This window comes from Brevundimonas sp. KH_060, assembly GCF_057838275.1.
Genome location: NZ_CM174463.1, coordinates 2,238,211 through 2,459,266, shown reverse-complemented (window position 1 = coordinate 2,459,266; position 221,056 = coordinate 2,238,211). Strand labels below are relative to the sequence as shown.

The 221,056-nt window shown below is 66.5% G+C and carries 224 protein-coding genes, 7 tRNA genes and 1 pseudogene (1 of these 232 cut by a window edge); 136 read left to right on the top strand and 96 right to left on the bottom strand.

Annotated features, from left to right (window positions below; all coding sequences use genetic code 11):
- Together AC3IPP_RS12145 and AC3IPP_RS12140 are read right to left on the bottom strand one after the other, a co-directional pair.
- Window positions 1-185, bottom strand: the 5' end (the start) of a protein-coding gene (locus tag AC3IPP_RS12145) for a serine hydrolase domain-containing protein (RefSeq protein ID WP_489149186.1). The gene continues 988 nt to the left of window position 1, outside the view; the window shows 185 of its 1,173 coding nt (coding positions 1-185); its start codon is at window positions 183-185; its stop codon lies off the left edge, out of view.
- Between the two features lie 18 nt (window positions 186-203).
- Window positions 204-812, bottom strand: a complete 609-nt coding sequence (locus tag AC3IPP_RS12140; protein WP_489149185.1) for a TetR/AcrR family transcriptional regulator — start codon at window positions 810-812, stop codon at window positions 204-206.
- Between the two features lie 101 nt (window positions 813-913).
- Between AC3IPP_RS12140 and AC3IPP_RS12135 the strand changes: the two genes are divergently transcribed.
- On the top strand, window positions 914-2,134 hold the full coding sequence (locus AC3IPP_RS12135; RefSeq protein WP_489149184.1) for an MFS transporter: 1,221 nt from the start codon (window positions 914-916) through the stop codon (window positions 2,132-2,134).
- Between the two features lie 87 nt (window positions 2,135-2,221).
- Here AC3IPP_RS12135 and AC3IPP_RS12130 read toward each other — a convergent pair whose 3' ends face one another.
- Window positions 2,222-2,809, bottom strand: a complete 588-nt coding sequence (locus AC3IPP_RS12130) for an NAD(P)H-dependent oxidoreductase (protein WP_489149183.1) — start codon at window positions 2,807-2,809, stop codon at window positions 2,222-2,224.
- 147 nt (window positions 2,810-2,956) lie between these two features.
- On the opposite strand from AC3IPP_RS12130, the gene AC3IPP_RS12125 reads away from it, so the two are divergent.
- Window positions 2,957-3,466 (top strand): TetR/AcrR family transcriptional regulator, encoded by a 510-nt coding sequence (locus AC3IPP_RS12125; RefSeq protein ID WP_489177403.1) that lies wholly within the window; start codon window positions 2,957-2,959, stop codon window positions 3,464-3,466.
- 53 nt (window positions 3,467-3,519) lie between these two features.
- Here AC3IPP_RS12125 and AC3IPP_RS12120 read toward each other — a convergent pair whose 3' ends face one another.
- The gene (locus AC3IPP_RS12120; protein ID WP_489149181.1) at window positions 3,520-3,882 is read right to left on the bottom strand and encodes a hypothetical protein; all 363 of its coding nucleotides are present in this window, start codon (window positions 3,880-3,882) and stop codon (window positions 3,520-3,522) included.
- A gap of 220 nt (window positions 3,883-4,102) precedes the next feature.
- Between AC3IPP_RS12120 and AC3IPP_RS12115 the strand changes: the two genes are divergently transcribed.
- Window positions 4,103-4,714: a TetR/AcrR family transcriptional regulator gene (locus AC3IPP_RS12115; RefSeq protein ID WP_489149180.1), complete on the top strand. Its 612-nt coding sequence runs from the start codon at window positions 4,103-4,105 to the stop codon at window positions 4,712-4,714.
- A gap of 258 nt (window positions 4,715-4,972) precedes the next feature.
- Window positions 4,973-6,202 carry an MFS transporter gene (locus AC3IPP_RS12110; RefSeq protein ID WP_489149179.1) on the top strand — a complete coding sequence of 410 codons (1,230 nt, stop codon included), beginning with the start codon at window positions 4,973-4,975 and terminating at the stop codon, window positions 6,200-6,202.
- 42 nt (window positions 6,203-6,244) lie between these two features.
- On the opposite strand, the gene AC3IPP_RS12105 is transcribed toward AC3IPP_RS12110, so the two are convergent.
- The gene (locus tag AC3IPP_RS12105; RefSeq protein WP_489149178.1) at window positions 6,245-7,036 is read right to left on the bottom strand and encodes a helix-turn-helix transcriptional regulator; all 792 of its coding nucleotides are present in this window, start codon (window positions 7,034-7,036) and stop codon (window positions 6,245-6,247) included.
- A gap of 85 nt (window positions 7,037-7,121) precedes the next feature.
- On the opposite strand from AC3IPP_RS12105, the gene AC3IPP_RS12100 reads away from it, so the two are divergent.
- Window positions 7,122-8,702 (top strand): MFS transporter, encoded by a 1,581-nt coding sequence (locus AC3IPP_RS12100; protein ID WP_489149177.1) that lies wholly within the window; start codon window positions 7,122-7,124, stop codon window positions 8,700-8,702.
- Window positions 8,703-8,814: 112 nt separating this feature from the next.
- Here the strand turns inward: AC3IPP_RS12100 and AC3IPP_RS12095 are convergent, their stop codons facing one another.
- From AC3IPP_RS12095 to AC3IPP_RS12085, 3 genes are read right to left on the bottom strand one after another with little or no spacing between them, the layout of a single operon-like run.
- Complete coding sequence (locus AC3IPP_RS12095; protein WP_489149176.1) at window positions 8,815-11,229, bottom strand: ABC transporter permease; 2,415 nt, start codon at window positions 11,227-11,229, stop codon at window positions 8,815-8,817.
- Between the two features lie 17 nt (window positions 11,230-11,246).
- Window positions 11,247-11,927, bottom strand: coding sequence for an ABC transporter ATP-binding protein (locus tag AC3IPP_RS12090; protein WP_489149175.1), 681 nt, complete (start codon window positions 11,925-11,927; stop codon window positions 11,247-11,249).
- Entirely contained in the window at window positions 11,924-13,237 is a 1,314-nt protein-coding gene (locus AC3IPP_RS12085; RefSeq protein ID WP_489149174.1) for an efflux RND transporter periplasmic adaptor subunit, read from the bottom strand. Before AC3IPP_RS12085 ends, AC3IPP_RS12090 begins: the two co-directional genes overlap by 4 nt.
- A gap of 45 nt (window positions 13,238-13,282) precedes the next feature.
- On the opposite strand from AC3IPP_RS12085, the gene AC3IPP_RS12080 reads away from it, so the two are divergent.
- Both AC3IPP_RS12080 and AC3IPP_RS12075 read left to right on the top strand, forming a co-directional pair.
- On the top strand, window positions 13,283-14,590 hold the full coding sequence (locus AC3IPP_RS12080) for a sigma-54-dependent transcriptional regulator (RefSeq protein WP_489149173.1): 1,308 nt from the start codon (window positions 13,283-13,285) through the stop codon (window positions 14,588-14,590).
- Window positions 14,580-15,752, top strand: coding sequence for a sensor histidine kinase (locus AC3IPP_RS12075; protein WP_489149172.1), 1,173 nt, complete (start codon window positions 14,580-14,582; stop codon window positions 15,750-15,752). Before AC3IPP_RS12080 ends, AC3IPP_RS12075 begins: the two co-directional genes overlap by 11 nt.
- A 16-nt stretch (window positions 15,753-15,768) precedes the next feature.
- Here the strand turns inward: AC3IPP_RS12075 and AC3IPP_RS12070 are convergent, their stop codons facing one another.
- The 4 genes from AC3IPP_RS12070 to AC3IPP_RS12055 form a co-directional block, all read right to left on the bottom strand.
- Window positions 15,769-18,795 (bottom strand): DUF3857 domain-containing protein, encoded by a 3,027-nt coding sequence (locus AC3IPP_RS12070; RefSeq protein ID WP_489149171.1) that lies wholly within the window; start codon window positions 18,793-18,795, stop codon window positions 15,769-15,771.
- A gap of 220 nt (window positions 18,796-19,015) precedes the next feature.
- Window positions 19,016-20,809: an ABC transporter ATP-binding protein gene (locus AC3IPP_RS12065; RefSeq protein ID WP_489149170.1), complete on the bottom strand. Its 1,794-nt coding sequence runs from the start codon at window positions 20,807-20,809 to the stop codon at window positions 19,016-19,018.
- 253 nt (window positions 20,810-21,062) lie between these two features.
- Window positions 21,063-22,253 (bottom strand): acyl-CoA dehydrogenase family protein, encoded by a 1,191-nt coding sequence (locus AC3IPP_RS12060; RefSeq protein WP_489149169.1) that lies wholly within the window; start codon window positions 22,251-22,253, stop codon window positions 21,063-21,065.
- A complete protein-coding gene (locus AC3IPP_RS12055) occupies window positions 22,250-23,320 on the bottom strand; it encodes a phosphotransferase family protein (RefSeq protein ID WP_489149168.1) in 1,071 nt (356 codons plus the stop codon). Before AC3IPP_RS12055 ends, AC3IPP_RS12060 begins: the two co-directional genes overlap by 4 nt.
- 112 nt (window positions 23,321-23,432) lie before the next feature.
- Here AC3IPP_RS12055 and AC3IPP_RS12050 point away from each other — a divergent pair, with 112 nt between their 5' ends.
- The 3 genes from AC3IPP_RS12050 (at window position 23,433) to AC3IPP_RS12040 (ending at window position 28,104) form a co-directional block, all read left to right on the top strand.
- Window positions 23,433-24,914 carry a carotenoid oxygenase family protein gene (locus AC3IPP_RS12050; RefSeq protein ID WP_489149167.1) on the top strand — a complete coding sequence of 494 codons (1,482 nt, stop codon included), beginning with the start codon at window positions 23,433-23,435 and terminating at the stop codon, window positions 24,912-24,914.
- A 67-nt stretch (window positions 24,915-24,981) separates the two neighbouring features.
- Entirely contained in the window at window positions 24,982-26,865 is a 1,884-nt protein-coding gene (locus AC3IPP_RS12045; protein ID WP_489149166.1) for an AMP-binding protein, read from the top strand.
- Between the two features lie 18 nt (window positions 26,866-26,883).
- Complete coding sequence (locus AC3IPP_RS12040) at window positions 26,884-28,104, top strand: acetyl-CoA acetyltransferase (protein ID WP_489149165.1); 1,221 nt, start codon at window positions 26,884-26,886, stop codon at window positions 28,102-28,104.
- Between the two features lie 6 nt (window positions 28,105-28,110).
- Here the strand turns inward: AC3IPP_RS12040 and AC3IPP_RS12035 are convergent, their stop codons facing one another.
- The 10 genes from AC3IPP_RS12035 to AC3IPP_RS11990 form a co-directional block, all read right to left on the bottom strand.
- Complete coding sequence (locus AC3IPP_RS12035; RefSeq protein WP_489149164.1) at window positions 28,111-28,596, bottom strand: PaaI family thioesterase; 486 nt, start codon at window positions 28,594-28,596, stop codon at window positions 28,111-28,113.
- Window positions 28,593-29,540, bottom strand: coding sequence for an NAD(P)H-dependent flavin oxidoreductase (locus AC3IPP_RS12030; RefSeq protein ID WP_489149163.1), 948 nt, complete (start codon window positions 29,538-29,540; stop codon window positions 28,593-28,595). The genes AC3IPP_RS12035 and AC3IPP_RS12030 overlap by 4 nt, the downstream gene beginning before the upstream one ends.
- On the bottom strand, window positions 29,537-31,264 hold the full coding sequence (locus AC3IPP_RS12025; protein ID WP_489149162.1) for a class I adenylate-forming enzyme family protein: 1,728 nt from the start codon (window positions 31,262-31,264) through the stop codon (window positions 29,537-29,539). Before AC3IPP_RS12025 ends, AC3IPP_RS12030 begins: the two co-directional genes overlap by 4 nt.
- Window positions 31,265-31,301: 37 nt before the next feature.
- Window positions 31,302-32,780, bottom strand: coding sequence for a class I adenylate-forming enzyme family protein (locus AC3IPP_RS12020; protein WP_489149161.1), 1,479 nt, complete (start codon window positions 32,778-32,780; stop codon window positions 31,302-31,304).
- On the bottom strand, window positions 32,777-34,003 hold the full coding sequence (locus AC3IPP_RS12015) for a thiolase family protein (RefSeq protein ID WP_489149160.1): 1,227 nt from the start codon (window positions 34,001-34,003) through the stop codon (window positions 32,777-32,779). The genes AC3IPP_RS12020 and AC3IPP_RS12015 overlap by 4 nt, the downstream gene beginning before the upstream one ends.
- Window positions 34,000-35,682: an aldehyde dehydrogenase family protein gene (locus AC3IPP_RS12010; protein ID WP_489149159.1), complete on the bottom strand. Its 1,683-nt coding sequence runs from the start codon at window positions 35,680-35,682 to the stop codon at window positions 34,000-34,002. Before AC3IPP_RS12010 ends, AC3IPP_RS12015 begins: the two co-directional genes overlap by 4 nt.
- Before the next feature lie 5 nt (window positions 35,683-35,687).
- The gene (locus AC3IPP_RS12005; protein ID WP_489149158.1) at window positions 35,688-36,833 is read right to left on the bottom strand and encodes a thiolase family protein; all 1,146 of its coding nucleotides are present in this window, start codon (window positions 36,831-36,833) and stop codon (window positions 35,688-35,690) included.
- A 4-nt stretch (window positions 36,834-36,837) separates the two neighbouring features.
- Window positions 36,838-38,298: a carotenoid oxygenase family protein gene (locus tag AC3IPP_RS12000; protein WP_489149157.1), complete on the bottom strand. Its 1,461-nt coding sequence runs from the start codon at window positions 38,296-38,298 to the stop codon at window positions 36,838-36,840.
- A gap of 91 nt (window positions 38,299-38,389) precedes the next feature.
- Window positions 38,390-39,289: an SDR family NAD(P)-dependent oxidoreductase gene (locus tag AC3IPP_RS11995; protein WP_489149156.1), complete on the bottom strand. Its 900-nt coding sequence runs from the start codon at window positions 39,287-39,289 to the stop codon at window positions 38,390-38,392.
- Window positions 39,286-40,158, bottom strand: a complete 873-nt coding sequence (locus tag AC3IPP_RS11990) for a DUF1295 domain-containing protein (protein WP_489149155.1) — start codon at window positions 40,156-40,158, stop codon at window positions 39,286-39,288. Before AC3IPP_RS11990 ends, AC3IPP_RS11995 begins: the two co-directional genes overlap by 4 nt.
- Before the next feature lie 227 nt (window positions 40,159-40,385).
- Here AC3IPP_RS11990 and AC3IPP_RS11985 point away from each other — a divergent pair, with 227 nt between their 5' ends.
- Window positions 40,386-42,587, top strand: a complete 2,202-nt coding sequence (locus AC3IPP_RS11985) for a TonB-dependent receptor (RefSeq protein ID WP_489149154.1) — start codon at window positions 40,386-40,388, stop codon at window positions 42,585-42,587.
- A 60-nt stretch (window positions 42,588-42,647) separates the two neighbouring features.
- On the opposite strand, the gene AC3IPP_RS11980 is transcribed toward AC3IPP_RS11985, so the two are convergent.
- The 4 genes from AC3IPP_RS11980 to AC3IPP_RS11965 form a co-directional block, all read right to left on the bottom strand.
- The gene (locus tag AC3IPP_RS11980; RefSeq protein WP_489149153.1) at window positions 42,648-43,595 is read right to left on the bottom strand and encodes a winged helix-turn-helix transcriptional regulator; all 948 of its coding nucleotides are present in this window, start codon (window positions 43,593-43,595) and stop codon (window positions 42,648-42,650) included.
- A gap of 181 nt (window positions 43,596-43,776) precedes the next feature.
- Window positions 43,777-45,306, bottom strand: coding sequence for a VOC family protein (locus AC3IPP_RS11975; protein ID WP_489149152.1), 1,530 nt, complete (start codon window positions 45,304-45,306; stop codon window positions 43,777-43,779).
- Window positions 45,303-45,917, bottom strand: a complete 615-nt coding sequence (locus AC3IPP_RS11970; protein ID WP_087141270.1) for a glutathione S-transferase family protein — start codon at window positions 45,915-45,917, stop codon at window positions 45,303-45,305. The genes AC3IPP_RS11975 and AC3IPP_RS11970 overlap by 4 nt, the downstream gene beginning before the upstream one ends.
- 89 nt (window positions 45,918-46,006) lie before the next feature.
- Entirely contained in the window at window positions 46,007-46,228 is a 222-nt protein-coding gene (locus tag AC3IPP_RS11965) for an MGMT family protein (protein ID WP_489149151.1), read from the bottom strand.
- A gap of 201 nt (window positions 46,229-46,429) precedes the next feature.
- Between AC3IPP_RS11965 and AC3IPP_RS11960 the strand changes: the two genes are divergently transcribed.
- Entirely contained in the window at window positions 46,430-47,401 is a 972-nt protein-coding gene (locus AC3IPP_RS11960) for a YciC family protein (protein WP_143276114.1), read from the top strand.
- Window positions 47,402-47,414: 13 nt separating this feature from the next.
- Here the strand turns inward: AC3IPP_RS11960 and AC3IPP_RS11955 are convergent, their stop codons facing one another.
- The 8 genes from AC3IPP_RS11955 to AC3IPP_RS11920 all read right to left on the bottom strand — a co-directional run bounded on the left by AC3IPP_RS11955 (window position 47,415) and on the right by AC3IPP_RS11920 (window position 54,973).
- Window positions 47,415-48,296, bottom strand: a complete 882-nt coding sequence (locus AC3IPP_RS11955) for an RDD family protein (protein ID WP_256968258.1) — start codon at window positions 48,294-48,296, stop codon at window positions 47,415-47,417.
- On the bottom strand, window positions 48,286-49,290 hold the full coding sequence (locus AC3IPP_RS11950; RefSeq protein ID WP_256968257.1) for a stage II sporulation protein M: 1,005 nt from the start codon (window positions 49,288-49,290) through the stop codon (window positions 48,286-48,288). The genes AC3IPP_RS11955 and AC3IPP_RS11950 overlap by 11 nt, the downstream gene beginning before the upstream one ends.
- On the bottom strand, window positions 49,287-50,603 hold the full coding sequence (locus AC3IPP_RS11945) for a DUF58 domain-containing protein (RefSeq protein WP_489149150.1): 1,317 nt from the start codon (window positions 50,601-50,603) through the stop codon (window positions 49,287-49,289). Before AC3IPP_RS11945 ends, AC3IPP_RS11950 begins: the two co-directional genes overlap by 4 nt.
- Window positions 50,600-51,556 carry an AAA family ATPase gene (locus AC3IPP_RS11940; RefSeq protein ID WP_489149149.1) on the bottom strand — a complete coding sequence of 319 codons (957 nt, stop codon included), beginning with the start codon at window positions 51,554-51,556 and terminating at the stop codon, window positions 50,600-50,602. Before AC3IPP_RS11940 ends, AC3IPP_RS11945 begins: the two co-directional genes overlap by 4 nt.
- Complete coding sequence (locus tag AC3IPP_RS11935; RefSeq protein ID WP_489149148.1) at window positions 51,543-52,769, bottom strand: DUF4350 domain-containing protein; 1,227 nt, start codon at window positions 52,767-52,769, stop codon at window positions 51,543-51,545. The genes AC3IPP_RS11940 and AC3IPP_RS11935 overlap by 14 nt, the downstream gene beginning before the upstream one ends.
- Window positions 52,766-53,392 (bottom strand): DUF4129 domain-containing protein, encoded by a 627-nt coding sequence (locus tag AC3IPP_RS11930; RefSeq protein WP_489149147.1) that lies wholly within the window; start codon window positions 53,390-53,392, stop codon window positions 52,766-52,768. The genes AC3IPP_RS11935 and AC3IPP_RS11930 overlap by 4 nt, the downstream gene beginning before the upstream one ends.
- Before the next feature lie 126 nt (window positions 53,393-53,518).
- On the bottom strand, window positions 53,519-53,704 hold the full coding sequence (locus AC3IPP_RS11925; RefSeq protein WP_489149146.1) for a hypothetical protein: 186 nt from the start codon (window positions 53,702-53,704) through the stop codon (window positions 53,519-53,521).
- 126 nt (window positions 53,705-53,830) lie between these two features.
- A complete protein-coding gene (locus AC3IPP_RS11920; protein ID WP_489149145.1) occupies window positions 53,831-54,973 on the bottom strand; it encodes a metallophosphoesterase in 1,143 nt (380 codons plus the stop codon).
- Between the two features lie 157 nt (window positions 54,974-55,130).
- Here AC3IPP_RS11920 and AC3IPP_RS11915 point away from each other — a divergent pair, with 157 nt between their 5' ends.
- From AC3IPP_RS11915 to AC3IPP_RS11905, 3 genes are all read left to right on the top strand, one after another.
- Window positions 55,131-55,691, top strand: coding sequence for an RNA polymerase sigma factor (locus tag AC3IPP_RS11915; protein WP_489149144.1), 561 nt, complete (start codon window positions 55,131-55,133; stop codon window positions 55,689-55,691).
- Window positions 55,691-56,698: a FecR family protein gene (locus AC3IPP_RS11910; protein WP_489149143.1), complete on the top strand. Its 1,008-nt coding sequence runs from the start codon at window positions 55,691-55,693 to the stop codon at window positions 56,696-56,698. Before AC3IPP_RS11915 ends, AC3IPP_RS11910 begins: the two co-directional genes overlap by 1 nt.
- A 94-nt stretch (window positions 56,699-56,792) precedes the next feature.
- Window positions 56,793-59,306, top strand: a complete 2,514-nt coding sequence (locus tag AC3IPP_RS11905; RefSeq protein WP_489149142.1) for a TonB-dependent receptor — start codon at window positions 56,793-56,795, stop codon at window positions 59,304-59,306.
- A 392-nt stretch (window positions 59,307-59,698) separates the two neighbouring features.
- On the opposite strand, the gene AC3IPP_RS11900 is transcribed toward AC3IPP_RS11905, so the two are convergent.
- The gene (locus AC3IPP_RS11900; protein WP_489149141.1) at window positions 59,699-62,308 is read right to left on the bottom strand and encodes a M14 family zinc carboxypeptidase; all 2,610 of its coding nucleotides are present in this window, start codon (window positions 62,306-62,308) and stop codon (window positions 59,699-59,701) included.
- 24 nt (window positions 62,309-62,332) lie between these two features.
- The gene (locus AC3IPP_RS11895; protein WP_489149140.1) at window positions 62,333-64,843 is read right to left on the bottom strand and encodes a TonB-dependent receptor; all 2,511 of its coding nucleotides are present in this window, start codon (window positions 64,841-64,843) and stop codon (window positions 62,333-62,335) included.
- Window positions 64,844-65,245: 402 nt separating this feature from the next.
- Between AC3IPP_RS11895 and AC3IPP_RS11890 the strand changes: the two genes are divergently transcribed.
- Genes AC3IPP_RS11890 through AC3IPP_RS11875 form a run of 4 tightly spaced genes read left to right on the top strand, consistent with a single transcriptional unit; the run spans window position 65,246 to window position 67,716 of the window.
- Complete coding sequence (locus tag AC3IPP_RS11890) at window positions 65,246-65,992, top strand: hypothetical protein (RefSeq protein ID WP_489149139.1); 747 nt, start codon at window positions 65,246-65,248, stop codon at window positions 65,990-65,992.
- 48 nt (window positions 65,993-66,040) lie between these two features.
- Complete coding sequence (locus AC3IPP_RS11885) at window positions 66,041-66,544, top strand: hypothetical protein (RefSeq protein WP_489149138.1); 504 nt, start codon at window positions 66,041-66,043, stop codon at window positions 66,542-66,544.
- Window positions 66,545-66,592: 48 nt separating this feature from the next.
- Entirely contained in the window at window positions 66,593-67,165 is a 573-nt protein-coding gene (locus AC3IPP_RS11880; RefSeq protein ID WP_489149137.1) for a hypothetical protein, read from the top strand.
- A 38-nt stretch (window positions 67,166-67,203) separates the two neighbouring features.
- Window positions 67,204-67,716 carry a hypothetical protein gene (locus AC3IPP_RS11875; RefSeq protein ID WP_489149136.1) on the top strand — a complete coding sequence of 171 codons (513 nt, stop codon included), beginning with the start codon at window positions 67,204-67,206 and terminating at the stop codon, window positions 67,714-67,716.
- Window positions 67,717-67,728: 12 nt separating this feature from the next.
- Here AC3IPP_RS11875 and AC3IPP_RS11870 read toward each other — a convergent pair whose 3' ends face one another.
- A complete protein-coding gene (locus tag AC3IPP_RS11870) occupies window positions 67,729-68,445 on the bottom strand; it encodes a lysozyme inhibitor LprI family protein (protein WP_489149135.1) in 717 nt (238 codons plus the stop codon).
- Window positions 68,446-68,585: 140 nt separating this feature from the next.
- On the opposite strand from AC3IPP_RS11870, the gene AC3IPP_RS11865 reads away from it, so the two are divergent.
- From AC3IPP_RS11865 to AC3IPP_RS11840, 6 genes are all read left to right on the top strand, one after another.
- A complete protein-coding gene (locus AC3IPP_RS11865) occupies window positions 68,586-69,182 on the top strand; it encodes a TetR/AcrR family transcriptional regulator (protein WP_489177402.1) in 597 nt (198 codons plus the stop codon).
- 163 nt (window positions 69,183-69,345) lie between these two features.
- Window positions 69,346-69,846, top strand: coding sequence for an RNA polymerase sigma factor (locus AC3IPP_RS11860; protein WP_489149133.1), 501 nt, complete (start codon window positions 69,346-69,348; stop codon window positions 69,844-69,846).
- Complete coding sequence (locus AC3IPP_RS11855) at window positions 69,843-70,826, top strand: FecR family protein (RefSeq protein WP_489149132.1); 984 nt, start codon at window positions 69,843-69,845, stop codon at window positions 70,824-70,826. The genes AC3IPP_RS11860 and AC3IPP_RS11855 overlap by 4 nt, the downstream gene beginning before the upstream one ends.
- A gap of 128 nt (window positions 70,827-70,954) precedes the next feature.
- Window positions 70,955-73,651 (top strand): TonB-dependent receptor domain-containing protein, encoded by a 2,697-nt coding sequence (locus tag AC3IPP_RS11850; RefSeq protein ID WP_489149131.1) that lies wholly within the window; start codon window positions 70,955-70,957, stop codon window positions 73,649-73,651.
- Between the two features lie 94 nt (window positions 73,652-73,745).
- Window positions 73,746-75,422 carry an alkaline phosphatase D family protein gene (locus tag AC3IPP_RS11845; RefSeq protein WP_489149130.1) on the top strand — a complete coding sequence of 559 codons (1,677 nt, stop codon included), beginning with the start codon at window positions 73,746-73,748 and terminating at the stop codon, window positions 75,420-75,422.
- A 1-nt stretch (window position 75,423) separates the two neighbouring features.
- Window positions 75,424-76,176, top strand: coding sequence for an acid phosphatase (locus AC3IPP_RS11840; RefSeq protein WP_489149129.1), 753 nt, complete (start codon window positions 75,424-75,426; stop codon window positions 76,174-76,176).
- 14 nt (window positions 76,177-76,190) lie between these two features.
- Here AC3IPP_RS11840 and AC3IPP_RS11835 read toward each other — a convergent pair whose 3' ends face one another.
- Window positions 76,191-76,901 (bottom strand): TetR/AcrR family transcriptional regulator, encoded by a 711-nt coding sequence (locus AC3IPP_RS11835; protein ID WP_489149128.1) that lies wholly within the window; start codon window positions 76,899-76,901, stop codon window positions 76,191-76,193.
- A gap of 9 nt (window positions 76,902-76,910) precedes the next feature.
- A complete protein-coding gene (locus AC3IPP_RS11830; RefSeq protein ID WP_489149127.1) occupies window positions 76,911-78,419 on the bottom strand; it encodes a carboxylesterase/lipase family protein in 1,509 nt (502 codons plus the stop codon).
- A gap of 198 nt (window positions 78,420-78,617) precedes the next feature.
- Between AC3IPP_RS11830 and AC3IPP_RS11825 the strand changes: the two genes are divergently transcribed.
- The 4 genes from AC3IPP_RS11825 to ligD all read left to right on the top strand — a co-directional run bounded on the left by AC3IPP_RS11825 (window position 78,618) and on the right by ligD (window position 87,916).
- Complete coding sequence (locus AC3IPP_RS11825; protein WP_489149126.1) at window positions 78,618-80,852, top strand: TonB-dependent receptor; 2,235 nt, start codon at window positions 78,618-78,620, stop codon at window positions 80,850-80,852.
- A gap of 232 nt (window positions 80,853-81,084) precedes the next feature.
- On the top strand, window positions 81,085-83,643 hold the full coding sequence (locus tag AC3IPP_RS11820) for a TonB-dependent receptor (protein ID WP_489149125.1): 2,559 nt from the start codon (window positions 81,085-81,087) through the stop codon (window positions 83,641-83,643).
- 11 nt (window positions 83,644-83,654) lie between these two features.
- The gene (locus tag AC3IPP_RS11815; RefSeq protein WP_489149124.1) at window positions 83,655-85,334 is read left to right on the top strand and encodes an alkaline phosphatase D family protein; all 1,680 of its coding nucleotides are present in this window, start codon (window positions 83,655-83,657) and stop codon (window positions 85,332-85,334) included.
- A gap of 50 nt (window positions 85,335-85,384) precedes the next feature.
- Window positions 85,385-87,916, top strand: coding sequence for a DNA ligase D (gene ligD / locus AC3IPP_RS11810; protein ID WP_489149123.1), 2,532 nt, complete (start codon window positions 85,385-85,387; stop codon window positions 87,914-87,916).
- A gap of 3 nt (window positions 87,917-87,919) precedes the next feature.
- Here ligD and ku read toward each other — a convergent pair whose 3' ends face one another.
- The 6 genes from ku to AC3IPP_RS11780 form a co-directional block, all read right to left on the bottom strand.
- The gene (gene ku / locus AC3IPP_RS11805; RefSeq protein ID WP_489149122.1) at window positions 87,920-88,765 is read right to left on the bottom strand and encodes a non-homologous end joining protein Ku; all 846 of its coding nucleotides are present in this window, start codon (window positions 88,763-88,765) and stop codon (window positions 87,920-87,922) included.
- Between the two features lie 92 nt (window positions 88,766-88,857).
- Window positions 88,858-89,475, bottom strand: a complete 618-nt coding sequence (locus AC3IPP_RS11800; RefSeq protein ID WP_489149121.1) for a cation efflux transmembrane domain-containing protein — start codon at window positions 89,473-89,475, stop codon at window positions 88,858-88,860.
- The gene (locus tag AC3IPP_RS11795) at window positions 89,472-92,693 is read right to left on the bottom strand and encodes an efflux RND transporter permease subunit (RefSeq protein WP_489149120.1); all 3,222 of its coding nucleotides are present in this window, start codon (window positions 92,691-92,693) and stop codon (window positions 89,472-89,474) included. The genes AC3IPP_RS11800 and AC3IPP_RS11795 overlap by 4 nt, the downstream gene beginning before the upstream one ends.
- Before the next feature lie 12 nt (window positions 92,694-92,705).
- Entirely contained in the window at window positions 92,706-93,878 is a 1,173-nt protein-coding gene (locus AC3IPP_RS11790; RefSeq protein ID WP_489149119.1) for an efflux RND transporter periplasmic adaptor subunit, read from the bottom strand.
- Window positions 93,878-95,131, bottom strand: coding sequence for a TolC family protein (locus tag AC3IPP_RS11785; protein WP_489149118.1), 1,254 nt, complete (start codon window positions 95,129-95,131; stop codon window positions 93,878-93,880). The genes AC3IPP_RS11790 and AC3IPP_RS11785 overlap by 1 nt, the downstream gene beginning before the upstream one ends.
- A 54-nt stretch (window positions 95,132-95,185) precedes the next feature.
- On the bottom strand, window positions 95,186-95,506 hold the full coding sequence (locus AC3IPP_RS11780; RefSeq protein ID WP_489149117.1) for a hypothetical protein: 321 nt from the start codon (window positions 95,504-95,506) through the stop codon (window positions 95,186-95,188).
- 247 nt (window positions 95,507-95,753) lie between these two features.
- Between AC3IPP_RS11780 and AC3IPP_RS11775 the strand changes: the two genes are divergently transcribed.
- The 3 genes from AC3IPP_RS11775 (at window position 95,754) to AC3IPP_RS11765 (ending at window position 98,872) form a co-directional block, all read left to right on the top strand.
- Window positions 95,754-96,929, top strand: a complete 1,176-nt coding sequence (locus AC3IPP_RS11775; RefSeq protein WP_489149116.1) for a M24 family metallopeptidase — start codon at window positions 95,754-95,756, stop codon at window positions 96,927-96,929.
- Entirely contained in the window at window positions 96,926-98,176 is a 1,251-nt protein-coding gene (locus AC3IPP_RS11770) for an NAD(P)/FAD-dependent oxidoreductase (RefSeq protein WP_489149115.1), read from the top strand. The genes AC3IPP_RS11775 and AC3IPP_RS11770 overlap by 4 nt, the downstream gene beginning before the upstream one ends.
- A gap of 342 nt (window positions 98,177-98,518) precedes the next feature.
- Window positions 98,519-98,872, top strand: coding sequence for a hypothetical protein (locus AC3IPP_RS11765; protein ID WP_489149114.1), 354 nt, complete (start codon window positions 98,519-98,521; stop codon window positions 98,870-98,872).
- Window positions 98,873-98,923: 51 nt separating this feature from the next.
- Here the strand turns inward: AC3IPP_RS11765 and AC3IPP_RS11760 are convergent, their stop codons facing one another.
- From AC3IPP_RS11760 to AC3IPP_RS11720, 9 genes are all read right to left on the bottom strand, one after another.
- A complete protein-coding gene (locus AC3IPP_RS11760) occupies window positions 98,924-99,097 on the bottom strand; it encodes a hypothetical protein (RefSeq protein ID WP_489149113.1) in 174 nt (57 codons plus the stop codon).
- On the bottom strand, window positions 99,094-99,219 hold the full coding sequence (locus tag AC3IPP_RS11755) for a hypothetical protein (protein WP_489149112.1): 126 nt from the start codon (window positions 99,217-99,219) through the stop codon (window positions 99,094-99,096). The genes AC3IPP_RS11760 and AC3IPP_RS11755 overlap by 4 nt, the downstream gene beginning before the upstream one ends.
- A 225-nt stretch (window positions 99,220-99,444) precedes the next feature.
- Window positions 99,445-99,534, bottom strand: a tRNA-Ser gene (locus AC3IPP_RS11750).
- Between the two features lie 98 nt (window positions 99,535-99,632).
- Window positions 99,633-100,607 (bottom strand): NUDIX hydrolase, encoded by a 975-nt coding sequence (locus AC3IPP_RS11745; RefSeq protein ID WP_489149111.1) that lies wholly within the window; start codon window positions 100,605-100,607, stop codon window positions 99,633-99,635.
- A gap of 40 nt (window positions 100,608-100,647) precedes the next feature.
- Window positions 100,648-101,241, bottom strand: coding sequence for a YfbR-like 5'-deoxynucleotidase (locus tag AC3IPP_RS11740; protein ID WP_087141399.1), 594 nt, complete (start codon window positions 101,239-101,241; stop codon window positions 100,648-100,650).
- Window positions 101,242-101,395: 154 nt separating this feature from the next.
- Window positions 101,396-102,277 carry a methyltransferase type 11 gene (locus tag AC3IPP_RS11735; protein ID WP_489149110.1) on the bottom strand — a complete coding sequence of 294 codons (882 nt, stop codon included), beginning with the start codon at window positions 102,275-102,277 and terminating at the stop codon, window positions 101,396-101,398.
- A gap of 94 nt (window positions 102,278-102,371) precedes the next feature.
- Window positions 102,372-103,232 (bottom strand): AAA family ATPase, encoded by an 861-nt coding sequence (locus tag AC3IPP_RS11730; protein WP_489149109.1) that lies wholly within the window; start codon window positions 103,230-103,232, stop codon window positions 102,372-102,374.
- A gap of 72 nt (window positions 103,233-103,304) precedes the next feature.
- On the bottom strand, window positions 103,305-103,511 hold the full coding sequence (locus tag AC3IPP_RS11725; RefSeq protein WP_256968282.1) for a hypothetical protein: 207 nt from the start codon (window positions 103,509-103,511) through the stop codon (window positions 103,305-103,307).
- Between the two features lie 8 nt (window positions 103,512-103,519).
- A complete protein-coding gene (locus tag AC3IPP_RS11720; RefSeq protein ID WP_087141382.1) occupies window positions 103,520-103,942 on the bottom strand; it encodes a hypothetical protein in 423 nt (140 codons plus the stop codon).
- A gap of 167 nt (window positions 103,943-104,109) precedes the next feature.
- Here AC3IPP_RS11720 and flbT point away from each other — a divergent pair, with 167 nt between their 5' ends.
- Window positions 104,110-104,535 (top strand): flagellar biosynthesis repressor FlbT, encoded by a 426-nt coding sequence (gene flbT, locus AC3IPP_RS11715; RefSeq protein WP_087141383.1) that lies wholly within the window; start codon window positions 104,110-104,112, stop codon window positions 104,533-104,535.
- A complete protein-coding gene (gene flaF / locus AC3IPP_RS11710; RefSeq protein WP_087141384.1) occupies window positions 104,495-104,857 on the top strand; it encodes a flagellar biosynthesis regulator FlaF in 363 nt (120 codons plus the stop codon). Before flbT ends, flaF begins: the two co-directional genes overlap by 41 nt.
- A 2-nt stretch (window positions 104,858-104,859) precedes the next feature.
- Here flaF and AC3IPP_RS11705 read toward each other — a convergent pair whose 3' ends face one another.
- The 7 genes from AC3IPP_RS11705 to AC3IPP_RS11675 form a co-directional block, all read right to left on the bottom strand.
- Window positions 104,860-105,498 (bottom strand): exopolysaccharide biosynthesis protein, encoded by a 639-nt coding sequence (locus tag AC3IPP_RS11705; RefSeq protein ID WP_489149108.1) that lies wholly within the window; start codon window positions 105,496-105,498, stop codon window positions 104,860-104,862.
- Window positions 105,499-105,603: 105 nt separating this feature from the next.
- Window positions 105,604-105,792, bottom strand: coding sequence for a DUF3008 family protein (locus AC3IPP_RS11700; RefSeq protein WP_087141401.1), 189 nt, complete (start codon window positions 105,790-105,792; stop codon window positions 105,604-105,606).
- A 50-nt stretch (window positions 105,793-105,842) separates the two neighbouring features.
- Window positions 105,843-107,006, bottom strand: coding sequence for an isovaleryl-CoA dehydrogenase (locus AC3IPP_RS11695; RefSeq protein WP_489149107.1), 1,164 nt, complete (start codon window positions 107,004-107,006; stop codon window positions 105,843-105,845).
- 44 nt (window positions 107,007-107,050) lie between these two features.
- The gene (locus AC3IPP_RS11690) at window positions 107,051-107,926 is read right to left on the bottom strand and encodes a lysozyme (protein ID WP_489149106.1); all 876 of its coding nucleotides are present in this window, start codon (window positions 107,924-107,926) and stop codon (window positions 107,051-107,053) included.
- A 39-nt stretch (window positions 107,927-107,965) separates the two neighbouring features.
- Complete coding sequence (gene mgtE, locus AC3IPP_RS11685) at window positions 107,966-109,384, bottom strand: magnesium transporter (protein WP_489177401.1); 1,419 nt, start codon at window positions 109,382-109,384, stop codon at window positions 107,966-107,968.
- 62 nt (window positions 109,385-109,446) lie between these two features.
- Window positions 109,447-109,531 (bottom strand) — tRNA-Leu (locus AC3IPP_RS11680).
- 107 nt (window positions 109,532-109,638) lie between these two features.
- Complete coding sequence (locus AC3IPP_RS11675) at window positions 109,639-109,890, bottom strand: FliM/FliN family flagellar motor switch protein (RefSeq protein WP_003164329.1); 252 nt, start codon at window positions 109,888-109,890, stop codon at window positions 109,639-109,641.
- A gap of 65 nt (window positions 109,891-109,955) precedes the next feature.
- Between AC3IPP_RS11675 and lipB the strand changes: the two genes are divergently transcribed.
- Window positions 109,956-110,672, top strand: a complete 717-nt coding sequence (lipB, locus tag AC3IPP_RS11670; RefSeq protein WP_489149105.1) for a lipoyl(octanoyl) transferase LipB — start codon at window positions 109,956-109,958, stop codon at window positions 110,670-110,672.
- On the opposite strand, the gene AC3IPP_RS11665 is transcribed toward lipB, so the two are convergent.
- A complete protein-coding gene (locus AC3IPP_RS11665; RefSeq protein WP_489149104.1) occupies window positions 110,648-111,052 on the bottom strand; it encodes a DUF805 domain-containing protein in 405 nt (134 codons plus the stop codon). The genes lipB and AC3IPP_RS11665 overlap by 25 nt on opposite strands.
- A 185-nt stretch (window positions 111,053-111,237) precedes the next feature.
- Here AC3IPP_RS11665 and AC3IPP_RS11660 point away from each other — a divergent pair, with 185 nt between their 5' ends.
- From AC3IPP_RS11660 to AC3IPP_RS11645, 4 genes are all read left to right on the top strand, one after another.
- The gene (locus AC3IPP_RS11660) at window positions 111,238-112,722 is read left to right on the top strand and encodes a hypothetical protein (RefSeq protein ID WP_489149103.1); all 1,485 of its coding nucleotides are present in this window, start codon (window positions 111,238-111,240) and stop codon (window positions 112,720-112,722) included.
- Between the two features lie 72 nt (window positions 112,723-112,794).
- Window positions 112,795-113,286 (top strand): peptide-methionine (R)-S-oxide reductase MsrB, encoded by a 492-nt coding sequence (gene msrB / locus AC3IPP_RS11655; RefSeq protein WP_489149102.1) that lies wholly within the window; start codon window positions 112,795-112,797, stop codon window positions 113,284-113,286.
- A 49-nt stretch (window positions 113,287-113,335) separates the two neighbouring features.
- On the top strand, window positions 113,336-113,944 hold the full coding sequence (locus AC3IPP_RS11650) for a hypothetical protein (protein WP_489149101.1): 609 nt from the start codon (window positions 113,336-113,338) through the stop codon (window positions 113,942-113,944).
- Between the two features lie 120 nt (window positions 113,945-114,064).
- Window positions 114,065-114,733 (top strand): DedA family protein, encoded by a 669-nt coding sequence (locus AC3IPP_RS11645; RefSeq protein ID WP_087141394.1) that lies wholly within the window; start codon window positions 114,065-114,067, stop codon window positions 114,731-114,733.
- A 349-nt stretch (window positions 114,734-115,082) separates the two neighbouring features.
- Here AC3IPP_RS11645 and AC3IPP_RS11640 read toward each other — a convergent pair whose 3' ends face one another.
- Window positions 115,083-118,355: an amidohydrolase family protein gene (locus AC3IPP_RS11640; protein WP_489149100.1), complete on the bottom strand. Its 3,273-nt coding sequence runs from the start codon at window positions 118,353-118,355 to the stop codon at window positions 115,083-115,085.
- Window positions 118,356-118,579: 224 nt separating this feature from the next.
- Here AC3IPP_RS11640 and AC3IPP_RS11635 point away from each other — a divergent pair, with 224 nt between their 5' ends.
- The 6 genes from AC3IPP_RS11635 to AC3IPP_RS11610 all read left to right on the top strand — a co-directional run bounded on the left by AC3IPP_RS11635 (window position 118,580) and on the right by AC3IPP_RS11610 (window position 125,872).
- Window positions 118,580-119,128, top strand: coding sequence for a GNAT family N-acetyltransferase (locus tag AC3IPP_RS11635; RefSeq protein ID WP_256968285.1), 549 nt, complete (start codon window positions 118,580-118,582; stop codon window positions 119,126-119,128).
- 437 nt (window positions 119,129-119,565) lie between these two features.
- A complete protein-coding gene (locus tag AC3IPP_RS11630; protein ID WP_489149099.1) occupies window positions 119,566-122,247 on the top strand; it encodes a TonB-dependent receptor in 2,682 nt (893 codons plus the stop codon).
- A gap of 96 nt (window positions 122,248-122,343) precedes the next feature.
- Window positions 122,344-123,039: a hypothetical protein gene (locus AC3IPP_RS11625; protein ID WP_489149098.1), complete on the top strand. Its 696-nt coding sequence runs from the start codon at window positions 122,344-122,346 to the stop codon at window positions 123,037-123,039.
- Window positions 123,040-123,048: 9 nt separating this feature from the next.
- A complete protein-coding gene (locus tag AC3IPP_RS11620; protein WP_087141397.1) occupies window positions 123,049-123,774 on the top strand; it encodes a PepSY domain-containing protein in 726 nt (241 codons plus the stop codon).
- A gap of 90 nt (window positions 123,775-123,864) precedes the next feature.
- Window positions 123,865-124,599, top strand: a complete 735-nt coding sequence (gene hutC / locus AC3IPP_RS11615; RefSeq protein WP_087141398.1) for a histidine utilization transcriptional repressor HutC — start codon at window positions 123,865-123,867, stop codon at window positions 124,597-124,599.
- 40 nt (window positions 124,600-124,639) lie between these two features.
- Window positions 124,640-125,872: an NAD(P)/FAD-dependent oxidoreductase gene (locus AC3IPP_RS11610; RefSeq protein WP_489149097.1), complete on the top strand. Its 1,233-nt coding sequence runs from the start codon at window positions 124,640-124,642 to the stop codon at window positions 125,870-125,872.
- A gap of 706 nt (window positions 125,873-126,578) precedes the next feature.
- On the opposite strand, the gene AC3IPP_RS11605 is transcribed toward AC3IPP_RS11610, so the two are convergent.
- Window positions 126,579-126,653, bottom strand: a tRNA-Thr gene (locus AC3IPP_RS11605).
- 63 nt (window positions 126,654-126,716) lie between these two features.
- On the opposite strand from AC3IPP_RS11605, the gene AC3IPP_RS11600 reads away from it, so the two are divergent.
- From AC3IPP_RS11600 to AC3IPP_RS11530, 15 genes and pseudogenes are all read left to right on the top strand, one after another.
- Entirely contained in the window at window positions 126,717-126,938 is a 222-nt protein-coding gene (locus AC3IPP_RS11600; RefSeq protein WP_489149096.1) for a hypothetical protein, read from the top strand.
- Between the two features lie 111 nt (window positions 126,939-127,049).
- The gene (murA, locus tag AC3IPP_RS11595; RefSeq protein ID WP_489149095.1) at window positions 127,050-128,339 is read left to right on the top strand and encodes a UDP-N-acetylglucosamine 1-carboxyvinyltransferase; all 1,290 of its coding nucleotides are present in this window, start codon (window positions 127,050-127,052) and stop codon (window positions 128,337-128,339) included.
- On the top strand, window positions 128,329-128,832 hold the full coding sequence (locus tag AC3IPP_RS11590) for a DUF2948 family protein (RefSeq protein ID WP_489149094.1): 504 nt from the start codon (window positions 128,329-128,331) through the stop codon (window positions 128,830-128,832). The genes murA and AC3IPP_RS11590 overlap by 11 nt, the downstream gene beginning before the upstream one ends.
- Window positions 128,829-129,296, top strand: coding sequence for a UPF0262 family protein (locus tag AC3IPP_RS11585; RefSeq protein ID WP_087140414.1), 468 nt, complete (start codon window positions 128,829-128,831; stop codon window positions 129,294-129,296). The genes AC3IPP_RS11590 and AC3IPP_RS11585 overlap by 4 nt, the downstream gene beginning before the upstream one ends.
- A gap of 105 nt (window positions 129,297-129,401) precedes the next feature.
- Window positions 129,402-129,620, top strand: a complete 219-nt coding sequence (gene infA / locus AC3IPP_RS11580) for a translation initiation factor IF-1 (protein WP_003164348.1) — start codon at window positions 129,402-129,404, stop codon at window positions 129,618-129,620.
- 8 nt (window positions 129,621-129,628) lie between these two features.
- A complete protein-coding gene (locus tag AC3IPP_RS11575) occupies window positions 129,629-130,228 on the top strand; it encodes a Maf family protein (RefSeq protein WP_489149093.1) in 600 nt (199 codons plus the stop codon).
- Window positions 130,228-131,238 carry a ribonuclease E/G gene (locus AC3IPP_RS11570; RefSeq protein WP_489149092.1) on the top strand — a complete coding sequence of 337 codons (1,011 nt, stop codon included), beginning with the start codon at window positions 130,228-130,230 and terminating at the stop codon, window positions 131,236-131,238. Before AC3IPP_RS11575 ends, AC3IPP_RS11570 begins: the two co-directional genes overlap by 1 nt.
- 2 nt (window positions 131,239-131,240) lie before the next feature.
- Complete coding sequence (locus tag AC3IPP_RS11565; RefSeq protein WP_489149091.1) at window positions 131,241-131,405, top strand: DNA gyrase inhibitor YacG; 165 nt, start codon at window positions 131,241-131,243, stop codon at window positions 131,403-131,405.
- 63 nt (window positions 131,406-131,468) lie between these two features.
- A tRNA-Phe gene (locus AC3IPP_RS11560) sits at window positions 131,469-131,544 on the top strand.
- A gap of 431 nt (window positions 131,545-131,975) precedes the next feature.
- A complete protein-coding gene (locus AC3IPP_RS11555; protein WP_087140410.1) occupies window positions 131,976-132,887 on the top strand; it encodes a MotA/TolQ/ExbB proton channel family protein in 912 nt (303 codons plus the stop codon).
- A 5-nt stretch (window positions 132,888-132,892) separates the two neighbouring features.
- Window positions 132,893-133,324 (top strand): ExbD/TolR family protein, encoded by a 432-nt coding sequence (locus tag AC3IPP_RS11550; RefSeq protein ID WP_087140409.1) that lies wholly within the window; start codon window positions 132,893-132,895, stop codon window positions 133,322-133,324.
- A 17-nt stretch (window positions 133,325-133,341) separates the two neighbouring features.
- On the top strand, window positions 133,342-134,055 hold the full coding sequence (locus AC3IPP_RS11545) for an energy transducer TonB (RefSeq protein WP_292058241.1): 714 nt from the start codon (window positions 133,342-133,344) through the stop codon (window positions 134,053-134,055).
- A 187-nt stretch (window positions 134,056-134,242) separates the two neighbouring features.
- The gene (locus tag AC3IPP_RS11540; protein WP_179205111.1) at window positions 134,243-135,001 is read left to right on the top strand and encodes a M48 family metallopeptidase; all 759 of its coding nucleotides are present in this window, start codon (window positions 134,243-134,245) and stop codon (window positions 134,999-135,001) included.
- 93 nt (window positions 135,002-135,094) lie between these two features.
- Window positions 135,095-135,171 (top strand) — tRNA-His (locus AC3IPP_RS11535).
- A gap of 41 nt (window positions 135,172-135,212) precedes the next feature.
- Window positions 135,213-135,569 (top strand): annotated as a pseudogene (locus tag AC3IPP_RS11530) (methyltransferase domain-containing protein); the annotation flags it as partial.
- A 277-nt stretch (window positions 135,570-135,846) separates the two neighbouring features.
- On the opposite strand, the gene AC3IPP_RS11525 reads toward AC3IPP_RS11530, so the two are convergent.
- Window positions 135,847-137,718, bottom strand: coding sequence for a patatin-like phospholipase family protein (locus tag AC3IPP_RS11525; protein WP_489149090.1), 1,872 nt, complete (start codon window positions 137,716-137,718; stop codon window positions 135,847-135,849).
- A gap of 80 nt (window positions 137,719-137,798) precedes the next feature.
- Between AC3IPP_RS11525 and AC3IPP_RS11520 the strand changes: the two genes are divergently transcribed.
- From AC3IPP_RS11520 to AC3IPP_RS11480, 9 genes are all read left to right on the top strand, one after another.
- Entirely contained in the window at window positions 137,799-139,391 is a 1,593-nt protein-coding gene (locus tag AC3IPP_RS11520) for a carboxyl transferase domain-containing protein (protein WP_489149089.1), read from the top strand.
- 113 nt (window positions 139,392-139,504) lie between these two features.
- On the top strand, window positions 139,505-139,990 hold the full coding sequence (locus tag AC3IPP_RS11515; RefSeq protein WP_489149088.1) for a hypothetical protein: 486 nt from the start codon (window positions 139,505-139,507) through the stop codon (window positions 139,988-139,990).
- 67 nt (window positions 139,991-140,057) lie between these two features.
- Window positions 140,058-140,960, top strand: coding sequence for an enoyl-CoA hydratase-related protein (locus AC3IPP_RS11510; protein ID WP_087140923.1), 903 nt, complete (start codon window positions 140,058-140,060; stop codon window positions 140,958-140,960).
- 9 nt (window positions 140,961-140,969) lie between these two features.
- The gene (locus AC3IPP_RS11505) at window positions 140,970-142,973 is read left to right on the top strand and encodes an acetyl/propionyl/methylcrotonyl-CoA carboxylase subunit alpha (RefSeq protein ID WP_489149087.1); all 2,004 of its coding nucleotides are present in this window, start codon (window positions 140,970-140,972) and stop codon (window positions 142,971-142,973) included.
- A complete protein-coding gene (locus AC3IPP_RS11500; protein ID WP_489149086.1) occupies window positions 142,970-143,308 on the top strand; it encodes a hypothetical protein in 339 nt (112 codons plus the stop codon). Before AC3IPP_RS11505 ends, AC3IPP_RS11500 begins: the two co-directional genes overlap by 4 nt.
- Before the next feature lie 42 nt (window positions 143,309-143,350).
- Window positions 143,351-143,746 carry a DUF1489 family protein gene (locus AC3IPP_RS11495; protein WP_489149085.1) on the top strand — a complete coding sequence of 132 codons (396 nt, stop codon included), beginning with the start codon at window positions 143,351-143,353 and terminating at the stop codon, window positions 143,744-143,746.
- Between the two features lie 63 nt (window positions 143,747-143,809).
- Window positions 143,810-145,177 carry an MATE family efflux transporter gene (locus AC3IPP_RS11490; RefSeq protein ID WP_489149084.1) on the top strand — a complete coding sequence of 456 codons (1,368 nt, stop codon included), beginning with the start codon at window positions 143,810-143,812 and terminating at the stop codon, window positions 145,175-145,177.
- Window positions 145,178-145,255: 78 nt separating this feature from the next.
- Window positions 145,256-146,962, top strand: a complete 1,707-nt coding sequence (metG, locus tag AC3IPP_RS11485) for a methionine--tRNA ligase (RefSeq protein WP_489149083.1) — start codon at window positions 145,256-145,258, stop codon at window positions 146,960-146,962.
- A complete protein-coding gene (locus AC3IPP_RS11480; protein ID WP_489149082.1) occupies window positions 146,959-147,672 on the top strand; it encodes a 2OG-Fe(II) oxygenase in 714 nt (237 codons plus the stop codon). Before metG ends, AC3IPP_RS11480 begins: the two co-directional genes overlap by 4 nt.
- 52 nt (window positions 147,673-147,724) lie before the next feature.
- On the opposite strand, the gene AC3IPP_RS11475 is transcribed toward AC3IPP_RS11480, so the two are convergent.
- Window positions 147,725-148,573, bottom strand: coding sequence for a TerC family protein (locus AC3IPP_RS11475; RefSeq protein ID WP_489149081.1), 849 nt, complete (start codon window positions 148,571-148,573; stop codon window positions 147,725-147,727).
- Between the two features lie 72 nt (window positions 148,574-148,645).
- Entirely contained in the window at window positions 148,646-149,524 is an 879-nt protein-coding gene (gene rlmB / locus AC3IPP_RS11470; RefSeq protein ID WP_489149080.1) for a 23S rRNA (guanosine(2251)-2'-O)-methyltransferase RlmB, read from the bottom strand.
- A gap of 149 nt (window positions 149,525-149,673) precedes the next feature.
- Here rlmB and AC3IPP_RS11465 point away from each other — a divergent pair.
- The 3 genes from AC3IPP_RS11465 to tuf all read left to right on the top strand — a co-directional run bounded on the left by AC3IPP_RS11465 (window position 149,674) and on the right by tuf (window position 151,178).
- Window positions 149,674-149,757 (top strand) — tRNA-Tyr (locus AC3IPP_RS11465).
- 95 nt (window positions 149,758-149,852) lie between these two features.
- A tRNA-Gly gene (locus tag AC3IPP_RS11460) sits at window positions 149,853-149,926 on the top strand.
- 61 nt (window positions 149,927-149,987) lie between these two features.
- Complete coding sequence (gene tuf / locus AC3IPP_RS11455; RefSeq protein WP_087141476.1) at window positions 149,988-151,178, top strand: elongation factor Tu; 1,191 nt, start codon at window positions 149,988-149,990, stop codon at window positions 151,176-151,178.
- Between the two features lie 135 nt (window positions 151,179-151,313).
- Here the strand turns inward: tuf and AC3IPP_RS11450 are convergent, their stop codons facing one another.
- Window positions 151,314-151,478: a hypothetical protein gene (locus AC3IPP_RS11450; protein ID WP_489149079.1), complete on the bottom strand. Its 165-nt coding sequence runs from the start codon at window positions 151,476-151,478 to the stop codon at window positions 151,314-151,316.
- A 149-nt stretch (window positions 151,479-151,627) separates the two neighbouring features.
- Between AC3IPP_RS11450 and AC3IPP_RS11445 the strand changes: the two genes are divergently transcribed.
- The 3 genes from AC3IPP_RS11445 (at window position 151,628) to AC3IPP_RS11435 (ending at window position 154,728) form a co-directional block, all read left to right on the top strand.
- Entirely contained in the window at window positions 151,628-152,785 is a 1,158-nt protein-coding gene (locus tag AC3IPP_RS11445; protein WP_489149078.1) for a GNAT family N-acetyltransferase, read from the top strand.
- A 13-nt stretch (window positions 152,786-152,798) separates the two neighbouring features.
- Window positions 152,799-153,728: a transcriptional regulator gene (locus AC3IPP_RS11440; RefSeq protein ID WP_489177400.1), complete on the top strand. Its 930-nt coding sequence runs from the start codon at window positions 152,799-152,801 to the stop codon at window positions 153,726-153,728.
- A gap of 103 nt (window positions 153,729-153,831) precedes the next feature.
- Complete coding sequence (locus AC3IPP_RS11435) at window positions 153,832-154,728, top strand: GIN domain-containing protein (RefSeq protein WP_087139532.1); 897 nt, start codon at window positions 153,832-153,834, stop codon at window positions 154,726-154,728.
- A gap of 155 nt (window positions 154,729-154,883) precedes the next feature.
- On the opposite strand, the gene AC3IPP_RS11430 is transcribed toward AC3IPP_RS11435, so the two are convergent.
- Window positions 154,884-155,642: an outer membrane protein gene (locus tag AC3IPP_RS11430; protein WP_087139531.1), complete on the bottom strand. Its 759-nt coding sequence runs from the start codon at window positions 155,640-155,642 to the stop codon at window positions 154,884-154,886.
- Window positions 155,643-156,228: 586 nt separating this feature from the next.
- On the opposite strand from AC3IPP_RS11430, the gene rpsJ reads away from it, so the two are divergent.
- The 30 genes from rpsJ to AC3IPP_RS11280 all read left to right on the top strand — a co-directional run bounded on the left by rpsJ (window position 156,229) and on the right by AC3IPP_RS11280 (window position 172,234).
- A complete protein-coding gene (gene rpsJ, locus AC3IPP_RS11425) occupies window positions 156,229-156,534 on the top strand; it encodes a 30S ribosomal protein S10 (protein WP_003164367.1) in 306 nt (101 codons plus the stop codon).
- Between the two features lie 23 nt (window positions 156,535-156,557).
- On the top strand, window positions 156,558-157,301 hold the full coding sequence (rplC, locus tag AC3IPP_RS11420) for a 50S ribosomal protein L3 (protein WP_087139530.1): 744 nt from the start codon (window positions 156,558-156,560) through the stop codon (window positions 157,299-157,301).
- Complete coding sequence (gene rplD / locus AC3IPP_RS11415; RefSeq protein ID WP_003164369.1) at window positions 157,301-157,939, top strand: 50S ribosomal protein L4; 639 nt, start codon at window positions 157,301-157,303, stop codon at window positions 157,937-157,939. The genes rplC and rplD overlap by 1 nt, the downstream gene beginning before the upstream one ends.
- Window positions 157,939-158,244, top strand: a complete 306-nt coding sequence (locus AC3IPP_RS11410; RefSeq protein WP_003170030.1) for a 50S ribosomal protein L23 — start codon at window positions 157,939-157,941, stop codon at window positions 158,242-158,244. Before rplD ends, AC3IPP_RS11410 begins: the two co-directional genes overlap by 1 nt.
- Before the next feature lie 4 nt (window positions 158,245-158,248).
- Window positions 158,249-159,085: a 50S ribosomal protein L2 gene (gene rplB, locus AC3IPP_RS11405; RefSeq protein WP_003164371.1), complete on the top strand. Its 837-nt coding sequence runs from the start codon at window positions 158,249-158,251 to the stop codon at window positions 159,083-159,085.
- A gap of 2 nt (window positions 159,086-159,087) precedes the next feature.
- Window positions 159,088-159,366, top strand: coding sequence for a 30S ribosomal protein S19 (gene rpsS, locus AC3IPP_RS11400; protein WP_003164372.1), 279 nt, complete (start codon window positions 159,088-159,090; stop codon window positions 159,364-159,366).
- A 3-nt stretch (window positions 159,367-159,369) separates the two neighbouring features.
- Window positions 159,370-159,750 (top strand): 50S ribosomal protein L22, encoded by a 381-nt coding sequence (gene rplV / locus AC3IPP_RS11395; RefSeq protein WP_003164373.1) that lies wholly within the window; start codon window positions 159,370-159,372, stop codon window positions 159,748-159,750.
- Window positions 159,750-160,496 carry a 30S ribosomal protein S3 gene (gene rpsC / locus AC3IPP_RS11390; RefSeq protein ID WP_003164374.1) on the top strand — a complete coding sequence of 249 codons (747 nt, stop codon included), beginning with the start codon at window positions 159,750-159,752 and terminating at the stop codon, window positions 160,494-160,496. The genes rplV and rpsC overlap by 1 nt, the downstream gene beginning before the upstream one ends.
- A gap of 6 nt (window positions 160,497-160,502) precedes the next feature.
- On the top strand, window positions 160,503-160,940 hold the full coding sequence (rplP, locus tag AC3IPP_RS11385; RefSeq protein WP_003164375.1) for a 50S ribosomal protein L16: 438 nt from the start codon (window positions 160,503-160,505) through the stop codon (window positions 160,938-160,940).
- On the top strand, window positions 160,940-161,137 hold the full coding sequence (gene rpmC / locus AC3IPP_RS11380) for a 50S ribosomal protein L29 (RefSeq protein WP_003164376.1): 198 nt from the start codon (window positions 160,940-160,942) through the stop codon (window positions 161,135-161,137). The genes rplP and rpmC overlap by 1 nt, the downstream gene beginning before the upstream one ends.
- A 10-nt stretch (window positions 161,138-161,147) precedes the next feature.
- Entirely contained in the window at window positions 161,148-161,390 is a 243-nt protein-coding gene (rpsQ, locus tag AC3IPP_RS11375; RefSeq protein ID WP_087139529.1) for a 30S ribosomal protein S17, read from the top strand.
- An 18-nt stretch (window positions 161,391-161,408) separates the two neighbouring features.
- Window positions 161,409-161,777, top strand: a complete 369-nt coding sequence (gene rplN, locus AC3IPP_RS11370; protein ID WP_021698481.1) for a 50S ribosomal protein L14 — start codon at window positions 161,409-161,411, stop codon at window positions 161,775-161,777.
- A gap of 2 nt (window positions 161,778-161,779) precedes the next feature.
- Window positions 161,780-162,088 carry a 50S ribosomal protein L24 gene (gene rplX, locus AC3IPP_RS11365; protein WP_087139528.1) on the top strand — a complete coding sequence of 103 codons (309 nt, stop codon included), beginning with the start codon at window positions 161,780-161,782 and terminating at the stop codon, window positions 162,086-162,088.
- On the top strand, window positions 162,088-162,645 hold the full coding sequence (rplE, locus tag AC3IPP_RS11360) for a 50S ribosomal protein L5 (RefSeq protein WP_087139527.1): 558 nt from the start codon (window positions 162,088-162,090) through the stop codon (window positions 162,643-162,645). Before rplX ends, rplE begins: the two co-directional genes overlap by 1 nt.
- 19 nt (window positions 162,646-162,664) lie before the next feature.
- Window positions 162,665-162,970: a 30S ribosomal protein S14 gene (rpsN, locus tag AC3IPP_RS11355; protein ID WP_003164381.1), complete on the top strand. Its 306-nt coding sequence runs from the start codon at window positions 162,665-162,667 to the stop codon at window positions 162,968-162,970.
- A 15-nt stretch (window positions 162,971-162,985) separates the two neighbouring features.
- Window positions 162,986-163,384, top strand: a complete 399-nt coding sequence (rpsH, locus tag AC3IPP_RS11350; protein WP_087139526.1) for a 30S ribosomal protein S8 — start codon at window positions 162,986-162,988, stop codon at window positions 163,382-163,384.
- Window position 163,385: 1 nt separating this feature from the next.
- Window positions 163,386-163,919, top strand: coding sequence for a 50S ribosomal protein L6 (gene rplF / locus AC3IPP_RS11345; RefSeq protein ID WP_087139525.1), 534 nt, complete (start codon window positions 163,386-163,388; stop codon window positions 163,917-163,919).
- Window positions 163,920-163,922: 3 nt separating this feature from the next.
- Window positions 163,923-164,279, top strand: coding sequence for a 50S ribosomal protein L18 (rplR, locus tag AC3IPP_RS11340; RefSeq protein WP_003164382.1), 357 nt, complete (start codon window positions 163,923-163,925; stop codon window positions 164,277-164,279).
- Between the two features lie 13 nt (window positions 164,280-164,292).
- Window positions 164,293-164,892: a 30S ribosomal protein S5 gene (gene rpsE / locus AC3IPP_RS11335; protein ID WP_003164383.1), complete on the top strand. Its 600-nt coding sequence runs from the start codon at window positions 164,293-164,295 to the stop codon at window positions 164,890-164,892.
- A gap of 3 nt (window positions 164,893-164,895) precedes the next feature.
- Entirely contained in the window at window positions 164,896-165,090 is a 195-nt protein-coding gene (gene rpmD, locus AC3IPP_RS11330; RefSeq protein ID WP_003164384.1) for a 50S ribosomal protein L30, read from the top strand.
- Window positions 165,091-165,253: 163 nt separating this feature from the next.
- Window positions 165,254-165,847 carry a 50S ribosomal protein L15 gene (gene rplO / locus AC3IPP_RS11325; RefSeq protein WP_087139524.1) on the top strand — a complete coding sequence of 198 codons (594 nt, stop codon included), beginning with the start codon at window positions 165,254-165,256 and terminating at the stop codon, window positions 165,845-165,847.
- A gap of 147 nt (window positions 165,848-165,994) precedes the next feature.
- Window positions 165,995-167,371, top strand: coding sequence for a preprotein translocase subunit SecY (secY, locus tag AC3IPP_RS11320; RefSeq protein WP_489149076.1), 1,377 nt, complete (start codon window positions 165,995-165,997; stop codon window positions 167,369-167,371).
- 26 nt (window positions 167,372-167,397) lie between these two features.
- On the top strand, window positions 167,398-167,961 hold the full coding sequence (locus AC3IPP_RS11315; RefSeq protein WP_087139523.1) for an adenylate kinase: 564 nt from the start codon (window positions 167,398-167,400) through the stop codon (window positions 167,959-167,961).
- Window positions 167,962-168,030: 69 nt separating this feature from the next.
- Window positions 168,031-168,738, top strand: coding sequence for an energy transducer TonB (locus tag AC3IPP_RS11310; RefSeq protein WP_489149075.1), 708 nt, complete (start codon window positions 168,031-168,033; stop codon window positions 168,736-168,738).
- 142 nt (window positions 168,739-168,880) lie between these two features.
- Window positions 168,881-169,249 (top strand): 30S ribosomal protein S13, encoded by a 369-nt coding sequence (rpsM, locus tag AC3IPP_RS11305; RefSeq protein WP_025978145.1) that lies wholly within the window; start codon window positions 168,881-168,883, stop codon window positions 169,247-169,249.
- Window positions 169,250-169,265: 16 nt separating this feature from the next.
- Complete coding sequence (gene rpsK / locus AC3IPP_RS11300) at window positions 169,266-169,655, top strand: 30S ribosomal protein S11 (RefSeq protein WP_003164390.1); 390 nt, start codon at window positions 169,266-169,268, stop codon at window positions 169,653-169,655.
- An 88-nt stretch (window positions 169,656-169,743) separates the two neighbouring features.
- Window positions 169,744-170,763 carry a DNA-directed RNA polymerase subunit alpha gene (locus AC3IPP_RS11295; RefSeq protein ID WP_003164391.1) on the top strand — a complete coding sequence of 340 codons (1,020 nt, stop codon included), beginning with the start codon at window positions 169,744-169,746 and terminating at the stop codon, window positions 170,761-170,763.
- 114 nt (window positions 170,764-170,877) lie between these two features.
- Window positions 170,878-171,297, top strand: a complete 420-nt coding sequence (gene rplQ / locus AC3IPP_RS11290) for a 50S ribosomal protein L17 (protein ID WP_087139521.1) — start codon at window positions 170,878-170,880, stop codon at window positions 171,295-171,297.
- An 86-nt stretch (window positions 171,298-171,383) separates the two neighbouring features.
- Window positions 171,384-171,761: a DUF4180 domain-containing protein gene (locus tag AC3IPP_RS11285; protein WP_489149074.1), complete on the top strand. Its 378-nt coding sequence runs from the start codon at window positions 171,384-171,386 to the stop codon at window positions 171,759-171,761.
- A complete protein-coding gene (locus AC3IPP_RS11280; protein WP_489149073.1) occupies window positions 171,758-172,234 on the top strand; it encodes a GNAT family N-acetyltransferase in 477 nt (158 codons plus the stop codon). Before AC3IPP_RS11285 ends, AC3IPP_RS11280 begins: the two co-directional genes overlap by 4 nt.
- Window positions 172,235-172,241: 7 nt before the next feature.
- Here the strand turns inward: AC3IPP_RS11280 and AC3IPP_RS11275 are convergent, their stop codons facing one another.
- Entirely contained in the window at window positions 172,242-173,105 is an 864-nt protein-coding gene (locus AC3IPP_RS11275; RefSeq protein WP_489149072.1) for a hypothetical protein, read from the bottom strand.
- Entirely contained in the window at window positions 173,102-174,001 is a 900-nt protein-coding gene (locus AC3IPP_RS11270) for an ABC transporter ATP-binding protein (protein ID WP_087139517.1), read from the bottom strand. Before AC3IPP_RS11270 ends, AC3IPP_RS11275 begins: the two co-directional genes overlap by 4 nt.
- Window positions 174,002-174,105: 104 nt before the next feature.
- On the opposite strand from AC3IPP_RS11270, the gene AC3IPP_RS11265 reads away from it, so the two are divergent.
- The 3 genes from AC3IPP_RS11265 (at window position 174,106) to AC3IPP_RS11255 (ending at window position 178,245) form a co-directional block, all read left to right on the top strand.
- On the top strand, window positions 174,106-175,341 hold the full coding sequence (locus AC3IPP_RS11265) for an alkaline phosphatase family protein (RefSeq protein WP_489149071.1): 1,236 nt from the start codon (window positions 174,106-174,108) through the stop codon (window positions 175,339-175,341).
- Window positions 175,342-175,456: 115 nt separating this feature from the next.
- Complete coding sequence (locus AC3IPP_RS11260) at window positions 175,457-176,761, top strand: TCR/Tet family MFS transporter (RefSeq protein WP_087139514.1); 1,305 nt, start codon at window positions 175,457-175,459, stop codon at window positions 176,759-176,761.
- A gap of 95 nt (window positions 176,762-176,856) precedes the next feature.
- A complete protein-coding gene (locus AC3IPP_RS11255) occupies window positions 176,857-178,245 on the top strand; it encodes a trypsin-like peptidase domain-containing protein (RefSeq protein ID WP_087139513.1) in 1,389 nt (462 codons plus the stop codon).
- A 27-nt stretch (window positions 178,246-178,272) separates the two neighbouring features.
- On the opposite strand, the gene AC3IPP_RS11250 is transcribed toward AC3IPP_RS11255, so the two are convergent.
- Window positions 178,273-178,692: a VOC family protein gene (locus AC3IPP_RS11250; RefSeq protein WP_087139512.1), complete on the bottom strand. Its 420-nt coding sequence runs from the start codon at window positions 178,690-178,692 to the stop codon at window positions 178,273-178,275.
- A 69-nt stretch (window positions 178,693-178,761) separates the two neighbouring features.
- Here AC3IPP_RS11250 and AC3IPP_RS11245 point away from each other — a divergent pair, with 69 nt between their 5' ends.
- From AC3IPP_RS11245 to AC3IPP_RS11225, 5 genes are all read left to right on the top strand, one after another.
- The gene (locus tag AC3IPP_RS11245; protein ID WP_489149070.1) at window positions 178,762-180,069 is read left to right on the top strand and encodes a replication-associated recombination protein A; all 1,308 of its coding nucleotides are present in this window, start codon (window positions 178,762-178,764) and stop codon (window positions 180,067-180,069) included.
- 93 nt (window positions 180,070-180,162) lie between these two features.
- Entirely contained in the window at window positions 180,163-180,603 is a 441-nt protein-coding gene (locus AC3IPP_RS11240) for a hypothetical protein (protein ID WP_489149069.1), read from the top strand.
- A gap of 77 nt (window positions 180,604-180,680) precedes the next feature.
- Complete coding sequence (locus tag AC3IPP_RS11235; protein ID WP_489149068.1) at window positions 180,681-181,121, top strand: hypothetical protein; 441 nt, start codon at window positions 180,681-180,683, stop codon at window positions 181,119-181,121.
- Between the two features lie 55 nt (window positions 181,122-181,176).
- A complete protein-coding gene (locus tag AC3IPP_RS11230) occupies window positions 181,177-181,902 on the top strand; it encodes an RluA family pseudouridine synthase (protein WP_489149067.1) in 726 nt (241 codons plus the stop codon).
- Window positions 181,903-181,980: 78 nt separating this feature from the next.
- The gene (locus AC3IPP_RS11225) at window positions 181,981-182,475 is read left to right on the top strand and encodes a CC0125/CC1285 family lipoprotein (RefSeq protein WP_087139507.1); all 495 of its coding nucleotides are present in this window, start codon (window positions 181,981-181,983) and stop codon (window positions 182,473-182,475) included.
- Between the two features lie 3 nt (window positions 182,476-182,478).
- Here the strand turns inward: AC3IPP_RS11225 and AC3IPP_RS11220 are convergent, their stop codons facing one another.
- A complete protein-coding gene (locus AC3IPP_RS11220; RefSeq protein WP_489149066.1) occupies window positions 182,479-182,916 on the bottom strand; it encodes a DUF2214 family protein in 438 nt (145 codons plus the stop codon).
- 43 nt (window positions 182,917-182,959) lie between these two features.
- On the opposite strand from AC3IPP_RS11220, the gene crcB reads away from it, so the two are divergent.
- The 5 genes from crcB to AC3IPP_RS11195 are packed head-to-tail and all read left to right on the top strand — an operon-like array spanning window position 182,960 to window position 187,311.
- Entirely contained in the window at window positions 182,960-183,358 is a 399-nt protein-coding gene (gene crcB, locus AC3IPP_RS11215) for a fluoride efflux transporter CrcB (RefSeq protein WP_489149065.1), read from the top strand.
- Window positions 183,355-184,350, top strand: coding sequence for an RluA family pseudouridine synthase (locus AC3IPP_RS11210; protein ID WP_087139504.1), 996 nt, complete (start codon window positions 183,355-183,357; stop codon window positions 184,348-184,350). Before crcB ends, AC3IPP_RS11210 begins: the two co-directional genes overlap by 4 nt.
- The gene (locus AC3IPP_RS11205; RefSeq protein WP_489149064.1) at window positions 184,347-185,852 is read left to right on the top strand and encodes a putative 2OG-Fe(II) oxygenase; all 1,506 of its coding nucleotides are present in this window, start codon (window positions 184,347-184,349) and stop codon (window positions 185,850-185,852) included. Before AC3IPP_RS11210 ends, AC3IPP_RS11205 begins: the two co-directional genes overlap by 4 nt.
- 1 nt (window position 185,853) lies before the next feature.
- Window positions 185,854-186,540, top strand: coding sequence for an HAD-IA family hydrolase (locus AC3IPP_RS11200; RefSeq protein ID WP_489149063.1), 687 nt, complete (start codon window positions 185,854-185,856; stop codon window positions 186,538-186,540).
- A gap of 9 nt (window positions 186,541-186,549) precedes the next feature.
- Window positions 186,550-187,311 (top strand): ATP12 family chaperone protein, encoded by a 762-nt coding sequence (locus AC3IPP_RS11195; RefSeq protein WP_489149062.1) that lies wholly within the window; start codon window positions 186,550-186,552, stop codon window positions 187,309-187,311.
- 52 nt (window positions 187,312-187,363) lie between these two features.
- On the opposite strand, the gene AC3IPP_RS11190 is transcribed toward AC3IPP_RS11195, so the two are convergent.
- A complete protein-coding gene (locus AC3IPP_RS11190; protein WP_489149061.1) occupies window positions 187,364-188,122 on the bottom strand; it encodes a pseudouridine synthase in 759 nt (252 codons plus the stop codon).
- A 397-nt stretch (window positions 188,123-188,519) separates the two neighbouring features.
- Between AC3IPP_RS11190 and AC3IPP_RS11185 the strand changes: the two genes are divergently transcribed.
- Window positions 188,520-188,921: a hypothetical protein gene (locus tag AC3IPP_RS11185; protein ID WP_489149060.1), complete on the top strand. Its 402-nt coding sequence runs from the start codon at window positions 188,520-188,522 to the stop codon at window positions 188,919-188,921.
- Here the strand turns inward: AC3IPP_RS11185 and AC3IPP_RS11180 are convergent.
- A complete protein-coding gene (locus AC3IPP_RS11180) occupies window positions 188,918-189,553 on the bottom strand; it encodes a DUF938 domain-containing protein (protein ID WP_489149059.1) in 636 nt (211 codons plus the stop codon). The two genes, AC3IPP_RS11185 and AC3IPP_RS11180, sit on opposite strands and share 4 nt — an antisense overlap.
- A gap of 210 nt (window positions 189,554-189,763) precedes the next feature.
- Between AC3IPP_RS11180 and AC3IPP_RS11175 the strand changes: the two genes are divergently transcribed.
- Both AC3IPP_RS11175 and AC3IPP_RS11170 read left to right on the top strand, forming a co-directional pair.
- Window positions 189,764-191,608, top strand: coding sequence for a phosphoenolpyruvate carboxykinase (GTP) (locus AC3IPP_RS11175; RefSeq protein WP_489149058.1), 1,845 nt, complete (start codon window positions 189,764-189,766; stop codon window positions 191,606-191,608).
- Between the two features lie 52 nt (window positions 191,609-191,660).
- Window positions 191,661-192,683 carry an NAD(P)/FAD-dependent oxidoreductase gene (locus AC3IPP_RS11170; protein ID WP_489149057.1) on the top strand — a complete coding sequence of 341 codons (1,023 nt, stop codon included), beginning with the start codon at window positions 191,661-191,663 and terminating at the stop codon, window positions 192,681-192,683.
- On the opposite strand, the gene AC3IPP_RS11165 is transcribed toward AC3IPP_RS11170, so the two are convergent.
- Entirely contained in the window at window positions 192,680-193,420 is a 741-nt protein-coding gene (locus AC3IPP_RS11165) for an energy transducer TonB family protein (RefSeq protein WP_489149056.1), read from the bottom strand. The genes AC3IPP_RS11170 and AC3IPP_RS11165 overlap by 4 nt on opposite strands.
- A 149-nt stretch (window positions 193,421-193,569) precedes the next feature.
- Here AC3IPP_RS11165 and AC3IPP_RS11160 point away from each other — a divergent pair, with 149 nt between their 5' ends.
- Together AC3IPP_RS11160 and spbR are read left to right on the top strand one after the other, a co-directional pair.
- Window positions 193,570-194,376 carry a transglycosylase SLT domain-containing protein gene (locus tag AC3IPP_RS11160; RefSeq protein WP_489149055.1) on the top strand — a complete coding sequence of 269 codons (807 nt, stop codon included), beginning with the start codon at window positions 193,570-193,572 and terminating at the stop codon, window positions 194,374-194,376.
- A gap of 89 nt (window positions 194,377-194,465) precedes the next feature.
- Window positions 194,466-195,608, top strand: coding sequence for a SpbR family protein (gene spbR / locus AC3IPP_RS11155; protein ID WP_489149054.1), 1,143 nt, complete (start codon window positions 194,466-194,468; stop codon window positions 195,606-195,608).
- 30 nt (window positions 195,609-195,638) lie between these two features.
- Here the strand turns inward: spbR and AC3IPP_RS11150 are convergent, their stop codons facing one another.
- Genes AC3IPP_RS11150 through AC3IPP_RS11140 form a run of 3 tightly spaced genes read right to left on the bottom strand, consistent with a single transcriptional unit; the run spans window position 195,639 to window position 198,107 of the window.
- Window positions 195,639-196,136 carry an Hpt domain-containing protein gene (locus AC3IPP_RS11150; RefSeq protein ID WP_489149053.1) on the bottom strand — a complete coding sequence of 166 codons (498 nt, stop codon included), beginning with the start codon at window positions 196,134-196,136 and terminating at the stop codon, window positions 195,639-195,641.
- A gap of 53 nt (window positions 196,137-196,189) precedes the next feature.
- On the bottom strand, window positions 196,190-196,969 hold the full coding sequence (locus AC3IPP_RS11145) for an NAD kinase (protein ID WP_087140824.1): 780 nt from the start codon (window positions 196,967-196,969) through the stop codon (window positions 196,190-196,192).
- Between the two features lie 31 nt (window positions 196,970-197,000).
- Window positions 197,001-198,107, bottom strand: coding sequence for a DUF2336 domain-containing protein (locus tag AC3IPP_RS11140; RefSeq protein ID WP_489149052.1), 1,107 nt, complete (start codon window positions 198,105-198,107; stop codon window positions 197,001-197,003).
- Between the two features lie 173 nt (window positions 198,108-198,280).
- Between AC3IPP_RS11140 and AC3IPP_RS11135 the strand changes: the two genes are divergently transcribed.
- From AC3IPP_RS11135 to AC3IPP_RS11120, 4 genes are all read left to right on the top strand, one after another.
- Window positions 198,281-199,042, top strand: coding sequence for a class II aldolase/adducin family protein (locus AC3IPP_RS11135; RefSeq protein ID WP_489149051.1), 762 nt, complete (start codon window positions 198,281-198,283; stop codon window positions 199,040-199,042).
- Window positions 199,043-199,056: 14 nt separating this feature from the next.
- Entirely contained in the window at window positions 199,057-199,818 is a 762-nt protein-coding gene (locus AC3IPP_RS11130) for a hypothetical protein (RefSeq protein ID WP_489149050.1), read from the top strand.
- 110 nt (window positions 199,819-199,928) lie between these two features.
- Window positions 199,929-201,077 (top strand): efflux RND transporter periplasmic adaptor subunit, encoded by a 1,149-nt coding sequence (locus tag AC3IPP_RS11125; RefSeq protein WP_489149049.1) that lies wholly within the window; start codon window positions 199,929-199,931, stop codon window positions 201,075-201,077.
- Complete coding sequence (locus tag AC3IPP_RS11120) at window positions 201,077-204,313, top strand: efflux RND transporter permease subunit (RefSeq protein WP_489151062.1); 3,237 nt, start codon at window positions 201,077-201,079, stop codon at window positions 204,311-204,313. The genes AC3IPP_RS11125 and AC3IPP_RS11120 overlap by 1 nt, the downstream gene beginning before the upstream one ends.
- Before the next feature lie 80 nt (window positions 204,314-204,393).
- On the opposite strand, the gene AC3IPP_RS11115 is transcribed toward AC3IPP_RS11120, so the two are convergent.
- From AC3IPP_RS11115 to AC3IPP_RS11065, 11 genes are all read right to left on the bottom strand, one after another.
- Complete coding sequence (locus tag AC3IPP_RS11115; RefSeq protein WP_489149048.1) at window positions 204,394-204,933, bottom strand: c-type cytochrome; 540 nt, start codon at window positions 204,931-204,933, stop codon at window positions 204,394-204,396.
- 84 nt (window positions 204,934-205,017) lie between these two features.
- Complete coding sequence (locus tag AC3IPP_RS11110; protein WP_087141335.1) at window positions 205,018-205,644, bottom strand: TetR family transcriptional regulator; 627 nt, start codon at window positions 205,642-205,644, stop codon at window positions 205,018-205,020.
- 107 nt (window positions 205,645-205,751) lie between these two features.
- A complete protein-coding gene (locus tag AC3IPP_RS11105; protein WP_489149047.1) occupies window positions 205,752-206,222 on the bottom strand; it encodes a GNAT family N-acetyltransferase in 471 nt (156 codons plus the stop codon).
- 146 nt (window positions 206,223-206,368) lie between these two features.
- Window positions 206,369-206,686: a hypothetical protein gene (locus AC3IPP_RS11100; RefSeq protein ID WP_087141337.1), complete on the bottom strand. Its 318-nt coding sequence runs from the start codon at window positions 206,684-206,686 to the stop codon at window positions 206,369-206,371.
- Between the two features lie 239 nt (window positions 206,687-206,925).
- The gene (locus AC3IPP_RS11095) at window positions 206,926-208,074 is read right to left on the bottom strand and encodes a tyrosine-type recombinase/integrase (protein WP_489149046.1); all 1,149 of its coding nucleotides are present in this window, start codon (window positions 208,072-208,074) and stop codon (window positions 206,926-206,928) included.
- Between the two features lie 238 nt (window positions 208,075-208,312).
- Window positions 208,313-208,732, bottom strand: a complete 420-nt coding sequence (locus AC3IPP_RS11090; RefSeq protein WP_489149045.1) for a thermonuclease family protein — start codon at window positions 208,730-208,732, stop codon at window positions 208,313-208,315.
- Window positions 208,729-209,001, bottom strand: a complete 273-nt coding sequence (locus AC3IPP_RS11085; RefSeq protein WP_489149044.1) for a hypothetical protein — start codon at window positions 208,999-209,001, stop codon at window positions 208,729-208,731. The genes AC3IPP_RS11090 and AC3IPP_RS11085 overlap by 4 nt, the downstream gene beginning before the upstream one ends.
- The gene (locus AC3IPP_RS11080) at window positions 209,001-209,660 is read right to left on the bottom strand and encodes a hypothetical protein (protein ID WP_489149043.1); all 660 of its coding nucleotides are present in this window, start codon (window positions 209,658-209,660) and stop codon (window positions 209,001-209,003) included. The genes AC3IPP_RS11085 and AC3IPP_RS11080 overlap by 1 nt, the downstream gene beginning before the upstream one ends.
- A complete protein-coding gene (locus AC3IPP_RS11075; RefSeq protein WP_489149042.1) occupies window positions 209,657-209,833 on the bottom strand; it encodes a hypothetical protein in 177 nt (58 codons plus the stop codon). Before AC3IPP_RS11075 ends, AC3IPP_RS11080 begins: the two co-directional genes overlap by 4 nt.
- Window positions 209,830-209,991 carry a hypothetical protein gene (locus tag AC3IPP_RS11070; RefSeq protein ID WP_489149041.1) on the bottom strand — a complete coding sequence of 54 codons (162 nt, stop codon included), beginning with the start codon at window positions 209,989-209,991 and terminating at the stop codon, window positions 209,830-209,832. The genes AC3IPP_RS11075 and AC3IPP_RS11070 overlap by 4 nt, the downstream gene beginning before the upstream one ends.
- Window positions 209,991-210,200 (bottom strand): hypothetical protein, encoded by a 210-nt coding sequence (locus AC3IPP_RS11065; protein ID WP_489149040.1) that lies wholly within the window; start codon window positions 210,198-210,200, stop codon window positions 209,991-209,993. Before AC3IPP_RS11065 ends, AC3IPP_RS11070 begins: the two co-directional genes overlap by 1 nt.
- On the opposite strand from AC3IPP_RS11065, the gene AC3IPP_RS11060 reads away from it, so the two are divergent.
- The 4 genes from AC3IPP_RS11060 to AC3IPP_RS11045 all read left to right on the top strand — a co-directional run bounded on the left by AC3IPP_RS11060 (window position 210,199) and on the right by AC3IPP_RS11045 (window position 213,470).
- Window positions 210,199-212,265, top strand: a complete 2,067-nt coding sequence (locus tag AC3IPP_RS11060) for a hypothetical protein (protein ID WP_489149039.1) — start codon at window positions 210,199-210,201, stop codon at window positions 212,263-212,265. The genes AC3IPP_RS11065 and AC3IPP_RS11060 overlap by 2 nt on opposite strands.
- Window positions 212,266-212,442: 177 nt before the next feature.
- Window positions 212,443-212,769 (top strand): hypothetical protein, encoded by a 327-nt coding sequence (locus tag AC3IPP_RS11055; RefSeq protein WP_489149038.1) that lies wholly within the window; start codon window positions 212,443-212,445, stop codon window positions 212,767-212,769.
- Between the two features lie 45 nt (window positions 212,770-212,814).
- Entirely contained in the window at window positions 212,815-213,192 is a 378-nt protein-coding gene (locus AC3IPP_RS11050) for a hypothetical protein (RefSeq protein ID WP_489149037.1), read from the top strand.
- Window positions 213,189-213,470: a hypothetical protein gene (locus tag AC3IPP_RS11045; RefSeq protein ID WP_489149036.1), complete on the top strand. Its 282-nt coding sequence runs from the start codon at window positions 213,189-213,191 to the stop codon at window positions 213,468-213,470. The genes AC3IPP_RS11050 and AC3IPP_RS11045 overlap by 4 nt, the downstream gene beginning before the upstream one ends.
- A 229-nt stretch (window positions 213,471-213,699) precedes the next feature.
- Here AC3IPP_RS11045 and AC3IPP_RS11040 read toward each other — a convergent pair whose 3' ends face one another.
- Window positions 213,700-213,957 (bottom strand): hypothetical protein, encoded by a 258-nt coding sequence (locus AC3IPP_RS11040; protein ID WP_489149035.1) that lies wholly within the window; start codon window positions 213,955-213,957, stop codon window positions 213,700-213,702.
- A 1,829-nt stretch (window positions 213,958-215,786) separates the two neighbouring features.
- Between AC3IPP_RS11040 and AC3IPP_RS11035 the strand changes: the two genes are divergently transcribed.
- From AC3IPP_RS11035 to AC3IPP_RS11015, 5 genes are all read left to right on the top strand, one after another.
- Window positions 215,787-216,368, top strand: a complete 582-nt coding sequence (locus AC3IPP_RS11035) for a glycoside hydrolase family 19 protein (RefSeq protein WP_489149034.1) — start codon at window positions 215,787-215,789, stop codon at window positions 216,366-216,368.
- A complete protein-coding gene (locus AC3IPP_RS11030) occupies window positions 216,365-216,733 on the top strand; it encodes a hypothetical protein (protein WP_489149033.1) in 369 nt (122 codons plus the stop codon). The genes AC3IPP_RS11035 and AC3IPP_RS11030 overlap by 4 nt, the downstream gene beginning before the upstream one ends.
- Before the next feature lie 315 nt (window positions 216,734-217,048).
- Complete coding sequence (locus AC3IPP_RS11025) at window positions 217,049-217,240, top strand: hypothetical protein (protein WP_489149032.1); 192 nt, start codon at window positions 217,049-217,051, stop codon at window positions 217,238-217,240.
- An 80-nt stretch (window positions 217,241-217,320) separates the two neighbouring features.
- A complete protein-coding gene (locus tag AC3IPP_RS11020; RefSeq protein ID WP_489151061.1) occupies window positions 217,321-218,019 on the top strand; it encodes an imm11 family protein in 699 nt (232 codons plus the stop codon).
- A 363-nt stretch (window positions 218,020-218,382) separates the two neighbouring features.
- Window positions 218,383-218,598: a hypothetical protein gene (locus AC3IPP_RS11015; RefSeq protein WP_489149031.1), complete on the top strand. Its 216-nt coding sequence runs from the start codon at window positions 218,383-218,385 to the stop codon at window positions 218,596-218,598.
- A gap of 147 nt (window positions 218,599-218,745) precedes the next feature.
- Here AC3IPP_RS11015 and AC3IPP_RS11010 read toward each other — a convergent pair whose 3' ends face one another.
- From AC3IPP_RS11010 to AC3IPP_RS10990, 5 genes are all read right to left on the bottom strand, one after another.
- Window positions 218,746-218,922: a DUF1328 domain-containing protein gene (locus AC3IPP_RS11010; RefSeq protein ID WP_200165181.1), complete on the bottom strand. Its 177-nt coding sequence runs from the start codon at window positions 218,920-218,922 to the stop codon at window positions 218,746-218,748.
- A 222-nt stretch (window positions 218,923-219,144) separates the two neighbouring features.
- On the bottom strand, window positions 219,145-219,384 hold the full coding sequence (locus tag AC3IPP_RS11005) for a hypothetical protein (RefSeq protein ID WP_489149030.1): 240 nt from the start codon (window positions 219,382-219,384) through the stop codon (window positions 219,145-219,147).
- Window positions 219,385-219,818: 434 nt separating this feature from the next.
- Complete coding sequence (locus AC3IPP_RS11000; protein WP_489149029.1) at window positions 219,819-219,980, bottom strand: hypothetical protein; 162 nt, start codon at window positions 219,978-219,980, stop codon at window positions 219,819-219,821.
- A gap of 283 nt (window positions 219,981-220,263) precedes the next feature.
- Window positions 220,264-220,641 (bottom strand): helix-turn-helix domain-containing protein, encoded by a 378-nt coding sequence (locus AC3IPP_RS10995; protein ID WP_489149028.1) that lies wholly within the window; start codon window positions 220,639-220,641, stop codon window positions 220,264-220,266.
- Window positions 220,631-221,020 (bottom strand): hypothetical protein, encoded by a 390-nt coding sequence (locus AC3IPP_RS10990; protein ID WP_489149027.1) that lies wholly within the window; start codon window positions 221,018-221,020, stop codon window positions 220,631-220,633. The genes AC3IPP_RS10995 and AC3IPP_RS10990 overlap by 11 nt, the downstream gene beginning before the upstream one ends.
- Between the last annotated feature and the right edge of the window lie 36 nt (window positions 221,021-221,056).

The following is a 221,056-nucleotide window of genomic DNA, read 5'->3' as shown; positions in this document are numbered from 1 at the left end:
GCGGCGGCGGTGATCGGTTTGGTCAGGGAGGCGATGCGGAACACGGCGTCCGGGGACAGGGCTGCGGACTTCTCCAGATCGACATGACCCGTCGCCAGAAGGGAGACGCCTCCATCTAGGACGGCGATCACCGCGCCGGGTTGCAGGGCGGTCGCTTCCGCCAGGGCGCGTTCCAGGTCGTTCATCAAGGCGGGCTCCGTCTTTTAGCGAGGGGGCAGGGCGTCAGTCAGGACGGCCAGGGATGGGGCGACGAGGGCTTCCAGCGCGTCGCGAGAGGCGCCGTCCCTGGCCTGCATCGAAAGGCCCTGCATCAACATGCTGAAATAGTTGGCCAGCACCTGAGTGTCGGCCGAAGGCGACAGGTCGCCTTCAATGACGCCGCGATCCAGGCGGGCGCGAATAGCCGCTTCCGTATCCGCGCGGATGCGAATGAGCAGGTCGCGCAAGGCTTCGGTGTCCGGCTGGCAGTTGACCACGCCGAGGACCAGCAGGCAGCCGCCTGCCTGGGGCGCGCCGAGCGCCGCATCGATGCTGGCCTGAAGCATGGCGCGCACGGCGTCGCGAGCGGTCGGACCTTGGTCAAGCGCACGTACGGCGGCCGACCCGGTCGTCGCCACATAGAGGTCCACCGCCTCTCGGAAGGCGGCGTCCTTGGAGCCGAACGCGGCGTAGAAGCTCGGCGGGGCGATCCCCACGGCGGCCGTCAGGTCGCTGATCTGCGCGCCTTCATACCCCTTGGCCCAGAAGACCTCCATGATCCGCTGCAAAGCGAGCGCGCGATCAAAGCTGCGGGGACGGCCTCGGATTGCCATGGAAATTCTTTCTGTATTTCTGATTACATAAACCGATTGACCGAGCGCGGCAAGCTGGATAGCCATTTATGTAGTCAATCATACATAAATGAGAGTCAGGCATGACGACGATGGAAACCACAGCGTCAGGAGACGCATCGGGCGACGCGCCGCGACAGGCGGCCGGGCGGCGGGACATGCCACTGGTGGTCTATGTCTTGGGGCTGACCATCTTCTCGCTGACGACCTCGGAGTTCATGGTGGCGGGCATGATGCCGTCGCTGTCCGCCGCCTTTGGCGTTTCAGTGGCCGAGGTCGGCTATCTGATCTCCATCTACGCGGGCGGCATGGTGCTGGGCGGGCCGGTGCTGACGGCGGTCTTGCTCAGGCTGGGAATACCCAACAAGCGGGCCTTGCTGGCTCTGCTGGCGCTTTACGCCGTGGGAGGGATCGTGGCCGCCACGGCTGACGGATATGGCGTCATGGTCGTCGCCCGCATCATCACCGGGGTCGCCGGATCAGCCTGTTTTGGCGTGTCCCTGTCTATCTGCGCGGATCTGGTTCGACCTGAGGCGAGGGCGCGTGCGGCCTCGATCGTGCTGGCGGGCCTGATGCTGGCGACCGTTCTCGGGGTGCCGGCGGCGACCCTGATCGATCAGCATTTCGGTTGGCGCGCCAGCTTCTGGCTGGTGGTGGCGCTCGCGGTTCTGTGCGCCCTGGTGATCGCCGTCCTGGTTCCGGCGTCGAAAGAGACGGTCCGGGCGAGCCTGGCCCAAGAGCTGACGGCTTTCCGGAACGGCCGGCTGTGGGCCGCCTACGCCACCAGCGGCTTGATCATCGGGGCCGTCTTCGCCGCCTTCAGCTATGTCTCGCCCATATTCACCGATGTGACGGGCTTCGCGCCGGCCGCCGTGCCGCTGCTGCTGGGCGTCTATGGGGCCGCGAATGTCGTCGGCAACATGGTGGTCGGCCGCTTCGCCGATCGGTACGCCATTCCCATCCTGGTCGCCGGCCTGATCTCTCTGGCGGTGCTGCTCGTGATCTTCGCCCTGTTTGCGGATCATCGCGTGGTCAGCGTCGCCGCCTTCGTCGCGATCGGGCTGGTGGGCGTGCCGATGAACCCTGCGATGATTTCCCGGGTCATGAAGGCGGCCCATCCCGGCCCCCTGGTCAATACGGTGCACACCTCGGTCATCAACGTCGGCCTGGCGGCCGGCGCCTGGTTCGGCGGTGCAGGAATCATGGCCGGGTATGGCTTACGGTCGCCCTTGTGGATCGGGGTCGCGCTGGCGCTGTTCGGTCTCGTCATCCTGATGCCGCGCCGTTTTAGAGCCTCAGCCTGACACCAAGCGCAGCGGCCGGAAGACGGAAGCGTCTCCGGCCGCTGACGTCTCTCGGTCTGCTGGGGCGCCGACACAGAGCGCCTACGGTCAGGGTTGGAAGATGCGCTCTCCGAAGCGCTCTGCGGCCTCCAGTGCAACCGAGGCGCTGCTGGTCTCAGAGGCGTACAGGATCTCGGAAGAGAGAACCGGCGCGCCGCAGTAGTTGAAGACGCCCAGTTCGACCTGGGTGATCATCGCGTCACGGTATCCGCGTCGTTCGTAAACAGCCTGATCCGCTCCGGCGAGACCAAGGTGATGAACCGGAAGCCAGTCCAGCTTCTTGATCAGCCCCTTTCCGCCGGGACCGTCTTCAAAGGCCCAGCCGTTTGAAAAGACCCGTTCGATCCAACCCTTCAGATAGGCGGGCATGCTCCACCAGAAGACTGGGTAGACCAGCACCAGGGCGTTCGCGTTCTCGAGCCTTTGTTGTTCGCGCACCACGTCCGGCGGTGGCGCCGATCGGCGGTGGTGGACGGCTTGGTCATCCAGGCGATAGCGCGGGTCAAAGCCTTCCTTGACGAGATCGGCGATCTCGCTGGTTCCTCCGGATCTGTCGATCCCGCGCGCAATGGCGGCGGCGGCTGCGTGGGTAAGGGATGAAGGGTCCGGGTGGACCGCGACGACGAGCGCTTTCATGGGGAGGACTTTCGCTATATACTTATAGTAAGTTACTAATGGTATATAGCGCTGATGTCGTCAATCTCTTCCGTTTCCGCGAAGGCGTCTCGACAGAGAATGGAGCGCGGCGCGCGTGGCGGGCAGTTGCTGGAGACCGCCAGGCGCATGATCCGTGCGTCTGGCGTGAACGCCCTGACGCTGGGGCGGCTGGCGGAGGAAGCGGGCGTCACGAAGCCGGTCGTCTACAGCCATTTCGATGATCGGAACGCCCTGCTGTTGGCGCTGTACGCCCAATACGATGAGCAGCAGGCGCTAAGGATGGAGCAGATCTTCGCCGCCGCGCCTGCGACGCTCCAGGCCGTCTCGTCAGCGATTGCGGAAACCTATGTCGATTGCGTCCTGGGGCAGGGCGTCGAGATCCCAGGTGTCGGCGCCGCCCTGTCCGGCGCGCCCGAGCTTGAAACGCAGAAGCAGCAGTACGACGAGGCCTGGCAGGCGCGTTGCCGCGAACTCCTGGCGCCTTTCTCAAGCGCGCCGGTGCCCTCCGCGGGCCTTCTCGCCCTTCAGGGGGCGGCGGACGCCTTGTCCAGCGCGGCGGTTCAGAATCGGCTCACCCGCGAGGAGGCGTGCGGCGCATTGACCGGCGTCATCATCGACGTTGTGAAACGGGTGTGAGGCAAGCGTTGGCTCGGCTTCCGGGGGCCAGAAACCTAGCCGTTCTCGCGAGACTACGGATGAACCAAGACGGCGGCTGCGTGCAAGGCGGCGCCGACGAGGAAGGCTATGGTCAGCACGACGGAGAGGCGGTGCCGGGCGGAGAACAGGACCGGTTGCAGGATGGCCCTGAGCAACCAGAATCCCGCGCCGGCCAGGGCCAGTACGCCCGAATTCTCATCTTCTCGCCACCAGAATAGAGCGGCGCCGTACGCGAAGAAGCAATAGGTCAGCATCACATTGAGCGTTTGAGTGACGGCTATGTTGATCTTTCCGGATGACGCAAGCGTCGACGGCCAGCCGAACAGTCGCCAGAACATCAAGTGAAAGAGACCGAAGCCGATATCGAAAATCGACGCCAGCACCGCGTATGTCAAAATCGGCTCTCCGGTTGTCGAGTAAGCGGGCGTCGGATCGATGACTATCTGATCCGGTGAACGGACGAAATGCGCAACGTCAGCGCAGGCCTCGGCGGAAGTCGCCAGGTGCGGTTGCGCCGTCAGGGCGACGCGCTGCCGAGATACTCAAACATCGCATTTACATATACGAACGTATGTATATATTGAGGGTGTAATCAAGGTCCCCATGCGAGGCGAGATGAAGAGTGCCGACAAAAGGAAGGAGCGCGGAGATCGTGCTCGCGCCGATATTTTGCGCTGCTCGACGCGGATGGCTTCGCTTGAAGGACTGGAAGGACTGACGTTCGGTCGTGTGGCCTCTGAGGCCGGCGTGGCGAAGAGCAATGTTCAGGTGCTCTTCGGCGACAGGGAGACGCTGCAGCTTGCGACGATCGAGGCCGGCGTCGACCTCTATGCGGAAACGGTTGTCGGCCCGGCCATGATGAAGATCGGGGCGGTCGATCGCCTGATCGCGCTGGTCGAGGGCTGGTATGATTTCGTGGAGCAGAGAACCTTGCCCGGCGGGTGCCTGATCCATGCGTTGAGCAGTGAATACCGGACGCGTCCAGGCGATATTCGCGATCGTGTGGAGCAGCATCGCGTCGAAGCGCGAAGCCGCATGGTCGCGCTGTTGAACGATGCGATCAGGGAGGGCGCGCTGCGGCTCGGCGTCGAGGTCGACCAGATCGCTTTCGAGCTTATTTCTCATCAGGCGTCGGCCAATGTGGCCGCGCTGATGGATGATCAGGAGCAATTCCGGCGAGCGCGTCTGGCGTCCGGTCGCCTGATCCAGTCGATCCGGTCGGGATGAGGGGGCGATCCCTCATCGCACCCATCCTTTGACCGACAGGACCGGCCCACGACGCCGGGACCGTCCGTTTTCTGAAGTTCCCCGGCATCGGACGACCTGACGAGGTCTGACGCCGCGTGGAGCCAACAGCCTTCTAGAAGCTCTTCCCAGGGCTGCATCAGACGCGCCCGACAGGCGTCGCGCTGTGTGGATGCCCATGCCTTCTTTCCAATCAACAACTTGGCGATGGTGCGTAGCGCCGCGTCAGAAAGGTCCATCATGGCGGGCGCCGTGTCCCAGGTTTCAGGCGAAGCCAAGAATCCAGAAAACCCAAATCCGTGGCCGGCGGTCTCGATGCTGGCCTTCGGCGTTTTCGTCGTCGGAACCGGCGAGTTCGTCCTGGCGGGCTTGTTGCCTTTGCTGAGCCGGTCGCTCGGCGTTCCGCCATCGGTGGCGGGACAGGTTATCACCCTCTTTGCGCTGACCTGTGCGGTCGCCGGGCCTGTTCTGACGACCGCGACCCGAACGTGGGAGCGGCGCAGAGTCCTGGTTGTCGCGGCGAGCGTCTATCTGGCGGGCAGCGTCTGGACGGCCTTGGCGCCTTCCTATGTCCAGGTGCTTCTGGGGCAGGTCGTGGCGGCGCTTGGGGTGGGGTTGTTCGTGCCGACCGCCACGGTCACGGCGGCGGCCATGGCGTCCCCTGCGCACCAGGGCCGGGCGATCGCTCTGGTGGTCAGCGGCTTCACGGCCGCCACCGCCCTGGGGGCGCCGCTGGGGACGGCGTTCGGAGGCATGTTCGGCTGGCGATCGACGATGTGGCTCGCGACGGGGCTTGCGGCGGTGGGCGCTGTCGGCGTCGGCGTCCTCATTCCCAGGCGGACAGTCGTCGCGATGGCGACAAGCCTGCGCGATCAACTGCGGTTCCTGGTGGAGCCCAGGGTCATTTCTGTTCTGGGCGTGACGCTGCTGGCGTTTACGGCGGTCTATATGCCGTACACCTACATGGGCGTCATTTTTGACGGTGCGACACAGGGCAGCAGCCTCTACCTCGCGGGTCTCATGACGACGCTCGGCGTTGTCGGGACCGTGGGCAATCTGGGCGCCGGGTTTCTCGCGGATCGGATCGGCGGTCCCAGGGTGGTGGCGATCGCCTTGATCTGGCTGATCATCAGCATGTTGATCCTACGGTTCGCGACCGAGCACCTGGCCTGGGCCTTCGCCATGATCGCATTCTATGGCGTCGCCGCCTTCGCCATCACCACGCCGCAGCAGCACCGCTTGATATCTCTGAATCCAGAGGCTGCTGGGGGACTCATTTCGCTAAACCAGGCGGTCTTGTATCTGGCGATCGCGCTGTCGGGCTCCATCGGCGGCCTCGGGATCGAATGGGCGGGAGCCGACAATCTCGGCTTTGTGGCCGCTGCCCTTGCGGCGTTCGCCCTGCTCCTGTCGTTGTCGATGTCGAGGGGGCCAAAGGCGGCGGGCTCGGTCGAGGTTGGGTCACGTTGAGAACGGAGGTCTTGGCCGTGCGCGCCCGGTCTGTTCGCAAAGTCAGCGCCGGAAATAGACCACCATCCGCAGGTGGCGGTACTCATCGACGGTCAGCATTTCATGCAGGAAGTCGCATGGCGCTGCGTCGGGCGTCAGGACAGCGCTGACGCCCCGAGCAGGGTGCTCCATGCTCGGTCGCTCGAACCATCGACGAAAGTCAGGCGAGACCAGTTTCAGCTCGTCGACAAGAGCCATCATCGCCGGATCGTCAGGCGCGCTGGCCAGATCATAGCGGAACTGCGCGAGCAGCTTCGGCGCCTCATCGAGCCAGTGCGGAAGGCGTCGCCGGAACTCCGGATCAGCGAACACCATGCGCAGGATGTTGCGGTTCGGCTGGGCGCGGTCCGCGAAGCCGAACAGTTGGTCGGCGGCCAGGTTCCAGGCGACGACATCCCACCGCAGGTTGACGACATAGGCGGGCCGCGCCGTCAGGTCGTCTAGCAACTCCTGGATTAGCGGGCTGACCGACGGCTGCTGATAGGCTTCCAGAGGCGGGGCGCGTCTGTGCGCCAGCAGGAACAGATGGCCGCACTCGGCGTCGTCCAGTTGCAGCGCCTTCGCCACCTTCAGAAGAAACGCTTCGGAGACCTGTATGTCGCGTCCCTGCTCGAACCACGTGTACCAGGTGAGACCGACGCCGGCGAGCGCAGCCACTTCCTCCCGACGCAGGCCGGGCGTGCGCCGACGGCCGGTCGAGGGCAGCCCTGCATTGACCGGCGTCAGCTTCTTTCTGTGATGGGTCAGAAAGGCGGAAAGATCGCTGCGCGTGCGTGCAAGCGTGCGGCTGGACAAAGGCGGCGCCTTTAGTAACAGGATAATTTCCTATATTGTAACATGATATCTGAGCCCTGAAAGCTCCTCCTGACAAGGAGGCTGCATGGCTTTTCAGGACGATTCCGAACTTCAACCGTCAGCGGAGCTGACAGAGGCGTCGCCGTCGCCGGTTGCGCGGGCGGGCGCACGCGAATGGCTGGGACTGGCGTTGCTTGCCTTGCCGACCGTGCTGCTGGGTCTGGATCTGACGCTGCTGCATCTGGCCTTGCCCGCGCTCGCCGCCGACCTGCAGCCGACCAGCACGCAGGCCCTGTGGATCATGGACGCCTACGGCTTTCTGATCGCGGGATTCCTGATCACCATGGGAACGCTGGGCGACCGCATCGGCCGGCGCAAGCTGCTGATGATCGGCGCCGCGGCCTTCGCCGTGGCGTCCACGCTCGCGGCCTTCTCTACCAGCGCCGTCATGCTTATCGCTGCGCGCGCTTTGCTCGGCATGGCCGCCGCAACCCTGATGCCGTCCACCTTGGCGCTGATCGCCAACATCTTCGTCGATCCGCGGCAGCGGGCTCTGGGGTTTGGAATCTGGGCGACCATGTTCGCGTTCGGCATGGCGTTGGGACCTATCGTGGGCGGGGTGCTGCTGGAGCAGTTCTGGTGGGGGGCGGCCTTTCTTCTGGCCGTGCCGGTGGTCGGGTTGTTGCTCGTGCTGGCGCCGATCCTGTTGCCGGAATACCGGGCGCCGAACGCCGGCCGACTCGACCTGGCGAGCGTCGTCCTGTCGTTGGCGGCCATGCTGCCCGTGATCTACGGCATCAAACAGATCGCCAAGGACGGCCTGGGGCCTGAACCGATCGGCGCCCTTGTCGTTGGGCTCGCCTTTGCCTGGCTGTTCGTCCGCCGGCAACGGCGGCTGACTGACCCGTTGCTCGACATGAGCCTGTTCGCCGACAGAGCCTTCAGCGTGGCGTTGGTCGTGCTTTTGTTCGGGCTTGTCGCCGTGGGCGGGACAATGTTGCTGGTCACGCAATATCTGCAACTGGTCGTAGGTTTTTCACCTCTGGTCGCGGGTCTCTGGATGGGGCCGGCGGCGCTCGCCATGGTGGCCGCTGGCGTCATGGCGCCGCTCATCGCCCAGCACATTCGTCCGGGATATGTGGTGGCGGGCGCGCTGGGGCTGTCGGCTGTGGGCTATCTGATGCTGGCCCAGGTGGGCGACGGCGCCCCTGGAGCGATGACTGTCGTCATCGGCTTCTCGCTGGCCTATCTGGGGCTGGGCACGATCGCGGCGCTGGGCACGGATCTTGTGGTCGGGTCGGCGCCGGTCGACAAGGCGGGGTCCGCCTCTGCGATGTCAGAGACGGTGCAGGATCTGGGCATATCGCTCGGCATCGCCGTGCTGGGCAGTTTCGCCGCCGCTGTCTATCGTCGGACGATTCTGGATCACCTGCCCGACGACCTCGACCAGCCGGCGCATAAGGCGGTCGGCGACAGCTTGTGGGCGGCGTCTTCGGTCGCTTCGGACTTGCCGCCGGGCCTCATGGCGAAAGCGCAATCGGCCTTCATGGCGGGGTTTAGCGCCGCCGCGCTGGTCAGCGCCGTGAGCGTCGCGCTTCTGGCTGTCCTGGCGGCGATCTTGTTGCGCCATGTCGGTCAAGGCGCCAGCCAGGAGCTAGGGCAATGACGCCGTTCGTGCTCAGTCATAACACTTGCCGCTGAGCAGGCGTCTCGGGCGAGCTAAGACAGTGACCCAACAAGTTCGCTTTGTATAAGCGCGTGACGTGGCGAGGGGCGCTCTAGTCATGACGCAGCGCCCAGGCTGGGGCCGCGCGGCTGGCCCGAATGGACTGACTGAGCACGGTCAGCACGGCGATGAGGACGGCCACGGCGCTGGCGCCGATGAAGTAGAGCGGCGAAAGGGCGATGCGGTCGTCAAAGCCCGCCAGCCAGGTGCGCGCCGCGAAGAAAGCCAGCGGCCAGGCGAACAAGTTAGCGATCAACACCGGCCGCAGGAACTGGGCCACCAGCAGCTTGACGATGTCCGAGGAGGAGGCGCCCAGCGTCTTGCGGATGCCGATCTCCTTCACCCGCTGCTGGGTGCTGAAGGAGGCGAGCCCCCACAGGCCGACGCAGCCGATCAGGATCGCCAGCCCGGCGCCCATGCCGAACAGGCGCGCGGCGCGGTCGTCGGCGGCGTAGAGCTCGGTCAGGCGTCGGTCGGCGTGGGCGCCGTTGAAAGGCGCGCTGGGCGCAATGCGCCGCCAGACGGTGCGAGTCTGCTCCATCACCTGACGGGGATCGCCCTGATAGCGCATGGTCACCATCGGCCAGTCGGGAATGCGCGCCTTGTAGACGTAGACCGCCGGATCGATGGGCGTGCGGGGCGAGAAGAAGCGGGCGTCCTCGACCACGCCGACGATGGTGCGGGCGCGGTGGCCGCCGACCGTCTTGCCGATCGCGTCCTGGGGTGAGGCGAAGCCGAGGGCTTCGGCTGCCTTGCGGTTGATGACGATGTTGAAGCCGCCGGCCCGTTCGGTCTCGGTGGAATCATCGCTCCGGTAGTTCGGGTCGAACACCCGGCCTGCGACCGGCGTCATGCCGTAGGTCGCGAAGAAATCCGGTCCGACGGAGATCTTGCGCAGGGTCGGGCCGTCGCCAGGCGTGCCGGGCACGGGCATGTTCTCGGCCGCATGGCTGTTGGAACCGCCGGCGGCGAGGGTGGCCGTGGTCACATGGGTGACGCCGCGCACGTCGCGCAGAGCGGCCAGAAGGGCCAGGCGCTGGCTCTCCGTCAGACTGGAATCCGTCATGGCGGGCACGATCAGCAGGCCCTCGCGCTGGAAGCCCAGGTCGACGCTGCGGACGTGCTGCATCTGGGCGAACAGCACGCCGGCGGCGATGATGAAGCCGGTGGCCAGGGTGAACTGCAGGACGACCAGGGCTTCTCGGACGCGGGCTCCCGCGCGTCCGCCGCCGGGCGAACGGGCTGAGGCCAGCACCAGGGCGGCCGGATAGCGCGACAGCAGGACGGCCGGGTAAAAGCCCGCTACTGCGCCGATGACGACGATCAAAAGCGCCAGAACGGGCAGAACCACGCCGTAGGGCAGGGTCAGGGACAGGTCGGCGGCGGCGTTGATCAGCGGCAATCCCAGCTCCGCCAGGATCAGCCCGACCAGGGCGGCCAGGGCGACCAGCACCATCGCCTCGCCCAGGAACTGTTGGATCAGGGCTCCGCGCGAGGCGCCGACCACCTTGCGCATCGCCACTTCACGCGCTCGCAGTCCGGCGCGGGCCACAGCGAGGTTCACATAGTTGACGACGGCGATGACCAGGGCCAGCAGACCGACCAGCCCGAGCATGGCGATGGTCAGGCGACGGTTGTCCGAGCCCTTGTCGCCCGAGGCGAGGCGCAGGTCGGCGATCGGCGTCAGCGGATAGCGCAGCGTTTCCGCCGGCTTCTCGCCCAGGTCGGCGCCGTGACGCTCGACGAAGGCGGGCAGTTTGTCGATGAAGGCGCGGGCCTGGCCGGGGGTGTCGAAACGCAGATAGGTCGACACGCTAAGTGCGCCGAGGTTGCGCCACATCTTCATGTCGTCAGGCGCGGGCGGCTTCATCGGCGTCACGGCCGTGAAGTTGAAATCGGTGTTGGCGGGCAGGTCACGGAACACGCCGACGACCTTGCGCAGATCGGCGTTTTCGCCGTCGGACAGCGTCAGGGTGCGGCCGATCGGGTCCGCTGATCCGAAATAGCGCGAGGCGGCCGTTTCGCTGAGCACCAGGTTGGCCGGATCGCGCATCGCCGTGCGCGCATCGCCGCGCACCATCTTCAGGCGGAAGATGTCCAGGAAGTCGGGATCGACGTGGGCGATGTTCTCGGACATGGCGACGCCGTTATGGATGATCTTCCCGCTGGTCAGGATCCGCGTCCCTTTCAGTTCGGGGAAGTCCTCCTGCATCATGTCCAGCAATCCGCCGGGCGTGTTTTGCATGACGCCGTTGAATGGGCTGCCGGGCAGGTTCCATTCGCTCTGGACCTGATAGATGCTCTGGTGCTCGGGCAGCCAGGTCTCGAAGCTGGTCTCGAACCGCACATAGAGGCCGAGCAGGGTGAAGACGGCGATGCCCATCGCGAGTCCGCCGACATTCACCGCCGTATACAGCGGGTGGCGGATCAGGCTGCGATAGAGCGACACAAGCGCGAAACGGTTCATCAGCGTGTCTCTCGAGTTCAGATGGCGCGCGAGGCGGAGGCGACGATCCGGCCGTCCAGCATGTCGATGCGGCGCTTGGCCATGTCCGCATGGCTGGGCGAGTGGGTGACCATGACGATGGTGGCCCCTTCGGCGTTCAGCCCGCTCAGGATGTCCATCACCTGCTGGCCGTTCTGGGTGTCGAGGTTGCCGGTGGGTTCGTCCGCCAGGATCAGTCTGGGGGCGCCGACGATGGCGCGGGCGATGGCCGCGCGCTGCTGCTGACCGCCGGACAGCTGATGCGGATAGTGCTGGGCGCGGTGGGCGATGCCGACCTTGTCCATGGCGGCGGCGACGCGGGCGCGCCGATCGGTCTGGCGCTCCTTGCGGTAGACCAGGCCAAGTTCGATGTTCTCGGCGATGGTCAGTTCGTCGATCAGGTTGAAGCTCTGAAAGACGAAGCCCAAAGTCTCGCCGCGGAAGCGGGCCAGGGCCGATTCACTCAAGGTCGCCAGGTCGCGTTCACCGAACAGGTAGCGTCCGCCGCTGGGCCGGTCGACGGCGCCGAGGGTGTTGAGCAGGGTGGACTTGCCGCATCCCGACGGCCCCATGATGGCGAGGAATTCGCCCTGGGCGACCTCGAGATCGATGTCGTGAAGCGCGGTGGTTTCGACATCGTCGGAGACGTAGCGGCGCTGGATGTTCTCGAGACGGATCACAGGTGGCCCTTTCCACGGATGTTCAGCTTGTCGCCCCTGACGGAGGCGGTGTTGGAGGTGACGATACGGTCGCCGGGCGACAGGCCGGACAGGATCTCTACCTGCGTCGGGTTGCGGCGGCCCAATTCGATCGGGCGGCGACGGGCGTGGCGGCCGTCCTTGTCCACCACGAAGACGTTGGCTGCGTCGCCAGCGCCTTCCAGCCAGCCGCCGACCGGGGCGACGAGGGCCGAACGTGCGGCGCCGAGCGTAATGCGCAGGTCCAGCGTCTGGCCGCGGTTCAGCCCGTTCGGCGTGCGCCCGTCAAAGGTCAGCTCGACCTTGAAACGACCTTCGGACACGGCGGGCAGAACCCGAGAGACCGTCAACGTCGCTCCCTCTGACGTTCGGGCCTTCTGGCCTACGGCGATGCGGCCCAGGTAGTATTCATCGACGTCGGCTTCCAGCTTCCAGGCGCCTTCGCTGTCGATCTGGCCGGCCGGATCGCCGGCCTTCAGGGCCTGACCGGGTTGAAGGCTGAAGTTGGTCAACCGCCCTTCCACCGGCGCGCGGATCACCAGGGCGTCGAGGCCGGCTCGCACCGCTTCCAGATTGCCCGCCAGTCGTTGGCGCACCTCCGCCAAGCGGTTCGCCTGGGCGGCGGTGATGCGGGATTCCGTCGCCTGTCCGGCCTGAAGCTGTTTCAGCCGGTTCTCCTGATACCCCGCCTCTTCGGCGAAGGAGCGGACGCCGGCCTCGGACAGGAAGCCCCGTTCGTACAACTGGCGGCGGATGTCGTGTTCGCGGCGCGCTCGCAGAAGGTCATAGCTGGCCTGATCGATCTGGGCCTCGCGGTCCAGACGGTTGCGCTGGAGGCCCAGATCCTGCGCCGAGGCGTCGCCCAGTTGACCGACGATCTGGGCCTCGCGGGTCAGGACCTCCAGCTTCAGCTCGGGATTGGACAGGACGGCGAGGGGTTGGCCCTCGGCGACCATCACGCCGTCTTCGACCAGCAGGCGCTCGACCTGTCCGCCGGTCAGAGCGCCGACCAGGGTGCTGAGGCGCGGCGCGGCGACGGCCCGCACGGGGATGTAGTCGTCGAAGGCGGCGCGCTGGATCACGCCCGTCTCGACATCGGCGGCGGCGATATTGGTCGAGCCGCTCGAGGGCGCCAGGCGCCAGGCCGCGCCGCCGACGACGACCAGGGCCAGGACGGCCAGCACCACGCGCCGTCGCCACCACGGCGGGCGCTGTCGCTCCAGGCGGCGGTCCATGGCGGCGCCGCCTGCGGGGCCGATTGACGAGGTTGCGTGCTTTGCGTGTTCGGACATTATGGTTTCAGTCTCGCCCGACGCAGCGGAGAAGCCTAAGCTCTTATGATCAAAGATGTTTTTGAGGATCATCAGGGCGACGTGCGTCCGCGTCCGGCCACAGTGTCCGGCAATGGACAGTCGCAAATCGCGTCAAGAGGCGCGGCTGTCCTGCTGGTGGACGACAATACGGTGGTGGCTCGGGCGATGGAGATCGCCTTTCAGGTGGCGGGGCATCGCCTGGAGTTCGCGTCGGGACCGCAGGAGGCGCTGTCGCGTCTGGCGTCCGCGCGATACGACGCCGTGCTGCTGGACATGAATTTCAGTCCTGGCGAGACCAGCGGCGAAGAGGGCTTGGCCTGTCTGCGGCGGGTCGTGGCGGATGACCCGGCGGCCTGCGTCGTGGTCATCACCGCCCACAGCGGCGTCGGCATCGCGGTGGCGGCCATGCAGGCGGGGGCGCGCGATTTCGTCATGAAGCCCTGGCGCAATCGCGACCTGATCGCCAAGGTCGAGGCCGCCATCGCCCGCCGCGCGCCTGTTGAAGCGCCGTCGGCGTCGTTCGTCGTGGGCGAGGCCGCTCCCGCTCGACTTCTGGGCGACAGCGCCGCCGTTCAACGATTACGCGATCTGATCCGCCGCATCGGTCCGACATCGGCCAGCGTCGCGGTGGTGGGGCCGTCGGGGGCGGGCCGCACCTTGACGGCCAGCGCGATCCACGCGGCCTCTCCTCTGGCCGATCAGCCGCTGCGAAAGATCGACCTGCGTGATCCGACCGCCTGGCGCTTCGATCATGAAGGGGGGGCGGTCATCCTGCGTCATGTGGAGGCGCTGGATGACGTGGCGCAGTCGCGGTTGCTGGATCATCTGCCCGCGACGCTGCGCTGCTTTACCTTGCTGGGGGGAGCTGCTGGCTTGTCTGCGGCCTTGCGGCGGCGGCTGGCGACGGTCGAGGCGGTCATCCCTCCGCTGGCCGAGCGCCAGAACGACGCCGTCATCCTGGCCCGCCACTTCGCGCGCGAGGCGTCCGAACGGTTCGGCCGCCCGACCGCGCAACTGACCCCCGGGGCGGAGGCGGCGATCCGCGCAGCCTCGTGGCCGGACGAGGCGCGAGGTCTGGCCCTGGCGGTCGAGCGTGCGGTGCTGCTGTCGGAGGACGGCAAGATCGAGGCGGCGGCCGTCGTTGTTCCGCCATTGCTCGCGCTGGATACGCCGGACGCGCCCGTCGACAACGCCTTTGATCTCGGCGACGCCGAGAAGGCGATCATCGCGGCGGCGCTGCGTGAGCATCGGCACAACATCTCGCAGGCCGCGGCGGCCCTGGGACTGAGCCGGGGGGCGCTCTATCGGCGCATGGCGCGTCATGGTCTCTAGGCGGGCGGCGTCAGCTGTCGCTTGCGCGTTCGGCCTGGCGGCCAGCGGCGCGGCGGGCGTGCTGGCCTGGCGATCCGGCATGTGGGGCGCGCTGACCGGCGCGGCGCTGGCGGCGGTCTGGCTCAGCGTGTGGAACGCGCGGATGTGGGACAGGCGTCCGCCTTCGCCCGTTGCGGCGGCGTCTCCCGAAGAGGCGGAGGCGATGGCGCTGCGGGTGTTGCTGGACGCCGCGCCGACGCCGCTGGTCGGCGTCGAGGGGGCGACGGCCAGGGCCTTGAACCGTGCGGCGCGCGACCTTTTCGGCGCCGAGGACCGCATCCTTCCGCCGCCGCCGGCTCTGTTCGATCGCGAGGTCGCCCATTTCCGCCAATCCGGTCGACGTTGGCGCCTGGATCGCGTCGAGCTGACGTCCGGGGTAGGCATGTCGTCTTTGGCGGCCTTGATCGACGTGGAGCAGGAAGAACGCGCCGCTGAAGCGCGTGTGACGGCCGAACTGGTCGAGGTGCTGGGCCACGAACTGCTCAACGGCCTGGCGCCGATCGCCTCCCTCTCGGAAAGCGCTCTCTACGTTCTGGACGGGGCGCATGATGATCCGGCCCTTCTGCGTGAAATTCTGGGCGTCCTGGCGCGCCGCGCCGACGGCCTGCAGCGGTTCGCCGAGGCCTATCGTACGCTGGCTCGCCTGCCGGAGCCGGTCCGGCGGCCCGTGCCGGTGAGAGAGATGGCGGATGATCTGGCGCGCCTGTTCGCCAGCCGCTGGCCCTCGGCGACCTTGCATGTGGACGCGAAGGAAAACCTGTCCTGGTCCCTGGATCGGGATCAGACGCATCAGGCTGTGTGGGCGCTGCTTCAGAACGCCGCCGAGGCGACGCAGATCGATGGCGCGCCGTCCGGCACGGTTCGGCTATCGGTCAAGCGGGCTGACGAGGCGCTGGTGATCGAGGTCGCCGACGACGGCCCCGGCGTATCGTCGGCCGACGCCGAACGCATCTTCCGCCCCTTCGTGACCACCAAGCCGAACGGTTCGGGCATCGGCCTCAGCCTGGCCCGCCAGATCGCCCACGCCCACGGCGGCGCCCTGACCCTTGAGCAGACTCCGGCGACCGCGTTCCGGTTGAGCCTGCCGTCGCATGCCTCTCATTCGTCAGCATCGGTCCGTTAGCACGCTGTATGCTAGCCTACGCGCTGCCGCTGACCTCATATAGAGGCGTGTCAAAATCTTCGTTGGCCCTTGGATCGGAGCTCAATGCTTCAGCCATGAGGGCATCGCCCTCTGCGGCTTGGCCGGCGCCCTTGAGCATTTTACCGAGACCGTATTTGGCCTTCGGGTTGGAAGGGGCCAGTTCCGTCGCTGTGCGATAGGCGGCGACGGCCTCATTCTCGCGGCCCAGGGCGTGCAGCAGATAGCCGCGTCGTATGTGCAGGACAGCGTCGTTCTCTTTTCGCTCAATGGCTTTGTCGCACATGGCCAGTGCGGCATCGCGGCTGTGCCGGAATAGGGATTGCGAGACGCAGGCCTGCGCGGGGTCATCAAGGTTGATGCGGGTCAGTTGCTTGAAGCGCGCCATATCGGCGGCGGCGCCCTGACTGTCGCCCTGCATCGCGCGGATGCCTGCACGATCGATCAGCAGGGCGGGGAAGTCGCTTTCCATCGACAGGGCGTTGGTCAGCGCTGTCTCGGCTTTGGCGGGATCTGACGCCTTGAGATTGGACGCCAGAGCCTGTGCCATACCGATGAAAATCTGGACCTTGGCGTCGGGATAGCCGGCGGTCTGCGCCATCAGGCCAGCTTGTTCATAGGCCTGTTCGGTGCGGCCCATTCGGAGCAGCTGGGTCGCCAAGGCGCCCTTGGCTTCAATTTCCTGCGGCTCCAATGTGACGATCCGCTCCAGATCGGCGAGGGCGCGAGCGGACTGGCCCATGCGTTCATAGGCGGCGGCGCGGCGGTAAAGGGCGTGGCTGTTCTCGGGCCACGACCGAAGCGCGCCGGTGAAGGCTAAAACGGCCTCCAGATCATCTTCTTCGATTTCAGCCAGACGCCCCTTTGCGTGGAACAGTATCGTTTCGTTCGGATCGACGGCTTCCCCAGCGGCGATGTCGGCGCGGGCTTTTTCCAGGTCGCCCAGCGCCAGATAGGCTAGAGCGCGATTAGATAGGGCGTTGGCATGGGGCGAAGGAAAGCTCGCGATGGCGGCGTCGAACTGGGCGATGGCGCCGACATGATCGCCTTCGTCGTAAAGAGAGTAGGCGCGACGCAAAGCCACCTCGGGATCGCCCTCGGGGGCTGTCGTCAGCGTCTGTCGGTCAGCTGCCGTCAGGGTGTAGCCTCGCTTCACCTGCATGGTGGCCTTCAGGTCTTTGAAGCTGTCCATGCCCGCCTGTTCGGCCTGGACCTCCGCCGCTGTGGCGTAGGGGCGAAGAGTGATCGAGCCACGATCGGTCTCCAGCCGATTGCCGTCGCGTTGGACGGTGCGGAAGTAGCGGGTCGCGCCAGCCTCGACCTCATAGGGCTGGACCGACAGGTCAAGGACATCCTCGCCTTCAGGCACGATGACGGTGGTGCGGAATGAGGACGAACTGGGGAATTTCTTGCCGTAATCGGCGTCCTTGAACTTCTCGTCCTTATGCAGCTCAAAACCTTTCCAGGTGACGTGAGCCAAGGGGATTTCGACGGGGCCGTCGCTCCAGTCGAAGGCGATGCGAGCTGTCGCACTGGCGACAAACTCGTGGGTGTCTTCGCGGTACTCCCACCGGCTCTTGATGTCCGAAACCTGACCGTAATCCTTCAGGAAGTTGTTCCAGCGTTGGTCATACAGGCGGGTCAGTTCAGCGGCGGGAACCTGAGCTACGCCAGCCTGCATTTCAGTGGCGCTGTGGCCACGCTCAATATCGGTCAGCGTCACCCTTGCAGGGCCGTAGACGCCGTCGGAAAAGTCGATCTCAACATGCAGCGCGCCGGTCGGACGGGGGGGCAGTTTGAGTGGGATCTGCTCCAGGCGGGCGCGCTCCACGATGGGCAGAACATATTCGTGAACCAGAGGACGGTCCGGCGTCAGGCTACGATCGCCGATACGCGCTCCATCCATCAGATAGGTCTCCCCATTGATGCGGGCCTTCACGATCACATGGTCGAATGCACTGACCATCGGCAGATATTTATCGAGGGGCAGGTTTTCCGAAGACACCAGCACCGGGACCGCGTCGATCCCCAACTCTCTCAGCAGGGCGACCAGAAGCACGGTCTTGCCCTTGCAGTCGCCTTGCCGCTTTGCCCAGACTTCGCCGGCTGAGACCGGCAGCCAACCGCCCTCGCCGAGCGTCAGGGCCATGTAGCGCACCTCGTCCTGAACCAGCCGCAGCGCCGCTAAAGCGCGGGCTTCCGGGGTGACGTGCTCGGATTTTATTCGCGCAACGTGCGCGGCCATATCGGCGGCATCGGGTAGGGCGCTGGCTTGATCAAAGGAGGCGCGAATGTGGTCCGCAATCATCCCCCATTGTGGGATGCTGCTGATCTGCCAGCCGTAGTTGGGATAGGAGCGGGGGGCGAGGGTGTCTGGATAGATTTCTCCCTCAGCGTCGGTCACGCGATTGCTCAGGACTTTGAAGTCGCCCTCTTCGGTGATCGGAGGAAGGACGGCGTGGCGCCCGGCGCGGGTTTGCACGCTCATTGACGCCGGCCAACTGATCGTCGTCGCGCCCAGATCCAGAGGAAGCGGGGAGTGGGAATAGGTCAGCGTTTCGAGCGGGTTGTTGAAGACGTCGAACTGCGTGCGGAAGGAATAGGCAAAGTCGATGGTGTCGCCGACGCGGATGTCGGGGTTCACCAGGACGCCCGTCAGGACGCCATTGATCTGTAGCGATTGCTCCAGCGCCGTTTCGCGACGGAGTATGGTGAAGTCGGCCTTGTCCAGAATGTCGGTGGTTTCGCCTGCGCGAATGATGCGGGCGTGGTGGACGGTCGGCGTCTGCAAGGCCGGGTTCCATTCCACCCCCAACTGCGAAGCCTGTTGCAGACCCAGGGGCGACAGCACCCGCAGCCGCATACGGATATAGGTTTCGGTATGATCGCCGAAGGCGCGCACATGGCGCTCGACCACTTCATAGCGGACATGTTGAGAGGGGTTGTCCGGCCTGTTGGACAGATGTGGGGCTACAGACGGAATCCAGTCAGGCGCGGGGCCGCGCAAGATCGTGTCGCCAGCCATGGCGGAAGTGCTCAAAAACCAGGCCAAAGTGGTCAGCATTAGCTTGTTTTTCAACGCGTTTCATTCCTTCCGCATACCGTCGAAATCTATGTAGCAGGCGGAGCGGGAAGGGAACAGAGAGTCTTTGGGTAGGTGCGGCCCCACAGCCGAGACTGCGGGGCCTGATGCTCTCCGACAAATCGTCGGGCGTGCGGTGAAATCACGCCCTCGTCGCCTTGTCCTACTCCATGATCTCGGGCGTCTTTCCTGACTGGCGCTCGAACAGTCGTCGATAGTGGCCGTCGCCGGTCTGGAGCAGGGCGTCATGGGTTCCGTCTTCGACGATCTCGCCGCCTGAGAAGACAAGGATGCGGTCCAGCGCCCGCACGGTCGACAGCCGGTGGGCGATGACGATGGCGGTGCGGCCGACCAGCAGCCGCTCCATCGCCTCCTGGATCGCCGCCTCGCTTTCGGAATCGAGGCTGGACGTCGCTTCGTCCAGGATCAGGATCGGCGCGTCCGCCAGGAAGGCCCGCGCGATGGCTACGCGCTGGCGTTCGCCGCCGGACAGCTTGACTCCACGCTCGCCCACCAGGGTCTGATACCCTTTCGGCAGGCGGGCGATAAAGTCGTGCGCATTGGCGAGGCGTGCGGCCCGTTCGATGTCTTCGGGCGTGGCGCCGGGGCGGCCATAGCCGATGTTGTCCGCGATCGACCGATGGAAGAGGATCGGCTCCTGCGGCACGATCGCGACCTGACGGCGCAGGGACGCCTGGGTCGCGTGGGCCACGTCCTGTCCGTCGATCGTCACTCGGCCTTCATCGACGTCATAGAGCCGCTGGACCAGCTTGACGAAGCTGGTTTTGCCGGAGCCCGAGCGTCCCACCAGTCCGACGCGCTGTCCCGCAGGAACGGCGACGTCGAGATTTCGGAACAGCGGCCTTTCCTGTCCGGCGTAGTGGAAGGTGACGCCGTCGAAACGGATGGCGCCGTCTCTGACCTGGATCGGCTGCGCATCGGTCTGGTCGGGGACGCCCAGCGGCTCCTGATGAAGCTGAACCAACTCCTCCATCTCGTTCACCGAACGCTGAAGCTGGTGAATGTGCATGCCAATGTCGCGCAGATAGCCGTTCAGGACCAGATAGCTGGTGATGACATAGGCCATGTCGCCGGCGCTGGCCTGACCGCGCATCCACAGCCACAGCGCCACGCCCGTGACCGCCAGCCGGATCAACCACAGAAGCGCGATCTGTCCCGAGCCGGCCCAGGTGAAGGCCATCCAGGTCCGATAGGTTCGCTTGCGCCATTTGGCCACGGTCTTCGCCAGTAGGGCCTCTTCGCGCGCCTCGCCGCCGAAGGCCTTGACCACGGCGTTGGCGCCGATCGCATCGGCCAATACGCCGCCGATCCGGGTGTCCCACTGGTTCGACAGGCGCGCGGTCGGCGCTAGCACCTGCGTCGCCAGGCCGACGGTCAGGGCGATGTAGGCGAGCGCGCCGACACCCATCACGAGGCCCAGGATCGGCCAGTGCAGCGCCAGCAGGATGACCGTCCCCGCCAGCACCGTCAGAGACGGCAGAAGCGAGAGCAGCAGCACGTCGTTCAGCGTGTCGAGCGCCCACATGCCCCGCGTGATCCGTCGGACGGTCGAACCCGAGAAGGCGTTGGCGTGCCAGTCGGTCGACAGTCGCTGGACGCGGGCGAAGCCTTCCTGCGTCACGTCCTGCATCATCTTCAAGGTCAGGGGCGTGATCGCCCACCAGCCAAGGTGGCGCAGTACGACCATTGCGGCGCCCAGGACGGTGATGGCGGCGAAGGCCGCCCAGGCGGCGCCGACGTCGCCGCGGCCCGCTGCGTCGATGATGCGCCCGGCGTATAGCGGGGCGAAGACTTCCGTGAGGGTCGCCAGCAGCATCGTCCCGGCGCAGGCGACGGCCAGCAAAGGGGTTCGGCGCCACAGGCGGAAGGTGAAGGCGAGCACCTTGCGCAGCACGGACGCGCGCAGGCGCGCGTCGGCGTCATCATAGTCGGTCATGAAAAGAGCAACCGCGCAGATCCGCGCGGTCCTTGTATCAGCAATGTTCAGGGGAACGGCTCAACACCGAGCCGAAAGGGGGCGTCAGCGGCCGTGGCGGCCGAAGACCATCGGGAACCCGCAGGCGGGCGTGGTCTTGTCGATCATCATGCCCTCCTTTTCCCAAGAACAACTGGACGCTTCACAAGTAGCAGGTCCAGATTTCGACGACAATGCTTTCCGGCGCTCTGGCCATGCGTCTGTTTGTCGTCGGCTAGAGAGCCGCCCATGATGTCGCCTGCCGTTTCACGGCCTTGGCTAGGCTCCAGCGGTGAACCTCGCTGGGGCCGTCATAGATGCGGAAGGCGCGGACTTCGCGGAAGATTTGCTCGACCACGGTGTCGCCCGAGACGCCGGTTCCGCCCATGACCTGGACGCAGCGGTCGGCCACGCCGAACAGAGCTTCGGATACCGCGACCTTGGTCATGGAGCTTTCGGTCGTGCCCAGAGCGCCCGTGTCCAGAACGCCTGCGCACCAGTCGATCATCAGCTCGGCCTGCTTCAGCGCGATCATGTTGTCCGCCAGCATGAAGCCGACGCCTTCGTGGTCGATCAACGGCTTGCCGAAGGCGTGACGCTTTACAGCATAGGCGGACGCGATCTCATGGGCGCGGCGGCAGGCGCCCAGCCAGCGCATGCAGTGGCTGAGCCGGGCCGGGCTCAGCCGGATCTGAGCATAGCGGAAGCCTTCGTGGGATGCGCCGAGGATCTGATCCGAAGCGACGGCGAGGTTGTCCAGAACCACGATCGAATGGCCGCCGGGCATGGAGGAATCGATCGTCTCCATCACGCGTTCGATCCGCACGGTGGGATCAGGCAGGCCGATCAGGAACATGGTGGCGGCGATTTTGCCGTCGCCGCTGTCGGTGCGGGCCATGACGATGCCGACGGCGGCGCCGACCGCGCCGGTGATGAAGGCCTTGCGGCCGTTGATGATCCAGCGGTCGCCGTCCTGAACGGCGACGGTCTTGAGCATGGAGGGATCGGCGCCGGCTCCGCCGTCTTCGGCTGGTTCTGTCATGAAGAAGGCCGAGCGGGCCTCGCCTCTGATCAGCGGGTTCAGGAAGCGGCGTTTCTGGGCCGCGCTGGCGACCTGGCCCAGCAGGTACATATTGCCCTCGTCCGGGGCCATGACGTTGAGGGCGACCGGGCCGAGCGGCGACAGGCCCGAGGCCTGCAGCACCAGGGCCGTCGCGCGCTGCGACAGGTGCGAGCCGTCCGCGCCGATGTGGGGCGTCAACAGTCCGGCCTCGCGCGCCAGCCCTCGCAGTTCGGCGACGAGCTCGTCCGTGGGGCCGTGCGATGTGGCGCGGGGGTCCTTCTCATAGGAAATGACGACATCGCGGACGAAACGTTCGACGCGTTCGGCGATGGCGCGGCCCTGTCCGACATCGTTCTGGCTCACGAGGTCGTCTCCGTCTGGGCCCATGCGAGGGCGGCGAGTTCGGTCAGGTTGTCGGCCATGGTCTGGGCGTGGACGGATGAGGCGGTGCCGCGCGCGATCCGCCCCTTGATGCCGTGGAAGATGGCCGCCAGCCGGAACATGTTGAACGCCATGTAGAAGCGCAGTTCCTGGGGCGTGGGCGGCGTCCGCCCGACACGCTCGCAGTAGGCGGCCAGATAGTCAGCCTCGGTCGGGATGCCCAGGGCCGTCAGGTCGGCGCCGGCGAAACCGCCGATCATGTGGGGCGGCAGACGATACATCATCAGATGATAGGTGAAGTCGCCCATGGGGTGGCCGAGGGTCGACAGCTCCCAGTCGAGCACGGCGCGCACCTCGGCCCGATCCGGGGCGAAGACGGCGTTGTCGGCGCGGAAGTCGCCATGGACCACGGCGACGGCGCCGTCGTCTGGCGGGGCGTGTTCGGGCAGCCAGGCGACGAGGCGGTCCATGTTCGGATCGCGGCCTGCCAGGTCGTCCTCCAGATACTGTCGCGACCAGCGCGCGATCTGGCGGGCGAAGAAGTTCCCCGGCCGCCCGTAGTCGTCGAGGCCGATAGCGGCGACGTCCAGAGCGTGCAGTCGAGCGATCGTGGCGTTCAGGGCGTCGAAATGGACGCCGCGCTGTGCTGGCGTCAGGCTGGGCAGGGTGGGGGTCCAGAAGATGCGGCCCTCAACCATCTCCATCAGATAAAAGGGCGAGCCTATGACGGCCTCGTCCTCGCACAGGGCCAGGGGCGCGGGCACGGGGAAGTCCGCCTGACGGAGCGCCGAAATCACCCGGAACTCGCGCTCGACGGCGTGAGCGCCCTTCAGCACGACGCCGGTCGGCTTGCGACGCAGAACGTAGGCGCCCGTGGCCGTATCCAGACGATAGGTAGGATTGGACTGGCCGCCATTGAACTGGCTGACCTTTTGGAGCTCTCCAAGGTTCGGCGCGTGCCGCCGTAGCCAGTCGGTCAGCTGATCCAGCGGCAGTTCGTGACCGGCGCGGATCGGACCGGCGCCCTCGAAAGCGGCTTGTTGGGACATGGCGGATGCTCGGTTTGGGCGGACGGAAGGAGCGTATTGAAAAAATATGCGCCTGTAACTTGCGTAAATAGACCAAAAGCGCGAGGCTTCGTCCAGAGCCAGGAGACGAGCCATGCAGATCGAGCGGTTGTCGCCCATCGTCGCGACCCTCAAGCCCAGCAACCACCCCTATCTGAGCGGGCCGTGGACTCCCCAGCATGAGGAAGTGAACGCCTTCGATCTGGAGGTGATCGAGGGCGCGATTCCGGCCGACATCGACGGCGTCTACATCCGCAACACCGAGAACCAGGTGCACACGCCGCTGGGCCGCCACCACCCGTTCGACGGCGATGGGATGCTGCACCAGATCAGCTTCCGGAACGGCAAGGCCGACTATCGCAACCGCTTTGTGAGGGGCCGCTGCTTTCAGGCGGAGCAGCAGGCGGGCGAAAGCCTGTGGGGCGGCATGATGGACGGGCCGAACGTGTCGAAGCGTCCCGGCTTCGGCGCCCACGGGGGCATCAAGGATTCAGCCAGCACCGACGTGGTAGTCCATGCGGGCAAGGCGCTGGCGACCTTCTATCAGTGCGGCGAGGCCTATCAGCTGGACCCCAATACCCTGGACGATGAAGGCGTGGCGTCGTGGGCGCCGCTGGACGGGGTGTCGGCCCATGCGCGGGTGGATGAACGAACCGGCGAGCTGCTGTTCTTCAACTACTCCAAGCACGCGCCCTACATGTATTACGGCGTGGTCGCGCCGGACGGGCGGCGGACGCACTATACGCCGATCCCCTTGCCGGGCGCGCGTCTGCCGCACGACATGATCTTCAGCGAGAACTACACCATCCTGAACGACTTCCCGTTGTTCTGGGACGAGAAGGCGCTGAAGGCGGGATATCACGCCGTGCGCTATCGCCCCGACATGCCGTCGCGCTTTGCTGTCATTCCTCGCTATGGGACGACCGAGGACATCCGCTGGTTCGAGGCGGCGCCGACCTATGTCCTGCACTTCCTCAACGCCTATGAGGAAGGCGAAGAGATCATCATGGACGGCTATTTCCAGGAAAAGCCGATGCCGGATCCTTTGGGCGACCTGCCCGAGATCTACGCCGAGCACGCCCACATGATGGCCTTCGTCGATGAGAACAGCTTCAGGCCCAAACTGCACCGCTGGCGCTTCAACCTGAAGGACGGCACGACCAGGGAAGAGCGGTTGGACGACCGCCTGGTCGAGTTCGGCACCATCAATCAGCAGTACGCCGGCCAACTCTATCGCTACGCCTACAGCACCACCACCAAGCCGGGCTGGTTCCTGTTCAACGGCTTCATCAAACACGATCTTAAGACCGGCGAGTCCTGGACGGTGAACCTGCCTGACGGACGTTACGCTAGCGAGGCGCCCTTCGCGCCGCGCATCGGCGCCAAGGATGAGGACGACGGCTATCTGGTCAGCTTCATCATTGATGAGAATGCTGGACGGTCGGAGTGCGTGTTGATCGACTGCAAGCGGTTCGAGGATGGCCCTGTTTGCCGCATCGCCCTGCCGCACAAGATCAGCTCGGGCACACATGCCTGCTGGGCCGACCGCCGCTTTCTGCCGGACGAGGCGGCTTGACCCGCTAGGGCGTGTTCATAATGCTTTCATTAGCGGACCTTGTTGGGGCGGGGATCAGGAGAGGGCGATGACGGCTTTGGGACAGGCGACGGTGGACGCAGCTTCGGAAACGGCGTCGTGGCGAGCGGCGCCGTTCCGTGACGCCGGCCTGATGCCGGTTGATTTGGAGGTGCGGCGCGAGGCGGACGGGGCCATGGTGATGCGCTCGCGCATTCCCCTGGCCGCGCATGACTGGAACCTGCCGCGCGCCTTCGCCGCGGTGGCGGCGCGTGAAGGGGCAAAGACCGCCCTGGCCCGTCGCGATCCGGCCCAGGGCGGCGCCTGGGGTTTGCAGAGCTATGCTGAACTGAAGGCCAGTATGGACGCCGTGACCCAGTGGCTGCTGGATCATCCGCAGCATACAGTCGGGCCGCTGATGGTGATGGGCGCCAACAGTCCGGTTATGGCGGCCTTCCTGTTCGGAGCCCTGGCGGCGGGTGTACCGACGGCGCCGGTCAGCGTCCATTACGCCCTGCTGGGCGGCGACCTGGGGCGGCTGAACCATGTCATTCGCAGCCTGAAGCCGTCGATCCTGCTGGTCGAGGACGCCCGCATGGCCGCCGCTGCGATCGATGCTCTGGATCTGGGCGATGCGATGGTGCTGACGGCGACGCTCGAGGCGCTGACGCGTGCGAGCGTGCCCTTGACGGAGGTCATGGCTACGCGCCCCGGTCCCGGCGTGGCCGCGAGCATCGAGGGTCTGAAGCCGGAACAGGTCGCCCAGTTTATGATGACCTCCGGCTCGACGGGCCTGCCCAAGGTCGTGCCGCTGAGCCTGCGCTCCATCGCCGCCAATACGGCCCAGGCGGCCCAGGTGATCGGCGAGGACTACGCCTGGTCCGGCGACCTTCTGGGCTGGATGCCGTGGAATCATGTGGCCGGGGCGGCGGTGCTGAGGGCCGTGCTGCTGGCGGGCGGCGCCTTCTATATTGACGACGGCAAGCCCATGCCGGGCCTGTTCGAGGCGTCGATCCGCAACCTGCGCGAGCGGCCCGTGCGCTACTACGTCAACGTGCCCACCGGCTACGCCATGCTGGCCGACGCGCTGGAGACGGACGCCGAGCTGCGCCGGACCTTCTTCTCGGACCTAAGGGTCATGGTGTTCGGCGGCGCGGCTCTGAACCAGTCCGTCAGCGACCGGATACAGGCCATGGCGGTGGCGGAGACGGGCCATCGCATCATGCTGACATCCGCATATGGCGCGACCGAAACCACGGCGGGCTTCATGGTGGTGCACCAATATACCGACCGTCTGGGGCTGGGCCTGCCCGTGCCGGGGGTCGAGGTGAAGCTGGTCCCGCACGACGCCGACAGGTTCGAGGTGCGGGTGCGCGGCCCGAATGTCATGGGCGGCTACCATGAGGATGCGGCGCGGACGGCCGAGGTGTTTGACGCCGAGGGCTATTACCGCATGGGCGATCTGGCGACCCTGACCGACAGTGAAGACCCGACACAGGGCGTCTTCTTCGCCGGGCGGCTGGCGGATCAGTTCAAGTTGTCGACGGGCTCCTGGGTGTTTGGGGCGCAGATGCGCGAAGCTGTGCTGCAGGCCTTGGCGCCCCTGGGGGCCGAAGTGGTGCTGTGCGACGACAACCGGCCGTGGCTCGGGGTTCTGGCCTGGCCCTCGCCCGCCGGGATCAAGACCATGCTGGACATGGAGGTCGGCGAGGCTCTGGCCTCCGGCGCCCTGGCACGGGCGGTGCGCGAGCGGCTGATCGCCCACAACGCCTCGGCTCATGGCGCCAGCGCCCGCATCGCGCGTCTGGCCTTCCTGACGACGCCGCCCGACCCGAACGCTCATGAGGTGTCGGACAAGGCCACGATCAACCGCCGCGCCGTCATCGACAATCGCAGGGTTCAGGTCGAGGCCCTCTACGCCGAGCCTGCCGGGCCGGGCGTCATCGTCGCCTGAAACAGAGGAGAATATCCGATGGTCTATATCCTGGGCGGCTGGCAGTCCGACTTCAAACGCAACTGGGCCCGCGAGGGACTGGAGATCGGTGATGGCTTCGCCGAGGCTCTGCGCGGGGGTCTCGACGCCGTGGACATGGCGCCGGACGAAATCGAGGTCGGCCATGTCGGCAACTTCGTCGGCGATCTGTTCTCGGGTCAGGGGCAGCTTGGCGGCTTCTTCGCCATGGCGGAGCCGGCCTTCGACGGCCTACCGACCTCGCGGCACGAAGCGGCCTGCGCCTCGGGCAGCATCGCCCTGCTGGCGGCGATGGCGGACATCGAGGCCGGGCGCTACGGAACCGCCGCCGTCCTGGGTCTGGAGATGATGCGCAACGTGCCGGGCGAGACGGGAGCCGCCTATCTGGGCGCGGCCGCCTGGGTGGGGCATGAGTATCAAGACGCGCGCTACGTCTGGCCGCGCGCCTTTTCCGAACTGACCGACGAATACGACCGCCGCTATGGCATCGACGAGGCGCATCTGCGCCGCATCTCGCAGATCAACTTCACCAACGCCAAGCTGAACCCCAAGGCCCAGACGCGCGACTACGTCTTCAATGACGCCAGCTTTTCGGCCGACGATGAGGCCAATCCGGTGATCGAGGGGCGGGTGCGCAAGAGCGACTGCGGCCAGGTGACGGACGGCGCGGCCATGGTGGTGCTGGCCTCGGCCGAGCGGGCGGCGGACTATGCCCGGCGACGCGGCGTGCCACTGGAAAGCCTGCCGCGCATCAAGGGCTGGGGCCATCGCTCGGGCCCGCTCAGCTATCAGCGCAAGGTCGAGGCCAGCGCCGGGGGCGACTACGTTTTCCCACAGGTCAAACGCGTCATTGACGAAGCGCGGGCGCGGGCCGGTCTGTCGCTGGACGGGATCGACGCGGTCGAGACGCATGATTGCTTCGCCATGACCGAATACATGGCCATCGACCATCTGGGGCTGACCGCGCCGGGCGAGAGCTGGAAGGCGATCGAGGCGGGGGAGATCGAGATCGGCGGGTGTCTGCCGATCAATCCGTCGGGCGGCCTGATCGGCTGCGGCCATCCGGTCGGCGCGACCGGGGTGCGGATGGCGCTGGACGCCTTCCGCCAGACGACCGGAACGGCGGGCGGCTGTCAGGTCGAGGGGGCGAACAACGTCCAGACGCTGAACATCGGCGGCTCGACCACCACGACCGTCAGCATGGTGATCGGCCGGGATTGAGGCGGCTCAACCGTCCTGACGACGGGTGCGGATGGCGATGGCGGCAGAGCCGTGGGCGATGGTCAGGCCGTCGGGCGTAGAGACCGTGACCTCGGCGACCACCTTGCGCGGGTCGGCGTAGACGGCGCGACCCTCGGCGATCAGTCGTCCGCAGCCGATGGGGGCGGCGTTGAGGAAGCGCATCGACAGATCGGTGGACAGCAGGAACTCGCCCGGCTTCAGCAGGGTCATGGCCGCCCCGCCGCCGACGATATCGACCAGGGCCGCCGTCACCCCGCCATGCACCAGGCCGACGAAGTTGGAATGGCCGGGGTCGATGTCGCACTCGACCCGCATATGACCCTCTGCGACTTCGACCGGGCGGGCGGCTAGGCGATTGACGAAACCGCCCGGCCATACCGTTTCGATCCAGCGCCGCGCCAGCTCCAGCCCGCTTTGCGCCGGATCGAGGGCGAAGGCGGGCGGCTGAATCATCTGCGGCGATCCGCTCATGCGGCGACGCTCCGTGGCGCGTTCAACCCGGCGAAGCGTGCGGCGGCGGCGCGGTACTCAGCCTCCAGCCGCTCCACCACGACGGCGGTCGGTTCAATGGCACCGACCTTTTGCAGGCCCTGGCCCGCGGCCCAGATGTCGCGCCAGCGCTTGTGCGCCGCGTCGCCGGAATAGTCGCGGGTGATCGGGCCGCCCAGGGCGTCCGGGTCCATGCCCGCCGCGCGCAGGCTGGGCTTGAGCCAGGAGGCGGGGGTGCCGGTGATGGCCGAGGAGACGATCAGGTCGTCGGGGCCGCTGTCGACGATCATCTGCTTGTAGGGATCCTGCGCCCGGCTCTCGGCGGCGGCCAGGAAGCGGGTGCCCATGTAGACCATGTCGGCGCCTGCCGCGATCGCGCCCGCCACGCCCGCGCCGTCGGCGATGCCGCCGCCGATGGTTAGCCAGCCCTCGAAGAACTCGCGCACCGCCGAGACGAAGGCGAAGGGGGACAGGTGGCCGGTGTGGCCGCCCGCACCGGCGCTGATGCAGGCCAGGCCGTCGACGCCCGCGTCGGCGGCCTTCTTCGCCAGAGCCATGTTGACCACGTCGGCGAAGACCAGACCGCCATAGCCCTTCACCGTCTCCATCACCGGCTTGGGCGAACCCAGGGCGGTGATGACGATGGGCGGCTTGTACTGCGCCACCAGCCTCAGGTCTTCTTCGAGTCGGGCGTTGGTCGAGTGGGTGATCAGGTTGGCGACCCACGGCCCGTCGCCAGGGTTCAAGGCGTCGGTGATCTGACCCATCCAGGCGTCCAGGTCGGCGACGGTGCGGCAGTTGGGCGTGGGAAAGGCGCCGCCGATCCCGGCCTTGCAGGCGGCGATGACCAGTTCTGGCCCGCTGACCAGGAACATGGGCGCCGAAATTACGGGCAGGCGCATCGGGTGGGGGAAGGCGGTGGTCATGCGGATTTCTGATTTCCAGAGTGGTCGCCGAGGGACTGACGCAGGTCGCGCTTCAGCACCTTGCCGACGGGGTTGCGCGGCAGGATGTCGATGACCTCCAGCCGTTCGATCTGCTTGTAGACGGCGACGTGTTTGTCGGCGGTCAGGAAACGGTTGATGTCGCCGAGGTCGGCGGTCTGACCCGGCTTGAAGACGACGAAGGCGCACAGGCGCTCGCCCAGGTTGGGGTCGGGGGCGCCCACCACGGCCACATCGGCCACCGCGGGATGGCCCATCAGATGGCCCTCGATCTCTTCGGACGAGATGTTCATCCCGCCCCGAATGATGACGTCCTTCAGGCGGCCGACGAAGCGGTAGAACTGTCGTTGGTCGCCCGCCAGTTCGAACAGGTCGCCGGTGCGGAACCAGCCGTCCGCGTCAAAGGCGCGGGCGTTGATTTCGGGCGAGCGCCAATAGCCCGAGAAGATGGTCGCGCCCTTGACCCGCAGTTCGCCGGACACCCCGACCTCGGTGATCTCCTGCTCCGTCTCGGGATCGACCAGGCGGGTGAAGATGCGGTCGTGCAGCAGGGCCTTCCATCGGAAACCTTCGCCCAGGCGCGGGAACAGGACGGCGCGTTCGGCCGCATCCGGCACGTCTTTCTGGGCGCTGGGGAAGGAGGCGCCTTCGTTGGAGCCGAAATAGTTGACGATCTGGACGCCGTACTTCTCGAAGAAGGTGCGGACCATCCATTCCGACAGGGGCGCCGAACCCGAGCCGATGGACCGCAGCCGGTCGAAATCGACACCTTCGAGCAGGGCCTCGTTCTGCAGCAGCAGGTTCAGCACGGCGGGCGGGGCGACGGTGTAGTCAATCTTCTCGGCGCGGACCTGTTGCAGGAAGATCTGCAGGTCGAACGGTTGATGCTGGATCAGCACCCCGCCCAGCAGAAGCCAGGAGACGAAGCTGGTCGAGATGCCCGCCATGTTGACCATGGGAAAGGGGTTCAGCAGCACCGCTCCGGGTTGCAGGTCGGCGGCGTCCGCCACGCCCGCGCCCATGATGATCCACTCATTGTGGCTGCGTGGAACGCCCTTGGGCTGGGCTTCGGTGCCGGAGGTCCAGCAGATGGTGACGATGTCGTCGGCGCAGATCTTCGCGTGGCGAGCGGCGGCGCGTCCGGCCTCGACCGCAGCCTCGTCCAGCGCGGATGCGCGGGCGTCGAGGTCGATGGTCCCGGCGGGCGCGTCGCCGCCGACCACCAGAATGGCTTTCAAGGTGGGGGCGTCCGTCTGGACCGACAGCATCATCGCGGCATGGGGGTGCTTGCCGATGCGGGCGGCGGTCACCACGGCTTTGGCGTCGGTTTTGGCGGCGATATAGGCCAGTTCGTGCTCGCGGTACTGGACCGGGGCGGGGGTGACGATGGCGCCCAGGCGGATACAGGCCAGGTAGATTAGGCCCAGCTCGATGACATTGGGCAGTTGCACCGCCACCACGTCGTCGCGTCCGACGCCGACGGCGTGTAGAACAGCGACATAGCGGGCGACCCGGTCTTCGACCTCGGCCCAGGTCAGGCGTGCCGGGGCGCCGCCCATGATGGCTTCGCGATTGATGGGATCGACAACTGATTCAGCGTCCGGCATGGCGGCGACGTGACGACGGAACAGGTCGTCCAGCGTGTCCTCGCCCCACCAGCCCTTCGCCTTGAAGTCGCGGATACGGTCCTCCGGCACGACGATCATGTCGTTCTTCTCCCTGGTTCTCTTTTACGCCTTCCGGTCATTGAGGCGCCGGATAGATCAGTGACTTCACCTCGCCGCGCACCACCTTGCCCACCGGGTTGCGGGGCAGTGCGGCGACGACGTGAAGGGCTTTTGGCGTGCGCACCGGGCCGACGACCCCGCGCACGAAGGCGGTAAGGGCGTAGGCCGTGACGGCGGCGTCATCCAGCGCGACCACGGCCTCCAGCCGTTCGCCCCAGACATCGTCGGCGACGCCGAAAGCGCAGGCTTCACGCACGGCCGGGTGAGCGTTCAGCGCCGCCTCGACCTCGCCAGGATAGATGTTGTAGCCGCCGCTGATGATCAGTTCCTTCGAGCGACCCAGCAGATACAGATAGCCGCCCGCGTCCAGCCGCCCGATGTCGCCGGTCTTCAGCCAGCCATGGTGGCGGGCGCTCGCGGTCTGTTCGGGATCATCCAGATAGACGGTGGCGGCCAGGTCGCCACGGACCAGGATTTCGCCTTCGGCCTCTTCTGTTCTGACCTCGCCGTCGGCGCCCAGTAGGGCGACCGGGGTGTCCGGGAACAGCCGTCCGACCGAGGCGCGCAACTCGGGCCTCGCCATCTCGGCGGGCGACAGGCCCGCGATGGTCATGGGGGCTTCGGTCTGGCCGTAGAGGGTCGACAGCACCGGCCCGAACCGGGCAAGGGCCTCGGCGATTCGCGCGGGCGGCATGGGGGCGGCGGAATAGGTCAGGTGTCGCAGTCGGGCGAAATCGCTAGGGATGAACTGGCCTTCCTCCATCAGCAGATAGATCAGGGTCGGCGGCATGAAGACGGTGGTGATCCGTGCCTTCAGTTCGCGCAGGATGGCCTCGCGCTCGGGCCTGTCCAGCAGCACATGAGCCCCGCCCGCCGCCAGCACCGGCAGGATGTAGTGCGAGGCCCCGTGCGTCAGCGGCGCGACGGCCAGGTTCACGTCGTCGGGTTGGAAGTCATAGAAACTCTGGAGTGAATGCAGCGCCGCCGCGCCGCTGCGGACGCTCTGCAGCACGCCCTTGGGCACGCCGGTCGAGCCCCCGGTGAATTTCAGGGCGAAGGAGTGGTCGGGATCATCCGAAATCGGCGGCAGGACCGCTGTATCGATCGGGGCCGGGCGCCAGCCGTCCAGCGTCAGGTGATGAGCGGTCTCGCCCATGGCCTCTGCGGAGGCGGCGTCGTGCAGGGTCAGCTTTAGACCGGCGCGCTGCTGGAACAGACTGTTCAGTCGCGCCCCGTTGCGCGGGTTCAGCGGCGTCCAGACGGCTCCTGTACGCAGAATGGCCAGATAGGCGATGACATGGTCGGCGCTGTTGGCGGCGCACAGGCCGATCCGGTCGCCGGGCGTCACGCCGCGCGCGATCAGATCGGCGGCGGCGGCCTCGACCTGTGTGACCAGTTCGCCGTGGCTGATCGTGCGGTCGCCGTCGAACAGGGCGGGGCGATCGCGCTTGTCGGGCAGGCCGTCATATAGGGCGCGGATCGGGCGTCGGATCATGCCGCGCGCTCCAGGATGGTGACGACGGTCGCCGCCTCCTCGACGCCCAGAAAGCCGCCGCCGTTCTCGGCCGCCGCGATGCGGGCGCCCTCGACCTGACGTCTGCCCGCCTCGCCGCGCAGATGCTGGATCAGTTCATACAGTTGGCCGACGCCCGTGGCGCCGACCGGGTGCCCCTTGGCCACCAGACCGCCGGACGGATTGACTGGAGTGCGGCCGCCGAGCGCGAAATCGCCCGCCTTCAACCGCGCCCCGACCTCGCCGGGGGCGGCCAGGGCCAGGTTCTCGATCTGCTGCAGTTCGGCGTAGCTGGTGGCGTCATGGACCTCGGCCAGGTCCACGGCGTCGGGCCCTAGATCCGCCTGCTCATAGGCGGCGCGAGCGGCGCGGTGACCTATGTGGTTGGCGTAGTCGTCGGGCGCGCGGTCCGTCGCACTGACTAGGGCGCAGCCGCGTACCCGCACGGCGCGGGCTGCGGCGCCCAGCCGCGCCAGACCCTTGGCCGAACAGACGATCATGGCCGCCGCGCCGTCGCTGACGGGGGCGCACATGGCGCGGGTGAAGGGGAAGACGATCGGCTTGTCCGCCAGCACCTGTTCCACCGTCATCGGCGTCCGGTACTGCGACTTGGGATTGAGGGCGGCGGCCGTGTGGTTCTTGGCGGCGAGGCGGGCGAAGTCCTCCTGCGTCGTGCCGAAGCGGGCCATATGGGTGCGGGCCTGGGCGGCGTACAGGTCCATGAACAGGCTGCGGCTGTCGCCCGGCGCTTCGCCTCCCATCGCGGCGATATAGGCGAGCACGCCCTCGCGGTCGTGGATGTCGGTCCCGCCCATAAAGGCGGCGGCTACGCGCTCGGGCCGGCCAGGGAAGACCATCTTTTCGGCCCCGACGATCAGGGCGATGTCGCCCGCGCCCGCGCGCAGCCACTGGATCGCCTGATAGAGGGCGGTCGAGCCGGATGCGCAGGCGTTCTCAACATTGGTCACGGGGATGCCGGTCAGGCCCAGCGGGCGCAGGGCGATCTGGCCGCGTACCGTGTTCTGGCCCTCCAGCATGGGCTGGCGGGTGTTGGAGAACCAGGCGGCCTCGATGTCGCTGATCTCAGCGCCCGCGTCGGTCAGGGCGTCGCGCACGGCCTCCGCGGTCAGGCTCTTCACCGTGTCGGCGGGGCGTTTGCCCAGGGCGGTCATCGACACGCCGGCGATGAAGACTAGCGCCGTCATTCAGACGGCCGACGGCGCTGGACGATGCGGAAGCGCGAGGCGACGAAGGCCAGGTCAGCCAGGCAGGCGTTACCCGCTGGGTTCAGGCCGCTGACGTGATAGTCGCTATAGGCGGCGGCGAAGTTGATCCACATCGCGCCGGTCAGATTGATCGTCAGATTAGCCCCGGCCTGCTCGTAGAGCGGCGTCGAGCGGTCGATGAAGCCCTCGTCCGTCGAATAGAGATAAGAGGAGATCGAGCCTTTGGTGCGGGCCAGATGGGTCGCCTCGGCCACGGCGGCGCCGGCCTCCATCGTCACCACGAACAGGACCGGGCCGAAATGCTCCTCGGCGTAGAGGTCAGGCGCGGACCCGTCGATCGCCAGAACCAGAGGCGTCAGGGTGCGGGCCTGGGGGAACTGCGGGTGGGGGTAAGGGGCGGCCTCGCGCAGGACGCGGGCGCCGGGACGCTGTTCGACCGCTTCGCGCACGTCGGCCACGGCCTTCAGACTGACCTCGCCTTGAATGGCGCCCATGATCCCTGCGGCCATGGCCGGATCGTCAGCGATGGCGTCGATCTGAGCGACCAGGGCGGCGCCGAAGGCTTCGACCAGATCGGGGGCGACATAGACGACCTGGGGGCTGGTGCACATCTGGGCCGAGAACAGGCTGGCGGCGCGGGCCACGGCGCGGGCGGCGGCGTTCAGATCGGCGACGGAGTGGACCACCACGGTGTTGACGCCTGCCGTCTCTGTGAACAGCAGCTTGCCCGTCACCGTCCGTTCCAGATGGCCGCCGTAGCGTGGGCTGCCGGTGAAATCGACGATCTGGATGGCGGGATGATCGACCAGAACCTGAGCCACCGGCTCGGCCAGGGTGTCGACGGCCAGGGTGATCAGGTCGGGATCAAAGCCGAAGTCGGCCAGCACGCGGCGGCATTCCCGCGCGACGATGGCCATAGGCAGGACGGCGATGGGGTGGGGCTTGAGGATGACCGGATTGCCGGTCGCCAGACTGGCGAACAGGGCCGGATAGGCGTTCCAGGTCGGGAAGCTGGCGCAGCAGACCACCAGTCCGATGCCGCGCGGAACCAGGACGTAGGTCTTGTCCAGGCTGACAGCTTCGCCCGCGAAGTCGCGTTCGTATCGGGCGCTGCGGGTCACGTCGCGCATGGCCTTGGCGGCATAGGCCAGGGCCTCGACCCCCCGGTCCAGGGCGTTGGGGCCGGAGCCGCTGAAGGCTTGCGTATAGCTCTGACCCGCGACGTGCATGACGGCTTGGGCCATTTCGAAGTTCACGTCATAGAGGCGGGTCGCCATCTCGGCGCACAGGGCCAGACGCAGTTCGGGATCAGCGGCGCGCCAGTCGGGCCAGGCGGTCTGGGCGGTGACGATCAGAGCCTCGGGATCGCAGCGCGGATAGGTGATCCCCAGCGCCTCGCCGGTGAAGGGCGAGACCTCGGCGCCGACGCAGTCGACGACGCCGGGCAGGTCCAGATCGAAGGGACGGTTCAGCTGGGCCTCGAAGGCGGACTTGCCCGCGACGGGCTTGTCCGGGCCGTGGATCTTGGTCGAGGGCGATTCCTTGAACGGCGACCAGGCGGCGCGGGTGGACACGGCCTTGATAGCGGCGTCGATCAGGTCGGCGTGGCGGTCGATCAGGGCGCGGCGAGCGTCGGCGACGGGGAAGGGGGCGTTCATGGCGCTCAACCCATCCGTTCGACGATCATGGCCGAGCCGACGCCTTGCGCGCCCGCCGCCACGACCAGACCGTACCGGCCCTCGCAAGCGTCCAACGCGTCGAGCAGGGATGACAGCAGGATGGCCCCTGTCGCGCCCATCGGGTGTCCCTTGGCCAGATGCCCGCCGCCGACGTTGACCTTGTCGCTCAGGGTCGGGTGTTCCCTCATGAACTTGGCGATGGTGACGGCGAAGGCTTCCATGAACTCGATGCGGTCTATGTCGGCCAGGGTCAGCCCGGCCTTGTCCAGCACCTGCTCCATGGCCGTGAATCCGGCGGTCAGGGAGGCGGAGGGATCGCCCCCGGCCTCGGCCCAGGCGACAATGCGAGCGCGGGCGCCCCTGGCCTCGCCAGAGACCAGAGCCAGTCCGGCGCCGTCGCTCATCGGCGGGGCGTGGGCGACCGTGTGGCGGTGGTCGATCGCCCGACCCTCCAGCGCTTCGGCGTAGGGGGTGGCCAGGGCGGCGAAGGCGGCGGGCATGGCCGCCAGAATCTCGGCGGTGGTGCTCGCCCGGGCGGCTTCTTCCCGTTCCAGCCCGTTCAGCGGAACGCGCGAGGCCGTCAGCGGCGTGCCTTCAGCCAAGGCGGTGCGCTGCTGCGAAGTCAGGGCGGCGGCGTCCATCTCGGCCCGAGTCACGCCGATGTCCTCGGCCAGACGGTCGGCGGCGACGGCGACAGGAATGTAGCGGGTGCGGGCAGGGAAGGCGGCGTCTTCGTAGTAGTCGGCCTTGTCGCCCATGAAGGGCACGCGCGACATCATCTCGACCCCGCCGGCCAGGGCAGAGCGGACGGCGCCGGTTTCAACCATTGCCGCCGCCTGACCTACGGCGGTCAGGCCCGAGACGCAGTAGTTGTTCAGGGCGAAGGCGAAGGCGGCGTCGTCCAGACCCGCGTGCAGCTTGCTGACCAGGGCGACATTGGCCCCCTGGGCGCCGACCTGTCCGACGCAGCCCAGGACCAGGGCCTCGGCGGCGCGGGGCGTATGGCCGCGCGTCTCCATGGCGTCGATCAGGCCCGTGACCAGTTCGTGGGGTTTCAGGGCGGCCAGACCGCCGTCGGGACGGGCCTTGCCGCGCGGGGTGCGGACGGCGTCGTGAATATAGGCGTTCATCGGATCACCCCTTCGCCATCTGGTCGCCGCGCGCCCAGGTCCCGTGGAAGCCGGCCGGCACCCGCGCGGGCAGCATGACGCGGGCGACCGGCCCGGTCTCGAAATTCTGGGCGTCGATCACCTGAACCTCGGAGCGGCCGGTGTTCTCGTCGGTGACGAAGGCGATGACGTAACCGTCGTCCTCACTCTTGGCGTTCAGGCGCGGGGCGAAGGCGGGTTCCGAACCGAACATCTGCGGCTCGAAATCATAGGTTCGGGCGGCGCCGGTGGTCAGGTCGTACTTGATCAGACCCTTGAAGCGCTGAAGTTCGGTCTTCGACATGGCGACGTGATAGGACCAGCGGGTCGGCTGGGCCGCGTAGTCCAGATTGACCGCCGGGAATTCGCCGATGCGGTCGTCCAGCTGGCGCTTCTTCACCTCGCCGGTGCGCATGTTCATCCGCCATTCGACTGGCACGGCGTTCAGCGCCAGCACGTTCACCATGGCCGCATAGGGGCCGTAGTCGGGGTTCAGCGGATAGCCGTTGGGCGTCATCATGCAGGCGGCCATGACGACCTCGTCGCCGTCCTCCCAGCTGTTGACGACGTGGTAGATGTAGCAGCTGTCCGTTTCGAACCAGCGGATCTGGTCGCCACGGCCCCGGCGCGGCACGACGCCGAAGCGGGCCGGCTGGTCGGCGAAATGGATGTTCCACTGGCTCTTGCGCAGGCCGGCGTCGGTGAAGACCACGGGCAGGTCGTGCAGGATGACGTAGTTCTCGGTCAGGCCCATGTCGTGCGGCAGGCGCGGCCCGGGCAGCTCGACACGCTCGAAATGGGTCAGCTCATTATTGGCGCTGACCGTGCCGAAGGTCATCCACGGCTCGTAGAGCGAATAGTCGAAGAAGACGAACTCGCCGGTGCGCGGATCGACCTTGGAGTGGGCCGAGACATGGCGGGGCAGCTTGCCGCCGAAGGTCTCGATCCCGGTGGTCTCCAGGGTGCGCGCATCCACCCGGACCGGGTGGCCGGAGATGTACCACAGCGCCATCAGCGAGCCGTTGTGCAGGATCACGTCGGTGTTGGCCGTATCCTTGTAGACCTTGTCGCCGCGCGTCGAAGTTGGGTCGGTCCGGGTCGAGGGATACATGACCCCGCCCGCACCGCAGGCACCGTTCAGGCCGGCGATGTGGTCCGCCGAGCGGACGAAACGGTTGCGGTATTCCGCCTTGCCGTTCTCGAAATAGATGGCGTGCAGCATCCCGTCGCCATCGAACCAGTGATGCATCCCTTCGGGCGCCTGGGCCGGGTTCGGGCCGTTGCGGTAGAAGCAGCCGTAGAGGTCCTTGGGGATCTCGCCGATGACCGGCAGGTCCAGCGCCGTCGTCTCCTTCGCCACGGGCTCATAGGCGCCCTGCAGATAGGGATTCAGCGTGTTCAGCGGGCTGAGCGGACCGATTTCGATCCGGCGGGCGTCGTCGGCCATGGCGGCTGTTCCTTCCCTGTGTGGGGACGCGGTCGTGCTGCGTCCATCCTTGTATAAACGAACCATGGGTACTTTAGTCGTTTAACGCAAGTTACTTCGTCGTGGTTTCATTCAGCATGGCGGCCATCAACTGATCGAAGGCGGCGTTGCCGTCGCTGAAGGTCCGCCAGCCGTTCATGTCCATCAGGGCGGCGGCCTGGTCCGCCAGGTCGCCGGGCGTGAAGTCGTCGGCGAAGATCAACCCTGGTCCCTCGATCCGGGCGGCGGGCCGCACGGCGCCCGCGCCGGCCACTAGCGTCTGGCCGTTCAACGGACAGTCAGCCGACATCAGCCAACTGGCGACCGGAGCGACGCGCTCAGGCCCCATGCGGGCGGCGCTGGCGTCGTCCAGATATTCGGCGGTCATGCCGGTGGCGGCATAGGGGGCGATGGCGTTGCAGCCGACGCCGTGGGACGCCCCTTCCAGGGCGATGACCCGCATCAGGCCGATCAGCGCGGCCTTGGATGACGAATAGGCCGCCATGCCGTGAACGCCATGCAGGCCCGCCGCCGAGGTCGACATCAGGATGCGGCCCGACCCCTGGGCGCGCAGGTGGCGATAGATGGGCAGGGTCGGCGTCAGAGAGCCGAAGAAGTTGACCTCGAACACCTGTCGAAAGGCTTCGGTGGTCTGTTTGTGCAGGGTCTTGGCTTCGGGCGCGCCGGCGTTGTTCAGCAGGCCGTCGATACGGCCGAAGGCGTTCAGAGCCGCAGCCAGAAGCTGCTCGCCGGAATCAACCTCCTCGACCGCCAGAGGCGCAGCGACGGCCTGGCCGCCCAAGGCGATGATCTCGGCCACGACCGCCTCGGCCGAGCCGGGCGCGTCGGCGGCTCGAGGGCGGGTGTTGATTACGACGCGCGCTCCGCGCTGCGCCAGATCCAGAGCATAGGCCCGACCGAGGCCGCGCCCGGCGCCGGTGACGACGATCACCTGATCCTGAAGGGGGTTCATGCGTCGGCGCCTTCGGTCCCGGTCATGGCCCTGGGACGCGGCCAGGGCAGGAAACGCGGCGTGCGGGCGCAATAGGCGGCCCAGGCCTCGGGCCGGCTGCGCGCCATGTGCTGTTCCTTGAACGGCGCGGCCGAGGCGTAGCCCATGAACCAGCCGGTATAGAGGGGCGCGAGTACTGTGATCCAACCCCAGGGATGGGCCAGGGCCAGCACGAACCAGCCCGCCCACATGACGCTTTCGCCCAGATAGTTGGGATGGCGCACGATGGCCCAGGCGCCGGTGTCCAGCAGGCCGCCTCGGTTAGCGGGGGCGCGCTTGAAGGCGGTCAGTTGGCGATCCGCCGTGCTCTGCAACAGGAACCCCGTCAGCCAGACGGCGCCGCCCAGCGCCAACAGCAGTAGCGGGCGCGGCGCGGGCGCTGTCAGTATGAAGGCGAAGGGCGCGCACCACAGCCAGACGGTCACGCCTTGCAGCAGGTGGACCTGGAAGGCGCTCCACCACAACCACGTCGGTCCGAAGCTCTTGCGCCAGTGAGCGTAGGGCTGGCGTTCGGCGTGGATGTTGTGACCCCAGGTCTGAATCGCCAGTCGGATCGACCAGACGCCCAGGCTGACCAGGAACAGGCCGCTGAACAGGTCCAGCGGCAGGCCGGACAGGACGAAGATCACGCCCGCCGCCGCCAACGGCGCCAGCGGATAGGCCACATCCATCAGCCCGTGATTGCGGCGGATCGTGCCCGCGATCCAGCCTAGGGCGACGACGGCCAACACGACGCCGCCGCCGGCGACCCAGATGAACAAGGTTTCACGCAACGGCGAAGGCGGGGTCGCGAAGGCTGCGCCGAACGCCGCCAGCGGCGCCGCCATCATCACATAATGCCATGCTTTTCCGCGTGTTTTCTTCGGCATCAGGAAAAGCCAGGTTGCCGCCAGACAGACCCAGGCGAGGGCGGTGAACGTCCATCCATCCAGTCTCAAGGCCCCGTTCCTCCCTATCGCTTGCATAAAAAGACTTGCAAACATGGTTCGCTAGCGCAAGCTTCATTCGACCGAGGGAGCATCCGATCAACGGAGCCGGGGAGGTCAGGGAGCGAAACATGAGAAAGACCGCATTCAGCGCGTCGGCCGCTACGCTGCTGTTGGCCGCAGGCCTGGCTGCGCCGGCCGTGGCGCAATCAGCCCAGCCCGAGACCGCCGTCACGGTCGGCGACGTCGTCGTCACGGCCCAGCGCCGCGAGCAGAGCCTTCAGGACGTGCCGATCGCCATCACCGCCTTCAACGCCGAAGCGCTGGAGCGGACGGCTGCGACCGGCATTCAGGATGTGGCGGGCAAGGCGCCGGGCGTGACGCTGACCCAGTTCAACATCGGCGAGCCGCAGATCTTCATTCGCGGCGTCGGCACGACCAGCGATTCCGCCGCCAGCGATCCCTCGATCGGCGTGTCCATCGACGAAGTGTCTATCGGCCGCGCGGGCGCCAGCTCCCTGGCCTTCCTCGATGTGGAGCGGGTCGAGATCCTGCGCGGACCGCAGGGCACTCTTTATGGGCGCAATGCCTCGGGCGGCGCGCTGAACGTCTATACGAAGAAGCCCCGTTTCGAGAATTCCGCCCAGTTGACGGGACGCCTGGGCAGTTTTGACGAGCGAGGCGTCGAGGCGGTGCTGAACCGTCAGTTGGGCGAAGATACAGCGGGGCGCCTGGCCCTGCGCTGGAATCAGAACGACGGCTACGCCGAGAGTCTGCCCAGCGGTCGCGGGCTGGAAGGGGGCGAACAGTTCGGCCTGCGCGCCCAGATTCTTCACAACGCCGGGGAGTGGAGCTTCCTGGGCGGCGTGGACTATTCGAAGGACGACATGCAGGGGCACGCCCGCATTCCGGTGCTGGCGTCATCGACCCCCGCCCCCTTCGTGACCCTGGTCAATTCGCTGCGTGCGGGCATGGATGTGCGTCAGAGCTTCTCCTCGGCGGACAACTATCAGAAGCGTGAAAACTGGGGCCTGACGGGTCGCGCCGATTGGACGGGCGCCCAGCATTTCGACGTCGTGTCACTGACCTCCTATCGCAGCAACGACTATAGCTGGCGTGACAACCTGGGCGGCTTGCCGTTCCCCGGCTTCCCCCTGTCCGTTGACGATCGGGCTGAAGAAAACGCCAAACAAATCAGCCAGGAGTTCCGCCTGACCTCCAAGTCGGGCTCGAACATCAACTGGGTCGCCGGCCTCTATATGTTCCGCGAAGAGGTCGAGCGGTCGGAGCGGTTCCTGGTTCAGACGGCCTTGCCGATCGCTCCGCCGTCGCTCGGCGGCGACACCACCTTCAATCAGGACGCGACCAACACCAGCTACGCCGTCTTCGGTCAGGCGACCATCCCGTTCGCCGATATCTGGGAGCTGACCGTCGGCGCGCGCTGGACCCATGATGAGCGAGAAGTGCATCAGGTCGCCATCGACAATGAAGGCGGCGCCAATCCGCCCGCGGGCATTCCGCTGGGTCCGACCGGGCAACCCTACAACGTCAAGGCGGACGCCTCATTCGAGGAGCCGACCTGGAAGCTGGCGCTGGCGGTCGAGCCGCTGGACAACATGCGCTTCTACGTCAGCTATGACCGAGGCTATAAGGCCGGCGCCTATCCCAGCGCCTCGCAGACCGGCGCCCAGGCCACGACGCCGCTGCGGTCGGAACTGCTCGACAACTATGAGATCGGGGCCAAGACGACCCTGGCGGGCGGACGGCTGCGCCTGAACGCGGCGGCCTTCATGCTCGATTACACGGACCTGCAGGTCTATGAATTGCTGGGCCTGACGCTGGTCACCTCCAATGCCGAGGCGGAGGTGCGCGGCTTTGAGGTCGAGACGGCGCTGGCGGTGAACCACAACATCACGATCGGCGGCTCCCATACCCAGCTGGACGCCAAATTCACCTCGAATGCGATATCGGGGAATCTGACGCTGCCGTATGATGGCAACATCTTGCCGCGTTCGCCGGACAGCCAGTTCACCCTGTATGCAGACGGTCAATGGGATGTCTTTGGCGGGATGCTGGCGGCCCGCGTTGACTATCAATGGACGGACGATTTCTACTTCGATCCTTCGAACGCGCCTGAAGTCCTGGTGCCGTCCTATGGTTTGGTCAGCGCATTCGCCTCGTGGGAGGCGCCCAGCGGCCTGAAGTTCTCAGTCTATGGCAAGAACCTCGGCGACGAGGAGTATCAGCAGCACATCATCAAGAACGCCAACATCGGCTTCAGTGTCTTTGGCGCGCCGCGATCCTTCGGCGTCGCGGTCAGCAAGACCTTCTGATCCATCCGTTCTCCGACAACTCGCCGCCCGCCCGACTTCGCGTCGGCGGGCGGTTTCTTGTCAGGTCGCCGATTGAGGCGCGGCTTCGACTTCCCAACGGATACGGCGAGGGTCCATCGGTTCGCCGCTGCCCAGGTCGCAGACGACCGGCGTAATGGCGTCGCCGCTGGCGCGATCGACGAGGGTCAGGGGCGCCTCGTCCGATCCGACCAGCCAGCGCTGGCTCCAGCCGTGCATGGCCAGCACGATGGGATAAAGCGCTAGGCCCGCCTCGGTCAGGCGGTATTCGAAACGCACCGGCGCGCTCTGATAGGGGCGCCGCTCCAGCACCCCGTGCAGCACCAGGCGGTTCAGGCGGTCGGCCAGAATGTTCGTCGCCACGCCCAGGGCGGCGTGAATTTCGTCGAAACGACGCAGGCGGAAATAGGCGGCCGACAGTACAGCCCAGCTCCAGTAGTCGCCCATGATTTCGGTCGAGCGATCGATGATCGGGCGGTCGGTTTCGATCGGCGCCGATCGGCGCCGACGCGAAGTCGGCGGGGGGATGACAACGAGGCCCGGTCCCGGCTTCCAGGCGACCTTGTCGGCCTTGACCTCGACCCCGTGCGCGCGGGTCAGGACGGCAGGCGTCAGTCGACGCCCGGTTTCGCGGTCGAAGAAGGCGATGGCGTAGCGTTCCTGCAGCGGGGACTGGGCCCAGACCTTCTCCCACTGACCCTGCACTACGGCGACGCCGAACATATCGAGACCCATCTCGGTCAGGCGATATTCCGTTCGCGCCCCCGTTTCGATCCGGGTCTGGACCAGCAGGCCGGCGGCTACCAGTTTCTGCAGTCGGTCGGTCAGCACGCTGCGCGGCGTGCCCAGGCGCTCACGCCAGACGCTGAACCGTCGCACGCCATAGAAGGCTTCGCGCATGATCAGCTGCGTCCAGGCGTCGCCGGTAATGGCGAAGGCGCGCGCGACCGGATTGCCCATGATCAGGGAGCGAATGTCGGGCTCGGTCAAATCCGTACCTGGCTGGATGGCGTATGGAATCCGCGAATCTCGCGCTAGCGCCCCCCATTATCGCCAGCGTCGCGCGTGCTTGTGTTGGCAGACCTATCGGCAGACGCCATGACAGTCAAACCTCGCACGCGGCAGCTTGCGGGGGCGAGTCTGGGCGGGAGCGACTACCGTTTTAACGTCATCAGAGCGCGAAGGTCGAGAGCCAATCCCGCGCGGCGACGAGGTCATCTGGATCCAGAGCATGATCGGCTTCGATGATGCGGGCGTCGAGTTTGGCTCCATCCTGGCGCAAGGCGGTCTCCAGCCCCGCGGCCATCTCGGCGAAGGGATCGCGCGCGCCGGTCAACAGCAGCACACGGGTTCCGGCCAGGTCCGCCGCCGGGGCCGTCTCCAGCACCTGAATGGCGCGGATCAGAATGGCGCGGCGAACGAGGCCGGGGTGCAGTTGCAGGATAGCGCCCAGCAGGTTGGCCCCGTTGGAGAAGCCGAGGAACGTCAGGCGGTCGACATCCAGCCCATAGCCGCTGACGGCGCCGCCGACGAAGGCGACGAAGGCTCCGGCCTCCGCGCGGATGTCGGCTTGGTCGTAGCGAGTCGGCTCGAAGCGCCGGAACCAGCGGTTGACGCCTTCCTCGGTCGCGCGCCCCCGCACGCCCAGAAGGGTGGCGCGCGGGTTCAGCCGATGGGCCAGCGGCATCAAGTCCGCTTCATTGCCGCCCGTGCCATGCAGCAGGACGATCACCGAACCGTCGGGATCTTCGGGCATGTGAAAGCGGTGTACGAAGGGCAGGTCTCGGTGCGGCGGGCGCGGTTCTCCCGGCAAGGCGAACTGCGGCAGCATGACCTTCAGGTCTTCGGCGCGCGCGGCGTCGCCGGGCGGCATGAGCAGGGCCTCGCCCAAAGTCTCCAGCGGTTCGTCGGCCGTGTAGCCGGGGGCGTCGGTGGCGTATTCCATCAACAGACCGGCCGGGTCGCGGACATACAGCGAGAGGAAATACTGCCGGTCATGGACGTTGGTGACGCCGTTGGCCTTGCCCAGCGACAGGCGCATGGCGCGAACGGCGTCCACGTCCGGCGCGCGGAAGGCGGTGTGGTCGATGGTTCCAGCGCCCGGAACGCCCGGCACATAGCCGGTGACGGCGCGCACATCGACGACATCCGTGTCCGAGATCATGCGCTGGACGGCGCCCTCGACCGGGCCGCGGCGGTAGCCGAAACGGGCCACGAAGTCGGCGGTCTCTTCCGGTTTTTCGGTGAACAGGGTAACGGCGCGCAGACGCGTCGGCGCGATCGGATCGGCCAGGGGCGCGGCGGCGGGCAGGGCGGCGCCCACTAGCTTGATGATGACGCCGTCCGGGTCTTTCAGTCTCAGCACCGGCTCGCCGAACTCGCGCGTCGGGCCTTCGACAGGGATGCGGGCGCTCATGGCGCGGGTCAGCCAGTCGCCGATGCTGGCGGGCGGCACGGCGAAGGCGATCTCGGCCGCCTGGCCATGGCCGACGCGGCCCGAGGCGCCGGCTTCCCAGACCAGGAAGGTGACGACGCTGCCGGGGCTGCCGACGGCGTCGCCATAGAAGAGGTGAAGCTGTTCAGCGTCTTCATAGCCGCCGGTTCGCTTGATCAGTTTCAACCCCAGAAAGCCGACATAGAAGTCGACATTGGCCTGGACGCACGCGGTGATGGCGGTGACGTGGTGCAGGCCCGTGGTCACGCAGCGGCCTCGTCGGCCAGAACCTTCTGAACGGCGGGGTCGGCGGCCAGGCGATCGTGCAGAGCCTGGACGTGTGGGAAGTCGGCCAATCCGCCTGGGACGCGCGCGATGGCCCAGCGGATCATCGGGAAGGCATAGGCGTCGATCACCGAACGGCGGCCCAGCACCCATTCCTTATCGGTCAGGTGGTTGTTCAGGATCGTCAGTTGCTTGCGCACCAGGGCGTGGCCGGCCTCTACCGCTTGCGCGCGTTCAGCCTCGCCGCCGGTGGTGTAGCGGTAGGGCATGAAGACCGGGAAGAAGGCCGGGTGAAGGTCGCCCGTGAAGAAGGACGACCAGCGGTGGGATTCAGCGACTTCGCGCAGGCTGTGGCCGCCGGCCAGGTCCGCCTCGGGGTGCTTGGCGGCGAGGTAGTCCAGAACGGCTCCAGCCTGGGTCAGCAGCCAGCCATCGTCCTCGATCAGCGTCGGCACCGCGCCGGCCGGGTTCACGGCCAGCAGTTCGGGCGAGCCATAGCCCACTTTCACCGCCGAATAGGGCGCGCCTATCCATTCCAGAACGATATGCGGAGCCAGCGAGCAGGCGCCTGGAGCGAAGTAAAGGGTGGTCATGAAAGCGGATCCAGTTGCGGTTCGGCTGCGACACTAGCGCCGAAGGCCGGGAGGTGGAACCGGCGCCAGAGCTGCGGCGGCGTCCAGCGTCAGCAGAGTCCGGCGCTGTAGCCCGTCATGCTTCCATCGGCCGCAATGACGTGGTGGCAGGGCAGGATGATGGAGATTGGGGTGAGGGCGTTGGCGCGACCGATGGCGTCTAGGGGCGCAGCGCACCCAGACGTGGCGGTTGCAGGGCAGCGGGGCTGACCTTCACCGCTGAGCGCGGCTTTGAGCGTCGCCTGGCCGGACGCATCGAGACGGGCAGGCACGGCGTGTCCGATCCCCTGATGGGCCGAAGCTAGGAGGGCATGACGTCAGACGCAGGAGGCGCCGGCTTCATGGGCTGAAGATGAGGGCGATCCCGGTTGATGGGGGCCTGGGAAGCCGAGCGTTCTGAAATTCATCGGTCGTCGCTCTGGTCAATCCGGCGCTGTCCCAGTAGCCCTACATGGGAGCACTGGGGGACGATCATGCGTGGCGAGATTCTGACATTCGATCAGGCGACCGGGATGGGCGCGATCCTGGGCGATGATACGGCGCGCTATCTGTTCAATGTCACGCAGGTGCGGACATCCTTGCCGCTAACGCGCGGGCAGAAGGTCGATTTCGTCCCCGGCGCGGATCTGCAGGCGACCGAGATCTTCGTGCTTCAGGCGGTCGCCCCGCCGACCTGGACGGGGCAGGCCGCCAGCCGGGGCGGCCAGTTCGACCTCGGTCGGGTGATCCAGCGCACCTTCACGACCATTCGCGAAAACGCAGCGATTTTTTTCGGCGCGGCGACGGTCATGGTCGGGGCGCCCAGCGCCGTCATGGGCCTGGGCCAGAGCACGGCCGTCACCGGCGGCGCCGCCGTCGGATTCCTGACGATGGCGGCGGGCTGGGTGTTCTATCTGGTGGGCCTTTACATGCTTCAGGGCATGGTCATGAAGGCTGCGGTCAACGGCTTCAACGGCAAGACGACCTCCTTTGGCCAGGCGTTCGATGTCGGCGTGAAGATGTTTCTGCCGCTGCTGGGGCTGGCCATCATCGCCGCCCTGGGCGCGGGACTGGGCTATCTGGCCCTGATCGTGCCCGGTGTGATCCTTTCGGTGATGTGGTCGGTCGCCTCGCCCGCCGTGGTGGTCGAGAAGCGAGGCGTGTTAGAGAGCCTGCAACGCAGTCGCGATCTGACGCGCGGCTATCGCTGGAACGTGTTCGGCCTGATGGTCATCTATGTGATCCTGTCGTGGATCATCGGGGCGGCGGTCGGCGCGCTCGGTCTGGCGACCGGCGGCGGCTTCTTCGACGGCAGTCCGAATCTGTGGGTCAATGCGGCGTCCGGCGTGGTGGTCAACATCCTGTCGGCGGTGGTCGCTTCGGCCGGGGTGGCGGCGCTCTATTACGAACTGCGGACCGTCAAGGAAGGGGCGGGGCCTGAGGCCCTGGCCGCCGTCTTCGACTGATGGGGCCGCGGCGTCAGACGTCGTGCTTGTCGCGACGCCGCACGCCCATCAGCAGCTTCTGCTCCAGCCGCCCACGCACGGCGGCGTAATAGGCGCTGAGGAAGTCGCGGTCGGTCTGGTGTGGATCGCGCGACCATCCGATTTTCACCATGATGCGGTCGGCGACGGCGCGCATGGTCTTGCGCTCGCCGGTGCGCAGGACGGATTCCAGAACGTGCAGCTCCTTGGCCCCATAGGCGTCCAACTGCGCCAGGGTGAAGTCATACCTCGCCAGTTGTTCCGACCCGTCGTCGGCCATGTCGCGGGTCAGCTTGCGGCGTGGGGTGCGCACCACCCAGGTGCCGCCGACCAGGTCGCCCAGGCGCAGCCGGTCGCGGTTGAACAGGGGGAAGAAGACGAAGATCGCCGCCCAGACGAAGGCCAGCAGATACATCCAGCTGTCGACCCCGCCCTGACCCGCCTGCGTCACCAGAAGCGACAGCGGCAGGAAGACCTCCAGCTCGCGCATGGCGTTGCGCGCGAACACCGATTCCGCCCGCAGCCGCCCGCCGTCGCGTGAGGCGACGCGCAGGCCCATCGCCCGTTTGCCGGGCGTGGCGGCGGCGGCCGACAGCTCGAAAGCGGTGAAGTAGAAGTTCCTTAGCAGGAAGAAGACCACCAGCCACAGCACGGCGACCAGTTCCGCGCCCGCTTGCCCGGCTGCGCCTATGGCGCCGACGCCGGTGAAGATCAGGGCCAGGGTGAAGGCGATCAGCACGCCGATGATGATTCCGGCGTCCAGCAGGAAGGCCGCCGCCCTTTGCCCCGCGTCGCCGATGTTCAGCCGCAGGTCGACGCCCTCGGGCGTGATGAAGGGGCGCTCGGTCTTGTCGATCTTCGCGGCGTCAGCGGACACGAGACGCCTCCCGTCTCGGACCATAGAAGTAGAGCCCCCAGATCAGGGCCGTCACGCCCGCCACGGCGTAGCGCAGGCCGGTGTCGGCGATCAGCTGCCGCCCGAAGCCCTCTAGCAAACCGGCGAGCAGCAGCATGACGATGACCCCGCCCATGACCACGCCGGCGGTTCGTCCGGCTTGAACGGCGGCGTCCAGTCGGTGCGCCCGGCCGGGGAAGGCGACGGCCCAGCCGATCTTCAGACCCGCGGCGCCGGCCAGGATGACGGCGAACAGCTCGGTCACGCCGTGGATCAGCAGCCAGCCGCCCAGCTCGACCCCCAGGCCGCGGCTGGCGAACAGGGCGAAGAAGGCGCCCAGCGTCGCGCCGTTGTAGAGGATTAGCAGTCCGGTCGGCAGACACAGGGCGAAGCCCAGCGCAAAGGCGAACAGGGCGACCTTGGCGTTGTGGGTGAACAGGAAGGCCGCGAACACCGACAGGCCGTCGGCGTTCTCGGTCCCGTCCAGCGTGGCGCGCAAGGTCGCGGTCGAGGCGCCCGGATCGCGGCCTCCGGACAGGTCGCCCGGCACAAAGGCGTAGAACCATTCGGGATCGTGCATCACCAGCCAGCCGCCGACCACGGCGCCCAGCAGCATCAGGGCGGCGGACACCAGGGTCTCGCGCCACAGGCCTTTGACCGAGGCGGGCCAGTCATGGCGGAAGAAGGCGGTCAGCCGGTCGCGCAGCGTCGCCCGCGAGCCGTAGACGAAGAAGTAGGCTCGCGCCGACAGCGTCTCCAGATAGTCGATCAGCCCTTGGTCCAACGACGTCTCGCGCGCCACCGACAGGGCCGACAGGGTCGAACGGTACAGCACGGGCACGGCCAGGATCTCTTCGTCGGTCAGTTTGGACGCCGAGCCCTTTTCAGCCTTGTCCATCAACCGCTCCAGGCGGCGCCAGTCGTCTTCGCGCGCCTGGCGGAAGCGTTGGCTTTTCAGCAGGGGGGCGTCGGTCACAGCAGATCCCTCCGCTTCAGGTCCAGATAGGCGTTGACCGCCTCGGGCCCGACCTGATCGGCGGGGGCGTCGACGATGTGGGCGCCCATGCGGCGCAGACGGCTGATGACCGTTTCGCGTTCGCGCAGCAGGCTGGCGGCCACGACGGCGCGCGACACGTCCTCGGCCGTTTCTGGCGCGGCGGCGGCAAGACCCTCCAACTCCTCGTCGCGCAGAACGACGAACAGCACCAGGTGGCGTTTCAGCAACCGGCCCAGGGACTCGATCATCAGCTCGGCGGCGGTGGAATCGGTGAAGTCGGTGAAGACCACGATCAGGGATCGGCGCTGAAGCTGTCCCGACAGGGTGGCCAGGGCCAGGGTGTAGTTGGTCTCGTGCGTCGAATAGTCGACCCGGCCGACGACGGTCTGCAGGGTGCGGAAGGCGTTCATGCCGCCGACGGCGCCGGTCGACAGGCGCGGCCGGGAATCGAAGGCGAACAGGCCCGCCCGGTCGCCCGAGCGCAGGCAGGCGTAGGACAGCAGCAGGGCCGCATGGATGAAGCGGTCCACTCGCGGCATTCCGCCGACCGGCTCGCAGGCGGCGCGCCCGCAGTCCAGGGCCATGATGACGTTGTGGTTGCGCTCGGTGCGGAATTCCTTGGCCAGCAGGGCGGCGTGGCGGGCCGACTGCTTCCAGTCGATGGCGCGCCGGTCCATGCCGGGCTGATAGTCGCGCAGGGCCTGGAACTCGGCGCCTTCGCCGATGTCCAACTGGGCCTTGGATCCGAACAGGGCGTCGCGAGCGAACAGGCGCACCGCTTGATCGCGCACCCACTGCAGGTCGGTCAGCACCGGCGCCGATAGATCCAGGCGGAACGTCTTCTGCTTCCAGGCCAGACCCATCGGGCCGCGCCAACGCACCCAAAGCTCATGCAGGGCCGCGTCGCCGCGTCGCTCGGGCGTGAAGGGGAAGGCGAGGACGGCGACATGGTCGCGCACCCCGGCCTGGCGCGGGGTGTCGTCCACGCCCAGCTTGGCCTCGCCCGACAGGGCGGCTTCGACCTGATGCGGTGCGCGGCCTTGCGCCGCGAAGCGCGCCGTCAGCCCGACCAGGCTCGGTCGCCCGACGGCGGCGCGCACCGGCTCGGGCGCGTCCAGCGTCAGGCCGGAGCGAGAGCCGGTCAGCAGGGCGTCCAGCGCGAACAGCGCCGTCACGCCCGCGATCCAGACCGGACCGGCCAGCCAGCCGACGGGCGTCAGCACGCCGGCCAGCAGGGCGACGGGCGCTCCCGCCGCCAGGACCGTCACCGCACGTCGGGTCGGATAAATCACCGGGGCGCCGCCACCTGATCCACCAGGCCGGCCAGCACCTGCTCGACGCGGCGGCCCTCGATCTCGGCCGCGGGCGACAGCACCAGGCGGTGGCGCAGGGCCGGGATCGCCAACGCCTTCACGTCGTCGGGGATGACGTAGTCGCGACCGTCCAGGGCGGCGCGGGCGCGGGCGGCGACAGCCAGCATGGCCCCGGCGCGCGGCGAGGCGCCCGTTTCCACATCGGCGGAATCGCGCGTGGCCCGCACCAGGGCGGCGATGTAGCCGACGACCTCGTCCGTCAGCCGCACCTGGGCCACGGCGTCTACGGCGGCGGCGATGGCGGCGGCCTCGGCCACGGTCTCGACGCCTAGGGCGACCGGGTCCATCTGGCCGGTGCGCGACCCGTGGGCGGCGATGATGGCGCGCTCCTGCTCCAGATCGGGATAGCCGAGGACGTGCTTGAACAGGAAGCGGTCCAATTGCGCCTCGGGCAGGGGATAGGTGCCCTGCTGCTCGATCGGGTTCTGGGTGGCGACGACGGTGAAGCGCGGGCTCAGCGCATGGGCCTGGCCGTCGATGGTGATGTTGCGCTCCTGCATGGCTTCCAGCAGGGCGGCCTGGGTCTTGGGCGGGGTGCGGTTGATCTCATCGGCCAGCAGCAGCTCGCAGAAGATCGGCCCGCGCGTCAGGGTGAAGCTGGACGTCTGGAAGTTGAACAGGTTGGACCCCAGGATGTCGCCCGGCATCAGGTCCGGCGTGAACTGGATGCGGCCGTAGTCCAGCCCGACCGAGCGGGCGAAGCTGTGGGCCAACAGGGTCTTGGCCGTGCCGGGCGGGCCTTCCAGCAGGACGTGGCCGCCCGCGAACAGGGCGGTCAGCAACAGGTCGACTGCGCCGTCCTGGCCCACCACGGCCTTGGCGATCTCGGCGCGGATGCGCTCGGCGATCGTCTTCACCTCATTGACGTGCACGGGTCAGCTCCTGGTTCCAGCGATAGAGGGCGGCGGCGACCCGCATCAGGTCGCCGGGGGTTTTGGCCGCCCTGGCCTGATCGGCCAGGACAGAATAGGTCGCGTGCGCGCCGGTGGTCCGGCTGACGCGGTCGAGGAAGGCGTCGAGTTCGTCCTCGCTCAGGCGGCGCGGGGCGCCGATGGCGCGGGCTACGGCGGCGCGGGTCAGCAGGGCGTAGGGCGCAGCCATGTGATGTTCGCGCCGAGCCAGCCGCACCAGCCCCGCCGTATTGTCGGCCAGCCCGCGCTTGCCCAGGGCGATGACGCGGCCGCTCTCGCGCGCGGGGCCGAAACGCACGACGGCCTGATAACCGGCGAAGACCGCCAGCGCCGCCAGCACCAGCGTCATGCCCAGGAGCGGCGGCTCCAGCATCAGCCGCAACAGGCTGCGCGTGCGCTGCATTCCGTGCAGCGTCAGGTCGAAGATGACCGGCGCCTCCTCCGCTCGCACGACGTCCAGCAGGGCGACGGCCGTGCGCGCCCCATTCAGCGTCTTCAGCCCGTGGGTGCTGAGCAGATCGGCGTCGGCCAGCACATAGACACGCGTGGTCGCATGCATGGCCAGAACCGGGCGACCCTGATCGTCCGTCACGACAGGGACCCAGTCGGGGCCGGACAGGGTCTTCAGCGCATCGACATCCACCGGCGCGCCGAAGGGCGTGCCGTCGGGGCGTTTCAAGGCGACGGCCGCGCGGCCGTCGCGCGATTGCAGGCGGGCGCCCTGACGCAGGTGTTCGCTCAGCGGCGCGAGCGAGGCCTGGGCGGGCAGCAGACCCATCGTGCGAACCCAGCCAGGGTGCTCGGGGTCGGGCGCCGCGCTCCATTTGGGCAGGACGATCAGGGTCGCGCCGGCATGGTTGATGTCGTCGATCTGTTCGGGCTTGGCGTTGGGCGTCGGCGTCAGCACCAGCAGGCTTTCGTCCGAAGAGGGCGTCAGGGGGCCTCGGCTCATCGTCACCGGCACGCCGAGGTTTCGCAGCAGCACCGGCGCCGCGCCGAATCCGGTCGAGCTGCGCGACAGGGCGTGGCCGCCGCCGTCGTCGCCGGACTTCAGTTCGGGCGCATAGGCCGACAGCACGCCCAGCCCGGCCAGGGCCACGACGCTGACCAGCAGTAAGCTGATGAGGACGACGGGTGAAAAGGCGTTCCCGGCCGCCTTGGCGGAACGGCTCATGCGCGCCAGCCCTCGGGCAGGGCGAAGGCCTCATAGGCCTGGCGACAGTCGGCGAAATCCTGGGCGTCCACGGCGGCGCCGCCGAACAGGCTGCGTTCGACCACCCGGCCGATCCGTTCAAAGGCGGGTCGCGCCGCCTCGGGCAAGGCTTTCAGGCGGGCGATTTCGCGCGCGGTCAACGACACCCGCAACGCGCGCGGCTGGCGTTTTTCGATGTCCTGCACGCTGCGCAGCAACAACAGGTGGGCGGCGTCGGCGTATTGTCCACGCGCGGCCAGGGCGTCAGCCTCGGCCAGCAGATCGCGGGCCGCCTGAACGTCCGGCCGCCAATCGGCATCGACCGGCGTCGCCGGCTTGTCGGGCTTGGCGGCGGGTTTTCGCAGCCGCAGGATCTCGCGCACGATGGCGTAGAGGATCAGCCCGGCCAGCAGGGCCAGTCCGATCCAGAACACCCATTTCAGCATCGGCGCCAGGAACTGCAGCGTCTCGCCGATCCAACGCAGCCAGCCGGGAGTCTGCGGCGGGTCGAAATTGGCGCGGTCGAACTGAAACGACGGATCATTCAGCAGGGCGGCGTGCGCCTGCAGGATCGTCTCGTTGGAAGCCGAGGCCTCTCCCTGCATTCCAACGTTCCTCGACCCCATGCTTCAAGCCATAGAGCCGGAGACGGTCAAGTCAACCGACAGGTCGCACGGCTAGGGGGATGTTCGGGCCTGCTCATGCGCTCCATCGCGAAGGAGACAGCGACCTCAGCTGTTTGAAACGGCGACGACGCCGATGACGGCCGCCGCAACGAGGACGCAGACGGGCAGCACCCACACCTGGATCAGCGCCGTCGAGCGAGAAACTCCGCCTTCGGCCACATCATCGCCCTCGAACAGCCGGGGTCTCTTTTTCGGCTGGTGAGGGACGCGTTCATGCTCTCGAGACGTCATTGCCCGCTCCATCATCCGTCACTGAACAGATGTTGAGCGTGACGACCAACCGGATGGTTCTGAAGGTCCGGTTGGTCTTTTGGGGCTAGGCCGGAAGCTGACTTCGGCGCCTATGAACCTGATGGGTCACATGGGCCGAAGTTGGGGCGGGAAAGGCAGTTCAAACTCTGAACGCTCGGGCGCGACGCCGAAGGTCGCCTCGCCGTCGCGGCCCGCGTAACGGTCCAGCAGCGTCGAATAGGTATGGAAGCGGATGGTGCGGGTCTCGGTGTCGAAGGCCATGAAACGCAGCCAGCCTGCGCCGCCGTTGGCTGATCCGGCCTGGCAGTCCGGTCCGACCGTGTTGCCCTGATAGTCCTGGATCAGCTGATAGACGGGATGGCCCGCCTCGTTGCGGTCGATCCGCAGGTTCTCGCCGTTGGACACCCCTTCGACCGGGCGGGTGTAGTTGTGCCCGCTCAGGACCATGAAGATCATCGCGTTCTTGCGAATGAAACGGTCCCAGACCTGATCGGGCGGCAGGTTGTCGGCGCCCGCGAAATAGCTGTCGTAGCCGTTGGATCGCTCCTGAACGTCAGGCTTCAGCCATTCATGGGTGGTGACGATGACGGGCGTGTCGGGATGGGCGTCGATCACGCCCTGGGCCCAGTCGAGCGCGGTCTGCGGCGGCTGCATCTCCAGCGACAGGTGCAGGAAGGACATGCCGCCGGCGGTGAAGGTTTGGAAGCTGTTCAAGCCGTTCGTCGAGGCGCCGCCGTACCAGGCTTTGCCCATGAAATGGCGCGACTGCGGGCCGAAGTAGAAGTTCCAGGCGCGGCCGCCCGCCAGCGGTTCGGAGACGCCGTCGTAGCCTCGCCATGAATAGTTGTCGTAGTCGTGGTTGCCGGGAACCATGCCGAACGGCAGGCCGCTGTCAGTCAAGATCGAGACGGCGCGGTTGGCGATGTCCCATTCCTCGCGCGTGTCGAAGACCTGGTATTCGCCCTCGGCGTCGGGGATGGCGCGTCGGAACTGGCCGTCGCCGTGCTGGACGATGTCGCCGACGAAGGTGACGAAGGCTAGGTTCTTGTCCTGGCGGGTCTCGACCAGATAGCGCATCTGCTGGTCGAAGGTGGCGGCGCCGCGCGGTTGGGGCAGGGTGACGTCGGCGTAGTTCTGGGTGTCCGAGACGACGGCGATGGTGAAGATCTCGGCCCAGGCCGGAACCGCCGCGCCCAGCAGCGCCGCGCTGAAGGCGACCGCTGCGCCCAGGTGTTTGAACGTCGTCATAGGTGGGGCATCCCGAAGCAGTGATGCAGCCGCCCTTAGCGACGCTGTGTGACGCTTTGGCTGCGGCGACATCGCTGAGCGCGCCGGACGCGCGCTGATACGGAAATGTCGTGCGACCGACATGAGGCGGTGATGCTGCGGCGCCATTGGGCGCGGCGTGAACCAACAGCCAAGCCAGCCTTTCGACAGGGACGATGCGACGTCCGCCCTGACGTGCGACGAGGGATTCGCGGCGCTGACACGGCGGCTGCGAGCGCCGCTGACGCGCTTCTTCCTGCGGCGGTCGACGTCGCCGTCGGATGCGGAGGAGATGGTTCAGGATCTGTTTCTGCGCCTGATGCGCCGCGCGGATCTGATGAGTTTGCAGAACGTCGACGGCTATGTCTTCGAGGCGGCGGCCAACATCGCGCGGGATCGGGGGCGTTATGAGCAGGCGCGGGGGCAGGGCCTGCACGTCGAGATCAATGACGCGCTGGCCGAATATGACGCGCCCGACGCCGAACAGATCATTGCGGGGAGGCAGCGTTTGAAACGGATGCTGGCGGCGCTGGACGCCCTGCCGCCGCGGGCGCGGGCGGTGGTGATCCTGCGCCGGTTCGAGAACCTGACCTATCCGCAGATCGCCCGTCGCCTGGGCATTTCGGTCAGTGCGGTCGAGAAGCACATGGTGCGGGCGATGTCGGCGCTCAGGGTGGACCTGGTCGAGGGGGATCGCTGATGTCGCCGATTCATCTCCGACCCGACGACGAGGAAACGGCCGATCCGGCCGCCTTCTGGTTCGCGCGCATGAACGGCGGCGATGCGCCCAGCCCTCAGGACGAGATCGCTTTCCGACAGTGGCTGGACGAAGATCCTGGCCATATCCACGACTATCGCGCGTGCCAGCAGGCGTGGCGGATGCTGGAGCTTGAGGCGGGACAGCCCGAGGTGCTGGCCCTGCGCGCCGCCGCCCTGGGGCGTGCCGATCGGGGGACGACGCGGCGTCGCGCCCTGTTGGGTTTGACCGGCGGGGCCATTGCTGCGTCATGCGGCGGGTTGTGGGTGATGACGGCGTCGTCACCGGCGCGGGCGCTGATCGCGACCGAGGCAGGGCAGCGGTTGACCGCGTCCCTGCCGGACGGGTCGGAGGTGACGCTGGCGCCGTCGTCCCGGTTGCGCCTCGACTACGGCGCCGAACGTCGCGCGGCGGTGCTGGAAGCGGGACAGGCCTATTTCCACATTCAGCCCGACGCCGCGCCCTTCGTCCTGCGCGTCGGCGATCGGTTGATGACGACCGAACAGGGACGTTTCCAGGCGACCCATGCGGATCGACGACCGGAGGCGGTGGTCGAGCAGGGGCGGCTGCGGGTGGCGGAAAGAGGCGGTGCGGGCGCAGCCCTGATGTTGACGGCCGGGCAGGGCGGGCTGGCGCGCGGCGACGAACTGCGCGCCGCGCCGGCAGATGTCGAGGCCGAAACGGCCTGGCGGATGGGGCGCCTGGTCGTACGGGACCGTCCGCTTCGCGAGGTGGTCGAACGCTTCAACCGCTATTCGGCGGAGCGGCTGACGTTGACGGATGCAGCGGCGGGGGAAATCCGTATCTCAGGCTCCTTCCGCTATGACGGCGGGCAGGAGTTCGCCCTGGCCCTGGCGCGCGGGTTCGGCCTGTCGGTGCGGCGCATGCCGGACGGGGACTGGCGCATCGGATCTCCCGGAAAAGCGTCTGACGGAACGGCTGCGCTTTGATGAAATTTCCACGACGGGGTGGGGTTCTGTGGAGAGGCCTCCGTTTCTGAGGGGGAGCCGCCGACGAGCGGCTGACCAGATCTCAGGGGCTACCATGTTCATTTCCAAGCCGCGCGCCGGCGCCTTCAAGCGCATGCTGCTGGCCTGTTCGGCCGTCGCTGCGGTCGCGACGGCGACGCCGGCTCTTGCCCAGTCGCCGAGCGGCGGCGCAGCCGTCTCCTTCGCCATCGAAAGCCAGTCGATGGAGGAGGCGCTGACGACGTTGGCGCGCACCGCCGACGTGCAGGTGCTGTTCGCGCCGGAGGCTGTGCGCGGTCGTCGCGCCAACCGCGTGGTCGGCGTCCTGGCCCCCGCCGAGGCGCTGCGCCGCATGGTGGAGGGCACGGGCCTGACCGTGACGCCGGTTGGCGCGCGCACCTTTTCTGTTGCGGTCGCCCATGCCGATCTCAGATCTGAAGGCGTCACCGCGATCGAGGACGTGATCGTCACGGCTCAGAAGCGCGCCCAGCGCATTCAAGACGTGCCGTTGGCCGTCACCATGCTGAATGGCGAGGACGCCCTTCGTCGCGGCATCGACAGCGTGACCGACCTGGTGGACGAGGTTCCGGGCGTGTCGGTGAACTACGCCTTCGGCGGCGCCAACTACGGCATGATCAGCATCCGGGGCATCGGCGGGGCCGACGATTACAAGCCCAACGGCAACCCCTCGGTCGCCCTGCACGTCGACGGCGTCTATCAGACCTCGAACGCCTATCTGGGCATGCCTCTGTTCGACCTGGACCGGGTCGAGATTCTGAAGGGGCCGCAGGGCACCCTGTACGGCCGCAACACCACGGCCGGCGTCATCAACGCCATCACCAAGGGACCGGGCGAGACGGTCGAAGGTTCGGGCCGTCTGGAGTTCGGCAGCCATGACTATCTGGCGATGGAGGCGGCCGTCGGCGGCCCCCTGAGCGACAAGGTCGGCGTGCGCCTGGCCGTGCTGGCCGAGCAGGGCGGCGGCTTCATGACTGGGGCGGGTGCAGGCGACCTGGCCGGCTTCCAGCCGGTCATCACCGGCGTGACCCAGACCCAGGTTCCGCCCATCGTCGATCCGGGCCGCCGTGAAGGTTTCGGCGACAAGGATCTGTTCGCCGGCCGCGCCACCGTCGCTTTCGACTTCACGCCGGAGACCAATCTGACGGTGAAGCTGTTCGGCAGCCGCGACCGGGGCGACACGCGCCAGTACGACCGCATCTCGGCGGCGCTGGACAGCAACATCGCCAACGCTGGCGAGAACGACGACCCGTACGAGTTCTATTCGTCGGAGTATCCGACTCACAGCATCGACATCTATGGCGTGTCGGCGGCGTTGCAGCATCGCTTGGGCGACAACCTGAACCTGGCGGTGATCGGCAATGTCCAAGGCACGACCCGCTCGGTGCAGGGCAACGGCGACGGCTCGCCCTATCCGGCCTCGCGCTTCGATGCGGATGAGACGCTGAGCCAGACCTCGCTGGAAATGCGCCTGAGCGATGACACGGGCGGTCGTCTGGACTGGATCGTAGGCGCCTTCTACGTCTCGGACGACATCGACTTCGACACCCACTGGACCAGCTATACGGCCCGGACCCAGTACGACAACCTGCACAGCCAGACGCGCAACAGCTTCGCCGTCTTCGGCCAGGTCGACTATGATCTGACCGACAAGCTGACCCTGTCGGGCGGCCTGCGCTACACCCGCGACGAGGCGACTTTCAGCGGGCGCAACGACGACCTGGACCCGTGGGGCATCTCGACCTTCACCACCACCTTCGCGACGACCAACCCCTTCATCTGGGACCGCGCCTTCGAGGACGACAACGTCTCGGGTCGGATCACGGCCAAGTACGCCTTCACGCCGAACCTGAACGTCTTCGTCTCGGCGGGGACCGGCTATCGCGGCGGCGGATTCGACGGCACCTCCATCTTCACCCAGGCCGAGACCCTGCCGTTCGATTCCGAGACCGTCACCGCCTATGAGGCCGGGCTGCGCTGGACGACGAACCGTCTTCGCCTGTCGGTGGATGTCTTCTCCTATTCGTTCAAGGAGTTGCAGGCGACGACCCGATTGGCTAACGACACCAACGGCCGCGCCAACGTCGGCGAGGCCGAGAGCAAGGGCGTCGAGTTCGCGCTCAACGCCGTGCTGTTCGAAAGCGCGAACCAGAGTCTGGATCTAGACGTCGCCGCCGCCTTCCTGGACACGGAGATCATCTCGTTCAGCTCGGCGCGCGTGGCCGAGGTGCTGTCGACCGTCGGCGACCCCCTGCCGGGCGCTCCGGACGTGACGGCGACGGTTTCGCTGAACCATGGCCTGGTTCTGGGCAACGGCTGGCGCGTGGATAGCCGCGTGTCGGTCTCGCACCACGGCGAGGAGAGCAACCGGCTGAACGCGGCGCCGGGCAATACGGCGGACGCCTATACCCTGTTGAACGCCCGTGTGGAGCTGCAGACGGCGGCGGACTGGGCGGTCTACGCCTATGGCCGCAACATCACCGACGAGGTGTACTTCCCGGAGCTGAACGGCGCCTCGCGTCTGGTCGGGGCTCCGGCGACCTATGGCGTGGGGCTACGCTACAGGTTCTGATTACGCCGTGGCTGCGCCGTCGCCGGTTTCCGGACGACGGCGCAGTCGCACCGCCTGCTTGAACAGGCGGTATCCTTTGGGCCGCCGTTGCGCCCGGTCCGGAGGCGGAGGGGGCGCGTCAGGTTCAGCGCCGCATCAAGGGGCTGGACCGGCCAGAGCTGCCGCGATCTGCGCTCTAATACGCGCGTGGAGGCGTCGATCCGGAGCCGCCGATGACGGCCCCAGGGGGGCCTCTGCGGACACTGAACGTATCTTCCGCCCTCCTTCGTGACGACCAAGCCGAATGGCTCGGGCATCGGCCTCAGCTTGGCCCGTCCACGGCCACGGCGGTGCGGAGCGAAACCGCCGCCGTAATCGAGTTTCGGCGCCTCAGAGCAGGAGGGGCGCTCCGTCTAGCGACGCCCGGAACCACCCAGGTGGTTGGACAGGAACAGGGCGTTGATCAGCAGGCGTTCGGTCCCCAGCCAGTATTTGCGGTGGGCGGGGTCGTCGGCGAACAGGACGACATTGCCCGCGCCGACCGGGTTCACCTGGGCCCAGACCGAGCCCGCCGCCTTGGCGCGTAGCGCTTCGGGCAGGTAGCCGTTGACCTGCGGGTTGTTCTCGATCCGCACGACGTTGGCGAAGGGATCGGCCACGGGGGCCAGAACCACGTCCGTCTCCTTGTTCACGAACAGGTCGCGGCGCGACAAGCCGAAAGCCAAGGGGTGGCTGATGTCGGCGTCGGCCGACAGGGCGTTGCCCGCCGTGCGTTGTTCGCCCTGGATCGTGCTGCGATCGGCGTAGTCTCGGCGCTCGACCTCGGCCTTCTTCTCGTCTTCGGAGGCGGCCTGCGGAGCCAGGCCGTTGGCGGCGGCCCAGCGCGCGGCGCTGCCGAACACCACCAGGGAGCCGCCCGCCCGTACCCAGGCCTTTAGGGCGTCCACCGTCGGCTGGCTCAGGTTGTCGTAGCGGCCGCCGGACAGGACGATGCTGTCGTAGTCGCCCAGAGGGACGCGGCCCAGTTGCGACGGGTCCAGCCGCGTCGCCGGATAGTTCAGCCGCTCGCTGAGGGCGAACCAGGTCGCGCCGATTTCGGTGGCGTTGACGCCCTCGCCCATGACCAGAGCGATGCGCGGGGCGCGCACGACCTTCACATTGTCGCTGCCAAGATCGACGCCCACGACGCTTTGGCCGGTCGAGACGGCGTGGGCGACCACGCCCGCCTCGCGTGCGGCCGTGTCGACGGCGGCGCGCAGGGCGGCGGCGTCCAGCGGCTGGCCCGCCGTGGTGACGACCAGAGAGCCGCGCCCGAAGGCGCTGTCGCCCTGCGCCGTCCTTGCAGTCAGCGGTTCGAACGCGGCGCGGACGCGCACGTCCTGACGCAGCAGGGCGGCCAGAACGCGCGGCGCGTTCAGGTCTCGCCAGTCGACGACATAGGCGTAGGCGTCCTGCGGCCCGCTGACGCCGCCGGTTGTGACGGGCGCTTCGGTCACGGCGGACCCGTGGGCGGGGACGCGGCGCAGGCCGTCGCTCTTCAGCCCATAGGCCAGGGCGACCGAATAGGAGGTGCTGCCGTAGACGCTGCCCTTTGTCGGCGGCGTCCGGTCGAAGATGGAATGGACCAGTCGGAACTGCGGCTGGGCCGAGGGCACGATATAGGCGCTCCCCGGCTCATACACTCGGCCGTTCTGCGTCACCCGCTCGGTCAGCGGATGGACCTGAATGCGGTGGGCCAGCAGCAGGTCCAGCGTTTGGCGCGTCAGGCCGGGGTCGGTCGCGTCGCCGAAGACGAAGGCCTGGCTGGAATGGCGCAGTCCCTGTTCGACGGCCGAGCGGAAGAAGTCGCGCTGGAACGCCTGCAATCCGGCGCGCTCGGCGACGGCGCCGCGGATGGTGGCCAGGCCGACGTTGGTCTGGTTGCGGATGGTGAAGGGGAAGGTTAGCGGGCCGTTGGCCGTGTCCTGCACGAGGCCGCGCGAGCTGGCCTGCTCAACCGTCACCCCGACCCCGCCGTGGAAGTCGGGATAGGTCGAGCCGTAGACCGGCGAGAAGTTGTCGAAGACCTCGCGCGTGTAATAGAGCGAGCCGAGGCTATCCAGCGCCTGGGCGTGATAGCGGGCCAGCGTCACATTCCATTCGTAGCTGGCGCGCGGCAGCAGCGGGCTTTCCATGCTGGCGGGCGAGGGCTCGAAATAATAGGTGCTGCCCGCGCCCATCTCGTGGAAGTCGATCTGGATGTTGGGCCGCCAGCGGTGGAAGGCTTCCAGCTTGGCGCGGGTCTCGGCCTGCGTCACCGCCAGCCAGTCGCGGTTCAGGTCGGTGAAATAGTGGTTGGTGCGACCGGCGGGCCAGGCCTCGACGTGCTCCTTGTCCTGCGGGTCGGCGACGGCGGGCTGGTTTTTCCAGGCGTTGTGCCAGTTGGCGGCGCGGTCGCGGCCGTCGGGGTTCTGGGCCGGGTCGATGACGACCACGGCCTTGTCCAGCCAGTCCAGCACCTCGGGCGAGCGCCCGGCGGCGAGGTAGTAGGCGGTCAGCAGGGCCGCCTCGCCGCTGGAGGTCTCATTGCCGTGGACGCTGTAGAACAGGCCGACGACGACCGGGGCGCCGGCCGTGGCGGCGGGGCCGCCGGGATCGCCCGCCGCGATATGGGCGCGCTGGATCTGGTCGATCCGGCCCTGATTGGCGCCAGACGTGATGACCACGGACAGCAGGGGCCGCTGTTCATAGCTGCGGCCGATCTCCTCGACCGTCACCCGGTCCGACAGCCGGGCCAGTTCGCGCAGATAGTCCACGATGCGGTCGTGGCGCGTGTAGTGGGTTCCGATCGGATAGCCGAGGAAGGCTTCCGGCGTCGGAATGGCGGGGTCGAAATCCCCCGCCGCCGCCTGCGGGAAGAAATAGCCGCTCTGGGCCAGGGCGGGGGCGGGCGCCGTCAGGGCGACGGCGCCCAGCAGGATCGCCGCCGCCGCGCCGCCGGTCAGGATGCGCCGAAGGGATGAACGGGCGTGTCGAACGCTCATGATGTCAGGTCTCGATGCAAGGGGTCAGAAGCGGACGTCAAAGCCGACGCGGAAGTAGCGCCCGCGCAGATCGTACTGGCCGAAGTCATAGGGGGCGCGCACGCCGGGGAAGGAGGCGTCGTGCGGCGGCGCTTCGTCCAGCAGGTTCTCGATCTTGGCGTAGACCGTCACGCGCTCCAGCCCGGACCACGCCGCATACAGATCGAATTGGTGATAGGCGTCCACGCGCGATTGTCCCCCGACAACCGGCACCTGATCATAGCCCGAGGTGTAATACCAGGTCAGGTTGGCGTCGAAGACGTCGCGGTTCCAGGCCGCGCGCGTCGTCGCCTTGTGCGCCGGCAGGGTCGCGCCCCGGTTCGACCCGGCGTAGTCCAGCAGCGGCCCGCCCGCCGCGTTCGGCCGCTTGTACTCCAGCAGATGCGTATAGGCGCTGGAGGCGGTGAAGGTCCCCCAGTTCTCGGTGCGCCAGCGCTGGCTGAAGTCCACGTCGATGCCCGAGGTCTCTAGCGCCGACAGGTTGCGATAGCGGTTGTAGACGGCCTGCAGCTTGCCGCGTTCGTCGCGGATGACGTCGGCAGGATCGTTCTGCTGGATGATGGCGGTGGTGTTTCCGGTGCCGATCAGGTTGTCGAGCTTGATCTGATACCAGTCGATGCTCAGCGCCGTGTCGCGCGTCGGGGTGAAGACGACGCCTAGATTGTAGGAGCGGGTCTTTTCAGGCTCCAGATTGGTGTTGCCGACGGTGAAGAAGGTCGGGCTCTGGCGCGAGTTGGGCAGGTCGGGATCATAGGGATCGATGACCGAGCCATAGGAGATCATGGTCGAGGCCGAGTTCTCCGACAGCGACGGCGCCCGGAACCCGCGCGAGGCCGAGGCCCGCAGCGCCAGCCAGTCCAGCGGCTTCCATCGCACGCCCGCCTTGGGCGAGAAGGCGCTGCCGAAGTCGCTGTATTCGTCCGCTCGAGCGGCGACCTGGATGTCCAGATTGCTCAGGACGGGGATGTTGAACTCGGCATAGGCGGCCCAGACGTCGCGCTTGCCGTCCACCGCGGCGATGGCGGGGCGGATCTGCAGCCCGGCGTCGATCTGCCACGGATTGCTGGAGACCAGGCTTTCGTGGCGGAACTCGACCCCGGCGGCATAGCCGATCTGGCCGACGGGCAGATTGAACAGCTCGCCCGAGATCTTGAAGTCGGCGCCGTAGAGGCGCGACTCGGCCGGACGCAGGGTCGACAGGCGGATGCCGTCCAGCACGGCCTGCGGCGTGGCGCCGGGCTCATGCAGGTTCAGCGTGCCGTCAGCCAGGGCGTCGGCCAGGTTCCAGCGATGGGCGAAGCCGCCCGAAACGGTCTCGCGCTCGTCGCTGCCCGAGGCGAAGACCGCGGCCTCCCAGTCGAAGCGGTCGTGGCGGCCGCGCACCCCGGCCAGGGCGCGATAGGACTTGGACTCATTGGTCTTCAGCGTCCGGCCCAGATCGAAGAAGGTGTATTCGATCGGCGTGGCGACGCCGTAGGGGTTGTAGGGGTTATTGGCGGGCAGCAGGTTCGACACCGGCTCGGCTAGTCCGGTCTGGGCGTTCAGCGCGAACCGTCCGCCCTCCAGCGTGAAGAAGGGGCTGGAGCCGAACAGGGACGCCCCCTCGACATAGGAATACAGCACCTCGCCAAAGGCCTCGATCTGCGGCGTCAGGCGCTTGGTCCCGAACAGATAGGCCTGATAGCGGTCGGTCGAGGGGATCAGCGTCGTGTGCGGCGCCAGGTTGATGGCGCAGGTGTCGCCGGCCAGGCCGTCGATCGGGGCGCTGGCGGTCAGCACCATGCCTTCGGGGCACTGGCCCTGGGCGTCGAGGAAGGGCACGGACCTGCCATCGACCAGGAAGCGCGCGCCCTTGGCCGACCAGCCGTTCCAGCGGCCGCCGGGCAGGTCGGTGTAGATGCCCGACTTGGTCAGGTCGCGCTGATCCTGATCCAGCCGGTTGCGGGTATAGGCTTCCAACGACAGCAGGATGTTGTAGCCGTCCGTCTCCAGGTCGCCATGACCGGCGACCAGTTTGGCGGTCGAGGTCTCCAGCCCGCCCTGATCGGCGACGCCGTAGCTGGCCCCGAACTCCAGCCCCTGGAAGTTCTGGCGGGTGATGATGTTGGTCACGCCCGCCACCGCGTCCGAGCCGTAGACAGCCGAGGCGCCGTCCTTCAGCACCTCCAGCCGCTGGGTCGCCACCATCGGCAGGGCGTTCAGATTGACGAAGGTGTCCGACAGGCCGCCGCCGGGGAAGCCGTAGTTGGCCACACGACGTCCGTTCAACAGCACTAGGGTGTTCTTCTGCGACAGGCCGCGCAGGCCGATGCCCGCCGCGCCCGACGACCAGCCGCTGTTCTGTGTCTCGTTCGAGCCGTTGCCGGTGTTGGCCGAGATCGAGCGCAGCAGGTCCGCCGTCGTCGACTTGCCTGAGCTTTCCAGTTCTTCGCGGCCGATCACCTGAACCGGGTTGAAACCTTCGGTGTTGGCGCGCCGGATGTTGGAGCCGGTCACCACGACATCCGAGACAGAGTAGGGCGACGCCGTCGCCGTTTGATCTGTTAGATTCTCAGAGGTTTCCCCGTATGCGGCGTTGCAAACCCCAGCGGCGGAGAAAAAGGCGAGAACGGTCAGGGATGGCCTGATCATGGGAATGCTGCACCGCAATAAAAGTCATAATTGGGCGCGCAATAAGGCACGTGAGCGGCGTGTTTCTAATGTAGAATTTCTAACTGTATGGCGAGTTTTCGTGGTCGAGATCCGCCTGGCGGACAGACCTTTGATGCGGGTGTGAAAATCCTGATCGAATGACGAAAAAGCCGGGTTGCCATCGATTATGAACAGTGTTTAATTGTCTGTGCGCCATGAGTTGCGGCGGTAACCGATCCCTGTCTTCTGTCGAGAAACGAGTCTCGTATGCCATCCTCAAAGACCATCGCCGCCGTGTCTCTCGCCGCGTTCGCCTCAGCCATGGTCGCGGCGCTGCCAGCGTCGGCTCAGTCGCTGATCGAAATTCAGGACGTGGACCGTGACAATGTCCTGACGGGGACGCCGGCCGCCTTTGGCGTCGCCTTCCCGGGCGCTCAACGGAATGAGGCCGCGCGAGAAATCGGCGAAGACACCTACAGCTTCGTGCCGCTGGCCTTCATCCCGCTGTCCGACACGCGCGTCGCCCTGGTGAGCACGGGGGCGAACGAGTGCACGGGGCAGGCGTGCAGCGGCATGAATGCGGTCCATTATCTCGACCATGACGCCGGTGCGCCGCGCTACCCCTATACGCTTCAGGGCGAGTGGCTGGACGTCGGCGCGGCGGGCGTGGTCGGCAACCCGGCGCTGCGTTGGGGCTGGACGAAGGCGATCGCGGCCAGCCCAGTCCTCTACACCGAAGCCGGCGGCGTATGGCAGGGGCGTGCGTGCGGCTATGCCGTGCTGACGGAGTTGACTCCGGCAGGGCCTGTGCAGATCGCGCGTATCCAGACCTATTTCTCGGACGCCAGCGCCGATGACGGCGAGGCGGGCGTCGACGGGGTGATCACGGCCGCCGATCAGGGCCGCAGCTTCACGGTGTCGTACACCGGATCGGCCAGCTTCAAAGAGACCTACACGCGCGGCGCCGACGGCCAGTTTCGACTGGACGGCCAGAGCCGTGTTCCCGCCTGCTGAGACGACATCAACGCCGCAGTGACGGCGCCAGAGACCAAGGAGGTCTACGTGCGTATTTTCATGATGAGCCTGACTGCGGCTGCTTCCCTGGCGGCGACGAGCGCCCTCGCTCAAAGCGCCGTCTGTACGTCGCTGGACAAGGGCGATCTGTCCATCGGCCAGACGCTGTCGCAGGCGCAACAGCGTCAGCTTCGCGAAGAAGCGCCCGTGGGCACGCTGCATTGCGGTCGGACGGGCTGCACGGCCGTGGCGTCGGATGGGGTGAGCTACAGTTGGCGGCGTGATGGTCGGATCGTCGGCAAGACGATCGAGCTGTCCGCGCCGACGACCCTGCCGGGCTGGCGCGGCGAGATCGATCAGACGTTCGCCGATCGCCTGAGCCAGGCGACGTGCACGCGCTTCACCGTGTTCGACGATGAACTTGACGGCGGCCGTTCGATGAAGAGCGCGCCGTTTGCGGCGTCCCAAGGGCAGACGGTCACCGCCAGCCTCTTCGGGCGTGGAACCGCCGAAGAGCCGCTGACGATCGAGATGCGCGCCGTGGATCAATAATCCTGCCCTTGGGGGAGGATCTGTCGCTTAAGCGTCGAAGGAAATCACATGACCCTGAGAACCCCGATCGCGCTCGCCCTGGCCGCGACCCTGGCCGCCTGTTCGCAGGCCGAAGAGAGGGCGCGCGCCGAGCCGGCCCCGGCCGAAGCCAGCGTCCCGGCGTCGGCTGCGGCACCGACTTCCGCGCCTGACCGGAACGGCGAGGCCCCGCCGCTGTCGGCCTATGTCGGCAAGCATCCGACCGAGCCGGTTCAGGGCGTCACCTTCTTCCAGCACCCGGACGTGCGCGCGGCCATCGTCGCGTCGGGCGTGGATCGGGACATCCAGAAATCCATCGTCTTCGACGGCAACGTCGTCGGCGTAGTGACGGAGACGCGCGGGCGGCTGTTGCTTCACGGCTATGATCCAGCAGGCGCGGGCTCGACCAACTGGGCCATTCTGATGATCCCGGACAGCAGCAAGGCGGCGGTCTGCTACTCCACCGGCATCGTCGGCTACGAGAAGGGCGCCGACTGGTATTTCGAGGGCGATGTGGCCTTCACCCTCTATACGCCCTGTCCCTCCGAGGAAGGCGATATGGAGACGCTGAGCAACTGGCCGATCGGCCCCATTCCGGGCTGAGGCCGGGGAGGGCGCTTATGTATTGCAAGGGGCATCTGATGGCGCTTCGTCGTTTCGCGAGCGGGTTGGTTGCGACGCTGGTCATGAGTGCGGCCGGCGTCGCTGCGGCTCAACCCGCCGGGGTCGATGAAGAGGCCGCCAGGGCCGCCCTGAAGGAATGGATGGCGGCCAGCCCCGAGTACGCGAAGCTTCAGTACGACCTGGTCAAGGCCCAGGCCGGCCTGGCCGTCCGCATCGAGCGGCTGGTCATGATCGGCCTTCTGTGCGAGCGCCTGTCCGAGGACGACAGTCGCCTGATCATCGACAACGCCCGCGAGGAGATGACGTTCGGCCATTCCGTTTTGTCCGAACAGCAGCAGGCGGATTTCGCCCTCTACTACGAAGGGCTGCGGCGGGGCGCGCTGGTCGCCGCCGCGCCTGAGCCTCCTCGTCCCGACGAATGCGAAGACTTCGCCAAGCCGGGCGGGACTTTGGTCAAGTTGCTGACCTGGACCGGGCGCCGACAGTTCATCAGCCCGGGCGTTCTCGCCAGCCCGAGAACCATTCCCTAGAGGCCGCGCGGATCAGCGCGACGGGTCCGGCAGGCGCACCGCCTGGAAGTAGGTTCCCGAGAGCGTGCCGCCCGAACCGCAATAGGGGACGGCGTCGGCGCCGTTCTCGATTGTCTCCTTGACGACGAGCGTCGCGCCCTGGGCCTTCATGTTCAGCGACCAGGCGGCGGCGCCGCTGATGTCGTCAAAGCGCGCTTCGTCCTCTTCGATCCAGTCGCCGCTGCCGTCCGCCTCGCAGGACCAGCCATCGCCGCGCGGGTCGGCGGCCGTGGCCGTGAACGTCAGGACGCCGGTCGCCCATTGGTTGACGACGATCTCGCCGTTGAGATTGCGCCAGCGCCCAACCACGCTGACCAGCGGGTCGTTGCCTAGATCGGTCAGAAACGCTTCACGTCGCGTCATTTGATCGGTCAGTTCTTCGACCAGATCGGAGCCCGTCAGCCGGGCACCGGTCGCGTCGCGGACGGCGAGAAAGGCGCGCTGGTCGCGACGAAGCGCTTCGGCGCTTGCGGCGTCATAACCCCTGATCGCCGTTCCATAGTGTTCAGCGATCTTCGCATCCAATGCGGTCAGGGCCGGGGTCGAGCAGATGGCGGTCTCGACCGGACCGGAGGCGCGGCGACAGTCAGCGCTTTCAGCGGCCGCAGGCGCAGCGATCGAGGCCGCCAGGGCGGCGCCGAGAAGCAGGGCGGCGGTCGAAGCGGACGACGGGAAGCGAAGCGCGGTCATGGGAACCTCAAGGCGGATGCGGGAGGGCGCGAAAGCACCCTGTCGAGCGCAATTCATATCCTTAAATGAGCATCGATCAATAAAAAACGAAAACAGACGTTTCTTACCGCTCCCTGCATAGCTTCTGCTATGCAGGGTTAATGGGCAGGCGATCGGATCATACGCGGCAGGAGCTTGAGCGGCTTTTTGTGGTCGAGGGCCACAAGCATATGGCCGAGGTAGGCTTTGCGCGCTTCTCTGCGCGCGAGGTGGCCAAGCGCGTCGGCTATTCGATCGGCACCCTCTACAATGTGTTCGGTACGCTGGATCAGCTTCTGATCGCCATCAACACGCGCACCTTCCAGCTCTGGGCGGAAGAGGTGCGGCAGGCGCTGGAAGACAGCGGCCCGGACCGCATTCGATGTCTGGTCGAGGCCTATTTCGGCTTCGCTCGCGCCAATCCCCATAGCTGGAGGGCCATCTATGAGCATCACCTGCCGCCGGATGTGGCCCTGACCGACGAACAGAACCAGCGGCGCGGCGACCTGACTCAGATCATCGTGAACGAGGTGACGGCGGTCTTGCCGGCGAAGGCGCAGGCCGGCGCGCCGCGTCTGGCGCGTTCGCTGATCGCCGTGGTTCACGGCCATTGCGTATTCGACCTGAACGGCAGCTTCGCCCTGATGAGCATCGAAGAGCCCGCCGAGCTGGCGCTGGAACGTGTCCGGGAAAGCTTGTCTCAGGCCGGAGCGGCCTAGAAACCGTCTGTTCGCAGCCGACGTTGGAAGCGGTCTTCACGAAACTGGCGCGAGACGGTGAGCATTCTGTCGTCTCGCCGGGGCAAGTCAGGGGCGGGGATGGCGTTCTGGCAGGGTCATGGCGGACGGACGACAGGCGAAGGGGCGGCGTGAAGGGCGCTCCTTGAACTATCTGCTGGCGCGCTATGGCGTGGAGATCCGCACGGCGCTCGTGCGTCGCTATGGGGCTCAGCAGGATGGGGTGGACGACGCCCTGCAGCAGGCCTTTCTGCGGTTCAGCACGCTGGAGAACCAGGACAAGGTCGCAGATCCGCGCGCATTTCTGTTCGTCATGGCGCGCAACGCCCTGAAGGACGCCATTCGCCGCGCCGACAGTCAGAAGCGGCGGTGGAAGGCCCTGGCCGAGGCCACGCCGTCGCAGCATGAAATCAGTCCGGAGGAAGCTCTGTTGAGGCGCGAGGAGCAGGAAGCCCTGGACTGTGAAATTCAGGCGTTGGACCCTGACGCGCGTGAACTGCTCAGGATGAGCCGTATCGAAGGCCTGACCTATGCGGAAATCTCGCGGTTGACGGGGCGCTCTGCGGCGGACATCAGCCGCACGATCGCGCGGACGCTGATCGAATTGCGTCGCGCCATTCAGGTGCGCGGGACGGAGGCGGCATGACGGCGCAGCATGACGCGCCGCCGATCGAGCAGGCGCTGGAATGGCTGGCGCTGCGCTGTGGCGGCCAGACAAGCACGGCGGATCGCCGAGCGTTCGAGGCCTGGCTGGCGGCGTCGCCGGATCACGCGGGCGCCTATGCCGAGGCTGAGGCCCTGTGGGCGCGGCTGGACTGGTCGGAGGCGCTGAACCAGCAGAGCTTGAACAGCGCGGTTGAGGCGTCTGCGCCAACACCGATGACGCGTCGAAAGACGTTGCCGTCGCGGCGAGGGCTGATGGCCATGGCGGCGGGGTTGGGGGCGGCGGCGTTGACGCCGTTGGCCCTTCACCTGTCCAGCGGAGAGCGGCGCCGGTTCGAGACCGAGGTGGGCGAGATCCGTCATCTGTCGCTGGAAGACGGATCTCGCGTGTCCCTGGGCGGGCGCTCGGTGCTGGCGACCCGTGTCGGCGATCGGGTGCGCCAGATGCGGCTGGATGCGGGCGAAGCCTTTTTTGATGTGGCGCGCGATGAGACGCGGGTCTTCACCGTGATCGGCGCGGGCCTGAAGGCCGAGGCGCTGGGCACCGCCTTCGAGGTGCGCCTGGGCGACCACGGACCGGAAGTCTTCGTCGAAGAGGGGCGGGTGCGCGTGACGGCGATCGCGACGGGCGAACAGACCGTCATCGGCGCGGGCGAACGCGCGGCCCTGCGCGGCGGGACACTGAAACGGGCGGCGATCAACCCGGCGGGCGTCGCGCCGTGGCGGCGTCAGCGCTTCAGCTTCATCGACCAGCCGCTGTCGGAAGTCGTGGCCGAGGTGAACCGCTATTACCGGGCGGGCGTGGTGATCGCTTCGCCGGAACTGGGCGCGCGCAAGGTGACGGCGGCTTTCACCATCGAGCAGATTCCGCAGGCGCTGGAGAGTTTGGCGCAGGAGTTGAAAGGTCATCTGGTGCGCCGTCGAAACGCCGATGGCGAAATCCAAATGATGCTGAAAAGCTGAGTTATCTTGAAGCTTTGGTGAAATCGACAGGCGGGCTGGAAGGGCGGGCGTCGGCTTGCGTCTAGGCGGTGTGAAGTTGTTGGGGGCCGTGTCGGCTGCAGGCTTCACGCAACGTCCAGGGGATAGAATTGACCGTTCACCGTTCGAGGCTGAAGGCCGTCGCCACGTCTTCCGCCGCCGTTTTCGTGCTTGCCGCCGCCGCCATGCCCGCCATGGCGCAGGCCCCATCCCGCCCGGCCGCCGCCGCACAGGTTCACACCATCCGCATCGAAGCCCAGTCGCTGGACCGGGCGGTGGTCGCCCTAGCCGAACAGACGGGGACGGTGATCGTCGCTGCGGGCGTTACGCTGGACAATCGTCGTTCGACCGTCCTGACCGGTTCGATGACGGCGGCGGAGGCCCTGGCGCGTTTGCTGGAAGGCGCTAATCTGACGTTCCGACGCGACCCGAACGGCGCCTTCGTCATCGTTTCGGCCGCCGAGGCGCGGGCTGAGACGACCCAGATCGGCGACGTGGTCGTCACCGCCCGCTTCGACCCGCTGAGCCGCCTTCAGAAGGGCGCGACGGACAGCTTCACCGGCCTGGATCGTTCGCTGCTGGAGACGCCGCGCTCGGCCTCGCGCGTCAGTTCGGACACCATCGCCCGCTATGGGATGGAGAACGTCGACGATCTGGTCGCCGCCGTGCCCGGCGCCTATACGGCCAGCTTTTTCGGCGTGCCGGGCAATCTGAACGTGCGCGGCACCCTGGCCGACACCTATTTTCAGGGCTTCAAACGGATCGAGAACCGGGGCAGCTTTTCGTCCAACCTGGGCGCCGCCGCCTATGTCGAGGTGCTGCGCGGGCCGTCCTCGCCCATCTATGGTCCCGGCAAGGTCGGCGGCCTGTTGAACTTCGTGCCCAAGTCAGCGCGCGGCGTGGATGCGCGCTATGCCGATGAGATGAGCGGCGGCGTCAACGTCACCGTGGGCTCCTACGGGCGGCGCAATGCGGCGGCGGATCTGGTGGTCCCGGTCGGCGAAGGCGGCATCGCCCTGTACGTCGAGCGCGAGGACTCGGACTCCTATTACCGCAATATCCACCCCGAGCACCTGAACCTTCAGGCCACCTATGTCGGCGATTTCGGCAGCGGCTGGTCGGGCGAAGTCAATCTGATGCACTTTGAGGAATCGGGCCGCATCCAGTCGCCGGGTTGGAACCGGGTGACGCAGAACCTGATCGATAACGGCGTCTACATCACTGGGCGCGACACCGATCTGGTCGATCTGGATGGCTCGGGCATGATCGAATACGTCGAGATCGACGCCGCTTTCGGATCGTGGGGCGGGACGTCCAACATTCGCCAGATCAAGGAATACGGCGGCAAGAACAATCCGAAATTCGCGCTGGACGAAGGCGTCGGCACGACCAAGCTGAGCCGCCGCAACGTCATGGCGGACAACGCCGACTATAACGACAGCCGCACCTTCACCGCCTATGCGGGCCTGCAGAAGGAGATGGCGAACGGTTCGGTGCTGGCCTTCAAGGCCTTCATGGACGACATCGAGAACCAGCGCTTCACCAGCTTCGGCTTCGCCGCCGACTATAACGCCCGCGCCATCGAAGGCCGCGTGACCTACAGCTTCCCGTCGCGTTTCGGCCAGCATGTCAGCGCCGACACCGTCGTCGGCGCCGGTTATCGCGACCATACCGCCAAGCAGTATGAAAGCTTCCTGTCCGGTTATATCGCCCTGAACCGCCGCGACCTGTCGCACGGCTCGACGGCGGGCGACCGGATCGCCGCCCCCCTGATGAAGGACGGGGTGCAGATGTGGGATTCACGGCACGAGATGGAGTGGAACAGCCGCTCGGTCTTCGCCATGAGCGACATCACCATGTTTGACCGTTTCAGCATCCTGGCGGGACTGCGCTGGGACGACTACGATCTGAAGGCGATCAACAAGGGCGAGACGGTTTTCGGCCTGAAGGATACGTGGGTCGAGAACGGCAAGGCGGCCATGACCTGGTCGCTGTCGGCTCGCTATGAGACGCTCTGGGGCCTGACCCCCTATGTGACCTTCGCCGAGCCGCGCTCGCTGGAGTCGACCCAGACGGGCGGCGTGGCGGTCGGCACGGTGACGAGCAACCTGTTCATCTCGCCGTCGGAACTGAAGGAAGTCGGCGTCAAATTCTCGTTGCTGGACGGCGCCCTGTTCGGCGGAGCCGCCTATTATGAGCAGTTCCGTCGCCGCACGGACATGCTGGGCAACGTCAGCGGCAACACCTCGGAAGGTTTCGAACTGGAAGCCCACTGGCTGGCGACCGACAAGCTCAGCTTCACCACGGCGCTGACGCTGCAGGAGACGCGGGTGGATGCGCCCGGCAAGGGCAATGGCGAGTATCTGGAGCTGCGCCCCGAGCAGTTCGGCCTTGATCCCGCCTCGGCCTATGGCGGCACCTTTGCGGTGAACAACGCCGGAACCTTCGCCGAACTGGCCGATGGCTATGTGGTCCGCACCATGCCCGATACGGTGTTCAGCCTGTTCGGCGCCTATACGACCGATCCCTTCACCCTGATGGGGAACGAGGCCAGCGCGGGCCTCACCGCCGGGGCCACCTATGTCTCGGAAACGGGCGGTGTTCTGGAAAGCAGCCTGCGTTTGCCCGGCTATACGCTGGCCAAGGCGGCGGCCTATGTGAAGGTGCGTAACGTCACCGTTTCGGCCAACATCGATAACCTGTTCGACGAGGAATATTTCACCCCCTCGGCCGAGGTTTACAAAGAAGTCGCCGTCATGCCCGGCCTGCCGCGCATGTTCCGGGTGAATCTGGCCTATCGCTTCTAAGGTCCGATGACCTGTCCGGCGGCCGAGATTATCGGCCGCCGGATCGCTTTTCCGCGCCGCCGGCACGGCGCCTCTCGAACGAAAGAGCTGTTCGATGACGCAGAACCTTCGCCTGTCGCGCCGCGGCGCCCTGGCTCTGATGACGGGCGGGGCGGCGCTGGCCGCTCCGGCCGCCGCCCGCGCATCGGTTGATGCAGCGCGCTTCACGCATGGCGTGGCGGCGGGCGACCCGATGCAGGACGGTTTCGTGATCTGGACCCGTGCGGTCGGGGCGGGGGCGACAGTCGGCCTGCGCTGGGAAGCGGCCGAAGACGCGGATTTCATTCGCATCATCCAGTCGGGGACGGTGCAGGCGACCGCCGCGCGCGACCACACGGCCAAGGTCGATGTGACGGGCCTGCGCGCCGGGCGTGAGTACTTCTATCGCTTCCACAGCGCCGACGCCGTCTCAGCCGTAGGGCGCGCCCGGACCTTGCCGAGCGGCGACGTGGAGCGTGCGCGGCTGGCGGTGGTGTCCTGCTCTCACTACGGCTTCGGTTATTTCAACGCCTATCGCGCCGTCGCCGATCTGGAAGAGCCGGTGGACGCGGTGGTCCACCTAGGCGACTACATCTATGAATACGGCGTCGACGGCTATGGCGGGCCGGAAAGCCGCGTCCTGGGCCGTGAACACGATCCGGCGCATGAGATCGTCACTCTGGACGACTATCGCCGCCGCTTCGCCCAATACCGCGCCGACCCCGACCTTCAGGCCGCCCACGCCCGCGCCGCCTTCATCACGGTCTGGGACGACCACGAGACGGCGAACAACAGCTGGATGGGCGGCTCGTCCGCCCATGACGAGGATATGGAAGGCCCGTGGGACCGGCGTCGCAATGCGGCGATCCAGGCCTATTTCGAATGGCTGCCGATGCGCGACCCGGCGCCGGGTCGCCCGGCCCATGTGCTGAACCGGGTCTATGACTTCGGCGACCTGCTGTCGTTGATCGCGGTCGAGACGCGCCTGACCGGCCGCACCCAGGCGCCCAGCGCCTCACGCGAGATGATCTTCGACGCCGAGGGCCGCCCCGACACCGTCCGGTTCGAGGCTGAGGTGCTGGACCGCCCCGAACGCTCCATGATGGGCGCAACGCAGGAAGCCTGGCTGGAAGACGCACTGACCGCCTCGGTCCAGCGCGGAACGACATGGCAGATGCTGGCCAATCAGGTCGTCATGGCGCGGATGCGGGCGCCGGACTTCATGTCCGTCATGCCCGAAGATTTGCTGCAAGAGGCGATGTCGCGACCCGGCTCACGTAGCTGGCTGGAAAGCACCCGGCTGGGCCTGCCGATCAATCTGGACGCCTGGGACGGCTATCCGGCGGCGCGCCTGCGCCTGTATGACGCCGCCCGCCGCAGCGGCGCCAATCTGGCGATCCTCAGCGGCGATACGCATATGTTCTGGGGCAATCGCCTGCACGATCCGCGCGACGAAAGCTTCGTCGGCGTCGAGTTCGGAACCGGCAGCGTCACCTCGCCCGGCGGTTATGAAACCATCAGCCCGGACCCCCGCATCTATGACGTCGCGGAAAAGGCGCTGGTCGCCAAGAACCCCGACGTCCGCTTCGCCCATGTTCGCGACCACGGCTTCCTGGTGGTCGAGATCACCAAGGCGGCTCTGACATGCGATTATCATCAGGTCGCCGACATTCGAGCGCGCGACGGTCGGGCCTGGCGCTTCGCCCGCATCACGACCGACCGCGCAGGCGGTTTCCAGGTACAGGAGGGCTGAGATGCGTTTGCTGATCGTGGGGGCGGCGGCGCTCAGTCTGGCGCTTTCGGCGTGCGCCTCGGGTCGTGAGGCGTCGTTGTGGCAAGGCTATGCCGATCATCCGCAGGGGTATCTGGGGGCGGATCGCCGCTTTGAGGCGCTCGCCTTTCTTCCCCCTCCGCCGCAAGTCGATTCCTTGACGACGCAGAACGACCTGGCCGTCTATCGCGCTACGCGGGCGCTGAAGGATCAGCCGCGCTGGCTTCAGGCGGCCGCCGACGCCGAGATCGTGACGCCCTCAGCGCCGGGCGTGTTCAGCGAGGCGCTGGGCGCGTCCTTTGATCCTGAGCGGACGCCGACGCTGGCGCTATTGCTGGGACGGATGCACGCGGATCTTGAGACAATCCAGGCTTCGGCCAAGGCGAGCCATGCCCGGCCGCGCCCTTTCGTGTCCGAGCCCGCCGATATCTGTGTCGAGGCTGCGCCGTGGCTGGCCGAAAGCGGGTCTTATCCGTCGGGCCATGCGGCCATGGGGTGGGCCTGGGCGCTGGTGTTGTCCGAGCTGGCGCCGGACCGTGCAGAGGCGATCCTGGCGCGCGGCCTGGCCTATGGCGACAGCCGCGTGATCTGCGGCGTCCACTACGTCAGCGACGTGGAGGCGGGGCGGCTGATGGGCGCGGCGCTCGTCGCGCGTCTGAAGGCGGAGCCGGCTTTCCAGCGGGACTTTGAGCGGGCGCGAGCCGAATGGCGACGTAGCCTTTCGAGACAGCGGTAGTCGCGAAAACAGACCTATTTCGGCAGTCGGCTCATGGCTTCGAAGCCGCCGGTGAAGATGACCTCCATGGCGTCGCATATGGCGCTCATTTCCGACGACTTGCACAGGCCGCCGGACAGGACGTCGATGCGCCCTGTCTGAGCCAGGGACAGAGTCAGCGACCCCGACAGCAGATGGTAGAACCAGTAGATCTGTCGTTCGGGCGTGTCGGGCGCGATCCGCTTCAGCAGGCCGATGAAGCGATCGATCACCGGATCGAAATGCTGGTGCATGGTGTCGCCGCCCCAGGCCGGGGTGTTGTTCACCTGGGCGACCAGGGCCGCATAGTTCAGCCAGGCGCGGTCTCCGGTTTCGAACAGGACGAACAGCGGGCGCAGGAAGGCGTCGATGGCGCCGCTGACGGTCATGGCGTCGCCGTGTTCGGCCTCATAGCGATCCAGGCTGTCTAGGCGCAACTGGTTCACCACCTCGGCGCGGCGGCCGAAGACGGTCGAGAACAGCCGGTTCTTGTCGTCGAAATAATAGTGCAGCAGGGCCGTGTCGACGCCCGCCTCCTTGGCCACCGCCTTCAGGGTGACGCCGTGCAGGCCGTCGCGCGCGAACAGGGCTTCGGCCACGTCCAGGATGCGGGTGGTCGTTTCCTCGCGGCGCTGGGCCTTGGGCTTTGGCGGCGCCTTGGGTTTCGTGGCGGCCTTGGCGCGCGGCTTGGACTCAGTCGTCGTCATGGAGACAGCTTACCCGAACGCCCGCCGCAAGCGATCCCGCAGCCGCATCAACAGGATCAGCAGCTTGCCCTTGCGTCCGTGGTGGTCCAGCGCCGCCTTGCACCAACCGCGCTTCACCTCGCCGCCGGGTGTCGTGTTGAACACCATCCAGGCGTCATCCGCAGGCGTGTAGACGGGCCAGTCGGCGCCGGGCGCGCCTGTCTTGGCGAATGCGATCCAGCGGGCGTGCATGGCGGCGCTGATCGCGCGGTCGGCTTCGGTCGCGGGCGGAGCGCCGTCGGGGCGGTGGTCCAGCGTCTCGAAGACATGAAAGATCTCGGCGGCGTGGGCGGCGCGGGGCATGGTGTCGCGCCTAGATTCTTCTACGTAATCAAAAGCGTATAGCCATGTCTTCGACCGATGTGGGCGCGACGCGACCCAGCGCGCGGGGGCGGCGAAGGCGAAGTCGCGGAAGCCGTGGCGGATCAACTGCTCCTCGTCGCCGCTCGCCTGCGGATAGAGGCGGGCCAGGGCGGCGTTCGGCTTGATCAGCTTGCCGAACCGTTCCAGTCCGCCGCCGTAATTGAGCAGGGAATCTTCGCCGCTGTTGACCCCGATCATCAGCGGCACATCGGCGAAGTCGCCGCGCGCGAAGGCGCTGATCGGGTCGCGATCCAGCAGGCGGTCGTCGATGACCGGGCCGAAGGCGCCTTCGACGGCGGTCAGCCGCTCGGGCGCGACGGCGCGCAGCGCGGCGGCGTCTGGGGCGCTCAGGCCGAGAGCGGCCGCTGTCGCGGCGCTGCGCTCATATGCGGTCTTCAGCGGCGTGGCGGGCAGCCAGCCGCCGCCGGACTGGACCACGGCCTTGTGGAACAGGCCGCGCGCCCGCTTGGCCGTCATCAGGGCCAGGATGTCGAGGCCCCCGGCGGATTCTCCGAACAAGGTGATGTTGGCCGGATCGCCGCCGAAGCTGGCGGCGTGATCGCGCACCCATTCCAGGGCCGCGATCTGATCCAGCAAGGCCTGGTTGCCCAGCGGCTCGTCGGCGGGCGTCTCGGCCGTCAGGGCGGGGTGGGCGAAGAAGCCGAGCTGGCCCAGGCGATAGTTGACGCTGACCAGCATCACGCCGTCGCGGGCGAAGGCGGCGCCGTCATAGAAGGGCAGGGAGCCCGCGCCCATCCGGTTCGAGCCGCCGTGCAGCCAGACCATGATCGGCGTCGGGGCTGTCGTTTCGGCCGGCGCCCAGAGGTTCAGCGCCAGGCAGTCCTCGCTGGTCGGCTCGGGCGCGCCGCCGATGGCGACGATGTCGGCCACGTCCGCCGGACCCGCCTGGGGCGCGGAAGGTCCGAAGACGGCGGCTTCGCGCACCCCGTCCCAAGCCGGGAAGGGGCGTGGCGCGCGCCAGCGCAGCGCACCGATCGGCGCGGCGGCGTAAGGCACGCCGCGAAAGACGTTCGCCGAACCTTCGCGACGGCCCCGCAGGGCGCCCGACGGCGTGTGCGCGACGGGATGCGTCGCGCTTTGATGGAGCTGATCCATGTTTCGTCCCTTCAGGCGCGATCTTCGCCGCACTCGTTCATTTAAGAATGAAGAATGCGCATCCGGCTGTCGAGCCGCTTCGTGAAACATCATTCATGCAGGAATGAATGATGTTGACAGCGGGGCCGTTCGCGGATCACCGTCGCTCCAACACAGATCAGCGGCGAGCAAACGACCGCGCGTGGAGAGGAAACGAGAATGCGATCGACAGGACAGTTGCGTCTGGCGCTGATGACCAGCGCCTTCATCACCGCCTCGCTGTGCGCGGCGCCGACCCTGGCCCAGCAGGCGACGGAGACTGAGCAGGCTTCGAACGTGGACGACATCGTCGTCACGGCGCGCCGTCGCGAGGAAAGCCTGAAGGACGTGCCGGTCGCCGTCACCGCCGTCACCAGCGAGCGCCTGGAACAGACCGGCGCAGCCGACATCACCACCTTGCAGCAGCAGACGCCGAACGCGACGGTTCAGGTGGCGCGCGGCACCAACTCGACCCTGACCACCTTCATTCGCGGCGTCGGCCAGCAGGATCCTCTGTGGGGCTTCGAGCCGGGCGTCGGCCTCTATGTCGATGACGTCTATGTGGCCCGTCCGCAGGGCGCGGTGCTGGACATCTTCGATATCGAACGGCTGGAAGTCCTGCGCGGGCCGCAGGGCACGCTTTACGGCCGCAACACCATCGGCGGGGCGATCAAATACGTCACCAAGCGCCTGGGGCCTGACCCGGAGCTGACGCTGAAGGGCGCCTACGGCAGCTATAATCAGGTCGACCTGATCGCCTCGGGTTCGGCGCCGCTGACCGAGACCCTGCGGATCGGTGGCGCGATCGCGCGCTACACCCGCGACGGCTACGGCACGAACCTGAACACCGGGGCGGAACACTACAATAAGGACGTCACGGCGGGGCGTCTGAGCATTGAGTGGACGCCGCGTGACGATCTGTTCTTCCGCCTGGCGGGCGACATCACCGAGGACGAATCCAACGCTCGCCACGGCTATCGCCTGAAGGCGCCGACGACGGATGACGTTTATGACACCCGTGCAGGCATCGGCGATGACGGTTATGTCCGCACGCGGGGTCTGTCGCTGACGGGCGAGTGGAACGTTAACGACGCGGTGACGCTGAAGTCGGTCACGGCCTGGCGCGACGGCGACACCAAGGGCGACGGCATTGACTTCGACGGCCTGCCTCAGCCGATCCTCGACATTCCCGGCTATTATGCGGACAGCCAGTTCACCCAGGAATTCCAGCTGTTGTTCCAGGGCGAACGCTGGCAAGGCGTGGCGGGCGTCTTCTACATGGACGCCTCGGCCGAGGGGGCGTTCGACACCGTCATCGGCCTTTATCCCAGCATGGGGCCAGGGCTGCCGGCGGGCCTGACGACCTTCACGGGCGGCAAGGTGGACACCGAGAGCTTCGCCGTCTTCGCCGACTTCAGCTACGACGTGACGGACCAGCTGTCGCTGTCGGTCGGCGGTCGCTGGACCCGCGACAAGAAGAGCGTCGATCAGCTGCGCCAGAACTATCTGGGCATAAAGAGCCCCTTCTTCGGCAACAGCAGCGCCATTCCGGCGGGGCGTCCTTCGACCGACTACACCAACTCGGACACCTATTCGGAGTTCACGCCGCGAGTCAGCGCCAGCTACAAGTTCACGCCGGAACTTACGGGCTACGCCTCCTACGGGCGGGGCTTCAAGTCGGGCGGTTTCGACATGCGCGGCGACGCCAGCCTCTATCCTGAGACGGTCAACGGCTATCAGCCGGAACTGGTCGACACCTATGAGATCGGGCTGAAGGGTTCGTTGCTGGATCGCCGCATCAACTTCGCCACGGCCCTGTTCAAGTCGGAATACACCGACCAGCAGATCACCTCGCAGTTCTTCATCCCGCCCACATCGGTCGTCAGCTATGTCGACAACGCTGGGTCCAGCGAGATCTGGGGCTGGGAGCTGGAGGCCAGCGCGCGGATCACCGACAGCTTCATCCCGCGCCTGACGCTGGGTTATCTGGACGCCAAGTTCAACGACTTCGTCACCCTGAACCCGGATACCGGCAAGCGCGAGAACATGGCCGATCAGCGCCACTTCCAGAACACGCCGGATTGGACCGCTAGCCTGGCCCTGCCTTACAGTTTCGACCTGGGCGATCGCGGCTCGGTGATCTTCACGCCGACCGCCGCCTATCGCGGGGCGACCCAGATGTTCGAGACGCCGATACCGCTGCTCGATCAGGGATCTTACTGGCTGTATGACGCCACCCTGATGTGGACCTCGTCCGACACGCGTTATCGCGTCAGCCTGGCGGGCCGCAACCTGGGCGACGAGCGTTATCGCGCCGGCGGCTACAACTTCCCCGGCGCCATTACCGGGGACTCGGTCATCGGCTTCTACGGCCCGCCGCGTACGGTGACGTTGAGCTTAGCCGCTCGCTTCTAAGAGCGCCCGACATGAAGGCCCCCGCAGCGCCGACTGCGGGGGCTTTTTCGTCATCAAGTCAGAGCCTTGCTGTTCGATAGACCGCACACCCGGCGCCGGTTCGAGAGATGCGCCGTGGGGCGAAGAAAATTCGCCTAACCGCCGTCGCAGCTTCATCGGGCCGTGACGGCGGCGTCGCGCCTGCGACATTCAGCGTCTTTAGGTCTGCCCTGCTTTCTCAGGGGGTAAGACCATGAAGCCGATCAGCCTTAAGCGTGGATTCCTGGCGGGCGCCGCCGTCGCGGGCCTGATGGCGGCCGGCGCCGCCCATGCTCAAAGCGTTTCGTCGAGCGAGACGACGACCGCCGTGGACGACATCGTGGTGACGGCTCAACTGCGCGCTCAGGACCCGATCGAGGTGCCTTTCGCCCTGACGGCCTACAGCGGCGATTTCCTGGAAAACCTGGGCGTGCAGGAGTTCGACCAGCTGTCGGCCTTCGTGCCGGGCTTCCTGGTGCAGAACCAGTCGCCGAACAATCCGGGCTTCGTGATGCGCGGCATCACCTCGGACTCGGGCGCCGCCACCGCCGAGCCGCGCGTGTCGGTGTTCCAGGACGGGGTGTCGATCTCCAAGTCGCGCGGCTCCTATGTCGAGCTGTTCGACATGGAACGGGTTGAGGTGGCCAAGGGGCCGCAGTCGACCCTTTATGGCCGCGGCGCCCTGATCGGCGCGGTCAATCTGGTGCAGAACCGCGCCCGTCCGGGCCAGTTCGACGCCGGCGCTCGCATCGAGGCGGGCGATCTGGACTATCGCGCGGTCGAGGGTTTCGTGAATGCGCCCGTAGGCGAGACCGGCGCCCTGCGCCTGGCGGCGCGAATGAAGACGCGCGGCGGCACGGTCGAGAACCTGCTGGGCGGCGAAGACTACAACTCGATCGAGACCAAGGCCTTGCGCCTGTCGGGCGCCTGGGCGCCGACCGACAATCTGCGCGCCGATCTGATCGCCAACTATCAGACGGACTCGGCCAGCGGGACTTCGTTCAAGTCGATCGCCTATGATCCCTTTGACCCGAAAACGGGCGCCTCCCTTGGCGGGCGTGCGCCGTGGGACGGCGCGGCCCTGACGCCCGGCGCCGATTTCGACGGCGGCGTCAGCCTGGGCCTGGATCGCGAGGTCTGGGGCGTGACGGGCCTGGTGAAGTGGGACCTGTCGCCGTCGCTGACGCTGAACTCGACCACGGCCTATCGCCAGTTCGACTCGACCGAGGTGTTCGATCCGGACGGCACGTCGCTGCCCCTGCTGACGGCGGCGGAGCACGCCTATGGCGAACAGTGGAGCCAGGAGTTCCGCCTGAACTTCGACAACGGCGGCCGTTTCTCGGGCTTCGTCGGGGCGGGCTATTTCAGCGAGGAAGGCTTCCAGCGGATGCCGACCCAGTTCGACGAGCGTCTGGCCTTGCTGCAACTGGCGACGCCGCTGGGCGATCAGCGGCTGAAGATGGTCTACGCCGCGCCGACGCCGTTGCTGATGGGCGGCATTCTTCAGTCCATGCTGCCCGCCGCGGCGCATCCGCTGATCCCCGGCATCGTCGGCAATCTGAAGCCCGCTCACATCGAGACGGCGACGAACCGGGCCGATCTGACCTCCTATGACCTGTTCGGCGACCTGACCTTCAAGGCGACTGACCGGCTGGAGTTCTCGGGCGGCGTGCGCTGGACGCGCGACGACAAGACGACGGGCTATTCAGCGGCGGTGCTGAACGGCCGCTCCATCGCCGGCGGCCTGGTGGCGGTGCAGACGCTCGGCGCTCAGGCGCAACGCCTGGCCCAGGCCGGCGACCTGGCCGGCGCCCAGCGGTTGCAACAGCAGATCACGGCCATCCTGACGGGGCTGGCGACGCCGGGCGCGGCCAATCTGCCCGTGGCCTCGGGGCTGCCGCTGTTCGGCATCACCGCTCAGCCGACTGCTGGCAACGGCGACCTGATCCAGGCGGATCACGAGGACGACGGCTTCACCTGGCGTCTGACGACGCGCTACGCCCTGTCGGACGATGCCAGCCTCTACGCCAACTATGCGCGCGGCCGTCGCCCGGAGGTGCTGGAGGTGCGCGGCCCGTCTGTTCCGCTGGGCGCCCCGACTTTCGAGGTGATCCCCGCCGAAACCGTCGATAGCTTCGAGCTCGGCTACAAGACGGCGCTGATGGATCGCCGTCTGCGGCTGGACGGGGCGGTGTTCCACTACGCCTACGACAACTTCCAGACGACCGAACAGGACGGAACCCACTTCGTCACCGTCAATGCGGGCAAGGCCAACGCCTATGGCTTCGAGGGCCAGGTCGCCTTCGCTGCGACGCCGACCTTCGATCTGTTCGGCACCTACGGCTACAACCACTCGCGCTTCGACGGGGGCGCGCGCGACGGCAACCGCTTCCGCCTGTCGCCCGACCACATGGCCTCGATCGGCGCGACCTGGCGCCTGCCGGTCGAGAGCGGGACGTTCGAGATCCAGCCGACCTACACTTGGCAGTCCAAGGTCTTCTTCGACGACGACAACGACCGGCCGGAACTGCAGACCGGCAACTTCGTCGCTGACACCGTGCAGGACGAATATCAGGACGGCTACGGCCTGCTGAACCTGCGGGTGCGTTACGCTCCGACGTCGGGCAACTGGGGCGTTGAGGCCTTCGGCGACAACATCCTGGACGAGGAATACATCAAGGACGCGGGCAACACCGGCGATGCACTGGGCCTGCCGACCTTCATCGCCGGACGAGGCGCCAGCTACGGCGTCGCCTTCACCCTGCGCTACTGAGGGCCGCGAAGATGAGCATGAACCGTCGCGGCCTTCTGGGTCTGTTCGGCGCGGGCGCGGCGGCGGGCTGCGCCACGGCGCCGTCGGGCGAAGGCGTCGCCGTCGCCTTCGCCCACGGGGTGGCCTCGGGCGATCCGGCGACCGATCGGGTGATCCTGTGGACGCGCGTCACTCCGGCGGACGGCCAGGCCGGGCCGCTCTCGGTCGTCTGGCGCGTGCTGGATGGGGAAGGCGGCCGCGTCGTCGCCTCGGGCCGGTTCGAGACGGGGCCTGAGCGCGACTATACGGTCAAGGTCGACGCGGCGGGCCTGCGCCCCGGCCGCGACTATCGCTACGACTTCGCCGTGGGCGAGGCGCGCTCGCCTGTGGGCCGCACGCGCACCCTGGCGGCCGACGGCGTGGCGCCCGTCAATCTGGCGGTGGTGTCGTGCCAGTTGCACCCCGGCGGCCTGTTCAACGCCTATGAGGCGATCGCCGCCCTGCCGACCCTGGACGCCGTGGTCCATCTGGGCGACTACATCTATGAATATGGGGCGGATTCCGACGCCTACGGCATGGCGACCGGGCCGACGCTGAGTCGCGTTCCCGAGCCTGCGCACGAGATCGTCTCCCTGGCCGACTATCGGTTGCGCCACGCCCAGTACAAGCGCGACGCCGATCTTCAGGCCGCCCACGCCCGCGCGCCCTTCATCTGCGTCTGGGACGACCACGAGACGGCCAACGACGCCTGGCTGCACGGCGCCGAGAACCACCAGCCCGAGACGGAGGGCGACTTCGCCCAGCGCAAGGCGGCGGCGCTGAAGGCCTATTACGAATGGATGCCGATCCGCGAGGCTGCGCCCGGCGCGCTGAAGGAGGCGATCCACCGCAGCTTCCACTTCGGCGATCTGGCCAGCCTGATGATGGTGGAGACCCGCCTGACCGGCCGCACCGAACCGTTGGCCTATGACAGGGATCTGAGCGCCAAGGACGGCCCGGACGGCGAGCCGGTGCTGGACCTGGACGCCTTCCGCGCCTTGCTGAACGACCCCGCCCGCGATCTGATGGGGCCGCAGCAGCGCGACTGGCTGAAGCGCGAACTGGCCGCCTCCAAGGCCAAAGGGCGTCCGTGGCAGGTGCTGGGCAATCAGGTCGTCATGGCGCGCGTCGCCGGACCTGACGTGTCGCGCACCCTGACCGAGGCCCAGGTCCAGGGTCTGATGGCTCAGATCCCCGAGGCCTATCGTGACCAGTTCGAACAGGCCCTGTTCCTGTTCAAGATGGGCCTGCCGTTCAACCTCGACGCCTGGGACGGCTATCCGGCCGGACGCGAGCGCCTCTACGCCGCCTTCGCCGAGGCAGGGGTGCAGCCCATCGTCCTGGCCGGCGACAGCCACGCCTTCTGGGTCAATGAGCTGAAGGACGCCAGCGGCGCGCGCCGGGCGGTCGAGTTCGGGACCAGCGCGGTCTCCAGCCCCTCGATCGGCGACGCCATCGGCAGTTTCCCCCTGGGCGCGGCGCTGATGCAGGCCAATGACGAGGTGCGCTTCTGCGACCAGTCAGCCAAGGGCTTCATCCTGCTGACCCTGACCGAGGACCGGGCCGAGGCGGCGCTGATGCAGGTCTCGACCATCTTCGCCAAGCCGTTCGAGGTCACGGCGCTGAAGCGCGTCGGCGTCCGCCGCGCGGATGGGGCGATCACGGGCGTCTGATCGCGGCCGACCTCAGCGCAACGGTTTCCTCGTGGGCGGATTAATCGCCCATGCGCGGCGAGCTGAAGACCTATCAGGCCAAGCGGCGTTTCGAGCAAACGCCGGAACCCAAGGGCGCCAAGCGGGCCGGAGACGGCGCGCGGCGCTTCGTGATCCAGCGCCATGCGGCGACCCGACTGCATTACGACTTCCGCATCGAGGCGGATGGGGTGCTGAAGTCCTGGGCCGTGACCAAGGCGCCGTCGCGCGATCCGTCGGTCAAGCGCCTGGCGGTTGAGGTCGAAGACCATCCGCTGGACTATGGCGACTTCGAAGGGACGATCCCGGCGGGCAATTACGGCGCGGGCACTGTGCAGCTATGGGACGCCGGAACCTGGGAGCCGCAGGAGCCGGACCTGGAGGCCGCCTGGGCGCGCGGCCAGATCAAGATGAGCCTTCACGGCGAGCGGCTGAAGGGCAAATGGGCGCTGATCCGGCTGAAAAGCGACCGGGGCAAGCCGTCCAAACGCAACAACTGGCTGCTGCTGAAGGAGAAGGACGAATACGCCGTCGCCGGTGAAGGCGACGCCCTGGCCGAGATCGACGCCTCGGTGACGACCGGTCGCTCCCTGGCCCAGATCGCCGAGGGGAACGCGCAATGGACGTCCTCCAAGCCGACTGCGCGAAAGGCGCCGCCCAAACCTGTGGCGTCCAGAGCGGCTTCAAGGACGAAACGGCCGCACGCCTTCGTGCCGATCCAACTCTGCAAGGCGGTCGATCATCCGCCCTCGGTCGCCGGTTGGGCGCATGAGATCAAGTTCGACGGGTACCGGCTGCAGATCAGCGTGGGCGGCGGCCAGGCGGTGCTGCGGACTCGCAAGGGGCTGGACTGGAGCGACCGGTTTGCCGAACTGGCGGCGGATGCGGCTGGTTGGCCTGATGCGGTGATCGACGGCGAACTGTGCGCGCTGGACGACGACCACATGCCCGATTTCAGCGCCCTGCAGGCGGCGATATCCGAAGGCGACACGGGGCGGTTGGTCTATTTCGCCTTCGACCTGCTGTTCGAAGGCCACGAGGATCTGCGCAAGCTGCCGCTGTCGCATCGCAAGGCGCGATTGCAGGCCTATATCGACCGGATCGGCGCCAATGGGGGCGGCCGTCTCCGCTATGTCGAACACTTCGCCTCGACGGGACAGGCCGTGCTGGAAAGCGCCTGTCGAATGCACCTGGAGGGCGTTATCTCCAAGAAGCTAGACGCGCCCTATCACGCCGGGCGGTCCTCGGCCTGGGTCAAGTCCAAGTGCCGGGGGCGCGATGAAGCGGTCATCGGCGGCTGGTCGTCGGAGGGCGGCAGTCGGTTCCGGTCGTTGCTGGTCGGGGTGAGAGGGAAGGGCGGGCTGAAATACCTGGGGCGGGTCGGGACGGGGTTCGGCGAGACGGCGACGCGGATGCTGATCCCCGCACTGAAGGCTGAGGCGACGGACAGGAGCCCCTTTGTCGGCGCCGACGCGCCCAAGGGCGGCAAGGACATTCACTGGGTGAAGCCGACGCTGGTCGCGGAGATCGAGCATGGCGGCTACACCGAGGCGGGATCGCTGAGACAGGCGGCCTTCAAGGGATTGCGCGACGACAAGAGCGCCGAGGATGTCACGGCCGCGCCTCAACCGCCCGCGCCGCCGCCGACATCGCAAAAAGGCGGCAAGGTCACGGTGGCGGGCGTCGTCATCTCCAGTCCTGACAAGGTGCTGTGGCCGGCGAGCGGAGGCCGACCGCCCATCACCAAGGCCGACCTGGCGCGCTACTATGAGGCGGCGGCCGAGCGCCTTCTGCCCCATGTGGCCGACCGGCCCACTTCCATCATCCGCGCCCCGGACGGCATCGAAGGCGAGACCTTCTTCCAGCGTCACGCCATGACCGGGGCGAACCCTCGGCTGAAGCTGATCGACGTCAAGGCGCGGACCCCTTATGTCGCCGTCGTCGATGTGGGCGGCCTGGCCGCCGTCGCTCAGTCGGCGGGGCTGGAGCTGCACCCCTGGGGCTGCAAGCCGGGCGATCCCGAAACGCCTGAGCAGATCACCTTCGACCTCGATCCCGACGAGGGGTTGGACTTCGACGATGTGATCGCCGCATCCGGCGTGGTGAAGGCGAAACTCGAAGGGTTGGGCCTCAACCCCTTCGTCAAGACGACGGGCGGCAAGGGCCTTCATGTGGTCGTGCCGATCCGCGCCGACGGCCGTTCTCGTGTGACCTGGGAGCAGAACAAGGCTTTCGCCAAGGCCGTGTCCGAGGCGATCAGGGCCGAGGCGCCGGACCGTTTCACCACAACCCTGGCCAAGAAGGCGCGGGGCGGAAAGATCTTCATCGACTATCTGCGCAACGGCCGGATGGCGACGGCCGTGGCGCCCTGGTCGCCGCGCGCGCGGCCGGGGGCGGGGATCGCCTTTCCCCTGTCGTGGGAGCAGGTGAAGCCGGGGTTGAGGCCCGCCGACTACAATCTTTGGGTCTGGCCCGAACTGCTTGAACGGCCCGATCCCTGGGCCGATTTCCGCGCCGCCGCCGTCGGTCTTAGGCCGGCTTTGCGCAAGATGGGCGTGGACTGACGCTCAGGCGGTCTTCTTGCGCGGCGCTGGTTTCGACGCTGATTTCTTGGCCGCCGGCTTGCGGGCCCCGCCTGCCGAACCCTTCAGACTGTTCTTCAGCGCCGCCATCAGGTCGATGACATTGGTGTCGTCCGGCTCGGCCACGTCGACCAGGCCCTTGCCGCCCTTGGTCTTGGCCTTGATCATCTCGCGTAGGGCGTCGTCGTAGCGGTCCTTGAAGGCGGTGGGATCGAAGTCAGCCTCCTTCTGGGCGATGATGCGGGCGGCGATCTCGACCATGTCGGCGTCGGCCTTCACCTTCGGAATGTCGTCGAAATAGTCGTCGGCGTCGCGCACCTCGTCATGGGCGCGCAGGGTGTAGGCCAGCAGACCCTTGCCGCGCACCTCCAGCGCCAGCTGGCGTTCCTTGCCGCGCAGGACAAGCTGGCCCAACGCCACCTTGCCTTGTTTCTGCATGGCGTCGCGGATCACGACGAAGGCCTCGACGCCCGCACCCTTTTCGGGAACGACGAAGAAGGGATCGTCCCAATACAGGCGGTCGATGTCGGACTCGTCCACGAACTTGTCGATGGCGATGGTCTTGGTGCTGTCCAGTCGCACCTGGTCGAAATCGGCGTCGTCGAACAGGACGTATTCGTCCTTGGACACCTCATAGCCGCGCACCAGGTGACTACGCTCCACCGGACCGGCGTCGGGATCGGTCGGCACCATGCGGATGCGGTTGTGGGTGTCGGGATTGATCAAATGGAAGCGCACGTCGCTGGCGCTGGTCGTCGCGGTGTAGAGCGCGACCGGGCAGGTGACCAGCGACAGCTTCAGGTGTCCTTGCCATGTCGGGCGAGCGGCCATGTCGGTTCTCCTCGACAGGCTAAATGCCCGGCGAGGACATATGTTCGCTGTCGCGGGCAAGCACAGGGTCTCTCTGGCTTGCCCGCGACGGTTCAGGCTTCGGCGTCCGCCTCGGTCTCTTGCGAAGCGGGCTGGCTTTCGCGGGCGTCCTTGAGGATGTCGACGCCGCCCTTCACCGCGATGGCCGCCACGATCAGCCCGACCACCAGGTCTGGCCAGGCCTGGTTCAGCGCCATGACCAGACCCCCGGCGATCAGGATGCCGCCGTTCGAGGCGAAGTCATTGAAGCTGAAGGTTTCGGCCGCGCGCATGTTGACGTCGTCCGTCCCCTGACGCCTGATCAGCATCAGGCAGATCAGGTTCACCACCGCCGCCATGACGGCCAGGCCCATCATGGTCCAACCGACCGGCTCGGTCCCGACGATCCAGCGCCGCCCGACGTCGATCAGCACCCCGGCGGCGAAGATCAGCAGCATGATCCCCGACAGCCGGGCGGCTCCGCGTTTCCACGCCATCGCCCGTCCGACCGCCAGGAAGCTGATCAGATAGACGATCGCGTCCGAGCCGTTGTCGGCGGCGTTGGCCAGCAGGGCGCTGGACTCGGCGAACAGGCCGCCGAGCCCGAGCACCACGAACAGCAGGGCGTTCAGCACCAGAACGATCAGCAGGGTGCGGCGCTGAAGTCCCTCTCCATGATGAGATCCGCTCATTCCTCTACGCCTTCCGCCGTGCGGTGTTTGACGGCCTTGGCTGCGAACGTCGGCAGGACGAGCAGCGTCAGGGCGGTGGCGGTCAGAAGGCCGCCGATGACCACGGTCGCCAACGGCTTCTGCACCTCGGCGCCCGCCCCGGTGGCGATGGCCATGGGGATGAAGCCGACGATGGCCACCAGGGCCGTCGTCAGCACCGCGCGCAGGCGGCTGAAGGCGCCGAACAGGGCGGCGTCTCGCGGGGCCTGACCCGCCTGCAACCGCTCGCGGATGGCCTGCATCAGCACCAGACCGTTCAGGGTCGCGACCCCCGAAACAGCGATGAAGCCGACCGCCGCGGATACCGAGAAGGGCATCCCCCGCAGCAACAGCGACAGCGCCCCGCCGACCAGCGCCAGCGGTACGCACGCGAACACCAGCCCCGCCTCTGCGAATGATCCCAGCGCCATGAACAGCAGGATGCCGATCAGGACGAAGACCACGGGGATGACCAGACCCAGGCGCTGCTCGGCTCGCTTCAGGTTCTCGAACTGGCCGCCCCATTTGAGCGAATAGCCTGCCGGCAGGCTGACCTGCTGATCGACCTGCTTCTGGGCGTCGGCGACGAAGCCGCCCAGATCGCGGCCGCGCACATTGGCCTGAACCACCATGCGGCGACTGCCGTCGTTGCGGCTGATCTGGTTCTGGCCTTCCTTCACCTGAATGCGGGCGACCGAGGACAGGGGGATGGTCACGCCGCTCGCCGTGGTGACGGGCAGGGCGTTCAGGGCGGCAGGGTCGTTGCGCTCGGCGTCCGACAGGCGGACCACCACGTCAAAGCGGCGGTCGCCTTCGAAGATCTGACCCGCCTCGGCGCCGCCGATCGCCGCCGAGACGGCTTCGGACACGTCGGCCGCCGACAGGCCGTAGTTGGCGGCGGCGAAGCGGTCGACGCTGACCGTCAGGGTCGGTAGGCCGGACGCCTGCTCCACCCGCACGTCGGCCGAGCCGGGCGTGTCGCGCAGGGCGTTGGCGACCTGATCCGCCGTCTTCTGAAGCTGGGCGAAGTCGTCGCCATAGACCATGACCGCCAGATCGGTGCGGACACCCGAGATCAGCTCGTTGAAGCGAAGTTCGATCGGCTGGCTGAACTCGAAGGCGTTGCCCAGCTGGGTCGAGGCGGCCTTCTCTATCCGGGCGATCAACTCTTCCTTAGGCAGGCGCGGATCGGGCCATTCCTTGCGCTTCTTCAGCACGATAACAGCGTCGGAAATGTTCGGCGGCATGGGGTCCACCGCCGCCTCGGCCGTGCCGGTGCGCGAGAAGATGGTCTTCACCTCGGGCTGGGCCTTGATGGCCCGCTCCAGCGCCATCTGCATGGCGAGGGATTGCTCCAGCGAGGCAGAGGGTACGCGCAGTGCCTGCATGGCGATGTCGCCCTCGTCCAGCGTCGGGATGAACTCGCGCCCCAGCAGGGTGAAGGCCAGGGCGCCGATCAGCAGGGCGCCGAAGGCCGAGGCCAGCACGGTCTTCGGATGCGAGACGGCGGCGCGGATGGCAGGTTCGATCCAGCGGCGCGCGTGGCGCAGTAGGAAGGTCTCATGCTCTTCCGCCTCGCCGTTCTCATCGACGTGGACGGTCTTGGGCTCCTTGACCAGCAGGGCCGTCATGGCCGGGACGAAGGTGAAGGAGAAGATGAAGGCGCCGACAAGGGCCAGCATGACCGTGGCGCCCATGGGGATGAAGGTCTTGCCCTCGACCCCTTCCAGCATCAGCAGGGGGGTGAAGACCAGCAGGATGATCAGCTGGCCGAAGGCGGCGGGCTTGACCATCTGGCGGGCGGCGCTGGCGGCGACGCCAAGGCGTTCGTTGCGGGTCAGGGCGCGGCCCAGATCGGCGCGCTTCTGGCCCAGCCGCAGCAGGGTGTTCTCGACCACCACCACGGCGCCGTCGACCAGCAGGCCGAAGTCCAGCGCCCCCAGGCTCATCAGGTTTCCGCTGATGCCGAAGCGGTTCATGCCGATGACCGCGAACAGGAAGCTGATCGGGATCATCAGGGCCGTGATCGTCGCTGCGCGAATGTTCCCCAGCAGCAGGAACAGCACGACGATAACCAGCAGGGCGCCCTCGGTCAGGTTCTTGGCCACCGTCTTGATGGTGGAGTTGACCAGGGCGCTGCGGTTCAGCACCGGCTCGGCCACGATGTCGGGCGGCAGGCTGGCGCTGATCTGTTCCAGCCGCTCGGCGGAGGCCTGGGCCACGGTGCGGCTGTTCTCGCCCGCCAGCATCAGGGCCGTGCCGATGACCGCCTCATGGCCGTCGCGGCTGGCCCCGCCCAGACGCGGCGCCTGGCCGATCTCGACAGTCGCCACATCGGCGACCCGGACCACCAGACCGTTGCGGTTGGCCACGGGCGCCTGGGCCAGATCCTCAACCGTCTGGGCCAGGGCGTCGGTACGCACGGTCAGGGCCTCGCCCGCGCGCTGGATATAGCCCGCGCCCGCTTGCGTATTGGCCCGGTCCAACGCCTGGATCAGGTCGTTCAGGCTGAGGCCATAGCCGGCCAGTCGCGCCGGATCGGGGCGGACGGCGTATTCCTTCACATAGCCGCCGTTGACGTCGACGCCCGCCAGACCGGGCGCGGTCCGCATCCGGGGTGCGATGATCCAGTCCTGCACGGTGCGCAGATAGGTGACCCGCGCCTGCGGCGTGTCCAGCCGCTCGCCCTCTGGCGTCAGATAGGCTCCGTCGGGTTGCCAGCCGGGACGGCCGGCTTGCGCTGTTTTGGCGTCAAAGGGCTTGAGGTCGACCGTCCACATCAGGACTTCGCCCAGGCCGGTGGTGATGGGCGACAGGGCCGGTTCGACGCCCTCGGGCAGGTTCTCGCGCGCCTGCGCCATCCGCTCTGCCACCTGCTGGCGGGCGAAGTAGATGTCGGTGGCGTCGGTGAAGATGACCGTCACCTGGCTGAAGCCGTTGCGGGTCAGGGAGCGGGTGCTCTGGATTCCCGGAATGCCCGCCATCGCCGTTTCCAGCGGGTAGGTGACCTGACGCTCCATCTGTTCGGGGGCCAGGGCCGGGGCCACGGTGTTGATCTGCACCTGTCGGTTGGTGATGTCCGGCACGGCGTCGATCGGCAGCTTGGTCAGCTGGAACAGCCCCCACGCCGCGACCAGCGTCGTGGCCAGGACGATGAACCAGCGGAAGCGGACGGACGCCTCAATGATGATTTTGAACATGATCGCCCTCCCTTAGTGGCCGTGCTCGGCTTCGCCTTTGGCCAGTTCGGCCTTGAGCAAGAAGGCGTTGGCCGCCGCGACTTTTTCGGTCCCGGTCAGGCCGCGCAGGATCTCGGTGGCGCCTCCAGCCTGACGACCGGCCAGCACGGGCTGGGCGCGGAAGCCCTCGCTGGTCTGGACGAAGACCACCGTGGCGCTGTCGACCGTTTGCACCGCTTCGGACGGCACGGTCAGGGCGCCGCCGGACTGGCCTTCGGTGACGACGGCACCGGTGACGGGCGATCCGGCGGGCGGCAGGCGGCCGCCTTCGGGCCGGGCGCGGATCACGGTCGCGCCGCTGTCTTGCAATCCGGCGTCGGCGGCGACGCCGGTGACCAGAGCGTTGAACTCGCCCTGCGGGCCCGTGACGCGCATGTGCGAGCCGAGGCGCACCTGGGCCGCCAGTTGCGGCGGGGCGTTGAAGACGAGCTCGACCCGCGCCGGATTGGTCACTTCGGCCACGACTCCGCCCTGGGCGACGAAGCCGCCGGGGCCGACCTGAACATTGGTGACGACGCCGGAGATGGGGCTGACGACGCTCATCCGGCCCGAGGCGTTGGGCGAGCCCGCCGCCGCCGCCCGCGCCCGCGCGGCGCGAGCCATAGCCTCGGCGCTGGCGGCCTGAGCCTGCGAGGCTTCGACCTCCTGACGGGCGACGACGCCCTGATCGGCCAGATTGCGGTTGCGTTGGTGCGCCTGACGCGCGGCGGTCGCGGCGGCCGAGGCCGCGTCGATCTCGGCGCGTAAGGCGGCGCCGTCGCCGCTGATCAGGCTGACCAGAGGCTGGCCTGCGCGGACCGCCTGGCCCGGCGCGACCAGCACCCGCTCGACCGTTCCGCCGACGACGGCGCCGACGGCGGCGCGCGCGTCCACCATGGCCTCGACCCGGCCGGACAGGCGCGTTTCGCCGCCCCCGCCGCGCGAGACGGAGACGACGGAAATGCCCGCCGCTTGCAGTTGCTCGGCGGTCAGTTCGACCACGCCCTCGGGCGCTTCTGCGGCTTCGCCTTTCACTTCGGTCTTCTCGGCGGCAGGCGCGGGCGGATCAGACCGCGTGAGCGTCAGAGCCAGCGCGCCGCCGCCCAGCAGGACGACAGCGGCGACGCCTGCGATCAGGACTTTCTTGTTTGATGACAGGGTGGACATCAGCGGCTTCCTTCAAAGGGGGCGCGGCCTTCCAGGCGCGCCAGATCGATCTCGGCGCGGACGCGCGCCATGCGGGCGTCGACGGCGGCGGATCGGGCGTTGATCAGGGCGGCGCGTCCGGTGCGCAGCTCCAGTTGCGAGATGCGTCCCGCCTCGGCGCCGATGCGCGACAGGCGATAGGCTTCCTCGGCCGAGGTTACGCCCGCATCGGCGGCCGACACGCGGCTCGCTGAGGACGCCAGGCGCGCTCCGGCGGCGGCCCGGTCGGCTCCGGCGTCCTGACGCGCCTGCATCACCCGCGCTTCGGCGGCCCGGTGTTCGGCGCGCGCGGCGTCGATGTTCCCTCGGTTCCGGTCGAACAGCGGCAAGGGCAGGCTGAGGCCGAAGGTCATGGCCGTCTGATCGTTCTCGCCGAAGCGAGTCACGCCGACGCTGGCGGTGACGTCAGGGCGGCCGTTGAGACGCTCGACGTCGATGCGGCGCTCGGCCGCCGTGGCCTCAGCCTCGGCCACCCGCACCGTCGGCGCGTCGCGTTCAGACCGGGCGGATGGCGTCGTCGGCGCATCCAGCAGCCCGGCCTCGATCGAGGTGGCGGGCGTCGGCAGCATGGCGACGGCGCTCAGGCGGGCGAAGGCGGCGTCGCGCTCGGCCTTGGCTTCATCGAGGCTCGCACGGGCGGCGGCGGCCTCGCTCTCGGCCTGAATGCCGCGCAGCAGGGGTTCGCGCCCTTCCTCGACCAGGGCCAGGGCGGCGCGGGCGTCGGCCACGGCCAGGGTCAGCGCTTCCTCGGCCAGGGCCGCGCGGCGCTGGGCCGCCTCAGCCTCGGCGTAGATCAGGGCGAGCCGCCCGGCCGTATCGACCACGGTCAGGTCGCGGCGCAACGCCGCCGCGCCCGCATCGGCGCGGGCGGCGTTCACTCTTGCGGGGCGACGGCCCCACAGCTCCAGATCCTGGCTGAACGCCAGGCTGAGGTCGCCCGCGCTGAGGCCGGAATAGGGGCCGGACCCGACCACGTTCTCAAGGTCGATGGACAGGTTGGGATTGGGCCGAACGCGCGCCTGACGCACGCGCGCCTCGGCGGCGTCGCTGAGAGCGTCCGCTTCGACGGCGGAAGGCGTCTGACCCAGTTGGGCGAGCAGTTCGCCATAGGAGGGCGCGGGATCAGCCCACGCCGGGACGGCGCCAAAAACGGCGACCGCGGCGAGCGCGCAGCCGGCCGCCAGGCGCGGCCGACGACGATGTGTCGGAGACATGTTTGATTTCCAGAGATGATCAGAAGAAGGGCGCGCGAAGGCGCAGGCTTCCGATCAGCTTCTGGGAGGGCGCTTCAGTCCGTCGGAGGCGAACGACACGGTGCTGTCGTCGCGCAGGATGTAGCGGCTGGCCTGGGCCCGGGGCTTGGCGATGTTGAAGTCGCCGCTGGACGGACGCTCGCCGGGGTGGTGGCAATGGCCGTGAATCTCGCCGCCCATGCGGTCGTGACTGTCCTTGGACCCGTCCTGAGCGTGTTCCGTGGTCAGAGTTTGATGCGCGATGGCGGCGTCAGGCGCGCAGGTCGCGGCATCGACCGCAGGCGCAAGCACGAGTGCGGCGATGACCAGCGTCAGGGCCGCAAACAGGTTCGCCAATGTCATCATCGACCGAGGCATGGCGGCTTAGGTAGGAGGGGGGCGGGTTGAAGGCAATCTGTTATAAGGTTCACTGGAAATGGCGACTTTGCGTCATTTCATCACGCATTCGGCCCACTGTCCGAACGGGCTTGCGTTGTTTGTCGGTCCGTCAGGCTCAAGGCGTCGCAGCCGTCCCGACTCTTGCCTGCCGCCCCAAGCCATGAAAGAAGCATGGTCAAAATCAGATATTGTATACGTTGGTCGCATGACGTTTCTTCCTCCCGACGCCGCTCCCATTGACGCCGAAGAGCGGCGGGCGCGTATCCGTGCGCTGACCGAACGATTGAAGGCCGAAGGTCTGGCCGCCCTGCTGCTGGGGCCGACCGCTTCGCTGCGCTATTATACAGGGCTGGACTGGCATCCGTCGGAGCGTCTGACCGGGGCCCTGATTCATGCCGATGGGAGCGTGGAGTACATCTGCCCTCGGTTCGAGAAGGACAAGGTGGCGGGACTGACGGCGGCGGCGACCGCCGTCGTGGGCGACATCCTGACCTGGGAGGAGGAAGAGAGCCCTTACGTCCTGGCGGCGGGGCGTCTGCCTGCGGGCGGCGTCCTGGCGGTGGACGATCAGGCGGCGGCCTTCATCTGGCTGGGCCTCAGTCGGGTGCTCGGCGCGGATCGAGTCACAGACGGCGCGTCGCTGGTCCTGGCGCAACGCAGCCTCAAGTCGCCCGCCGAGATCGCGCTTCTGACCCGCGCCAAGGCCATTACGCTTGAGGTCCAGCGCCGCACCCGCCACTGGCTGAAAGCCGGGGTCCGCACCTCCGAAGTCATGGCCTTCATCGACGCCGAACACCGCGCCCTGGGCGGGGAGGGCGGGTCGTGGTTCTGCCTGGTTTCGTTCGGCGACGACACCTGCCTGCCTCACGGCGGCGAGGGCGACCGCGCCCTTCAGGTCGACGATGTGGTGCTGATCGACACCGGGACGCTGGTCGACGGCTATCATTCGGACATCACCCGCACCTATGTCTTCGGCGAACCGACGGACGACTTCCGCCGCGTCTGGGCGCACGAGAAGGAGGCCCAGGCCCGCGCCTTCGCCGCAGCGCAACTCGGGGCGCCGTGCCACAGCGTCGATGACGCCGCGCGGGGCTATCTGACCGGCCTCGGATACGGCCCCGACTACCGACTGCCGGGCCTGCCGCACCGCACGGGCCACGGCATCGGTCTGGATATCCATGAAGCGCCCAATCTGGTGCGTGGCGACGTCACGCCGCTGGCGCCCGGCATGTGCTTCTCGAACGAGCCGATGCTGGTCATTCCCGGCCGGTTCGGCATCCGCCTCGAAGACCACTTCTACATGACGGCCGCCGGGCCGGTCTGGTTCACCGAGCCTTCGCACAGCCTGGACGATCCGTTCGGCGAGAGCGTCTCTGCATGACGACGCCCCATCGCTGGGCGGTGATCGGCGGCGGTCTGGTCGGAATGGCGACGGCTCTCAGGCTTCAGGCGGCGGGCTTCGAGACGACGCTGATCGACCGGGGCGATCCGCGATGTGGCGCCTCCTTCGGCAACATCGGCCACATCGCCGCCGAACAGTGCGAGCCGATGCCGTCGCCCGCGACCTTGAAAAGCGCGTTCGGGCGGCTGTTCGCTTTCGGCGGTCCGCTGGATTTCCGGGCGCGAGATGCGGCGCTGTGGGGGCCGTGGGCGCTGCGGTTTCTGGCGGCCTCTCGCCCGGCGGCGGCCGCGCATGGCGCAGAGATCCTGGCGCGACTTCTTGATGATCCGCTGGGCGCCTGGATGCGATTGGCGGCCCTGGCCGAAGCGCCGGATGATCTGATCCGCCCGACTGGCCATGCCGTCGTCTGGTCCACGCCCGAGGCGGCGAGACGGGGGCTTGAGGCCTGGCGGGGGGCTCACACGGGAAGCGCCCGCTTTCGTCCCATGGAGACGGAGGAGTTGGCCGCCTATGACGCGGTCCTGAAAGCGCGCCCTGCCGGAGGCGTCCGCTTCACCGGCACGGGGCAGGTCAGCGAACCCCAGAGCGTGCGCGACGCCTTGTCGACCTCTTTCCTGAAGAAAGGCGGGCGCATCCTTCAGGCCGATGTGCGTCGTCTGCAGCCTGTACCCGACGGCGTCGAGATCATTCTGGAAGACGGCGCGTCGATGGACGCCCATCGGATCGTCGTCGCTGCGGGCGCGTGGTCAGCTTCGCTTCTGGCGCCGCTGGGCGTGAACGTTCCTCTGATCGGGGAGCGCGGCTATTCGGTCCAGTCCTCGCAGCATGATTGGCCTGAATCCCTGCCGCTGACGGTGTTCGAGGATCGCGCCCTCGCCGTGGCGCGCTTCAACGGGGGGCTGCGCGCGTCCAGCCATGTCGAGTTCGGTCGGCCGTCGGCGCCGCCGGATCCGCGCAAGTGGCGTCAGATCGAGGGGCATCTGAAAGCGCTGGGCATCGGCTTCTCCGACACGCCGGACCGCTGGTGCGGGCCACGCCCGACCCTGGCGGACTATCTTCCGGCGATCGGACGACTTCAGGCGTATCCAGCCATCCATTACGCCTTCGGCCACCAGCACCTGGGCCTGACCCTGGCCGCCTTCACGGCGGAAACCATGGAGCAGATCGCCCTCGGGCGGCCGTCTCCACAATGGATGGAGGCCTTGCGCATCGAGCGCTTCGGCTGATCAGGGCGCGTGATCAGGTCTGGGCGCCCTGAAGGGCGGGGCAGCTTGTCAGGAAATAATGTGGAGAAGACGATATCAAACACCAGTGGTGGTGGGCTCAAGCCAGTCTCGAAGGTCTTAAGCATTAGAGGGGCAGGCGCCGTTCCAACTGTTCCCTGACGCCGTCTAATCCACGAGCGACTGCGGCGTCCACGGCGACGCCTGGACCCAGATCGATCCGCTTGCAGGTGACGAGCGTAATGAAAAAGTAGCTTAAGATCTCGCTCGACATTAAAGAACGTTGTGATATGATAGATTTTCGTGCGACGGAGTGTCAGGGACAAAATATTCGGAGGTAATCTCATGAAGAAATTTGCAATTGTAGCCACGCTCTTTGCTGGCTTGACTCTAAATGCCTGCGCTACGACCGAGAAGGTCAGCGCTGTGCGAACAGCCGACCTTGCCATGACCTGCATTCAGCTGAGTGACGAGATCGCTCGACTAACCATCGTTAAGGCGCAAGCCAGCGATGGAAGCATGAACGGCACCAACATAGCAGCCACTATGGACTCGAATAGAACCGAGCGCATGGCGACTGAGCGTCGTGATCACCTGAGAACCTTTTATAGCGAAAAGCAGTGCGACAGCTCGGCTAATGCTAACTTGACGATCGAAGTGCCGAGCTTCTTGCTCGAGCGCGTCGCAACCGGCGAGTGATCCTTCAGCACTTCTGAGACGGCAACGGCGGCCCCAGGTGGGGCAGCCGTTTCAATTCTGCTGTTGATGATAGGCGTGCCGCTCATGGACGAAGACGACGGTATCGACGGTCGCTAGGTCGTCGTCGATCTGGGGCGTCAACTCGACGCTCATCTCCGGGTGCCGCTCGGTGAACACGCGAAAGTCCCGCAGTTTGTCGAGGCGGTCGAGCTGGCTTTCGATCATTGGCCGCCGGTGCCGCTTTGGCCGATCCCGAGGGACTGCAGGCCCGCGATGAACACGATGAGCAGGAAGCCCACCGCAACAAACTTGGCCACGCCGCCGATGAACGATGCGACCGCCTTCATGATTTTCTTGGGGCGGTTCCGAGGGACCGGGGCATAGCCCGAAGCCCACTGGGTCTCAACAGGCGTTGGTGGAGCTTGCCGTCGTGCATGGCCGAGATATGCCAGTCCGGCGGGGGACCCGCACGCACCACGGTTGATCCTGAGGAACCTGAGGGAGATTTGAGTGGGTTCCACCCCTAGAGCCCATGTCTTGGGGGATTAATTCATTAGTTTTATTGAAAATAATGGCGGAGAGGGGGGGATTCGAACCCCCGGTACGCTTCCACGTACGCCGCATTTCGAGTGCGGTACATTCAACCACTCTGCCACCTCTCCGCGGGTCGGTAGTCCCTAATGGGGCTGAGCGAGCGGCTTCTCTAATCAAAGGCTGCGATGGCTGCAAGCCATGACGGCGAAGAAATTTGAACGGTGGTTCAACGCTGTCCGGGAAGGGACAGGCCGAAGGCGCCGCCGTCGCCCGGTTCGGGGCGGACATGGCGGAACAGTTCGGCGGGACGACCGCCGGTGTCGCTGGTGAAAACGCCCGTGGGCTGGACCAGGCCGGTGCGTTCGACCCCTCGGCGGAAGTTCTGCTTGTGCAGCGACAGGCCCGCAACCGCCTCTACCGCCGCCTGCAGCGCCGACAGGGTGAAGGTCGGGGGCGTCAGGTCGAACAGAACAGGCCGATATTTGAGTTTGCTGCGCAGGCGGGCGACGCCTGTGGCCAGGATTCGGCGGTGGTCGGACGCCATGGGCAGGTCGCCTGGGGAAGCGGGGGCGAGGCGGCCGTTGTCGCGCGCGGCCTCCTCGACCAGGCCGGCTTCATAGAGCAGCTCATAGCGGTCCAGCACGCGCTCCTCGTTCCAGCGTGCGCCGGGCGCGAGGGCGAACAGAGCATCTACGCGGCCCTTGCGGGCGGCGTCGTCGCCAGCCCAGGCGGTCAGGCCGGGGGCGAGACGCTCCATGACGGCGGGTTGGCCCCGGCGGCGGTCCTCCCAGGGGAAGACGTGGAAGAGGGGCGTCCAGGCGGCGTCGCGGCCTGAAGCGCCGAAACTGGGATCGTCGGGCGCATCGGCGGTGAGGGCCAGATAGCCGACCGAGATATCGCGCGCCTGATCTGGGCCGGGCGTGGCGCGCGGGGCGTCGCGGCCCAGATCGCCGAAGGTGTAGAGCTGTTCGACAAAGCCCAGGGGGAAGCCCGTCTGATCAGCCACGAAGGCGCGCAGGGCCAGTTCGAACGTGCGATCGCGTTCGGGATCGAAAGGACCGAAGGGCAGGGCGGGGGCGCCGTCGGGGGCATGGGTGGTCAGAACCACGGCTTCACGGTCCCGCAGGGCGATGATCACCGCCGACAGGCCGATCCTAATGCCGGTGTGGGAGGATGAAGCCTCCGTCCGCGCCTGCGCCATACGTCTCCCTTGCGTCCGCCGCTCTCTGTGCTGCGCCTGACTATTCGGTGTGCCAGGCGTCGGCGCCGGGCAGGATGCCGACAGCTTCAGCCAGAACGCGATAGCGGTCCAGATAGCGCTGCTGGGCGATGGCTGCGGGCTGGGGCTCGATGATCAGGTCATAGCCGGGCGGCGGGGCGCCGAAGATCTGCAGCGACTCGCGACGGGTGAAACCGGCCAACTGCGTGGCCTCGTAGAAGGCGCAGGCCTTGTCGGCCTTCTTGATCAGGGTCTTGATCGTCTGCGGCGTCTTGGGCGGCAGTTGGAAGCGGACGTGGATGGCGGCTTCCAGACGCGCCTCGAAGTCCTTGTAGCCGGCGCCGAGCGCCGACTTGAACGGCGAGATCATGTCGCCGATGACGTATTCCGAGGCGTCGTGCAGTAGGGCGGCCAGGCGCCATTTCGGCTCCAGCCCAGGCCGGATGTGGGCGGCGATCTCTTCGACCACCAGCGAGTGTTGGGCCACCGAGAAGGCGTGTTCGCCGATCGTCTGGCCGTTCCAGCGGGCGACGCGCGCCAGGCCGTGAGCGATGTCCTCGATCTCGATGTCGAACGGCGAAGGGTCCAGCAGGTCCAGACGGCGGCCGGACAACATGCGTTGCCAGGCGCGAGGCGGCTTGGGTTTGCGGACTCGGGGCGCGGGGCCGGCGTCTTCGATTTCTTCGGCCAAGGTCTTGATGCTGCGCATGCTCAGGCTGGTGACTCAGACCGAACGCGCGATCAAGGGCGGCCGTTGCGATAGATGGGGGTTAATCGCCGACGTTGAGGGTCACTAGGGCCTTGGCGGCGTCGAACAGACGGTCCGGATCGCGGTCCTTGCTGCGGACGGTGGCGACGACGATGGGGCCGCCGACCGGGCCGCGCGCCTCATAACCGACGGTGCGCCAGCCGCTGGCGGAGGGTTCGTCGGCCGTCATCAGGAAGGTTGAACGCACGGATTCCCCGGCGGCGCTGGTGCGAATGCGCGCGGCGCCGTCGGTCGCCTCGATCTTTACGGCGTCGTCCCCGGACGAGACGTCGACGCGGCTGGACTTGTCGTCGGCGCGGATGGTCAGGCCGCCGATGCGGATGTTGGCGCGGTCGCCGTCGGCGTCGATCCGCATGCCCGGCAGGCGGACGGTCGCCTTGTCGCCCTGGGCGTCGACGCGCACGCCGGGCGCGCTGACGTGGGCGGAGTCGCCGGAGGCGGCTTCGGCCACAGCACGAGAGGCGTCGGCCTCGGCGCGGGCCGCGTCCGCCTCGACCCTGGCTACGTCAGCCTCCGCCCTGGCGGCGTCGGCTTCGGCGCGGGCGTTTTCGGCTTCGACCTGGGCCATGGCCTCGGGCAGGTCGGCGGTCAGGCGGGTCTCGAAGGGCTTCAAGGCGTTCTGCGCTGAACCGCCGTCCAGCTGAACCAGCCGCAGGATGACTTCCGAGCCGCGCGGGCCGCTGTAGACGCAGGAGCCGTCAGCTCGCGCCGAGCCCTTGCGCGTCAGCACGCCCTGGGTCTGGGGGCATTGCAGGGCGTCGACCACCTTCAGCACGCCCGAGGAATCCGAGGTCGTGGAGGTGGTGATGCGCACCGCGCCGCCGTTGTCGCAGGCGGCGGTCATCAGCGCCAGGGCGATAACGGGCCAGGTGATGTGTTGCATGGTCGGCTCCACTTCAGGCCCCGATTGTGCGCCATAAGCGCGGCGGGACCAGTGAAATCGCGGTAATCGAAAGACGACGGGAAAGCGGCTGAAATCAGCCGCCGGGACGGGAGCCTTCACGGCGGGCCATGAAGGCCAGTCGTTCGAACAGATGCACGTCCTGCTCATTCTTCAGCAGGGCGCCGTGCAGCGGCGGGATCAGCTTGCCCGGCGTCTTTTCGCGCAGGGTTTCCGGCGCCACGTCATCGACCAGCAGCAGCTTCAGCCAGTCCAGCAGTTCCGAGGTCGAGGGCTTCTTCTTCAGGCCCGGCGTGTCGCGGATCTCGTAGAAGGTCTTCAGCGCCTCAGAGACCAGTCGCGGCTTGATGCCGGGGAAGTGGACCTCGACGATGTCCTGCATCGTCTCGGCGTCGGGGAAGCGGATGTAGTGGAAGAAGCAGCGGCGCAGGAAGGCGTCCGGCAGCTCTTTCTCATTGTTCGACGTGATGACGACCACGGGGCGGACCTCGGCGCGGATCGTCTCGTCCGTTTCCTGGACGTAGAACTCCATGCGGTCGAGTTCTTGCAGCAGGTCGTTGGGGAACTCGATGTCGGCCTTGTCGATCTCGTCGATCAGCAGGACGGGGGGCGCGGGGGCGGTGAAGGCCTCCCACAGCTTGCCCTTTTTCAGATAGTTGCGGACATCATGGACGCGCTCGTCGCCCAGCTGGCTGTCGCGAAGACGGGACACGGCGTCGTATTCATAGAGGCCGTTGTGGGCCTTGGTGGTCGACTTGACGTGCCAGGTGATCAGCGGGGCGTTCAGCGCGCGGGCCAGTTCATAGGCCAGAACCGTCTTGCCGGTGCCCGGCTCGCCCTTGATCAGCAGCGGGCGCTCCAGCGCCACGGCGGCGTTGACGGCGACCTTCAAGTCGTCGGTGGCGATATAGTTGGACGTGCCTTCGAACCGGCTCATGCGAAACCTGCTCCATTCCGGGGGAAAGGAGCAGGTAGCTTAAAGAGATGCGCGTGAACAGGCGGCAACGCGTCAGGTGATGCGCTTGGCCGACACCGGGTCGCTGGCGGGGAAGGTTTCCTCGACGCCTTCGTCGATCAGGGCTTCCTGGCGGTTTTCGGCGCCCTTTTCCTTATCCTTCAGCTGATCGGGCTTGCCGCTCTCGCGCGGCGCGCGCTTGGCCGGAGGGGTGTTCGGATCGGCGTCTTCCTGAGCCTTGGTCGGATGATGTTCGGTCATGAAATCCCTCATTGTTCGGGGCCATAGCCCAGGTCCTCTATGTCGTCGTCAGAGAGGCGCTTGGCTTCCCAGTGGGCGGCGCTGGCCTGGGCGCCGCGCTGGTTGCGCATCAAGCCGGCGTAGACCAGCTCGATCTCGTTCGCGCCCGAGGTCGTGGCGCCGTCGCCGTCCGTCTCGTTCAAGCGCACGCCATTGACGCCCAGCAGGGCGTCGGCCTCGGCCTCTATGCCGTCCAGAGCCAGGTCGGCGTCCAGGTCGGCGTCATCCTCGTCAAAGGGTTCGGCGTCGGAGTCCCCGTCCATCTGGGTGACGTCCAGCACGTCGTCGGCTTCATCGAACGACAGATCGCCGTCGCCTTCATCGTCCAGATGGGTCTCGTCATAGACCTCGGCCTGGTCCTGGCCGTCGGTCTCGAATTCGGGTCCTGCCATCGTCGTCTCCCTTCCGAAAGGTCAACGGCTCGGCTCGGCAGGGCGTTCCCGTCTGCGCGATCGTGACGCTGGGAAGCGCCCGAAGTGAAGGGATGGTTAACCACGTCGCTTTACAGTTCTTCAGCGGCCGGCCGTCACGGTGAGGGCGGCGCCACGGAGACCTTCCCTTGCCTCTGAAACTGTCGCTGAAGCCCGGCGAGAAATTCGTGCTGAACGGGGCCGTCGTGCAGAACGGCGACCGTCGCGGCGTCCTGGTCCTGCAGAACAAGGCCAGTGTCCTGCGCGAGAAGGACATCATGCAGCCCGAGGACGTGACCACGCCTGCGCGCCGCATCTACTTCCCTGTCATGATGATGTATCTGGATGAGTCGGAAGCGCCGAAATTCTATGATGAATTCGCCTTGCGTCTGACGGAGTTCATGGGGGCGGTGCGCAACCCGGACATCCTGACGGAATGCGTCGCCTGCTCCAAGCACGTGCTGGCGCGTCAGTATTACAAGGCCCTGATGGGCGCTCGCAAAATCGTTGATTACGAAGACCAAAGGCTCGGCAATGTCGCTTCAGGCGTACAAGACGGCGGCGACGCGGGCTGAATCACCGCGTGAAATGGAATACCGGCTGTTCGGCCAGGTGACGCGCGCCCTGATGCACGCGTCGACCCTGGACAAGTCGGATGTCGCCGGGCGGATGGACGCCCTGGACTGGAACCGTCGGCTGTGGTCGACGCTGGCGACCGCCTGCTCGGACCCCGACAACGCCATGCCCCAGGCGATGCGGGCGCAGTTCATTTCGCTGAGCCTGTTCGTCAATCGCAACACGTCCGAGGTCATGCGGGGCGAAGACGACTTCTCGACCCTGATCGACATCAACCGCATGATCATGCAGGGCCTCAGTGGCCAGACCGACGCGGGCTGAACCTAGAAGAGGTTCGTCGCCCATTCGGCGATGCCGGCGACGACGGCGACCACCGTCGTCCACACCAGGGTCAGATAGACGCCGCATACGGCCGTGCCGAAGAAGCCGGCCACGATGAAGGCGCCGTCGCGCTGAATGATCCCTAGGCCGAACAGGGCCAGGGTCAGGCCGGGCAGGGCGTCCCCGAACGGCACCGGCAGGGCCATCATCAACGCCAGCAGAATGCAGATCAGGCCGATGACCACATCGGCCGCCTCGCCCGTCAGCACCGGCCAGCGGGGGCGGGTCAGGCGCTCGACCCGGCGCAGGCGCGGCAGGATCTTCGCGGCGGCGGCGCAATAGGAAGCGCGGTTCACCGACAGGTTCAGCAGCCAGCGCGGCAGCCAGACCTTGTCGCGCTGCAGGGCCAGTTCGGCGGCGATCAGGATGATCGGCACGGAAAAGACCGCCTTGCCGCCCGGCGGCCACGGAAACAGCGCCATAAGCGCCAGCATCAGGATGACGGCGCCGAAGCCGCGTTCGCCGAAGCCTTCGACCATCTCGCGCAGGGACAGCTTCTCCGACTCGCCTTTGCCCAGTCGTTCCAACATGTCGGAAAAGGTGCGGCGTTCGTCAGGCGGCGGCGTAGAAACGAGCGACATCAAGCGGGACTCAGGGCGAAGATTGGAGGCACCGTAGGGGCGCGCGGGGGCCGACGCCATACCCTGTTATGCAGTCCTGTCCTCAGGACGCCATCCGCCATTGAATCAGTGCTTTGCGACGTGCTCGGGTTTGCCCTTGCGCCGGGTGTGGGCGAAGGCTTCCAACTGCTCTTCGGTCATCGATTCCATCATGGATTTCGACGCGCCCTTCAGCTTGGACTTGGGCGTATCGCCGCGCTTGGCCGACAGGGCGGCCCCGGCGGCTTTCTGCTGGGCGGCGGATTTGGCGGGCATGACGATCTCCTTCGAATGAAGGGCAACCGCCCGCCCGCCTTGGGGTTCCGTCAGCTTCCCAGAAGCTCGCGGCCGATCAGAAAGCGGCGAATTTCATTGGTGCCGGCGCCGATGTCGTAGAGTTTGGCGTCACGGACCAGGCGCTCGACCGGCCACTCCTTCGTGTAGCCGGCGCCGCCCAGGGCCTGGACGGCCTCCAGCGAGACCTTCACGGCGTTTTCCGAGGCCAGCAGGATGGCGCCCGCCGCGTCATAGCGGGTGGTCTTGCCCTGATCGCAAGCGCGGGCCACCGCATAGACATAGGCGCGGGCGCTGTTAAGGGCGACGTACATGTCGGCCACCTTGGCCTGCATCAGCTGGAAGCTGCCGATGGCCTTGCCGAACTGCTTTCGGTCGCGGACGTAGGGCAGGACCACGTCCAGAGCGGCCTGCATGATGCCCAGCGGACCGGCCGACAGAACGGCGCGTTCATAGTCCAGACCGCTCATCAGCACGGCCGCGCCGCGCCCTTCGCCGCCCATGATGTTTTCTTCGGGGACTTCGCAATCCTCGAACACCAGTTCGGCCGTGTCCGAGCCGCGCATCCCCATCTTGTCCAGCTTCTTGGAGACGCTGAAACCCTTCATGCCCTTTTCGATCAGGAAGGCAGTGACGCCGCCGTTGCCCTCGCCCGTGCGGGCGTAGACGACCAGGGTGTCGGCCGAGGGGGCGTTGGTGATCCAGAACTTGGTGCCGTTCAGGACGTAGCGGTCGCCCTTCTTCTCGGCGCGGGTGCGCATGGACATGACGTCCGAACCCGAGCCGGCCTCTGACATGGCCAGGGAGCCGACGTGCTCGCCCGAGATCAGCTTGGGCAGGTATTTCGTCTTCTGCTCGGCCGTGCCCCAGCGGCGGATCTGGTTGACGCACAGGTTGGAATGGGCGCCGTAGCTCAGGCCGATCGAGGCCGAGGCGCGGCTGACTTCTTCCATCGCCACCACGTGTTCGAGATAGCCGAGGCCGAGGCCGCCGAACTCTTCCTCGACGGTGATGCCGTGCAGACCCAGCTCGCCCATTTCGGGCCACAGGTCGCGGGCGAACTCGTTCTTCTCGTCGATTTCGGCGGCGCGGGGGGCCAGCCGTTCGGCGGCCCAGCGGGCGGTGGTGTCGCGGATGGCGTCAGCGGTCTCGCCGAGGCCGAATTCCATGGATTGGGGCGCGAAGGGAATGCTCATGCCGCAAGGCGTAGCATCGTGCGCGAGCTTCGCAAAGACGCCTCTTAGCGCGACTGTTTCTGCTTCGCGGTGTCCGTCGTTGAAGCCTTGGCGCGCACGGCGCTCCAGGCCGCCATGCCGATGAAGACCAGACCGGCGATGGCCAGACCAGCGCCGATCAGGACGGTCGCGTCGCTGGCCGTGGGGGCGCGCCAGGCGCGCTGGAAGGCGGCGATTCCCGCCAGGAAGGCGAGGACGCCGACGCCGCCGATGAACAGGACGGCGCCCTTGTCGCCCATAGCCGCATCGGGTGCGGCGGCGCGGGCTTCATGGCGTAGGACGGCGGCCGTCGGCGGGGCGGCGTCGGCGGGCGGTTCGGCGGCGCCCGGCCCGCGTACCGGGGCGGTCAGCAGGGCGTCCAGAGGGGCGGGTTGATCGGGCGCCGTGTCGAACAGGGCGCGCTCGGCCGAGCGGCGGCGGTAAAGGGCGTCGACCGGCGGCGAGGCGCGCTCGGGCCAGGCGGACAGGGCGACGGCGGCTTCGGACGGCGCATTCGCATCCAGCTTGGCCTGGACGTCCGACCCCTGGAATCGTTCAAGACCGATGGAGAAGATGAAGCTGGCCAGGGCGTCGAACTGATGCTGATTCAGCGGCAGGCGCACCCGCTCGTTCAACAAGGCGACGATGGGCATCAGGTCGTATTGCAGCAGCAGTTCGGCCTCGGCCTCGCTGACCACGGCGCCGGGGCGAGCCGAGCGCGCGTGGCCGTAGCCGATGACGGGGGTCCCATCGCGGCGCAGCACGGTGCGCGGACGGAAGCCCTCGAAGCTCTTGATCAGCAGAAGGCCTTCTCGAGAGATCTTGCGGCGTTGCGGCGCGGCTGCGGACACGGATTGACCCAATTCGAAACGGGCGTTCTCGCCCTGGCTGGGGCGGAGCAAGCCTTGTTCCGAAACGGACGGGGCCGTTTCAGGTCAGATTTACAGCAGGACGATGGTGGCCAGCCCGAGGAAGATCAGGAAGCCGAAGAAGTCGGTCGTCGCCGTCACGAACACGGCCGAGGACACCGCCGGGTCGAACTTCAGCTTGGACAGGGTCAGCGGGGTCAGCACGCCGACGCTGGCCGCGACCAGCAGGTTCAGGATCATGGCCGCCGCGATGACCGCGCCGATGCGCCAGTCCTGGAACCAGAAGCCCGCCGCCAGGCCGATCAGCGGCGCCAGGACGAATCCGTTGGCCAGGCCGACGGCCATCTCGCGCCAGAAGGTTCTGAGGGCGTTTGACGCATTCAGCTCGCGGGTCGCCAGGGCGCGCACGGTGACGGTCAGAGCCTGGGTGCCCGCATTGCCGCCGATGGCCGAGACGATGGGCATCAGCACGGCCAGGGCCACGATCTGCTGGATGGTGCCTTCGAACAGGGCGATGACGCTGGCGCCCAGCATGGCGGTGAACAGGTTGATGCCCAGCCACGGCACGCGACCGCGCACGATCTCGAACACGCTGGACGAGCGGTCCTCGTCGGCGACGCCGGCCAGGCGCAGGATGTCCTCGCGGTTCTCTTCCTGGATGATGTTGACCACGTCGTCGACGGTCAGCTGGCCGACCAGCCGTCCGCCCGTATCGACCACAGGCGCCGAGATCAGGTGGTATTTCTCGAAGATGTAGGCGACCTCTTCCTGGTCGACGTCCACCTCGATGGCGTTGACCGGCTCCATCAGCTCGATCAGGGGCGTTGCGCGCGGGCTGCGCAGCATCCGGCTGATGGCGACGCCGCCGACGGGCCAATTCATCGGATCGACGACATAGATGTCGAAGAACAGCTCGGGCAGGTCGTCGCCCTGGGCGCGCACGTGGTCGATGGTGTCGCCGACGTTCCAGAACTGCGGCGCGGCCATGAACTCGCGCTGCATCAGGCGCCCGGCCGAATCCTCCGCATAGCCCAGCGAGGATTCGATGGCCGCGCGCTCGACCTCGGGCATGGCGGCCAGCACGCGCTCGCGCTGGTCGTCCTCCAGGTCTTCGACGACCGAGGCGGCGTCGTCCGAATCCAGTTCCTGCAAGGCTTCGGCCAGGGTGGCCGAGGGGACGCGTTCCAGCACCTTTTCACGGATGCCGTCGTCCATCTCGGGCAGGGATTCGGCCAGCAGTTCAGGCGGCAGCCACTGGACTACGACCGAGCGGTGCTCGGCGGTCAGGAAGCCCATCAGATCGGCGACGTCGGCGGGGTGAAGGTCTTCCAGCAGGTTGCGCAGCCGCATCCCGTCGCCGTCGTCCGCGGCGTCCACCACCTTTTCGACGAAGGCCGCCGTCAGGGCGTAGTCTTCACCGAGGGCGGCGTGATCTTCGTCTTCGAGGTGGGGGTCTTCGGGGCGCAGAGGGGCAAAGTCCGTGTGGGTCACGTATCTGCCTCCTCTGTGATGATTTCAGCCTATCTAGCCGAGATTCGCCCTGTCAGATCAGATGGTGCGGTCGAGAAGACTCGAACTTCCACGGGTTGCCCCACAGCGACCTCAACGCTGCGCGTCTACCAATTCCGCCACGACCGCTCGCATCGGAGGGCGGGCAATAGCGGAGAGCCGACGGAAAGAAAAGAGCGTTTTGCGGAAATAGCGGAGAGAGGCGCAATTCCTTCTCCTGACAGGCGAGGGATGACTCAGGCGGCTCCGGCCATGAAGTCATAGACATCGGCTGGGCGGGTCACGGTGATGGCGATGCGGTCGTCGCGAATCTCGATCTCGCCGCGCGCGACGGGGTGGTTGTTGGCCAGGATCCAGACCTCGTCCTTTTCCGAGGCGTCCAGCGGGATCACCGCGCCACGGCCCATCCGCAGCAGTTGCTGCATCGGCAGGACCGAGCGGCCCAGCACGACCGAAATCTCGACATCGACGGCTTCGATCTGGCTCAAGACGGTACTCGCAAATCAACGGGCGGCCCTTGCGCCGCCGCGTTAGGCCCCACATTGAGGGCATCATGCTTGCCGACCCGTTAAACTCTTCCCAACGCCGCCTGTTTCGCGAAGACGGCCGTCCCGTCGAATGGGCGCTGTCGTCCGGCTATGTCGACTACGCCGCCGCCGAGGCCGCCATGGAGGCGCGCGTCGCCGCCATCGCCGCCGGAGAGGCCGAGGAGCTGGTCTGGCTGCTGGAACACCCGCCGCTCTACACTGCAGGCGTCTCGGCCAAGGACGACGACCTGCTGGCGCCCGATCGCTTTCCGGTGCACCGGACAGGACGGGGCGGGCAGTTCACCTATCACGGGCCGGGCCAGCGCGTGGCCTATGTGATGCTGGACCTGAACCGACGCGGCAAGGACGTGCGCGGCTTCGTGCATGGGCTGGAGGACTGGATCATCGGCGCCCTGGATCGCTTCGGCGTCGAGGCCGGGATGCGCGAGGGCCGCGTCGGCGTCTGGGTCGAGCGCAAGGGCGCGGGCTGGAGCCGCGAGGACAAGATCGCCGCTATCGGCGTCAAGGTCCGCAAATGGGTCAGCTTCCACGGCATCAGCCTGAACGTGGAGCCGGACCTCGACCATTTCGGCGGCATCGTGCCGTGCGGCATCACCGAACACGGCGTGACCAGCCTGGTCGATCTGGGCGTGCTGGCGACGATGGACGAGGCGGACGATGCGTTGAAGTCGTCCTTCCAGCAGGTGTTCGGGCCGGTTCAGCCGGGTGTCGCGCCGCTCTGAAGTCGGTCACCGGGCGCGGCGCCGTAGCGGTTGAACGCCGTCTGACCCGGCAGGATCGCCAGATCGAAGGCGACCAGGACGAGCGCGGCCGTTGCGACCCAATCCAGAATCGTCAGCGGTTGCGGCCACGCCAGGGCGAAGGCCAGCAGAATCGGTCCGCTCCACCACCCTGAACGACCCCGGTCATGCAGGCGTTGGGACAGGATGCAGAAGCCGCAGTAGAGCAGGGCGGCGGCGATTAGGGCGTGAAGCCAGCCCGGCGCTCGCAGAAGGATGTCCGCGGCGACCCAGGCGCCGACCAGGCAGGTTGCGCCCGCCACGAAGCGAATTCGACCGATACGTCCCGTGGAGTTCAGGAAAAGATCAACCAGGGCGGTCATTCGCAAGCACGCGGCGTTTCGGCGCCTTTTGCGCCTGCGGAACTCACGGCCTAGTCGGGAAACAGGCGCGCGTAAACGCCGAGACCCGTAAAGCGGTGCAATTTCGTCACAGGGGTGGCGACGGCGCCGTTAATGGGTCTAAAACACGACCAACCCGCACACTGAACGGACTGGGAGAAACCCCTATGCAACGCCTGCTTTCCGCTTCGGCGGCCGTACTGGCCCTGAGCTTCGCCGCCTCGGCCGCCTCGGCGCAGAACTTCAGCGATCTGGCGCGGCAAGACCTTCAGGCGATGCACACGGCCCTGCGCGACAATCATCCGGCCGCCGTGGTGCCGGGCGACGCCAGCGCTCCGTTCCGCGCCTGGCTGGACGCCGGCTTGCAGCAGGCCCAGGCCAAGGCTGGTCAGGTCAACAGCGGCGACAGCCACGCCTATCTGCTGCGCTGGTACGCCAACGGCTTCCGCGATTCCAACATCGCGGCCCGTCCGACCTATGAGGGCCTGGGCCCGTTCTTCGCCACCAGCTGGCCGGGCGTGGCCACGGCCTGGCGCAACGGTCAGTATGTCGTCTCCTATGTTCAGCCGGGCGTGCGCGGCGCGCCGCCGCTGGGCGCCGTGCTCAAGAGCTGCAACGCGGAGCCGATCGAAGATCTGGCCAAGGCCAAGCTGGATCAGTTCGAGGGCGATCTGACGACCGAGGCCGGCCGCGTCCGCAGCGCCCCCTATCTGCTGTGGAACCGCAACAACCCGATGACGACGGGCGTGCCGGGCACCTGCGAATTCCAGGTCGGCCGCCGCACCCGCGACTTCACCTTGTCGCCGCAACCGGCCACGGCCCAGAACCTGGAAGCCGCCTATCGCGCCTCGGTTTACACCCCGTCGGGTGCGCCCTTGTCGGTCGAGACGGTGAACGGCCGCCCGTGGGTCAACGTCCACTCCCTGGCCGATGACGCCGCCTGGGACGCCTTCTTCGCCCAGATCGAGGCGCAGTCCGCCGCTATTCGCGGACCGCAAGGCTTCGTGCTGGACCTGCGCGGCGCCAACGGTTCGTCGCTCAACGCCACCACGCGCGGCTACGGCCTGGCTAACCGCATCTGGTCGCCGGAGTTCACCGTCAGCCGCCAGCCGGAAGCGGGCCAGATCACCTATCGCGCCACCGCCGCCAACCGTCAGTGGTTCGCCGACACCCTGAACCGCATGGTGTCCGACCCGCGCTTCGTCCAGGAATCGGGCGCGGTGATCGAGCAGACTCAGGCCATCGTCGCCGCCTTCGACAGCGCCATCGCCGCCGGTCAGCCGACCTTCGTCATGCCGGGCCGCCCGGCGACCCCGGACACCGGCGCCGCCAATCCGGTGCAGGGCCAGGTAATCGTTCTGGTCGACGCCGGCTGCTCGGGCGGCTGCCTGGACACGCTGGATCTGCTGAGCCGTCTGCCGAACGTGCGCATCGCCGGCTCGATTACGGCCGAGGACACCATCTTCATCGAGCCGACGACCCTGCGCCTGCCGTCCAACTATGCTGACCTGAGCTATGGCCATAAGGCCTGGACGACGCGTCAGCGCGGCAACAACGCGCCCTACGCCCCGGCCGGCGCCCTGGCCTATGCCGGCGACGCGACGGACGAAGCGGCCGTGCGGACCTGGGTGAACGGCCTGTTCGGCGCCTGATCCGAACGATCATCTCGGGCTATTGAGGGCCGGACGGTGGAACGACCGTCCGGCCCTTCCTATTTTGAGATCATGACCCAGATCGAATCCGTCGCCCCGATGCGCTCCGCCTCCGGCTATGACCTGACGCCGCCGACCGACAGCCAGCGCGTGGCGCTGGAGGCCGACCTCTCGCCGGAAGAAAAGCGCGTGCTTCTGGCCCACGGCACCGAGGCCCCTTTCTGCGGAACCCTGCTGGGTGAAAAACGGGCAGGGGTCTTCTGCTGCCGCGAGTGCGGCCTGCCTCTGTTCCGGTCGGGGACCAAGTTCGAGAGCGGCACCGGCTGGCCCAGCTTCAACGAACCCGTCGATCCGGCCCACGTCCGCGCCGTGCGCGACGACAGCTATGGCATGGTGCGGGTCGAGACACGCTGCGCCCGTTGCGGCAGCCATCAGGGGCACGTCTTCCCTGACGGCCCGCCGCCGACCGGCCTGCGCTACTGCATCAACTCGGTCGCGCTCAGTTTCGTGGCTGAAGGCGAGCCTCTGCCTGATCCTTTAGAGCGCGACGACGGGACGGCCTGACCTTGGCCGCATTTGAGGTTAGGGTGCTTGTGAACGGGAGTAGATGCGTATGCTGATCGAACTCATGGCCGCCTCCCTCTTGCTGGCGAGCAGCGATCCCGAAGGCGTGGTTTCGACGGCGCCGCGCGCTGGTCCGGGCGCCGTGCCGACGCTGACCGCCGATGCCTTGGCCGCGACGGTCAGCGACGCCTCGCCCGCCGTGACGCTTCAGACGGCGGCGCCGCACGGCATGACGACGGAAGAGCAGATTTCCCGCTGGATCAGCGAGCGCAAGACCGATGCGCCGCCCGTCGAGACCTGGGCCGACGCCTGGGAAGAGGCTGCGCCCCGCAAGATGCACGGCCAGGTCAGCGCCGGGATCGGCACCGGCGGCTACAAGGACTTCGGCGCGGCGGTCTCTCTGCCGCTGGGCGAGAACGGCACGCTGAACCTGAGCTTCAGCCAGACGAAGAACGCGCCCTGGGCTTACGGCTATGGCTACGGACCCTATGGCTTTGGCGCGGGACGCTACGGTCTGGACGGCTACGGCTGGCGAGACGCCTATGGCGCTGTGCCAGGGCCCTGGGGCGTGCGCAGCCCACGCGAGCGCGCCGGCCGAATTCGTCCTTTCGAGCTGGACGACGAGCGTCGCGATACGCCTGACGACGCCACGCGATAGGGCATCGGGCGGCCGAAGTGCGGCCTGAGGGCCACGGCGTGCGCTTTTTCCCCGTGGCGTCGCATCGCCGCATTCCCTTTCTATGTGCTGATCCCATATGCCCTCGGGCAAAGGATCAGTATGGACAGTTTGCTTACCTCGGCCGCCGACTTCATCGCCCGCAACGCCATGTGGGCCGGCGTGATCCTTGGCGTCGTGACCTTCTTCGAGTCTCTGGTCGTCATCGGCGCTTTCGTGCCGGCGACGGGCTTGCTGGTCGCGGCGGGCGGGCTGGTGGCCGCAGGCGTGCTGGACCCCTTCACCGTCATCGGCGGCTGTGTCATCGGCGCGGTCATGGGCGACGCCATCTCCTATTGGATCGGTCGCCGTCTGGGCACGCGCGTGCTGCGTCACCATCTGCTGGTGCCGCACCGCCGCAAGCTGGCCTGGACGCGCCTGTACTGTCGCCGTTACGGCGTGGCCTCCATCTTCATCGGCCGTTTCTTCGGGCCGCTGCGCGCCTTCGTGCCGGTGATGGTCGGCGTGCTGCAGATGCGCCAGCGCGTGTTCCAGATCGCCAACGTCTCTTCGGCCTTCGTCTGGGTGCTGGCCATGCTGGCGCCCGGCTATCTGGCCGCCAAGGGTCTGGCCAAGCTGGAGATGATGAGCGAGGCGCACAACCCGACCCTGTGGTTGCTGGCCTTCGGCGCGGTGGTGTTGGTGCTTGTGCTTGCCATGCGCTGGCTGAAGGGGCGCGCGGCGCGCCGTAACGCCCTGCTGGAAGCTTCTGTGCGAGGGCTGGGGGAGTAGGCTCCTCGCGCTTGTGGCGAGGATGACGGGTGCAAAGCGGCCCGTTATTTAAGGCTGAAATCACGTTGAATGTTGGCGGCCGGTCTCAATCTCCGCTCATCCCCGCGGAGGCGGGGACCCAGTGCTTTGACTTCAAGGCGCTGTGATCAATGAAGAGGCCTGTCGCTCTGCGCTCTCACTGGGTCCCCGCCTCCGCGGGGATGAGCGGGGCGGAGGAAATCGCACCCAAACTCAACGTGAATACAGCGTTTTATGATGATGCGCTGCAGAAGCGGCCCTTATCAATCGCTCGCAGGAAAAAGGGCCCGGCGGATGCCGGGCCCTTTCGCGTTCCTGCCTCGCGGCGGGATCAGTCGTGGGTGTGGCTGTGGGTCTCGGCAGCCGAGGCCGTGCCCGAGGCGCTCCAGGCCTGGCCGTCTTCGCTCTCGAACCAGAACGGCTTGCGTTCGGCGCCGCCGACCTCGTTCATGTGGTTATCGAACAGGCGGCCGTTGATCATGGTGTAGCCGATCTTGGTCGAGTCCCGCAGGTTCTCGAGCGGATTGGCGTTCAGCACGACCAGGTCCGCCAGCTTGCCGACTTCCAGCGAGCCGATGTCCTTGTCCATGCCCAGGGCGCGGGCGCCGTTGATGGTGCCGACGCGCAGGGATTCGTGGGCGCTCATGCCGCCCTGTTCGAACATCCACAGCTCCCAGTGAGCGCCGAGGCCCTCACGCTGGCCGTGGGCGCCGATCTGGACCGAAACGCCCTGGTCCATCAGCCGCTTGGACTCACGCGCGATGGAGATGTGGTTCAGCTCCTCCGGCGGGGTCTTCACCGGACGGCGCGAACGCGAATCCAGGATGCGGCGCGGCACGTATTGCGTCAGGATCGGATCCTTCCAGACGTCGGTCGTCTCATACCAGTGGTTCTCGCCCCAGGCGCCGCCGAAGCCGACGATCAGGGTCGGGGTGTAGGCCGTTCCCGTCTGCGACCACAGTTGCACCGCGTCGTCGTACATCCGCTCCACCGGCACCGAGTGCTCGATGGTGGTGTGGCCGTCGACCAGCATGCTCATGTTGGCGTGGTACAGCGAGCCGCCTTCCGGCACGACCATCATACCCAGTTCGCGGGCGGCCTGCATGATCTGCTGACGCTGGTCGCGGCGGGGCTGGTTGTAGCTCTTCACGCTCCAGGCGCCGATGGCCTGCATCCGGCGCAGGTGCGAGCGCGCGTCGTCCAGGTTGTTCACCACGGCTGTGGTCGGCGTCGCCGCCCCGTACAGGATGGTGCCGGTCGAGAAGATGCGCGGCGCCACGACGCGACCGGCCTTGGCCAGTTCGCTGTGGGCGAAGATCTCGCTGTTGTCGTTCGACGGGTCGTGCAGCGTCGTTACCCCGAAGGCCAGGGCGGCGTAGTTCACCCAGCTCTGCTGCGGGATAATTTCGTCCGAACCCATGCGGCCGTGCCAGTGGGCGTCGACCAGGCCGGGGATGATGGTCTTGCCGGCCATGTCCATGACGCGGGCACCGGCCGGAACCGTGACCGAGCCGCGCGGGCCGATGGCCTCGATGCGGTTGCCGTTGACGACGACGACGCCGTCTTCGATGACCTCTTCGCCCTTCATGGTGATCAGGCGGGCGCCGGTCAGGACGGTGACGCCGCTGGGGCGGGCGTAGTCGGCGCTGAAGCCGATCTTGATGCCATGCTCGGCGGGCTTGGGCAGGTCAGCCGGTGCGCCGTCCATGAAGGCGAAGCTCTCGCTCAGCGGGCGCGAGAACAGCTCGGGTCCCATCGACCACTGCAGGCGGCTTGAATCGCCGGACCAGTGCAGCCACTCGCCGGCGTCGCGGGTGACGCGGGTCTGCGGCAGAGCCTTGGCGTCGGCGCCGACCGTGATTGGACGGCCTGTCGGGACGAAGGGGGCGACATAGGCGTTGAAACGCTCGGTCCAGGCGATCCACCGTTCGTCGGGCGAGATCGAGAACTCGGCCGCCCATTCGCTGCTCAGGTGGGTGCGCTCGTCCTCGCCCGACAGGTTGACGGATTTCAGGACGCGCTTCTCGCCGTCGCGAGCGCTCAGGAAGATGCGGTCGTTGCTGGCGCCGAACTGCGGGTTGGCGCCGGAATCGGTGACCTTGACCGGCTCGCCGCCGCGCACGGAGACGCGGTAGATGCCCGGTTCGCGGCTCCACATGGCCGAGCGCAGGTAGCCGTCGCTGGAGGTGCGATAGACGACCGTCTGACCGTCCGGCGAGAAGCGCGGCTCCAGATAGTGGCCGGGGTTGGTCGTGATGGTGCGCCCTTCGCCACCCGCGACCGGAACCACGCGGATGGAGCCCAGATTTTCATCGTTCCAGGTCGTGTAGACGATGGAGCGGCCGTCGCGCGACCAGGACGGGTACAGCTCGAAATGGTCGCTCTGGCGCGTCAGGCGACGCGGCGTTCCGGCCACGCCGTTGCGCAGATCACGGACCCACAGATTGCCCAGGGCCTCGAACACCACCTTGGAGCCGTCGGGCGAGGTCTGGGCCCAGCGGATCATCTTCACGTCGAACTGGGCGGGAGCCACGTCGACGGGGAAGCGGGCGGTTTCCTGGACCCGGCGAGTGTCGGTGACGCGGAAGGGCACTTCGCTGACGGCCTTGGAGGCCACGTCGATGCGACGGATCTTGCCGCCGGCCCAGATGACGATGGAGCCGTTGTCCGGCGTCCAGGCGAAGCCCGGATAGACGCCGTGGATGGCCCAGGTCTCCTGCATGTCGCGATCCAGGGCGTCGTAGATCGGCGTCTCGCGCCCGGACTCCAGGTCCATGACGTAGAGCGTCGACTGGTAGCGATCACGGCGCACGAAGGCCAACGACTTGCCGTCCGGCGACGGGGTGGGGCGCACCGAACCGCCGGGCCCGGTGACGAAGGGCTTGATCTCGCCCGTCTCGCGATCCAGGCGGCGGATCACATAGAGCTGGGTGTTCGGATCCTTGGAGTATTCAAAGACGCCGCCCGGCGTGGATTCGTCGCTGAAGTACATGTAGCGGCCGTCGGGCGAGAAGGCGGGCTCGCCCGTGTCCTTCTGCTGGGTGCGGCGCTCGGTCAGTTGCACGCCGCTGCCGCCGCCCGAGCGGTGGTACATCCACATCTCGCCCGCGCCCAGCGAGCGCGAGGAGGTGAAGTGCTTGCGCCCGACGATGAACTGGCTGTCCGGCGTCCAGGCGGGGGAGTTCAGCAGGCGGAAGGTCTCGCTCGACACCTGGCGCGGGTTCGAGCCGTCGCGGTCCATGACCCACAGGTTGTCGCCGCCGGCGCGGTCGGAGGTGAAGGCGATGAAGCGGCCGTCCGGCGAATAGCGCGGCTGCATGTCCCAGGCCACGCCCGAAGCGATGGGGCGCGCTTCGCCGCCGCCGATCGGCATTACATAGATGTCGCCCAGCAGGTCGAAGATGATCTCGCGGCCGTCTGGGCTGACGTCCAGCGCCATCCAGGTGCCTTCATCGACGTTGATGTTGACGTCGCGCTGGGCGCCGATCGGGTTCTGCACGTCCCATTTCGGCGTCGCGTCAGCCCCGCCGGATGGGGGCGTCTGGGCGAACGCCGGAAAGGCCACGGTCAGCGCCGCGGCGGTGGTCATCAGAATACGCTTCATGAAAAGCCCCTCAGCCCCTCGAACAACTTGGATGAGACGAAGCTAGCGGCGCGCGGTCCGGATTGACCAGTCGGGATAATGGCGCAAAGGCCGAATAATCTTCGGCAGCTTGTCGCGCGGAAGGTGGCGAGCGCCCTGCGCGATTTCGTCGTCTTGCCGTCAAGCTTCAGCTGACGGAGCTTCTCGCAGGCGCTCTTTCCGGGCGGCGAACAAGGGAGTTCAGAGTGAGCGCGTCGAATGGAACGCCGAATGCGTCGGCCTGGACGATCGTGAGCGCGGGGGCTGACGACGCCGACGCCTTGGCCCTGATCGGCGCGGCTTCCTTTCTGGAGACGTTCGCCGGGATATTGGACGGCGCGGCCATCGTCTCCCATTGCGGCGTCGCCCATGCCTCCGGCTACTACGCGGAGCGACTGAAGGCGGGCGCGGCTGCGTGGCTGGCGCAGGTCGAACATGGCGCGCCCATCGGCTACGCGCTGCTGGACAAACCGCAGCTTCCGGAGGTCGAGGTCCGCGAAGATGATCTGGAGCTGAAGCGGATCTACGCCCTGAGCCGATTCCAGGGCGGGGGACTGGGGCGCGCCTTGATGGCGGCGGCGCAGGACGAGGCGCGTCGCCGGGGCGCGCGGCGGCTGCTGTTAGGCGTCTATGCGCAGAACCAGCGGGCGTTGGCCTTCTATGCCCGCGCGGGATTTGTCGGGCTGGGGCAGCGGCGCTTCAGCGTGGGCGGGCGTGAGTATGGAGACATGATCCTGGCGCGCGACCTGGCGTGACGCTTATCGGCCTCTGAACGGTGCAATGGAGCCGTCGCAGGATTCGATCGTGTGACGTTCTTTTGTGTGTTTCTGAAAACATAATGCTTATCCCCACATTGTTTCGAGGGGAAAGGCGCTTGGCTGCGTATTGCCGTTTCTCAAGTATAGATATGAAATAATCTACGGCTCTGTTTAAAGTGCATGATCATTTGGATCAACGCAAAATAGCCATGTCTGGCCCACCTTTCGAGGTGGGTTAGTGATATATCGAAGTTTTGGTAATTTTTCAGAGTATTTTTTGCTAGTTTTGTGACATTTTAGCATAAATATTGCCGATTTTTGAGCTGTCATATGTATATACATGACTTGACGTTCAAGACGCCTCACGCACAGGTTCCGTCGCATTCAGGGCTCAAGGTTCTGCATGAATACCTAAGCGGGAAGGCATGGGGATGATGAAAAAGAGGCTTTTGTTGGCGGGGGCGGCTGTCGCCGCGACGATGTACGGCGCAACGGCGTCGGCTCAGGAAGTCGATGTGACGAATGTTGACGACATCGTCGTCACCGGCAGCCGGATCAAACGTCAGGACATCACCGGGGTCGGCCCCGCCACGGTCGTGACGGGCGAGGACATCGAGCGCACCGGCATCACCAACGTCGAGACTCTGCTGCAGCGCCTGCCGTCGTCGGCCGGCGCAGCGGGCAATCAGACGAACTCCTACTGGACCGGCAACGGCTATGGCACGGCGCAGGTCAACCTGCGCGGCCTGGGCATCAACCGGACCCTGACGCTCATCAACGGTCGTCGCGTGGTCAACGGCGGCACCGGCGCCAACAGCGCCCCCGATCTGAACATGATCCCGACCCCGATCATCGCGCGCATGGACGTGTTGAAGGACGGGGCCTCGGCCATCTACGGCGCGGACGCTGTGGCCGGGGTGGTGAACATCATCACCGTCAACGGCTATGAAGGCCTGAAGGTGTCGGGCAAGTACGGCATCACCGATGAAGGCGACGGCCAGGATGTGAACTTTGACGTCCTGTGGGGCATCAAGAACGACCGGGGCAGCGTCACCGCCGCTTTGACCTATCAGAAGTCCGAGGAGGTCAATCTGGCCAGCCGCGCGCCGTGCGGCCTGGGCGAGGTCAACGGCGCCCTGACCTGCATCTCCAGCGCCACGACGCCGGGCGGCCGCGCCGTTCTGCCGAACGGGCAGATGATCAACTTCAACCAGACGCCGGGCGGGGACGGGAACTTCTACGAGCCGTATAATCCGGCCAAGCACAACCACAACTCGAACGGTTATCTGAACGCGTCTTCGCCGATCGAACGCTTCAGCACGGCCGTGTTGGCCGACTACCAGCTGACCGACAAGGTCAGCCTGTTTGGGGAACTGTTCTTCACCCACCGTGAGAGCAACCAGATGGCCGCGCCGGGCGCTCTGCGCGACATCCGCATCGCCGCCGATCATCCGACCAACCCGACGGGCCAGGATCTGCTGTTGATCCGCCGCCTGCTGGTCGAGCCGGGCCAGCGTCAGTTCTTCCAGGAGACGGATACCTACCGCTTCGTGGGCGGCGCGCGCGGCGACATCGCCGGCGACTGGACCTGGGAAGCCTCCGCAAACTGGGGCCGCAACACCGGTGTCGACGGCATGACCAACATCGTCAACCTGCAACGGCTGGGCGATACGCTGAACACCTCGCTGTGCAGCCCGACGCCGGGCGCCGCCGTGCCGTGCGGCGACTATCTGGGCATGGGCGATGTCAATCAGGACGTGCTGGACTACATTCTGTTCAACTCGCGCGACACTGGCGGCAACGAGCAGAAGAGCTTCACCTTCGACGTCAGCGGCACGGTCATGGAGCTGCCGGCCGGTACGCTGGCGATGGCGGCGGGCCTAGTCTATCGCGAAGAGAAGGGCTGGCGCGATCCCGACGCCCTGACCGTGCTGGGCTACGCCAACACCAACCAGCAGGATCCGATCGCGGGCGAGACCAAGGCCAAGGAAGCCTATGTCGAACTGTCGGCCCCCCTGCTGAGCGACCTGCCGTTCGTGCAGCGGCTCGAGTTGGATGGCGCTGTCCGTTACTCGGACTACGACATGTTCGGCGGCAACACGACCTATAAGCTGGGCCTGAACTGGACGGTGGTCGACAGCCTGCGCCTGCGGGCCACCTATGGCACGGGCTTCCGCATCCCCAGCGTGCCGGAACTGTTCGGCGGCGTGGCCGAGGGCAACCTGACCACGACCGATCCGTGCAGCCGCTACAACACGAGCGGCGACGCCGTGCTGATCGCCAACTGCGCCGCCTCGGGCGTGCCGGCGGGTTATGTGCAGATGGGCAACAGCATCCTGACCACGGTCGGCGGCAATGAGAAGCTGCAGCCGGAAAGCACCGAGACCCTGACCTTGGGCCTGGTGTGGCAGCCGACGCAGATCAACGGTCTGACGCTGACGGCCGACTATTTCGACATCAAGGTCGAGGACGCCATCCGCTCCATCCCCGGTTCGACCAAGCTGGCGATCTGCTATGCGACGCCGAACATGGACCACCCGTTCTGCAAGCCGGACAGCTTCACCCGCAATCCGCTGACGGGCGAAGTGAACTATTTGTCGGCCCAGCCCTCCAATACGGGTCTGGAGACGATGAAGGGCGTGGACATCGGGGTGCGCTACGCCTTCGACATCGGCCAACGTCGCGCCAGCCTGGACTGGAACACCACCTATCTGGATGAATACGTCATCACGCCCTTTGAAGGCGGCGATCCGATCATCTTCGACGGTCATATCGGCGGCGGCAACGGCGGCTATCCGCACTGGCGTTCGAACGCCAGCCTGACGGTCATGGATGAGCGTTGGGCCGGGACCTATTCGGTCCAGATGATCGGCGAGGCGACGGACTTCAACGCCGCGCCGGGCGATATCGGCTATCAGGCTGACGCTGTCTTCTACCACAACGCCCAGTTCTCTTACCGGGTGAACGACAACGTCGACGTGGCTTTCGGCATCGACAACCTGTTCGACAAGAAGGCCCCGTTCATCCAGAGCTGGACCGACGGCAACACCGACACGATGACCTACGATCTGCTGGGCCGTCGCGGGTATATCCGCCTGACGTATCAGTTCAACTAAAACCGATGTGAGGTGCGTCAGGCGCGTGTTCTAGAGCGCTGCCTGACGCAACCGTCTCTCACAACCCGTGAGTATAAAATGATACGCTGGCCTCTATTGGCGCGTAGAACCCACAAGTGGTTTTCGCTCATCATGGGCATTCAGGCCCTGTTCTGGATTGTGAGCGGTCTCTACATGACCGCCATCCATATCGACATCATCCACGGCAACCACCTGATCCGGACGCCGGACGCCAGGCCGATCGCGATGGACGGCCTGGTGGAGCCGTCGGCCATCCTGCAAGGCGCCGACCAGGCTCAGAGCCTGCGGTTGGTGCAGCAGCTGGATCAGCCGCTCTACATCGTGACGGATGCAAGCGGGCAGGCGCTGTTCGACGCTCGCTTGGGCCAGAAGCTGCCCCTGATCGACGAAGCCGGCGCCCGCCAGCGCGCCGAGCGAATCTACGCCCCCGAGGGCGGGATCGTGAAGGCTGAGCTTCTGACCGAAATCCCCGGCGAGATCCGCGGCCGCGCCGCGCCGATCTGGCGTGTGGAGTTCGAGGGCATGTGGAAGCCGACGCTCTACCTCTCGCCGCACACCGGCGAACTGCTGTCCCGACGCCATGACTTGTGGAGAGGCTTCGACTTCTTCTGGATGCTCCACATCATGGATTACGAGACCCGCGACAACATGAACAACGCCCTGCTGAAGGTCGCGACCTGGATGATGGTGGCGACGTCGCTGTCGGGCGCCTGGCTCCTGATCTTCAGTTTCCGCCGCAAGCGCCGCGTGCGCAAAAAAGCCGCTGCGTGAGGACCATCGATGTTTCTACTTCGCAGACTTCATAAGTGGTTCGGCCTGGTCCTGGGGATCCAGCTCCTGCTGTGGGCCATCAGCGGCGCCGTCATGGCCATGATCGACCATCATAAGGTGACGGGCGGTCACGTCCTGGCCGAGGTCAAGCCGATCCCTGCGCCGACCCAGGTGCTGTCCCTGGCTCAGGTGTCCCAGGCTGTGGGCGCGCCCGTGTCGCAGATCGAACTGCGGCCGCTACAGGACCAGTGGGTCTTCGCGGCGACGACCGCCGAGGGGGTCAAGCTGGTCGATCCGGTCAGCGCCGCGCCTGTGGTCATCGACGCCGAGCGCGCCAAGACCCTGGCGACGGCGGCCTTCAACGGCTCGGCGGCGATCACCTCGGTCACGCGGGTCGAGAAGCCGACGCTCGAGACCCGTGACTTCGCCCTGCCGGCCTGGCGGGTCGAGTTCGCGGACAAGGAGCGCTCGACCTTCATCCTGAACGCCGACACCGGCGAACTGGCGGGCGCCAAGACCAACACCTGGCGGCTGTGGGACGTGTTCTGGATGATCCACATCATGGACTACACGGATCGCCAGAGCTTCAACCACCCGCTCATCATCATCATCGCCACCGGCTGCCTGTGGCTGGCGCTGAGCGGTTTCATCATGCTGTTCCAGGCCTTCCGCAGACAGGACTTCGCCTATCTGCACGACGGCATCGAATGGCTGCAGGAGCGGCGTCGCCGCTGACGACGAAAGGCCGGGGCGCCCGTGGCGGCGTTCCGGCCTTCTTCATGTTTCAGAGCCTGAAGAAGGCAGCCATGACCTTGGGAGGGGCGCATGGACAGTCCGCTTCACCGGCGCATCCGGTCCGACATCGCCGAGCGCATCCTGTCGGGCGAATGGCCGCCCGGTTTTCGCATTCCCTTCGAGCATGAGCTGATGGCCGACTACGACTGCTCGCGCATGACGGTCAGCAAGGCTCTGGCGCCGCTGGCCGAGCGGGGCATGATCGTCCGACGCAAACGTTTCGGCTCCTTCGTGGCGAGGCCGCGCATCCACTCCGTGTTGCTGGACATTCCCGACATCCAGGCGGAAATCCAGAAGCGCGGCGAGCCTTATGGCTATGAGCTGCTGATGCGGAAGATCCGCGCCGCCCATCGCCGCGACGCCAGCGAACTGGGTCTGACCGCTGCGGGCGAAGTGATCGAACTGCGCTGCCTGCACAAGGGCAGCGGCCGCGCGTTCGCCCTGGAGGAGCGGGTGATCTGTCTGACCTCGGTTCCTCAGGCCAGGGATGCGGCGTTCGACGAAATTCCGCCCGGCACCTGGCTGCTTGAAAAAGTGCCCTGGACCGAGGCCGAGCATAAGATCAGCGCCGTGAACGTGTCGCGGGCGACGGCGGCGACGCTGGGCGTCGAGCCGTCGGCGGCCTGTCTGTCGCTGGAGCGTCGAACCTGGCGGCGGGCTGAGGGCATCACCTTCGTGCGGCTGACGTTCCCTGGCGAAGCCTATGACCTGGGCGCCCGTTTCGCGCCCTCTGAACCCGATCCGGCGGTTCCCACCGGCGCATAAGTCGCCGCCGCGTCCAGAGCATATGAGTGAAGGAGAGGCCATGTCGGCTGATGGCGGGGCGGCGATGCCCAAGGTTCTGATCATCGGCGCGGGACACGCGGGGGGCTCGGCGGCGGCGCTGCTGAGGCAGTATGGGTTCGAGGGCGAGATCGTCCTGGCGGGGCAGGAGAGCGCGCCGCCCTATCAGCGACCGCCCCTGTCCAAGGCCTGGCTGAAGGGGGAGGCGGGTCTGGAGGACCTGCTGCTGCGCCCCGAGAGCTTCTACGCCGAGCAGAATATCGACTTGCGCACCGGCGTTACGGCGACCGCCATCGACGCGGGCGCGAAAACCGTGACCTTCGCCGACGGGACGGTCGAGCCTTACGATGTGCTGATCCTGGCCACCGGCTCGACGGCCCGCAAACTGGCCATCCCCGGCGCGGATCGACCGGACCTGCTGGAGCTGCGCACCCTTGACGACGCCGAGCGGCTGAAGGCGGTTCTGGCGCCGGGCAAGCGGCTGGCGGTGGTCGGCGGCGGCTATGTCGGGCTGGAGGCGGCGGCCTCGGTCCGCGCCTTGGGCGCCGAGGCGGTGGTGATCGAGCGCATGGACCGGGTGCTGGCCCGCGTGGCGTCGCAGCCCCTGTCGGCCTTCTTCACCGGCCTGCACAAAAAGCATGGCGTCGAGATTCTGACCGGCGTCGAGGTCGCGGGGTTCGAGGATGCGGGCGTGCGTCTGGCGGACGGCGAATTGATCACTGCGGACGCGGTGCTGGTCGGCGTCGGCGCCTTCGCCTGCGAGGCTCTGGCGCGCACGGCCGGACTGGCTTGTGAAAACGGCGTGGTGGTCGATGAGGCGGCCCGCACTAGCGACCCCAGCATCTACGCCATCGGCGATGTGACGCGGCGGCCCATTCCGGTCCACGGCGGCGTCATGCATCGGCTGGAGAGCGTGCCCAACGCCCTGGAGCAGGCCAAGCAGGCGGCCTCGGCCATCGTCGGCCGCGCGGCCCCGGCGCCGGAGGTGCCGTGGTTCTGGTCCGATCAGTATGACGTCAAGCTGCAGATCGCGGGTGTGCCCTTCGACGCCGACCGCCAGCTGCTGCGCGGCGATCCGGCCAGCGGGGCCTTCTCCGTCTTCCATCTGAGCGGCGAGCGCATCGTGGCGGTGGAGGCGGTCAACGCCCCCGCCGACTTCATGGGCGGGCGTCTGCTGATCGGCAAGGCGACGCCGGTGGACGACGCCCTGCTGGCCGACCCGACGGTGTCGATCAAGGCGGTGGGCCTGCCCTAAGGTGGGGCGGGCGGGGATGGAGGAGCTCTGACATCGCCCGTTTTGTCGCGCGCTTTAAAGACGAGGAGGCGTTACTTCACAATCATGTTGATTGTCCGTATCGACGATATGTGAATTGCTCGTTTCTCCATTGTCGGAGGAAGTGGCTATGAAAAATCTAAATGTTCGTCGCATCGTCTCGTTGGGAGCGGTCGTCGCAGGCCTATTTGGCGTTTTAACATTGGCGGGAGCTAGTCAGGCGAGATCTGATTTCTATTATCAATATTATTTTTATAGCGATGCTAGTCACACTAATCTTGTAGGGCAGGTTAGGCAGCATTGTTTAAACAATAATATAATTATAACGCCTTTGGTTGATGGCGTCTGGACCGATTACTATACCATGGAAGCTATCGGTCGATGCCCAGGTTTGGGCGACTGGTAATCGACAGGAGAGCCTTCGGGTCAGTAGTCGGAAGGCCTCGGGCATCGCCTGGGCCTTTTCGCGTTTCGTCCTGACAACCGCCGCTGCCTTGGCGTTAGCTAACGCCAAGGCAGCGGCGGATCTTTGTGGATCGCTCAATTGCGCGGATTGGTGGCGTCGTTTCCGGAAGCTCCCAATAAATGGGGGTCGTTCTTGAAATGTTCCGAGATCATCAGCATGGTCCCCGCGAGGGGGTAATTTCTGATTTGTCGGAAAAGCCCTTGTAAATCCAAGGGGTCAGTGTGGTGCCGCCGGGCAGGATTGAACTGCCGACCTCAGCCTTACCAAGGATGCGCTCTACCACTGAGCTACGGCGGCGGGTCACTGAGGAAGCGGCCGTATAGCCAAAGGTTTTGGCCGGGCCAAGCCAAAAATGCACGCTTGATCAAAATCTTTGCACGCGGTCTGCTGTCGACCATGGATACCCCGCCTGAAGACGACGCCCAGCCTTCCGCGCCGCTCGCGACGCCAGCCGCAAAGCCGGCGGCGTCGTCCGCCAAGGCCGAGCGCGCGGCGCGTCTGGCCGCTGCTCTGCGTACGAATCTGCGTCGCAGGAAGGCGCCGGGCGCGGGCGGCGCGCGGCGGCCGAACGAAAGCAACTGAAAGTCATCCGTCTTGCGACGTTACGGCCTTTCGCGGGCGCCGTCCGGCTTGCTAGATAACCGGTTCGCCGGGCCGTAGGGGTCCGGGCCTCCCAGGACTTCCCCGACACCCATGGACAGCATCGTCATTCACGGCGGCAATCGCCTCAACGGCTCCATTCCCGTCAGCGGGGCCAAGAATTCGGCGATCAAGCTGATGGCGGCGTCGATTCTGACGGATCAGCCCCTGCTGCTGACGAACATGCCGCGCCTGGCGGACACGCGATTCCTGGGCCAGCTGCTGCGCCAGTTCGGCGTGGAAGTGACAGAACGCGATGGGGCGGACGGGCAGGAGACCCTGTTCCACGCGCCGGAGCTGACCTCGACCTTCGCCCCCTATGACCTGGTGCGTCAGATGCGGGCCTCCTTCAACGTGCTGGGGCCGCTGCTGGCGCGCACAGGGAACGCCAAGGTCTCCCTGCCGGGCGGCTGCACCATCGGCGCGCGGCCGGTGGATCTGCACCTTCAGGCCTTGACGGCCATGGGCGCGGCGATCGAGCTGGAAGAGGGATATGTCACCGCCACGGCGCCCAAGGGCCTGCGCGGGGCCGAGATCGAGTTTCCATTCGTCTCGGTCGGCGCGACGGAGCACGCCCTGCTGGCTGCCGTGCTGGCGGACGGCGTGACGGTGTTGAAGCGCGCCGCCCGCGAGCCGGAGATCGGCGACCTGGCCCGCTGCCTGATCGCCATGGGCGCCAAGATCGAGGGCCTGGATACGGACGTGCTGACGATCACCGGCGTCTCGTCCTTGTCGGGCGCGACCTGGTCGGTGATTCCCGATCGTATCGAGATGGGCTCCTATGCCCTTGCTGCGGCGATGGCCGGCGGCGAGGTGCGCCTGACCAAGGGTCGCGCCGACCTGATCACCGCCCTGACCGACAAGATGGTCGAGGCGGGCGTCGAGATCGAACCGACGCACGACGGCCTGATCATCCGTCGCGACCTGACGCAGCGGCTGAAGGCCGTCAACGTCACGACCGAGATCTATCCGGGCTTCGCCACCGACCTGCAGGCGCAGTTCATGGCCCTGATGACGACGGCCGAAGGCGATAGCGTCATCCACGAGAACATCTTCGAGAACCGCTTCATGCACGCGCCGGAACTGGCCCGACTGGGCGCCGACATCACCGTCCATGCGGGCGAGGCCGTGGTGCGCGGCGTCGAGGGCCTGAAGGGCGCGCCGGTCATGGCGACCGATCTTCGCGCCTCCATGTCTCTGGTCATCGCCGGCCTTGTGGCCGAAGGTGAGACGACGGTCGGCCGCGTCTATCACCTGGATCGCGGCTTTGAGCGGATGGAAGAGAAGCTGGGCGCCTGCGGCGCCGATGTTCGACGGATCAAGGGGGAGGGCGATGAGCACTGACGGCGAACCGATCTCGGCCCTGACCGACGAGGTCGTGGACGAAGGCGCTGCGGGTGAAAGCCTGACGCCGATGACGCCCCTTCGCCTGCTGGCCGAGGATGCGGACGACCTGCAGATCATCTCGGCCGCGCTTCAGGACGCCATCATGCGTCCAGTCGACATCCGCTGGGAGAAGGACGCGCGGCGCCTGACCGTCGTCCTGTCGCGCTTCTGCTGGGAATGCGGCGGCACGCGGGTCATGGCGGCCATGCAGTTCGGCGACGTCCAGGCGGTCAAGAGCCGCCGTCTGCCGCGCCTGCCTGAGGCGGCGCTGGAGCTGTTGGCGCTGGACTTCCTGCCGACCGAGGCGCCGGGCGGTCAGGTGATGATGATGTTCGCGGGCGGCGGCGATCTGCGGATCGACGTGGAGTGTCTGGATGCGGTGCTGACCGATCTGTCCGAACGCTGGCCTGCGCGGGTGGCGCCGACCCATCTGGACGGAGCGGCGGAATGAGCGGGCCGCACAAGCTGACCTCGATCGAGATCGACAACGCCTCCCTCCCGGCGGCCACGGCCGAAATCGAGCATCAGCGCCGGGTCGCCATCTTCGATCTGGTCGAGCAGAACAGTTTCATCCCGGACGGCGCGGCGGGCGGTCCCTACGCCCTGGCCCTCTCGTCGCAGGATAATCGTCTGGCTTTTGATATCGCCGGACCGGATTTTAGCCGGACGCATGTCCTGTCGCTGACGCCGATGAAGACGGTGATCCGCGATTACGGCCTGATCTGCGAAAGCTACTATGAAGCCCTGCGCGGTTCGTCGCCTAGCCAGATCGAGTCGGTCGATATGGGACGGCGTGGGCTGCATAATGAAGGCGCGGCCCTGCTGAAAACCCGGCTGGACGGCAAGGTGGAGATCGACCAGGAGACGGCGCGCCGGCTCTTCACCCTGGTGTGCGCCCTCTACCGTCGGGGCTGAACTCGACTATCCCAGCGTTTTGGTGCATTAGGCGCCCTCACTTTCACGGCTCGCGCTCACGCTCGGCGCGGGCCCGTAGTTGTTCACACGGGCGAGAGAGGCCGCATGGCTAAGGAAGAACTGCTGGAATTTCCTGGCGTGGTCAGCGAATTGCTGCCCAACGCGACGTTCCGCGTGACGCTGGAAAACGATCACGAGATCATCGCCCACACCGCAGGCAAGATGCGCAAGAACCGCATTCGCGTTCTGGCGGGCGACAAGGTGCTGGTCGAAATGACCCCCTATGACCTGACCAAGGGTCGCATCACCTACCGCTTCAAGTAAGGACGCGCGTGTCGCGTCCTGACGCTTCGGCTCCGAGGTTGATTCTGGCCTCGTCGAGCCCGCGCCGCATCGAATTGCTGGCGCAGATCGGCATTACGCCCGATCTGGTCGATCCTGCTGATATCGACGAAACACCTGAGAAGGCCGAGACGCCGCCGCGTCTGGCCCAGCGCCTGGCCTGCTCCAAGGCGGCGGTGGTGGCCGAGCGTCATCCCGATGACGTGGTCCTGGCGGCTGACACCGTGGTGGCCGTAGGGCGTCGCTTGCTGGAAAAGCCCGCTGACGAGGCGGAGGCGATCCGCTTCCTGAAGCTGTTGTCTGGGCGCAATCATCGCGTCTTCACCGGCGTAGCGGTGATCTGCGGCGGGCGCACGTCCTGGCGCGTAGTCGACACTCGCGTCAGCTTCAAGCCGTTGTCCCAGGACGAGATCGCCGCCTATGTCGCTTCGGGCGAGTGGCGCGGCAAGGCCGGGGGCTATGGCATTCAGGGCCGGGCCGCCGCCTTCATCACCCGAATCGTCGGCAGCCATCCCGCCGTCATGGGCCTGCCCCTGTATGAGGCGGCGAATCTCTTGCGTGGCGCAGGCTGGCGAGGCGAGGCGGCCTGATGGCCGATGTCGAGGTCTTCCTGGACGCGGCTCCGGGCGAGACCCGAGGCATTGTCTTTCGCGACGGCCGCGCCTGGACCCTCATTATACATAAGGACGATGATAGGCCCGAGCACCGCCTGGGGGCCCGCGTCGTCGGCCGTGTGGCGCGCCTGGCGCCGAGCCTGCACGGCGCCTTCATCGATCTGGGCTGCGGCGAGCCGTTCGGTTTTCTGCCGTTGGGCAAGGTCGATCGCCCGGCGGAAGGCGCCAAGCTTGAACTCCTGATCACGGCCGAACCGCGTGAGCGCAAGGGCCCCGTCTTGCGCCGCCTGGGAGAGGCGAGCGGCGAGCCGCGTCTGCTAGCGGCTGGACCCGATGTCGCCGCCATTCTGAACCACCTGGCGCCGGGCGTGCCTGTGACGACGGGCGCCGAGGCGATCCGCGCGGCGCTGGAGGCTGAAGAAGAAGCCCTGTCCGGCGGCGTGGTCGAGCCGGGCGTGGGTCTGGATCTGGCCGTGCAACGGACGCGGGCCCTGATCGCGGCCGATATCGACTACGCGCCAGCCGCCGGTCGTGATTCACGCAAGGGGCGCGAGGCGGTGAATCGCGAAGGTCTGCGCCAGACGGCGCGGTTGCTGGCGCTGAAAGGGTGGGGCGGTCTGGTCGTTATCGACCTGGCGGGCGTCGGCCTGCACCCAGAGACCACTCTATCCATGGCTCGTCAGGCGTTCGCCGATCACGACGGGGCGGCGATGGGGCCGTTGAGCCGGTTCGGCCTGCTGCAATTGTCTCTGCCGTGGGCGCGCACGCCAGCGGACGAACGACTGGCGGCGCCGGGAGCGCAGGAAATCGGCGCCCTGCGTCGGCTGCGCCTCGCCTTGCTGACGGATCGCGCGTCGCCGCGTCTGACGCTGCACTGCGGTTCGGCGTCAGCGGCGATCCTGTCCTCGTGGGTGGCGCAGTTGGGGCCGCGCGCCCACATTCGCCCGGACGCCGCGCCGGGCGTGTTCGAGATCAAGGAGAGCTGAGCATGGCCCAGTGCCCAATTTGCCGTCGCGCCGAAACCGTCGTCGCCTACAAGCCCTTCTGCTCCAAGCGTTGCGCCGACGTTGATCTGCAGCGCTGGTTCACCGGCGGCTACGCCATTCCGGCTGAAGATGCGCACGATGATGAAAAAGATCGTGGAATTGAGTGAATTGGCGTCTGGACAGCCCCATCAGCCTCGCCTATAGACCCGCCTCTCGCGACGATGTCGTGCGCCTGGATAGCTCAGCTGGTAGAGCAGCGGATTGAAAATCCGCGTGTCGGTGGTTCGAACCCGCCTCCAGGCACCACTTTTCCCCAAATGACGATTATTCGCCTCGGCCCTGAAAAAGCCGAAAAATCGTCATGGGCCTAAATCTTTCTTAACAATCTCGACGTTGGCACTTTTGTTGCCGTTTTATTGCGATCGAGCGGAATATTTGTGCGCGCTTGCCTCGGGGGCGCGGGGCGCGGGGTGAAAAGCTATTTTCCGCCCTTGACGCTCTGATAGGCGTTCGCCAAAGGGACTTAACCGCATTCTTGCTTGCAGGCTGTGGACGGGGGGGTATGGTTCCATCGCTCCAGTCTGCAAAGCGTCTCAGGATGTTTCGTAAGAATGCGGCGCCGACCGGCGGGGGAGAAATTCCGGCGGGAGGAAAAATTTCACGGTAAAGGCCCAGCCGACTGACGCGGTTCGGGTCTTGGGTTCCACGAGTCAGACCAAAGCAGGAACTGGCGAAACATGCTCGATAAGAAGACGAATATCCTCCTCGCAATGGCCGGCGCTGCCGTCCTGATGGCGAGCTCGCCGGTTCTGGCGCAGGACGCAGCTCCGGCTGCTCCGGCCGCCGCTTCGGCTCCCGCCGCCGCTGACGCCGCCGCTCCGGCCGCCGACGCCGCTGCCCCGGCTGCTGACGCAGCTGCTGAAGCCCCCGCTGAAGAAGCCGCTGCTGGCGGCCACGGCGGCGGCAGCCTGACCCCGATCGCCATGTTCATGATGGCGCACCCGGTCGTTAAGGTCGTGATGGCAGGCCTGGTCCTGGCCTCGATCTTCTCCTGGACGCTGCTGCTCATCAAACTGGTTGAGTTCAGCTCGCTGACGAAGAAGACCAACCGCTTCCTGGAAGAGTACCGCGGTGCTCGCAACCTGGCCGACATCCGTCGCCTGGCCACCTCGGAAGAGTTCGACGGCAACCCGCTGGCCGACATGGCCGCTGCGGCCACCGGCGAAATCGAACTGTCGCGTCAAGCCGGTCTTGATGTGACGGGCGCTCACCGTGACACGACTGTCGCGCGTGCCGGCAACGCTGTCGGCGCCGTGCAGGGCGGCATGGGTATCCGCCTGTCGGGCGGCCAGCAGTTCCTGGCTTCGGTCGGTTCGGGCGGTCCGTTCATCGGTCTGTTCGGCACCGTTTACGGCATCATGAACTCGTTCATCGGCATCGCCGAGTCGAACACCACCAACCTGGCCGTCGTTGCTCCGGGTATCGCTGAAGCCCTGCTGGCTACCGGCATCGGTCTGTTCGCGGCTATCCCGGCGGTTATCTTCTATAACTACTTCAACACCCGCATCGCTTCGTACGGCGCTCGTGCTGACGGCTTCAACGCCGAGCTGATGAACTCGATCTCGCGTCAACTCGACAAGGGGGCGTAAGACGGATGGCCGCCAAACTTTCCGGTTCCGGCGGCGGCAAGTACACCGTCGAGGCGAACAGCGAAATCAATGTCACGCCTTTCGTGGACATTATGCTGGTTCTCCTCATCATCTTCATGGTGGCGGCTCCGCTCGCCACCGTGTCGGTGCCGGTGACACTTCCACGTGCCGTCGCTCCGCCGGCTCAGAATCCGCCCAAGCCCGTTTTCATCTCCATCCAGAATGGCGGTGAAGTGTACGTGGGCGACTTCCCGACGTCGGTCGCCGCCCTGGGCGATGACCTGAGGACCCAAATCGGAACGCGTAATCCGGACGAAGAGCGGATCTTTATCCGCGCTGACCAGCAAACGCGTTACGGGGACTTCATGCAGGTCATGAACGCCTTGCAGGATAATGGTTTTTACAGTGTCGCCCTGGTTGGCGAAGATAAATCGTAGGGGGCGTGACTCAAAGCATGACTGCTGAACCTCACGAGCACCGCGACCCTCTGCTCGATGCACCCAAGAAGAAGAAGCTCTCGACGGGTGCGATGGTCGGGATCGGCGTCTCGGTGATCGTCCACGCTCTGGCAGGCATATACCTGTACAAGAGCAAGTTTGAGCTCCAGGAGTTCAACTACGTGGACGAGGCTGTGGACGTGGAGTTGATGGAGGCCCCGCCTCCGCCGCCTCCGCCTCCGCCGCCGCCGCCGCCGCCGGATACACCTCCGCCGCCGAAGCTTCAGGTGCGCGAGCCGGTCGTCAACACCCAGGCGCCTCCGCCTCCGGTGACCTTGCCGATCGAGCCGACGAAGAAGGAAGACCGCGTCGAATATACGGGCCCGCCCGTTATCGTCCCTGGTCCTCCGCCTCCGCCGGCGCCGCCCGCGCCGCCGCGTCCTTCGGTGATCACCAACCCGCAGTGGGCTCGCCCGCCGCGTCCGACCGAACGGGACTTCCCGCAACGCGCTCTTGATCGCGGCGTGGGTGGTTCGGCTACGGTCGAGTGCACGGTGACCCCGAGCGGGAAGCCCGAAGGTTGCCGCGTCGTCTCGGAAGAGCCGTCGGGCATGGGCTTCGGCGCTGCGGCCGTCCGCATCGTCCAACGCGGGCAGCTTTCGCCCCGCACGGTCGACGGCGCTGCAACGAACGCCAAGTTCGTGGTCCGGGTGCCGTTTAACCTGGACTAAGCGAGCGATCGCACAGAACGAAAAGAAGCGCCTCGAGGTTTCGCCTCGGGGCGCTTTTTCCATTTGCCCAGGCGCAGTGGCCGAGGGGGCAATGAAACGCGGCGTTGGAAACGCACTTTACGGCGTCAGGCATGGAGCCAGGCGGTCTGCCTGTGCATTATGGCTCACTGACTGTTCCGGAGGACCGATGTCTCGTAAGCCCCTTATGCTCGCCCTGGCTATCACCACTGGTGTCTTGGGCGCCGGCGTCGGCGCCTGCGCCTATAATGAGGCCCTGGGCCGCAATCAGTTGGTCTTCATCGACGACGGCGTGCTGGTCCAGCAGTCGCAGGCGGCCTGGGCCGAGACGCTGCGGACGCAGAAGGTGTCGAACAATACGGCTCAGAACGCACGGGTGCGGCGAGTGGGCGACCGCATCGTCCAGGCGGCCAATCTGACCAATCGTCATTGGGAATATGCGGTGTTCGACGACGCCACGCCGAACGCCTTCGTCCTGCCGTCGGGTCACATGGGGGTGACGACGGGACTGCTGGCCATCGCCAAGAACGACGACCAACTGGCGGCCGTGATCGGCCATGAGGTCGGCCACGTCATCGCCCGTCATGCCGCTGAACGCGCCTCGACCACCCAGACGACAGGCCTGATCCTGGGCGCGGTGCAAAGCCAGGCCGGGGATTACAGCCAGGCGGTTCAGGCCTTTGGCGGCATGGGCGCGCAACTGGGCGTGCTGTTGCCGTTCTCGCGCAGCCATGAGCTGGAAGCGGATAGGCTGGGCGTCGATTACATGGCGGCCGCCGGCTACAAACCGTCGGAATCGTTGGCCCTGTGGCGCGCCATGGCTGAAGGGCGGCAGTCTGGGACGCCGGAATTCGCCTCGACCCACCCTTCGGACCAGACCCGTCTGATGCAACTTCAGCAGTATATCGCCAGCCGCGGCTGGAACTGACGGGGATAAAACATAAAATCCTGCGCGAGGACGAAATGGCCGCTTGCCCCCGACGGCGAGGCCCGCTAGAGAACCGCCCTCGCGCAGAGATGTGCAGCCTTAGCTCAGCTGGTTAGAGCGCCGGTTTGTGGAGCCGGAGGTCCTCAGTTCAATCCTGAGAGGCTGTACCATTCTCCCTCGAATCGCTTCTTGCGATAGTCGAGGGAGAAGTATGACGATGACGTCGCCGGCGTGGGATCCCCAGCAATACAACCGTTTCGAGCGCCAGCGTGATCGCGCGGCCATCGATCTGCTGTCGCAGCTTCCGGACGACCTGACGCCGCGCGAAGTCTGGGACATAGGCTGCGGCACGGGCCAGCACGCCGCCTTGCTGAAGCGACGTTGGCCGGATGCGCAGGTGCATGGACTGGATTCCAGCGCCGCCATGCTGGAACAGGCGCGGGGTTTGCCGGACGACGTAGACTGGGTGCAGGGCGATCTTGAAGCCTGGAAGCCCGCCGCGCCGGTGGATCTGATCCTAGCCAACGCCTCGCTGCAGTGGGCGCCGGACCATGCGGCGCTGTTTCGGCGTCTGACCGAGTCGCTGGCGCCGGACGGGGTGCTGGCGGTCCAGATGCCCATGGCCTGGGAGACGCGCCATCACACCCTGATGCGCCAGACGGCGGCGGACGGCCCGTGGAGCGCGCGTCTGAAGGGCGTCGACACCATTCAGCCGCTGCTGGCGGCCGAGGCCTATTACGGCGCCGTTGCGGAACTGTGCGAGGAAGTCGACATCTGGTCGACGACCTATCTGCACGTTCTGGACGGCGAGAACGCCGTGCTGGAGTGGATGAAGGGGACCGCCCTCAGGCCTTATCTGACCGCGCTTTCCGAAGACCCAGCCACCCGAGACGCCTTCCTGACGCGCCTGGCTCAGGTGTTGGGCGAAGCGTTTCCGCGGCGTCCTGAGGGAAGGACTCTTCTGCCATTTCCTCGACTGTTTCTTCTGGCGCGCCGGTCAGGCGGCGGCGGTGCAGGGTCTCGATCGGCCCGTTGAGACTGTCCAGCGCCGCCTGAGCGGCCTCATAGCCCGCCGCGACGCCCGGCTCATAGGCTTTCCAGTCGCGGATATCGACGCCGTCCGGCGTGGGCAGGATCAGCAGGTCCGTCTCGGCGCGGGCCTGCATCCGCTCGGCCTCGCTGGTCAGGGTGGCTGACCGCATCAGGATCGAGACGATCGGCGGCCCGTGCTTCCAGGCGCCCGACAGGAGCCAGCGCCACCAGGACGGCGGATTCTCCAGCGTCTCGGGATCGACGCCGCGGGTCATGGACACATCGACGCCGACGACGGGGCCGCTGTTCAGCCGCCGCATCACGTCGCTGGGGAAGTTGCGCAACACGGCGCCGTCGACCAGCACCTGGCCGTTCATCACGACGGGCGGCATGACGCCGGGAATGGAGATGGAGGCGCGCAAGGCGTGGCGCAGCATCCCCTCGCGATGCACCTCCAGCTTGCCCGAGGTCAGATTGGTCGAGACGGCGAAGAAGGGCAGCAGCATGTCCTCCATCTGCACATCGCCGAAGGCCTCCTTCATCATCGCCTTGACCTTGCGGGCGTGGGTCATGGCGATGATGGGCGGGGCGATGTCGGCCAGAGGGTCGGACAGGACGAAGGCCTGACGGATGTGATGTTCAAGCTCCTCGTCCGACCAGCCCAGGGCCGGACCCGCGCCGATGACCGCCCCCATGGAGGCGCCGCCGATGAAGTCGATGGGCGTGCCTGCTTCGCGCAGGGCCTTCAGCGCGCCGATGTGGGCATAGGCGCGCGCGCCGCCCCCCGACAGCACCACGCCCACGGCCGAGCCGGTGATCAGGCGGGCGATCCGCGCCGTGTCGTCGAACAGGCCCTCGACCGCATGGAACCAGCGGCCGGGCTTCAGTACGTCCAGCCAGGCGCGGGTGTTGCTGGGGCGCGGCATTCGCGGATCGCGCAGCAGGATCAGGTCGGTGCGCTGGCCTGCGTCGTCCCAGTCGTCGGCGACGGGCGGGGCAGGGGGCGGCGGACGGTCGGCGGCCCCGACCAGGAACAGCCGATCCACTTGACGGGCGCACAGGGCGGCCCAGTTCGGCTCGTCCGCCTCGGCGACATAGAGGACGTAGTCGTGGGCGTCCTCGACGCGCGAGAACCATTCGGCGGCCGACGCCAGGGCCGAGCTGTCGATGACGTGGCAGGTGCAGCCCTGGCTCTCGACTGCGCGAGCCACGCGCTCGACGAAGGCCCGGATCGGCTTGCCGCGCGCCGAGACGAAGCCAAAGACGTTCGGCTCGGTCCCGCCGCCGCGCTCGCGGGCGCGGCTCAGCATGATCTGGCCCAGCTCGGACATCAGCATGGGGTCGTTGCGCGCGGCGTCGAAAAAGGCCTCGCGCGGCAAGGCCAGCACGTCGCTGTCGCGCAAGGCGACGACGTCCGACATGTGCGACGTGCCGGCCAGCATGGCCAGTTCGCCGACCGGCTCGCCGGGCTTGATGACGGCGGTCATTTGCGGAACCCGTCCGTCGTCGTGGCGGAAGACGCCCAGACGCCCGGCGCGCAGCAGATAGAGGGTGTCGGCCCGGTCGCCGGCTGAGAACAGTCGCTCGCCCCGCGTCAGGGCGAACCAGCTGGCGCGGCTGTCCCGCGCGTCCTCGAAGGCGCGTGACAGGGCGACGGCGAGGGTGTCCGATCGAAGCGGGGCCATGAAGGGGAGATATAGCCGATTTCGTCGCGGGGGAACCGAACCGGCTTCCCCCCGGCGCGGAAGCCTCCTAAACCTTGGGCATGCCCAAGCTGATTTCCGCCGTCGATCGCAACAGTCCTGCTTTCAAAACGCTGGATGCGCACAATCGCGCCCTGCGTGACGAGCTTTATGAAAAGGTCGCCAAGGCCGCGCGCGGCGGCTCGGACGCCAGCCGTGACCGCCATGTGGCGCGCGGTAAGCTGCTGCCGCGTGATCGGGTCGAGCGCCTGCTGGATCCCGGCTCGCCCTTCCTGGAGGTCGGCCAACTGGCCGCCAACGGCATGTACCGGGACGAGGCGCCGGGCGCAGGCATGATCTGCGGGGTCGGCAGGGTGTCGGGCCGCGAGGTCATGATCGTCGCCAACGACCCGACGGTGAAGGGCGGGGCCTACTTCCCCATGACGGTGAAGAAGCATCTGCGGGCGCAGGAAATTGCCGAACAGAACAATCTGCCGTGCGTCTATCTGGTCGATTCCGGCGGGGCCAACCTGCCGCACCAGGCCGAGGTGTTTCCGGATCGCGACCACTTCGGCCGCATCTTTTTCAATCAGGCGCGGATGAGCGCGCGTTCGATCCCTCAGATCGCCTGCGTCATGGGCAGTTGCACGGCGGGCGGCGCCTATGTCCCCGCCATGTCCGACGAGACGGTGATCGTGCGCAATCAGGGCACCATCTTCCTGGCCGGCCCGCCGCTGGTGAAGGCGGCGACGGGCGAGGTCATCTCGGCCGAGGAGCTGGGCGGGGCCGAGACCCACGGCCGCAAGTCCGGCGTGGTCGACCATGTCGCCGAGAACGACGAACACGCGCTGGAGATCGTGCGCTCCATCGTCGCCAATCTGAACACCACCAAGGCCCAGCCGCTGGACGTGCGCGAGCCGCGCGCCCCGGCCTACGATCCGGCCGAGCTCTACGGCATCATCCCTGAGGACGTCCGCGCCCCCTATGACGTGCGCGAGGTCATCGCCCGCATCGTCGACGGCTCGGAGATGGATGAGTTCAAGGCGCTGTACGGCACGTCTCTGGTGTGCGGCTTCGCCCGCATCTGGGGCCAGCCGGTGGCCATTCTGGCCAACAACGGCGTGCTGTTCTCCGAAAGCGCCCAGAAGGGGGCGCACTTCATCGAACTGGCCTGCAAGCGCAAGATTCCGCTGCTGTTCCTGCAGAACATCTCGGGCTTCATGGTCGGCGGCAAATATGAGGCTGAGGGCATCGCCAAGCACGGCGCTAAGCTGGTGACGGCGGTCGCCAGCGCCGAGGTGCCCAAGTTCACCGTCCTGATCGGCGGCAGCTTCGGCGCGGGCAACTACGGCATGTGCGGCCGGGCCTATAGCCCGCGCTTCCTGTTCACCTGGCCCAACAGCCGCATCAGCGTGATGGGCGGCGAGCAGGCGGCCAGCGTTCTGGCCACCGTCCACCGCGACGCGGACACCTGGACGCCCGACGAAGCCGAGGCCTTCAAGGCGCCGATCCGCCAGAAGTATGAGGACGAGGGCAACCCCTATTACGCCACCGCCCGCCTGTGGGACGACGGCGTCATCGACCCGGTTCAGACCCGCGACGTGCTGGGCCTGGCCATCAGCGCCAGCCTGAACGCCCCGATCCCCGAAACGACCTTCGGCGTGTTCCGGATGTAAGGCAATAAATTAAACAGCGTTCAAAAAACCGCTTGAAGCCAGACCGCATGGCTGAGAGTGTCACGTCGGCGATCTCGATGCGGGATCGGAATCTGGACGACAAGGACAGTGACATGAAGAAGACTGCAGCTCTCATCGCCCTGACCGCGCTGCTCGCAGCTTGCGGATCTCAGGCCGATTCCAAGGCCCCGGCGGCGGCTGAAGTCGCGCCCGAGGCTGCGGCGGCGCCGCAGACCGAGCCGGTCTCGGCGGCCGAGGAAGCGGCAGCGCGGGCGGGCGAACCGTCCGAAGCGGTCTTCCCGGTCGGCTATCGCGGCAATTGGGACTACAGCGACGACGGCTGCGCCAAGGACGAGAGCGGCACGCGCTTCGTCATCACGGCCAATGAGATCAAGGGCTATGAAGACACCTCCAAGCTGGTGGCTCTAGAGACCCTGCAAGGCGAAGGCGACGCCATTCGCGTGGTTCTGGAGAACCAGTCGGCCGAGGGCGATCAGACTCTTGTCCAGACCCTGCGCCTGTCGCCCGTCGCCGGCATCTCGCTGCGTGTCGAGCAGGACGGCAAGACCGTTCGCGCCAACCGCTGTGATCCTGTTTAATCGCCTTCTTCCTCCGCCAAGGGAGAGGGATGATGTTTGAAGCGTTCTATCGGCCAAGGAGCCCATCATGACTGACCAAAAGCCGACCGAAGAAGAGCTGAACGCTCTGGACATCACCGACGCCGAGGCGGCGGAGATGAACGCCATCGCCCACCCCTTCGTCGCTGATCCGGCGCCGGATGCGAACGACGACCTGGTGCAGATCGACTCGACCGTCGATGGCGTGGTCTTCGTCACCATCAACCGGCCGCAGAAGAAGAACGCTTTCGACGCCGCGACCATCTCCGCCCTGTATGAGGCATTCGAGACCCTGCACGGCGCCGACCATGTGCGCGTCGTCTTCATCCGCGGCGCGGGCGGGACGTTCAGCGCGGGCGCCGACCTGAACTGGATGCGTTCGGCGGCCGACTGGTCCGAGAGCGACAACCGCGACGACGCCATGGGCCTGGCGAAGATGCTGAAGGCGCTGCACGACGTGCCGGCGCTGACGGTGGCCCTGGTCGAGGGCGCGGCCATGGGCGGCGGGGCGGGCATCGTCGCCGCGTGCGACATGGCCGTGGCGGTCGAGGGCGCGCGCTTCGCCTTCTCGGAGGTCAAGCTGGGCCTGATCCCGGCGACCATCGCCCCCTATGTCATCGAGGCGGTCGGCGCGCGCCGCGCGCGTCAGCTGTTCCTGACGGCCAACATCTTCGACGCCGACTACGCCGCCCATGCGGGCCTGATCGACATGGTCCTGCCCGAAGGCTCGGTCGACGAGTTCATCTCCATGCTGACCGACAGCCTGTCGGCCAATGCGCCGGGCGCCATGGGCGACGCCAAGCGCCTAGTGAACGATGTGGCGGGTGAAGAGATCGACAACCGCCTGCTGGAAGAGACCGCCAAGCGCATCGCCCGCGCCCGTGTCTCGGCCGAGGGCCAGGAAGGCGTCCGCGCCTTCCTCGACAAGCGCGCGCCGAGCTGGGCGCAATAAGGTAGCCTGATGTTCAAGTCCGTCCTGGTCGCCAATCGCGGCGAGATCGCCTGCCGCGTCTTCCGCACCGCCCGTCGCATGGGCCTGCGCACCATCGCCGTCTATTCCGAGGCTGACGCCCAGGCGCTTCACGTTCGAGAAGCGGATGAGGCGGTGCTGATCGGTCCGGCGGCGGCGCGCGAATCCTATTTGGATGCGGCCAAGGTGCTGGCGGCGGCCAAGGCGACGGGGGCGGAGGCCATCCACCCCGGCTACGGCTTCCTGTCCGAGAACGCCGACTTCGCCGAGGCCGTGGCGGCGGCGGGTATTGTCTGGATCGGCCCCAAGCCGTCCTCGATCCGCGCCATGGGCCTGAAGGACGCGGCCAAGAAGCTGATGATCGAGGCGGGCGTGCCCGTCACCCCCGGCTATCAGGGCGAGGACCAGTCGCTAGAGACCCTGACGGCCGAAGCCGGTCGCATCGGCTTCCCCGTCCTGATCAAGGCGGTCGCGGGTGGCGGCGGCAAGGGGATGCGCAAGGTCGACCGGGCTGAGGACTTCGCCGAGGGTCTGGCCTCAGCCCAGCGCGAGGGGCAGTCGTCCTTCGGCGATCCGCGCGTGCTGATTGAAAGCTACATCACCCGCCCGCGACACATCGAAGTGCAGGTCTTCGGCGACAGCCACGGCAATGTCGTCCACCTGCATGAACGCGACTGCTCGCTGCAGCGCCGCCACCAGAAGGTGATCGAGGAAGCTCCCGCGCCTGGCATGGATCAGGCCACGCGCGACGCCGTCACCGCCGCCGCCGTCCGCGCCGCCAAGGCCGTGGACTATCAGGGCGCCGGCACCATCGAGTTCATCGCCGACGCCTCCGACGGGCTGAAGGCCGACCGCATCTGGTTCATGGAGATGAACACCCGGCTTCAGGTCGAGCACCCGGTGACGGAGAGCATCACCGGCGTCGATCTGGTCGAATGGCAGCTGCGCGTCGCGGCGGGTCAGCCCATTCCGCTGGCGCAGGCCGACATCCCGATGAAGGGCTGGGCGATGGAGGCCCGTCTCTACGCCGAAGACCCGGCCAACGGCTTCCTGCCGTCGATCGGGCGGCTGGATCACTTCGTCATGCCTGACGATATCCGCGTCGACACCGGCGTGATGCAGGGCGGCGAGGTCAGCCAGTTCTACGATCCGATGATCGCCAAGCTGATCGTCCACGAAGACAACCGCGAAGCCGCCGCCGCCCGCTTGGCTGACGCCTGCCGCGAGGTCGAAGTCTGGCCGGTCAAGACCAACGCGGGCTTCATGGCGCGCTGTCTGGAGCATCCGCGCTTCGTCGAGGGCGACGTGGACACCGGCTTCATCGCGGCCGAGGAGGGGGCGCTGATCGCCCCGGCTCAGGTTTCCGCCCGCGCCCTGGCCGCTGCGGCCGGACAGATCGGGCTGGAAGCGGACGCCGCCGCTTTTGACGCGCCGGACAATGTGTTGGCGCCCGCCCGCGCGGGGCTGTTCGGCTTCCGCCTGAACGCGGCGCCGCAAGCGCATACGGTGGTCCATCATGACGGCACGGCGCATGCCCTGGCCCTGACCGGCGAGCCGGGCTGGTATGGCCGTTCATCCAGCTTCGCCGTGAGCGGCGAATTCGGCTCTGCCCAGATCTATGGCGAGCCGGGCGTGGTTGTCGTTGACGGCGAGGTGGTCAGCACCCTGTCGCCCGACGCGGGACGGGTTCTGGTGTTCGACGGCGGCGACGTGGTCGAGTTCCATCGCCGCAAGTCCAGCGGTCCGGCGGGCGGCTCCGCCTCCGACGGCGGCCTGCGCGCGCCCATGCCGGGCAAGATCGTCGCCGCGCCCGCCAAGGCGGGAGACAAGGTGGCCAAGGGCCAGCCGGTCGTGGTGCTAGAGGCCATGAAGATGGAACACGCCCTGACCGCGCCCTTTGACGGCGTGGTGGCGGAGTTCAACGTCGCCGTCGGCGATCAGGTCGTGGACGGCGCCGTGCTGGCCGTCGTGAAGGCCGAGGCAGCGGGCGAATGATCGTTGCAGCTATGATGGCGACGGCGCTTCTGGGTGCCGATCTGAGCGACATGCCGACGGAATCGGCGGCGGATCTGCAGTGCATGGGCCTGCTGGCGGTGGCGATCGACGATCCAGCGGCCACTGACGCGGTCAAGCAGCAGTATACGGGGGGCATGATGTATTACCTCGGCCGTCTGGAGGGCCGCGATCCCGCACGGAACTGGATCGGGCGGATGCTGCAATATACGGATTCCACCCCGGTTCAGCAGGTGCGTTCGCACAGCCAGCGATGCGGGCAGGAACTGATCGCTAAGGGGCAGGAAATCTTCGCCCAATTGGACCGCGAGCCGTGAGACGGGCTGGCCTTCGCGGCGTCGGATGACTAGTTGGGCCTCATGCCCCTGCATATGATCAAGCTCTGCGTCGGCGTGGCCGAGGTTGAGACGCTGGAAGCGAACGCCGCCCGCTCCGACTGGCGCATCGTCCACACCCGCATGACGCCCAAGCGTGCGGCCGAGATCGAGGACGGCGGCTCGCTGTATTGGGTGATGAAGGGCTCCGTGACCTGCCGCCAGCGCATCCTCGACATCACGACCATAGGCGAGGGCAAGGCCAGTCGCTGCGAGATCAAGCTGGACAGCCAGGTTATTCGCACTGCGCCCCTGGCCCGGAGGCCGTTTCAAGGCTGGCGTTATTTCGAGAAAGACGTGCCGCCGGATCTGTCGGTGGACGAGCCGACCGACCTGCCGCCGGACCTGGCGAGAGAGCTGCGCGAGTTGGGCGCCTGGTAGGCGCCTGAAACGGCCGGAAAATCGATTGACCCGCGCTTGCGCGCGTGGCTGGTGCGGCGTCCGATGGTCCAGTCTCTGTTCAGCTTTCAAAATCGCGCCACCCTGTCCGAGCTGCTGAAGCTGGCCTGGCCTGTGGTGCTGGCGCGTCTGGGCATCATGACCATGGGGCTGACAGACGCGATCGTCGTCGGCCACTACGCCAGCCGCGAGCTGGCCTTCCACTCTCTGGCCTGGGCGCCGTCTTCGGTCGTGCTGACTACGGCGGTCGGTCTGATGATGGGGGTTCAGATCATGACCGCCCGTCTGCTGGGCGAGGGCAGGGGCGACGAGGTCGGCGCCGTCCTGCGTCGGGGTATGAGCTACGCCTTGCAGATCGGCCTGGTCTCGATGGTCGGCCTGTTGCTGCTGGGGCCGTTCGGCCTGGTGCATATGGGGCTGGAGGATGGCCTGGGCGAGGGCGCGACGCCCGCCCTGATGGTCTTCGCTCTGTCGATGCCGGCCTATCTGATTTCGGTCTGCGCTCAGTTCTTCCTGGAAGGCCTGCAACGTCCGAAGGCGGGCATGGTCGCCATGTGGGTGGCCAATGCGGTCAATCTGGCGCTGAACCTGCTGCTGGTGCCGGACATTCTGGGCATCGGTCTGGACGGGGCCGTCGCCTCGGCCTGGGCGACGTTCGGTGCGCGCACGGCGCTGGCGATCTTCCTGGTCATCTTCATCCTGCGCCTGCCTGAAGCGCGGGCCTGGGGCGTGTTCAACAAGCCCAAGCGCGACAAGGCGGTCGAGAGCCAGCAGGTCAAGGTCGGCCTGGGCGCGGGCGCATCCAACTTCATCGAGGTCGGGGCCTTTGCGGCCATGACCCTGTTCGCTGGTCAGCTGGGCGCGGCGGAAACCGCCAGCTGGGCCGTCGTCATCAATATCTCGGCCATCGTCTTCATGGTGCCGATGGGGCTGGGCTCGGCGACGGCCGTTCTGGTGGGGCGCAGCTATGGCGCGGCCGACAAGGCGGGCGTCATGCGCGGCGGCTTGGCGGGCATCGGCGTCGTGACCGTGCTGGCCTTCATCATCGCCCTGGCGATCTGGCCGACAGCGCGACTGATCGTCGGCGCCTACACTACGGATCCGGTCATTCTGGCCATTGCGGCTCCGGCGCTGGTGCTGGCGACCCTGTTCTTCGTCGCCGACGCCCAGCAGGTGGTCGCTGCACAGGCCAACCGCGCGGCGGGCGACGTGATCTGGCCGACGCTGATGCACCTGCTGTCCTATGGCCTGATCATGATTCCGCTGGGTTGGTTCCTGGCGCATCGGATCGGCGTGGACGGCCTGGTCTGGTCGGTGATTGTCGCCAGCCTGATCTCGGGCGCGCTGCTGACCGGGCGGTTCGTGCGGATCGCGCGGCGGCTGCCGGCGGCAAAGGCGACGCCTGCCTTATAAGACGCCTGGGCCATAAAAGGTGACGATCTGGTCTGCGCCCTCTATATCCGACGCCTCCCTGTCAGACGTTGGAAGATCATGTCCCGCATCCTCATCACCTCGGCGCTGCCCTACATCAACGGCATCAAGCACCTGGGGAATCTGGCCGGGTCGATGTTGCCCGCCGATGTGTGGGCGCGCTTCATGCGGAGCAGGGGGCATGACGTCCTCTATGTGTGCGCCACCGACGAGCACGGCACCCCGGCCGAGCTGGCCGCCGCCGCCGCCGGGCAGGACGTCCGCACCTATTGCGACGAGCAGCATCAGGTTCAGAAGTCGCTGGCCGACAAATTCAGCCTGTCGTTCGACATCTTCGGCCGCAGCTCCAACGCCCCGAACACCCGCCTGACCCAGCACTTCGCCAAGGTGCTGGAAGAGCGTGGCCTGATCGAGGAGCGCGTTGACCGGATGATCTATTCGATCGACGACGCCCGCTTCCTGCCCGACCGCTATGTCGAGGGAACGTGCCCGCACTGCGGTTATGAGAAGGCGCGCGGCGACCAGTGCGACAACTGCGGACGCCTTCTGGATCCGACGGACCTGATCAATCCCTATTCGGCCGTTTCGGGCAGCCGAAATCTGGAGGTCCGCGACACGCGCCACCTCTATCTGCTGCAGACGAAGATCGCTGACGACGTGCGCGGCTGGGTCGACGCCCGCTCGCCCCAGTGGCAGCCGCTGGCGCGCTCCATCGCTTACAAGCATCTGGACGAGGGCCTGATCGACCGCGGCATCACCCGCGATCTGAAGTGGGGCGTGCCGGTCGTCGGTCCCGACGGCGGCCCGCGTCCGGGCATGGAAGGCAAGGTCTTCTACGTCTGGTTCGACGCACCCATTGAATACATCGGCGCGACCGAGGAATGGGCGCAGAAGACCGGCGGAAACTGGCGCTCGTGGTGGCGTCTGGACGAGGGCGCGGACGACGTGCGCTACGTCCAGTTCATGGGCAAGGACAATGTGGCCTTCCACACCGTCAGTTTCCCGGCGACCATTCTGGGCTCGGGCGAGCCCTGGAAGACGGTCGACCAGTTGAAGGCCTTCAACTGGCTGAACTGGTACGGCGGCAAGTTCTCGACCAGCCTGGGTCGAGGCGTCTTCATGGATCAGGCGCTGGCGCTGCTGCCCGCCGACTACTGGCGCTGGCACCTGACGGCCTATGGGCCGGAACACTCCGACGCGGCCTTTACCTGGGAGCAGTTCCAGTCGACGACCAACAAGGATCTGGCCGACGTGCTGGGCAACTTCGTCAACCGCATCGTCAAGTTCACGGAATCCAAGTTCGACGGCGTCGTGCCCGAGGGCGGCGAACCGGGCGCGCTGGAAGAAAAGTTAGCGGCCGACGTCAAGGCGGCCCTGGCGACCCTGACCTATGAGTTCGAGGCCATGGAGTTCCGCAAGGCGGCCCAGGCGGCGCGCGCCCTGTGGGTGCTGGGCAATGAATATCTGCAGGTCGCGGCGCCCTGGACGGCGCTGAAGACGGATCGTGACCGCGCGGCCGTCGTGGTGCGCACGGCGCTCAGCCTTGTGGCCCTGTTCGCCCGTGTGACCGCCCCCTTCATGCCTGAAGCGGCGGGCCGCATCGCCGCAACGGTCGGTGCGACGGACCTGTCGTGGCCGGACGACGAGGGCGATCTGCTCAACGCCCTGCCGACCGGTCAATCCGTATCATCGGCCCAGGTTCTGTTCGCGAAGATCGAGGACGCCCAGGTCGCCGAATGGACCGAACGCTTCGGCGGCGCCGAGTGAAGCCAGAACTCGCCTCCCAGTCGGACGCGCGGCGCCAGTCGATTCGTGATCGGCTGGCGACGACCGGGCGGGCGCAGGTCGTTGATCTGCTCAGCGAGGCCTATGCGGACCATCTGGCCGCCAGCGCCGCCGACGCCCCGTTCAACACGGTGACGCGTAGGGGCGACGGTCATATTGATCTGCCCGCCGCCTGGCTGGCCAGTCTGGAGCCTTCGCAGAAACAGGCGCTGGGTGAACGGGTCCAGGCATCGGCGACGGACGGGTTTCAGTATCTCTACGACAACCATCCGATCTATGATCTGGATCAGGCGGGCCGCGCTGAAGCGGTCTGGTCCGAACTGGTGGCCTTCCTCAATGGCGAGGCCTTCCTCGGCCTGATGCGCGACCTGACCGGGCAGTCGGCGATCGCCATGGCCGACGCTCAGCTGACGCGCTTTCGCCCGGCGCATTTCCTGAACCAACATGACGATAGCGCTGACGGCAAGCAGCGCTTCTTCGCCTATGTTCTGGGGCTGTCGTCGAAATGGCGGATCGATTGGGGCGGCCTGCTGGCCTTCCATGGCGACGACGGCAATGTGGCCGAGGCCTTTACCCCGCGCTTTAATACGCTGAGCCTGCTGCGGGTGCCCGCGCCGCATTCAGTGACCCAGGTGGCTCTGTCGGCTGGGGCGCACCGCCTGTCGGTCACCGGCTGGCTGCGCGGGCGCTGAGCCCGCACACATGAAAAAGGCCCGGATCGCTCCGGGCCTTTGGCTTATTTGACTACTGGCTAGGCGTCGCGACGGTCTCTGACGGCGCCGTTCGCTGCTCCCGCGCGCCGGGCAGTCCGGCGGGAGTGGCCTCCTTGCTGCCGGCGCTGGCGTGTTTCATGTGCTTGGCCTGTTCCTCGACGCCGATGTCGAGGAAAGCGGGGGCCGAAGCGTTGAACTGATCGGCATGGCCGGTGCGGACGATGACCGAACGCCCGCCGTCCCAGATCATGTGCAGGGCGACATAGAAGACAATGGCGAGGCCGATGTAGGCGATCCAGCGATAGCGGTTCAGCAGCTTGGCGATGAAACTGGCGGCCAGGCCCATCAGGGCGATCGACAGGATCAGGCCGAAGACCATGATCCACGGGTGGTCGTGGCTGGCGCCGGCGACGGCCAGCACATTGTCCAGGCTCATGGTCAGATCGGCGATCATGATCTGGATCAGGGCGGCGCCGAAGGTCTTGCGCTTCAGGCCCATTTCTTCGGGCGACGGTCCGCCGCCATGTTCAATGGCCATGGCGCGTTCGATTTCGGCCTCGGCCTCGGCCTGGTCGTGGGTGGCCTGCTCGCGAAGTTCGCGCCACATCTTCCAGCACACCCAGAGCAGCAGGAAGCCGCCCGCCAGCAGCAGGCCGACAATGGCCAGAAGCTGGACGGTTATGAGCGCAAGGCCGATGCGCATGACGACGGCGGCGGCCAGGCCGATCAGGATGGCCTTACGGCGTTGCTCCTGGGGCAGGGCGGCGGCGGCGAGGCCCACGGCGACGGCGTTGTCGCCGGCCAGGACCAGATCGATCATCAGCACCTTGCCGAGGGCGGTGGCCTGACTGATCAGTTCGGGATTGGAGAGGAAGTCCATGCCGGACTCTTAAAGCCCAGCCGGACCCGCGCCAAGACGCCGCAGGGGCGAGTTGACGCGGGAGGCCTGATTCTAGCTGGCGCGGCCTTGGGCGCGAGCGGCTTCATACAGGGCGATGGCGGCCGCGTTGGAGACGTTCAGGCTCTCGAAGCCGCCGGGCATGGGGATGCGCGCCATGGCTTCGCAGTGCTCGGCTACCAATCGGCGCACGCCGTCGCCTTCCGACCCCATGACGATGACGGTTGGCCGGGCGTCCAGCGCCTGTTCCAGCGTCAGGTCCGATTCGCCGTCCATGCCGATGGCGCGCCAACCGTAGTCGGCCAGCTTCTCCAGCGCGCGGCTGAGATTCGTCACGCGGGCGCAGGGCAGGCGTTCGGTCGCCCCGGCCGAGGCCTTGGCCAAGGCGCCGGCCAGGGCGGGGGAATGGCGATCCTGCACCACGATGCCGCGCGCGCCGAAGGCCAGGGCCGAGCGGAAGATGGCGCCGACGTTCTGGGGGTCGGTCAGCTGATCCAGCATGACGATGACGCCCTCGGCCGGTTCGGCCAGGTCTTCCAGGGCCACGCCTTCCAGCGGCTGGACCTTGAAGGCCATGCCCTGGTGCACGGCGCCGGCGGGCAGCATCCGGCCCAGGGCGACAGAATCGACCACTTCGATTCGGTGGCCGTTCGCCAGATTCTCGCGCTGAATCTCTTCAGCGCGGTCTTCCGTGACCATCAGACGGCCGCTTCCGCGACGCGCGGGATTCGCCAAAGCGGCCAAAACCGGATGGCGTCCCCAAAGAAAATTATCAGCGTCCGGGCGCGAACGGGCTGTTTTGCGCTCGGTATCGTTTCCGCCGCGTCCTTGCGTGGCGGGCGTTTGAGGCCGATCCAAACGGCCTTCCCCCCTCTTTTGGAAAGATTGTTTTTTACCGGTTTTCCGGTCGTTGCGTTCTCGAAATGACGACACTATAAGACGGCCTCCGATTTGGGCCCCAGGGCTTTCGGTTCAGGCGCTTCCTCTACTGCAGGCGTCGCCCGACAGCGAAGGCTTTCGTCGCGGAATGATCGAAAGATTGTTTCCGGCGTTTCCAGACCGGCATTGACATAAGGCGCGCTGGGGGAATGTCCCGAGCGGCAAAGGGGGCGGACTGTAAATCCGCTGCGTAAGCTTCGCAGGTTCGAGTCCTGCTTCCCCCACCACGCGCCTTCAATGCCCTGGGACGGAGTCCAATGAAGGTATCGGGTGCGGAATCGTCGCTCTTCAAATCGAAGGGCGGTGCAACCGCATTCTTCGTGCGGGTATAGCACAATGGTAGTGCAGCAGCCTTCCAAGCTGAGGATGTCGGTTCGATCCCGTCTACCCGCTCCAGGTTTATTGAACTGAGCACAAGCGCCCCTCCGCTCCGGACCCGGGCCACAGGAGTTTGGCCATGGCCAAGGAAAAGTTCGAACGCACGAAGCCGCACGTGAACATCGGCACGATCGGTCACGTTGACCACGGCAAGACGACGCTGACGGCGGCGATCTCGATGACGCTGGCGAAGGCCGGCGGCGGCAAGGCGATGAACTACGCCGACATCGACAACGCGCCGGAAGAAAAAGCGCGCGGCATCACGATCAACACGTCGCACGTCGAGTATGAGACGGCCAACCGTCACTACGCGCACGTGGACTGCCCGGGCCACGCCGACTACGTGAAGAACATGATCACGGGCGCGGCTCAGATGGACGGCGCGATCCTGGTTTGCTCGGCTGCTGACGGCCCGATGCCGCAGACGCGCGAGCACATCCTGCTGTCGCGTCAGGTCGGCGTTCCGGCCCTGGTGGTGTTCCTGAACAAGGTCGACATGGTCGACGACGAGGAACTGCTGGAGCTGGTGGAAATGGAAGTGCGCGAGCTGCTCAGCTCGTACCAGTTCCCGGGCGACGACCTGCCGGTCGTCAAGGGCTCGGCCCTGGCCGCGGTTGAAGACCGTGACCCGCACATCGGCGCCGAGCGCGTTCTGGAGCTGATGGCGGCGGTCGACGCCTACATCCCGCAGCCGGAACGTCCGATCGACATGCCGTTCCTGATGCCGGTGGAAGACGTGTTCTCGATCTCGGGCCGCGGCACCGTGGTGACGGGTCGCGTCGAGCGCGGCATCGTCAAGGTCGGTGAAGAAGTCGAAATCGTCGGCATCCGTCCGGTTCAGAAGACGACCTGCACGGGCGTTGAAATGTTCCGCAAGCTGCTGGACCAGGGTCAAGCCGGCGACAACGTGGGCGTGCTGCTGCGCGGCACCAAGCGTGAAGACGTCGAGCGCGGCCAGGTGCTGTGCAAGCCGGGTTCGATCACTCCGCACACGAAGTTCGTGGCTGAAGCCTACATCCTGAACAAGGAAGAAGGCGGCCGTCACACGCCGTTCTTCACGAACTACCGCCCGCAGTTCTACTTCCGCACGACGGACGTGACCGGCATCGTGCGCCTGAAGGAAGGCGTCGAGATGATCATGCCGGGCGACAACGCCGAGCTGGACGTCGAGCTGATCACGCCGATCGCGATGGAAGAGAAGCTGCGCTTCGCCATCCGTGAAGGCGGCCGCACCGTCGGCGCCGGCGTCGTGGCCAAGATCGTCGAGTAATCGACGGGCGGCCCTTGAGGTCGCACAGTAAGTGTAAGCGTAAGCGTACCGGCCTCAAGCAGCCCGCAAGGGCGTTAGGCCACAGTAAAGCGTAACAGAGCGGCCCCCGGAGAAATCTGGGGGCCGTTTTGCATGTCAGTCGTTCGGCGTGCCGGTAGCGGGGTCGGTTTCCGTGCGGCCTGAGTTGCTGCTGCCCTCGGCGCCCTTGGGCTCAGTGGCCGGGCGCGGCGGGTTGCCCTCCTTGTCGGGGCGCTGGTTCTCGTTCTCGGTTTCGCGGTTCTTGGGGCGTGGCGTCGTCATGGGAACCTCCTAAAGAGGTCAATGCGGCGAGGCGCTGTGAAGCTCCGATCTTTTGCGCAACACGTCGAACGCTAACCCGGCCTCAAGGGCTTGGCCGTATGAGCCGGTGTTGGAACGGGACTTGCTGTGATCGTTCCGAAGGGAGCGTCATGTCGGGACCACTATCAGTTGAAATCCGCAACCTCGCCGACCTGTCGGCCGAGGCGGGCGCCCAATGGAACAAGTGGGCGCGTGCGGACCCGGACTTGAGCAGCCCTTATTTCCGTTGGGAGTTCGCGCGGACGGCCGGGCCGATCTGTCCCGGTTCGGCTGTCGCCGTCTTCAAACGGGACGGCCGCGTCGTCGGCTATTATCCGCATCAGCGTCGAGGCGGAACGGTTCAGCCCCTGGCCGCGCCGATGAACGACTATCATGGCGTTATCGGCCCGCGCGAGGACAAGCCTTCGATGCAGGAGGCGGCGGCTCTGATCGGCGCGCCGCGTTTCGCCGCAGCCGCCTGGATCGGCGAGGCGCCGCAGACGATGCTGCGCAATCACAGCGTGGTCTCCGTAGTGCCTGACGAGGGCGGATTCGACGCCTGGTACGCCCGGCGCCGGAAGGCCTTCCCGAAATACTTCAAGGACAAGGAGCGTTCTCGTCGCGGCCTGGACGGCGCGTTCAGGGCGGTCGAAATCGAGATCGAGCTGCACGACCACGCGCTGCTGAAACGCCTGATCATCGAGAAGAGCGAACAGTACCGGCGAACGGGGCATCACGACATCTTCGCCTGCGGCTGGACGGGCGACGTCCTGCACGCCTTGATGGATTGCCAGGGCGAGGACGGCTTCGGGGCTTCCATGGCCGTGCTGCGCGTGGACGGGCGGGTCGTCGCCATGGAGTATTCCATGCACGCCGGGCGTCATTTTCACCTGTGGTTCCCAGTCTATGAGCAGGAGGTCGCGCGCTGGTCGCCCGGCATCGTGTTGACGCAGGAGACGATCCGGCTGGGATCGGAACGCGGCTATCGGATCTTCGACTACGGCGTCGGCGTCGGCGGCAGCTACAAGAAATACTATGACGACGGGGGCCTTGTGACCGCCGAGGGCGTTGTCGCTCGGCCGGGCGTCGGCAACGCCGTGTGCGCGACGGCGAGCGCCGCCCTGGGCGTGCTGGGCCATGCGCGGGCGGAGCGGCTGCGTATCAGCACCCGGCGGCGTTGGTCGGTGGTCGAGGCGTGTGAGACAAGTCTGGCCGGTCAGGCCTCGGGCGTGCTGAGAGCGGCCGCCGACATGGTGCGGAAACAAAAAGCGGCCGGCTCGGCCGATTGATGAGGAGAGCGGTATGACGGCTTCCATGACGCGCTACGCGGGCCCGATCACCCAGGCTGCGGTTCACCCCCATGCCCTGGTGGCGGACGGCTTCGCCGAGGATCAGGCGCTGGCCGAGGTGCTGGACCGCTATCCGGCCGACCTGTTCGACATCAACCTGTACGACTACGACGATGAGGGTCAGGTCAGCCTGCGCACCGGCGCTCGGGGGCGCCTGAACGGCGCCGAACTGCTGGAGGCGATCCAGCAGGGCCGCCTGTGGGTCAATATGCGCAAGGTCGAGCAAGGCTGGCCCGAGCTGTGGCGCGCGGCCATGGTCGACTTCGAGCGCATCCTGGGCGGTTATGGGTTGAAGGCGGCCAGCGCCAGCGGCCAGCTGATCCTGTCCTCGCCCAAGGCGCGGGTGCCCTATCATTTCGACGCCGGCGGGGTGGTGCTGTTCCACATGCGTGGGCGCAAGCGTTTGTTCGTCTATCCGGGCGACGAGGCGCACCTGCCGGAGCGCAGCATGGAGCAGGTCGTCACCCGCCAGACAACCGAAGAGATTCCCTATCGCCGGGCCTTTGAGGACGACGCCAAAATCGTCGACCTGGAGCCGGGGCAGGCGCTGACCTGGCCCTTCTATGCGCCGCATCGGGTGGAAAACCTGGACCGCTTCTGCGTCTCCCTGTCTGTGGAGTTTCAGAGCTGGCCATCGCGCATCCGTAACGGGGCCCTCTACACCAACGCCTTCCTGCGCAGTCGGGGAGGGGAGCCGCGCGCCACGGATCGCATGAGCAAGCCCGAACTGGCTGCGCGCTGGGCCGCTTCGGTGGCGCTGAAGCGCGCGGGCCTGATGAAGAGCCGAATCGCCGCGTTCGAACGGGATTTCGAACCCGCTGTGGGCGCAACGGACGGGGTTGCGGCGCTGGCGCCGGATCGTGCAGGCGGTCCCGCAACCTGACGGTCGCCTTAGGTTAAAAGGGGTTCATGACCTCGATTTAAACTGACTTTGGGGCGTGGGGCCCTCAGTCTTCCCTGGACACAGAGACAGGGAGACCCCGCTGATGAAACCCGCCGCAATCGCCGCCGCCATCGGATCCGCACTGACCGCTTCCGCCGTGCTGGCGGCGCCGGCCCTGGCCGATGAAGTGACCATCCGCAACGCGGTGGCGCGCGTCATCGTCATCCCGGAAGACCGCGCAGACGTCGGCGTCGAGATCACGCCGGGTTCGGCCGGTTTGCCTGAGCTGCGCATCGAGCGTCGAGGCGATCAGGTGCGTATCGACGGCGGTCTGGGACGCGGCCGGGGCATGAGCTTCAACGGCGGTCAGATCGGCTCGTGCAACAGCGGTCCTGCGGACGCCCGCCAGCCCGGCGAAGGCGCATCGGTCGAGGTGCGCGGCAAGGGTCGTATTCGTCTGGAAGATGCGCCGCTGATCGTTCTGCGCACGCCGCGCGACGTGGACGTGAACGGCGGCGGCGCCGTGTTCGGCTCCATTGGACGCGGCGCGCGCTCGGTCGAACTGGGCAACGGCGGCTGCGGCTCCTGGACGGTGGCGAACGTCGATGGCGACATGAGCCTGTCGGTCGGCGGATCGGGCTCCATCCGGGCCGGCACGTCGCGCGATCTGGAAGCCGCCGTCGGCGGATCGGGCTCCATCTATGCGGGCGCGACGAGCAAGCTGGAGGCCAGCGTGGGCGGTTCGGGCAGTATCGATGTCGCCTCAGTCGACGGTGAGACCAAGGCGGCCATCGGCGGCTCGGGCGGGGTGCGCGTGAGGAATGGTCGGGCCACGACGCTGGAGGTGTCCATCGGCGGCTCGGGCGACGTGAATTTCGGCGGAACGGCAGGCGACGTCTCGGTGGCTATCGCCGGATCGGGCGATGTGAGGGTCGCAGAGGCGACCGGCCGAGTGTCCCGCTCGATCGTGGGATCAGGGGATCTGCGCATCGGCCGCTGACGCCGCGACCCCCTGAAGGAGAAGGCCCGGGAGCGTGGAACCCCTCGGGCCTTTTTCATGCCTGGAGCCTATCCGGTCCGGGCAAACAAAAACCCCGGCGGATCGCTCCGCCGGGGTTTCGTTGATCCGTGCGGTCCGAAGACCGCGAAGATCGCTTAGAGGCCGAGCAGGGCGGACACGCCGTTGTGCGTGCGGCCCAGGTTGGCGCCGGCTTGGTCGCGAGCTTGCAGACCGCCGCCGAAGCTGTAGCGCATGCCGATCTTGAAGACGTTGGCGTCGACGTCCAGGTCCGAGGACTTGACGTAGTCGTAGCCGCCGAAGACCGAGTACGGCGAGTTGGCGAACTGGTACTCAGCAGCCACGCCGGCCGACCAGGCGTCCACGTCGCTGTTGCCGATGAACATGTTGTCGGCGTCGACAGTGGTGTAGGCGGCGCCGCCGCTCAGGCGCAGTTGCGGGGTGGCGTAGAAGGCGGCGTCGCCGGCCACGGTCCAGATGTCGGCGTCAGCCGCGGTGCCGTACGAGACGACGCCCGTCAGGGTGGCGCGGTCCAGGTACTTCTGACCTTCCAGGCCGAAGGTGTTCAGCGTGGTGTTGCCCAGTTCCGACGCGGCGTAGAAGCCGCCGAAGCGCATGTCTTCGATCTTCTTCGACAGGTGCACGGCGCCGGCCAGGGTGGTTTCGTCGCCGGCGTGCTGGACGTCGGTGTAGGCGGCTTCAGCGTTGAAGGTCACGGTCCAGTCGCCGAACACCGGCGAAGCGACGGTGCCGTCGATGACGCCGCGGTTCACGTCGGTGCCTTCGACGTCAGCGTAGTTGTAGGCGATGCCGACCGAGCCGATGGCGTCTTGAGCGAAGGCGGGAGCGGCGATCAGGGTCGCGGCGGCGACCGAAGCGAGAAAGACGGTTTTCATTTTCTTGTCCTTATGTACTGCCGCCAAACAAGCTTGGCCCGTCCGGCGATGGGCGAGACATAGGTCGCTCTTTGGCGCTTTGCCGTAACAAACATGTCATGCAGAGGTCACATCAGGGGCGATGTTGCCCAAAAGTGACGCATTGCGGCATAACTGCGTCAGTATACGGAAGGCATTGCGGCCGCGCCTTTCCGCGGCGTTCATCTGGCCGCTTTCTCGCCTCAGTCCCTAACGATCGGCCCGTGTTATGTTGCGTTGCAGCGGCCGAGGAGGGGCGCGGGCGTCGTGAGTCGCAAACCCTGACGGGGCGGGGATTTCCGCGCTTGACGGAAACGGAATCGGAAGGCATAAGCACCCCTCTTGTTGGACCGGCTGTGCACTTTCGGGTGCAGACGCGGTCCGCAGGGACGACCTAAGTTACTGTTCTTTGCAGCTTCTTGGGAACTTACGGCCTTCGCGGGGGACTGCGTGGGCCGCTCGTTTTTGCGGATTTGCGTTTCCTGGGAGCGAGTGATCGCTCTGAGGCTTCGGTCTTTGAAATGGTTCACAGGGACGCGGCTCCGGCCGCATGGGAATAACAACCGATATGGATCAAAGCATCCGCATCAGGCTCAAGGCCTTCGATCACCGCGTCCTCGACTTTTCGACGCGCGAAATCGTCAACACCGCCAAGCGCACGGGCGCGACCGTTCGTGGTCCGATCCCGCTGCCGACCCTGATCGAAAAGTTCACCGTGAACCGCTCGCCGCACGTCGACAAGAAGTCGCGTGAGCAGTTTGAAATCCGCACGCACAAGCGCGTGCTCGACATCGTCGACCCCACTCCGCAGACCGTGGACGCGCTCATGAAGCTCGACCTGTCCGCCGGCGTGGACGTCGAGATCAAGATCTAAGAAAGAAAGAGGCGGGATCCGACATGCGCACGGGCGTGATCGCCAAGAAGCTGGGGATGACCCGCGTGTTCGCCGATGACGGCGCACACGTTCCGGTCACTGTACTCCAGCTCGACGGCTGCCAAGTCGTCGGCCAACGTACCAAGGAGCGCGACGGTTACGTCGCCCTTCAGCTGGGCGCTGGCGTTAAGAAGGCCAAGAACACGGCCAAGGCTCAACGCGAAGTTTTCGCGAAGGCCGAGGTCGAACCTAAGGCCTATGTAACCGAGTTCCGCGTGGGTGAAGACGCCCTGCTGGACGTGGGCGCCGAACTGTCGGCCGACCACTTCCTCGCGGGCCAGAAGGTCGACATCCAGGGCCATACCATTGGTAAGGGCTTTGCCGGCGCCATGAAGCGCTGGAACTTCGGTGGTCTGCGCGCCTCGCACGGTGTGTCGATTTCGCACCGTTCGCATGGTTCGACCGGCCAGCGTCAAGATCCGGGCAAGGTCTTCAAGGGCAAGAAGATGGCTGGCCATCTCGGCCAGGAAGTCGTCACGACCCAGAACCTGACCGTCGTCCGCGTCGATGCTGAGCGTGGTCTGATCCTGATCAAGGGCGCTGTCCCGGGTCATGACGGCGCCTACGTCAAGGTCAGCGACGCCATCAAGAAGGCTCGCCCTTCCGACGCCCCGTTCCCGGGCGCCGTGAAGTCGGCTGCTGCTCAACCCGCGTCGACGCCGGCTGAAGCTCCGGCCGTTGAAGCGACCGAAGGCGGTGAAGCGTAATGAAACTCTCGGTCATCAAACTCGACGGCAAGGCTGCTGGCGACGTTGAGCTGTCGGACGCCGTTTTCGGCATCTCCGACATCCGCGGCGACCTGCTGGCTCGTTACGTCAACTGGCAGCTGGCCAAGCGCCGCGCTGGTACGCACAAGGTTCAAACCCGCAACGAGAACTCTCGTACGGGCAAGAAGATGTACAAGCAGAAGGGCACCGGCGGCGCTCGTCACGGTTCGCGCCGTGCGCCGCAGTTCGTCGGCGGTTCGCGCGCCTTCGGTCCGGTTGTCCGTGACCACGGCTACTCGCTGCCGAAGAAGGTCCGCGCCCTGGCTCTGCGTCACGCCCTGTCGTCCAAGGCCAAGGCCGGCGACCTGGTCGTCGTCGACAGCGTCTCGGTCAAGGAAGCCAAGACGGCCTCGCTGCGCGAGACCTTCGGCAAGCTGGGCTGGACCAAGGCTCTGATCATCGCGGGTCCGGAAGTTGAAACCAACTTCGGCCTGGCCGCGCGCAACATCCCGCACATCGACGTGCTGCCGAACGCCGGCCTGAACGTCTATGACATCCTGCGGGCCGACAAACTGGTGCTGACCAAGGCGGCTGTTGAAGCCATCGAGGCGCGCTTCGCTGAGAAGGAAGCCGCATAATGGCCGCCGCTCAACCCACCGCCAAGCACTACGACACCATCCTGGCTCCGGTGATCACCGAGAAGGCCACGATCCTGTCGGAGCAGAACAAGGTCGTCTTCCGCGTCGCCGGCACGGCGACCAAGGACGAGATCGCTGCCGCGGTCGAAAGCCTGTTCAAAGTCAACGTCCTCAAGGTCAACACCCTGGTTCAAAAGGGCAAGACCAAGCGCTTCCGGGGCATCCTGGGCCGTCGCGTGGACATCAAGAAAGCGATCGTGACGCTGGCCGATGGTCAGTCGATCGACGTCACGACGGGGCTCTAAGAAGATGGCTCTGAAGCATTACAATCCGACGTCGCCGGGCCGCCGCGCCCTGGTGCTGGTCGACCGTTCCGAGCTGCACAAAGGCCGCCCGGAGAAGTCGCTGACCGAAGGCCTGACCAAGTCGGGCGGTCGTGGTCAGGGCGGTCGCATCGCTGTCCGCTTCCGCGGCGGCGGCGCCAAGAAGCTGTACCGCAAGATCGACTTCAAGCGTCGCAAGTTCGACGTGGTCGGCACGGTCGAGCGTCTGGAATACGACCCCAACCGCACCGCCTTCATCGCCCTGGTTGTCTACCCGGACGGCGAGAAGACCTACATCATCGCGCCTCAGCGCCTTCACGCCGGCGACACCATCGTCGCGGGTGAGAAGGTCGACGTGAAGCCGGGCAACGCCATGCCGCTGCGCTCGATCCCCGTCGGCACCATCATCCACAACGTGGAAATGAAGCCGGGCAAGGGCGCTCAGCTGGCCCGTTCGGCCGGCGCCTACGCTCAACTGGTCGGTCGCGACCAGGGCTACGCTCAGATCCGTCTGGGCTCGGGCGAGCTTCGCATGGTCCTGGACGGCTGCATGGCCGTGGTCGGCGCCGTGTCGAACCCCGAGCACATGAACCAGAACCTGGGTAAGGCGGGCCGCAAGCGTCACATGGGCTGGCGTCCGCACGTCCGCGGCGTCGCCATGAACCCGATCGACCACCCGCATGGTGGTGGTGAAGGCCGGACCTCTGGTGGTCGCACCCCGGTTACGCCGTGGGGCAAGGACACCAAGGGCACCCGTACCCGCAAGAACAAGGCCACGGACAAGTTCATCATCCGTAGCCGTCACGTGAAGAAGGCTCGCTAAGAATGGCCCGCTCCTCCTGGAAAGGCCCGTTTGTCGACGGGTATCTGCTCAAGAAGGCCGACGCCGCTCAATCGTCGGGCCGCAAGGACGTGATCAAGACGTGGTCGCGCCGCTCCACCATCCTGCCGCAGTTCGTCGGTCTGACGTTCGGCGTCCACAACGGCCAGAAGCATGTGCCGGTGTCGGTCTCCGAAGAAATGGTCGGCATGAAGTTCGGCGAGTTCGCCCCGACCCGGAACTTCCCGGGCCACGCGGCGGACAAGAAGGCCAAGAGGAAGTAATCCATGGCCCAGACCAAGAACCCCCGTCGCGTTGAAGCGACCGAGGCCCGCGCCAAGCTGGTCAACGTCCGCATCAGCCCGCAGAAGCTGAACCTGGTGGCCGCGTCGATCCGCGGTCTGCCGGTCCAGAAGGCGCTGAACGAGCTGGAATTCAGCCACAAGCGCATCGCTGGCGATGTCCGCAAGGTTCTGTACTCGGCGATCTCGAACGCCGAGAACAACCACAACCTCGACATCGACAACCTGGTTGTCGCCGAGGCCTTCGTGGGCAAGAACCTGGTGATGAAGCGTTTCGCGAGCCGCGCTCGCGGTCGCTCCTCGCGCATCCTGAAACCCTTTAGCGAGATCACGATCGTGGTCCGTGAAGCCGGCGAGGCTGCCTGATGGGACAGAAAATCAATCCGATCGGTCTGCGCCTCGGCGTGAACCGCACGTGGGACAGCCGCTGGTTCGCCGGCGGCGCTGACTACGCCAAACTGCTCCATCAGGACCTGAAGCTGCGCACGTGGCTGAAGGAACGCCTGTCGGCCGCCGGCGTGTCGCGCATCATCATCGAGCGCCCCCACAAGAAGTGCCGCGTGACGATCTACGCCGCCCGTCCGGGTGTCGTGATCGGCAAGAAGGGCGCTGACATCGAGAAGCTCCGCAAGGACATCTCGGCCCGCACCGAAGGCGAAGTTCACCTGAACATCGTCGAGGTCCGCAAGCCGGAGACCGACGCTCAGCTGATCGCCGAGAACATCGCTCAGCAGCTGGAACGCCGTATCGCGTTCCGCCGCGCCATGAAGCGTTCGATGCAGTCGGCCATGCGCCTGGGCGCCAAGGGCGTCCGCATCAACGTCTCGGGCCGTCTGGGCGGCGCCGAAATCGCTCGTATGGAATGGTACCGCGAAGGTCGCGTGCCGCTTCACACGCTGCGCGCCGACATCGACTACGGCTTCTATGAAGCCAAGACGACCTACGGCATCATTGGCGTGAAGGTCTGGGTGTTTAAGGGTGAAGTGCTCGAGCACGACCCGATGGCCCAGGACAAGCGCTGGGCCCAGGAAGCCTCGGGTCCGTCGTCCAACGAAGGCCGTGAGCGCGGCCCCCGCGGTGATCGCGGTCCGCGCCGTGGTCGTGAGGGCTGATAGGCCATGTTGCAACCGAAAAAGACCAAGTACCGCAAGGCCTTCAAGGGCCGCATCCACGGCTCGTCCAAGGGTGGTTTCTCGCTGAACTTCGGCTCCTACGGTCTGAAGGCCGTCGAGCCGGAGCGCATCACGGCGCGTCAGATCGAAGCGGCTCGCCGCGCGATCACCCGTCAGATGAAGCGTCAGGGCCGCGTCTGGATCCGTATCTTCCCCGACGTGCCGGTCTCCGGCAAGCCGGCCGAAGTGCGGATGGGTAAGGGCAAGGGTGCGGTGGACCACTGGGCCGCTCGCGTGGCCCCGGGCCGCATCATGTTCGAAATCGACGGCGTGCCGGACGACGTGGCTCGTGAAGCGCTGCGCCTCGGCGCCGCCAAGCTGCCGATCCGCACCAAGGTGGTCACTCGCCTGGACGCCGGCATCGTTACGGAGCAAGCCGCCTAATGACCAAGATCGCCGATCTCCGGTCGCAAACCGTCGACCAGCTGTCCGACGAGCTGCTGAAGCTCAAGAAGGAACAGTTCAACCTGCGCTTCCAGGCCGCCACCGGCCAGATGGAAAAGACCCACCGGGTCTCGGAAGTGCGCAAGGACATCGCTCGCATCTCGACGCTTCTGCGCGAGAAGCGTGCGGCCTCGTAAGGAAACACCGATGCCCAAACGCATTCTTGAAGGCGTGGTCGTCTCCGACAAGGGCGACAAGACCGTCGTCGTGAAGGTCGAGCGCACCCTGCTGCACCCGCTGCTCCGCAAGACGGTCCGCAAGTCCAAGAACTACCACGCCCACGATGAAGCTAACGCTCTCAAAGTCGGCGATATCGCGCGCATCATCGAATGCGCCCCCAAGTCCAAGCTGAAGCGCTGGGAAATCATTTCCCCGGCCTCGGCTTCGTAAGAAGAAGGATCGGATCCCATGATCCAGATGCAAACTAACCTGGAGGTCGCCGATAATTCGGGCGCTCGCCGGGTCATGTGCATCAAGGTGTTGGGCGGCTCCAAGCGCCGCTACGCCTCGGTGGGCGACACCATTGTCGCCTCGGTGAAGGAAGCGATTCCGCGCGGCCGCGTGAAGAAGGGCGACGTCGTTCGCGCCATCGTCGTGCGCACCGCTAAGGACATCCAGCGCAAGGACGGCTCGGTCATTCGTTTTGACAAGTCGGCCGCCGTCATCGTCAACAAGCAGAACGAGCCTGTCGGCACCCGTATCTTCGGCCCGGTTCCGCGCGAGCTGCGCGCCAAGAACCACATGAAGATCATCTCGCTGGCTCCGGAGGTTCTGTAACCATGGCCGCCAAGATCAAGAAGGGCGACAACGTCGTCGTCCTGACCGGCAAGGACAAGGGCCGCACCGGCAAGGTGATCCAGGTCCTGCCGACCGAAAACCGCGTCGTCGTGCAAGGCGTCAACATGGTTCAGCGCCACACGCGCCCGACCCAGGCTGACCCGCAAGGCGGCATCAAGCACAAGGAAGCCTCGCTTCACCTGTCGAACGTCGCGATCGCCGACGCCAACGGCAAGGCGACCCGCGTGGGCTTCAAGGTCGAGGGGGACAAGAAGGTCCGCTTCGCCAAGTCGACGGGAGACGTCATCTGATGGCCGACACCAAGTACACGCCGCGCCTCAAGGCCGAATATCAGGACCGCATCCGCGGCGTCCTGAAGGAAAAGTTCGGCTACTCGAACGAGATGCAGATCCCCAAGCTGGACAAGATCGTCCTGAACATGGGTATCGGTGAAGCTGTCGCCGACTCCAAGAAGGCCAACGCGGCCCTCAAGGATCTGACGGCCATCGCCGGCCAGAAGGCTGTGCCGACCAAGGCTCGTAACTCCATCGCTGGCTTCAAGCTGCGCGAAGGCATGGTCATCGGCGGCAAGGTCACGCTGCGCGGCGCCCAGATGTACGAGTTCCTGGACCGTTTCATCACGATCGCTCTGCCGCGCGTGAAGGACTTCCGGGGCCTGAAGGGCACTTCGTTCGACGGTCGCGGCAACTACGCCACGGGTCTGAAGGAGCACATCGTGTTCCCGGAGATCAACTACGACCAGATCGACCAGATGTGGGGCATGGACATCGTTGTCTGCACCACGGCCAAGACCGATGAGGAAGCCAAGGCTCTCCTCACCGAGTTCAAGTTCCCGTTCGTGAACTGATCGGGAAGGGAAGAGAACAATGGCTAAGAAAAGCGCCGTAAACCGCAACGAAGCCGTCAAGGCCCTGGTTGCGAAGTATGCCGCGAAGCGGGAAGCCCTGAAGGCGACCGCCAACGACGAGAGCCTGCCGCTGGAGGAGCGCTTTGACGCGCGCCTGAAGCTGGCTGCCCTGCCGCGTAACTCCGCACCGACCCGCATTCGCAACCGTTGCGAAGTGACCGGCCGTCCGCGGGCTTACTACCGCAAGCTCAAGATGAGCCGTGTGGCCCTGCGTGAGCTGGGCAACATGGGTCAGATTCCCGGCCTGACGAAGTCGAGCTGGTAAGGGGAGCGAACAGATATGATGATCAACGATCCCCTGAGCGACATGATCGCTCGCATCAAGAACGCGGCCACCCGCAAGCGTTCGTCGGTGCTCACCCCGGCTTCCCGTCTGCGTCAGCGCGTCCTCGACGTGCTGCAGGACGAAGGCTACATCCGCGGCTACTCGCTGGTTCAAAACCCCGGTGAGTTTCCGCAGTTCGAGATCGAGCTGAAATACTTCGACGGCCAGCCGGTAATCGCCGAGATCGCCCGCGTGTCGAAGCCCGGCCGCCGCGTCTATTCGGCTATCAGCGATCTGAAGCCGATCAAGAACGGCCTCGGCATCTCGATCCTTTCGACTTCGAAGGGCGTCATGTCCGACGCCGCCGCCCGCGACGCTAACGTCGGCGGCGAAGTCCTCTGCAGGGTCTACTGATATGTCTCGTATCGGCAAGAAAACCATCGCTGTGCCGAAGGGCGTGACTGTCACGCTCAACGGCCAGGCCGTCACTGTGAAGGGTCCCAAGGGCGAACGCTCTTGGACCGTCGCCGAAGAGATCGAAGTCACGCAGGAAGGCGACGAACTGTCGCTGACCCCGCGTTCGGACACCCAGCGCGCTCGCGCCATGTGGGGTCTGTCGCGCACGCTGGTCGCCAACATGGTGACCGGTGTGACCGACGGCTTCGAGAAGACCCTGGAACTGGTCGGCGTCGGTTACCGCGCCGCCCTGAAGGGCAAGGATCTCTCGCTGCAGCTCGGCTTCTCGCACGACGTGGACATCGTTCCGCCGGAAGGCATCACCTTCGCCGTGCCGAAGCAGACCGAGATCAAGATCTCGGGCAACGACAAGCAGGCTGTGGGCGAAATCGCCGCCGTCATCCGCAAGATGCGTCCGCCGGAACCCTATAAGGGCAAGGGCGTGCGCTACCAGGGCGAGTTCGTCCGGCGCAAGGAAGGCAAGAAGAAGTAAGTCATGGCTCTCTCTCTTCAACAACAAGCCAAGCGTCGCGCCGAGCGCACCCGTCGTCGCCTCAAGGCGGTGGCCAATGGTCGTCTGCGTCTGTCGGTCTTCCGTTCGGACAAGAACATCTCGGCTCAGATCATCGACGATGCCCAGGGCATCACGGTGGCTTCCGCCTCGTCGCTGGAAGGCGGCAAGGGTTCCAAGGGTTCGGACGTCGCAGCCGCCGCCAAGATTGGCAAGCTGATCGCCGAGCGCGCCATCGAGAAGGGCGTCACGGACGTCGTCTTCGACCGTGGCGGCTACATCTATCACGGCCGGGTCAAGGCGCTGGCGGAAGCCGCGCGCGAAGCCGGTCTGAACTTCTAAGGGAACGGCAAGCATGGCTCGTGAACCCCAACGCGGCGGCGGCGATCGCAACCGTCGCGACAACCGCAACGCTCCCGTTGAAGGTCCGGATTCGGACATCATCGAGAAGCTGGTGCACATCAACCGCGTCGCCGCCACCGTCAAAGGCGGCCGCCGGTTCTCGTTCGCGGCCCTGATGGTCGTCGGCGACGGCAAAGGCCGCGTCGGCTTCGGTCACGGCAAGGCGCGCGAAGTGCCGGAAGCCATCCGTAAGGCGACCGAAGAAGCCAAGAAGACCATGATCAAGGTTCCGCTGCGCGAGAACCGCACCCTGCACCACGACGGCTCGGGCCGTTGGGGCGCCGGCAAGATCATGATGCGCGCTGCCCCTCCGGGCACGGGCGTCATCGCGGGTGGTCCGATGCGTGCGGTCCTCGAAACCCTCGGCGTCCAGGACGTCGTGGGCAAGTCGACCGGCTCTTCGAACCCCTACAACATGATCCGCGCCACCTTCGAAGCTCTGAAGGTTCAGTCGTCGCCGCGCCAGATCGCCTCCAAGCGGGGCAAGAAGGTGTCCGACCTGATGGGCCGCCGCAATGACGGCGCCTCGGCGCCGGAAGCCGTGGAGGGCTGATAGATGGCCAAGACCGAAAACAAGACTGTGACCGTCCGTCAGACGGCGAGCCCGATCCGCCGCAAGTCGGATCAGCGCGCCACCCTGGTGGGCCTGGGTCTCAACCAGATCGGCCGTGAGTCGACCCTGGAAGACACCCCCTCCGTCCGTGGGATGATCGCCAAGGTCGCCCACATGGTGGAAGTGGTCGAGAAGTAAGACGGTTCGCCCTCTCCCATTCGCGGGGGAGGGCGTTTCGCTTTATGAAGGAAGCATCTTGCGATGCTGACGCGGGTCGCTTAATCAGCGGCCCTTCAATTTATCCAACGCCGAGTCAGGACTGCCTGGCGGACCTGGCGCTAGAACCCGAAAGGATCAGGCAATGAAGCTGAACGAAATTCGTGACAACGAGGGCGCCGCCAAGAAGCGTATGCGCGTCGGCCGCGGCCCGGGCTCGGGCAAGGGCAAGACCGCCGGTCGCGGCGTCAAGGGTCAGAAGTCGCGTTCGGGCGTCGCTATCGGCGGCTTCGAAGGCGGCCAGATGCCGCTGTACATGCGTATGCCGAAGCGCGGCTTCAACGTGCCGAACGCGCCGAAGCTGGCGGAAGTCAACCTGTGGCGCCTGCAAGAGGCCATCGAGGCCGGCAAGCTGGACGCCAAGGCCGAGATCAACGGCGCGGCCCTGGTCGCCGCTGGCGTGATCCGTCGCGTCAAGGACGGCGTGCGCGTCCTGGGCGAAGGCGAACTGAAGGCCAAGCTGAACCTGGTCGTGTGGTCGGCCTCGTCGGGCGCCATCAAGGCGATCGAAGCCGCCGGCGGCTCGGTCACCCAGCAGCGCATCGAAGCCGAAGCCAAGGCTGCGGCTCGCCTCGAGAAGCGCAACGCCGCTCGCGGCAAGGCGCCGGAACCCAAGGCTCCGAAGGGCGACGCCAACAAGATCTCGGCTCGCGCCAAGCGCACCGCCGCCAAGGCCTAAAATCCGATATCGTCATCCCGTCGGGGCGCGGCTTTCGCGTCTCCGCCGGGATCGTCCGGACCGGGATGACGATTTTCCGAAAGCGGCCCTCGCAAGAGCGCCGCTTTCCGCCTATCTGACGACGGGCATAGTCGTGGGGACCGCCTGATGGCTTCGGCCGCTGAACAACTTGCTGCCAATATGAACATGGGCTCGTTCGCGAAAGCGACCGAGCTGCACAAGCGCCTGCTGTTCACGCTGGGCGCGCTGCTGGTCTACCGGATCGGCACCTATGTTCCGATCCCTGGGATCAACGGCGAGGCCTTCCTGGCCTTCTTCCAGAACCCGGATGGCCAACGCGGCATCCTGGACATGTTCAACATGTTCTCGGGCGGCGCGGTCGAGCGCATGGCCGTGTTCGCGCTGAACGTCATGCCCTACATCTCGGCGTCGATCATCGTCCAGCTGATGGGCGCGGTGTATCCGCCGTGGGAGAAGCTGAAGAAGGAAGGCGGCGAGTCGGGCCGCAAGCAACTGAACCAGTACACCCGCTATCTGACGGTGTTCCTGGCCCTGGCCCAGTCCTTCGGCATCGCCGTGGGCCTGAACGCCCAGCCGGGCCTGATCGATCAGCCGGGTCTGTTCTTCATCATTTCGACGGTCACCGTTCTGACCGGCGGCACCATGTTCCTGATGTGGCTGGGTGAGCAGGTGACGGCGCGCGGCGTCGGCAACGGCATCTCCCTGATCATCTTCGCGGGCATCGTGGCGGTTCTGCCGTCGACGGTGGCGCGCATGCTGGGCCTGGCCGAGCAGGGTCAGATGTCGGCCTTCACCTTGCTGTTCATCACCATCATGGCGGTGGCGGTCATCGTCTTCATCGTCTTCATGGAGCGCGCCCAGCGCCGTCTTCTGATCCAGTATCCGAAGCGCCAGGAAGGCAACCGCATGACCGGCGGCGAGCGCAGCTTCCTGCCGCTGAAGGTCAACACCGCGGGCGTGATCCCGGCCATCTTCGCCTCGTCGCTGCTGATGCTGCCGACGACGGTGGCCCAGTTCACCGCCAATGCGAACCTGCCGGACTGGATGAGCTGGCTGCCCCTGGTGACGGCACAGCTGACCCATGGCCAGCCGGTGTTCATGATCCTGTACGCCGTCCTGATCGTCTTCTTCTGCTTCTTCTACACCTCGATCACCTTCAACCCCGAGGACACGGCCGAGAACCTGCGCAAGTACGGCGGCTTCCTGCCGGGCATCCGTCCGGGCAAGCGCACGGCCGAGTATCTGGACTATGTCCTGACGCGTCTGACGGTGATCGGCGCCGCCTACATCACCGCCGTCTGTCTGCTGCCGGAGTTCCTGGTCAGCAGCCTGGGCAACAGCCTGTACTTTGGCGGAACGTCTATCTTGATCGTGGTCTCGGTGACGATGGACACTGTCGCCCAGATCCAGTCGCACCTGCTGGCGCACCAGTATGAAGGGCTGATCAAGAAGGCCAAGTTGCGCGGCCGTGGCCGGGGCGGTTCCGCTCCTGTCCGTCGCTGATCGGGTAGGGGAGCCCGGAATATAAAATGAACCTGATCCTGTTCGGGCCGCCTGCGGCCGGCAAGGGCACCCAGGCCAAGCGGCTGGTCGAAGAGCGGGGCATGGTCCAGCTCTCGACTGGTGACATGCTGCGCGCGGCTATCGCTTCCGGCTCGGAGCTGGGGCTGAAGGTCAAGGACGTGCTGGCGCGCGGCGACCTCGTCACCGACGAGATCGTCATCGCTCTGATCGAAGCTCGCCTGCCGGAGGCCGAGGCCGCCGGCGGCGCCATCTTCGACGGTTTCCCCCGCACGGTGGCCCAGGCTGAAGCCCTGGACCTCATGCTGGCCAAGTGCGGCGCCAAGATCGACAGCGTCATCCGTCTGAAGGTGGACGACGCCGCCCTGACCGACCGTATCGGCAAGCGCTTCGCCGAGCAGGGCCGGGCGGACGACAACCCTGAGACCTTCAAGGACCGTCTGGCCGTGTACAACCGCCAGACTGCGCCGCTGCTTCCCTACTATGCAGATCAGGGCAAGCTGACTGAGGTCGACGGCATGGGCGATATCGCCGCCGTGGCCGCCGCCATCGATGCGGCGCTGGACGCCTGAGCCGACACGCGGTCTGATCTCCTCCGCTTCTGAAGCGTTAGCGTTCGGAAACCTGTGCGGGAGAGACGGTTGCGGCCGAAACGAATGAAGCAATGGCGCTGGGGCGCGGCGGGGCTTGTGGCCCTTCTGCACCTCGGCGCCTTTGTGCTTTTGGGCGTAGGGCGGCCCGAGGCGCCCTTCATTGCGCCGCCGCCGCTCATCATTGTCGATCTGGTCCGTCCTGAGCCGATCGCACCGCCGCCTCCGCCGCCGCCAGAGCCTGCATCGTCACAGGGGGGCGGGGAGCCGGCCGCGCCGTCGGTCGTGCGTCCCGCGCGCCCACGTCCTGAGCCGCCCAAGCCGGAAGTCACACCGCCGCCGCGTCCTGCCCTCGAGCAGCCGCTGGTGATCGGCGTTGCCCCAGAACCTGGCCCGACGCCTGGTCAGGGGCAGGGCGGGCAGGGGACCGGCAGCGGGGGCGGTAGCGGCTCGGACGTTGGTCCCGGCGTGGGTGATGGGCCGCCGCGCATCATTCGCGGGCCCACGGTGGGCGAACTGCGGGCGCTGCATCCCCGCGAGGCCTTCCGTCAGCGGCGAGGCGGCCAGGCGACCCTGGCCTGCCGCGTTCGTCTCGACACCACCCTGAGCGATTGCCGTCTGGTGGACGAATCGCCGCCGGGAATGGGATTCGGCCAGGCGGCTCTTGCAGCTTCGCGTTATTTCCGCTTTCGTCCTCCGACGCAGAACGGAGCGCCGATTGATGGTCGAGAGGTCCGGGTGGGGGTCGAATGGCCCTGAGCCAGCCTGCTCACGGCGCTTGCCCGTTGACGCATCGGGAATCCCCTGTATAAGGGCGGCCTTCCGCGAAGGGCGTACACGTTCCAGGTCTGTTGACCGGAGCGGTTTCTGCGTCTGAATTAACGCGTACTTGGAGAATTTCGTGGCCCGTATCGCAGGCGTCAACATTCCGACGAACAAGCGCGTTGAAATCGCGCTTCAGTACATTCACGGCATTGGCGCGCACAACGCCAAGGAGATCACGGCCAAGATCGGCATCGAGCCGGCTCGCCGCGTGAACCAGCTGACCGACGCGGAGATCCTGCAGATCCGCGAGACCATCGACCGCGACTTCACCGTCGAAGGCGACCTGCGCCGCGAGACGTCGATGAACATCAAGCGCCTGATGGACCTGGCCTGCTACCGGGGCCTGCGTCACCGTAAGGGCCTGCCGGTCCGCGGCCAGCGCACTCACACCAACGCTCGCACCCGCAAGGGTCCGGCCAAGCCGATCGCCGGCAAGAAGAAGTAAGAGAGAGGCCTGACCGATGGCTAAGGAACCGGGTCGCGTTAAGCGCCGCGAACGCAAGAACATCACCTCGGGCGTCGCCCACGTGAACGCTTCGTTCAACAACACCATGGTGACCATCACCGACGCTCAAGGGAACGCGATTTCCTGGTCGTCGGCCGGCCACATGGGCTTTAAGGGCTCGCGCAAGTCGACGCCGTACGCCGCTCAGATGGCTGCGGAAGACGCTGGCAAGAAGGCCGCCGAGCACGGCGTCAAGACGCTGGAAGTGAACGTCTCGGGTCCGGGTTCGGGCCGTGAGTCGGCCCTGCGCGCCCTGCAGGCCGTCGGTATGACGATCACGACCATCCGTGACGTGACGCCGATGCCGCACAACGGCTGCCGTCCGCCGAAGCGCCGTCGCGTCTAAGGTTCACGCCGCCTACCCCTTCTCCCGGCGGCTCCTGTTGTTCTGAACGTGAGAACACGGAGCCGTCGAAACCCGTTCGAGGGACTTTATGATCGAAAGAAACTGGCAAGAGCTGATCCGTCCCGAGAAACCGCAAGTCGAGGGCGGGTCTGACCCGCAGCATAAGGCGCGTCTGATCGCCGAGCCTCTCGAGCGCGGTTTCGGTGTGACGCTCGGCAACGCGCTTCGTCGCGTTCTGCTGTCTTCGCTTCAAGGCGCGGCGGTCACGGCCATTCAGATCGACGGCGTGGTGCACGAGTTCTCGTCGCTGGAAGGCGTTCGCGAGGACGTCGTCGACATCGTTCTGAACATCAAGCAACTGGCCCTGCGTATGCACGCAGAAGGTCCGAAGCGGATGACGCTGCGCGCCACGGGCCCCGGCCCGGTGACCGCGGCTCAGATCGACCTGCCGGCCGACATCGAGGTGCTGAACCCGGATCACGTGATCTGCACCCTGGATGACGGCGCGTCGGTCCGCATGGAACTGACGGTCCAGAACGGCAAGGGCTACGTCGCCGCCGAACTGAACCGTCCGGAAGACGCTCCGATCGGCCTGATCGCCGTCGACGCCCTGTATTCGCCGGTTAAGCGCGTCGCCTATCGCGTCGAGCCGACCCGTCAGGGCCAGTCGCTGGACTACGACAAGCTGATCCTGGAAGTCGAAACCAACGGCGCGGTCTCGCCGGTTGACGCGGTGGCTTACGCTGCGCGCATCCTGCAAGACCAGCTGCAGATCTTCATCACCTTCGATGAGCCGACCAAGGCTGTCGAGCAGTCGGACGGCAAGCCCGAACTGCCCTTCAACCCGTCGCTGCTGAAGAAGGTGGACGAGCTGGAGCTGTCGGTCCGTTCGGCGAACTGCCTGAAGAACGACAACATCGTCTACATCGGTGACCTGATCCAGAAGACCGAGGGCGAAATGCTTCGCACCCCGAACTTCGGCCGCAAGTCGCTGAACGAAATCAAGGAAGTTCTGGCGTCCATGGGACTGAGCCTCGGCATGGATGTGCCGAACTGGCCGCCGGAAAACATCGAAGATCTGGCCAAGAAGTTCGACGACCAGATCTGATCATCAACCCTCCGCCCAGGTCCGTTGGATCGGTTGGGGCGGTTAGAATGAGAGGCCCCAGGTCTCGTCCGCCAAGTAGGGACGGGAAACCAGGGTTGAGTAGGAGAGACCCCGATGCGCCACGGCGCCGCCTATCGTAAGCTCGGCCGTACGGTCAGCCACCGCCAGGCCATGTTCGCCAACATGGCCGCCTCGCTGATCAAGCACGAGCAGATCACGACCACCCTGCCGAAGGCGAAGGAACTGCGTCCCTTCGTCGAGAAGCTGGTCACCCTCGCCAAGAAGGGCGACCTGCACGCTCGTCGTCAGGCCATCAGCGCCGTTCGCGACGTGCCGCAAGTCGGCAAGCTGTTCGACACGCTGGCTCCTCGTTACGCCGAGCGTAACGGCGGCTACATCCGCATCATGAAGGCGGGCTTCCGTCACGGCGACAACGCCGCGATGGCCGTGATCGAGTTTGTCGATCGCGACGTGGCCGCCAAGGGCCTGGACTCCGGTCCGGTCTTCGCCATCGAGGGCGACGACGAGGCCTGATCGGACCTCTCGGTCTGACCAAGATTGAAGGGCGGTTGGAGCAATCCAGCCGCCCTTTTTTCGCAAACTGCTGAAGGGATCGTTCGATGATCCGCGTGGAGACTTGGAACGACCACGTCGTGGTCGTGTGCGGGCCGGACGGCGCTCAACTGGCGCAGACGGCCGACATCAATGACTTTCTGTCGCTGGCTTTTGAAGCGAACGCAGATTGGCTGGCCATGCCGGTATCGCGTCTGGGCGAGGACTTTTTGCATCTTCGCAGTCGGTTGGCGGGGGAGACCACGCAGAAGTTCGTCAATTATCGCGTCGGCCTGGCGATCATCGGCGATATCAGCACCGAGGCGGCCGGGTCCGCGGCGTTGGCCGACTATGTGAGGGAATGCAATCGAGGCCGGTCCGTGTGGTTTCTGCCCGATCTGAACGCCCTGAAGACGAAGCTCGAAACGGGACGGAACGGGGCATGACGACCAGTATGGTGCGGGCATTCGATCCGGCGTCGGCGACGGACCGTTCGACCTGGCGCGCGTTGAATGAGGCCTGGCTGGCGGAGGGCGGTTTCGACATTGAAGCCAAGGACCGCAAGGTGCTGGACGATCCGCAGGGGCAGATCCTGGCTTCGGGCGGCCGCATCTTCTTCATCGAGCGGGAGGGCGAAGTTGTAGGCTGCTGCGCCCTGATGGCTATGGATGACGCCGGGTTCGAGGTCGCCAAGATGACGATTGCGCCCGCCGCGCGGAGCTACGGCCTGTCGCGGCGCCTGCTGGAGGTCTGTGAAGCGGCCGCGCGCGAAGCGGGCGCGCCGCGTCTCTATCTTGAGACCAGCTCGACGCTCGGCCCGGCGCTGGCGCTCTATGACAGCTTCGGCTTCGTCCGTCTGCCGCCACGCGAGACGCCCTATGTCCGCGCTGACGTCTTCATGGAGAAGGCGCTGGGCTGATCCGGCCCTATTCCTTCGACAGATCCTGCCGCTGGAACCACCACAGCGCCAGGAAGAAGGGCGCGAAGCTCCACAGCGCCAGTCCCGTCACGGCGCGCCAGCCGGCGCCTGCGGGCAGGATGGCGGCGGTCATCCCGCCCTGGATCAGGGTCTTGAGCACTTCATAGGCTTCGCCGGGAAACAGCAGCATGGTGGGCCAGTCGCCTATCTGCCAGCCGGCGAAGAGGCTGGCCTTGGCGAGGAAGCTTTGCGCCACGCCGACCACCAGGGGAATGAAGAGCGCGGCGACCAGGGAGCGCGTGACCGTCGCCGCCAGCAGGGCCAGCAACAGAAACTGCACCACACGGACATAGGCTAGCAAGAGCAGCAGGCCGAAGCTCTTGGCCGCTTCCGCGCTGAAGTGGAAGACGAACCGATTGTCGAAGATCAGGCCCTTGGCGAGGGCGGCGATGAAGGCGGAGCCCAGCATGAAGGCTAGCCCGGCCAGGACCATCAGCTTCATCGCGCCGGCCTTGCCCATGATCAGGTTCGGGCGGCTGTTGCGCGCGGTGATCAGCCGCCAGGTCTCCCAGCGGTAATCGGTGGCGAAGACGGTCGCCGCGCCGATCAGCAGGAAAGCCAGAACGGCGGGGTTGGCCAAGGTTCCGGCCGCCTCAAGCAGGGCCTGACCCAGGTCGAGGGTTCCTCGCTCCAGGCGTAGCTGGGACGGCAAGCGATCGCTGACGGCGGACATCTTGTCGTCGATGAACAGATTGGTCCCGATGCTCGCCGCCAGTCCGGCGATCGGCACGAAGAGGATGCTCCATAGCAGGGCCGTGCGGTTCTGCAGCAGGCGCCAGGTTTCGGAACGGATGGCGTCGGCCAGCATCATGCGCGGCCTCCTGCAGGCGAAGAGGTTTCGGTCATGAAGACGCTTTCCAGATCGGCGCCGACCCAGCGGGCCTCGTCGATGTCGACGCCCTGTTCGATCAGGGCGCGCAGCAGGGCGGGGGCCTCGGCGCGGGGCACGGCGGCCATGACGGCGTCGTCCTGAACGCTGCCACGCTCGCCCAGCACGGCCATGACCTTGGCCAGGGGCGTGGCCGACAGGCGCAGGCGCTCGCCCGAGGCGGTCAGGTCGCTGACCTTGCCCTCGGCCGCCAGCTTGCCCCGGTTCAGAATGGCCACGCGGTCGCAGACGCGCTGGACCTCCAGCAACTGGTGGCTGGCCAGGATGATGGTCACGCCGTCGTCGTCCGCCAGACTGCGGATCAGGGCGCGCATTTCCTGGATGCCGGGCGGGTCCATGCCGCTGGTCGGTTCATCGAGGATGACCAGATCGGGCCGGGTCATCAGGGCGGCGGCGACGCCCAGCCGCTGCATCATGCCGACCGAGAAGCCGCGCACCTTGCGATCCGCCGCCTCGGTCAGACCGACGCGATCCAGCCAGCGATCGGTCTCTGCGTCAGCGCCCATTCCATGCGCCAGCGCCAGCCAACGCAAGGCCTGGCGCGCGGTCAGATAGGGCGGATAGCGCGGCGTCTCGATCATCGAGCCCATGCGCCGGGTCACGGCGGGATCGCCGGTGTGCTGGCCCATCACCCGCACCTCGCCCGCCGTGGGCCGGATCAGGCCCAGCAGGATGCGGAACAGGGTCGACTTGCCCGCGCCGTTCGGCCCCAGCACGCCATAGACCCCCCCGCGCGGTATGCTGAGACTGAGGCCGTCCAGGGCGCGCACCGCGCCATAGGTCTTGGTCAGGCCGCTCGTTTCGATAACGCTGGTCATGAATCACAGCGTGGCCCGGCGGTGGAAAACCGGCAAGCCGTCTTCTGTCTGTCGCGGATTAAGCTTAGGCAACATTCCCGAAAAGCCGCTTTCGGGAGTCCCTCATGTTTGATCGTCTGTTCGGGCTGGCGCGCGTCGCCGTTCTGACGCTGGCCGTCGCCGCCTGCGCCACCACGCCGCCCGCGCCGCCTGTCGAGACGGCCCAGGCGCCGAACGTCATCCTGATCTCCATCGACGGTTTCCGCGCGGATTATCTGCAGCGCGGAGCGACGCCGGTGCTGGCGCAACTGGCGGCCGAGGGGGCGTCGGGGCCGATGAAGCCGTCCTTCCCCAGCGTGACCTTCCCCAACCACTACACTCTGGTCACGGGCCTGCATCCCGATCACCATGGCATTGTCGGCAACAACATGGTCGACGCCGAGCTGGGCCGCTTCTCGCTCGGCAACAAGCAGGCGGTCACCGATCGTCGCTGGTGGGACCAGGGCGAGCCGATCTGGGTCTCGGCCGAGCGGCAGGGCGTGAAGACGGCTACCATGTTCTGGCCAGGGTCGGAGGCCGACATCCGCGGCGTACGGCCCAGCTACTGGACGCCCTTCGACCAGTCGATGACCGGCGACGCGCGCGTGGATCAGGTGCTGGCCTGGCTGGACCTGCCCGCCGCCCAGCGCCCAGCCCTGACCACCCTCTACTTCGACATCGTGGACACCATGGGCCACCACCACGGCCCGGACGCGCCGCAGACACTGGAGGCCATGCGCTCTGTCGACGCTTCCATCGGTCGCCTGATCGAGGGGCTGAAGGCGCGGGGCCTGTATGAGAACACCGTCCTGGTGGTGGTGTCGGATCACGGCATGGCGGCCACCTCTCCCGACCGCGTGACGGTGCTGGACGACATCATCGATCCGGAGGCGGTGCAGATCGTCTACGGCGGCCCCGTCACCTTCCTGAACCCTGTCGCCGGGCGCGAGGCCGAGGTGGAACAGGCCCTGCTGGGCTCGCGCCCGCACCTGGACTGCTGGCGCAAGAGCGAGATTCCAACGCGCCTTGTCCTCGGCTCCAACCCGCGCGTCTCGGCCATCGTCTGCGCCTCCGAGCCGGGCTGGCTGCTGGCGACCCGTGCGCGTCCTGTGACCAAGCCCGGCGGCGCCCACGGCTACGACAACGCCGCGCCCGAGATGCAGGCCATCTTCATCGCCCACGGTCCCGGAGTCATCGCCGGACGGCGACTGCAGAACCTGGACAGCGTCGACGTCCAGCCCTTCCTGGCCCGCCTTCTGGGCGTCTCCGCCCCACGCAGCGACGGTGATCCGAACGACACTTTGCCGGTGACGCAGCGCTGAGCCGGTCACTAACGCTCGTCACCCTCGGGCTGGTCCCGAGGGTGACGAATAGTGGAAAATGATCGCGCGGCCGCTCAGCGCCGTCTAGAACGTCGCTCCACCTCCGCGAGCCTTCATGTCCCTGCATCAGCCCAAGGTCCGCCGCGCGGCGATCGCCTTCATCCTTGTGACTGCGGTGCTGGACATCGTGGCCATGGGGATCGTCATCCCGGTCCTGCCGCATCTGATCGAGGAATTCGTCGGGTCGAACGCGCGCGCGGGTCTGCTGAACGGGGTGTTCGTGGCCCTGTGGGCGGGGATGCAGTTCCTGGCTTCGCCGGTGATCGGCTCGCTGTCGGACCAGTATGGTCGGCGCCCGGTCATCCTGATCAGCTGCGCCGGACTGGCGGCGGACTATGTGCTGATGGCGCTGGCGCCGAACCTGTGGTGGCTGGCGGTAGGGCGTCTGATCGCGGGCGTCACCTCGTCCAGCTTCACCACCATCTACGCCTATATGGCCGACATCACCGAGCCCGAGAAACGCGCCCGCGCCTATGGCCTGATCGGCGCGGCCTTCTCGGGCGGTTTCGTGCTGGGGCCGGTGCTGGGCGGTTTCCTGGGCGAGTTCGGGCCGCGCGTGCCCTTCTGGGTGGCCGGCGCCCTGTCGGGCGTGGCCTTCCTGTACGGCCTTTTCATCTTGCCCGAGAGCCTGCCTCTGGAGAAGCGGATGCCTTTCAGCTGGCGGCGCGCCAACCCTGTCGGGGCCATGATCCTGCTGAAGCGCCACGCTGAGCTGGCGGGCCTCGCGGTCGTGAACTTCCTGCTCTACTTCGCCCACCATGTGTTTTCGGCGGTCTTCGTCCTCTATGCCGGGCTGCGCTACGGCTGGGGGCCGTGGCAGGTCGGGGCCTTGCTGGCCATGGTCGGGGCGCTGGACATGATCGTCCAAGGCCTGCTGGTCGGCCCGGCGTCCAAGCGGTTCGGGGACCGGGCGACCATGATCTTCGGCCTGTGCGGCGGGGCGGTGGGCATCGCCCTGATGGGTTGGGCGCCGACGGGCGTCGCCTTCATCGTCGCCATGTTCCCCAACGCCCTGTGGGGTCTGGCCATGCCGACGCTTCAGTCCCTGATGACCCGCCGCGTCGGCGAGAGCGAGCAGGGGCAACTTCAGGGTGCGAACATGAGCGTCGCCTCCATCGCCGGGGTGGCCTCGCCCCTGTTCTTCGGCTGGATCTATTCGGTGTCCGTGGGCGAGGGCGGCGGGCGGGCGGCGGCCTGGTTGTCGGATTGGGGGCTGCCCGCAGTGTCCGCTGCGGCCGACGCCCTGCTGTCCGAGCCGGGGTTGGCCTTCTATCTGGCCTCTGTCGTGCTGGCTCTGGGCGCCCTGATCGGCTTCTTGACCGCGCGACGGGCGGAACGGGACGAGGTCACGCCCGTTTGATCGCCGCCGCGCGCCGGACTGAACGACGGCCTTGATCCTGTCGAAAAGCCGAGGCGGAATGGGTGCAACGCCCAAGCTTGTAGAACCGGGACGAGATGAAGACTTCCAGACTGGCCATCGCCGCCGCCCTGATCCTGTCCGCCTGCGGTCAGCCGCAGCCCTCCAAGGCGCAGGAAGGCGTCTTCGCCGAACAGCCCCGCGTCGCCCCGCGCGACGCCGGCTCGCTGAAGACCAGCTTCGCCCCCGTGGTGCGCGAGGCCGCGCCCGCAGTGGTGAATATTTCCGCGCGCGGCGTCCAGCGCGTGCGCGATCCCTTCTTCGAACTGTTCGGCGGCGGACCGCAGTCGCGTGTGACCGGCTCCATCGGTTCGGGCGTCATCGTGCGCCCCGATGGGATCGTGGTGACCAACAACCACGTCATCCAGAACATGCAGGAAATCCGCGTCACCCTGAACGACCGGCGCGAATATCCGGCCAAGGTGCTGCTGGCCGATGAGCGGTCCGACATCGCCGTGCTGCAGCTTGAGAACCTGGACGGCGACCTGCCGGTCCTGCGCATCGACGATCAGGAACAGCAGCAGGTCGGTGACCTGGTCCTGGCTATCGGCAACCCGTTCGGCGTCGGTCAGACCGTGACCAACGGCATCATTTCGGCGCTGAACCGGACCGAGACGGGCATCAGCGATTCCGGCTCCTTCATCCAGACCGACGCGCCGATCAATCCCGGCAACTCGGGCGGCGCCCTGGTCGATATGGACGGCGACCTGATCGGCATCAACACGGCCATCTTCTCGCGCACCGGCTCGTCCAGCGGCGTGGGCTTCGCCGTCCCGGCCGCCATGGTCAAGCGCGTGGTGGATTCCGCTGTCGGCGGCGCCAAGTCGGTCGAGCGCGCCTGGCTGGGCGTCAAGGGCGACTCGGTCAGCTCTGACATGGCGCGCAGCCTGGGGCTGGATCGGCCGCAGGGCCTGATGGTCACGGACGTCTACGCCGGAGGCCCCGGCGCCCGCGCAGGCATTGAGCAAGGCGACGTCATCACCGCCATCGACGGAGCCGAGGTCAATGATCAGGGCGGTCTGAACTTCCGCGTCGGTACGCGCTCGCCGAACGACACCGTGGCCGTGACCGTCCTGCGCGACGGCCGGACGCAGACGCTGAACGCGCGCGTCTCGACGCTGCCGGGCGACGCTGATCCGGGGCAGGGCGCGGTTGTGGGGCAGGGCGCCCTGGCCGGGCTTCAGGGCGTGGCGCTGAACCCCGCGCTGGCCGACCGTCTGGGCGGGGATCCCTTCACCAGCGGCGTTGTGGTCACGGGCTTGCAGCGCAACAGCATCCCGGCTCGCATCGGCCTGCGCCCCAACGATCTGGTGGTGCAGATCGACGGCCGGGCCGTCACCACGGTCGCCGCCCTGGGCCGCGCGCAGCGGGGTTCGGAACTGACCATCGTTCGCAATGGTCGCCGCCTGACGGGCCGCCTGCCGTAAGGCGCGGCGTTCGCCGCAGAGGGGTGGTTACCCCTTCAGCGGTCCGCCGATGGACCAGGTGTGGCCGAACGGATCGCGCACCTGGCCATAACGGTCGCCCCAGAACTGGTCCTCCAGCGGCATGACCGGGATCGCGCCGTTCACCAGGGCGCGGCCCCACCACTCGTCGGCGTCGTCGACCTGAAGATGAAGGCTGACGCCCACGGGTTTGATGTCGGCCTCGCCGGTCCATTCGGGGAATTCGTCGGCCAGCATGATGCTGCCGCCGTTGATGCGCAGATGGGCGTGCAGCAGCCGCTCGCCGTCCTCGGCCGGCATCCGCATGACCTCCTCGGCCCCGAAGGCGCGGGCGTAGAATTCGATCGCTGCGGCGGCCCCGCGCGAGGGAATGGTCAGGTGGGGCGTCACCCCGCCGCGCGGTCCCTGGTCAGGCTTGGCTTCAGTCATGCGATTCCTCCTCAACGAGACGTTGTAGCGGGTGCAGTCGCCCGAACGAACGCCTATCTAGAGCGTTCCATGACTGATTTGTTCGAAGCCTCCGGCATCCATCCCCCCGACGCCCCCCTGGCCGACCGTCTGCGCCCGCAGGCGCTGGATCAGGTGGTGGGCCAGGATCATCTGCTGGGCGAGGGCGGGCCGATCCGCCGCATGATCGAGGCCGGGCGCCTGGGCTCCATGATCCTGTGGGGGCCGCCGGGCACGGGCAAGACGACGATCGCCCGCCTGCTGGCCAAGGCGGCGGGCTATGAATACCAGTCGATCAGCGCCGTTTTCTCGGGCGTCGCCGACCTGAAGAAGGCGTTCGAGGCCGCGCGGATGCGCCGGGCGGCGGGCCAACAGACCCTGCTGTTCGTCGACGAGATCCACCGCTTCAACCGCGCTCAGCAGGACGGCTTCCTGCCCTTCGTCGAAGAGGGGATCGTCACCCTGGTCGGCGCCACGACGGAAAACCCCAGCTTCGAGCTGAACGGCGCCTTGCTGTCGCGTAGCCAAGTCTATGTGCTGAAGCGGTTGGACGACGCTTCGCTGGACCTGCTGCTGGGTCGGGCCGAGGCGCTGATGGACAAGCCCCTGCCGCTGACGCCTGAGGCGCGCCAGGCCATGCTGGCGCTGGCGGACGGCGACGGCCGCTATCTACTGACCATGTCCGAGGTTCTGTTCGACCTGACGGACGTGGAGCCGCTGGACGTGCAGGCTCTGGCGGGCGTGCTGCAGAAACGCGCGCCCGCCTACGACAAGTCGCGGGAAGAGCACTACAATCTCATCTCGGCCCTGCATAAGTCGGTGCGCGGATCGGACCCGGACGCGGCGCTCTACTGGCTGGCGCGGATGCTGAACGGGGGCGAAGACCCGCTCTATCTGGCGCGCCGCATCGTGCGCATGGCGGTCGAGGACATCGGTCAGGCCGACCCCCTGTCCATCCTGGTCGCCAATGCGGCCAAGGATACATACGATTTCCTCGGTTCTCCCGAGGGGGAGTTGGCGCTGGCTCAGGCCGTGGTCCATCTGGCTACGGCGCCCAAGTCGGTCGGGGTCTACGAAGCCTTCAAGGCGGCCAAGCGCGCGGCGCACGAGACCGGCTCCCTGATGCCGCCCGCCCATATCCGCAACGCCCCGACCAAGCTGATGAAGCAGCTCGGTTACGGTAAGGGCTATCAATACGACCCCGACACGCCCGAGGGCTTCTCCGGCGCGAACTTCTTCCCCGACGAGATGGAGCGGCGCACCTTCTACAAGCCCAAGGGCGAGGGGCACGAGGAGAAGGTCAAGGCGCGCCTGGAGCGCTGGGCCGCGATGCGGGAACGGGCGCAGGACGCCAAGTAGTAGCGACGGGCGCTCTTTATTTTGACTGAACGACGTTCATTGTCGTAGCGACCCGTCGGGCGTAGGCTGAGCCTGCAAACTGCGGAGGCGGCAATGGTCGATGTTCTGCGGCGTATATCGGCGCCCTGGCACCTGTGGCTGGTCGGCGTGTTGTCCTTCCTGTGGAACGCCCTCTTCGTCTGGCAGTGGACGCTGCAGGTGACAGGCGATCCGGCCTATTGGAGCAGCCTGACCCCCGCCGAGGCGGCCTATCTGCGCGCCGTGCCGTTGTGGACCGATGTCGCGGTCGGCATCGCCTTCTGGGGCGGGCTGCTGGCGGCGGTGCTGCTGCTGTTTCGGCGGCGCCAGGCGACGATAGTGTTCGCCGTCGCCCTGATCGCCATGCTGGCGGACACAGCCTACATCCATTTCATGAGCAATGGGCGCGAGATCATGGGGCCCGCGGGCGTCGCGTTCGGCCTGGTCATCATCGCTGTTCTGGTCGTTCAGACCGCTTATTGCGCCTGGATGAGCCGACGCGGCGTGATCGTCTGAAGGGCAGGCCGAAGCCCTTGTTGCAGCGATCTATTTCAGCGTAGTTTTCGGCTCTCAAGGCCCTGGGGGGAAGAATGATGGTCGATATTTCGAAGCGCGCTGCGGCGCCGTGGCACCTGTGGGCCATCGCCGCAGCCTCGGTGCTCTGGAACGGCGTCGGCGTCTGGCAGTGGTACCAGAAGGTGACGGGGGCCGCCGCCTATTGGAGCGCGCTGACGATGGAACAGGTTGCCTATCTGCGCTCGGCGCCGATGTGGACCGATGTGGCCTTCGGCGTGGCGGTGTGGTGCGGCCTGCTGGGCGCGCTGATGCTGCTGCTTCGGCGGAAGTTGGCGTTCAACGCCTTCGTCGCGGGCCTGATTGCCATGCTGGCGCACGCTGTCTATGTGCTGGCGCTGAGCAATGGCCGCGAAGTCATCGGTACGGGCGGGGTGGTTTTCACCCTGGTCGTCACCCTGATCTTCGTCATCCAGATCGCCTACGCCCATTGGGCGCGCCGCAAAGGCCTGATCCGCTAACCGCGAGCCTGATGGGCATGGCGAAGCGGGACGCGCTCGGCTAAAGGCTCGGCGGGTGAATACCCGCCAGCCAGTTTCCCTGACCGAAGATGAAATCGCCGCCGTCCGTTCGTGGGTGGTGCATGAAGACGCGCATCTGATCGCCTTCAACAAGCCGTCGGGCCTGTCCAGCCAGGGCGGCCGCATCCAGGCGAACACTCTGGACGATCTGCTGTGGGCCTTCGCCCGATCGAACGGCAAGCGGCCGGAGTTGGTGCACCGTCTGGACCGCGACACCTCAGGCGTCATCCTGGCCGCCAAGACCAAGCCCGCCGCCGGCTTCTTCGGCAAGGCGATGCAGATGCGCAAGTTCCAGAAGACCTATCTGGCGCTGGTCGCGGCAGCGCCGGAGCCCAAGTCCGGCCGGATCACGTCCGCCCTGCGCCGTGAAGAGATCGGTCGTGAAAGCTATATGCGGGTCGTGGCGTTCGACGCGCCGGGCGCGCAAGGCGCGGCCAGCGGCTATCGCACCCTGGCCTCCAGTCAGGACGGGGCGGTGGTCGAATTGTCGCCGGAGACGGGACGGATGCACCAGCTCCGGGTCCACATGGCCTCCATCGGTCGTCCTCTGGTCGGCGATGTCCGCTATGGCGGCGCCCTGACCTTCGCCGGGCGCGCGGCGCCGCGCCTGATGCTGCACGCGGCCAAGCTGAGCTTTCCCCATCCCGACGGAGGCCGTGTGACGGTCGAGGCGCCTGAGCCGGAGGATTTCGCGGCCCTACGCGCGGCGGCGGGGCTGTAGGGGCTTCATCCCCTGTTCAGCTTCACCGCGGAACAATCCAGCTCGCCCGTGCGCTGTTCGGGCGTGGGAGACACGCGCATGAAACGCCTCGCCATCGTCACGATCGCCGTCTCGGCCCTGGCCCTTACGGCCTGCGCCAGCCTGGCGCCCTACGGTCGTCAGATGGGCCCGAACGGTCAGGGCTATTCCGAGCAGCAGATCGAGCGTGACCGTTTCCGCGTCAGCTACAACGGCGTCGGCGCGCCCGGTCCGGTGGCGGACATGGCCTTGTTCCGCGCCGCTCAACTGACGACCGAGCTGGGCTACGACTGGTTCGAGGTGACGCAGCGCTGGATCGACGGCCGCCCCGACAGCGCGGGCGGCGTGCGGCCCAGCGTCTCCATCGGCGCCGGCACGGGGCGTTACGGCGGCTGGTCCACCTCGGGCGTCGGCGTCGGCTTGGGCTTCGATCTCAGCGGGCCGCAGCCGACCTCGACCACGCTGGAGATCGTCATGGGGCGCGGCCAACGCCCGGATCGTCCGGAAGCCTATGACGCGCGTGGGGTTCAGGACGCCATCCGTCCGCGCCTGTAGGGCCTAGAACGGCCAGCGCGCCATCGCGGCGGCGAAGGCCAGAAGCGGAACCAGCAGCAGAATCTCCAGACCGATCGCGCGACGCGCGGCGGTCAGCTCGGCCTGGGGCGGGACATAGCCGGGCGCGGCCCGCGCGGCCTTGCGCCATTTCAGGATCGCCAGCGTCGGCCGGATCGAGATCAGGCCGATCAGGGCGAAGGTCGCGATCTTGGCCCAGAAGAAGGGGTTGGCTTCATAGAAGGCCCAGCCCTTGCCGCCCATCACCCGTCCGACCCCGACCAGCACGATCAGCAGGGCCGTGACGCCATAGCCCGCGTCCAGTCTGGCCAGCCGTTTCAGGGGCGGTTCCGGCGTGCGCAGTAGGGCCAGTTCCGACGCCAGCATGACGATCAGGCCCAGGAACAGCAGGTGATGCAGGATGGCGAGGACAAGGTCGTGCATGGCGGCCTTCGCAAATGAGGTCGGAACAGTATAAGCCGCCAGCATGACACACTTCTTGCTGGTTGCGATCGGCGGCGGCCTGGGGGCGATGGCGCGCTATGGGCTGGGGCTGGCCGTGGGCCGTCTGGCGCCTGGCGCGGCCTGGCCGTGGGCGACCTTGAGCGCCAATGTCGCGGGCGGTTTGCTGATGGGGCTGCTGGCCGGTTGGCTGGCGCTGAAGGCAGGCGCGGGGCAGGAGAGCATCCGCCTGTTCGCCGCCGTCGGCGTGCTGGGCGGCTTCACGACCTTTTCGGCCTTTTCACTGGAAGCGGCTCTGATGATCGAACGCCGTGAAATCGTCTCGGCTTTCGTTTATGCGGCGGGTTCGGTGGTTCTCGCCATCGCCGCTCTGTTCGTCGGCCTGATGATCGCGCGCAAACTGTTTACCGGAGTGGGCGCATGAGCCGTGAAGTCCAGACCCTCTATGTCGCCGAGGATGAAGACGACATCCGCCTGGATCGCTGGTTCAAGCGGCGCTGGCCGCACCTGACCCATATCCAGGTCGAGAAGATGGCCCGCAGCGGCCAGATCCGCGTCGACGGCTCGCGCGTCAAGCCGCAGGACCGCCTGACCGCCGGCGCCGCCGTGCGCGTACCGCCGCTGCCCGACGCCAATCCGCGCAAGCCCGGCGACCTGCACGAACTGACCGAGCGCGACGTGGCCTACGCCAAGTCGCTGGTGCTCTATGAAGATCACATGGTCATCGCCCTGAACAAGCCGCACGGTCTGGCCGTGCAGGGCGGGACCAAGACGACCAAGCACGTCGACCGTCTGTTGTCGGCCTGGGGCGAGGGGATGGACCGGCCGCGTCTGGTTCACCGTCTGGACCGCGACACTTCGGGCGTGCTGCTGCTGGGCAAGGGGCCGGAGGCGGCCAAGCGTCTGGCCGGGGCCTTCGCCCGCCGTCAGGCCAAGAAGACCTATTGGGCCATCGTCATCGGCAACCCCAAGCCTTCGGCCGGGCAGATCGACATGGCGCTGAAGAAGACCGGCATCAACGACTTCGAGATGATGCGCCCGGCCGAGCCCAAGGACCCCAAGGGCGAACCGGCCGAGACCGCCTTCGCCACTGTCAGCCGCGCCGCCCACCGTGCGGCCTGGATGGCGCTGCGCCCCTTCACGGGCCGGACGCACCAGTTGCGCGCCCACATGGCCGCCATCGGCCACCCCATCCTGGGCGATCCCAAATACGGCGACGACAAGTCGCGCGAACTGTCCGGCCCGCTGAAGCTGCAGCTTCACGCCCGCCGCATCGAACTGGATCACCCCGGCGGCGGCAAGCTGATCGTCGAAGCCCCGCTCAGCCCCGAGATGAAGGCCGGTTTCAACCACTTCGGCTTCTCCGAGGACGAGGCCGACGAAGATCCCTTCGAGGGCGTGCGGCGGATGCGATGAACACAGGCGCGGCGGTCCAGATGCGGCTTCAGCGCGCCCAGGCGCTGGCCCAGCAGGGCGACCTGCCGGGCGCCCTGGCCGTGCTGGAGCAGGCGGCGCCGGGAGAGCGGGCGGGCGTTCAGTCGTTTCAGGTGGATCTTCTGAAGGCGCTGGACCGCAAGGAGGAGGCGCTGGTCATCCGCCGCGCCCAGGCGGCCGCCGCGCCCGGCAGCATCGTCGCGCAGCATAATCTGGCCAGTTCTCTGGGCGACACGGGCCGCAACATCGAGGCCGTCGAGGCGGCGCGGCGGGCCTTCGCCAACGGCGGCGATGCGCCTGAGACCTGGTTGGTTCTGGCCCGCTCCCTGTCTGCTTGCGCGCGTCATGATGAGGCGGACGACGCCTATCGCCAGGCCTTGAAGCGTCGACCTGTCTATGGGGACGCCGTGCGGGAACTGGCGCAACTGATCTGGATGCGCGGCGAAAGTCGTGAGGCTGCGGCGGCGCCGGTCCTGGACGCGCTCAAGCTCGCGCCGACTGATGCTGAACTGCTGACCTGTCTGGCGGTTGTCTTGATGTATGGCGGCGCCGATCCGCGTGAGGCCTGGGGCGAGTTGACCCGCCGCGCGCGCGACGGCGGCGTACAAGCCGCCATGGTCGAGATGGCGGCAGGCCAACTGGCGTTGAAGTTCGATCCGGCGCTGGCCGTGGATCACGCGCGCGCGGCGACACAGGCGGCGCCGAACACGCTCGAACCGTGGACCAGTCTGGCCGAGGCCATGATCGCCTCCGGTGATCGCGATGGAGCGCTGGAGATCCTGCGCCAGTTGTTGGCCGCGCCCATCCCGGATCAGAAGGTTCTGGCTCTGCACGCCACGGCCAGCCGCCTGAAGGGGCAGGCGGACGTCTTGGGGTTGGACGATATGGACGGCTTGGTCGGCGCCGTGACCATCGATACGCCGCCCGGCTGGGACGATCTCGCCGCCTATCTGGCCGACCTCAGGGCGGCGTTGCTGGCGCAACACGCCTATCAGAACCATCCGCTGGGCCAGAGCTTGCGGCACGGGACGCAGACGCCGGTGGACCTGACCCTGGTCGACGACCCGGTCATCCGCGCCTTCTTCACCGCCATCGACGGGCCGATCCGCCGTCATCTGGCGCGGTTGGGGCAGGGCGAGGATCCTGTTCGCGTCCGAAACTCTGGAAGCTATCGATTGAAGGGCTGTTGGTCCGTTCGGCTGGCGCCAGGCGGTTTCCACGAACACCATATCCACCCCAAGGGCTGGTATTCATCGGCCTGCTACATCGAGGTGCCGCCGGTGGTCGAAGCCGGCGGGCGCGAAGGCTGGCTGGCGCTGGGCCAGCCGCCGTTCCCCACCTCGCCGCCGCTGGAGCCGCTGCGGTATGAGAAGCCGGAGCCGGGCAAGCTGGTGCTGTTCCCGTCCTGCCTGTGGCACGGCACCGTGCCCTTTAGCGGCGACCAGCCGCGCCTGTCCGTCGCCTTTGACATTGTGCCTGCCTGATATGACCGCCTCCAATGCTCCGCTCGCCGTCTTCGACATCGACGGCACCCTGGTCGACAGCCGGGCCTCCATCCATCGCGCAGCCTGCGAGGCGGCTCAGGCGCTGGGCTTGCCTGAGCCCGAATATGACCGGGTGCGTCAGATCGTCGGCCTGAGCCTGCATCACGCCCTGCACGTGCTGGAGCCCTCGCTGACGGACGCCGAGCTGGCCGATTTCGTCGCCGCCTTCCAGGCCAGCTTCCGCCGGATGTATGAGGCGGGCCATGAGGAGCCGCTCTATCCCGGCGTGATGCAGACGCTGCGACGGTTGAAGCGCGACGGCTGGCGTCTGTCGCTGGCGACCGGCCAGAACCGGCGCGGCGTGGCCCGCAATCTGGCGCGACCCGAGTGGAGCGATCTGTTCCTGTCCAGCCACTGCGCCGAGGACGGGCCGGGCAAACCGGACCCGGCCATGCTGCGCGCCGCCATGACCGCCTGCGGGGCCGACATCGCCTCGACCGTCATGATCGGCGACACCAGCCACGACAGCGCCATGGCCGTGGCGGCGGGGGTGCATCCGCTGGGTGTCGGCTGGGGCTTCCACACGGTGGAGGAACAGGCGGCTGCGGGTGCGCTGCACATCGCCGACGATTTTCCCGACCTTGAGGCGGCGCTCGATCGTTTCGCCTCGACCAAGCTTTTCGCCTAGAAGTCCGCCATGTCCCATATTCCTTCGCTTGATCCCAACGTCGCCGCCCAGAAGGGCTTTCGCGAATCCGAAGAGCGCATCAAGCGTTTCTGGAAGGCCGCAGAGGTCGAGGCGCGCGACGGCGGCTGGATCGTTCTACTGGACGGCCGGGCGCCCAAGACGCCGGCCGGAAACGCCATTGTTCTGCCGACCGAGGCGGCGGCTCGCCTCGTGGCCGACGAGTGGAATGCGCAGGGCGAGCATCTGATGCCGGGGACCATGCCCGCCACCCGTCTGGCCTCGACCGCCATCGACCGGGTGAGCCAGACGCGCGGCCCGGTGGCCGAAGAGATCGCCCGCTACGCCGGGTCGGACGTGCTTTGCTATCTGGCCGAGACGCCGTCGGGTCTGATCGAGCGCCAGCAGGCGGAATGGGGGCCGTGGCGCGACTGGGCTGCGCGCGAACTGGGCGTCGAATTGCATACGGTCGAGGGGATCATCCATCGGCCGCAGGCGCCGGAGGCTCTAGCGCGCGTTGAGGCGCTGGCGCTGGAGATGGACGATTTCGCCCTGACCGGGTTGGCGACGGCGGTTCCGCTGTTCGGCTCGGCGGTGCTGGGGCTGGCGGTGCAGCGCGGGGCGCTGGCAGGTGATGCGGCGCTGGACCTGTCGCGTCTGGACGAAGCCTTCACCGAGGAGCGCTGGGGCGTGGACGAGGAGGCGGCTGTCCGCACCGCCGCCCACCGGGCCGAAGCGACCCTGCTGCAGCGGTGGTTTGAAGCGCTGCGATAAGTTTTCTACCGCTCATCCCCGCCTCCGCGAGGATGAGCAGGGATATAGGCGCTCAGCCTTTGATCAGCGCCGCGCGCTCGTCCGCCGTCAGCATCCGCCAGCGGCCTTCGGGCAGGTCGCCCAGCTTCACCGGGCCGATGCGGATGCGGTAGAGGTCGACGACGTCCAGCCCGACCAGTTCGCACATCCGGCGGATCTGGCGGTTGCGGCCTTCTCGCAGGATGAAGCGCAGGCGTTGCGGCTCCATCTGGGTGACGCGGGCGGGCTTCAGCTGACGCCCGTCCAGTTCCAGGCCGTGGCGCAGTTGGGACAGCTTGGCTTCCGTCACCGCGCCGGCGACGCGGACCAGGTATTCCTTGTCCAGATCCGACTGCGGCCCGATCACCGCCTTGGCCACTACCCCGTCCGACGACAGCATCAGAAGCCCGCGCGAATCCTCGTCCAGCCGTCCGATCGGGGGCAGGGAGGCGTCGCGCTTTGGCGTTTCGCCTTCGCCGACCTTGTTGGCCGTGGTCAACAGGCGCACGGCGGGAACCTTGCCCGGCTCGGGCTGGCCAGAGACATAGCCGACCGGCTTGTGCAGCAGGATGGCGACGCCTGCCGCCAGGGCGGCCTCGCCCGTGTCGTTCAGCGTCAGGGTCTGGCCCGGCTCGATCTTGCGGCCTGCGTCGCGCACCACTTCGCCGTCGATGCTGACCAGCCCCTCGGCGATCAGACCCTCGGCCTCGCGGCGTGAACAGACGCCGGTCTGGCCCAGCCATTTGTTGATGCGGACGGGTTCGTCGCCGTCATAGGTGCGGGTGAAGGCCATGGCCGGACTGACTCTCTGCGATGCGACCGGCTGTGTAGGGCGGGCGCGCGCCTTCAGGCAAGGCCGCCGCCGTCGCGCCTCACACCAGATTTTCCGCGAGAGCGGTTCAGGTCACGTTTTCGTCGCCAAGTTGACCTTGAGCATCATAAGCCTATATCAGCAGTCACCCTGATGATTTTGACGCATTCGCTTCCGATCGATTCGGATTGCGACGTTTGCCGTGTCTGGTCGGATTTCGGCGTGCAGGGCGTGGCGATATCTTTAAGTCGTCAACGAATATTGATCGATAACCTTTGAAGGAGACGTTTTGTACGCTCAAAGCAAGTCTGCCACCGCCCCCCGTTCTCGCCAATACGGCAACCGCCCCACGCCAACCCGCCTGCGCTTCGGTTTGATCATGCGCAAGAGCATGGACTTCGGCGAACTGGGCGACATGGAAACCGCGCTTCGCTTTGAAGGCGTTTCCCTGGCTCCGATCTCGACGGGCGAGGGCAGCCTGGTGTCCGGCGGTCTGACGGTTCTGGCGACGGCGACGGCTGACGACATCAGCGGCGGTCGGGTTCAGGGCGTGGTGGTTCCGGGCGGCGTGTTGGATGAAGCCGGTCTGGTGCAGGTCAAGGCGTTGCTGAACCTGGCCAAGGCGCAGGGCCTGCCGGTTCTGGCCTTCGCCGACGGCGTTGCTCTGGCGGCTGAAATCTTTGGCGAAACGGTTGATGCGCCGGGTGCGGCCTTCCGTGACGGCAAGGTCGCCCTGCTGAATGACCGCGCCGAACTGACGGCTGTGGTCGCCGCCATCTAAATCCGGCGGAAGATCAGGCTCAGATTGTTGGCGGGCATGGTTCGCCGCAGCGTCAGGGCCAGGCCATGCGACCGGGCGAGCGCTTCGACCTCGCCCCGGTCGCGCAGGCCCCAGGCCGGATCGCGGGCCTTGAGGCTGACGTCAAAGGCGGCGTTGGACGGCGCCAGCGGAACCTCGGTTTCGCGATAGGGGCCGTATAGATACAGCAGGCCGCCGGGGCGCGTCAGCGACCGCTCCGCAAGCTGCATCAGGCCTTCGGCCGCCGACCACGGGCTGATGTGGATCATGTTGATGCAGACGACGGCGTCCAACGGCGCGCTCGGCCAGGTGGCGTCATCCAGCATGTCGACCGCCTGTGCGGGCCGCAGGTTCGCCGCGCCTGTTTTCGCCCGCCACGCCTCGATACTGGCCCGCGCCTCCGCGCTGGGATCGCTGGGCGTCCATTCCAGGCCGGGCAGGGCGGTTGCGAAGGCGACCGCGTGCTGGCCCGATCCGGCGGCGATCTCCAGCACCCGGCCCCGCACGGGCAGGTGGGCGCGCAGCACCTCCAATATGGCCGCGCTGTTGCGCTCGGCCGCAGGCGAGATCAGGGCGCTCGGCGCGCCGTCCGGCGTCGACTTTACAGAATCCATCGTCTTCACTCCGAAGGAGATAGCCCTTGGGACACGCTCTGACGATTTAAATGTGCGTGTGGATGGTCCGACCCGGATAACGGGGGAATGAAACGTGCAGCGGTTGACCTAACGTCCCGTCGGGTTCATTGGCCCCCGTTACACAGCGTGATCAGCTTATGGCGTGACGGCGACGACAGATCGCTGCGCGCAGCTTCAGGAGAGCAAGACGTGACGCAATCGATTCCCGGTCTCCATCCGGCGCCGACTGAACACAAGGGCCTCGTCGCCTGGGTGGAGCAGATCGCCGCCCTGACCAAGCCTGACCGTGTTCACTGGTGCGACGGCTCGGACGCCGAGAAGTCCGCCATCGTCGCCGATCTGATCGGCAAGGGCACGCTGAAGGAGCTGGATCAAGCCAAGCGCCCCGGCTGCTACTACGCCGCCTCGGACCCCAAGGACGTGGCCCGCGTCGAGAGCCGCACCTTCATCTGCTCACAGGACGCCGCCGACGCCGGCCCGACCAACAACTGGTCCGATCCGGTCGAGATGCGCGCCCGTCTGGATGGCCTGTTCGACGGCTGCATGAAGGGCCGCACCATGTATGTGGTGCCGTTCTGCATGGGCCCGCTGGGCTCCAAGATCTCCGCCCTGGGCGTCGAGATCACCGACAGCGGCTATGTGGCCGTGTCGATGGGCGTCATGACCCGCATGGGCAAGGGCGCGCTGGACATGCTGGGCGCCGACGGCGTCTTCGTCCCCGCCGTTCACACCCTGGGCGCCCCGCTGGCTGAAGGTCAGGCCGACGTGGCCTGGCCCTGCAACGACGACAAGTGGATCGTCCACTTCCCCGAGACGCGCGAAATCTGGTCCTACGGCTCGGGCTACGGCGGCAACGCCCTGCTGGGCAAGAAGTGCTACGCCCTGCGCATCGCCTCGATCATGGCCCGCGACGAGGGGTGGCTGGCCGAGCACATGCTGATCCTCAAGCTGACCAGCCCCGAAGGCGTGTCCAAATACGTCGCGGCGGCCTTCCCCTCGGCCTGCGGCAAGACCAACCTGGCCATGCTGCAACCGGCGCTGGACGGCTGGAAGGCCGAGACGGTCGGCGACGACATCGCCTGGATGCGTTTCGGCGACGACGGTCGCCTGTACGCCGTGAACCCGGAAGCGGGCTTCTTCGGCGTGGCGCCGGGCACCAGCCGCAACACCAACAAGAACGCGCTCGAGACCCTGACGCGCGACACCATCTTCACCAACGTGGCCCTGACCGCTGACGGCGACGTCTGGTGGGAAGGCCTGTCGAAGGAAGCGCCGGAAGGCCTGACCAACTGGAAGGGCCAGCCGCACGATCCGGCTTCGGGCGAGCCTGCGGCCCACCCGAACTCGCGCTTCGCCGTCTGGGCCGGTCAGTGCCCGTCGATCGCGCCTGAGTGGGAAGACCCCGCGGGCGTGCCGATCGACGCCATCCTGTTCGGCGGCCGTCGCGCCTCGGCCGTGCCGCTGGTGACGGAAGCTTTCGACTGGGAGCACGGCGTCTTCATGGGTTCGACCGTGGCCTCGGAAGGCACCGCCGCCGCCGAAAACAAGGTCGGCGAGCTGCGCCGCGACCCCTTCGCCATGCTGCCGTTCTGCGGCTACAACATGGGCGACTATTTCGGCCACTGGCTGAAGATGGGCGAGAAGTCGGATGCGTCGAAGCTGCCGCGTCTGTTCTTCGTCAACTGGTTCCGCAAGAACGACGAAGGCAAGTTCGTCTGGCCGGGCTTCGGCGACAACGCCCGCGTGCTGAAGTGGATCCTCGAGCGCCTGGAAGGCCAGGCCGAGGCAGTGGACACCCCGGTCGGCCGCGTGCCGTCGAAGGCTGCGCTGGACCTGTCGGGTCTGACGCTGACGGACGCCGACCTGCAGATCCTGCTGGACGTCGACGCCGACGTCTGGACCGAGGAAGCCGCCCTGATCCCCGCCTTCTACGAGAAGTTCGGCGATCGCCTGCCTAAGGCCCTGTGGGGCCAGCACGTCGCCCTGACCAAGCGTCTGGAAGAGGCGCGCGCGGCCAAGCTGGCGGCTGAATAAAAGACCGTCCTCAACAGTTGAAATCGGGGCGCGGGAGGTCGAAGGACTTCCCGTGCCCCTTTTCAATTCTCCCGAACCTTCCTTCGACGCCGTGGTCATCGGCGCGGGCGCTCTGGGCCTGTGCGCTGCGGCGGAGCTGAGACGACGCGGGCGCCGCGTGGCGGTGGTCGATCCGGGCGGCGTCAACGCCTCGGCCGTGGCGGCGGGCATGATCGCGCCCGCCATGGAATGCGCCATCGACGGCCTGTCGCTCGAGGCGGCCGAGGTTCTGCGCCGCGCGCGCGATCTGTGGCCCGCCTTCGCCGGAGCGACGGGCGTGCGCCTGTATGGCGATATGGCCGAGTGGCGCGGCGGCGACGTCGCCGAACTGGCGGCGCGGATGGCGGCGCTGGGTTTTCAGCATCAGTATGACGCCGCCTCGGCGCGCCTGACGACGCATGAGGATGCGAAGGTCGATCCGCCTCAGGCGCTGACGGCGCTGGCGCAGGGTGTGACGGTGGTCGCGGCGCGGGCGCAGGGCGTGGTGCGCGACGGGCAGGGCTGGCGGGTCCAGACGACGGCGGGCGCTGTGCGCGGCGATCATGTGATTCTGGCTACCGGCGCTGATCCGGCGCTGGAAGGCCTGCCGCTCGAAGCGCAGGCGGCCGTCGCCTGCATCGCCCCCATTCGCGGACAGATCGGTCTGGTGAGGGAGAAGCTGGTTGTCCACGTCGTGCGCGGGCCGGGCGCCTATGTCGCGCCAATGGGCGAGGGCAGCGTGATCGGGGCGACTATGGAGCCGGGCGAGCGTTCGGTGGTTCCTGACGCGGCGCGTTGCGAGGCCATGTTGGCGGCTGCATGGACGGTGCTGGGTCAGACGCCGCGTCCTCTGACGATCGACTGGCGTGCGGGGGTGCGGGGAACGACGCCGGACGGCCTGCCGATCGCGGGGCAGGCGACGACGGGTCTGTATGTCGCGCTGGGGCCGCGCCGCAACGGATGGCTGCTGGGGCCGCTGATCGGCGCCGTCGTCGCCGATGCGACAGAGGGCCGGCCCGTCGCCGAGCCGACCCTCCATCCCTCGCGGTTCCTTTAGTCCTTAGGCAGGTCGAAGCGGATGGCCATGGTGACGCGGGCGCCGTCGACCGCCTGACCGTCCACTGTGCGCGGGCTGAGGCGGAAGTAGCGGCTCAGGCTCACCGCCGCACGGCCGAAGCCCTGATTGCCCGGCGTCTCGGATGTGACCGAGCAGCTGGTCAGGCTGCCGTCCACCCGCACCAGGCAGGACAGTTCGGCCACGCCGCCGATCCCACGCGCCTCGGCTGCCGAGGGGTAGGCCCGCATCAGTTGGTCCGCCGTCGGTTTCCGCACCCAGTCGGGCTGGGTGATGACGGGAACGGGCTTGGGCGGTTCGGGCGTGACCGTGGTTCCCGTCGAAGGTTCGGCCGCCGGTTCCGTCAGGTTGATGGCCGGCCCGGCGTCATGGCTGACGACAGGGGCGATCGGAATTTCCAGCGGAGCGACATCGCTGGGCATGACCTGCGCCGGCCGATGGATCGGCGGCGTCGGCGCGGGCGAAGCCTTTGGCGGCGTCTCAGGCTTGGGCGGCAGCGGTGGCCGGATCAGATCGATGATGGTGGGCGGCGTTTCTGTCGGCGCAGGCGGGATATCGGCCAATTCGAAACGTTGCTGATACAGCCAGACGCCGGCGCCGACGTGCGCGAGAGCCGAGGCGCCGATCATCGCCCACACCCATCGGGGCAGGGGCTTCTTGCGTTGTTGGAAATCGAGGGGGCTGACCACGCCGTGGCCGCCGGCGATACGCATCATCATGACTTACGCGCCTCCTGTCGCAGGCCCTCCCCAGCACCCACGGAACAGAGTTCGCGCTTCGCTTGCGGCCTTATTGTGGCGCTTTAAATTGTTAACGACGGCGGTCTCGCGTTAAGGTTTGGTTTACCTAGGTTAGCGACCGTTCACACATGACCGTGAAAGCGATTCCATCATCCGGCGGCGTGGAGGCGGCGATCCGGCGCGCCTCGACCTCGACCGGCGTGGACTTCGATTTCCTGATGAAGACCGCGCGCCGTGAAAGCGCGATGAACCCCAATGCACGGGCGCCGACGTCCTCGGCTTCGGGCCTGTTTCAGTTCATCGAGCAGACCTGGCTGGGCACGGTGAAACGGCACGGCGCCAAGCACGGCTACGGCCAGTATGCGGATCTGATCTATCAGGGCGGCGACGGGCGCTGGCAGGTGCGCGGCTCGGCCCGCAACGTGGTGCTGGACCTGCGCTTCGACCCTCAGGCCGCCTCGACCATGGCGGGGGAGCTGACGGCGTCCAACGCCGCCTATCTGCGCGGCCGCACGGGACGCGAGCCGGGAGCGGGCGACCTCTATGCGGCGCACTTCCTGGGGCCCGCGGGCGCGGCCAAGTTGCTGGAGGCGGTGCAGGCGCGGCCCCAGTCCAGCGCGGTGGCCCTGTTCCCCGAAGCGGCGTCGGCCAACCGTTCGATCTTCTATCGCAACGGCCGCCCGGCCACGGCGGCCGAGGTGCACGCCAATCTGCAGCGTACGGCGGGCGAGGTCTTCCCGGCCGTCGGCGTCGGCAGCGGCGGCGCGGCCAAGGCGGCGCCGGAACTGAGCGAGAAGGATCGGATGCTGGCCGCGCGCATGGATCGGCTGAAGCAGGATCAGAGCCTGCTGGCGCTGTTGCTGGGGCAGGACGGACAGGGATCGGGCGGTGGATTCGGGGGCGCATTCGCTCCGCCGCCGGACAAGGTGGCGTGACCACGCTTCCGCCTTATTCCTAAGAGGGTGTTAACTATGTAACGCTAGGGGTGACGATTGATTCCTCGCCAACCCCGAGCCTCCGAGCCATGACCGCCTACCGGGCCAGACTGACGGAAAGCGACATCCGGCGCCTGATCAAGTCTGATCTGGAGGACGAGCGCGCGGCCGCCGCCCATAAGCTGTGTCGCAGCATCGACCGCATGACTCTGGACGATGTGGAGCGCGAGGCGGCGCAGAAGATCCTCAGCGTGCTGGCGGCGGATGCAGCTGAACTGGTGCGCCGGGCCGTGGCGGTGACGCTGAAGGCCTCGGACATCATGCCGCGCGAGGCGGCGCGTCGGCTGGCTGGCGACGTGGACAGCGTGGCCCTGCCTATCATTAACAGTTGCCCGGCCTTTACCGACGACGACCTGATCGAGATCGTGCGCGCCGGTACGGCGCTGCGCCAGGTGGCGGTGGCGTCTCGTCCGCGCGTGCCGCGCGATGTAGCGGCGGTTCTGGTTGCGGAAGGCAAGCAGGAGGCGGTGGCGGCCCTGGCGTCCAACGACAACGCCGACCTGTCCGAGGCCGCGCTGGGCGTCGCCCTGGATCGCTTCAGCGATGCGCCCGAGGTGATTTCGGCCCTGGCCTATCGTCAGGTTCTGCCGTTGTCGGTGACCGAACGGCTTGTGGTTCTGGCCAGCGAAGCGGTGCGTGAACATTTGATCACCCGCCACGCCCTGGCGCCCGAGACCGCCATTCAGTTCGCCGACTTCGCGCGAGAACGGGCCACGATCGATCTGGTGGATCAGGCGCGGGTGACAGACGATTTGCCTGCCTTTGTGGCCGGTTTGAACAGCCGTCGCGTGCTGACGCCGTCGCTGCTGTTGCGGTCGCTGGCGCGGGGGCAGATCGGCCTGTTCGAACACGCCCTGGCCGAGTTGGCCGGCACGCCGCATCATCGCGCCTGGCTGATGGTGCATGACGCCGGGCCTTTGGGGCTCAAGGCCATTTACGACCGCGCGGGGATGCCGCCGCGCCTGTTCCAGGCCTTCCGCGCCGGGGTCGATACGTGGCGGGCGCTCCAGGCCGAGGGCGGGGACACCGGCAGCGCCGCCTTCCGCCAACGGATGCTGGAGCGCTTCCTGAGCCAGCGCCCTGACGCCGCCCGTGAAGACCTGGCCTATCTGCTGGAACGGCTGGACCGTCCGGCCGATGACGGCTGGCGCGCTGCGGTGAATGCGGCCTAGACACGCCGTTACCTGAGAAGGGGCGGATTCCTAGCCCAGGTGCTCCGCCGTGCGGGCTTCGAGGGTTTCGACCAGATCGCGCCCGACGGGGTGCTCGTCAGTCTGAATCTTGTCGCGGACGACGGCCTTGATGGCGTCGACGTGGGCGTCGATCACGGCCAAGGGGGCCTGCATCCGCTTGTCGGCGTCGTCCAGCATTCGGCAAAGCGAGGCGGCGATGCGCGTGACCAGCGGGTATTCGTAGGTGGTCCCCAATCCCTTGAGGTCGTGGGCGCGGAAATAGAGGGCCTCAGCCGTTTCGGGCGTGTAGCCCTGGCTGCGGATGTCGGCCTGGGCCTTGTCCAGCTTGACCACCTCGTCGTTCAGCCATTGGCCGAACTGGGCCGACATGGCCTTCAACGCTTCCTCGGCCCTGGCGATGGCGTTGGCGTCGATGCCGCCGAAGCCGCCGCCGACCTTGGCGCGCAGGGGATTGGGCGGGCGGATGACTTGGTTGGTCACGGGCGGCTCCTCAACAACAGCAGCCATTTTGCAGCGCAGAGGTTTAAAATCCGGTGACGGCGCCTCGATTATTTTACAGTTCAGGCGGCGAACTGCTCGGCCATGACGCGCTCTTCATAGGAACGGCCTGAATCGAACAGCATGGTCAGGGTGATGTCGCGCCGTTCCCGCACCTCGACGCGCGAGACGCGGCGCACCTCGAAATTGTCGGCCGTGGCGCTGACCGGCCGCTTGTCCGGCTCCAGCACGTCGAACCGCACGCGCGCCGTGTGCGACAGCAGGGCGCCGCGCCAGCGCCGGGGCCGGAAGGCGCTGATCGGCGTCAACGCCAAGCTGGGCGCGTCCAGGGGAATGATCGGCCCGTGCGCCGACAGATTATAGGCGGTCGATCCCGCCGGCGTCGCCACCAGGCAGCCGTCGCAGGTCAGCTCCTCCAGCCGCACCTTGTCGTTGATGCTGATGCGCAGCTTGGCGCTCTGGCGCGTCTGGCGCAGCAGGGAGACCTCATTGATGGCCAGGCCGCTGTGAACCTGTCCGCTCTCGACCCAGGCGTCCATCTGCAGCGGATGCAGCACCGTGCGGTCGGCCTGGGCCAGCCGATCCAGCAGGTCGTCTTCCTCATAGTCGTTCATCAGGAAGCCGACCGAGCCGCGGTTCATCCCATAGACGGGCGTGCGCAGCTGAAGATTGTTGTGCAGGGTCTCCAGCATGAAGCCGTCCCCGCCCAGGGCGACGATCACCTGGGCCTCGGCGGCGGGAACGGAGCCATAGCGTTCGCTCAGCCGTATGCGGGCGGCCTCGGCCTCGGGCCGGTCGCTGGCGACAAAGGTGATGGCGGTGGGCTGGAACGACTGAGTCACGAGCCTACGCAAGCGGAGCGGAGGCGCGCTGTCAAACCGTCGGGCCGTCTTCGGGCGCCATCAGCAGACGAAATTCATAGGCGGCCTGGGTCGCCGAGCGCTGGGCCGGGCGCCAGGCCTCGCCATCGGGATCATGCGGCAGGCCGTGGTTCGACTGGCGAACCTCGCGCAGCAGGGCGGGGAAGGCGGCGCGATCCAAGCCTGCAGCGGTGCAGGCCAGGAACAGCGGCCGGGCGGTGTCGCCGCGCAGGGCGCGCCGCAGGGCCTCGGTCTCGAGCCGGCTCAGCAGGGCCAGGGCGTGGATGAACAGGTCCAGCTTCTTTTCCCGCACGGCCCGCATCAGGGTGGCGGGGCGCAACTGGTCCGCCGCATGCAGTTTGGCGGCCAGATTGGCGGCGGCTTGATCCGGCGAGGTCTCGGTCGCTTGCCGAGCGGCTGCTGCGACGGCTGTCGTCAGGGCGGCGGCGTCCAAGCTGAAGCGCTGGGAGATGGCCTGCTTCAGGGCGTCGCCGACCCATTGATAGAGGCGCAGGGCCTGATCCTCGCTCAATCGCGGATGTCGCGTCAGCGGCGCGCGCAGGGCGGCGATAGAGCGCGCCTGATCCACCAGCCGGGCCATGTCGGCCGCGTCCAGCCGCGCTGTGCGGTTGACGGCCAGGGCGGTCATGACGGCGGGCTCGCCGCGATCCAGGATGGCGCGGACGATCGTGGCGCCAAGGTCGGGGCGCAGGGCCACCTGGACCTGATGATCCAGCGACGCCTCTTGCAGCAGAGCCATAAGGTCGGCGTCGAGCAACAGGGGGCTGGCGGCGATCACCGGGCGGGCGATTTCGATGGCGTCAGCGGCCAACAGGCGCACCAGGTCCGTCGGCGCCCAGGCGGCGTCGGCCAGTCGTTCTGCCAGGATGCGTCGAATGTCCTGCTCGGCGACGCGGACCATGGCGACGAAGACCTCGGTCAGGGCGGCAGGCGCGCCGGTCTGGCCGCCGACCGAGTGATAAAGTTCGGCGACGCCGAGAAGCAGGCGTTGCTGTTCTTCCGGCGGGCGAGCGGCCGCCAGGTCGATCAGTTGGTGAAGGCTGGCCAGCGGCAGGGGCTCGCCACGCGGGGAAGACGCGAACGTCTCGATTGAGTCCACGGAACCATCCCCCGACGATGCGGCCGCGCCGCCAGCGGACAGTGTTCGCTCGTGTCGATGAAAACAGGGTTAACGAAGTCTTCCTTTTCGGCCCTTTCGGCCGCGTTCGGCGACTTGACGTCGGGCCGGGGCGGAGAGAGGCTTCACCTGAACGCTGATAAGGGGGAAGACCAATGACGGACGCGGCCACGTCGCTCAAATCCCAGGTTTCCGAGGCGGAGTGGAAGGCGCGGGTCGAACTGGCCGCGCTGTACCGTCTGGTGGCGCTGAACGGGTGGGACGACATGATCTTCACCCATATCTCGGCGCGCGTGCCGGGGCCGGAGCATCACTTCCTCATCAACCCTTACGGTTGGTATTTCGATGAGATTACAGCCTCTTCCCTGGTGAAGGTCGATCTGGACGGCAATGTCGTTCAGGACACGACTAGCTTTATCAACCCGGCTGGCTTCACCATCCATTCGGCGGTCCATGCGGCGCGCGAAGAGGCGCATTTCGTCATCCACCTGCACACGGTGAACGGCGTCGGCGTCGCAGCGCAGAAGGATGGCCTGCTGCCGATCAGCCAGAACGCCTGCCTGTTGCAGCATCAGGTCGCCTATCACGGCTATGAAGGCCTGGCGCTGAACCACGACGAGCGCGAACGGCTGGTGGCCGATCTGGGAGACAAGCCGCTGATGCTGCTGCGTAATCATGGCACCCTGGCGGTCGGGAGCACGGCGGCGGAAGCCTGGGTCGGGATCTTCTTCCTGGAGCGCGCCTGCGCCCAGCAGGTCGCGGCCCTGTCGACGGGGCGCGACAATGTCCTGATCGCGCCTGACGCCGCCCAGGCGGAAACGAAGGAGCAGGGCCGGGGGATCGGCTTCATCTCTTCCCTGGCCTGGCCCGGCGCCCTGCGCCAGTTGCAGCGAAAATCGCCTGGTTACGACATCTAGAAAAGGCGGGGGCCGTGCGGGGGAAGGGAAGCATCGGCCTCTGGGCCGGACTGGGGCTGTTGTCCGGCGCCGAGGCGGTTCACGCAGGCGCCTGGAACCTGCCGAAGGGGCAGGGCGAGATCATCGTCAAATATGAGAATATCCGCGCCGAGGACTACTTCGCCTCGGACGGCGGGCGGGTCGACCTGCCCGGCGGGCGGCGCGACATCGTGGCCAGCGTGTTTGTGGAATACGGGCTGAGCGATCGCCTCACTCTTCAGGGCAAGGGCGAATGGCAGGACGGCCGTGACGAGTTCCTGGACTATCAGGGACTGGGGCCGATCGAGATAGGCGTGCGCTGGCAGGCCTATCTCGACGACCGCAACGTCGCCGCCGTCTATGTCGGCTATGCCGAGGGCGGCGCCGGGCGCAACGCCGGCTACGCGCCGCCGGGGGCCGGAGACAGCGATTGGGAGGCGCGGCTTCTGGCGGGCCGGTCCTTTGATCGCGGGTTCCTTGATCTTCAGGCGGCGCGGCGCTGGCGATCGGGTTTGCCGGACGAGACGCGGGCGGACGTGACGGCTGGATGGCGCCTCAACCGCGACTGGATGGTGATGGGTCAGGCCTTCGGCGGAGCGGCGGATGGAGACGGCGCCGCACGCTGGCTGTCGCTGGAAGGCTCGGTGGTGCGCCGGTTTGGCGACTGGCGGGTGCAGGCAGGGTGGCGGCAGGCCGTGGCGGGTCGTGAAATTCCTGCGGGCAGAGGGCCCATTATCGGAATCTGGCGTCGATTTTAGTCCCGATTTCCGCGACGGAATCCAAGGTTCCTCACGTTACAGATACGTTATTTGCGTAACGGCGGTGACCCGTTAAGCGGGGGCGCTTGTTGTCGGGGAGACTGCGTCGCGTGTTCAAACGCCATTTTTTCATTATCGGCGCAGCCTGCGTATTGGGGCTGATGGTCGTGGCGGCGATTATCAAGATCGCCTTCAGCGGCGGCGATGCGGCTCAGCAACACGGTCCGGGGGGACCGGGAGCGGGACGCGGCCAGATCGTCGCCGAGGTCGTGGCCGGACGGCGCGAATTCGCTGACCAGATCCGCGTGCTGGGCGTCGCCCGCAGCCGCCGCTCGGTCAACATCACTTCGAACACGACCGAACTGGTGACCAGGGTCATGTTCACCGACGGCCAGGCCGTGGCGGCGGGGGCGCCCCTGGTCGAGCTGCAGGCGCGCGAGGAAGACGCCGATCTGATCCGCGCTCGCGCCCAGCTGGAGAACGCCCAGCGCGAGTATGACCGCTACCGCATCCTGGCTGACCGCGGCGTGGCGCCGCGCGTCATGGCGGAGACGGCCGAGACGGCGCTGAAGACGGCCCAGGCGGCCATGGCCGCGTCGGAAGCCCGTCGCGGCGACCGTATCCTGCGCGCGCCCTTCGCCGGCGTGCTGGGTCTGACGACGGTCACGCCGGGCACCCTGATCTCGCCGGGCGCGGTCATCACCACCCTGGACGACACCAGCGGGGTCCGCGTCGACTTCCCCATGCCTGAACGTTATCTGGGCGTTCTGCCCGTGGGCGCGCCGATCACCGCGACCACGGACGCCTTCCCCGGCGAAGAATTCAATGGCCGCATCGCCTTGCTGGATACGCGGGTCAATGAACAGACCCGCGCTGTCATCGCTCGCGCCGAGTTCCCCAACCCCGGAAACCGCATTCGCCCCGGCATGATGATGCGCGTCGCCGTCCATCAGGGGCGCCGCCAGAGCCTGGCCGTGCCCGAGGCAGCCGTTCAGTATGAGGGCCAGGGCGCGTTCGTTTACCGCATCGCGCGCGGCGAGACGGGCACGACCGCCCAGCGCGTCGAGGTCCAGACCGGCGCGGTCGAGAGCGGCTTTGTCGAGATCGTCTCGGGTCTGGGCAATAACGACCGCATCGTCGCGTCCGGCCTGAACCGCATCCAGCCGGGCGCTCCCGTCACCGTCGAAGGCGCCGAAGGCCAGCAACGCGGCGCTCCAGCCAAGGGCGGCGCACGCGCTCCGCAGGCGGCCCGCCCATGATGCTGTCTGATGTTTCGGTCCGGCGCCCCGTCTTTGCGGCGGTGGCGGCCATCGTGCTGTGCGTCATAGGCGCGGCGGCCTTCTTCTTCCTGCCCGTGCGCGAACTGCCGGACGTGGACCCGCCCGTCGTCTCGGTCAGCACCAACTACGCCGGCGCCTCGGCCGAGGTGATCGAGAGCCGGATCACCGAGCCGATCGAGCAGCAGATCGCCGGCATCCAGGGCGTCGAGCGCATCAACTCGACCAGCCGCGATGGCCGCTCCAACGTGAACATTGAGTTCTCGCTGGACCGCAACATCGACGACGCGGCCAATGACGTGCGCGACCGTATTTCGCGCGTGCTGGGCCGCCTTCCGGACCAGGCCGATCCGCCGGAAGTGGCCAAGGCCGATTCCGACAGCCAGCCGATTATGATCATGTTCCTGCGCTCCACGACCATGGATCGCCTGGAGCTGACCGACTACGCCCGCCGTTATCTGGTGGACCGTTTCGCCACCGTGCCGGGCGTGGCCCAGGTCAACATCTTTGGCGAGCAACGCTACGCCATGCGTATCTGGCTGGACGCCGGAGCGATGGCGGCGCGGGGGTTGACCGTCACCGACGTCGAGACGGCCCTGAACAACCAGAACGTCGAACTGCCCGCTGGCGCGCTTGAATCGGCGCAGAAGGACTACACGGTCCGCGTGGCGCGCAACTACGCCGACCCGGCCGATTTCGCCCAACTGCCCATCGGCACGCGCGGCTCGGCCTCGACCGCCACCGGCGCGCAGGCGTCCGGCACCCTGGGCGCGGCGTCCGCCGCCATGACCAACGGCGTCACCGGCGCCCAGATCGGCAACGCCGCCTACGTCACCCGCTTGGGCGACATCGCCCGGATAGAGGAGGCTCCCGCTGAGGCGCGCCGCCTGTTCCGCGGCAACGGCGTCGATCAGATCGGCCTGGCCATCACCCGTCAGGCCCAGTCGAACGACCTGCAGATCTCCGAAGGCGCGCGCAAGCTGATGGAGGAGGTGGCCCACAGCCTGCCGCCCGGCACGACGCTGGAGGTCGGCTCTGACAACTCGGTCTTCACCTCGCACGCCATCGACGAGGTGTGGATCACCATCGGCATCTCCATGGCGCTGGTGGCCCTGGTCAACTTCATCTTCCTGGGCAGTCTGCGGGCGGCGATCATCCCGTCGGTGGTGGCGCCGATCTGCCTGCTGGCGACCTTCATCGTCCTGGCGCCGCTGGGCTTCTCGCTGAACCTGCTGACGCTGCTGGCCCTGGTGCTGGCCATCGGCCTGGTCGTCGACGACGCCATCGTCGTGGTCGAGAACATCCAGCGCCGCCTTGACCATGGCGAGCCGCCGCTGGTGGCCGCCGAGCGCGGGGCGCGTCAGGTTTTCTTCGCCGTCGTGGCGACGACGGTCGTCCTGCTGTCGGTGTTTGCGCCTCTGCTGTTCCTGCCGGGCTATGTGGGACGCCTGTTCGTGGAGCTGGCGGCGGCCATCGCCGCGGCCGTGGCCTTCTCGGCCTTCCTGGCGCTCAGCCTGTCGCCCATGCTGGCGTCCAAGATCCTGAAACCGGCGCACACCGGCGGTTGGGTGGCGCGACGCGTGGATGCGGGCATGGATGCGTTGAAGCGTTCCTATGCGGCTTCGCTGGACGCCCTGCTGGGCCGCCGCATCGCTGTCGGCGGGGTGGCGGCTGTCATCGTCTTGGTCGCGGCAGGAGCCACAGGCATCTTCCTGCACCTGCCGAACGAGCTGGTGCCGAACGAGGACCGCGGTCGCGTGACGTTGCGTATCGCCGGGCCTGAGGGCACGGGCTTCGACTACACGCGCGAGATCATGCTGGGCCTGGAGCCGCTGCTGGCCGAGTATCGCGAGAACGGCGAGGCGGCCAACTATCTGGTCTCGTCGCCCGGTTTCGGCGGCTCGGGCTTCAGCTCGGGCAGCGCGATCCTGAACCTGTCCGACTGGTCCGAACGTGATCGCTCTGCCGACCAGATCGCTCAGGAGCTGAACGGCAAGTTGCGCAACCAGACCGGCGCGCAGGTCAACGCCTCGACGCCCGGCGCCTTCCAGCGCGGCGGCGGCAACTCCAACTCGGTCGAGATGGTCGTCACGGGTTCGGAATACGCCGCCATCTACAACTGGCTGCAGCCCATTCTGGCGGCGGCGCAGGAGAACCCCGGCTTCTCGCGTCCGCGCCTGAACTATGAGCCGAACGCACCGCGCCTGCTGGTCGACGTCGATCCGCAGAAGGCGGCCGCCTTGGGGGTTTCCTCGCAGCAGATCGGCCGTACGCTGGAGACCATGTTCGGTTCGCGTCGCGCCACGACCTACATCAAGGGCGGCCAGGAGTACGACGTCATCCTGCAGACCGAGCGCGACAGCCGCCGTGAGGTTTCCGACCTGGAGTCGCTCTATGTCTCGACCGGCACGGCGCAACTGGTGCCGCTGTCGGCCGTGGTCACGACCAAGACCTCGGGCGATACGCCGGATCGTCGCCGCCTGGATCGCCAGCGGGCCATCACCCTGGCGGCCGATCTCAACCCCGGTACGACCATTGACGACGCGGTGCAGTTCCTGAACGCCGAGGTCGCCAAACAGCCGCAGGGCGTGACCAACATCCGCTGGGGCGGCGCCGCGCGCGACCAGCAGGAGGCGGGCAGCGCCGTGGGCTGGGCCTTCGCCCTGGCCCTGCTGCTGGTCTTCCTGGTGCTGGCGGCTCAGTTCGAGAGCTGGATCACCCCGGCGGTCATCATGCTGACGGTGCCGCTGGCGGCGGCGGGCGGGCTGTTTGGTCTGCTGATGGCGGGCTCCAGCCTGAACATCTACAGCCAGATCGGCCTGATCATCCTGATCGGCGTCGCGGCCAAGAACGGCATCCTGATCGTCGAGTTCGCCAACCAGCTGCGCGACCAGGGCCGGACCATCCGCGAGGCCATCATCGAGTCGGCGGCCCTGCGTCTGCGCCCGATCATCATGACCTCGATCGCCACCGCCTTCGGCGCCTTGCCGCTGGTGCTGTGGCAAGGGGCTGGGGCGGGCAGCCGTCAGACCATCGGCGTGGTGATCTTCACCGGCGCCATGTTCGCGACGGTGCTGACCCTGTTCGTGGTGCCGGTGATCTATGGCGTGTTGGCGCGCTTCACCAAGTCGCCGGAATACACCGCCCGCAAGATCGAGGAATGGGAAGCGCAGGAGAAGCGCGACGGCCTCGAGCCGGACATGAGCCCGGCGGAATAGGCGGCTACGGCGGTCGTTGAAATGCGAAGGGCGGCGGACCTTGGTCCGCCGCCCTTTTGCTTGCCCGGTATTGCCTGGCCTTAATCGCCCTGCGGCTTGAACCCCGTTTCGACTTTCAGGAAGGCGATCACGTCCCGACGGTCCGTGGCGTCGGGCAGGCCGGCGAAGCTCATCTTGTTGCCGGGCAGGAAGGTGCGCGGGTTCTGCAGCCAGTGGTCCAGGGTTTCGGCGTCCCAGGTGAAGTCGGCCGTCCGCATGGCGTGGGAATAGCTGTACTTGTCCCGCGCGCCCGCCTTGCTGCCGAACACGCCATAGAGGTTGGGGCCCGTCATGTTCGGTCCGCCCGGCGTGATGGTGTGGCACGAGCGGCAGCGGGCGAAGGCGCGGCGGCCGTTCTCCAGATCCGCCTGGTCGTAGGGGGCGGGCAGGGACGCCAGCAGGGCGACCTTCTCTGCCTCGGTCGGCGTGGGGGGCTTGGGGGCTTCGGCCGCGCTGGTCCCCGAACCTTGGGCGCCCTGGCCGCAGGCCGCGAGGCCCAGAGCGGCTGTTAGCGCAGCGGCCAGCACGACGGCCGAGCCAGACGCGCGGCGGATCGAGGGGAAGGACGAAAGACGGAACATGACGCACTCCTTGGCCGACCGTCATGCTTTAGCCGATGGAAGCGCCGTCGCAATGGACAGCTTGTCCAAGCGAAGACGGCGACGTCAGCGCCCGGTGGTCAGCTTCACCACGATGTGGGCGGTGGTGTCGATGATGGCCTCGGGCGTGTCGGCGCGGCGCATCAGTTCGAAGCCCGCCGCAACGGATTCCACCAGGTTCGCCGTCTCATAGGAGGTCAGGCGGGGATTGAGGCCCTCGGGATGCAGGCCGCTGGCGTGGGCCTGGGCGATGCGGCGTTCCAGCGCCAGGTGCAGTCGGCGCAGTCGGCGGATGCGGCTTTCGGCGAAGGCGGGCTCGCCCATGTCGGCCAGCATGTGCTCGACCCGCAGCACCGGGCCGTGGTCGCTCCACAGGCCCAGCACTTCCAGCACATAGGCGCGAGCCGCCTCGAAGGCGCGCTCGCCGGACCAGTCAGCGTGGATGTGCGAGGCTAGCCTCTGAAAGTCCTCGCCCGCTTCTTCGCACAGCAGCAGCAGCCCTTCCTCCACCGAGGCGAAATAGGTGTAGAAGGTCGGCGCCGACACCCCCGCAGCAACCGCCACGTCGGCCGGACGGATTTCGCCTAGATGCTTGCTGTTCAGCAGACCGCGCAAGGCGTCGAGAAGGGCGCGCCGGGTGCGGGCGCCCCGCGTTCGGATCCTGTGACCCAGCTTGTTGGTCGTCTCGGACATGAGGGAGGCGGCCGAAGTTGCGATGGAAACGGGCCGGGAAGGGGAGAAGATGAAGGCCTAGCGGCTTCCATCCTCTGCGACAAGCGCGACTCAAGCCGGGGTCGGCCTTACAGCGTGGCGCAGACCTCGACTTCGTCGCCGAAGAATCCGCCCGTGGGCACGAACCCCAGGCGGCGATAGAAGCCCTCGGGACTGCCTTCGCCGAGGCCGTAGCTGGTGTAGAGCGTGGCGTAGCCGCGTCGGCGCAGGCGCTGCTTCACCATCTCGACGACGCGGCGACCGACGCCTGCGCCCTGGTGCGGGGCTGCGATCATCAGGCGCCACAAATAGGGGCCGTCGCAGTCGATGCCGTCGTCCCACTCGTCTCCGTCGTTGACCATGACGAAACCGACCAGGGTCTCGTCCAGATAGACCGCGCGAAACCAGGCGGCGTCCGAACAGAAGCCTTCGGCGATGGACACGCCGTTGTCGGCCACCACAGCCCGTTGCGTCGAGGACAGGGTCTCGCTGAGTTCGCAGACTTCGCTGACGTTTTCCGAGGTGATGCGACGGAAGGTGATTTCGTTTTCAGGGGACATGGACGGCATATTGCAAAGCCTCTCCATGCTGCGCCCTGCGACGGATGGACGCCGGACGTCTGAGGCGTCGGAAGGGGGAGGCTCTTGTCTCGCGAAGGCCACGATTGGACCGTCCGCCTCCCCGCGGGTCTGAGTTCAGCGTACCGTTAGTTAAGCGCGCGGCATTTGGAGGTGGAGTTGTTCATGGCCGGGTCGTCGATCATGCAGATGACGTATCGGTTTCCGTTCGTGAGAATGAAGGAGAACGACTCTGTATTGGGGTCGAACATCTCGGTCCGATAATTGGCGTGCGAGATGATCTTCCAGCCTGCGTTCAGAAATTCGGTCATTGATTGAGAAAGCGGAACCCAGTCCGTCGCGCGGTGCTGCTGATCGGGAGCCGGCGCCCGCTGCCGCCGTCCCTGGGCCTCGACCACAGTCGGAACCATCACGAGCAGAGCGAGCAGCAGGGTGAACTTTCGCATTCTTCGTCCTCTGGGGCGGCAGGATGGGGCGCGGGCGGCCACAGGCCTCGCGCGCTGAGCGCCATCGGTGGAGGGTAGCGTGAAGAATCGCGATCCGTCGATACGGATATCGGCGTCGCATCTCGCGACGCGCCGACCTGACCATTCCCGTCCTGATCGGGGGAGATGGTGCCGGTTGCAGGAATCGAACCCGCGACCTTCGGTTTACAAAACCGCTGGGAGTTGGCAATATTATTCTACTATTTCAGTGTCTTGCTTTCTTTCTGGCGTTTCTGTCCGGGACTATTCCGGGGTTTTGAATCCTCAAGCGCCTCACGCAGATCGTTCGTCAAAACGTGGGCGTATCGCTGGCTGCTGCTGATGGAGGCGTGGCCGAGCAAGGATTGCACGCTGCGGATGTTGGCGGTCCGCTTTAGCATTGTCGATCCGGCGTGGTGGCGGGCGCCGTGGATGCGCCGAGAGCCTGTAATCCCGGCCTCGTCCGCTGCCTTGCTGATCCGGTATTCCACCATGTGCGGCTCGAAGGCTTCCAGAATGCACTCCTGATGCCCCTTCGTGCTGGTGCGTGTGATCTGCTGGAACCATAGGTGCGGCAGGCTGTGCGCGCGCGCCAGCACAACGCGGGGGGCCAGCGCTTCGGCGTGTTGCCTGATGATCGGCAGGTGCAGGATCACGTCGCGCTTGCGTCCTTTCTGCAGGGTCAACGTAGGCTCAGGCCCTAGGTGGAGAGCGTCGAGCGGAAAGAACAGCTCACCAAAGCGCAAGCCGTAGGTCAGCATCATGTCGACTGCCAGCCCTAGACCTTCGGGGCAGGCCTTGACCCACGCCTTGGCTTCGGCGGCTGAATACATGCGTGTTTGCGGTCGCGGCTCGGATAGCCGCAACTCTCGCCAATCGATGTCGGGCAAGCCGTGTTGCCCGCTGGTCCAGTGCGTCCGGGCGCGCTTGAGGATGGGCCGGAGGGTCTCAATGATGTCCCGGTTCACAGTGGCTGGGGCGGGCAGGTAAATTTTCGCGTCCGCCGCTTTCGATCGCTTGGTGCCCATCTTCTTGCGACGCTCGACGAGGCCAGCGACTTTCGCCTGGTCGATTGATGTCAGTGGAGTGGTGGGGCCGATCATCTCGACAAGGCGCTCCAGTCGACGCTCCACATCGACGGCGTCTCCACGACCGATCCCCTTCTCCTGCCACCAGCGAAGGGCCGCGGCGTCAAAGGTCATACGGGCGACAGAGCCGTGGCGCCCATCAGCTACCTCGTCGCGAACTCGCCGCTCGAAGGCTTCTGCTTTGCGACGCGTAGCTTGCCCGGTCGATCCATGAAACCGCTCGCCCTTGAAGACGAAGTCGTAGTGCCAGTACGGGCTTTTCTCCGGCTTGTAGACGGACATGGTGGTGCGTTCAGTTCTGTCTCATGGGCGAGGTATTGGCGCAGCGCCGCCTCGGAATAGCGATAGGATCGCGGGGAAATTGGAGTAGGCCGTATCGCGCCGGAAGCCACAAGCTGGTCGAAGCTCTGGACGCTGACACCGATAAGCCGGTGCGCCACCTTCTGGGTGACCAAGGCTGCCTCTGCGAACGCCTCCTGGAACAGGCGCTCGGTGGCGGGGCCGAGGGGCGGATAGAGGTTCACTGCCACATCCCCCTTCCTCTCTCACGGGCTTCATTCTCCTGGCGTCGGTAGGGATCGCCGTAGTTGGTTTCCGAGATGGCCAGGCCTTCCCGAACGAGGATGGCGCCCAGGTCGCGGCCGTTGACCGTGCAGGTGGCCACGATGCGCTGATAGCGGTCGCGGTTCTGCACGGTGCAGCGGGCGCCGTTGGCCGCAAGCTGGCGGGCTCGGTTCGTTGCTGCCGGTCCGCTGGCCCTGGCTTCGGGAGAGCACGCCCAGACGTTCGGCCGCTGGCGGCAGCGCGTGTAAGGCGCGACCTCTCCGGCGTCGATGCCGGCCAGGCGAACACGATGGCGCTCGCCGTCAGCCGTATGGCACCGGCCGCTGTCTCCGTCGCTCATGGCGAGGGTGGCGCAGATCAGGACGATGGGGGTCATTTCACCACCTTCAGGCCATGCTCCAAGTGGTGCAGGCGCGTTTCAAGCGACTGGCCACGCTCGTCGTCCTTGTGGCCCCACGGCCTCGGGGCAATGGCGAGAACGTCAGCCGGGTCTTCGCGGATCGTATGCTCGTAGACCCGATCTGCCGGGACGCGATCATCAACGGTTAGAACCACGACCTGACCATCGGGGTCTGCGATCTTCACGTCCAACCAGCCTGTTTCATCGTAGTGCATCACCACGACAGCTTTGACGTCTCGGACCATCACCCCTCTCCCTGTTTGGCGCGAAGGATGGCGATGCAGAGGGCGAGGGCGGGAGTCGGGGCCTTGGCGCCAGCCATGCGTCCGGCCTCGGGGACCACAGCGGCCCTCGCCCGGTCTCCTTTCAGGCCGCGTGTCCCAGCCAGGCACCGGCTTCCCGGCAACACCCTCTCCGCCAGCGCGAGGGCGGCGTCGAGGGAGGTGGTGGCATTGGGAGCGGCGCATCCACGAACGCCAGTGAATAGGGCGGCCCCAACTGCCCAATCCAGCTCACGGCTCCCCACCTCGGCAGCCTCCAGCCTAGCGATGAGGGCGGACAGGTCAGCGGTCATGGGTGGTGTCCTCCGGACGGATATTCCATTCGTGTTTGCTTCGTAGAAGGCCACCTTGGCTTCGGCCCGATCGGCCCGCGCGGCCTCCCCTTGCGCGCTTAGCCACCCCATTGACGAAGGAGCGGTAACCTCGTCAGGGCCGGGAATCTGATCGCCGGAGCCGATCATATCGGTGATGTCACCACAATGATCGCCGGAGCCGGATGCGAGGGCGGTGAGGTGCGCGCGGAAGCGGTCCGACATGATGTCGAAGACTTCCTGCGCCGTTCTGTTCTCAATGCCTGCGATGGGACGCATCAGGTTCTCGCGCGGGGTGAGGGGGTGGGTCATTGGGCGCGTCCTTTCTTTGCCATGCGTTCAGCCTGGCGACGCTGCTGGCGGCTCGGGTATTCAGGATCGGGACCGGCGTTGGTTTCCGGTTCTGGCGCGCTAACAGGCTCGGCAGGCGAGCTTGCACACAAGGCCAGCGCCGCCATCGTCATGAGCGTGGTGTTACGTCTCACTCCCCGCCCTCCTTATCCGAGTGGTCGGGGCGCTTGAGGTAGATGTAGTAGCCGATGGGTCCGACAAGCTCCCAGCCGTCTTTCCCCGCATTGCTGATCGCGCGGAAGATGTCGTTCACGTGCCCTTCCGAGCGGACCACCATGTATTCCCAGGCCATCACTTCGCCCCCTGTTCGGCTTTCAGGGCGGCGAGGAGGCGGTCAGCGATGAAGCCCGCGAACTGCTTGGCGGCAGCCTCGGGGTTCGCATAGCCCTCTGGACTAGGTGGCGCATTGCGCCGGATGTAGCGGCACCCCTGAACGAGGACGTTGGGCTTGCCGAGACGATCCCAGCCATCCGCGACGATGTCGTCGGTCGTCTCTTCCATGATCAACGCGATCAGCGCGTCACGGTCAAAGGTTGCCGCCCCGCCTTCCGGCGCGGGGGCTGCGGAGAGCATGGCGGACCACATATCATGCCAACGGAACATCGCCGAGGGCGGCGCGGCTGCCTCACCATCGCGAATTGTAGCAGTCGCCGGTGAAGGCAAGGTCTTCGAGCTACAGCTCGTCTACCTCTCCACGCTGGGCGGCGCAGTTCTGAGCGACAGCGGCGCCTACCGCGTGCGGGCGCGCGTTCGGCGCACGGAAGACCCTGCGGCGGGCGATCGACGGGTTACGCTGTACCTTGCCGCCTTCGATAGGGCTGAGCAGTACCTGGGTGCGCTTTCGTCTGTGGTTGAGAGCGACCTGACGATCGGTATGGGGTGGCGCGAAGTGGCGTCACAACTGTGGAAGACTGAGGCCGTCAGGACCGCCTTTCCGGCGGCCCATACTGTGCGGCCGGTCGTCCGTGGGGGCTCGACCATATCGCCCAGCGGCAATGGTACGATCCAGGCCAAGTACCTCAACCTGGACGCACAGGGCGATACATCCGTTCTCGCAGGCCGCGTGACGACGTTGGAAACGGCGGCTGCTGATCTCCAGGCGGGAAAAGCGGACGCGACGCGGGTCGCCGCTCTCGAGGCGACGGTCAACACTCCGGGCAGCGGATTGATCGGCAAGGTCGGTTCGCTGGAAGCGGCGACGGCAGACCTTCAGGCGAAGAAGGCCGACGCGACCCGTGTGGAGGTGCTGGAGGCTACAGCCCTCGGCGCGCGCCCAACGACAATCAATGACGCCGCAGGGACCTTCTTCTCCCAGGGTGGAGCGGGAACGGCGCCTTTAGGGAGCGCCAAGGTCGGACAGGACGCGTCTGGCTATTACTTCAAGTCCTCCGACACCGGGGCGTGGATTGCGCGAGGCTTGGTTCCCATCGCGTCAGGGCAGGTGATCACGGTCGCCGGCGTCTGGGACCAGGAGGTCTCCGGGGACAGCGCCCGCATCACTGCCTGGGCCTTCGACGCTGCCGGGACGATGACAGCCGTCACTGGTCCAGTGACAATGTTCCCCGTCGGAGCCGGAAACCGGATAACTCGCTCCTTCGGATTGGCGGGCGCTGGGGCGGAAACCACTCTGCCGGCGGGGACGGTTGCGGCAAGGTTCGGGCTCCAGCCCAACCGGACCTCTGCCGGGTCGGTGCGGGGTCGCTCACTCACCATCGCGGACGGCACGCTGGCTTCAACCCTGAACGCCAGGGTCGACACCCTTGAGACCGCTACCGCGAACCTTCAGACAGGCAAGGCAGACGCCGCCCGCGTCACCTCGCTGGAGGCAACGGTCAACACCCCAGGCACGGGCCTTACAGCGCGTCTGACCACGGTTGAAAGTGTTGCGGCTTCGGCCGACGGCACGGCCAAGGCCATCAAGGGCGTGGTGTTGGACGTCAACGGCTACGTCAGCGGCTACTCCTCGATCAACGACGGCACGACCTCGTCGTTTGAAGTCCTCGCCGCAGCCTTCGCCATCCGCGATCCGAGCGCCGGCGAGCGCACCGAATATCGAGCGGGCAACTGGTACGTCTACAGCCCCTCCGAGAACACCCGCACCCGCTACGGAAAGGCATTTGGCGGAACGCAGAAGCTGGTCTGGTGGACGGGGCCTTCATCTGTGGCCGAGGGCTCGGAAACCAAGGCCAATGCCTACGTCTACATGAGCCAGAACACGGTCAGCGGTCCCCGCTTCGGAGGATCGGACATCGTTGGAGGGAGCGGCGTTCTTACGGCCACGGCGTCCTCCCTCATCGTCCAGGGCGGCCGCAACGGGGCGGGCGGCGTCAGCACCTCGACAACGACCGTCACGGCAGCGGGCGGCAACAGCGGCGCCAGCATGCGCTGGGTGAAAGTTTCGGGCGACGACCTGGTCGCGAACAGCCCGAGTTCTTTCACAACCAGCTTCTACGGCATGGTCGGGACTGGTCAGTCCAAGTCCGCTGTCTTCATGGGCGTCGTCACCAAGGCCGGCCAGCAAGCCGCCGTCTATGTGCAGGCCGACATTGCCGACAACGGCACCTGAACCTCTCAACAACCGGAGCACACCCCATGGAAGTCGCGCTCGCGATCATCCTCATGCTGGCCGTCGTTGCCGTCGCCCTTTTCGCGCGACGGTCGAAGTCGCCGCCGTCGTCTCGTCGTTCAGCCAATGGGCCGCGCCGAAGTGAAGATCGATAACCCTCAAATCTCTGGAGACATCATGACCAACCCGACCTTTCCCACCCCGCAATCCCTGGCCGAAGCAGAAGCCGCTGAGCGCGTGATCGCCGGCTTCTATCTGTCGCAGATGGAGGCCGCTGTAGCGGTGATGACAGGCCCCGAAGCCCAGGCGTTCGAAGCGGCCGTAGCCGCGGCGATCTCGGCTGGTTTACCGAACGGCACCTCGGCCGCCGTGAACCTGCCCAACGTGGCGAAGTGGTTTGTCGATGTCCGCGCGGGACTGGAGGCGGATCGACAGCGCCTGGACGCCATCGCGAACCCCCCAGTTCCTGAAGAGCCCGTCGCCCCGGCTGAGCCGGAAGCCTGACGAACCCGATTCGTCTTCCACACAATCCCTCGCGTAGGAGCCCGCATGTCCGCAGGCGACGAAATCATAACTCCGGTGAGCAAGCCGGAGGCCCAGGCCATGGCTGAAATCCACGCCATGCGCGGGCTGACTGACGCGGTCGCCGCACTAGGCCGTCAGGTCGAGCGGATGAACGCCAAGGTCGACGACGTGCGCGAGCGGGTTATCAAGCTGGAGGCGCGTGAATACGAGCGTCAGATCGAGGCCCTGAACGACCGCCTGTCTGCAGCCTTCAAGCGAATCGACGACCTGGAAGGCACGCGCGACCAGCAGAAGGGCGCCAAGGCTCTAGTCGACTGGTTGCGTCAGACCGCGCCTTGGCTGCTGGCTGGCATCGCGGCCTTCGTCGCTGGCATCGGCATCAAGAACGGAACTGGAGCATGAACGAAACGCAGGACCAGCCACCCGCGACAAGGGTGGACCGCATCAAGGTTTTCATCGGCGATCTGGCCCGGCCCTTCGCCATCATCGCCACGTCGTTCGCGGCGTCTTGGGCCACCATTGTGATCGCCTATCGGGTCGAGAACGGAAACGATGGCGCCATCTTCATCGGCGGCGTCTTCGCGGGCGTTGGCGCTCTCTACATCGGCAAGGCGTGGGAGGTGGCGAAGACGGGCAAGCAGACGGCCGAGGTCGAGATCGCAAAGGCGAAGAGCGAGTGACCAGGTTCGCTACACTTGCTCGCTCGGCCGTAGTCAGTGCGCCAAAAGGAGCACTCCGGCGATCGCCAGCAATGTGACCATGGTCACCATGATTGTATGATCGTCTGGGTTTGCACGATCCTCCTCAGAGGGACGTGAGGGTTTATTTCGCCGCATTGAGAAGCCCTCATCATAAACCGGCTATCCACCCTGGATGAAGGATGATGGCCTAGAGAGGCTGAATTGGCCGTTAATCGGCCGGGTCTTTCTTGGGTTTTGGAGGCTGAGGCGGCGGCAGGTCCACGCCGCTTTCCTTGAGAATTTGCCACGCCGTTTCAAGTTCGCCTGCGATCGGCATAGGGGAGCCGAACTGCTTCAACCAAGCATCCGCGAGCGTTTGGTAGTCTGACTTTTTCGGCACATTATGCTCCCGCCCGTCCGTACCCTGTACGGCAGGATCGCGGCGGAGATTGCAAAAGATTGCAGCCTGGCAGTCCATCCACGACATGATCCACGCGGTCGCTCATGGGCTCCAATTTGGGCGGGTGAAGGGTGGCGGCTTGGGACGGGGTTTGCGGACGCCCCAAGCCGCCGGTCGCGGTGCCGGAACAGCGACTCGATCAGTTTAGCATTGAAGTGCGACAGTTCCAGATGGGCGGCCCGGTGCGCCGCAGGGGGGCGTGGTTGCGCTCCGGGCCGCTTCGCATCGCCTTAGAAAGGGAATGCGCGTTTACAAAGGGTATCAAGGCGCATGGGTTCCCAACGAGGGCGTATGTAGTCTGCGAGGCTAGAACAGGCGAACTGTCCAGGCTGCTGCTGCGAAACAGGTCACGCTCAGTACAACGAGCGTGATCTCATAAACCGACAGCCTCCAGATGGAAGGCGAACGAGCGCTGTTGCTGGACATGGCGGCCTCACGGTTTCCAGAATGATCTTGAGAGCCGCCTCGGTTGCGCCCTGACGGGTAGCGGTTGGCCATAGAGGCCACGCCAAAGCGTATCTAGCGTCTGATCTTCTTTCCTAAGGGCTCCATTAGCGACCCTTGCACGGAACTGACCCTGCGGCCGCATCAATTGGCGCGCTTATCGAACAATGCTCGTTTCTGTCCGTGGCGCTTCGCACTTCCGGCCAGCCTCAACCACTGAACTGGAGACCACCATGGCCTATCGCCTTGGTGCGCAGTCACGCGCCGAGTTTAAGGGCGTGCACCACGACCATCCTCGCCCTCGGCTTCTACTTCGGGCGCAATCAGGCTGCAGAGACCTGACGCCTATGCTGCCGCCTCGGCCAGCGGGGAATGAGAATCCAGCGACGGCAAGAGAGCCGCGCCGTCTTGCAGGATCTCTTTGGCAAGATCGATCGCACCTGTGATCGGAATGGGTACTCCGAATTTTGCCAGCCAAGCTGCGGCGACCAATTGGAACTCTGCTGAATCCTGCACTTCTGATGCCCTCGTTCGAGGCCATTCATTACAACCGGCTCAGCGGGAAGACTGCAAATGAGTGTATCGACGTTGTTTAGGGCCTAGCCTGGTTATCCAGCTTAGGCGGGCAATCGATCAAATGGTCCTATCGTCGCCAAGGCGGCCAGGCCCAGAACAAGCAGCGCCAGCACGACAATGATCAGTTCGCCGGGCGATACGCGCCTCCAAGCGTTTTTCGGCATTAGATCTCCCCAGCCTCCCAAACGGACAGGCCCGGCGAGCGCCATTGAGACAATGGAAGCTGCCGGGCCTCCGGGCGCCACGCCCAGCCCCCCAGGAGAGACTTGCAGGTAACCACGCCAGTCGAAGGCTGTAACCTGTCAGAAATACTAGGTCGGCAGCCCGGCGCTTCGCAGGGGGTGCGAGTGGTTGGGGCCCGGGCTGCCGTGCACATCCGGCAAAGGATTTGCGTCGGTGAAGCGCGAAAGGAAAGGAATGGTTGCGCTGCAGAAGCCCTTCAGGCTGCGGCCCATGTGGGACCCGCCTGGCGCTCCATCCAGCTGAGTACGTTCCGCAGGGCGTTCAAGGCGAGATCGTTTTCGCCAGCGGACAAGCACTCGACTGCTGCCCACTGTACGACACGGGCTTCGTAGAAATCGCGCGGGACACGATGCAAGATCAGGTTCTCAGCTGCTTCCCACGCCCTCACGCTCTTCTCGTCACACTCTGAAACGGTCTGCCGATACGCCTCGACAGCGGCTGCAAAGCTCATAGGCACGATGGTTCCTCCGTGATGGAGGCGCCGCGCCTGGCTACAATGTCGCCGAAGCGCACGCCCTGTTGACTGAACGACGGTCTGTTAGAATCAGCGGCCTGTCCAGCGTTCAATTTTACATTCTGAACTGGAGATCACCATGCTCGACGCACGTCGATTGCAGGGGCGCCTCGGCGTGTCCGTTGACGGCGTCATCGGCGCCGGAACCCTGACGGCGCTGTTCGCGCGGATGGGCGCGCAGAAGCTGATTGCCGAGGAACTGGGCCTCGCGGCCAACGTCCACTTCTGCACCTACGGCATCCTCGATAGCGGTCTTCGCCTTGCGCATTTCATGGGCCAGTGTGGCCATGAGAGCGGCGGGTTCCGATACATGGAGGAGATCGCCAGCGGTGCGGCCTATGAGGGGCGGGCGGACCTCGGCAACACCCAGCCCGGCGATGGCCGGCGCTACAAGGGGCGTGGGCCGATCCAACTGACCGGCCGGGCCAACTATCGCCGTGTCGGCCGGCAGATCGGGATCGATCTGGAGCGGTACCCGGAGATCATCTCGCATCCGTCGATCGGTCTGCTGGTGGGCTGCGTCTACTGGAGCGACCGCAAGCTGAACGCCAAGGCTGACGTTGACGATCTTCTGGGCCTGACCAAGACGATCAACGGCGGCACGAACGGACTGGAAGATCGCCGCCGGCGAACGGCGCAGGCGAAGGAGCTGATCCTGTGATCCGGACCCTCACCGCCGCCGGCTGGCTCGCCGTCGCCTGTCTGGCGCTCGCCCTGATCCTGCTGGCCATGTGCGCCGCCGATGGCCGCCAGAGGGCCGCTGACCGCACACGACAGGCCGAGGCGTACAAGACCCTCGCCGAGGGCCGCACGGCCGCTGCGCAGGACGCCAGCGCCATCCGCGACCGGGCCGACGCCCGAGACCAATCCACCGCCTCAATCGTCACCCAGGCCGAAAAGGAAATCCGCCATGCGCCTGATCGCAATGCTGCCGCTGATGCTGCTCGCCGCAGGGTGTGCCAGCTCTCCGATTACCGTGATGCACAGTGCGCCGTGTTCCGCGCTGATCCCGGCCGGGTGGACTGAGCCTGTCCCGTCCGCCGCCCTTCCGCAGGAGCCCTCCGACGAGCGGGACTGGATGGCTTTCGGGGTGGCGCAGACCGGCGCGCTCAGGACAGCCAATGGGCGGGCGTCGGACGTGATCGGCATCGTGCAGGCCTGCGAGGCAAGGGACGCTGAGGCCGTCGAACGAATAGGGTGGCCGTGGTGGGCTCGTCTCAAACCTGGGTAGGATGCCTAGGTAGGTACCTATGAGTAATTTTGCAGCGTTGACGTGCGCGTAAGAATGGTTCTCCCATTCTATGTCTAGCAACATGCTAGATGTATTTGGAGGGAGAAAGCATGAAGAAGATGATCAACGGCGCTTTAGTCGCTGGATTTGTTGCAGCCTCGACTCTGATTGGCTTCGGCGGCAGTGCTACGGCGCAGACTGCGAATGGCGCGGCTTGTGCTGACGGCGAGAACACCGAGTACGTCTACTCCTGCGACCGCAAGACAGGTAAATGTGTACTTGTGGAGATTATCTGCAGCTAATTGCAGATTGATCGAGGCCCGCTCCGGTTCGCCGGGGCGGGCTTTCGTCGTTTCAGTTCGACAGCGGCGAACCGCCCTAGCTGGCGTTCGCAAGGTCGGGTAGCATCGACTCAACTCCTTCCCCGTTCCGCAATCGAGCTGACGCCATCGAAATTTCAGTCGAAGCCACGGCTCATAAGGGCGAGTTTTTCCTGGTCGACGCCGGATTCTTAGGCAACGGCAGGGTCGCCGGCATAGAAATCGCCAACGAAGAGAAGCTGATCTATCCGAGGATGAATGTCATCTCGCGTCCTAACGGAGTGCCAGATCAGTATCCGGAGCGCCCCCAGCTGGTTCATGTCCCGGAGAAGGGCGGAATGCCGCGCGATCTAGAAGAGTTCGCTGGCATATGGATTGTGTCTGAGCCTTTGAAGCAACTGTTTGAGCAGATGGATGCCGAGGCATTTGCATTTGTGGCATGCGACTTCAGTCTTGCTGACGGGAGCCCTGGCCCTCAGCACTACCTAGGTAATGTGCTGCGCAGCATCGACGCGCTGGATGAAGCCTCCTCTCGCGTGAGGATCAAGCGCGATCACAATTATCAGACCGGTGAGGACGAGCAACTTTTCAGCCTCGTCGGCGGAGCCAGCCTGGTGTTCAAACAAGACGTTGTGGGAGATGCCCATATCTTCCGCCAGGATCGCATGGGGGCGCCCCCCATCTGCGACCGCGCGATGTTTGATGCATTGAGTGCAGCCAATTTCTCCGGTGTGCGGCTGCGCGATGTAGGCGATATTTAAGAGGCTGTGACACACGACCTACAACGTGCGGGTTGGTGGTCAGGTGGTCAAAAGCTGATCATCACTCGTCGGCTCAAGGCGACGGCAGTTGCTCGATCTTAAACAAGACCGTCGGGCTTTCGTCGTTTCTAGGTGGGCGCGCCATCAGTCTGGCTGACGGGCATAAGAAAACCCGTCTGCCACATTGGGACTCAGACGGGCCTAATGAGCCGAGGCTCTCAGCTTAGATGGGGCTGAAGGCCCTGATTGCAAGGCGTCGAGCTTCGAACTTACTAGAACAACGTTCACGCAAACGTCAGTTGTTGGAAAACCGACGTTTTGCAAGCTTTCCGGGCGGCATTGGCGCCGCGTGGGAGGAAAAGCATGATCAAGAAGCTCGTAATCGCAGGCACGCTGGCCGGCTCAATGCTGGTCGGTGTTCCTGCCGCCAATGCCACCCCACTGGAGTGCATGCGACAGTACGATGCTGCCGTGGCTGCCTGCGCCGAGTCTGGACAAGGTTATGGCAGTGCCTGTGAAATGGGCGCCGCCGTTGTAATGCAAGACTGTTTGAAGAAGTTGGTGCGGGTCGATTCGTAAGGACATCGTCCCCGGCTCGCTCTCTTCGGAGGGCGGGCTTTTTGTTGTTTCGGCAAGAGCGTCGACCTCCCGGTTCCCCCGGGAAGTCTGACAGCAAGAAGGCCCCGGGGACGAATGGGGCCTTTTCACGCGCCCTGGATCGAGGCGTCAGATTCGTGGCCCACGCCCGCGCATGCCGCCTACCACAAGCGAGACGACGAACAGAATGACGGCGATGATAGCGATGAATTTGGCGATCTCGAACGACATGCCCGAGATGCCGCCGAAGCCGAGGACAGCCGCGACCAAGGCGATGATGAAGAAGATGATGGCCCAACGAAGCATAGAAGTTCCTCTGGAATGTTGACCATCGACCAACACGCCTAAGACTCGATCGTTCCGATGGTTCTGAACCGTGCTGACCGCCTTCGTAGCACCCGCTATTTGGTGTCTTTTGGAACCCGGCAAGCGCCCGTCAGTTGGTTGATCGCAGCCCTCCCATCCTCTGGGGCTGTTCATGAACCGCTGAACCCCTCGTCGTCGCTCCCCAGCCCCGGCGAGGGGTTTTCAGTTCTGAAGTACGCCACGCTCGATCAGTCTGCAAACGACCGGGTTTCGTAAAGAGGCAGCGACCTCGTGTGCGAATGCCCGGTGCGCCTCTTCTTCATCCATGATGAGGCGCTGGCCGCCATCTCTATGGGAGGACAGGCGGAAAGAGACCTCGCGCTGCTGGTTGGCCAAACGCTCTATCCGAACTAGTTTCACCCCGGCCTGATCTCGCAGGGTGGCGCGTGAACTGACGACCATAATCGTCCTCCTGAGTAGCCCGATAAAGCTCAAGAGGGGGTGGACGGTTCCCCGAGGCGGGAACTCTTCTGCGTGTTGCTTGTTGGCGTATTGCGCTGCGCTTGCTGGCCCGTGCGGCGTTCCGGGGAAAAGAGCGCCCTCCGCTGAAATCCTGGCGGCGGAGTGGCGCTCAACCTCTCGGCATAAGTGCTCGATACGGTGCGCCACGCTCTCCTGCTTCTGCACGTGTCATGACGGTAGTTTCATGCGACGACCGGACATGGATCACGATGTCCCTATGGCGCAGGCCGTCGTGTAGGGCCGTGCACTTGGCCCGCACAGCAGACAGCACATTGACCCAGTGGTCAGTCTCGACCGTGATCAGGCCCGGCAGAATGTTGGGGTCATCGCTAGCCGCTGCGGCCAGCGGTGTAGCTGAGTCGCCCGGTCGCGACCTAGCGCTGGCGCCGCAGCAGGCGCGCCGCCTCTTCCTTCCAGAGCGCGCGAAAGCGCAGGATGATCGAGGCGGGCAGGTTGGCTGCCGTGCGGGATCGCTGGTGCAGTTCCGCCGCCTCGGCTTCGAAGCTGGTGATCTTGTCGAGGGTGCGCTTGTTCATTGGATTAAAGACGAGGTCACAAGCGAATTCGTCCAGGTCTCGATTTATAATTGATGATCACTGGACGATCAGGAGCATCAGTCTCGCAAGACCAAACGTCTTGGTCTCCACGGTTGATTTTTATGAAACGGTGTTCCTTTGTTTTTGCGAGACGCTCACCTTCGGAAATAGCTTCTTTTTCATCCAAGGTTCTCATCATTAGCACTACAGGATTTGATGATCCGTCATAGGTCCAGACGTGGTATACGTCCTCTATCTTGTAGGGCATTTTGTTTCCCGATAGTTATGCTGAATTGAGGTGCAGTTCTTCTAGAAGTACCTTGGATGTTTGGGTTAGAATTCTTCGACGGGCGGCTGGGAGCCTAACGAAAGCGCCTGCTAGTTCGATTGCTCCAGGAATCGCAGCAAATTCATCCAGGATGGAAACGGGCCGATTGCCGTCAGCCTGCAGAAGATCGGTCGGATCGAAGCCTACAACCTGCTTAAGAGCCGCGTAGTGGGCTGCGGGCAGACGATTGACGCCTTTTTCGTACTTCTGAACTTGCTGGAATGTGACGCCCAACAAGTTGCCGATATCCGATTGTGTCTTGTTGCTAGCTATACGAGCGGCTTGAAGTCGTGCGCCAACGGCTACATCGAAGTCTGCTGATCTACGCGCCATTCCGTCCCTCCCGTTGGAACGGGAGAGGTAACGGCAATATCCATCTAGACTCAAGCCTGCGGGCCGATGCCACGGCCACTTGTGCGTTCGTCCAATCTAAGAGGTTGTCGAGCGCTATCAGGTCCAGGCCGTCCGATCTTGCGCCGCCCTCTACATTTTCGCGAATGATCTCAATCAGTGCAGCAGCTTCTTGTGCTGTGTGAGGTCGTGCTGAGAGCGCAAACTCTTCCGCAGCGTAGTAGTCTTCATCAACTCCGGCGACGACGGTGTCTTTCCCGCGCCATGCGTTCAAGAATTCAATGGCGGTCCCAAATTTCCAAGCTTTCGGCATGTCATTGGCCCCTTCGAGGCGAGTTTCTGGATCGCCCAGGTTTCCCATGCTCCTCCAAGAAGGGCGGCGCTAATGACCGTCCAA

Excerpts from the sequence above, each read along its gene's own strand:
- AC3IPP_RS12140 (WP_489149185.1), bottom strand. The coding sequence starts at position 812 with ATGGCAATCCGAGGCCGTCCCCGCAGCTTTGATCGCGCGCTCGCTTTG.
- AC3IPP_RS12135 (WP_489149184.1), top strand. The coding sequence starts at position 914 with ATGACGACGATGGAAACCACAGCGTCAGGAGACGCATCGGGCGACGCG.
- AC3IPP_RS12130 (WP_489149183.1), bottom strand. The coding sequence starts at position 2,809 with ATGAAAGCGCTCGTCGTCGCGGTCCACCCGGACCCTTCATCCCTTACC.
- AC3IPP_RS12125 (WP_489177403.1), top strand. The coding sequence starts at position 2,957 with ATGATCCGTGCGTCTGGCGTGAACGCCCTGACGCTGGGGCGGCTGGCG.
- AC3IPP_RS12115 (WP_489149180.1), top strand. The coding sequence starts at position 4,103 with ATGAAGAGTGCCGACAAAAGGAAGGAGCGCGGAGATCGTGCTCGCGCC.
- AC3IPP_RS12110 (WP_489149179.1), top strand. The coding sequence starts at position 4,973 with ATGGCGGGCGCCGTGTCCCAGGTTTCAGGCGAAGCCAAGAATCCAGAA.
- AC3IPP_RS12100 (WP_489149177.1), top strand. The coding sequence starts at position 7,122 with ATGGCTTTTCAGGACGATTCCGAACTTCAACCGTCAGCGGAGCTGACA.
- AC3IPP_RS12095 (WP_489149176.1), bottom strand. The coding sequence starts at position 11,229 with ATGAACCGTTTCGCGCTTGTGTCGCTCTATCGCAGCCTGATCCGCCAC.
- AC3IPP_RS12085 (WP_489149174.1), bottom strand. The coding sequence starts at position 13,237 with ATGTCCGAACACGCAAAGCACGCAACCTCGTCAATCGGCCCCGCAGGC.
- AC3IPP_RS12080 (WP_489149173.1), top strand. The coding sequence starts at position 13,283 with ATGATCAAAGATGTTTTTGAGGATCATCAGGGCGACGTGCGTCCGCGT.
- AC3IPP_RS12075 (WP_489149172.1), top strand. The coding sequence starts at position 14,580 with ATGGTCTCTAGGCGGGCGGCGTCAGCTGTCGCTTGCGCGTTCGGCCTG.
- AC3IPP_RS12070 (WP_489149171.1), bottom strand. The coding sequence starts at position 18,795 with ATGGCTGGCGACACGATCTTGCGCGGCCCCGCGCCTGACTGGATTCCG.
- AC3IPP_RS12065 (WP_489149170.1), bottom strand. The coding sequence starts at position 20,809 with ATGACCGACTATGATGACGCCGACGCGCGCCTGCGCGCGTCCGTGCTG.
- AC3IPP_RS12055 (WP_489149168.1), bottom strand. The coding sequence starts at position 23,320 with ATGTCCCAACAAGCCGCTTTCGAGGGCGCCGGTCCGATCCGCGCCGGT.
- AC3IPP_RS12050 (WP_489149167.1), top strand. The coding sequence starts at position 23,433 with ATGCAGATCGAGCGGTTGTCGCCCATCGTCGCGACCCTCAAGCCCAGC.
- AC3IPP_RS12045 (WP_489149166.1), top strand. The coding sequence starts at position 24,982 with ATGACGGCTTTGGGACAGGCGACGGTGGACGCAGCTTCGGAAACGGCG.
- AC3IPP_RS12040 (WP_489149165.1), top strand. The coding sequence starts at position 26,884 with ATGGTCTATATCCTGGGCGGCTGGCAGTCCGACTTCAAACGCAACTGG.
- AC3IPP_RS12035 (WP_489149164.1), bottom strand. The coding sequence starts at position 28,596 with ATGAGCGGATCGCCGCAGATGATTCAGCCGCCCGCCTTCGCCCTCGAT.
- AC3IPP_RS12030 (WP_489149163.1), bottom strand. The coding sequence starts at position 29,540 with ATGACCACCGCCTTCCCCCACCCGATGCGCCTGCCCGTAATTTCGGCG.
- AC3IPP_RS12025 (WP_489149162.1), bottom strand. The coding sequence starts at position 31,264 with ATGATCGTCGTGCCGGAGGACCGTATCCGCGACTTCAAGGCGAAGGGC.
- AC3IPP_RS12020 (WP_489149161.1), bottom strand. The coding sequence starts at position 32,780 with ATGATCCGACGCCCGATCCGCGCCCTATATGACGGCCTGCCCGACAAG.
- AC3IPP_RS12015 (WP_489149160.1), bottom strand. The coding sequence starts at position 34,003 with ATGACGGCGCTAGTCTTCATCGCCGGCGTGTCGATGACCGCCCTGGGC.
- AC3IPP_RS12010 (WP_489149159.1), bottom strand. The coding sequence starts at position 35,682 with ATGAACGCCCCCTTCCCCGTCGCCGACGCTCGCCGCGCCCTGATCGAC.
- AC3IPP_RS12005 (WP_489149158.1), bottom strand. The coding sequence starts at position 36,833 with ATGAACGCCTATATTCACGACGCCGTCCGCACCCCGCGCGGCAAGGCC.
- AC3IPP_RS12000 (WP_489149157.1), bottom strand. The coding sequence starts at position 38,298 with ATGGCCGACGACGCCCGCCGGATCGAAATCGGTCCGCTCAGCCCGCTG.
- AC3IPP_RS11995 (WP_489149156.1), bottom strand. The coding sequence starts at position 39,289 with ATGAACCCCCTTCAGGATCAGGTGATCGTCGTCACCGGCGCCGGGCGC.
- AC3IPP_RS11990 (WP_489149155.1), bottom strand. The coding sequence starts at position 40,158 with ATGATGGCGGCGCCGCTGGCGGCGTTCGGCGCAGCCTTCGCGACCCCG.
- AC3IPP_RS11985 (WP_489149154.1), top strand. The coding sequence starts at position 40,386 with ATGAGAAAGACCGCATTCAGCGCGTCGGCCGCTACGCTGCTGTTGGCC.
- AC3IPP_RS11970 (WP_087141270.1), bottom strand. The coding sequence starts at position 45,917 with ATGACCACCCTTTACTTCGCTCCAGGCGCCTGCTCGCTGGCTCCGCAT.
- AC3IPP_RS11960 (WP_143276114.1), top strand. The coding sequence starts at position 46,430 with ATGCGTGGCGAGATTCTGACATTCGATCAGGCGACCGGGATGGGCGCG.
- AC3IPP_RS11935 (WP_489149148.1), bottom strand. The coding sequence starts at position 52,769 with ATGAGCCGTTCCGCCAAGGCGGCCGGGAACGCCTTTTCACCCGTCGTC.
- AC3IPP_RS11930 (WP_489149147.1), bottom strand. The coding sequence starts at position 53,392 with ATGCAGGGAGAGGCCTCGGCTTCCAACGAGACGATCCTGCAGGCGCAC.
- AC3IPP_RS11925 (WP_489149146.1), bottom strand. The coding sequence starts at position 53,704 with ATGACGTCTCGAGAGCATGAACGCGTCCCTCACCAGCCGAAAAAGAGA.
- AC3IPP_RS11920 (WP_489149145.1), bottom strand. The coding sequence starts at position 54,973 with ATGACGACGTTCAAACACCTGGGCGCAGCGGTCGCCTTCAGCGCGGCG.
- AC3IPP_RS11910 (WP_489149143.1), top strand. The coding sequence starts at position 55,691 with ATGTCGCCGATTCATCTCCGACCCGACGACGAGGAAACGGCCGATCCG.
- AC3IPP_RS11905 (WP_489149142.1), top strand. The coding sequence starts at position 56,793 with ATGTTCATTTCCAAGCCGCGCGCCGGCGCCTTCAAGCGCATGCTGCTG.
- AC3IPP_RS11900 (WP_489149141.1), bottom strand. The coding sequence starts at position 62,308 with ATGAGCGTTCGACACGCCCGTTCATCCCTTCGGCGCATCCTGACCGGC.
- AC3IPP_RS11890 (WP_489149139.1), top strand. The coding sequence starts at position 65,246 with ATGCCATCCTCAAAGACCATCGCCGCCGTGTCTCTCGCCGCGTTCGCC.
- AC3IPP_RS11880 (WP_489149137.1), top strand. The coding sequence starts at position 66,593 with ATGACCCTGAGAACCCCGATCGCGCTCGCCCTGGCCGCGACCCTGGCC.
- AC3IPP_RS11875 (WP_489149136.1), top strand. The coding sequence starts at position 67,204 with ATGGCGCTTCGTCGTTTCGCGAGCGGGTTGGTTGCGACGCTGGTCATG.
- AC3IPP_RS11870 (WP_489149135.1), bottom strand. The coding sequence starts at position 68,445 with ATGACCGCGCTTCGCTTCCCGTCGTCCGCTTCGACCGCCGCCCTGCTT.
- AC3IPP_RS11865 (WP_489177402.1), top strand. The coding sequence starts at position 68,586 with ATGGGCAGGCGATCGGATCATACGCGGCAGGAGCTTGAGCGGCTTTTT.
- AC3IPP_RS11855 (WP_489149132.1), top strand. The coding sequence starts at position 69,843 with ATGACGGCGCAGCATGACGCGCCGCCGATCGAGCAGGCGCTGGAATGG.
- AC3IPP_RS11845 (WP_489149130.1), top strand. The coding sequence starts at position 73,746 with ATGACGCAGAACCTTCGCCTGTCGCGCCGCGGCGCCCTGGCTCTGATG.
- AC3IPP_RS11840 (WP_489149129.1), top strand. The coding sequence starts at position 75,424 with ATGCGTTTGCTGATCGTGGGGGCGGCGGCGCTCAGTCTGGCGCTTTCG.
- AC3IPP_RS11835 (WP_489149128.1), bottom strand. The coding sequence starts at position 76,901 with ATGACGACGACTGAGTCCAAGCCGCGCGCCAAGGCCGCCACGAAACCC.
- AC3IPP_RS11830 (WP_489149127.1), bottom strand. The coding sequence starts at position 78,419 with ATGGATCAGCTCCATCAAAGCGCGACGCATCCCGTCGCGCACACGCCG.
- AC3IPP_RS11825 (WP_489149126.1), top strand. The coding sequence starts at position 78,618 with ATGCGATCGACAGGACAGTTGCGTCTGGCGCTGATGACCAGCGCCTTC.
- AC3IPP_RS11820 (WP_489149125.1), top strand. The coding sequence starts at position 81,085 with ATGAAGCCGATCAGCCTTAAGCGTGGATTCCTGGCGGGCGCCGCCGTC.
- AC3IPP_RS11815 (WP_489149124.1), top strand. The coding sequence starts at position 83,655 with ATGAGCATGAACCGTCGCGGCCTTCTGGGTCTGTTCGGCGCGGGCGCG.
- ligD (WP_489149123.1), top strand. The coding sequence starts at position 85,385 with ATGCGCGGCGAGCTGAAGACCTATCAGGCCAAGCGGCGTTTCGAGCAA.
- ku (WP_489149122.1), bottom strand. The coding sequence starts at position 88,765 with ATGGCCGCTCGCCCGACATGGCAAGGACACCTGAAGCTGTCGCTGGTC.
- AC3IPP_RS11800 (WP_489149121.1), bottom strand. The coding sequence starts at position 89,475 with ATGAGCGGATCTCATCATGGAGAGGGACTTCAGCGCCGCACCCTGCTG.
- AC3IPP_RS11795 (WP_489149120.1), bottom strand. The coding sequence starts at position 92,693 with ATGTTCAAAATCATCATTGAGGCGTCCGTCCGCTTCCGCTGGTTCATC.
- AC3IPP_RS11790 (WP_489149119.1), bottom strand. The coding sequence starts at position 93,878 with ATGTCCACCCTGTCATCAAACAAGAAAGTCCTGATCGCAGGCGTCGCC.
- AC3IPP_RS11785 (WP_489149118.1), bottom strand. The coding sequence starts at position 95,131 with ATGTCTCCGACACATCGTCGTCGGCCGCGCCTGGCGGCCGGCTGCGCG.
- AC3IPP_RS11775 (WP_489149116.1), top strand. The coding sequence starts at position 95,754 with ATGACGTTTCTTCCTCCCGACGCCGCTCCCATTGACGCCGAAGAGCGG.
- AC3IPP_RS11770 (WP_489149115.1), top strand. The coding sequence starts at position 96,926 with ATGACGACGCCCCATCGCTGGGCGGTGATCGGCGGCGGTCTGGTCGGA.
- AC3IPP_RS11765 (WP_489149114.1), top strand. The coding sequence starts at position 98,519 with ATGAAGAAATTTGCAATTGTAGCCACGCTCTTTGCTGGCTTGACTCTA.
- AC3IPP_RS11760 (WP_489149113.1), bottom strand. The coding sequence starts at position 99,097 with ATGATCGAAAGCCAGCTCGACCGCCTCGACAAACTGCGGGACTTTCGC.
- AC3IPP_RS11755 (WP_489149112.1), bottom strand. The coding sequence starts at position 99,219 with ATGAAGGCGGTCGCATCGTTCATCGGCGGCGTGGCCAAGTTTGTTGCG.
- AC3IPP_RS11745 (WP_489149111.1), bottom strand. The coding sequence starts at position 100,607 with ATGGCGCAGGCGCGGACGGAGGCTTCATCCTCCCACACCGGCATTAGG.
- AC3IPP_RS11740 (WP_087141399.1), bottom strand. The coding sequence starts at position 101,241 with ATGTTGTCCGGCCGCCGTCTGGACCTGCTGGACCCTTCGCCGTTCGAC.
- AC3IPP_RS11735 (WP_489149110.1), bottom strand. The coding sequence starts at position 102,277 with ATGCAACACATCACCTGGCCCGTTATCGCCCTGGCGCTGATGACCGCC.
- AC3IPP_RS11730 (WP_489149109.1), bottom strand. The coding sequence starts at position 103,232 with ATGAGCCGGTTCGAAGGCACGTCCAACTATATCGCCACCGACGACTTG.
- AC3IPP_RS11725 (WP_256968282.1), bottom strand. The coding sequence starts at position 103,511 with ATGACCGAACATCATCCGACCAAGGCTCAGGAAGACGCCGATCCGAAC.
- AC3IPP_RS11720 (WP_087141382.1), bottom strand. The coding sequence starts at position 103,942 with ATGGCAGGACCCGAATTCGAGACCGACGGCCAGGACCAGGCCGAGGTC.
- flaF (WP_087141384.1), top strand. The coding sequence starts at position 104,495 with ATGTCGCTTCAGGCGTACAAGACGGCGGCGACGCGGGCTGAATCACCG.
- AC3IPP_RS11705 (WP_489149108.1), bottom strand. The coding sequence starts at position 105,498 with ATGTCGCTCGTTTCTACGCCGCCGCCTGACGAACGCCGCACCTTTTCC.
- AC3IPP_RS11700 (WP_087141401.1), bottom strand. The coding sequence starts at position 105,792 with ATGCCCGCCAAATCCGCCGCCCAGCAGAAAGCCGCCGGGGCCGCCCTG.
- AC3IPP_RS11695 (WP_489149107.1), bottom strand. The coding sequence starts at position 107,006 with ATGAGCATTCCCTTCGCGCCCCAATCCATGGAATTCGGCCTCGGCGAG.
- lipB (WP_489149105.1), top strand. The coding sequence starts at position 109,956 with ATGCTTGCCGACCCGTTAAACTCTTCCCAACGCCGCCTGTTTCGCGAA.
- AC3IPP_RS11665 (WP_489149104.1), bottom strand. The coding sequence starts at position 111,052 with ATGACCGCCCTGGTTGATCTTTTCCTGAACTCCACGGGACGTATCGGT.
- AC3IPP_RS11660 (WP_489149103.1), top strand. The coding sequence starts at position 111,238 with ATGCAACGCCTGCTTTCCGCTTCGGCGGCCGTACTGGCCCTGAGCTTC.
- msrB (WP_489149102.1), top strand. The coding sequence starts at position 112,795 with ATGACCCAGATCGAATCCGTCGCCCCGATGCGCTCCGCCTCCGGCTAT.
- AC3IPP_RS11650 (WP_489149101.1), top strand. The coding sequence starts at position 113,336 with ATGCTGATCGAACTCATGGCCGCCTCCCTCTTGCTGGCGAGCAGCGAT.
- AC3IPP_RS11645 (WP_087141394.1), top strand. The coding sequence starts at position 114,065 with ATGGACAGTTTGCTTACCTCGGCCGCCGACTTCATCGCCCGCAACGCC.
- AC3IPP_RS11640 (WP_489149100.1), bottom strand. The coding sequence starts at position 118,355 with ATGAAGCGTATTCTGATGACCACCGCCGCGGCGCTGACCGTGGCCTTT.
- AC3IPP_RS11630 (WP_489149099.1), top strand. The coding sequence starts at position 119,566 with ATGAAAAAGAGGCTTTTGTTGGCGGGGGCGGCTGTCGCCGCGACGATG.
- AC3IPP_RS11620 (WP_087141397.1), top strand. The coding sequence starts at position 123,049 with ATGTTTCTACTTCGCAGACTTCATAAGTGGTTCGGCCTGGTCCTGGGG.
- hutC (WP_087141398.1), top strand. The coding sequence starts at position 123,865 with ATGGACAGTCCGCTTCACCGGCGCATCCGGTCCGACATCGCCGAGCGC.
- AC3IPP_RS11610 (WP_489149097.1), top strand. The coding sequence starts at position 124,640 with ATGTCGGCTGATGGCGGGGCGGCGATGCCCAAGGTTCTGATCATCGGC.
- murA (WP_489149095.1), top strand. The coding sequence starts at position 127,050 with ATGGACAGCATCGTCATTCACGGCGGCAATCGCCTCAACGGCTCCATT.
- AC3IPP_RS11590 (WP_489149094.1), top strand. The coding sequence starts at position 128,329 with ATGAGCACTGACGGCGAACCGATCTCGGCCCTGACCGACGAGGTCGTG.
- AC3IPP_RS11585 (WP_087140414.1), top strand. The coding sequence starts at position 128,829 with ATGAGCGGGCCGCACAAGCTGACCTCGATCGAGATCGACAACGCCTCC.
- infA (WP_003164348.1), top strand. The coding sequence starts at position 129,402 with ATGGCTAAGGAAGAACTGCTGGAATTTCCTGGCGTGGTCAGCGAATTG.
- AC3IPP_RS11570 (WP_489149092.1), top strand. The coding sequence starts at position 130,228 with ATGGCCGATGTCGAGGTCTTCCTGGACGCGGCTCCGGGCGAGACCCGA.
- AC3IPP_RS11565 (WP_489149091.1), top strand. The coding sequence starts at position 131,241 with ATGGCCCAGTGCCCAATTTGCCGTCGCGCCGAAACCGTCGTCGCCTAC.
- AC3IPP_RS11555 (WP_087140410.1), top strand. The coding sequence starts at position 131,976 with ATGCTCGATAAGAAGACGAATATCCTCCTCGCAATGGCCGGCGCTGCC.
- AC3IPP_RS11550 (WP_087140409.1), top strand. The coding sequence starts at position 132,893 with ATGGCCGCCAAACTTTCCGGTTCCGGCGGCGGCAAGTACACCGTCGAG.
- AC3IPP_RS11545 (WP_292058241.1), top strand. The coding sequence starts at position 133,342 with ATGACTGCTGAACCTCACGAGCACCGCGACCCTCTGCTCGATGCACCC.
- AC3IPP_RS11540 (WP_179205111.1), top strand. The coding sequence starts at position 134,243 with ATGTCTCGTAAGCCCCTTATGCTCGCCCTGGCTATCACCACTGGTGTC.
- AC3IPP_RS11525 (WP_489149090.1), bottom strand. The coding sequence starts at position 137,718 with ATGGCCCCGCTTCGATCGGACACCCTCGCCGTCGCCCTGTCACGCGCC.
- AC3IPP_RS11520 (WP_489149089.1), top strand. The coding sequence starts at position 137,799 with ATGCCCAAGCTGATTTCCGCCGTCGATCGCAACAGTCCTGCTTTCAAA.
- AC3IPP_RS11515 (WP_489149088.1), top strand. The coding sequence starts at position 139,505 with ATGAAGAAGACTGCAGCTCTCATCGCCCTGACCGCGCTGCTCGCAGCT.
- AC3IPP_RS11510 (WP_087140923.1), top strand. The coding sequence starts at position 140,058 with ATGACTGACCAAAAGCCGACCGAAGAAGAGCTGAACGCTCTGGACATC.
- AC3IPP_RS11505 (WP_489149087.1), top strand. The coding sequence starts at position 140,970 with ATGTTCAAGTCCGTCCTGGTCGCCAATCGCGGCGAGATCGCCTGCCGC.
- AC3IPP_RS11500 (WP_489149086.1), top strand. The coding sequence starts at position 142,970 with ATGATCGTTGCAGCTATGATGGCGACGGCGCTTCTGGGTGCCGATCTG.
- AC3IPP_RS11495 (WP_489149085.1), top strand. The coding sequence starts at position 143,351 with ATGCCCCTGCATATGATCAAGCTCTGCGTCGGCGTGGCCGAGGTTGAG.
- AC3IPP_RS11490 (WP_489149084.1), top strand. The coding sequence starts at position 143,810 with ATGGTCCAGTCTCTGTTCAGCTTTCAAAATCGCGCCACCCTGTCCGAG.
- metG (WP_489149083.1), top strand. The coding sequence starts at position 145,256 with ATGTCCCGCATCCTCATCACCTCGGCGCTGCCCTACATCAACGGCATC.
- AC3IPP_RS11475 (WP_489149081.1), bottom strand. The coding sequence starts at position 148,573 with ATGGACTTCCTCTCCAATCCCGAACTGATCAGTCAGGCCACCGCCCTC.
- tuf (WP_087141476.1), top strand. The coding sequence starts at position 149,988 with ATGGCCAAGGAAAAGTTCGAACGCACGAAGCCGCACGTGAACATCGGC.
- AC3IPP_RS11450 (WP_489149079.1), bottom strand. The coding sequence starts at position 151,478 with ATGACGACGCCACGCCCCAAGAACCGCGAAACCGAGAACGAGAACCAG.
- AC3IPP_RS11445 (WP_489149078.1), top strand. The coding sequence starts at position 151,628 with ATGTCGGGACCACTATCAGTTGAAATCCGCAACCTCGCCGACCTGTCG.
- AC3IPP_RS11440 (WP_489177400.1), top strand. The coding sequence starts at position 152,799 with ATGACGGCTTCCATGACGCGCTACGCGGGCCCGATCACCCAGGCTGCG.
- AC3IPP_RS11435 (WP_087139532.1), top strand. The coding sequence starts at position 153,832 with ATGAAACCCGCCGCAATCGCCGCCGCCATCGGATCCGCACTGACCGCT.
- AC3IPP_RS11430 (WP_087139531.1), bottom strand. The coding sequence starts at position 155,642 with ATGAAAACCGTCTTTCTCGCTTCGGTCGCCGCCGCGACCCTGATCGCC.
- rpsJ (WP_003164367.1), top strand. The coding sequence starts at position 156,229 with ATGGATCAAAGCATCCGCATCAGGCTCAAGGCCTTCGATCACCGCGTC.
- rplC (WP_087139530.1), top strand. The coding sequence starts at position 156,558 with ATGCGCACGGGCGTGATCGCCAAGAAGCTGGGGATGACCCGCGTGTTC.
- rplD (WP_003164369.1), top strand. The coding sequence starts at position 157,301 with ATGAAACTCTCGGTCATCAAACTCGACGGCAAGGCTGCTGGCGACGTT.
- AC3IPP_RS11410 (WP_003170030.1), top strand. The coding sequence starts at position 157,939 with ATGGCCGCCGCTCAACCCACCGCCAAGCACTACGACACCATCCTGGCT.
- rplB (WP_003164371.1), top strand. The coding sequence starts at position 158,249 with ATGGCTCTGAAGCATTACAATCCGACGTCGCCGGGCCGCCGCGCCCTG.
- rpsS (WP_003164372.1), top strand. The coding sequence starts at position 159,088 with ATGGCCCGCTCCTCCTGGAAAGGCCCGTTTGTCGACGGGTATCTGCTC.
- rplV (WP_003164373.1), top strand. The coding sequence starts at position 159,370 with ATGGCCCAGACCAAGAACCCCCGTCGCGTTGAAGCGACCGAGGCCCGC.
- rpsC (WP_003164374.1), top strand. The coding sequence starts at position 159,750 with ATGGGACAGAAAATCAATCCGATCGGTCTGCGCCTCGGCGTGAACCGC.
- rplP (WP_003164375.1), top strand. The coding sequence starts at position 160,503 with ATGTTGCAACCGAAAAAGACCAAGTACCGCAAGGCCTTCAAGGGCCGC.
- rpmC (WP_003164376.1), top strand. The coding sequence starts at position 160,940 with ATGACCAAGATCGCCGATCTCCGGTCGCAAACCGTCGACCAGCTGTCC.
- rpsQ (WP_087139529.1), top strand. The coding sequence starts at position 161,148 with ATGCCCAAACGCATTCTTGAAGGCGTGGTCGTCTCCGACAAGGGCGAC.
- rplN (WP_021698481.1), top strand. The coding sequence starts at position 161,409 with ATGATCCAGATGCAAACTAACCTGGAGGTCGCCGATAATTCGGGCGCT.
- rplX (WP_087139528.1), top strand. The coding sequence starts at position 161,780 with ATGGCCGCCAAGATCAAGAAGGGCGACAACGTCGTCGTCCTGACCGGC.
- rplE (WP_087139527.1), top strand. The coding sequence starts at position 162,088 with ATGGCCGACACCAAGTACACGCCGCGCCTCAAGGCCGAATATCAGGAC.
- rpsN (WP_003164381.1), top strand. The coding sequence starts at position 162,665 with ATGGCTAAGAAAAGCGCCGTAAACCGCAACGAAGCCGTCAAGGCCCTG.
- rpsH (WP_087139526.1), top strand. The coding sequence starts at position 162,986 with ATGATGATCAACGATCCCCTGAGCGACATGATCGCTCGCATCAAGAAC.
- rplF (WP_087139525.1), top strand. The coding sequence starts at position 163,386 with ATGTCTCGTATCGGCAAGAAAACCATCGCTGTGCCGAAGGGCGTGACT.
- rplR (WP_003164382.1), top strand. The coding sequence starts at position 163,923 with ATGGCTCTCTCTCTTCAACAACAAGCCAAGCGTCGCGCCGAGCGCACC.
- rpsE (WP_003164383.1), top strand. The coding sequence starts at position 164,293 with ATGGCTCGTGAACCCCAACGCGGCGGCGGCGATCGCAACCGTCGCGAC.
- rpmD (WP_003164384.1), top strand. The coding sequence starts at position 164,896 with ATGGCCAAGACCGAAAACAAGACTGTGACCGTCCGTCAGACGGCGAGC.
- rplO (WP_087139524.1), top strand. The coding sequence starts at position 165,254 with ATGAAGCTGAACGAAATTCGTGACAACGAGGGCGCCGCCAAGAAGCGT.
- secY (WP_489149076.1), top strand. The coding sequence starts at position 165,995 with ATGGCTTCGGCCGCTGAACAACTTGCTGCCAATATGAACATGGGCTCG.
- AC3IPP_RS11315 (WP_087139523.1), top strand. The coding sequence starts at position 167,398 with ATGAACCTGATCCTGTTCGGGCCGCCTGCGGCCGGCAAGGGCACCCAG.
- rpsK (WP_003164390.1), top strand. The coding sequence starts at position 169,266 with ATGGCTAAGGAACCGGGTCGCGTTAAGCGCCGCGAACGCAAGAACATC.
- AC3IPP_RS11295 (WP_003164391.1), top strand. The coding sequence starts at position 169,744 with ATGATCGAAAGAAACTGGCAAGAGCTGATCCGTCCCGAGAAACCGCAA.
- rplQ (WP_087139521.1), top strand. The coding sequence starts at position 170,878 with ATGCGCCACGGCGCCGCCTATCGTAAGCTCGGCCGTACGGTCAGCCAC.
- AC3IPP_RS11285 (WP_489149074.1), top strand. The coding sequence starts at position 171,384 with ATGATCCGCGTGGAGACTTGGAACGACCACGTCGTGGTCGTGTGCGGG.
- AC3IPP_RS11280 (WP_489149073.1), top strand. The coding sequence starts at position 171,758 with ATGACGACCAGTATGGTGCGGGCATTCGATCCGGCGTCGGCGACGGAC.
- AC3IPP_RS11275 (WP_489149072.1), bottom strand. The coding sequence starts at position 173,105 with ATGATGCTGGCCGACGCCATCCGTTCCGAAACCTGGCGCCTGCTGCAG.
- AC3IPP_RS11270 (WP_087139517.1), bottom strand. The coding sequence starts at position 174,001 with ATGACCAGCGTTATCGAAACGAGCGGCCTGACCAAGACCTATGGCGCG.
- AC3IPP_RS11265 (WP_489149071.1), top strand. The coding sequence starts at position 174,106 with ATGTTTGATCGTCTGTTCGGGCTGGCGCGCGTCGCCGTTCTGACGCTG.
- AC3IPP_RS11260 (WP_087139514.1), top strand. The coding sequence starts at position 175,457 with ATGTCCCTGCATCAGCCCAAGGTCCGCCGCGCGGCGATCGCCTTCATC.
- AC3IPP_RS11255 (WP_087139513.1), top strand. The coding sequence starts at position 176,857 with ATGAAGACTTCCAGACTGGCCATCGCCGCCGCCCTGATCCTGTCCGCC.
- AC3IPP_RS11250 (WP_087139512.1), bottom strand. The coding sequence starts at position 178,692 with ATGACTGAAGCCAAGCCTGACCAGGGACCGCGCGGCGGGGTGACGCCC.
- AC3IPP_RS11245 (WP_489149070.1), top strand. The coding sequence starts at position 178,762 with ATGACTGATTTGTTCGAAGCCTCCGGCATCCATCCCCCCGACGCCCCC.
- AC3IPP_RS11240 (WP_489149069.1), top strand. The coding sequence starts at position 180,163 with ATGGTCGATGTTCTGCGGCGTATATCGGCGCCCTGGCACCTGTGGCTG.
- AC3IPP_RS11235 (WP_489149068.1), top strand. The coding sequence starts at position 180,681 with ATGGTCGATATTTCGAAGCGCGCTGCGGCGCCGTGGCACCTGTGGGCC.
- AC3IPP_RS11225 (WP_087139507.1), top strand. The coding sequence starts at position 181,981 with ATGAAACGCCTCGCCATCGTCACGATCGCCGTCTCGGCCCTGGCCCTT.
- AC3IPP_RS11220 (WP_489149066.1), bottom strand. The coding sequence starts at position 182,916 with ATGCACGACCTTGTCCTCGCCATCCTGCATCACCTGCTGTTCCTGGGC.
- crcB (WP_489149065.1), top strand. The coding sequence starts at position 182,960 with ATGACACACTTCTTGCTGGTTGCGATCGGCGGCGGCCTGGGGGCGATG.
- AC3IPP_RS11210 (WP_087139504.1), top strand. The coding sequence starts at position 183,355 with ATGAGCCGTGAAGTCCAGACCCTCTATGTCGCCGAGGATGAAGACGAC.
- AC3IPP_RS11205 (WP_489149064.1), top strand. The coding sequence starts at position 184,347 with ATGAACACAGGCGCGGCGGTCCAGATGCGGCTTCAGCGCGCCCAGGCG.
- AC3IPP_RS11200 (WP_489149063.1), top strand. The coding sequence starts at position 185,854 with ATGACCGCCTCCAATGCTCCGCTCGCCGTCTTCGACATCGACGGCACC.
- AC3IPP_RS11195 (WP_489149062.1), top strand. The coding sequence starts at position 186,550 with ATGTCCCATATTCCTTCGCTTGATCCCAACGTCGCCGCCCAGAAGGGC.
- AC3IPP_RS11190 (WP_489149061.1), bottom strand. The coding sequence starts at position 188,122 with ATGGCCTTCACCCGCACCTATGACGGCGACGAACCCGTCCGCATCAAC.
- AC3IPP_RS11185 (WP_489149060.1), top strand. The coding sequence starts at position 188,520 with ATGCGCAAGAGCATGGACTTCGGCGAACTGGGCGACATGGAAACCGCG.
- AC3IPP_RS11180 (WP_489149059.1), bottom strand. The coding sequence starts at position 189,553 with ATGGATTCTGTAAAGTCGACGCCGGACGGCGCGCCGAGCGCCCTGATC.
- AC3IPP_RS11165 (WP_489149056.1), bottom strand. The coding sequence starts at position 193,420 with ATGATGATGCGTATCGCCGGCGGCCACGGCGTGGTCAGCCCCCTCGAT.
- AC3IPP_RS11160 (WP_489149055.1), top strand. The coding sequence starts at position 193,570 with ATGACCGTGAAAGCGATTCCATCATCCGGCGGCGTGGAGGCGGCGATC.
- spbR (WP_489149054.1), top strand. The coding sequence starts at position 194,466 with ATGACCGCCTACCGGGCCAGACTGACGGAAAGCGACATCCGGCGCCTG.
- AC3IPP_RS11150 (WP_489149053.1), bottom strand. The coding sequence starts at position 196,136 with ATGGCTGCTGTTGTTGAGGAGCCGCCCGTGACCAACCAAGTCATCCGC.
- AC3IPP_RS11135 (WP_489149051.1), top strand. The coding sequence starts at position 198,281 with ATGACGGACGCGGCCACGTCGCTCAAATCCCAGGTTTCCGAGGCGGAG.
- AC3IPP_RS11120 (WP_489151062.1), top strand. The coding sequence starts at position 201,077 with ATGCTGTCTGATGTTTCGGTCCGGCGCCCCGTCTTTGCGGCGGTGGCG.
- AC3IPP_RS11115 (WP_489149048.1), bottom strand. The coding sequence starts at position 204,933 with ATGTTCCGTCTTTCGTCCTTCCCCTCGATCCGCCGCGCGTCTGGCTCG.
- AC3IPP_RS11110 (WP_087141335.1), bottom strand. The coding sequence starts at position 205,644 with ATGTCCGAGACGACCAACAAGCTGGGTCACAGGATCCGAACGCGGGGC.
- AC3IPP_RS11105 (WP_489149047.1), bottom strand. The coding sequence starts at position 206,222 with ATGTCCCCTGAAAACGAAATCACCTTCCGTCGCATCACCTCGGAAAAC.
- AC3IPP_RS11100 (WP_087141337.1), bottom strand. The coding sequence starts at position 206,686 with ATGCGAAAGTTCACCCTGCTGCTCGCTCTGCTCGTGATGGTTCCGACT.
- AC3IPP_RS11095 (WP_489149046.1), bottom strand. The coding sequence starts at position 208,074 with ATGTCCGTCTACAAGCCGGAGAAAAGCCCGTACTGGCACTACGACTTC.
- AC3IPP_RS11090 (WP_489149045.1), bottom strand. The coding sequence starts at position 208,732 with ATGACCCCCATCGTCCTGATCTGCGCCACCCTCGCCATGAGCGACGGA.
- AC3IPP_RS11085 (WP_489149044.1), bottom strand. The coding sequence starts at position 209,001 with ATGGTCCGAGACGTCAAAGCTGTCGTGGTGATGCACTACGATGAAACA.
- AC3IPP_RS11080 (WP_489149043.1), bottom strand. The coding sequence starts at position 209,660 with ATGACCCACCCCCTCACCCCGCGCGAGAACCTGATGCGTCCCATCGCA.
- AC3IPP_RS11070 (WP_489149041.1), bottom strand. The coding sequence starts at position 209,991 with ATGGCCTGGGAATACATGGTGGTCCGCTCGGAAGGGCACGTGAACGAC.
- AC3IPP_RS11060 (WP_489149039.1), top strand. The coding sequence starts at position 210,199 with ATGATCAACGCGATCAGCGCGTCACGGTCAAAGGTTGCCGCCCCGCCT.
- AC3IPP_RS11065 (WP_489149040.1), bottom strand. The coding sequence starts at position 210,200 with ATGGAAGAGACGACCGACGACATCGTCGCGGATGGCTGGGATCGTCTC.
- AC3IPP_RS11055 (WP_489149038.1), top strand. The coding sequence starts at position 212,443 with ATGACCAACCCGACCTTTCCCACCCCGCAATCCCTGGCCGAAGCAGAA.
- AC3IPP_RS11050 (WP_489149037.1), top strand. The coding sequence starts at position 212,815 with ATGTCCGCAGGCGACGAAATCATAACTCCGGTGAGCAAGCCGGAGGCC.
- AC3IPP_RS11045 (WP_489149036.1), top strand. The coding sequence starts at position 213,189 with ATGAACGAAACGCAGGACCAGCCACCCGCGACAAGGGTGGACCGCATC.
- AC3IPP_RS11040 (WP_489149035.1), bottom strand. The coding sequence starts at position 213,957 with ATGTCGTGGATGGACTGCCAGGCTGCAATCTTTTGCAATCTCCGCCGC.
- AC3IPP_RS11035 (WP_489149034.1), top strand. The coding sequence starts at position 215,787 with ATGCTCGACGCACGTCGATTGCAGGGGCGCCTCGGCGTGTCCGTTGAC.
- AC3IPP_RS11025 (WP_489149032.1), top strand. The coding sequence starts at position 217,049 with ATGAAGAAGATGATCAACGGCGCTTTAGTCGCTGGATTTGTTGCAGCC.
- AC3IPP_RS11015 (WP_489149031.1), top strand. The coding sequence starts at position 218,383 with ATGATCAAGAAGCTCGTAATCGCAGGCACGCTGGCCGGCTCAATGCTG.
- AC3IPP_RS11010 (WP_200165181.1), bottom strand. The coding sequence starts at position 218,922 with ATGCTTCGTTGGGCCATCATCTTCTTCATCATCGCCTTGGTCGCGGCT.
- AC3IPP_RS11005 (WP_489149030.1), bottom strand. The coding sequence starts at position 219,384 with ATGGTCGTCAGTTCACGCGCCACCCTGCGAGATCAGGCCGGGGTGAAA.
- AC3IPP_RS11000 (WP_489149029.1), bottom strand. The coding sequence starts at position 219,980 with ATGAACAAGCGCACCCTCGACAAGATCACCAGCTTCGAAGCCGAGGCG.
- AC3IPP_RS10995 (WP_489149028.1), bottom strand. The coding sequence starts at position 220,641 with ATGGCGCGTAGATCAGCAGACTTCGATGTAGCCGTTGGCGCACGACTT.
- AC3IPP_RS10990 (WP_489149027.1), bottom strand. The coding sequence starts at position 221,020 with ATGGGAAACCTGGGCGATCCAGAAACTCGCCTCGAAGGGGCCAATGAC.